176 protein-coding genes, 2 tRNA genes and 6 pseudogenes (1 of these 184 cut by a window edge) are annotated in these 174,776 nt (G+C 70.0%); 83 read left to right on the top strand and 101 right to left on the bottom strand.

Features of this window, described 5'->3' with window-relative positions:
• The coding region (locus ACFZCY_RS11990) for an IPT/TIG domain-containing protein (protein WP_391171529.1) at positions 1-625 on the top strand (625 nt) is incomplete at its 5' end.
• A 4-nt stretch (positions 626-629) separates the two neighbouring features.
• On the opposite strand, the gene otr(A) is transcribed toward ACFZCY_RS11990, so the two are convergent.
• Entirely contained in the window at positions 630-2,531 is a 1,902-nt protein-coding gene (gene otr(A) / locus ACFZCY_RS11985; RefSeq protein ID WP_391171527.1) for a tetracycline resistance ribosomal protection protein Otr(A), read from the bottom strand.
• 255 nt (positions 2,532-2,786) lie between these two features.
• Between otr(A) and ACFZCY_RS11980 the strand changes: the two genes are divergently transcribed.
• Positions 2,787-4,256 carry a glycoside hydrolase gene (locus ACFZCY_RS11980; protein ID WP_391171525.1) on the top strand — a complete coding sequence of 490 codons (1,470 nt, stop codon included), beginning with the start codon at positions 2,787-2,789 and terminating at the stop codon, positions 4,254-4,256.
• 59 nt (positions 4,257-4,315) lie between these two features.
• Here ACFZCY_RS11980 and ACFZCY_RS11975 read toward each other — a convergent pair whose 3' ends face one another.
• A complete protein-coding gene (locus ACFZCY_RS11975; RefSeq protein ID WP_391171523.1) occupies positions 4,316-4,915 on the bottom strand; it encodes a TetR family transcriptional regulator in 600 nt (199 codons plus the stop codon).
• Between the two features lie 132 nt (positions 4,916-5,047).
• On the opposite strand from ACFZCY_RS11975, the gene ACFZCY_RS11970 reads away from it, so the two are divergent.
• Positions 5,048-5,878 carry an NAD(P)H-binding protein gene (locus tag ACFZCY_RS11970; RefSeq protein ID WP_391171521.1) on the top strand — a complete coding sequence of 277 codons (831 nt, stop codon included), beginning with the start codon at positions 5,048-5,050 and terminating at the stop codon, positions 5,876-5,878.
• Positions 5,879-5,976: 98 nt separating this feature from the next.
• Here ACFZCY_RS11970 and ACFZCY_RS11965 read toward each other — a convergent pair whose 3' ends face one another.
• On the bottom strand, positions 5,977-6,972 hold the full coding sequence (locus ACFZCY_RS11965) for a Ku protein (protein ID WP_391171519.1): 996 nt from the start codon (positions 6,970-6,972) through the stop codon (positions 5,977-5,979).
• A 30-nt stretch (positions 6,973-7,002) separates the two neighbouring features.
• Between ACFZCY_RS11965 and ligD the strand changes: the two genes are divergently transcribed.
• Both ligD and ACFZCY_RS11955 read left to right on the top strand, forming a co-directional pair.
• On the top strand, positions 7,003-7,899 hold the full coding sequence (gene ligD, locus ACFZCY_RS11960; RefSeq protein ID WP_391171517.1) for a non-homologous end-joining DNA ligase: 897 nt from the start codon (positions 7,003-7,005) through the stop codon (positions 7,897-7,899).
• Positions 7,896-8,831, top strand: a complete 936-nt coding sequence (locus ACFZCY_RS11955) for an ATP-dependent DNA ligase (protein ID WP_391171515.1) — start codon at positions 7,896-7,898, stop codon at positions 8,829-8,831. The genes ligD and ACFZCY_RS11955 overlap by 4 nt, the downstream gene beginning before the upstream one ends.
• 310 nt (positions 8,832-9,141) lie before the next feature.
• Here ACFZCY_RS11955 and ACFZCY_RS11950 read toward each other — a convergent pair whose 3' ends face one another.
• Together ACFZCY_RS11950 and ACFZCY_RS11945 are read right to left on the bottom strand one after the other, a co-directional pair.
• A complete protein-coding gene (locus ACFZCY_RS11950) occupies positions 9,142-10,059 on the bottom strand; it encodes a pyridoxal-phosphate dependent enzyme (RefSeq protein ID WP_391172127.1) in 918 nt (305 codons plus the stop codon).
• Positions 10,060-10,462: 403 nt separating this feature from the next.
• Positions 10,463-10,753, bottom strand: a pseudogene (locus ACFZCY_RS11945) (transposase); the annotation flags it as partial.
• Between ACFZCY_RS11945 and ACFZCY_RS11940 the strand changes: the two are divergent.
• Entirely contained in the window at positions 10,744-10,950 is a 207-nt protein-coding gene (locus tag ACFZCY_RS11940; RefSeq protein WP_391171512.1) for a hypothetical protein, read from the top strand. The pseudogene ACFZCY_RS11945 and the gene ACFZCY_RS11940 sit on opposite strands and share 10 nt — an antisense overlap.
• 25 nt (positions 10,951-10,975) lie before the next feature.
• On the opposite strand, the gene ACFZCY_RS11935 is transcribed toward ACFZCY_RS11940, so the two are convergent.
• Positions 10,976-11,665 carry a nitroreductase family protein gene (locus tag ACFZCY_RS11935; RefSeq protein WP_391171510.1) on the bottom strand — a complete coding sequence of 230 codons (690 nt, stop codon included), beginning with the start codon at positions 11,663-11,665 and terminating at the stop codon, positions 10,976-10,978.
• A 102-nt stretch (positions 11,666-11,767) separates the two neighbouring features.
• Here ACFZCY_RS11935 and ACFZCY_RS11930 point away from each other — a divergent pair, with 102 nt between their 5' ends.
• Positions 11,768-12,361: a TetR family transcriptional regulator gene (locus ACFZCY_RS11930; RefSeq protein ID WP_391171508.1), complete on the top strand. Its 594-nt coding sequence runs from the start codon at positions 11,768-11,770 to the stop codon at positions 12,359-12,361.
• A gap of 158 nt (positions 12,362-12,519) precedes the next feature.
• On the opposite strand, the gene ACFZCY_RS11925 is transcribed toward ACFZCY_RS11930, so the two are convergent.
• The 6 genes from ACFZCY_RS11925 to ACFZCY_RS11900 all read right to left on the bottom strand — a co-directional run bounded on the left by ACFZCY_RS11925 (position 12,520) and on the right by ACFZCY_RS11900 (position 17,461).
• Positions 12,520-12,993, bottom strand: coding sequence for a thioesterase family protein (locus ACFZCY_RS11925; RefSeq protein ID WP_391171506.1), 474 nt, complete (start codon positions 12,991-12,993; stop codon positions 12,520-12,522).
• Positions 12,990-13,967, bottom strand: coding sequence for a 3-hydroxyacyl-CoA dehydrogenase NAD-binding domain-containing protein (locus ACFZCY_RS11920; RefSeq protein WP_391171504.1), 978 nt, complete (start codon positions 13,965-13,967; stop codon positions 12,990-12,992). Before ACFZCY_RS11920 ends, ACFZCY_RS11925 begins: the two co-directional genes overlap by 4 nt.
• Positions 13,968-14,012: 45 nt before the next feature.
• Positions 14,013-14,906 (bottom strand): 3-keto-5-aminohexanoate cleavage protein, encoded by an 894-nt coding sequence (locus tag ACFZCY_RS11915; RefSeq protein WP_391171502.1) that lies wholly within the window; start codon positions 14,904-14,906, stop codon positions 14,013-14,015.
• 33 nt (positions 14,907-14,939) lie between these two features.
• Positions 14,940-15,833, bottom strand: coding sequence for a TetR family transcriptional regulator C-terminal domain-containing protein (locus ACFZCY_RS11910; RefSeq protein ID WP_391171500.1), 894 nt, complete (start codon positions 15,831-15,833; stop codon positions 14,940-14,942).
• Between the two features lie 149 nt (positions 15,834-15,982).
• The gene (locus ACFZCY_RS11905) at positions 15,983-16,828 is read right to left on the bottom strand and encodes a class I SAM-dependent methyltransferase (protein ID WP_391171498.1); all 846 of its coding nucleotides are present in this window, start codon (positions 16,826-16,828) and stop codon (positions 15,983-15,985) included.
• 30 nt (positions 16,829-16,858) lie between these two features.
• Positions 16,859-17,461: an SUKH-4 family immunity protein gene (locus ACFZCY_RS11900; protein WP_391171496.1), complete on the bottom strand. Its 603-nt coding sequence runs from the start codon at positions 17,459-17,461 to the stop codon at positions 16,859-16,861.
• Positions 17,462-17,628: 167 nt separating this feature from the next.
• Between ACFZCY_RS11900 and ACFZCY_RS11895 the strand changes: the two genes are divergently transcribed.
• Both ACFZCY_RS11895 and ACFZCY_RS11890 read left to right on the top strand, forming a co-directional pair.
• On the top strand, positions 17,629-19,188 hold the full coding sequence (locus tag ACFZCY_RS11895) for a protein kinase (protein ID WP_391171494.1): 1,560 nt from the start codon (positions 17,629-17,631) through the stop codon (positions 19,186-19,188).
• A gap of 142 nt (positions 19,189-19,330) precedes the next feature.
• A complete protein-coding gene (locus ACFZCY_RS11890) occupies positions 19,331-20,065 on the top strand; it encodes a DUF4232 domain-containing protein (RefSeq protein WP_391171492.1) in 735 nt (244 codons plus the stop codon).
• A 5-nt stretch (positions 20,066-20,070) separates the two neighbouring features.
• Here the strand turns inward: ACFZCY_RS11890 and ACFZCY_RS11885 are convergent, their stop codons facing one another.
• On the bottom strand, positions 20,071-20,280 hold the full coding sequence (locus ACFZCY_RS11885; RefSeq protein ID WP_391171490.1) for a hypothetical protein: 210 nt from the start codon (positions 20,278-20,280) through the stop codon (positions 20,071-20,073).
• Positions 20,281-20,480: 200 nt separating this feature from the next.
• Between ACFZCY_RS11885 and ACFZCY_RS11880 the strand changes: the two genes are divergently transcribed.
• Positions 20,481-20,777 (top strand): GYD domain-containing protein, encoded by a 297-nt coding sequence (locus ACFZCY_RS11880; RefSeq protein WP_391171488.1) that lies wholly within the window; start codon positions 20,481-20,483, stop codon positions 20,775-20,777.
• A 77-nt stretch (positions 20,778-20,854) separates the two neighbouring features.
• Here the strand turns inward: ACFZCY_RS11880 and ACFZCY_RS11875 are convergent, their stop codons facing one another.
• The gene (locus tag ACFZCY_RS11875) at positions 20,855-21,223 is read right to left on the bottom strand and encodes a hypothetical protein (protein ID WP_391171486.1); all 369 of its coding nucleotides are present in this window, start codon (positions 21,221-21,223) and stop codon (positions 20,855-20,857) included.
• Positions 21,224-21,518: 295 nt separating this feature from the next.
• Here ACFZCY_RS11875 and ACFZCY_RS11870 point away from each other — a divergent pair, with 295 nt between their 5' ends.
• Positions 21,519-21,863 carry a hypothetical protein gene (locus ACFZCY_RS11870; protein WP_391171484.1) on the top strand — a complete coding sequence of 115 codons (345 nt, stop codon included), beginning with the start codon at positions 21,519-21,521 and terminating at the stop codon, positions 21,861-21,863.
• Positions 21,864-21,916: 53 nt separating this feature from the next.
• Positions 21,917-22,255: a hypothetical protein gene (locus ACFZCY_RS11865; protein ID WP_391171482.1), complete on the top strand. Its 339-nt coding sequence runs from the start codon at positions 21,917-21,919 to the stop codon at positions 22,253-22,255.
• Between the two features lie 136 nt (positions 22,256-22,391).
• Here ACFZCY_RS11865 and ACFZCY_RS11860 read toward each other — a convergent pair whose 3' ends face one another.
• From ACFZCY_RS11860 to ACFZCY_RS11850, 3 genes are all read right to left on the bottom strand, one after another.
• Positions 22,392-23,090 (bottom strand): polysaccharide deacetylase family protein, encoded by a 699-nt coding sequence (locus ACFZCY_RS11860; protein ID WP_391171480.1) that lies wholly within the window; start codon positions 23,088-23,090, stop codon positions 22,392-22,394.
• Positions 23,090-23,818, bottom strand: a complete 729-nt coding sequence (locus ACFZCY_RS11855; protein WP_391171478.1) for a glycoside hydrolase family 11 protein — start codon at positions 23,816-23,818, stop codon at positions 23,090-23,092. Before ACFZCY_RS11855 ends, ACFZCY_RS11860 begins: the two co-directional genes overlap by 1 nt.
• Positions 23,819-24,182: 364 nt before the next feature.
• Positions 24,183-25,049, bottom strand: a complete 867-nt coding sequence (locus ACFZCY_RS11850; protein ID WP_391171476.1) for a helix-turn-helix domain-containing protein — start codon at positions 25,047-25,049, stop codon at positions 24,183-24,185.
• A 134-nt stretch (positions 25,050-25,183) separates the two neighbouring features.
• Here ACFZCY_RS11850 and ACFZCY_RS11845 point away from each other — a divergent pair, with 134 nt between their 5' ends.
• Genes ACFZCY_RS11845 through ACFZCY_RS11835 form a run of 3 tightly spaced genes read left to right on the top strand, consistent with a single transcriptional unit; the run spans position 25,184 to position 27,710 of the window.
• Complete coding sequence (locus ACFZCY_RS11845) at positions 25,184-26,164, top strand: SDR family NAD(P)-dependent oxidoreductase (RefSeq protein ID WP_391171474.1); 981 nt, start codon at positions 25,184-25,186, stop codon at positions 26,162-26,164.
• Positions 26,165-26,199: 35 nt separating this feature from the next.
• Positions 26,200-26,943: an alpha/beta fold hydrolase gene (locus ACFZCY_RS11840; RefSeq protein ID WP_391171472.1), complete on the top strand. Its 744-nt coding sequence runs from the start codon at positions 26,200-26,202 to the stop codon at positions 26,941-26,943.
• Positions 26,937-27,710: a MerR family DNA-binding transcriptional regulator gene (locus tag ACFZCY_RS11835; RefSeq protein ID WP_391171470.1), complete on the top strand. Its 774-nt coding sequence runs from the start codon at positions 26,937-26,939 to the stop codon at positions 27,708-27,710. Before ACFZCY_RS11840 ends, ACFZCY_RS11835 begins: the two co-directional genes overlap by 7 nt.
• Here the strand turns inward: ACFZCY_RS11835 and ACFZCY_RS11830 are convergent.
• Positions 27,688-28,326 (bottom strand): TIGR03086 family metal-binding protein, encoded by a 639-nt coding sequence (locus ACFZCY_RS11830; RefSeq protein ID WP_391171468.1) that lies wholly within the window; start codon positions 28,324-28,326, stop codon positions 27,688-27,690. The genes ACFZCY_RS11835 and ACFZCY_RS11830 overlap by 23 nt on opposite strands.
• 224 nt (positions 28,327-28,550) lie before the next feature.
• On the opposite strand from ACFZCY_RS11830, the gene ACFZCY_RS11825 reads away from it, so the two are divergent.
• Entirely contained in the window at positions 28,551-29,333 is a 783-nt protein-coding gene (locus tag ACFZCY_RS11825; protein ID WP_391171466.1) for a DUF899 family protein, read from the top strand.
• A gap of 76 nt (positions 29,334-29,409) precedes the next feature.
• On the opposite strand, the gene ACFZCY_RS11820 is transcribed toward ACFZCY_RS11825, so the two are convergent.
• Together ACFZCY_RS11820 and ACFZCY_RS11815 are read right to left on the bottom strand one after the other, a co-directional pair.
• Positions 29,410-30,753 (bottom strand): hypothetical protein, encoded by a 1,344-nt coding sequence (locus tag ACFZCY_RS11820; protein ID WP_391171464.1) that lies wholly within the window; start codon positions 30,751-30,753, stop codon positions 29,410-29,412.
• Positions 30,754-30,778: 25 nt separating this feature from the next.
• On the bottom strand, positions 30,779-31,237 hold the full coding sequence (locus tag ACFZCY_RS11815; protein WP_391171462.1) for a hypothetical protein: 459 nt from the start codon (positions 31,235-31,237) through the stop codon (positions 30,779-30,781).
• A 142-nt stretch (positions 31,238-31,379) separates the two neighbouring features.
• On the opposite strand from ACFZCY_RS11815, the gene ACFZCY_RS11810 reads away from it, so the two are divergent.
• From ACFZCY_RS11810 to ACFZCY_RS11790, 5 genes are all read left to right on the top strand, one after another.
• On the top strand, positions 31,380-31,775 hold the full coding sequence (locus tag ACFZCY_RS11810) for a hypothetical protein (RefSeq protein ID WP_391171460.1): 396 nt from the start codon (positions 31,380-31,382) through the stop codon (positions 31,773-31,775).
• On the top strand, positions 31,772-31,954 hold the full coding sequence (locus ACFZCY_RS11805) for a hypothetical protein (RefSeq protein ID WP_391171458.1): 183 nt from the start codon (positions 31,772-31,774) through the stop codon (positions 31,952-31,954). The genes ACFZCY_RS11810 and ACFZCY_RS11805 overlap by 4 nt, the downstream gene beginning before the upstream one ends.
• A 683-nt stretch (positions 31,955-32,637) precedes the next feature.
• Positions 32,638-34,134, top strand: a complete 1,497-nt coding sequence (locus ACFZCY_RS11800; protein WP_391171456.1) for a restriction endonuclease fold toxin-2 domain-containing protein — start codon at positions 32,638-32,640, stop codon at positions 34,132-34,134.
• A gap of 38 nt (positions 34,135-34,172) precedes the next feature.
• Positions 34,173-34,619 (top strand): hypothetical protein, encoded by a 447-nt coding sequence (locus ACFZCY_RS11795; protein WP_391171454.1) that lies wholly within the window; start codon positions 34,173-34,175, stop codon positions 34,617-34,619.
• 166 nt (positions 34,620-34,785) lie between these two features.
• Positions 34,786-35,151: a tyrosine-type recombinase/integrase gene (locus ACFZCY_RS11790; RefSeq protein ID WP_391171452.1), complete on the top strand. Its 366-nt coding sequence runs from the start codon at positions 34,786-34,788 to the stop codon at positions 35,149-35,151.
• Positions 35,152-35,229: 78 nt separating this feature from the next.
• On the opposite strand, the gene ACFZCY_RS11785 is transcribed toward ACFZCY_RS11790, so the two are convergent.
• The 5 genes from ACFZCY_RS11785 to ACFZCY_RS11765 all read right to left on the bottom strand — a co-directional run bounded on the left by ACFZCY_RS11785 (position 35,230) and on the right by ACFZCY_RS11765 (position 38,511).
• Positions 35,230-35,565, bottom strand: a complete 336-nt coding sequence (locus ACFZCY_RS11785) for a deoxyxylulose-5-phosphate synthase (RefSeq protein WP_361485191.1) — start codon at positions 35,563-35,565, stop codon at positions 35,230-35,232.
• 192 nt (positions 35,566-35,757) lie between these two features.
• Entirely contained in the window at positions 35,758-36,000 is a 243-nt protein-coding gene (locus ACFZCY_RS11780; RefSeq protein WP_391171450.1) for a hypothetical protein, read from the bottom strand.
• A gap of 316 nt (positions 36,001-36,316) precedes the next feature.
• Positions 36,317-37,075, bottom strand: coding sequence for a hotdog domain-containing protein (locus ACFZCY_RS11775; protein ID WP_391171447.1), 759 nt, complete (start codon positions 37,073-37,075; stop codon positions 36,317-36,319).
• Positions 37,068-38,078, bottom strand: a complete 1,011-nt coding sequence (locus tag ACFZCY_RS11770) for an alcohol dehydrogenase catalytic domain-containing protein (RefSeq protein WP_391171445.1) — start codon at positions 38,076-38,078, stop codon at positions 37,068-37,070. Before ACFZCY_RS11770 ends, ACFZCY_RS11775 begins: the two co-directional genes overlap by 8 nt.
• Positions 38,071-38,511: a tautomerase family protein gene (locus tag ACFZCY_RS11765; protein ID WP_391171443.1), complete on the bottom strand. Its 441-nt coding sequence runs from the start codon at positions 38,509-38,511 to the stop codon at positions 38,071-38,073. Before ACFZCY_RS11765 ends, ACFZCY_RS11770 begins: the two co-directional genes overlap by 8 nt.
• 129 nt (positions 38,512-38,640) lie before the next feature.
• Between ACFZCY_RS11765 and ACFZCY_RS11760 the strand changes: the two genes are divergently transcribed.
• Positions 38,641-39,225, top strand: a complete 585-nt coding sequence (locus ACFZCY_RS11760; protein WP_391171441.1) for a TetR family transcriptional regulator C-terminal domain-containing protein — start codon at positions 38,641-38,643, stop codon at positions 39,223-39,225.
• Positions 39,226-39,271: 46 nt separating this feature from the next.
• Here ACFZCY_RS11760 and ACFZCY_RS11755 read toward each other — a convergent pair whose 3' ends face one another.
• The 3 genes from ACFZCY_RS11755 to ACFZCY_RS11745 form a co-directional block, all read right to left on the bottom strand.
• Positions 39,272-39,748 carry a 4-oxalocrotonate tautomerase family protein gene (locus ACFZCY_RS11755; protein ID WP_391171439.1) on the bottom strand — a complete coding sequence of 159 codons (477 nt, stop codon included), beginning with the start codon at positions 39,746-39,748 and terminating at the stop codon, positions 39,272-39,274.
• 82 nt (positions 39,749-39,830) lie between these two features.
• On the bottom strand, positions 39,831-40,457 hold the full coding sequence (locus ACFZCY_RS11750) for an NAD(P)-dependent oxidoreductase (protein ID WP_306500873.1): 627 nt from the start codon (positions 40,455-40,457) through the stop codon (positions 39,831-39,833).
• A 26-nt stretch (positions 40,458-40,483) separates the two neighbouring features.
• Positions 40,484-41,326 (bottom strand): aldo/keto reductase, encoded by an 843-nt coding sequence (locus ACFZCY_RS11745; RefSeq protein ID WP_391171436.1) that lies wholly within the window; start codon positions 41,324-41,326, stop codon positions 40,484-40,486.
• 85 nt (positions 41,327-41,411) lie between these two features.
• On the opposite strand from ACFZCY_RS11745, the gene ACFZCY_RS11740 reads away from it, so the two are divergent.
• Positions 41,412-42,065: a DNA-binding response regulator gene (locus tag ACFZCY_RS11740; RefSeq protein ID WP_391171434.1), complete on the top strand. Its 654-nt coding sequence runs from the start codon at positions 41,412-41,414 to the stop codon at positions 42,063-42,065.
• A gap of 311 nt (positions 42,066-42,376) precedes the next feature.
• Here the strand turns inward: ACFZCY_RS11740 and ACFZCY_RS11735 are convergent, their stop codons facing one another.
• The 6 genes and pseudogenes from ACFZCY_RS11735 to ACFZCY_RS11710 form a co-directional block, all read right to left on the bottom strand.
• A complete protein-coding gene (locus ACFZCY_RS11735; protein ID WP_391171432.1) occupies positions 42,377-43,504 on the bottom strand; it encodes a three-Cys-motif partner protein TcmP in 1,128 nt (375 codons plus the stop codon).
• A 99-nt stretch (positions 43,505-43,603) separates the two neighbouring features.
• Positions 43,604-44,359 (bottom strand): DUF5131 family protein, encoded by a 756-nt coding sequence (locus ACFZCY_RS11730; protein ID WP_391171430.1) that lies wholly within the window; start codon positions 44,357-44,359, stop codon positions 43,604-43,606.
• Between the two features lie 428 nt (positions 44,360-44,787).
• Positions 44,788-45,144, bottom strand: a pseudogene (locus ACFZCY_RS11725) (transposase family protein); the annotation flags it as partial.
• Between the two features lie 135 nt (positions 45,145-45,279).
• The gene (locus ACFZCY_RS11720; RefSeq protein WP_391171428.1) at positions 45,280-46,332 is read right to left on the bottom strand and encodes a tyrosine-type recombinase/integrase; all 1,053 of its coding nucleotides are present in this window, start codon (positions 46,330-46,332) and stop codon (positions 45,280-45,282) included.
• A 244-nt stretch (positions 46,333-46,576) separates the two neighbouring features.
• The gene (locus ACFZCY_RS11715; protein WP_391171426.1) at positions 46,577-47,428 is read right to left on the bottom strand and encodes an LLM class flavin-dependent oxidoreductase; all 852 of its coding nucleotides are present in this window, start codon (positions 47,426-47,428) and stop codon (positions 46,577-46,579) included.
• Between the two features lie 41 nt (positions 47,429-47,469).
• Complete coding sequence (locus ACFZCY_RS11710) at positions 47,470-48,402, bottom strand: alpha/beta hydrolase family protein (RefSeq protein ID WP_391171424.1); 933 nt, start codon at positions 48,400-48,402, stop codon at positions 47,470-47,472.
• A 131-nt stretch (positions 48,403-48,533) separates the two neighbouring features.
• Between ACFZCY_RS11710 and ACFZCY_RS11705 the strand changes: the two genes are divergently transcribed.
• The gene (locus ACFZCY_RS11705; RefSeq protein ID WP_391171422.1) at positions 48,534-49,145 is read left to right on the top strand and encodes a TetR family transcriptional regulator; all 612 of its coding nucleotides are present in this window, start codon (positions 48,534-48,536) and stop codon (positions 49,143-49,145) included.
• Between the two features lie 176 nt (positions 49,146-49,321).
• Here ACFZCY_RS11705 and ACFZCY_RS11700 read toward each other — a convergent pair whose 3' ends face one another.
• Positions 49,322-52,537, bottom strand: a complete 3,216-nt coding sequence (locus tag ACFZCY_RS11700) for a Tn3 family transposase (RefSeq protein WP_391171420.1) — start codon at positions 52,535-52,537, stop codon at positions 49,322-49,324.
• A 129-nt stretch (positions 52,538-52,666) separates the two neighbouring features.
• On the opposite strand from ACFZCY_RS11700, the pseudogene ACFZCY_RS11695 reads away from it, so the two are divergent.
• Positions 52,667-53,017, top strand: a pseudogene (locus tag ACFZCY_RS11695) (transposase family protein); the annotation flags it as partial.
• 647 nt (positions 53,018-53,664) lie between these two features.
• Here ACFZCY_RS11695 and ACFZCY_RS11690 read toward each other — a convergent pair.
• The gene (locus tag ACFZCY_RS11690; protein ID WP_391171418.1) at positions 53,665-53,853 is read right to left on the bottom strand and encodes a hypothetical protein; all 189 of its coding nucleotides are present in this window, start codon (positions 53,851-53,853) and stop codon (positions 53,665-53,667) included.
• Positions 53,854-53,927: 74 nt separating this feature from the next.
• A complete protein-coding gene (locus ACFZCY_RS11685) occupies positions 53,928-54,263 on the bottom strand; it encodes a winged helix-turn-helix transcriptional regulator (protein ID WP_391171416.1) in 336 nt (111 codons plus the stop codon).
• 114 nt (positions 54,264-54,377) lie between these two features.
• Here ACFZCY_RS11685 and ACFZCY_RS11680 point away from each other — a divergent pair, with 114 nt between their 5' ends.
• Positions 54,378-54,845, top strand: coding sequence for an ester cyclase (locus ACFZCY_RS11680; RefSeq protein ID WP_391171414.1), 468 nt, complete (start codon positions 54,378-54,380; stop codon positions 54,843-54,845).
• 96 nt (positions 54,846-54,941) lie between these two features.
• On the opposite strand, the pseudogene ACFZCY_RS11675 reads toward ACFZCY_RS11680, so the two are convergent.
• Positions 54,942-55,369, bottom strand: a pseudogene (locus ACFZCY_RS11675) (transcriptional regulator); the annotation flags it as partial.
• A 57-nt stretch (positions 55,370-55,426) separates the two neighbouring features.
• On the bottom strand, positions 55,427-56,383 hold the full coding sequence (locus tag ACFZCY_RS11670) for an NADP-dependent oxidoreductase (protein WP_352375561.1): 957 nt from the start codon (positions 56,381-56,383) through the stop codon (positions 55,427-55,429).
• Between the two features lie 73 nt (positions 56,384-56,456).
• On the opposite strand from ACFZCY_RS11670, the gene ACFZCY_RS11665 reads away from it, so the two are divergent.
• Complete coding sequence (locus ACFZCY_RS11665) at positions 56,457-57,074, top strand: TetR family transcriptional regulator (protein ID WP_391171411.1); 618 nt, start codon at positions 56,457-56,459, stop codon at positions 57,072-57,074.
• A 65-nt stretch (positions 57,075-57,139) separates the two neighbouring features.
• Here the strand turns inward: ACFZCY_RS11665 and ACFZCY_RS11660 are convergent, their stop codons facing one another.
• From ACFZCY_RS11660 to ACFZCY_RS11645, 4 genes and pseudogenes are all read right to left on the bottom strand, one after another.
• Positions 57,140-57,724, bottom strand: coding sequence for an NAD(P)H-dependent oxidoreductase (locus ACFZCY_RS11660; RefSeq protein WP_391171409.1), 585 nt, complete (start codon positions 57,722-57,724; stop codon positions 57,140-57,142).
• A gap of 192 nt (positions 57,725-57,916) precedes the next feature.
• Positions 57,917-58,063: pseudogene (locus ACFZCY_RS11655) on the bottom strand (IS5/IS1182 family transposase); the annotation flags it as partial.
• Positions 58,064-58,198: 135 nt separating this feature from the next.
• Positions 58,199-59,041, bottom strand: coding sequence for an IS5 family transposase (locus ACFZCY_RS11650; protein ID WP_391171407.1), 843 nt, complete (start codon positions 59,039-59,041; stop codon positions 58,199-58,201).
• 27 nt (positions 59,042-59,068) lie between these two features.
• Entirely contained in the window at positions 59,069-59,560 is a 492-nt protein-coding gene (locus tag ACFZCY_RS11645) for a GNAT family N-acetyltransferase (protein ID WP_361457111.1), read from the bottom strand.
• Positions 59,561-59,658: 98 nt separating this feature from the next.
• Between ACFZCY_RS11645 and ACFZCY_RS11640 the strand changes: the two genes are divergently transcribed.
• The 5 genes from ACFZCY_RS11640 to ACFZCY_RS11620 all read left to right on the top strand — a co-directional run bounded on the left by ACFZCY_RS11640 (position 59,659) and on the right by ACFZCY_RS11620 (position 65,355).
• Entirely contained in the window at positions 59,659-60,579 is a 921-nt protein-coding gene (locus ACFZCY_RS11640) for a LysR substrate-binding domain-containing protein (protein ID WP_391171405.1), read from the top strand.
• Positions 60,580-61,021: 442 nt separating this feature from the next.
• Positions 61,022-61,537: a hypothetical protein gene (locus ACFZCY_RS11635; RefSeq protein ID WP_266557461.1), complete on the top strand. Its 516-nt coding sequence runs from the start codon at positions 61,022-61,024 to the stop codon at positions 61,535-61,537.
• Between the two features lie 238 nt (positions 61,538-61,775).
• Positions 61,776-62,879 (top strand): histidine kinase, encoded by a 1,104-nt coding sequence (locus ACFZCY_RS11630; RefSeq protein ID WP_391171402.1) that lies wholly within the window; start codon positions 61,776-61,778, stop codon positions 62,877-62,879.
• Positions 62,876-63,598 carry a response regulator gene (locus ACFZCY_RS11625; RefSeq protein WP_391171400.1) on the top strand — a complete coding sequence of 241 codons (723 nt, stop codon included), beginning with the start codon at positions 62,876-62,878 and terminating at the stop codon, positions 63,596-63,598. Before ACFZCY_RS11630 ends, ACFZCY_RS11625 begins: the two co-directional genes overlap by 4 nt.
• Before the next feature lie 548 nt (positions 63,599-64,146).
• Entirely contained in the window at positions 64,147-65,355 is a 1,209-nt protein-coding gene (locus ACFZCY_RS11620; protein ID WP_391171398.1) for a hypothetical protein, read from the top strand.
• 70 nt (positions 65,356-65,425) lie between these two features.
• Here the strand turns inward: ACFZCY_RS11620 and ACFZCY_RS11615 are convergent, their stop codons facing one another.
• The 13 genes from ACFZCY_RS11615 to ACFZCY_RS11555 all read right to left on the bottom strand — a co-directional run bounded on the left by ACFZCY_RS11615 (position 65,426) and on the right by ACFZCY_RS11555 (position 76,010).
• Positions 65,426-65,788: a glutamate ligase domain-containing protein gene (locus tag ACFZCY_RS11615; RefSeq protein ID WP_391171396.1), complete on the bottom strand. Its 363-nt coding sequence runs from the start codon at positions 65,786-65,788 to the stop codon at positions 65,426-65,428.
• A complete protein-coding gene (locus ACFZCY_RS11610; protein ID WP_358928407.1) occupies positions 65,788-66,312 on the bottom strand; it encodes a C39 family peptidase in 525 nt (174 codons plus the stop codon). Before ACFZCY_RS11610 ends, ACFZCY_RS11615 begins: the two co-directional genes overlap by 1 nt.
• A 36-nt stretch (positions 66,313-66,348) precedes the next feature.
• Positions 66,349-67,443 (bottom strand): ATP-grasp domain-containing protein, encoded by a 1,095-nt coding sequence (locus tag ACFZCY_RS11605; protein ID WP_391171393.1) that lies wholly within the window; start codon positions 67,441-67,443, stop codon positions 66,349-66,351.
• Complete coding sequence (gene dapF / locus ACFZCY_RS11600; RefSeq protein ID WP_391171391.1) at positions 67,440-68,240, bottom strand: diaminopimelate epimerase; 801 nt, start codon at positions 68,238-68,240, stop codon at positions 67,440-67,442. The genes ACFZCY_RS11605 and dapF overlap by 4 nt, the downstream gene beginning before the upstream one ends.
• 389 nt (positions 68,241-68,629) lie before the next feature.
• Positions 68,630-69,172, bottom strand: coding sequence for an NUDIX domain-containing protein (locus tag ACFZCY_RS11595; protein ID WP_391171389.1), 543 nt, complete (start codon positions 69,170-69,172; stop codon positions 68,630-68,632).
• Positions 69,169-69,555 (bottom strand): hypothetical protein, encoded by a 387-nt coding sequence (locus ACFZCY_RS11590; RefSeq protein WP_391171387.1) that lies wholly within the window; start codon positions 69,553-69,555, stop codon positions 69,169-69,171. Before ACFZCY_RS11590 ends, ACFZCY_RS11595 begins: the two co-directional genes overlap by 4 nt.
• 95 nt (positions 69,556-69,650) lie before the next feature.
• Positions 69,651-70,496: a Scr1 family TA system antitoxin-like transcriptional regulator gene (locus ACFZCY_RS11585; RefSeq protein WP_391171385.1), complete on the bottom strand. Its 846-nt coding sequence runs from the start codon at positions 70,494-70,496 to the stop codon at positions 69,651-69,653.
• A gap of 27 nt (positions 70,497-70,523) precedes the next feature.
• Positions 70,524-71,036 (bottom strand): DUF6879 family protein, encoded by a 513-nt coding sequence (locus tag ACFZCY_RS11580; protein ID WP_328342085.1) that lies wholly within the window; start codon positions 71,034-71,036, stop codon positions 70,524-70,526.
• Positions 71,014-71,244 carry a hypothetical protein gene (locus tag ACFZCY_RS11575; RefSeq protein WP_016326941.1) on the bottom strand — a complete coding sequence of 77 codons (231 nt, stop codon included), beginning with the start codon at positions 71,242-71,244 and terminating at the stop codon, positions 71,014-71,016. The genes ACFZCY_RS11580 and ACFZCY_RS11575 overlap by 23 nt, the downstream gene beginning before the upstream one ends.
• 136 nt (positions 71,245-71,380) lie before the next feature.
• Entirely contained in the window at positions 71,381-73,102 is a 1,722-nt protein-coding gene (locus ACFZCY_RS11570) for a mobilization protein (protein WP_391171382.1), read from the bottom strand.
• A complete protein-coding gene (gene mobC, locus ACFZCY_RS11565) occupies positions 73,099-73,746 on the bottom strand; it encodes a plasmid mobilization relaxosome protein MobC (RefSeq protein ID WP_391171380.1) in 648 nt (215 codons plus the stop codon). Before mobC ends, ACFZCY_RS11570 begins: the two co-directional genes overlap by 4 nt.
• A 185-nt stretch (positions 73,747-73,931) precedes the next feature.
• The gene (locus ACFZCY_RS11560) at positions 73,932-75,098 is read right to left on the bottom strand and encodes a DUF3631 domain-containing protein (RefSeq protein WP_391171378.1); all 1,167 of its coding nucleotides are present in this window, start codon (positions 75,096-75,098) and stop codon (positions 73,932-73,934) included.
• Positions 75,099-75,776: 678 nt separating this feature from the next.
• On the bottom strand, positions 75,777-76,010 hold the full coding sequence (locus ACFZCY_RS11555) for a helix-turn-helix domain-containing protein (RefSeq protein WP_391171376.1): 234 nt from the start codon (positions 76,008-76,010) through the stop codon (positions 75,777-75,779).
• A gap of 467 nt (positions 76,011-76,477) precedes the next feature.
• Here ACFZCY_RS11555 and ACFZCY_RS11550 point away from each other — a divergent pair, with 467 nt between their 5' ends.
• Both ACFZCY_RS11550 and ACFZCY_RS11545 read left to right on the top strand, forming a co-directional pair.
• On the top strand, positions 76,478-76,759 hold the full coding sequence (locus tag ACFZCY_RS11550; RefSeq protein WP_391171373.1) for a helix-turn-helix domain-containing protein: 282 nt from the start codon (positions 76,478-76,480) through the stop codon (positions 76,757-76,759).
• A complete protein-coding gene (locus ACFZCY_RS11545; RefSeq protein WP_391171371.1) occupies positions 76,760-77,998 on the top strand; it encodes a tyrosine-type recombinase/integrase in 1,239 nt (412 codons plus the stop codon).
• 95 nt (positions 77,999-78,093) lie between these two features.
• Here the strand turns inward: ACFZCY_RS11545 and ACFZCY_RS11540 are convergent, their stop codons facing one another.
• Positions 78,094-78,438, bottom strand: coding sequence for a hypothetical protein (locus tag ACFZCY_RS11540; protein ID WP_391171369.1), 345 nt, complete (start codon positions 78,436-78,438; stop codon positions 78,094-78,096).
• Positions 78,439-78,551: 113 nt separating this feature from the next.
• Positions 78,552-78,624: transfer RNA gene (locus tag ACFZCY_RS11535), tRNA-Arg, on the bottom strand.
• A 323-nt stretch (positions 78,625-78,947) separates the two neighbouring features.
• On the opposite strand from ACFZCY_RS11535, the gene ACFZCY_RS11530 reads away from it, so the two are divergent.
• On the top strand, positions 78,948-80,204 hold the full coding sequence (locus tag ACFZCY_RS11530; RefSeq protein ID WP_391171367.1) for a sialidase family protein: 1,257 nt from the start codon (positions 78,948-78,950) through the stop codon (positions 80,202-80,204).
• Between the two features lie 53 nt (positions 80,205-80,257).
• Here the strand turns inward: ACFZCY_RS11530 and ACFZCY_RS11525 are convergent, their stop codons facing one another.
• The 11 genes from ACFZCY_RS11525 to ACFZCY_RS11475 form a co-directional block, all read right to left on the bottom strand.
• A complete protein-coding gene (locus tag ACFZCY_RS11525; RefSeq protein WP_391171365.1) occupies positions 80,258-82,048 on the bottom strand; it encodes an IucA/IucC family protein in 1,791 nt (596 codons plus the stop codon).
• Entirely contained in the window at positions 82,045-82,617 is a 573-nt protein-coding gene (locus ACFZCY_RS11520) for a GNAT family N-acetyltransferase (RefSeq protein ID WP_391171363.1), read from the bottom strand. The genes ACFZCY_RS11525 and ACFZCY_RS11520 overlap by 4 nt, the downstream gene beginning before the upstream one ends.
• Entirely contained in the window at positions 82,614-83,918 is a 1,305-nt protein-coding gene (locus tag ACFZCY_RS11515) for a SidA/IucD/PvdA family monooxygenase (protein WP_391171361.1), read from the bottom strand. The genes ACFZCY_RS11520 and ACFZCY_RS11515 overlap by 4 nt, the downstream gene beginning before the upstream one ends.
• 33 nt (positions 83,919-83,951) lie before the next feature.
• Positions 83,952-85,523: an aminotransferase class V-fold PLP-dependent enzyme gene (locus tag ACFZCY_RS11510; RefSeq protein ID WP_391171359.1), complete on the bottom strand. Its 1,572-nt coding sequence runs from the start codon at positions 85,521-85,523 to the stop codon at positions 83,952-83,954.
• A gap of 214 nt (positions 85,524-85,737) precedes the next feature.
• The gene (locus tag ACFZCY_RS11505; protein ID WP_391171357.1) at positions 85,738-86,628 is read right to left on the bottom strand and encodes an SIP domain-containing protein; all 891 of its coding nucleotides are present in this window, start codon (positions 86,626-86,628) and stop codon (positions 85,738-85,740) included.
• A 76-nt stretch (positions 86,629-86,704) separates the two neighbouring features.
• Positions 86,705-87,730: an ABC transporter substrate-binding protein gene (locus ACFZCY_RS11500; protein ID WP_391171355.1), complete on the bottom strand. Its 1,026-nt coding sequence runs from the start codon at positions 87,728-87,730 to the stop codon at positions 86,705-86,707.
• 174 nt (positions 87,731-87,904) lie between these two features.
• Positions 87,905-88,876: a 2Fe-2S iron-sulfur cluster-binding protein gene (locus tag ACFZCY_RS11495; RefSeq protein WP_391171353.1), complete on the bottom strand. Its 972-nt coding sequence runs from the start codon at positions 88,874-88,876 to the stop codon at positions 87,905-87,907.
• Positions 88,873-89,073: a hypothetical protein gene (locus ACFZCY_RS11490; RefSeq protein WP_391171351.1), complete on the bottom strand. Its 201-nt coding sequence runs from the start codon at positions 89,071-89,073 to the stop codon at positions 88,873-88,875. The genes ACFZCY_RS11495 and ACFZCY_RS11490 overlap by 4 nt, the downstream gene beginning before the upstream one ends.
• Positions 89,070-90,218, bottom strand: a complete 1,149-nt coding sequence (locus tag ACFZCY_RS11485) for a Rieske 2Fe-2S domain-containing protein (protein ID WP_391171349.1) — start codon at positions 90,216-90,218, stop codon at positions 89,070-89,072. The genes ACFZCY_RS11490 and ACFZCY_RS11485 overlap by 4 nt, the downstream gene beginning before the upstream one ends.
• A gap of 78 nt (positions 90,219-90,296) precedes the next feature.
• A complete protein-coding gene (locus tag ACFZCY_RS11480) occupies positions 90,297-90,575 on the bottom strand; it encodes a DUF4190 domain-containing protein (protein WP_391171347.1) in 279 nt (92 codons plus the stop codon).
• 3 nt (positions 90,576-90,578) lie between these two features.
• Positions 90,579-90,734 carry a hypothetical protein gene (locus tag ACFZCY_RS11475; protein WP_199830898.1) on the bottom strand — a complete coding sequence of 52 codons (156 nt, stop codon included), beginning with the start codon at positions 90,732-90,734 and terminating at the stop codon, positions 90,579-90,581.
• Between the two features lie 139 nt (positions 90,735-90,873).
• On the opposite strand from ACFZCY_RS11475, the gene ACFZCY_RS11470 reads away from it, so the two are divergent.
• Entirely contained in the window at positions 90,874-91,500 is a 627-nt protein-coding gene (locus tag ACFZCY_RS11470; RefSeq protein WP_391171344.1) for a TetR family transcriptional regulator, read from the top strand.
• On the opposite strand, the gene ACFZCY_RS11465 is transcribed toward ACFZCY_RS11470, so the two are convergent.
• Positions 91,466-92,791, bottom strand: coding sequence for a M6 family metalloprotease domain-containing protein (locus ACFZCY_RS11465; protein WP_391171342.1), 1,326 nt, complete (start codon positions 92,789-92,791; stop codon positions 91,466-91,468). The genes ACFZCY_RS11470 and ACFZCY_RS11465 overlap by 35 nt on opposite strands.
• 263 nt (positions 92,792-93,054) lie before the next feature.
• Here ACFZCY_RS11465 and ACFZCY_RS11460 point away from each other — a divergent pair, with 263 nt between their 5' ends.
• Together ACFZCY_RS11460 and ACFZCY_RS11455 are read left to right on the top strand one after the other, a co-directional pair.
• Positions 93,055-93,720 carry a TetR family transcriptional regulator gene (locus ACFZCY_RS11460; protein WP_391171339.1) on the top strand — a complete coding sequence of 222 codons (666 nt, stop codon included), beginning with the start codon at positions 93,055-93,057 and terminating at the stop codon, positions 93,718-93,720.
• A gap of 202 nt (positions 93,721-93,922) precedes the next feature.
• Positions 93,923-95,443 (top strand): DHA2 family efflux MFS transporter permease subunit, encoded by a 1,521-nt coding sequence (locus ACFZCY_RS11455; protein ID WP_391171337.1) that lies wholly within the window; start codon positions 93,923-93,925, stop codon positions 95,441-95,443.
• Positions 95,444-95,515: 72 nt separating this feature from the next.
• On the opposite strand, the gene ACFZCY_RS11450 is transcribed toward ACFZCY_RS11455, so the two are convergent.
• Positions 95,516-96,052 carry a MarR family transcriptional regulator gene (locus tag ACFZCY_RS11450; protein ID WP_391171335.1) on the bottom strand — a complete coding sequence of 179 codons (537 nt, stop codon included), beginning with the start codon at positions 96,050-96,052 and terminating at the stop codon, positions 95,516-95,518.
• A 133-nt stretch (positions 96,053-96,185) separates the two neighbouring features.
• On the opposite strand from ACFZCY_RS11450, the gene ACFZCY_RS11445 reads away from it, so the two are divergent.
• The gene (locus tag ACFZCY_RS11445; RefSeq protein WP_391172125.1) at positions 96,186-96,947 is read left to right on the top strand and encodes a dioxygenase; all 762 of its coding nucleotides are present in this window, start codon (positions 96,186-96,188) and stop codon (positions 96,945-96,947) included.
• Positions 96,948-96,993: 46 nt separating this feature from the next.
• Here ACFZCY_RS11445 and ACFZCY_RS11440 read toward each other — a convergent pair whose 3' ends face one another.
• Positions 96,994-97,416: a hypothetical protein gene (locus tag ACFZCY_RS11440; RefSeq protein WP_391171333.1), complete on the bottom strand. Its 423-nt coding sequence runs from the start codon at positions 97,414-97,416 to the stop codon at positions 96,994-96,996.
• Between the two features lie 343 nt (positions 97,417-97,759).
• Between ACFZCY_RS11440 and ACFZCY_RS11435 the strand changes: the two genes are divergently transcribed.
• Complete coding sequence (locus ACFZCY_RS11435; protein ID WP_391171331.1) at positions 97,760-98,761, top strand: sigma-70 family RNA polymerase sigma factor; 1,002 nt, start codon at positions 97,760-97,762, stop codon at positions 98,759-98,761.
• 132 nt (positions 98,762-98,893) lie between these two features.
• On the opposite strand, the gene ACFZCY_RS11430 is transcribed toward ACFZCY_RS11435, so the two are convergent.
• A complete protein-coding gene (locus tag ACFZCY_RS11430) occupies positions 98,894-99,631 on the bottom strand; it encodes an SDR family oxidoreductase (RefSeq protein ID WP_391171329.1) in 738 nt (245 codons plus the stop codon).
• Between the two features lie 238 nt (positions 99,632-99,869).
• Here ACFZCY_RS11430 and ACFZCY_RS11425 point away from each other — a divergent pair, with 238 nt between their 5' ends.
• The 3 genes from ACFZCY_RS11425 (at position 99,870) to ACFZCY_RS11415 (ending at position 103,781) form a co-directional block, all read left to right on the top strand.
• The gene (locus tag ACFZCY_RS11425) at positions 99,870-100,631 is read left to right on the top strand and encodes a DeoR family transcriptional regulator (RefSeq protein ID WP_391171327.1); all 762 of its coding nucleotides are present in this window, start codon (positions 99,870-99,872) and stop codon (positions 100,629-100,631) included.
• Positions 100,628-101,572 (top strand): 1-phosphofructokinase, encoded by a 945-nt coding sequence (gene pfkB / locus ACFZCY_RS11420; RefSeq protein WP_391171325.1) that lies wholly within the window; start codon positions 100,628-100,630, stop codon positions 101,570-101,572. Before ACFZCY_RS11425 ends, pfkB begins: the two co-directional genes overlap by 4 nt.
• Positions 101,573-101,657: 85 nt before the next feature.
• Positions 101,658-103,781 carry a fructose-specific PTS transporter subunit EIIC gene (locus ACFZCY_RS11415; RefSeq protein ID WP_391171323.1) on the top strand — a complete coding sequence of 708 codons (2,124 nt, stop codon included), beginning with the start codon at positions 101,658-101,660 and terminating at the stop codon, positions 103,779-103,781.
• A gap of 7 nt (positions 103,782-103,788) precedes the next feature.
• Here the strand turns inward: ACFZCY_RS11415 and ACFZCY_RS11410 are convergent, their stop codons facing one another.
• Entirely contained in the window at positions 103,789-104,709 is a 921-nt protein-coding gene (locus tag ACFZCY_RS11410) for an FAD-dependent oxidoreductase (protein WP_391171321.1), read from the bottom strand.
• 79 nt (positions 104,710-104,788) lie between these two features.
• Positions 104,789-105,937, bottom strand: a complete 1,149-nt coding sequence (locus ACFZCY_RS11405) for a P1 family peptidase (RefSeq protein WP_391171319.1) — start codon at positions 105,935-105,937, stop codon at positions 104,789-104,791.
• A 202-nt stretch (positions 105,938-106,139) separates the two neighbouring features.
• Here ACFZCY_RS11405 and ACFZCY_RS11400 point away from each other — a divergent pair, with 202 nt between their 5' ends.
• Entirely contained in the window at positions 106,140-106,682 is a 543-nt protein-coding gene (locus tag ACFZCY_RS11400; RefSeq protein WP_391171317.1) for an AMP-binding protein, read from the top strand.
• 3 nt (positions 106,683-106,685) lie between these two features.
• The gene (locus ACFZCY_RS11395; RefSeq protein ID WP_391171315.1) at positions 106,686-106,874 is read left to right on the top strand and encodes a hypothetical protein; all 189 of its coding nucleotides are present in this window, start codon (positions 106,686-106,688) and stop codon (positions 106,872-106,874) included.
• Positions 106,875-106,890: 16 nt separating this feature from the next.
• Here the strand turns inward: ACFZCY_RS11395 and mscL are convergent, their stop codons facing one another.
• The 5 genes from mscL to ACFZCY_RS11370 all read right to left on the bottom strand — a co-directional run bounded on the left by mscL (position 106,891) and on the right by ACFZCY_RS11370 (position 111,224).
• Positions 106,891-107,376 carry a large conductance mechanosensitive channel protein MscL gene (gene mscL / locus ACFZCY_RS11390; RefSeq protein WP_391171313.1) on the bottom strand — a complete coding sequence of 162 codons (486 nt, stop codon included), beginning with the start codon at positions 107,374-107,376 and terminating at the stop codon, positions 106,891-106,893.
• Between the two features lie 93 nt (positions 107,377-107,469).
• Complete coding sequence (locus ACFZCY_RS11385) at positions 107,470-107,979, bottom strand: RcpC/CpaB family pilus assembly protein (RefSeq protein ID WP_391171311.1); 510 nt, start codon at positions 107,977-107,979, stop codon at positions 107,470-107,472.
• Positions 107,980-108,268: 289 nt separating this feature from the next.
• Positions 108,269-109,117 carry an S-methyl-5'-thioadenosine phosphorylase gene (locus tag ACFZCY_RS11380; protein ID WP_391171309.1) on the bottom strand — a complete coding sequence of 283 codons (849 nt, stop codon included), beginning with the start codon at positions 109,115-109,117 and terminating at the stop codon, positions 108,269-108,271.
• Positions 109,118-109,214: 97 nt separating this feature from the next.
• Complete coding sequence (locus tag ACFZCY_RS11375; protein ID WP_391171307.1) at positions 109,215-109,580, bottom strand: FmdB family zinc ribbon protein; 366 nt, start codon at positions 109,578-109,580, stop codon at positions 109,215-109,217.
• Between the two features lie 123 nt (positions 109,581-109,703).
• Positions 109,704-111,224, bottom strand: a complete 1,521-nt coding sequence (locus tag ACFZCY_RS11370) for a potassium/proton antiporter (protein ID WP_391171305.1) — start codon at positions 111,222-111,224, stop codon at positions 109,704-109,706.
• Between the two features lie 259 nt (positions 111,225-111,483).
• Between ACFZCY_RS11370 and ACFZCY_RS11365 the strand changes: the two genes are divergently transcribed.
• Positions 111,484-114,258 carry a penicillin acylase family protein gene (locus ACFZCY_RS11365; RefSeq protein ID WP_391171303.1) on the top strand — a complete coding sequence of 925 codons (2,775 nt, stop codon included), beginning with the start codon at positions 111,484-111,486 and terminating at the stop codon, positions 114,256-114,258.
• 172 nt (positions 114,259-114,430) lie between these two features.
• Here ACFZCY_RS11365 and ACFZCY_RS11360 read toward each other — a convergent pair whose 3' ends face one another.
• Positions 114,431-115,021, bottom strand: coding sequence for a 5-formyltetrahydrofolate cyclo-ligase (locus ACFZCY_RS11360; protein WP_391171301.1), 591 nt, complete (start codon positions 115,019-115,021; stop codon positions 114,431-114,433).
• An 82-nt stretch (positions 115,022-115,103) separates the two neighbouring features.
• Between ACFZCY_RS11360 and galU the strand changes: the two genes are divergently transcribed.
• The 7 genes from galU (at position 115,104) to ACFZCY_RS11325 (ending at position 120,525) form a co-directional block, all read left to right on the top strand.
• A complete protein-coding gene (gene galU, locus ACFZCY_RS11355) occupies positions 115,104-116,006 on the top strand; it encodes a UTP--glucose-1-phosphate uridylyltransferase GalU (protein WP_361487364.1) in 903 nt (300 codons plus the stop codon).
• A 4-nt stretch (positions 116,007-116,010) separates the two neighbouring features.
• On the top strand, positions 116,011-117,345 hold the full coding sequence (glp, locus tag ACFZCY_RS11350) for a gephyrin-like molybdotransferase Glp (protein ID WP_391171299.1): 1,335 nt from the start codon (positions 116,011-116,013) through the stop codon (positions 117,343-117,345).
• 62 nt (positions 117,346-117,407) lie between these two features.
• Positions 117,408-117,890: a cyclic pyranopterin monophosphate synthase MoaC gene (gene moaC, locus ACFZCY_RS11345; RefSeq protein ID WP_391171298.1), complete on the top strand. Its 483-nt coding sequence runs from the start codon at positions 117,408-117,410 to the stop codon at positions 117,888-117,890.
• Positions 117,887-118,432 carry a molybdenum cofactor synthesis domain-containing protein gene (locus tag ACFZCY_RS11340; RefSeq protein ID WP_391171296.1) on the top strand — a complete coding sequence of 182 codons (546 nt, stop codon included), beginning with the start codon at positions 117,887-117,889 and terminating at the stop codon, positions 118,430-118,432. Before moaC ends, ACFZCY_RS11340 begins: the two co-directional genes overlap by 4 nt.
• A complete protein-coding gene (locus ACFZCY_RS11335; protein ID WP_391172123.1) occupies positions 118,429-119,052 on the top strand; it encodes a GNAT family N-acetyltransferase in 624 nt (207 codons plus the stop codon). Before ACFZCY_RS11340 ends, ACFZCY_RS11335 begins: the two co-directional genes overlap by 4 nt.
• 142 nt (positions 119,053-119,194) lie before the next feature.
• Positions 119,195-120,376: a gephyrin-like molybdotransferase receptor GlpR gene (gene glpR / locus ACFZCY_RS11330; protein WP_391171294.1), complete on the top strand. Its 1,182-nt coding sequence runs from the start codon at positions 119,195-119,197 to the stop codon at positions 120,374-120,376.
• A gap of 75 nt (positions 120,377-120,451) precedes the next feature.
• Positions 120,452-120,525 (top strand) — tRNA-Ala (locus ACFZCY_RS11325).
• A gap of 73 nt (positions 120,526-120,598) precedes the next feature.
• Here the strand turns inward: ACFZCY_RS11325 and xerC are convergent.
• The 7 genes from xerC to ACFZCY_RS11290 all read right to left on the bottom strand — a co-directional run bounded on the left by xerC (position 120,599) and on the right by ACFZCY_RS11290 (position 126,326).
• Entirely contained in the window at positions 120,599-121,831 is a 1,233-nt protein-coding gene (xerC, locus tag ACFZCY_RS11320; protein ID WP_391171292.1) for a tyrosine-type recombinase/integrase, read from the bottom strand.
• On the bottom strand, positions 121,828-122,037 hold the full coding sequence (locus tag ACFZCY_RS11315; RefSeq protein ID WP_391171290.1) for an excisionase family DNA-binding protein: 210 nt from the start codon (positions 122,035-122,037) through the stop codon (positions 121,828-121,830). The genes xerC and ACFZCY_RS11315 overlap by 4 nt, the downstream gene beginning before the upstream one ends.
• 54 nt (positions 122,038-122,091) lie before the next feature.
• Positions 122,092-123,558 carry a replication initiator gene (locus ACFZCY_RS11310; protein WP_391171288.1) on the bottom strand — a complete coding sequence of 489 codons (1,467 nt, stop codon included), beginning with the start codon at positions 123,556-123,558 and terminating at the stop codon, positions 122,092-122,094.
• 130 nt (positions 123,559-123,688) lie between these two features.
• Positions 123,689-124,351, bottom strand: coding sequence for a DUF2637 domain-containing protein (locus ACFZCY_RS11305; protein WP_391171287.1), 663 nt, complete (start codon positions 124,349-124,351; stop codon positions 123,689-123,691).
• 48 nt (positions 124,352-124,399) lie between these two features.
• The gene (locus ACFZCY_RS11300; protein ID WP_391171285.1) at positions 124,400-125,791 is read right to left on the bottom strand and encodes a cell division protein FtsK; all 1,392 of its coding nucleotides are present in this window, start codon (positions 125,789-125,791) and stop codon (positions 124,400-124,402) included.
• Entirely contained in the window at positions 125,788-125,982 is a 195-nt protein-coding gene (locus ACFZCY_RS11295) for a hypothetical protein (RefSeq protein ID WP_391171283.1), read from the bottom strand. The genes ACFZCY_RS11300 and ACFZCY_RS11295 overlap by 4 nt, the downstream gene beginning before the upstream one ends.
• Complete coding sequence (locus ACFZCY_RS11290) at positions 125,979-126,326, bottom strand: hypothetical protein (protein WP_391171281.1); 348 nt, start codon at positions 126,324-126,326, stop codon at positions 125,979-125,981. The genes ACFZCY_RS11295 and ACFZCY_RS11290 overlap by 4 nt, the downstream gene beginning before the upstream one ends.
• Before the next feature lie 179 nt (positions 126,327-126,505).
• Here ACFZCY_RS11290 and ACFZCY_RS11285 point away from each other — a divergent pair, with 179 nt between their 5' ends.
• Positions 126,506-126,916, top strand: a complete 411-nt coding sequence (locus tag ACFZCY_RS11285) for a GntR family transcriptional regulator (protein WP_391171279.1) — start codon at positions 126,506-126,508, stop codon at positions 126,914-126,916.
• A 1,271-nt stretch (positions 126,917-128,187) separates the two neighbouring features.
• Here ACFZCY_RS11285 and ACFZCY_RS11280 read toward each other — a convergent pair.
• Both ACFZCY_RS11280 and ACFZCY_RS11275 read right to left on the bottom strand, forming a co-directional pair.
• The gene (locus ACFZCY_RS11280; RefSeq protein WP_391171276.1) at positions 128,188-128,532 is read right to left on the bottom strand and encodes a DUF6415 family natural product biosynthesis protein; all 345 of its coding nucleotides are present in this window, start codon (positions 128,530-128,532) and stop codon (positions 128,188-128,190) included.
• A 117-nt stretch (positions 128,533-128,649) separates the two neighbouring features.
• A complete protein-coding gene (locus tag ACFZCY_RS11275; protein ID WP_391171274.1) occupies positions 128,650-129,852 on the bottom strand; it encodes a helix-turn-helix domain-containing protein in 1,203 nt (400 codons plus the stop codon).
• Between the two features lie 120 nt (positions 129,853-129,972).
• Here ACFZCY_RS11275 and ACFZCY_RS11270 point away from each other — a divergent pair, with 120 nt between their 5' ends.
• Complete coding sequence (locus ACFZCY_RS11270) at positions 129,973-130,449, top strand: NUDIX domain-containing protein (RefSeq protein WP_391171272.1); 477 nt, start codon at positions 129,973-129,975, stop codon at positions 130,447-130,449.
• A gap of 36 nt (positions 130,450-130,485) precedes the next feature.
• Positions 130,486-131,274 (top strand): SAVMC3_10250 family protein, encoded by a 789-nt coding sequence (locus ACFZCY_RS11265; RefSeq protein ID WP_391171270.1) that lies wholly within the window; start codon positions 130,486-130,488, stop codon positions 131,272-131,274.
• A 13-nt stretch (positions 131,275-131,287) separates the two neighbouring features.
• Here the strand turns inward: ACFZCY_RS11265 and ACFZCY_RS11260 are convergent, their stop codons facing one another.
• On the bottom strand, positions 131,288-131,899 hold the full coding sequence (locus tag ACFZCY_RS11260) for a hypothetical protein (protein WP_391171268.1): 612 nt from the start codon (positions 131,897-131,899) through the stop codon (positions 131,288-131,290).
• A 752-nt stretch (positions 131,900-132,651) separates the two neighbouring features.
• Between ACFZCY_RS11260 and ACFZCY_RS11255 the strand changes: the two genes are divergently transcribed.
• Entirely contained in the window at positions 132,652-134,424 is a 1,773-nt protein-coding gene (locus ACFZCY_RS11255; RefSeq protein ID WP_391171266.1) for a hypothetical protein, read from the top strand.
• Between the two features lie 916 nt (positions 134,425-135,340).
• Here ACFZCY_RS11255 and ACFZCY_RS11250 read toward each other — a convergent pair.
• Positions 135,341-135,616 (bottom strand): hypothetical protein, encoded by a 276-nt coding sequence (locus ACFZCY_RS11250; RefSeq protein ID WP_391171264.1) that lies wholly within the window; start codon positions 135,614-135,616, stop codon positions 135,341-135,343.
• A 798-nt stretch (positions 135,617-136,414) separates the two neighbouring features.
• Here ACFZCY_RS11250 and ACFZCY_RS11245 point away from each other — a divergent pair.
• Positions 136,415-136,561, top strand: coding sequence for a hypothetical protein (locus tag ACFZCY_RS11245; protein WP_391172147.1), 147 nt, complete (start codon positions 136,415-136,417; stop codon positions 136,559-136,561).
• 55 nt (positions 136,562-136,616) lie between these two features.
• Here the strand turns inward: ACFZCY_RS11245 and ACFZCY_RS11240 are convergent.
• Positions 136,617-137,186, bottom strand: a pseudogene (locus ACFZCY_RS11240) (ice-binding family protein); the annotation flags it as partial.
• 690 nt (positions 137,187-137,876) lie between these two features.
• Here ACFZCY_RS11240 and ACFZCY_RS11235 point away from each other — a divergent pair.
• The 3 genes from ACFZCY_RS11235 (at position 137,877) to ACFZCY_RS11225 (ending at position 140,360) form a co-directional block, all read left to right on the top strand.
• Positions 137,877-138,536 carry a LysE family transporter gene (locus tag ACFZCY_RS11235; protein ID WP_391171262.1) on the top strand — a complete coding sequence of 220 codons (660 nt, stop codon included), beginning with the start codon at positions 137,877-137,879 and terminating at the stop codon, positions 138,534-138,536.
• Between the two features lie 211 nt (positions 138,537-138,747).
• The gene (locus ACFZCY_RS11230; RefSeq protein WP_391171260.1) at positions 138,748-139,911 is read left to right on the top strand and encodes a trypsin-like serine peptidase; all 1,164 of its coding nucleotides are present in this window, start codon (positions 138,748-138,750) and stop codon (positions 139,909-139,911) included.
• Positions 139,908-140,360 carry a hypothetical protein gene (locus ACFZCY_RS11225; protein WP_391171258.1) on the top strand — a complete coding sequence of 151 codons (453 nt, stop codon included), beginning with the start codon at positions 139,908-139,910 and terminating at the stop codon, positions 140,358-140,360. Before ACFZCY_RS11230 ends, ACFZCY_RS11225 begins: the two co-directional genes overlap by 4 nt.
• Here the strand turns inward: ACFZCY_RS11225 and ACFZCY_RS11220 are convergent.
• A complete protein-coding gene (locus ACFZCY_RS11220; protein WP_391171256.1) occupies positions 140,327-140,857 on the bottom strand; it encodes a GNAT family N-acetyltransferase in 531 nt (176 codons plus the stop codon). The two genes, ACFZCY_RS11225 and ACFZCY_RS11220, sit on opposite strands and share 34 nt — an antisense overlap.
• A 64-nt stretch (positions 140,858-140,921) precedes the next feature.
• Between ACFZCY_RS11220 and ACFZCY_RS11215 the strand changes: the two genes are divergently transcribed.
• Positions 140,922-141,725 carry an exodeoxyribonuclease III gene (locus tag ACFZCY_RS11215; RefSeq protein ID WP_391171254.1) on the top strand — a complete coding sequence of 268 codons (804 nt, stop codon included), beginning with the start codon at positions 140,922-140,924 and terminating at the stop codon, positions 141,723-141,725.
• On the opposite strand, the gene ACFZCY_RS11210 is transcribed toward ACFZCY_RS11215, so the two are convergent.
• Positions 141,719-142,471, bottom strand: a complete 753-nt coding sequence (locus tag ACFZCY_RS11210; protein WP_391172121.1) for a MerR family transcriptional regulator — start codon at positions 142,469-142,471, stop codon at positions 141,719-141,721. The genes ACFZCY_RS11215 and ACFZCY_RS11210 overlap by 7 nt on opposite strands.
• 196 nt (positions 142,472-142,667) lie before the next feature.
• Between ACFZCY_RS11210 and ACFZCY_RS11205 the strand changes: the two genes are divergently transcribed.
• The 4 genes from ACFZCY_RS11205 to ACFZCY_RS11190 all read left to right on the top strand — a co-directional run bounded on the left by ACFZCY_RS11205 (position 142,668) and on the right by ACFZCY_RS11190 (position 146,479).
• On the top strand, positions 142,668-144,191 hold the full coding sequence (locus ACFZCY_RS11205) for an NAD(P)-binding domain-containing protein (RefSeq protein WP_391171252.1): 1,524 nt from the start codon (positions 142,668-142,670) through the stop codon (positions 144,189-144,191).
• Entirely contained in the window at positions 144,188-145,201 is a 1,014-nt protein-coding gene (locus ACFZCY_RS11200) for an alpha/beta fold hydrolase (protein WP_391171250.1), read from the top strand. Before ACFZCY_RS11205 ends, ACFZCY_RS11200 begins: the two co-directional genes overlap by 4 nt.
• Positions 145,198-146,103, top strand: coding sequence for a short-chain dehydrogenase/reductase (locus tag ACFZCY_RS11195; protein WP_391171248.1), 906 nt, complete (start codon positions 145,198-145,200; stop codon positions 146,101-146,103). Before ACFZCY_RS11200 ends, ACFZCY_RS11195 begins: the two co-directional genes overlap by 4 nt.
• 121 nt (positions 146,104-146,224) lie before the next feature.
• Entirely contained in the window at positions 146,225-146,479 is a 255-nt protein-coding gene (locus tag ACFZCY_RS11190; RefSeq protein WP_391171246.1) for a hypothetical protein, read from the top strand.
• Positions 146,480-146,576: 97 nt separating this feature from the next.
• Here ACFZCY_RS11190 and ACFZCY_RS11185 read toward each other — a convergent pair whose 3' ends face one another.
• The gene (locus tag ACFZCY_RS11185; RefSeq protein ID WP_391171244.1) at positions 146,577-149,900 is read right to left on the bottom strand and encodes a S41 family peptidase; all 3,324 of its coding nucleotides are present in this window, start codon (positions 149,898-149,900) and stop codon (positions 146,577-146,579) included.
• Positions 149,901-150,040: 140 nt separating this feature from the next.
• Between ACFZCY_RS11185 and ACFZCY_RS11180 the strand changes: the two genes are divergently transcribed.
• The 6 genes from ACFZCY_RS11180 to ACFZCY_RS11155 all read left to right on the top strand — a co-directional run bounded on the left by ACFZCY_RS11180 (position 150,041) and on the right by ACFZCY_RS11155 (position 157,166).
• Positions 150,041-150,664, top strand: a complete 624-nt coding sequence (locus ACFZCY_RS11180) for a TetR/AcrR family transcriptional regulator (protein WP_361487297.1) — start codon at positions 150,041-150,043, stop codon at positions 150,662-150,664.
• 133 nt (positions 150,665-150,797) lie between these two features.
• Positions 150,798-153,056 (top strand): MMPL family transporter, encoded by a 2,259-nt coding sequence (locus ACFZCY_RS11175; protein ID WP_391171241.1) that lies wholly within the window; start codon positions 150,798-150,800, stop codon positions 153,054-153,056.
• A 155-nt stretch (positions 153,057-153,211) separates the two neighbouring features.
• Positions 153,212-154,366 (top strand): energy-coupling factor ABC transporter permease, encoded by a 1,155-nt coding sequence (locus ACFZCY_RS11170; protein ID WP_391171239.1) that lies wholly within the window; start codon positions 153,212-153,214, stop codon positions 154,364-154,366.
• A 1-nt stretch (position 154,367) separates the two neighbouring features.
• A complete protein-coding gene (gene cbiQ, locus ACFZCY_RS11165; RefSeq protein WP_391171237.1) occupies positions 154,368-155,132 on the top strand; it encodes a cobalt ECF transporter T component CbiQ in 765 nt (254 codons plus the stop codon).
• Complete coding sequence (locus tag ACFZCY_RS11160) at positions 155,129-155,887, top strand: ATP-binding cassette domain-containing protein (protein ID WP_391171235.1); 759 nt, start codon at positions 155,129-155,131, stop codon at positions 155,885-155,887. Before cbiQ ends, ACFZCY_RS11160 begins: the two co-directional genes overlap by 4 nt.
• Before the next feature lie 70 nt (positions 155,888-155,957).
• Positions 155,958-157,166, top strand: coding sequence for a serine hydrolase (locus tag ACFZCY_RS11155; protein ID WP_391172119.1), 1,209 nt, complete (start codon positions 155,958-155,960; stop codon positions 157,164-157,166).
• A 715-nt stretch (positions 157,167-157,881) separates the two neighbouring features.
• Here the strand turns inward: ACFZCY_RS11155 and ACFZCY_RS11150 are convergent.
• Complete coding sequence (locus ACFZCY_RS11150) at positions 157,882-158,007, bottom strand: hypothetical protein (RefSeq protein WP_391171233.1); 126 nt, start codon at positions 158,005-158,007, stop codon at positions 157,882-157,884.
• Between the two features lie 163 nt (positions 158,008-158,170).
• Here ACFZCY_RS11150 and ACFZCY_RS11145 point away from each other — a divergent pair, with 163 nt between their 5' ends.
• Positions 158,171-158,953: a glucose 1-dehydrogenase gene (locus ACFZCY_RS11145; RefSeq protein ID WP_391171230.1), complete on the top strand. Its 783-nt coding sequence runs from the start codon at positions 158,171-158,173 to the stop codon at positions 158,951-158,953.
• Positions 158,954-158,957: 4 nt separating this feature from the next.
• Here the strand turns inward: ACFZCY_RS11145 and ACFZCY_RS11140 are convergent, their stop codons facing one another.
• Positions 158,958-159,839: an EamA family transporter gene (locus ACFZCY_RS11140; RefSeq protein ID WP_391171228.1), complete on the bottom strand. Its 882-nt coding sequence runs from the start codon at positions 159,837-159,839 to the stop codon at positions 158,958-158,960.
• On the bottom strand, positions 159,836-160,330 hold the full coding sequence (locus ACFZCY_RS11135; protein ID WP_391171226.1) for a YbaK/EbsC family protein: 495 nt from the start codon (positions 160,328-160,330) through the stop codon (positions 159,836-159,838). The genes ACFZCY_RS11140 and ACFZCY_RS11135 overlap by 4 nt, the downstream gene beginning before the upstream one ends.
• 117 nt (positions 160,331-160,447) lie before the next feature.
• Here ACFZCY_RS11135 and ACFZCY_RS11130 point away from each other — a divergent pair, with 117 nt between their 5' ends.
• Positions 160,448-160,849 carry a cupin domain-containing protein gene (locus tag ACFZCY_RS11130; RefSeq protein ID WP_391171224.1) on the top strand — a complete coding sequence of 134 codons (402 nt, stop codon included), beginning with the start codon at positions 160,448-160,450 and terminating at the stop codon, positions 160,847-160,849.
• A gap of 69 nt (positions 160,850-160,918) precedes the next feature.
• Here ACFZCY_RS11130 and ACFZCY_RS11125 read toward each other — a convergent pair whose 3' ends face one another.
• Together ACFZCY_RS11125 and ACFZCY_RS11120 are read right to left on the bottom strand one after the other, a co-directional pair.
• Positions 160,919-162,571 carry a penicillin-binding transpeptidase domain-containing protein gene (locus tag ACFZCY_RS11125; RefSeq protein ID WP_391171222.1) on the bottom strand — a complete coding sequence of 551 codons (1,653 nt, stop codon included), beginning with the start codon at positions 162,569-162,571 and terminating at the stop codon, positions 160,919-160,921.
• 135 nt (positions 162,572-162,706) lie between these two features.
• Entirely contained in the window at positions 162,707-164,485 is a 1,779-nt protein-coding gene (locus tag ACFZCY_RS11120) for a phospholipid carrier-dependent glycosyltransferase (protein ID WP_391171220.1), read from the bottom strand.
• 105 nt (positions 164,486-164,590) lie between these two features.
• Here ACFZCY_RS11120 and rsmI point away from each other — a divergent pair, with 105 nt between their 5' ends.
• From rsmI to ACFZCY_RS11075, 9 genes are all read left to right on the top strand, one after another.
• Positions 164,591-165,469, top strand: coding sequence for a 16S rRNA (cytidine(1402)-2'-O)-methyltransferase (rsmI, locus tag ACFZCY_RS11115; RefSeq protein WP_391171218.1), 879 nt, complete (start codon positions 164,591-164,593; stop codon positions 165,467-165,469).
• Between the two features lie 170 nt (positions 165,470-165,639).
• On the top strand, positions 165,640-166,071 hold the full coding sequence (locus tag ACFZCY_RS11110) for a hypothetical protein (RefSeq protein WP_391171216.1): 432 nt from the start codon (positions 165,640-165,642) through the stop codon (positions 166,069-166,071).
• Positions 166,072-166,143: 72 nt separating this feature from the next.
• The gene (locus ACFZCY_RS11105; protein ID WP_391171214.1) at positions 166,144-167,121 is read left to right on the top strand and encodes a TatD family hydrolase; all 978 of its coding nucleotides are present in this window, start codon (positions 166,144-166,146) and stop codon (positions 167,119-167,121) included.
• 81 nt (positions 167,122-167,202) lie between these two features.
• Positions 167,203-168,381, top strand: coding sequence for a ubiquitin-like domain-containing protein (locus ACFZCY_RS11100; RefSeq protein ID WP_391171212.1), 1,179 nt, complete (start codon positions 167,203-167,205; stop codon positions 168,379-168,381).
• A 137-nt stretch (positions 168,382-168,518) separates the two neighbouring features.
• Complete coding sequence (gene rsmA, locus ACFZCY_RS11095) at positions 168,519-169,394, top strand: 16S rRNA (adenine(1518)-N(6)/adenine(1519)-N(6))-dimethyltransferase RsmA (protein WP_391171210.1); 876 nt, start codon at positions 168,519-168,521, stop codon at positions 169,392-169,394.
• Between the two features lie 247 nt (positions 169,395-169,641).
• Positions 169,642-170,568 carry a 4-(cytidine 5'-diphospho)-2-C-methyl-D-erythritol kinase gene (locus ACFZCY_RS11090; RefSeq protein ID WP_391171208.1) on the top strand — a complete coding sequence of 309 codons (927 nt, stop codon included), beginning with the start codon at positions 169,642-169,644 and terminating at the stop codon, positions 170,566-170,568.
• 46 nt (positions 170,569-170,614) lie between these two features.
• On the top strand, positions 170,615-172,435 hold the full coding sequence (locus ACFZCY_RS11085; protein ID WP_391171206.1) for an ATP-binding cassette domain-containing protein: 1,821 nt from the start codon (positions 170,615-170,617) through the stop codon (positions 172,433-172,435).
• A 222-nt stretch (positions 172,436-172,657) separates the two neighbouring features.
• Positions 172,658-174,439, top strand: coding sequence for a hypothetical protein (locus ACFZCY_RS11080; RefSeq protein ID WP_391171204.1), 1,782 nt, complete (start codon positions 172,658-172,660; stop codon positions 174,437-174,439).
• Between the two features lie 242 nt (positions 174,440-174,681).
• Positions 174,682-174,776, top strand: partial view of a LuxR C-terminal-related transcriptional regulator gene (locus tag ACFZCY_RS11075; protein ID WP_391171202.1) — the 5' portion only. The gene runs 583 nt beyond the window's last position; only the first 95 of its 678 coding nucleotides appear in the window; it begins with the start codon at positions 174,682-174,684; its stop codon lies off the right edge, out of view.

The raw sequence follows: 174,776 nt of genomic DNA, 5'->3' as shown, positions 1-174,776 counted from the left end.
GGTGTCGCCGTCGCAGATCACGGCGGTGGCGCCGCCGGGGGCCGCCGGTCCGGTGCAGATCACGGTGACCGGTCCGGGCGGTACGAGCAACGGCGTGACGTACTTCTACGTCGGCCTCCCCACTCTCGGCGCCGTCACCCCCGGCCAGGGCCCGGCCGCCGGCGGCACGGCCGTCACCCTTACGGGGACGAACCTGCTCGGCGCGACGGCCGTCAAGTTCGGCACCGTCGCCGCCACGTCCTTCACGGTCGTCTCCGACATCCAGATCAACGCGGTGGCGCCGCCGGGAACCGCCGGGCCCGTGCAGGTGACGGTGACCACGCCGGGCGGCACCAGCAACGGCGTCACGTACCTCTACGTCGCCGTCCCCACCCTCACCAGCGCGGTCCCCGGCCAGGGCCCGCTGGGCGGCGGCAACACGGTCACCCTGTTCGGCACCGGCCTGACCACGGCGAACGCGGTCCATTTCGGCTCCACGCTCGCCGGGTTCACGGTCGTGTCGGACAACTGGGTGACGGCGACCGCCCCGGCTGGGTCGGCCGGGGCGGTCAACGTCACCGTGACCACGGAAGGCGGCACGAGCAACGCCGTGAGCTACGCCCGCGTCGCCGGGCCCGACATCTAGTGCTCTAGCGCATGGGGCCGCCAGGGAGCGGCCGGTCGCCGGACGGGCGGGACACCCACACCCCCTCGCCCCGCGAGAGACCCGGCAGCGCGTGCTCGAACTCGTGCACCGACCGCACCGGAATCTCCCCCGTCAGCAGCCACCCCGACCCACCGCCCGCGCTCGCGCTCTCCGCGAGGTCCGCCCCGACCGCGGCGAGCCGGGCGGTGACCTGTGCCAGCACATCGGACGGAATCTCCAGCTCGAAGGCGTGATACGGCTCGTACACCCGCCACCCCGCCCGCTCCAGGGCCGCCCCCAGCACCCCCGGGGTGACGCCCCGGAAGTCGGCGGCGGTGCTGACCGGGGCGTCGAAGCCCGAACGGATCAGGGTGACCCGGCAGTCCGTGACCGCCCGCCCGCGCGGGCCCTCCCGCAGCGTGTCGTGCACGGTCTGCTCGATCGCGGTGTGGAACGCCCGCGGCAGGGCGCCCAGTTCGGTCTCGTAGCCGAAACCGACCCCGGACCCGGTCGCGGCGGGCTCGACGCGCAGCCCGACCGTCGCCCACGGCCCCGTATGGCCGCGCCGGGCCATCTCGTAGCACGCCTCGCCGACCCCCACCGGCCGCTCCACCAGGACCGGGCGGCTCGGCTCGAAGTCGGCCTCGATGCCGTAGTCCTGGACGAGCGTCGCCGCGATGATCTGCTTCTGGACCTCGCCGTACAGCAGTACCGAGGTGGCGCCGCCGGGCACCGCCCGGGCGTGGATCAGCGGATCCTGGTCGGCCAGGGCCAGCAGCGCGGTGTGCAGCCGGGCGGCGGCCGCGGGGCCGGGTTCGCGGGCGTGGACGAGGGTGTGGAGGGTGGGCGCGGCGAATCGTGGGCGACCGTCCTCGGTGCCCAGGTTCCCGAGCCGGTCGCCGACGCGGACCTCAGGGAGCCCCTTGATCCGCGCGATGTTCCCGGCGGTCAGCACCCGCGCCCCTGCCCGGCCCACCACCTCCAGCGAGGTGATCTGCCCGCTGTGCCGGGCGCCGGGCCGGTGCAGGGTGAGGTGCTGCCGTACGGTCAGCTCGCCGGAGAAGAGCCGCAGATACGCGGTCTTCGTGGCGGCGCCCGCCGTCCGCTCGACGGCGAAGACGGCTCCCCGGGGTGCCGTACCGTCCTCGCCCGCGGGGCTGGGCGGGACGTACCGTACGACGCCCTCGACGAGGGCCGCGACCCCCTCCCCGCTCAGCGCCGAACCGAAGTACACCGGATGCGCCCGCCCGTCCGCGGTCCCCGCGGCCAGCGCCGCGCGCACCTCGGCGGGGGAGGGGAGCGGGCCGTCCACGAGCCGGGCGAGCAGCGCGTCGTCGGTCTCCGCCAGCGCCTCGGCAATCTCGGTGCGTACGCCGATGTCGTCGAGCGGCCGCGGCCGGGTGCGCGCGGCCCGCGTGCCCAGGTCCCGTACGTCCGTCATGGCCACGATGTGCGGCGCCAGCAGCCGCCGGATGTCCGCCAGCAGCTCCGCGTGCCGGGCGCCCGCCCGGTCGATCTTGTTGACGAAGAGCAGCACCGGCAGCCGCAGCCGCCGCAGCGTCTTCATCAGCACCCGGGTCTGCGCCTGGACGCCCTCGACGGCGGACAGCACGAGCACGGCCCCGTCCAGCACGCCGAGCGCCCGCTCGACCTCGGCGATGAAGTCGGAGTGGCCGGGGGTGTCGATCAGATTGACCTGGGTGTCACCGGCGGTGAAGGAGGCGACGGCCGACCGTACGGTGATCCCGCGCTCCCGCTCGATGGCGCCGGTATCGGTCTGGGTGTCCCCGGAGTCGACGCTGCCGAGGCGGTCGATGACGCCCGCGTCGAACAGCAGCCGCTCGGTGAGGCTGGTCTTACCGGCGTCGACATGGGCGAGCACGCCGATGTTGATGGTCTGGTGCATGCGTGGTGATGTCCTCGAAGACGGTCGTCCGATGGGGGCGCTGAGTCGTTCCGAGGAATCGGCGCATCGCATGCTCCTGTCGTGTCGGCAGTGGTGTTGGCGAATGCCGCGGACATCCTGAGCGGGCCGGTGGGCCGGGAGCAACCGAATTACGACCGTCGCCCTGGCGGCAGAAAGCGCTGTCATACCTCTCGACAACTCCCTCTCCGCACCCGACGCTTCACACCACGGGGACCCAAGCGGCAGAAGGGACACATGGTGCGACGAAGAACGCTCCTCACCGCGGCAAGCGCAACCCTGCTCGGCACCGCACTCACCACCGGCACGGCCCACGCCGACGAGGCCGTCACCGTCGACCCGGGCACCGACCACGGTGGCTGGGAGGGCTGGGGCACCTCGCTCGCCTGGTGGGCCAACCTCTTCGGGCAGCGGGACGACTTCGCCGACCTCTTCTTCACCACCAGGAACACCACGTACGCCGGTACCACCCTCCCCGGCCTCGGGCTGAACATCGCCCGCTACAACCTCGGCGGCTGCGCCTGGACCGGCGTGGGCGGCCAGTCCATGGCCGTCTCGCCCAACATCCCCCGGTTCAAGCAGATCGAGGGCTACTGGCACGACTGGTCCAGCGAGGACCCCGCCTCCTCCGCCTGGCGCTGGACCTCCGACGCGGTCCAGCGCGCGGCGCTCACCAAGGCCGTGCAGCGCGGCGCCGTCACCGAGCTGTTCTCCAATTCACCCATGTGGTGGATGTGCCTCAACCACAACCCCTCCGGCGCGGCGGACGGCGGCAACAACCTCCAGTCCTGGAACTACCGGCAGTTCGCCGTCTACCTCGCCACCACCGCCCGCTACGCCCAGGACCACTGGGGCGTCTGCTTCGCCACCGTCGAGCCGTTCAACGAACCGTCCTCCGCGTGGTGGAAGGCGGACGGCACCCAGGAGGGCTGCCACATCGACGCGGCGGTGCAGCGCACCGTCCTCGGCCACCTCCGCACCGAGCTGGACAGCCGCGGCCTGACCGGGGCCCGCATCTCGGCCTCGGACGAGACCAGTTACGACCTGGCCCGCACCACCTGGGGCTCCTTCGACACCGCGACCCGCGCCCTTGTCGACCAGGTCAATGTGCACGGCTACCAGGGCTCGGGCGGCCGCCGCGACCTGCTGTACGCGGACGTGCGCGCCGCGGGCAAGAAGCTGTGGAACTCCGAGACCGGCGACAAGGACGGCACGGGCCTCACCCTCGCCACCAACCTCTGCATGGACTTCCGCTGGCTGCACCCGACCGCCTGGTGCTACTGGCAGGTCATGGACCCCAGCGCGGGCTGGGCGCTCATCCACTACGACCCGAACACCGCGCAGCCCGGCGCCGTGCAGACCAAGTACTACGTCCTGGCCCAGTTCACCCGGCACATCCGCCCCGGCATGCGCGTCCTGGCCACCGGCTCGGACCACGCGGTGGCGGCGTACGACCCGGCCGCACGCCGCCTCGTGCTCGTCGCCGTCAACCCCGGCGCCGCGCAGACCATGACCTTCGACCTGTCCCGGTTCGGCCAGGTCACCGGCGGTACGGGCGGCCTCGTGCCGCGCTGGTCGACGCAGACGGCGGGCGGCGGCGACCTGTACACCGCGCGCCGGGACACGGTGCTGGACGGCAAGCGGCTGAGCGTTCCGTTCGCCGCGCAGTCCGTGCAGACGTTCCAGATCGACGGGGTGACGGAGTAGGTCTCCGTCGCTTCGTCGCTTCGTTGCTTCGTTGCTTCGTCGCTTCGTCGCGGGCGTTCTCAGGTCGCCAGGTGGCGGACGATCCGGCGCAGCTGCTCCGCGTAGTGCTCGCGGAACTCCGGTGACTCCGGGTCGGCGTCGAAGAACTGCCGCACGGCGTGCGGCAGCGCGATCGGCGCCGTGACCAGGCTGACGTACAGCAGCATGGCCATGGCGGGATCGATGTCCTCCGCGATTTCGCCCGCCGCCTGGCGGCGCCGCAGGTCGGAGAGGTCCTCCGGGCCCTCCTCCGGCGCGGCGTCGTCCAGGCCGCACCAGGCGTTGAACCGGGTCGCCCGGGGATCGGCGAAGGCCTCCCGGAGGTAGCGCTCGACCAGCTCGTCGAGGGGGATCGAGGGGTCGTTGAAGGTCGCCTCGTGCTTCAGCCACTCGCGGCCCAGCTCCCGGTACAGCCCCTCCTTGCCGCCGAAGTGGTACGCGATCAGCTGCTTGTTGACGCCCGCCCGGTCCGCGATGTCCTGCACCCGGGCGCCCGCGAACCCCTTCTGCGCGAACTCGTCCCGCGCGGCCTCCAGCAGCAGCCGCCGGGAGCGCTCCGGGCACAGCTTGCGCTCCTCGGGCGCGGGGGCGCGGCGGGACCTCTTCGGTGTCCCCTCCATGGCCTTCAACTCCTCGTACCACTGCTCCGTGCTCGATCGGACCAGATTAGCTTCATCTATTTGTTTGACAAGTTCATCCGGTTGGATGAATCTGGCTTCGAGGATGCTTGAGGACAGCTAGGGAGGCACGTCATGATCGTGGTAACCGGAGCCACCGGAAACGTCGGCGCGCATGTGGTGAAGGAGCTGGCCGCCGCGGGCGCGGAGGTCCGCGCTCTCACCCGTGACCCCGAGGCCACCCGCTTCCCCGAAGGGGTCAGCGGGGCACGGACCGAGGACCTGCCGCTGGAGGGCGCCACCGGGCTCTTCCTCCACGCCGCGGTGGCGTGGCAGCTGGGCGCCGAGAAACTGCTGGAGCGGGCCAAGGAGGCCGGGGTGCGGCGCATCGTGATGCTCTCCTCGTCCTCCGTCCTCGAGGAAACCGACCCGAAGGACAACCCGATCGGCGCCATGCACCGCGAGCTGGAGGCCCAGGTCGAGCGCACCGGGCTGGAGTGGACGCATGTGCGGCCGGGTGCCTTCGCCGTGAACGCCTTCCAGTGGGCGGACCAGATCAAGGCCGGGGACGTGGTGTACGGCGCGTACGCCGGAGCGCACATGGCGCCCATCCACGAGGCCGACATGGGCGCCGTCGCCGCCCGCGCGCTCCTCACCGACGACCTGGTCGGCCGGACGCCCGAGCTGACCGGCCCGGAGTCGCTGACCTTCGCCGACCAGGTGCGCGTCATCGGCGAGGTCATCGGGCGGCCCCTGCGGTACGAGGAGATTCCGCACGAGGTGGCGCGCGAGAAGATGGTCGGCGGGTTCGTGACACCGGAGATCGCGGACTCGCTGCTGCGGGTCTTCGCGGGCTGCGTGGACCGGCCGCAGGCGATCTCCCCGGAGGTCGAGCGCATCACGGGCCGTCCGCCTCGGACGTTCGCGGAGTGGGTCGCGGAGCACCGGGGCGCCTTCGGCGGGTAGGCCGGTGCGTTTGGGGTGCGCTGTGGGCGCCCGTCGTACCCGGCCACCCGCCACCGGCGGGTGGCCGGGTGGGGACGGGCGCGCCCCCGCACCCCGCGTCAGGCGCCGCGCTTGCCGGGCTGCTTCTTGGCCGCCGCCTTTTTCGGCGTCTGCTTCTTCGCCGCGGTCTTCTTGGCCGCGGTCTTCTTCGCGGCCGTCTTCTTCTCGACCGTCTTCTTCTCGGGCGCCTTCTTCTTGGCCGGGGCCTTCCTGCGGCCGGTCATTTCGGTGACCGTTGCCTTATCCTCGGCTGCCCCGGCCTCCTCGGCCGATTCGCCGCGGGCCTCCTTCGCGCTGCGGACGCTGTCCTTCAGCGCGGCCATCAGGTCCACGACCTGGGCGCCGGCCGGGCGCTCACCCGGTTCGGCGGTGGGGGTGGCGCCGGAGACCTTTGCCGCCACCAGGGACTCCAGGGCCTCGTGGTACTCGTCGTGCAGTTCGCTCAGGTTCACCTCGCCGAGCGTGGCCATCAGGGTGTCGGCGAGGTCCAGCTCGGCCGGTTTCACCGTGACCTTCTCCTTGGGCGCCACGCCCGCGGGCTCGCGTACCTCGTCCGGCCACAGCAGCCGGTGCATGGCGATGGCGTCGCCGACGACGCGCAGCATGCCGAGCCGTTCCCGCCCGCGGTGGGCGTACTTGGTGATGGCGACCTTCTCGCTGCGCTTGAGGGCCTCGCGGAGCAGGGCGTACGGCTTGGCGGCTGCGGTGCCGTTGGCGCCGAGGTAGTAGGCGTCGCCCATCTGCAGCGGATCGATGTCCGAGGCGTTCACGAACGCCTCGATCTCCAGGGCGCGGGTGGTCGGCAGCGGAAGGGCGGCCAGGTCCTCGTCGGTGATCGGGATCAGGGCACCGTCGGCATCCTCGTACGCCTTGCCGATCTCCTCCGAGTCGACCTGCTTGTCCTCCAGCTCGCAGACCTTGCGATAGCGGATGCGGCCGCCGTCGGCGGTGTGGATCTGCCGGAAGGACACCGAGTGGTCCTCGGTCGCCGGATACATCTTGATCGGGATGCTCACCAGGCCGAACGAAATGTTCCCATTCCAGATAGATCGCATGCTTGATCCCTTTCGTGAGATTCTTATCGTATGTCCCCGATCACGGAGGTGGAGGGGCGACGGATCGCGCTCAGGAACCTCGACAAGGTCATCCATCCGGCCACCGGCACCACCAAGGGCGAGCTGCTGCACTATCTGGCGTCCGCCGCCGCCCCGATGCTCGGCCATCTGCGGGGGCGCCCCCTCGCGTTCCTGCGCTATCCGGACGGCCCGGACGGACAGACGTTCTTCACCAAGAACCCGCCCCCCGGCACCCCCTCCTGGGTGACGACCGCCGAGGTCAGCCGCCATGAGGGGGAAACCGCGCGCCAGGTGCTGGTGCAGGACCTGGCCTCGCTGATGTGGGCGGCGAACCTGGTGGTCGAGTTCCACGCGCCCATGTGGCGGATCGACGCGGGAACGGGCATCGCCGACCGGCTGGTGTTCGACCTCGACCCCGGGCCGCCCGCCACGATCGTGGACTGCTGCGCCGTCGCCGTATGGCTGCGGGAGCGGCTGGCCGCTGACGGGCTGGCCGCGTACGCCAAGACCAGCGGATCCAAGGGGCTGCATCTGCTGACCCCGCTGGAACCGGCGCCGTCCCGGCAGGTCACCCACTACGCCCGGCGGCTCGCGGCGGAGGCCTCGGCCGCGCTGCCGGGGCTGGCCATCCAGAAGATGACGCGCTCCCTGCGGCCCGGCAAGGTGTTCGTCGACTTCAGCCAGAACGCCGCCGCCAAGACCACCGCCGCCCCCTACACGCCCCGCGCCCGCCCGGAGCCGACCGTCTCCACGCCCGTGACCTGGGGCGAGGTGGAGGCGTGCGACGACCCCGGGCGGCTGGTCTTCCGGATCGACGACGTCCCCGCCCGCCTCGACCGCCACGGCGATCTGCTCGCCCCGCTCCTCGACCCGGCACGGGCCCACCCGTTGCCCGCCATGTCATGACCGCCCTGCTGCCGCCCCTGCTGCCCCCCGTGCCGGTGGCGCTGGCCCGGCCCGTTCCGACCCTGCCGGTCGCCACGCCGGGGCGGCAGCTCGCCTACGAGCCGAAGTTCGACGGCCATCGGCTGCTGATCTTCCGGCTGGCGGACGAGGTGCGGATGCAGGCCCGCTCCGGCCGCATCGTCACCCGCGCCTTCCCCGACCTGGCGGCCGCCGCGCTACGGCTCCCGGTGGGCACCGTGCTCGACGGGGAGGTGGTGGTGTGGGTCGGGCGCCACACCGACTTCGCCGCCGTCCAGAAGCGCGCCACCGCCGCGTCCGAGGCCCGCGCCGCGCGGCTCGCCCGCGAACTCCCCGCGTCCTACGCCGCGTTCGACCTCCTCGCGAGCGGCCCGGACGACCTGCGGCCGCGGCCGTACGCCGAACGCCGCGCCCGCCTCGTCGCGCTCCTCGAACCGCACGGTCCGCCCCTGCAGGCCGTACCGATGACGATGGACCCGGAGCTGGCCGCCACCTGGTACGAGGCGTTCCCGGCCATCGGCGTCGAGGGGCTGGTCATCAAGAGCCCCGACCAGCCCTACCGGCCCGGACGGCACTGGCGGAAGCTGCGGCACTCGGAGACCCGGGACGCCGTGGTCGTCGGCGTCGTCGGCCCCCGGTTCCGCCCACGCGCCCTGGCCCTCGTCCTGCCGGGCGACGACACCCCCGTGGTCTCCGGCCCCCTCTCCCCGGCGGTCCGGGCCCAGCTGGCCACGGCCCTGCGGGACCTGCCGCCGGTGGAATCCCCGTCCCCGGACCCGCCCACGGCGATCGACACGGTCGGCGCGTGGATCGCCTACCAGCCGATCGCGCCGGACCTGACGGTGGAGGTACGCCAGGAGAGCACGGTCCGCCACGCTGCGACGGCGGTCATCCGCCTACGGGTCCGGGAGTGACCCCGCGCCGCGCCCCATTCCCGTGCGGGGTGCGCTGCCGAGCCCATGCCGGGCGCGCCCCGGGATGCCGGGCCCAGCCTCGAGCGCGCCGGGCGGACCTGTGCCCTCGTCTCCCGACTCCCGTGCCGGGCGCGCCCTGGGGCGCGAGGCCCAGCCCTGCCGGTCGGGCGGACCTGCAGGTCCTGGCATGCCCCGGTGCCGAAGTTCGGCCCGGGCGCCGAGTACCGTGCCGCACCGCCCACGGCGCGCGTCGTCGGGGTCCGGGGCGGAGCCCCGGTTTCGGGAACGTGCGGGGTGGGGGACAAGCCCCCTACCCCGCACCCGCAGGGTCCGGCGGCCCGGTGACCACTGCCGTCACCCGGGCACCCCGCGGCAGCGCCCCCGCTTCCGCCAGCCCGTACAGCCCCCACAGCATCTTCGCCACGTACCGCCGCTCCACCCGCATCCCGTGCCGCTCCTCGAACCCCGCCGCGAACGCCTCCAGCTCGGCCGGGACCCGCCCGTACCCGCCGCCGTGCCAGCCGTGCTCGATGCGCCAATCGCCGAACTCCCGCCCCCACCCGAGCCGGTGCAGCTCTGCCACCTCGCCCTCCAGGTAGCCGCCCGCGCCCTTCAGCACGGCGAACCCCAGCGCCCGCGCGCCCTCCGGCAGGGCGGCGGCGATCCCGGCCAGCGTGCCGCCGGTGCCGACCGCACAGCACACGATGTCGCGCGCGCCCAGACCGGGCATCTCCGCGACCAGCTCGGCCGCCCCGCGCGCGGCGAGCGCGTTCGAACCCCCCTCAGGCAGCACATAACAACGCCCCCACCGCGCATCCAGCTCCCGCAGCGTCCCCGGGTCGTCCAGGGAGCGCAGCATCTCCCGGTACCCGGACCGGTCGAGGAAGGCCAGCCGCATGCCGTACGACTCGGCGAGCGCGAGCGACCAGTTGCGCGGGGCGTCGGCCAGCTCGTCACCCCGGATGATCCCCACCGTGGACATCCCCCACGCCGCCCCGGCGGCGGCGACGGCGCGGATGTGGTTGGAGTACGCCCCGCCGAAGGTGAGCAGCCGGGTATGCCCCTGCTCGGCGGCGGCGCGCAGATTGGGCGTGAGCTTGCGCCACTTGTTGCCGGGGACGGTGGGGTGGATGAGGTCGTCCCGCTTCAGCCGCAGCTCCAGCCCCGCACGCTCCATGACCGGATCGGCGAGCGGGGTCAGCGGCGAGGGAAGGGCGGCGGGAGGCATCACGACGGAAGTCTAGAAACCCGGGCCCGACCCGCCGGTCCGGGCTCATCCAGAAGCCTGTCGGTCTTCGCGGCCGGGGTGGCCGGGCGGCGGCCGCCCTTGCTGCCCCACGACGCGCCCGCCCGCAGCACCCGGCTCGCCCAGGGGGTGTCTTGTGGATCATGCCGGGCTCCCGACGCCGCTGTGACATCAGCCGCTGCCGCGGCGGGCGGCACCTCGCGGCCCCGCGCTCGTCGCACGCAGCGCCTCCCCCAGCTACCGCTGGGAGGTGCCCCCCGCGCTCTCCTCACGCGGGTTGCGAGCTTCCCCCAGCTACCGCTGGGAGGTGCCCCCTGCACCAGACGCCGCTCGCTGATCCGGCCTGATCCACAAGACACCCCCTAGGGCCTGTGTGATGTTGTGATCAGCCAGTTGCCTTCAGGATGTCGTCGATCCAGATCATCGAGGCACGGAGGTGGAGGCCGGCGAGGTAGCTCTCGGGCGTCTTGTCGTATCGAGTCGCGATACCGCGCCATGCCTTCAACTTGTTGATGAGCCGCTCGACGGTGTTCCGCTCCTTGTAAAGATCGCCGTCGTGGCGTGTGGGGCGGCCGCCCCGGCGGCCCTTCTTCTTCCGGTTGGCGGACTGGTCCTTCTTCTCCGGGATGACTGCCTTGATGCCGCGTTTTCGCAGGTAAGAGCGGTTTGCGCGGGACCAAACGGTTCAGCCACCCCGTCGTCGGTCGCCTCGACATCACCTACGAAGCCCTCTCCCTGCCCGGCGACCCCGACCAGATCCTCTTCGTCTACGCCGGCAAGACCGACGACGACCTCGAAAAACTGCGCATCCTCGCCAGCTGGTACGCCCGGTCCGCCCCCGTCGGCAAGGACACGGCCCAGCCGCCCGCCTGAGCACCAAGTGCCCTGGTGCTCGCGGCTATCGATGGAATGCCGTGGTCGTTTCGAGCGTGGCGCGCTCCGCGGTGATCTGGTTGACGGCGGCGGCCGCGTCGGCGTAGCCGAAGGAGATGCCGACGAGCAGCTTTCCGCCGGTGATGCCGAGTTCGCCGCGCACGGTGTCGGCGTAGAAGCTCAACAGCCCCTGCGGGCAGCTGTCCACGCCGTACGCGGACATCGCCAGCAGCAGCGTTTGCATGTAGGCGCCGACGTCCGCGGCGAGCCGTGCGTCGGCGTCGCCGGAGACGAAGAGGAACGCGACGTGCGGTGCGCCGTAGAAGCGCAGGCTCTCGGCGTCGTACGCCGCACGTGCCGTGTGGTCGTCGGGGCCGATGCCCAGGGCGCCGTAGAGCCCGGCGCCGAAGGCGGCCCGGCGCGCCTGCTGCGTCGGCGAGTACATGTCGTCGCTGTACGGGAAATCGACCGAGACGCGCTTCTCGGCGTGGGCGGCCTGGAGGGCATCCGCCAGGCGCTCGCGCGGCTCCCCGCTCACCACCTCGATCTGCCACGGCTGGGCGTTGGAGTTGGACGGCGCCGCACTGGCCAGGGAGAAGATCGCGCGCATCGTCTCCTCGGGTACGGCATGGGGCCGGAACGCGCGGGTGGCGTGGCGGCCGCGGATCAGCTTCTCCGCGTACCCGCTCAGCTCGGTGGTGCCAATTCCGCTCATGGAAGACTCCTCGAGGACGAGTGAGGTAAACGGTTGTGTTTACTTGGGTGGGACCGTAGCAGCCCGCCGGACCGTAAGTAAACGCGGGCGTATGCTTAGTGGGTGACTGCGACCGGTACGACGACGCAACGGCGGGGGCGCGGCGCGCGCGAGCGCATCCTCGCCGCGGCGGCCCAGCTGTTCGCGAGCCAGGGGATCAACGCGACCGGCATGGAGCAGGTCGCGGAAGAGGCGCCGGTGTCCAAGCGCACGCTCTACGCCCACTTCCGGACCAAGAGCGACCTGGTGATCGCCCACCTGCGGGAACTCGGCGCGTCGGGGAGCACGCTGGAGAGCGTGCTGGCCCGTGAGGACCTTGCCCCTCGGGAGCGGATTCTCCGGCTGTTCGACCAGCCCGGACCGGACGCGGGTCCGGTGCGGGGGTGCCCGTTCATCGACGCGGCGGTGGAGTTCCCCGACCCGCACAGTGCGGTGCATGCCCACGCCCGCGAGCAGAAGCTGCTGATGGTGCGGCTGGTCACGGCGCTGACGACGGAGCTGGGCTGCCGCGAACCCGCCGCTCTCGCCGAGCAGCTCGTCACGCTCGCGGACGGGGCGGCCAGTCGCGCGATGGTGCTGGACCAGGCGGATTACGGTCGGCATGCCCGGGCGGCGGCGGAGATCCTGCTCGACAACGCCCTGGCCGGGGCGAGTTGACCGGCCCCGGCGGCCGCCACGTATGGCGACGCGGCATGTGCTGATCATCGGGTCGGGCACGTCGCTCCACCGGGACATCTACGCGACGGCCTGAACGCGTCGAGGGGGTCACCGGGCCGCACGGCCCGGTGACCCCCTCGTCTCTGCGTGCGCCGCGCCTAGGCGGCCGCCGGCACCGGGCCGATGGAGCGGCCCGCCCACTTGGGGGCCTCTTCGATCAGGGAGGTGAGCCGCTCGCGGATCTCCTCGGGGAAGGGCGCCGCGCGGCCCTCCTTCTGGTCGATGTGGAGGGCGAGCAGTTCGGTGGTGGCCACGGGCTCGCCGCCCTCCGGCTCGCCCACGTACATCTCGTGGGAGAACCGCACCTTCTTCTCGTCCACACCCAGCACCCGGGTGCGGATGGTCAGCTCGGCGCCTTCCTCGACTTCGTGGAGATAGCGTAGGTGCGTCTCGACGGTGTAGAGGGAGCAGCCGGTCTTCACCCGGTATCCGGAGTCGAGACCGGTCTCGACCATCATCTCGTCCGTGCTGTGTCCGAAGACGAGGACGTAGAACGCCTCGCTCATATGACCGTTGTAGTCGATCCATTCCGGTCGCACGGTCTGGTGGTAGTGGGGGAGCTGGTCGCTCACTTGTCGCCTCCCTCGTTGCGCTGCTCGGGCAACCGGCCGGTCGCCCGCAGGACGTTGATCACGCCCTGGTCCCTTTCCGCGACGAGCTGGGCGATAGTCCGCCCGGCCGCCGCCTCGTCACATCCGTCGACCATGGCCGTACGCAACGAGTCGTCCAGCTCAGGGGCTTCGAGACGCGTCCATGGCGATTTCAGTGACGGTCCGAAGTGATCGAGCATATGCCCCATGCCGCCCTCGCCTCCCGCCAGGGCGAACGTCAGGCACGGGCCCATGAAGGCCCAGCGCAGACCGGGTCCTTCGGTGATCGAGTCGTCGATGTCCTTCACGGTGGCCTCACCGTTCGCGACCATGTGCAGGGCCTCGCGCCACAGCGCCTCCTGGAGGCGGTTGGCGATGAAGCCGGGCAGTTCGCGGTCCATGGTGATGACGGACTTGGCGGCCGCCTTGTAGAAGGCGGAGGCCCATTCCACGGCGGCCGGGTCGGTCTTCTCCCCGCCGACGACCTCGACCAGCGGGATCAGATACGGCGGGTTGAACGGGTGGCCGACGAGGAGGCGGCCGGGGTCGGTGGCCTCGGTCTGCATGTCGGTCATCGGATAGCCGGAGGTGGAGGACGCGATGACGACGCCCGCCGGGGCCGCCGCGTCCAGCTGGGCCAGCAGGCTCCGCTTCAGCTCCAGCTTCTCGGGGGCGCTCTCCTGGACGAACTCCGCCTCGGCGACGGCCTCTTCGAGGGTCGGGGCGAGGGTGAGACGGTCCGGTGAGGCGCCCTCGGCGAGGCCGATCTGCTCCAGTGCCGGCCAGGCGGCGTCGACGAGGCGGCGCAGCTTCACCTCGGCGTCCGGCGCCGGGTCCCAGGCGGTGACGTCGTAGCCGCGGGCGAGGTAGTGGGCGACCCAGCCGCCGCCGATGACGCCCGCGCCGATACAGGCGACGCGGCGGACACGGTCGGGGGCGCAGGGGGGTGAGGGCATGGGGGTCCTAAGGGGGTGAGGAGGGGTGACGCAGACCGGGAGGGGTTACGAGCGCGGCTTGAGGCCCAGGCGCTGCCGGGCCTCGTCGGGCGTGGCGACGGTGGCGCCCAGCAGCTCGGTGATCTGGACGGCGCGCTCGACCAGCTGGCCGTTGGTGGCCTTGACACCCCGGCTGAGGTAGAGGTTGTCCTCGAGCCCGACCCGTACGTTGCCGCCGAGCAGGATGGACTGGGCGACCCACGGCATCTGCATGCGGCCCAGCGCGAAGCTGGCCCACTGAGCGCCCTCGGGCAGGATGTCGACCATCGCCTTGAGGACGCCCGGCTCGGCGGGGGCGCCCCACGGGATGCCCATGCACAGCTGGAAGACGGTCGGGTCGTCGAGCAGCCCCTCGGCCAGCAGCTGCTTGGCGAACCACAGCTGCCCGGTGTCGAAGATCTCCAGCTCCGGGCGGACGCCCAGCTCCTGGATGCGCTTGGCGCCGGTGCGCAGCATGTCGGGAGTGGAGACGTAGAGGTTGCTGCCGTCGCCGAAGTTGAGCGAGCCGCAGTCCAGGGTGCAGATGTCGGGGAGCAGGTCCTCGACGTGCGGGAGCCGGTCCAGGCCGCTGACCAGGTCGGTGCCGGGGAGGTGGGTGAGCGGTTCCTCGGGGTCGATGACGAGGTCGCCGCCCATGCCCGCGGTGAGGTTGATGACGACGTCGGTGCCGGTCTCCTTCACCCGCTCCACGACCTCGCGGTACAGCCGCGGATCGCGGGAGGGGGCGCCGGTCTCGGGGTCGCGTACGTGGATGTGGACCACGGCCGCCCCGGCCTCCGCGGCCTCGACGGCGGAGCGGGCTATCTGCTCGGGGGTGACGGGGACGTGGGGGCTGCGGCCCACGGTGTCACCGGCCCCGGTGAGGGCGCAGGTGATGATGACGCTGTCGTTCATGGGCATGGGGTTTCTCCGTCTTCTGCGACTGCTCCGTAGCTACGGGAACGGGGATGAACGGGTTTCGTCGGGACGGTGAGGGGGCTGTGCGGACAGCTCCGTGTCGACGTAGGCGAGGCAGGCGGCGCGCATGTGGTCCGCGCTCGTACCGCCCTCGGCGGGCGCGGTGGCGACCACCTGGGTGGCGAATCCGTCGATCAGCGCGGTGAGCCGCAGGGCGCCGAACTCCGGGTCCACGTCGCGGAAGACGCCCTGGGCGATGCCGCGCCGGATCACCTCGGCGATGGTCCGCCGCCACTCCCGGTAGAACGCGGCGTGCAGTTGCCCGATGGCGGTCGAGCGCGCGGCCTCGGCCCACAGGTCCATCCACACCAGCCACTGGTGGCGCTGCTGGGTGCTGTCCGGGACCTGGAGGTCGATGAGCTGACGCAGCTCCTCGAGGGCGTCGTCGGCCTCGGCGAGGCGGGCGGCGCGGCGCATGGTGTCCTCGTCCATGCACCAGCGCACGGCGGCTTCCAGTAATTCGGCCCGGCCGGGGAAGTGGTAGTGGATGGCGGCGGTGCTGGTGTCGCAGGCGGCGGCGATGTCGGCGACGCGTACGGAGTGGAAGCCGTGCTCGGCGATGAGCCGGACCGTCTCGCGCACGATCTGGAGGGGCCGCCCGCCCTCGGGGGGTGAGGGGCGGGCGGCCGGTTCGGGGGCGCCGGCGGCGGGCTCGCCGGGGCCGGCGGTGCCGAGCAGCCACCCGGCGTCGACCCGGCCCGCGTCGGCGATGCGGGCCAGTTCGGCGACGGTGAAACGGCGGGTGCCGCCGAGCGAGCGGGACAGCTTGGAGGGGTCCATCACCACACGCCGCGCGAACTCCCGCTGGCTGCAGCCCGCTTCGTCGATCACCTGACGGACGCGGGCCGCGACGTCGAACTCTTGCCGCATGGCCGACACGCTACGGAGGTGTTGAGATAAGCGCAATGGACGTGGGCGTGGAATACACCCTTCTGACCCGCTATGCGCCGGAATTTCAGCCCTGTGATGAGGTGGCGACTGACTCGGTGATCAGTGGAGATCGGTAGGAAACCAGCCACTCAGCCGAAGCGGGCGATCGCGGTCATCGTGGGGCGCAGATTCCGTACGGCGGGCAGCCGCCGCAGCACCGGCACCAGCGCCCCGTGGTACAGCCCCCGCCCGCGCGGCGGCGGCAGCTCCCGCACCTCGGACACGCGCGGATGGGCGCTGCGGACCTTCGCCAGCTCACCCGCGTCCATGCCCCACGGCATGGGCGGCGGCCGGTATCCCCGCGCGGTGCGCAGCTCGCCGCGCATCGTGCGCGCGCTGAACCAGCGGGGCACCGCGTCGAAGACCAGCGCCCCGCCCGGGAACCCCTCCGCGCACCCGGCGATCAGGTCCCGTACCTCGGTGGGCCGCAGATACATCAGCAGCCCCTGCGCGGTGATCAGCACCCCGCGGGAGGGGTCGACCTCCTCCCGCCACGACAGGTCGAGCGCCGACCGGGCGAGGGTGCGCCGCCGTTCGTCGTCCGGCAGCAGGGCGCGCCGCACCGCGGCGGTCTCCGGCAGCTCGACGCACAGCCAGCGGGCCCGTCCGTTGTCCACCCGCCAGTACTGGGTCTCCAGCCCCTCGGCGAGGGCGACGACGGTGCCGTCCGGGTGGGCGGCGAGGAAGTCCCGTACGGCGTCGTCGAAGGTCCGCACGCGCAGCGCATGCCCCTGCGCGAGCAGCGGACCGGGCGGGCCGAAGGTCTCCTCGAAGGGGTAGTCGATGCGGTCGGCCAGCTCCACGGCCTTGGGGTCCGCCAGCACCGGCCGTGGCCGCCGCGCCTCGTACGCGCGCATGTGCAGGTTCCACAGCAGGGTCTCCGGGACCCCGCTCAGCTCGACGCTCCATCCGCTGTCGTCCGCCATGTGATCCATTGAACACCCGTGACCCGCGATGAGCGCCGGTCAATCCGCCAGATACTCGAACACCTCATCCCAGAACGGGGCCTCCTCCACGTACGCGTCGAAGGCGATCATCCTTTCGCGCAGCTCCTCGACGGCCGTGGCGCGGGCGTCCTCGTCCTCCAGCGCGTCGATGGCCTCCGCCCGCTCGGCGAGCAGCCCGAGCAGAACGGCCAGCGAGTGCAGTGAAGAGGCCACCGTGCCCTTGTAGCCCTGCCCGTGGTCCCAGCCGTTCGGGTCGTAGTGATCGATGTCGCCGGCCGCCGCGTCGAGCATCAGCATGTCCTCGTAGTGGAGGCAGAAGCAGAAGCAGAAGTTCTCCGGTGGGGAGTGGTCGTCGGGGCGGCGCCTCCCGTACACCTCGTCGGCGTCGAAGGTGTGACGTCGCTGGGGGTCCCGCAGATGGGTCGAGTCGAAGCCGATGAGGCCGATCTCGACGGCGGGGAACCCGACCGTGGTCAGGAACTCCCGCGACTCCTGGTGGGCCAGCTCGGCCGGAAGGTCGGCCTCGTCCGGCCGCCACAGGGACCCCGCGCCGAACCGGGCCTCCAGCCAGGCGGCGTCCGGAACCGTGGGCGGAGGCGGAGTCCGCTCGGCTGTGGTCATGGCTGTGTCCCCTGAAGTCCGGTGTGCCGGTGGGCTGTTGTCGCCCGGCCCGGCCGATCGCTCACCCCCTCAGTCAACACCACGGGTACGACAACGGTCCGGCTATGCTCGCCGCATCGTTCCCCGCGCGTACGGCCGGGGCCGGGGGGAGAGACAGGGGAGACCGAGTGAGATCCGCCGAGGACGGACGGCTGATCGCCGAACGCTATCTGCTCCTGGACCGGCTCGGCCGGGGCGGCATGGGCACCGTCTGGCGTGCCCGGGACCGGGTGCTGGAGCGCGAGGTCGCCGTCAAGGAGTTACACGTCCACAGCGACGGCGACGAGCACCGCAGGCGGCTGCGCCGGGCGGTGCGGGAGGCGCGCACCGTCGCCCGGGTGCACCACCCCCATGTGATCGGGGTGCACGATCTGGTCGAGTACGACGGCCGGTTGTGGATCACGATGGAGCTGATCGACGGCCCGTCGCTGGACCGCCACCTCGCCGCCTCCGGTCCGCTGTCGCCGCAACAGACCGCCGCCCTCGGCCTCCAGCTGCTCAGCGCGCTGGAGGCCGTGCACGCGGTCGGGGCGCTGCACCGCGACATCAAACCCGCCAACGTCCTGCTGCGCCCGGACGGCAGCGCCGTCCTCACCGACTTCGGCATCGCCGCACTCGAAGGCGACGATTCGCTCACCACGGCCGGTGAACTCCTCGGCTCCATCGGCTACATGGCCCCCGAGCAGCTGACCGCCGACGAGGTCGGCCCGCCGTCCGACCTGTGGGCCCTGGGCGCGACCCTGTCCGCCGTCGCCTCCGGGGTGGCGCCGTTCCACCGCACCACCCAGGCCGCCGCGCTGCACGCGGTCACCTTCGCGGAACCGAACATCCCGGACCGGGTCGGCCCGCTGCGGCCCGTCGTCGAGGCACTGCTGCACAAGTCCCCGGACCAGCGGCCCTCCGTGGCCGAGGTGCGCGAGGCGCTGCGGAGCGTCGTGGACGGTTCCGACTCCGGCCCGGCCGTCCCGGCGCCCACCGGCGACGCGGGCATCCGCGCCGCGACGGTACGGGTGCCCCAGCCCCTGGCGGAGGCCGCGACGCAGACGAGCATGCGCGCCCTGGGCGCGGAGCCGACCCTCGTCGGCGCGGAGCCGACCGTCGTGGACCGCATACCCGCCTCGGCGCCCCCGCGCCGCAGGGTGAGGTGGTGGTGGCCGGTGGCGGCGGGGCTGGTGTCCGCCCTGGTCACCGGGGTCTTCCTGGTGGTGACGGACGCGCCCCCGTTCGGCTCCGGGAGCGCCGCGTCGGCCGATCAGCCCACCTCGGCCGCTCCGGCCGCCCCGGTCACCACGACCACGAAGCTGAGCGTCCAGTCGTCCGAGGGCTGGCAGCGCGCGACGCGGACCCCGCTCCGCAAGGGCGACGCGGTGACGGTGCGCTACTCCACCGGCACCTGGACGGTGGACTCCGGCTTCCTGCCGGAGGTGGGCCCCCTGGGGCATACAGCCGCCGCCGACGAATCCCTGCGGGGCGCCTGGAGCTGCAAGGTCGACTCCAAGTCCCGGTTCGCCACCCTCCTGGGCCGCTTCTCCGGGAACCCCAAGAGCCTCCCGAGCCACCGCGTGGGCCGCGAGTGGACGTTCCGGGCCGCCCGCGCGGGCACCCTGGAGCTGCGCATCAACGACGCCGACACCTGCCTGGACGACAACAAGGGCGCCATGGAAGTGAGCGTGATGGTCACTCGCTGAGGGGTCCCCTTGGCGTCCGTTCCCTGGTCACAGTCGTGTTAGCCGGAAGTTAGCGGGGCGGCAGTGGTGCGGTAGTGGCCCCGGCGAGAGTTGTTGTCGTACCGAACGGACCACGACACCGACCTCTCCGGGGGACCCGAAAATGCGCTCCAACACCACTGCCCGCACTGCCCGCCGTCGCACCCTCCGCGTCGCCGCCGCGGCCCTGACCGCGGCCGCCGCCCTGACCCTGACGGCCTGCAACGGCTCGGAGACCGGCGGCACGAAGTCCGCGGGCCAGGCCGACACGGCCCCGGCGGGGTCCGGCAGTTCCTCGGATTCCTCCGGCGGTGCGCAGGGTTCCGACACCAAGGCCGAGGAGGGCTCGGAGGCGGGCGCCACGGAGGAGCAGTCGGGCAGCGGGCAGGGCGCCGCCGAAGGCAGCGGCAGGGCGCACGCGGGCGTCGAGCGCTGCCGCACCGAAAACCTGGAAGCCGCCTTCGCCACGGGCGAGGACGCGCTCCCGGTCCCGGACGCGGGCGCGGACGGCGCGACGACCGCCACCATCGTCCTGATGAACAAGGGCACCAGCTCCTGCAAGCTCAGCGGCTTCCCCGGTGTGGACCTGACCTCGATCAACGGCGGTGAGCGCTGGTCCCTGCCCCGGTCCTCGCAGAAGGGGAGCCCCGTGGAGGTGGAGGCCGGCCAGAGCACCGAGTTCACCCTGAACCTCGCCTTCACCAAGGAGGAAGAGGGCTTCTACCAGCCGGCCTGGGTCGAGATCACTCCGCCCAACGAGACCGAGTCCCTCAAGATCGAGTGGCCCTGGGAGAACGACAGCCTCGTCGACCAGCGCGGCGCCACCCACCCCGGCACCTTCGTCAACCCCATCGGCTGACCAGCTCAGGTGGAGGTGCCGCTGATCGGCCCGGGGTAAGCACCGACCCGGCATTGCCAGGTGCCCGATTCATCAGGGCCTTCCCAGATGACTTCGTTCTGCGTCAGGCGAGGTCTGGCCGGCCGGTGACCACCGGGAACCACTGGAAGGCCCACGGAGCAGAGCTCGACGTACGCGTCCGGGATTCTGTCGGCGAGCCCTTCGATGTCGGACACCTGGCCTCCCTTTCAGGGGGAGTTCGCGGCCCACCGGACCCCCGCGTACGAGAATCCGGCGGGTCCGGAAGAGACGGTCTGGCCGGAGGTGGCGGCGGGCGCCCCGGCGTACCACCCGAATGGCTGCGCACCTCGGGCGGGCGGCGCGCCTGACGTCGACGATTGACCTTGCGATGTGCCCCTTCGTGGAGGTGAAGGTCATGCCGAAGTTCGTCGTGCTACTGAACTGGACCGAGCAGGGAGTCCGCGCCTACCGGGACACCTCGAAGCGCTACGAGGCGTTCAAGGCGGCGCTGGACAAGCAAGGGGTGAAGCTCCTCGACTTCTTCTGGACCGTCGGCCCGTACGACGTCGTCTACACCATCGAGGCACCCGACGACGAAACCGCCACCGCGGCATCCTTGCAGCTCAGCAGTTTGGGCAACGTCCGCACCACGACCCTGCGCGCCTTCGGCCGAGAGGAGATGGACGGCATCATCGCCAAGGCGGCGGCCTGACGATACGCCGGACCTCCGACGCCGGGGGCGCACGGCGGCAGGCCCCGCGGAGACGGGGGCCTGCCGACCGCTGCTGCCTACTTGCAGTAGATCGCGGGATTCGACTTACGAACGGACGTCCCCGCGCCGGCCCGCTTGACGCTGGCGTAGCTCGAGTACTTACCGCACGTGCCGACCTTGACGGTGACACTCACGGACCCGGCCTGGGTGGTCTTGCACTTGTTGGCCACCTCGATGTCGGGGTAGTAGGGGTGGGCCACCAGGAGGGATACGCACAGTTTCGTGCCCGCGGGCTGCGGGCCGAGCATGGTCGCCTTCGCGGTGACCTTCCCGGATTTGTACGTGGGTGCCTTTGCGGTGAGCCAGTCGGCAGCGGATGCCGATTGAGTTCCCCCGAATACCGCGAGTGACGCGACGACAGCCACGCCGATGGTCTTGAACTTCAAAATTGCTCCCCGTTTGAGCCTGATCGAAGTGATCGTGCTTGGCGGGAAAGCTAGCAGACGTCATGGGCGAAGTCAGGGTCTCGGCAAGGCAATTCCGCTTGGTCCTTGATGGTGGCGGTTGTGTGCCCACGAGGGCACTGAAGCGCAAAGGCATGACTTCGTCCGATATGGCGGGAGTCCGGCGTTCCCCGGGATTGAGTGGCGCAAACCCCTTGCGTCCGGCGAACAGGCGCGGGTAGAAAGTTCCGCGACCGCAACAGGCTCAGCCTGAAAAAATGAAAACGGGGGATTCTGAATGAGGAGCAAAGTCGGCTCCATCGCGGCCCTCGCCGCTGCCGTCATGGCCACAGGTGCCATGCTCGCGCCCGCCGCCGCTGCCGCGGACGACGACGTGAGCGTCAAGTACGTCTGCACCTCGAAGAATACGAGCACCACCGGGTATGCCAAGTGCGCCGACCTGGCGAAGCTCGACCGGTATCGAGCAAAGGTCACCTGCATCGACAGCCGGGGTGTGAAGGCCGTCTTCTACGGCCCGTGGAAGTCGGGAAAGAGCGGTGAGTGGTCCAAGCGCAAGTGCCCCGGTACGCAGGGCGGTGCGGTGGGCGTCTACAAGGCGGGCTACCAGGTCGAACTCTTCTGAGCCACGACCGAACGCCCATCACCACCGGCTTTCGCACATCAGGGGACACTGGCATGAATCGAAAGAAGTCTTTCCTCACCATCGCCGGACTGGCCATGAGCGCCAGTCTCATCACGCCGAACGCCATGGCGAATGACGGTGGCGATGTCTCGACCCGCTCCGCCGACTGCAATGCGTGGGCAAGGGGCGGCACCACCGGCTATTCGTACTGCTCGGGCCTGGGCCACCTCGGCGCGCACCGGGTGAAAATCATCTGCGTGGACTCCCGCGGCGTGGAGGTCACCTTCTACGGCCCCTGGGTCTCGAACGGCAAGACCTCGAAGCGGAAGTGTCCTGGCACGCAGGGCGGCGCGGTGGGGATTCTCCGCGTCGGTTCAGAGATCAGGGACTGACCGCCGAGCCCTGAAAGAAATGGCGGCGTCACCGAATTCACCCGGTGGCGCCGCTTTCGGCGTCCTGGGGGCGGCACCGCGACGACCGAGGACGTGACCAAGGCCTGATCGCCGCGCTGCACGCGTGATGTCGCTGTCAGGCCGGGGCCACGGCGCGGCCGGTCTGCGGTGAGATCATCCCGGCGCACAGGCCGCGACTGGCCAGCCCCTGCGCGATCCGGGGAATCGCGGCGCGCGTGTTGGCGGGCCAGTCGTGCATGAGGATGATCTGGCCGTTGGTGAGCCGGGCCGCGGCCTGCACGATCGCGTCCGTACTGGCGTTGTTCCAGTCCTGCGAGTCGACGTCCCAGATGATCTGGGTCAGGCCGTACTTGGCCGCGACCGACTTCACCGTCGCGTTGGTCTCGCCGTACGGCGGCCGGAACAGCTTCGGCGTGCCGCCGCCCGCGTTCGCGATGGCGGTTTGGGTCCGGGAGATCTCCGAGTCGATCTGCGCCTGACCGAGCTGGGTCAGATGCGGATGGGTGTAGCTGTGGTTGGCGACCCACATGCCCGCGGCGACCTGGGCCCGCACCTGGGACGGGTTGGCGGCGGCGTACTGGCCCTCGTTGAACATCGTGGCCCGCAGCCCGTTCTGCCTGAGCGCGTTGAGCAGGGCGGAGGTGCTGCCGGACGGGCCGTCGTCGAAGGTGAGCCCGACGTACCCGCTGCAGGCCGCCGCCCCGGCCTGCGCCGGGGTGGCGGCGTGGACGCTGAGGGTGCCCGCGGCGGCGGTCGCGACGACGGCCAGCCTCACGACCAGGGGACGTAACGGGCGACGCGTTCCGGTCCTCATCAGCCACCGCCCACGGTGATGTTGGAGCTGCCGCTGCTCCGATAGCCCTCGGTCGCGAGGATCATGTAGTACTTGAAGCTGCCCAGCGGCATCCCGGCGCGGGCCCAGGCGTCGAAGTGGTTGCCGGCCGTGATCGTCCCGCCCGTCCGCTTCGACTGCCGCACGCTCCAGTACTGGTCGAAGGTGCGTGTGCCTTCGACGGACGGTGCGTTGTACCGCGTCGTCTTGTAGATGTCGTACGTCCCGCCGTCGCTGGTGACGGTGCCCTTGTACGTCCCCGTGGGCCGGTACGTGCCCCAGTTGTCGACGATGTAGTACTCCACCAGCGGGTTCGACGTCCACCCGTAGAGCGCCAGGTAGGCGTTGCCGGACGGGTTGAACGTGCCCGAGTACGTCACGCTCCTGCGTCCGCCGTTGCTCCAGCCCTTGCCCGCGACGAAGTTCCCGGTGTTGCGCCACGATGTGCCGTAGCTGCCACCGGAGGCCAGGTTCATGGAGACGGTGCCTTGCGAGTCCGTCCAGAACGAGTAGTAGTAGCCGTTGTTGGTGCCGGTCTGGTTCGTGGTGATGACCGTGTCGGCGTGCGCGGTGCCGGGCAGCGCCATCGCGGCCACGGTGACCAGCACCGTCGTACAGGCGCTGCTGATGAGCAGCCTGAACCGGCCGAGCGCGCCTAAGCGACCGCGTCTGCCGGTTGTCGGGTGTGCGTGAGCGGGTGCGTCAGTCATGTGCGTGATTCCTCCTCGCCCTCATGAGGCCGGTGGGGAGACCATGCGGCGTTTGCCCCGCAGTTTTGAGCTGCCCACATCAACAGTCAACAGCATTCCGGAAAGAATCACGAAAACTTCCGAAGATTTACCGGTTGCCTCGGACGAGGCCGGAGAGACCCTCCGGCGTCGGCCATGCGCACTGTCTTGTCCATGGGTTCTCCGGTCCGGGGGTCGATGGGCTTGCCGAACCGCTGGAAAGCGGCTTGGCGGGTGACGCCGGGCAGGTCCCCGATCTCCTGCCAGGTGTGGCCGGCGTCCCGGCACTGCTGCACGCACAGCTTGAGCACCTGCTCCACACGTCGGCGCGCGGAACCGGCGCAGGTCAGGGGAGCGCGCTGGTCGTACGGCCACCCATGACGCGCAGAAGGTCGAGCTTCGCCGCGTGGCTGCTCCCCGTCGCCGCCGTGTAGGTCACCATGCGCAGGTCCGCACCCGGGACGATGAGGACGTCGCAGTCGAGCAGGATGTCGCCGACCTCCGGATGCCGGATCGTCTTCCGGTCGGCGGTGTGCTGGATGGCGGCCGTCCGCACGGCCCAATGGTGCGCGAAGGCGTCGGACCCGGCGCGCAGTTCCTTCACAAGACGACCGAGCTGGACGTCCCGGGGATAGCGGGACACGGCGTCCTTGAGGTCGGCGACGATCGACACCTCGAAGGCGTCCTGCCCGCGCTCGGGCTGGACGTGACGCATCGCGGCGTGCGCGGCGCCGCCGCCGAACAGGGCACGGGCGAGGTTGCGTTCGGAGGGCGGGAGCGCGGTGGGGTCGCCGTGCAGGGCGCACCACGTGGCGTTCCACCACACCAGGGTCCAGTCGGCGGCGAACACCCCGATCGGGACGTCGCCCAGCCGCCCGGCGAGCCGTTGGATTCCGGCGGGCACATGGGTGCTGACCGTCCCGTCCTGCGGCGGCAGGAGCCCGGCGCTCCGGTACAGCTGGTCGCGCTCGGCGCGGGAGAGCTGGAGGGCGCGGGCGAGGGCGCCGACGACCTGGGCCGAGGGGTTCTTGGCGCGTCCCTGCTCCAGCCGCAGCACGTAGTCGACCGAGAGCCCGGCCAGCTGCGCCAACTCCTCACGGCGCAGCCCCGGCGCACGACGGTCGGCCGTCACGGTGAAGCCCGCGTCGGCCGGGGAGAGCCGGTCGCGCCAGGTGCGCAGGAGTGTGGCGAAGTCGGAGCGCGAGAAACCCATGGGCTCATTCTCGCCACGCCGCGCCACATCAGCCTGGGTACTGCCGGTCCTAGTGACGGGCACGGCACTGGCCGACGGCGATGGTCGCGGCGAACGTGGGGACGGCCACAGGCGGAGCAACGAAAGGGCCTTCCATGGAGCACACCATCGTGATGACCGGCGCGAGCCGCGGGATCGGCCGCGTCGCCGCGGAGCAGATCCTGCGCCGGTCGCCGGACGCGCACCTCCTCGTCGTCACCCGCGGCTCGTCCGGCTCACGGCTCGCCACGGGCGGGCGTACCGTCTCGTACGTCCCGGCGGACCTCGGCTCGCTACGGAGCGTCCGCTCGGCCGCCACCGAGATCCGCGCCCGGCTCGACGAGGGTGAACTCCCGCCGCTGCGCGGCTTCGTGGGCAACGCGGGCGTGCAGTACGCCAACGCGCTGACCGAGGGACCCGACGGCCTCGAGTCCACCTTCACGGTCAATGTCCTCGCCAACCACCTCTTCGTCCGCCTGCTCCAGGACCGCTTCCTGCCTCAGGACCGCTTCCTTTCTCAGGACCGCTTCCTTTCTCAGGACAGCTTCCTTCCTCAGGAACGATTCGCCGCCCCCGCCCGGATCGTGATCACCGTCAGCGACACCCACTTCGGCGACCTCCGACACAACCTGGGCATGGTGCCCGGCCCGGACTGGAAGTCCCCGGACGTGCTGGCCCGTACCGGCGCCTTCCCCAGGCCGGACACCACCGCCGCCGGGCGCACCGCGTACTCGACGAGCAAGCTGGCCGCGATCTACCTCGTGCACGAGTACGCGCGCCGCCTCCCGGCCGGAATCGACGTCGTCGCCTACAACCCCGGATTCGTCCCCGGCACCGGCCTCGCCCGCAACGCGGACCCCGTCTCCCGCTTCGCGATGCGTCGCGTCCTGCCCGCGATGACCCTCACCCCGTTCGCCACCACCCGCGGCGCCGCGGGCCGCTACCTCGCCGACGTCGCCCTCGGTACGACCCGGGCGCCGACCGGGTCCTACGTCGACCGCGGCCGTGAGGCCCGGTCGTCGGAGGAGTCGTACGATCCGCGGCGCGAGGGCGAACTCTGGGACGCCGCCGAACGGTTCACGGCGCCCCCGCCTTGACCCTGCCGCAGGGGCAGCCCCGCAGCATGACCGGCATGACGACGAAAATGATCCACCACGACGGCGTCACGATCCCGATAACCCGCGGCGGCCGGGGACGCCCGCTGGTCCTGTGCCCCGGACTGATCTCGACCCAGGCCGACCTGCACGAGCTGACCGCGCTTCTTCGGCGCGACTACGAGGTGGTCACCTTCGACCTCAGGGGCCACGGCCTCGCCTCGGCCTCCGACCGGTACTCGTTCGACGCGTTCCTGAGCGACCTGGTCGCCGTACTGACGGCGCTCGACCTGCCCACGGCGCCCCTGCTCGTGGGCTACTCGCTGGGCGCGGACCTGGCCGTGCACTACGCCTCCGAGCGCCCCGGCGCCGTCGCGGGGCTCGTCCTCATCGACGGCGCGAACCCGCTGCCCGAACCGTTCATCACCGATGCCGACCTGGCGGAATTCCGCTCCCTGGCGGACGACCTGGCGCAACCGGTGCTGCTCACCGCACAAGACATCCACGACCTGAACCTGGAAATCGACGTGGTGCGATCGGCGATCCTCGACCGCTACCGGAAGATCGACCACCCCATCAGCCTGATCATGTCGACCAACATCGCCGGCGACAGCACCGAGGGCCGTGCGCCACGCCATAACCAGCTCTGGCGCGCGGGCGTCGAACGTCTCGTACGCGAACGACCGCACACCTCCACGGCCTGGCTCGACGCCGACCACCGCCTGGTCTTCACCCACGCCCCGCACATCGCGGAGATCATCCGTAACCTGCCGGGATGCTGACCATCGGGGAACTGGCCTCGTACGCCGGAGTCACGGTGCGCGCGGTGCGGCACTACCACGCCAAGGGGCTGCTCCCGGAACCGGAACGGGACCACTCCGGCTACCGCAGGTACGACGCGGGCGCCGTGGTCGAGCTGATCAAGATCCGCACCCTCGCCGGGGCCGGGGTCCCGCTGGCGCGCGTACGCGAACTCCTCCAGGCCGGCGAAGCGAACTTCGCCGCGGCGGTCACGGACATCGACGAACGGCTGCGCGAGGAGATCCAGGAGCGCCAACGCCACCGCGACCAGCTCGCCCGCCTGGCCGCCGGAGACAACCTGGCACTGCCCCAGGAGGTGGTCGCCTTCCTCGACCACCTCCGTGCTCTCGGCATCGACGAGCGGATCGTCCAGGCCGAACGAGACGGCTGGATCCCCCTGGCCGCACGCTCACCCGAACGCGTCCCGGAGTGGATGGCCCGCAAGCGGGCGCAGATCGCCGACCCGCGGTTCATCGGCTTCTACCGGACCCTGAGCCAGGCCCTCGACCACACCGCCGACGATCCACGCCTGACCGACCTGGCCGACGGCCTGGCCGGCTACTTCACGCAACTGGCCGACGAGCGGGGCGAACACTACGTCGACGACGCCGATCTCGAGCCCCCGCTCGTGGCGCTGATGGACACCCTGGCGTACGACACCGTGCCCCCGGCCCGCCGACTGATAGAGCTGCTGAGGGAACGGGGCTGGACGGGCTGGACCAAGCTCAAGCGCGTCCGGGGCCGGTAGTGTTCCTTTCCCTCGGGTCCCTGCCCATCCGGCGCAACAACCGGTTCTGGCGAGCGGCGTCGTGACGGAGAGGGGCCACGGGCGGCGCGAAGAACCGATGGGTCGTCCGGGCGGCGGTGGGAGTCTCGGGCAGTCCGGCGTAGATCTCCTCCAGATGGTCGTCGATCCACTCCACGAGATCCGGATGCAGTCGGTCGTCCGCGCCCAGGGCGCGTGCGAGATCCCAGGTGTGGATCACGCTGTCGGTGGTGCGCACGGCGAGGGCCTGTCGACCGGTAATCCGGCCCAGGGGGTAGTCGAGAACACGTTCCAAGGCACCCGGCCGGGCGAAGGCCGCGGCGCAATCCCGCATGGACCGAACGTACGCGCCGACCGGGTCGGCGCCCAGGGCGTCGGCGTCCCGCCGGCGCAGGAAGTCCTCGCCGGTGTCACCGTTCAGCAGTCCTGTGTAGCCGAGGTTGCCCCGGGCCATGTGATTGACCAGGTTGCGTACGTTCCACTCCGTGCAGGGCGTCGGCCAGGCCCACTGCTCGGCCCTCACGGCCCGCAACCGCTGCTCGAACTCGGCGCCGGCCAGCAGATACCGTTCGACGAGCGCTTCGGAAGAATCGTTCACACCCCACAGGCTGGCCGCCTGCCACCGCCCTGTCTGGCGGCTATCGGACGCCGCGCTACGGCGGGGGAGGGGCCGCTCGCTCGGCAGTGCGCCGCGCCCCCGACATTTCCGCGAGTCCGACGCGCCCCGCTGCGATGAGTTCCGGCCGGGTCGCGAGTCTCTTCTGGTGACCGTCGTAGAACGTCGTACGACGCTGCCAGGCACGAGACACCACGGAGGACACCATGACGACCGCACCGGACGCCCCGACCACCCCACAGCCCGGCCGCCCGCCCGTGGTCGACCTGGCCACCTGGCAGATCGCCCGTGACGAGCTGCTGGTCCGCGAGAAGGCCCACACCCGCGAGGGCGACGCCATCGCCGCGGCCCGCCGCCGGCTGCCGATGGTGGAGTTCGACGGGACGGTCCAGGTCGTCGGACCCGACGGCCCGGTCCCGTTCCTGAACCTGTTCCAGGGCCGCGACGAGCTCGTGGTCTACAAGCACATGTGGTACGACGACGCGCCGCACCAGGGGCAGTGCGAGGGCTGCACCACCACGGCCTGGCACCTGAAGGACGCCGTCTACCTGGGAGCCCGCGGCGTCTCGTTCGCCATCCTGACCCCGGGCCGGTGGGACGAAGTGGCCTCCTACGTCGCGTTCATGGGCTACACCCAGCCCTGGTACTCGGTGCGCGACGTGGACGCGCCGGTCGGCGGCGACATGGGTTACCTCACCTGCTTCCTGCGCGACGGCAACCGCGTGTTCCTCACCTACTCCACGACGGGCCGTGGCAACGAGCGGGTCAACGGGTCCTTGGGCCTGCTCGACATGACGCCCTACGGCCGCGGCGAGGCGTGGGAGGACAACCCCGAGGGCTGGCCCGAGGGGCGCGGCCCGTGCTGGTCCTGGCGCTCGGACGCGAACGGGAACGCCACCTGGGGCCCGACCAGCCGCCCCGTGCCACAGTGGACCCGCCCCGGCGCGACCCCCGTGGAGACCCTCGGCCGCCACGGCCACCACCACTGAAGCGCCTTCGCCGACGCGTTGGCAAAGGGGGTGCGTGTCGTCCTGACACAGCCGCCGAGGGGCACGTCTCGTCGTATCAGCTTCCGAGTATGTCGATGAGATGGTCGTCCAGGTCCGCGACGAACCTCTCGTGCCGCCAGGGCCGCAGTGCTTTGCGCGCCTGGCGCAGTCGAAGCGCAGGCACGCGCCCGCCGGTGTCGGCGGCGGTGTCGACGCAGTCGTGCAGGAGGTCGACGGCCCGCTCCGGCGCTTCGAGCCGGATGCAAGCCAGAGCCTGATCGGTTGAGACGATGATCCGCTGTACCCGTTCACGTGGCGTTCTCAGGGCCTTCGCGCTCCTGGCGAAGACCTCGTGGGCGACTGCCGCGTCCCCTACGTACAGCTCGCACAAGCCCTCGAAGCCCCGCAGGTGATCAGCGCTGAAGCTCGTAGGCGCCGGATCGCCGTCCATGTCGCGTTCGACGTCGTACCAGGCGAGCGCCAGCGATGTCTGCGCATGCCGCTCGGCGTCCGAACGGGCGGCGATCTCGGCCTGCAGGGCATGGGCTCGGGCCCGTACGCGAATGCTGTCGCCCGTGCGGGCATCGCGTACCGCGGCCTCGACCAGCCCACGAGCAACGTCGATGCCGGGGGCCGAGTGCAGCGTGACCAGGGCGTGGCTCATGTGAACGATGGCTCGGCGCCATGTGGTGTCGAGCAGCCCTGCCGCGTCCGTCGCGGCCGCGTACAGAGCGCGGGACGTCTGGTCGTCATGGGTCTCGAATGCCAACCGCCCGGCGAGGGTGTACGCCTCAGTGGCGACCGTGCGTAACCCGGGCAGCAGCGGTTCGGGCACGCCGCCCGCCACTAGCCGTCGGCAGGACTCGGTCACGGGAGCGAGCAGGAGTTGCAGCCGAGGAAAGGGGAGTGATCCTACTTGCGCGTTGACGTCTTCGACTGCCGTCCGCAGGCCGTGGAGGAGCGTGTCATCGGCGAGTGCCGGATCGGCGAGCGCGGCTGTCATGGACACCCGGGTGGTGGGCCCGAGCAGGGCGAGGAGACCGGACCCGTCATCGGCTGCCGTGTGGACCAGGAGGGTGCGTAGTTCGTGTATCCGGGCCTCTGCTTCGCCCAGGTGCGCGAGGGCGTCGAGCAGCTCGGCGAAGTCGCTTCCAGGTCCGAGTGAGAAGTGACCGTCAGCGCTGCGGGCATAGAGGTGCGCGAGCCGGAGCTGGTACCGGTCACTGGGCAGGATGGGGCTCGTCGTGCTCTCCCACCGGGCAACGGATCGCTGCACGCTCGGGACGGACGGGGCGAGGGGCTGGCCGAGACGGCGCGCCGTCGCCACGAGTGCCCGCGCGGTATCGGCCAGAGACCAGCCCCGCGCTTTTCGCAGAGACTTGAGGGCAGCAGCACCGAGGAGGGCTTCGCACGTGCTCATGCCCTCATCATGCCGATGACCCACGTCACACGGGCACGATCAGGTGTGGTTTCCCCTGTTCGGCACCGTAGTTGAGGGTCTGCCACGTACCCGCCGTCCCCTGATGCCCTAGGAGAGGGAACCCGATCACCATCTCGGAGTGATCGACCATCCACCGGTTCCGAGCGTGGAAGGCCGCGCTGCTCAGCTCTGCCGCACGCAGCTCGACCACCTCCGTGATGCGGCCACCGCTGCGGGTGATGGCCTGCTGCGCCTCAGGGGGCTGCTGCAGGACGGTGCCGGGGACGACGATGGTGATCTGCGCGTGGGTGTTCCCGGCCAGCCACAGCAGGGACAGGCTGTCGATGCCCTTGGCGCCGCCGATGTAGAAGCGCGTCTCGGTGTCGGCGAACGGGGCGAGGTAGCTGGTGAACAGCTCGGCATAGCCGTCGAGATCGCGATGCCCCGTCGATCGGGTACCAGTGATGGTCACAGCTCGAGTCATGATCCACTCCGTGTCATAGGTTGTCATATCCCGCTACGCCTGCCGTTGCGGTGACATCGATGCATGGACACATCCAGCTATCGCGACCTCGCGGACCACAGCACGTCTCCGGGAGCAGTGAGATGACGACCGGAACTGTTCCATGGCCGCCACCGCGCGGCAGCGACGTCGAGATGGTCAAGGTCGGCCCGCACTGGGATGTGCTGCGCGCCCCGCTGAAATCGGTGAACGGGCGCTGGAGCTACTCGGCGACACGTCCGGGGCCGTCATCGCCGATTACGGCCTGATGTACTGGCTCATCCCCAGCGGCGAAGCCCAGCACTGGAGACATCTCCATACGGGGGTCCATGCCCTGGGCGCGCAGGGCGCCGAGGTCACCTATGTCGGCGTACCGCCCGCACACTGGAGGAGCGGCCCACGCCTGCACCGGCGGGTTCCGGTGGGGCCCGACCGATACCTCACCGACTCAACCCGGCTCCGCGAGGCTGTCGTGCGGGCGGTTGCCGCTGAACTGGCCGAGGAGGCGACGGCCCGGTGACGCCCCAGGTCTGCGCCCGCTGCCAGACGACCACCAGCCAGCCGGTCGTGGTCGCGATCGAGCACGGAGCCAGCGTCGGCGGCCGCACCCTCTACGCCTGCCCGGGCCCGCGCGCCGACAGCTTCCCGAAGCAGCGCGACCCGTTCGAGCACAGCTTCCCCGTCAGGCGGCAGCGATGACCGCCCACCAGCAGCTCGCCACGACCGCGGCCGACCTGGACCCGGCTGCGCTCACCCACCAGCAGCTCCAGGGCTGGACCTGTGCACTCTGCGGCGCCCACCTCACCACCGGTCGGCCGCTGGGCACCGTCACCATCGACCACGGGACGATCCGCGTCACGTACGAGGTGTGGGCCTGCCACCCCACCTGCGCGTACGCCCCGCCCACCCCGAGTCGACGCCCTGGGGCGCGTTCCTCGACCACGCCGTGGCCTGCGCCGACTGCCGGGCGGACCAGCGATGCGCCGCCGGGAACGGGCTGCACCACGCGGTGCGGGTGTGCATCGCCACCGCAGCCCCGCCCCGGACGCGCGCTTGGACGGCTGGCGCCCTCCGCCCTGAGCATCCCGGTCGCGGTCGGCTGCCAGCACTCGCACGATGGTGGGCCGATCGCCATCGTTCCCAAGCCATCTGACGTCGTTTCCCCTGCCCAGCCGCGTGGTCGCTGATTGCTCGACCCGGCTTATGGCCTTCTGTTCCGGACAGTCCGCTCACGCATTGCATGGGGGCCAATCGTCGCTCGCGTACGCACAGTTCACACTCGTGTACGGTGCCGTGAGTATCCGTTGTGGCTCTGCGGGGAGGGCGGGGGAACGTTGGATCTCCGGCATCAGACGTCGAACTTCGTCAACGCCTCCTGGTCGATGGTGCGGCTGCGTGATCTGATCTTCGAGATGCTGAGTCTGCTCTTCACCGAACTCAGCGAGCACGGCGGGATGGCGGGTGACGACGAGGCGGGACGGGCCTTTGCCGCCGTGTACAAGGAGGCCGTGAAGGCGGTCTTCGATAAGTCCGGCTTTGCCCATCAGGTGATGGCCAACGGCGCCGGGGCCCTAGTCAAAGCGTCCGAGGAGTTCCTGAAGCACGAGAGCAAGACAGCCGCAGAGCTCCTCGGCAAGAGCCCTCAGGACCCGGGGATCGGTGACCAGCCATCCGGACCCGACTGCAACCCACGTGCCAGCCACAACGCCGAGGACTTGCCCGACGTGGTCGGCGAAACCAGCGGCGCCGACCAGTACTTCTTCAACGAGCGCTTCCTCGGCCAGCCGGACAAACTCCGCGCCGTCGCCAAGACCTGGCGCAGCGCCGCCAAGATCCTCGAAGACGCCTACTGGGACTCCGACACCGCCTGGAAGACCGCCAACCTCGACCAGGTCGGCGAGACCGCCGACGCGGTGGAGGACTTCTTCAAGAAGTTCGTCGGCAAGGCCGCGCCGCCGAGCGAGGTGGGAGCGGACGAGACGCTCATGGCGAATCTTCCCACCGCTTGCAAGATGCTCGCCAACGCTTGCGACGCTTACGCCGGTCACATAGAGGCCGCCAAGGAGCGTCGGGCCATGGAATCCATGCCCCTCACCGGAGAGCCTCTCTGGCCCTGGGAACAGCCCAGGTTCGGAGGGGACGGCCACGACGGCGGCCTTCACGAGGCCATTGCCGGCGACACGCGGATCGCCGCCCTCGGCAAGATCCCCGCCGCCCTGGACACTTCCAAGTCCAGGGTGAAGATGCCGCAGCCCGACAACGACAGCCTCGTGCCACCTGGTCTGCCGCCGTTCCTGGCTCCGCTGATCCGCGTCCCGACCATGGTCCCGGTCGGCTACCGCCCTTCCCAGGGCGGCCCGCGCGTCCAGCCGATTCCCCCGGGCACGCCGCCCGACCCCCGCTTTCCGCCTCTCACGCCCGGGGAGCAGAAGAAGTTCCAGACCTGGCTGAGCTCGCTGCGCCCGGGCGAAGTCTCGGGCGGCAAGCCGGCGGAGGTGGCCTACCAGAAGCGCGTGTCCGGCTCCCCGGAGTACGAGGTCCCCATCCCGCCCGGCCACAGCGTAGGGAACACGCTGATGGTGGATGGTTTCCGTGATCTCGACGGGATGGCCGTCGAGGCGAAGTATGTCCACAAGCCGAACCAGCGCTGCTACCGCTCGCTCGACGAACTCCGCGAGAACCATGAGAAGGGGAAGAAGGACTTCCTCTACTACAAGGACCGCAACGAGCTGAAGAAGTACGCTGCCGCGCTCGACGACCCGAGGAACACGGAGATGCGAGGGGTCGAAACGGTCACCAACAACCAGGATTCGGTCCAGTACTGGCGCGTCATGATGGCCGCCTACGGTGTCAAAGGCCACGCCCGCTACGTACCCTGACCACCGCTGCCCCGCCGCACAGGAAGCACAGCGCCACGATGGAACCGGAAGAGATCGCCGAACTCCGCACCATGTACATCTTCAGCCCGCCGGAGGGGCAGAGCTGGGGCCTGACCTACGAGGTCCTGGAGGCCCTGCTGCTCGAGCGCGACGCCGAGGCGTTCATTCGCGTCGACGATGGCTCCGACGGCCCGGTCAGCGGATCGTCCATGCACTTCGGGATCACCCTGGACGACGAAGAGCTTGAGGGTATGGCCCTGCTGTCCCCCGAGGGTCTGTCCGTTATGGACTGCACTGTGCACACAGCGGCCGCCTTCGCCATCTGGCTCTCGAACAACGTGGTGCCGACGGGAAAGGCCGTCACCTTCAACACGGAATGGGGTCTGGAAGCCGAGCTGCCGGACACCCTCGTTCCAGAGGCGCCCCGTCCGCGGATCGCGGCCGCGTTCATGGAGCACCTCAAGGACACTGGAGGGCTTGACTGATCCCGGAGATCGGTAGCCTCCCCGCACGGTCGACGAGCCGTTCGCCGGTCATGGTGAGCGGGCGGCACGGCGGCACGTGCTGCCGCGAGGGCCAGCTGGTTGGCGAGGTCGCCGCCGCCAAGACGAGATCAATGCCGCTCTCGGCTGCGAAGCGCCCGATCTCGCGGTGTGCTTCGACTGCCTCGCCGCCCAGCTCCAGCATCTCTCCGAGTACGGCGATCCTCCGGCCGCCTGCGGCCTCGGTGATCCCACCGTTACCCCGCGCAAGCTGCGGCATACGGCGGCTTCGCCGGCCATCACCAGCGGCGCGGACCTCAACGGCCTACAGACGATGCTGGGCCACGATTCCGCGACGCTGACCCTGGACACCTACGGGCACTTCTTCCCGGACCGGCTGGACGAGGTCTCGAAGAAGATGCACAAACGCCGCTCCAAGCAACTGGCCAAGGCGAAGGCCAAGCTGGAGAAGGCGGAGAAGAGGGCCCGAAAGGCTGCCGAGGCCGTGGCCGTCCTGGAGGGTCCCACGGCGTGATGTGTGCCTTATGCGTGCTGTGTATGACAGCAGGGGTCGCTTCGGCGGCGCGGCGGAACGCCCCCTGCTTCCGGGCTGCTAGGGCAGGTCTCGGCGGACCAACGCCTGAGCGAATGGTTCTCCGGTGGCCCGGGCGTGGGCCATCCGCTCGCGCACCTCGCTGAGGGTGCGCGGGCGGTAGCCGGGGCCGCCGCAGCAGCTCTTGTGGAAGCGCACACCGGCGTGCAGCAGCACGGAGAGGGTGCGCCAGGCGGCGGTGTCCCGCCTCTTGGGCGCCGCGAAGGCGGAGCCGACGTGGATCAGTGGTTCGGCGCAGCGTGGACAGACCCGGTCGTGGTCGTGGTAGCCGGGGTAGGGCTGCTTGTACGAGGCCCGGCAGGGCAGGCAAACGTACGAGGTCTTTCCATGGGCCATGCGGGAAGGGTAGAGCCGCCACAGGGTCGGGCTCGACAGATTTCCGGCTTGCTGCGGAGGCTCTTCAGCAAGGGTGGGGCGGCGACGGCCGACCGTACTTGCTTCTACTCGCGGCCGCGAAGTTCTGCGTCGATGGCGTCAGCAGCATCCCCGGCGGCCAGCTCGCTGATCTCCCTGGGGGCCTCGCGGTCGTCATACACGAAGAGTCTTGCGTCGACGACGTGGCTTCGGTTGCCAGCCGAGACGGCGGCCCGCCTCGCGTGCAGCACGATGGACATCCTTCAGTTCGCCCATCTCCTCAGGATCGCCACTGCTCAGGATCAGATGCCCGTGGTAGCCCTGGTAGCGAGGCTTCAGGGAAGCTCGCATCAGGCCCTCCAAGCGGTCGACCAGCTTCTCGTACCGGCGCCGGGCCAGCTCGTCCTTCGCGGGCATATCGCACAGCGCCCCACCGCTGCTCGCAGCAGCATATGTGTGCTGCGAGTACGAAGGCCCTCCCGCCCGTTGGACGGAAGGGCCTCTGACCAGGCGTTTTCGCTGGTGCCCCCGGCAGGATTCGAACCTGCGACACCCGCTTTAGGAGTTTTCCCTGGGCGGGGCTGTGACCTGCGGAAACGTCGTCCATGGTGTGTCTGGCCTGGGAAAACACCCCTCCGTAGTTCTCACGTGTTCACGGGGTTTCCCGGCCTCATGTGTGCTGAATCCGTTCTGCCAGCAACTTCTGACGGGCTGCGGTATGCGCCCCGGCTGGTCACCGTTCGGCTTGCAGCCCCGGGAACAAGGTGCGAGCGCGGTGGGGGTCGGGAGCGATAAAGACTCCGTCGGCCGTGACGAGGTTCGTGCCAGGGTCTGTCCGGGTGGTGATCGACCCGCTCACGAAGATCTTGCGGTCGTCCGTGCCGGTGACGCGGGCGAGGATCCGCAGGGGTGTTTCCAGTGGGACCGGGCGGTGGTAGCGCATCTGGAGGGAGACGGTCAGGCCCGGCATCCCGGCTGCTGCGCAGGCACGGCCCATGAGTTCGTCCAGGAGCATGGCGCTCATGCCGCCGTGGCCGTAGCCGGGCGGGCCTTCGTGGGCGATGCCGAGCGTGCAGTGACCCACCAGGCCGTCGGCGGTGGGCGTCACCCGCACGGGCGGGGCCAGTGGGCTGCCGACCCCGGTGACAGGGCTGTACATGCGTGCGCCCGAGGGAAACTCGTCCACCTCGGGGATCTCCGCCCGCGAGCGCCGGCGCCCCGTCAACTGGCCGGTGACGTGACGGACGCCGTCCGCCACGCGGTGGAGGGTGTCCGGGGAGGCGGCGGTGCGGACGGTGGCTTCCACCAGGGCGCGCAGTTCGTGGCCGAGGCGGGTGATGGCCGCCTTCTGGTGTTCCAGTTCCTCTACCTCGTCTGTCGCTCGCGTGGGGTCGGTGGCCATGCCGGTGGGCGGCGGGTCGGTGAGGGAAGTGTGCATCGGGTTTCTCGGTGCGGTGGGCTGGTGGGGTGCGGGCCGGGTGGTGTCAGTCATCGGCCCGGACGAAGACCGGCTTCAGGTGCTTCTCCGGCAGTGCGGTCGGCAGGTCCTCCCAGTCGATGACGTGGGAGACGACCTTCTCGGGGGCGACCTTGCCGGAGGCGGCGAGTTCGAGGGCGTCGGGGATGTGGGCGCGGACGTTGTCGCGGGCGATGCGCAGGGTGACGCCGTTGAGGTACATGTCGAGCAGGGGCAGTTCGCCGGGGCGGAAGTGGTTGCCTGCCGACTCGCAGATCCCTTCCGGAGTCAGGGACTTGACGGTCAGGGCGAGCTGGTCGACGCGTCCGGTGGCCTCGACGGCGATGTCGTAGCCCTGGGGGATCGGGTCCAGGGTCTCGGCGGTGGCGGCCCCGAAGGCGCGGGCCAGGGTGCGGTGTTCGGGGTCGGGGTCGACGTAGAGCACGTCGGAGGCGCCGAGGGCGCGGGCGATGTCGCACACGTACAGGCCGATGCTGCCCCGGGCGACGACCAGAACGCGTGCTCCGGGCCGGGCCTTGAGGTGGGGGGCGACCAGGCGCCAGGCCAGGGACCAGTTGTCGCTGGCCGAGGCCATGGCGACCGGGTCGAGGCCGGCCGGTAGCGGGACGAGCATGGCGTCGGCGTAGGGCACGCGGACCAGGTCGGAGAAGAGCCCGCCCCAACTGCCGCCGATCGGTGCGCCGTACATCGCCATGTAGGGCACGGCGGTGCAGTGCGCGGTCAGCCCGGCCCGGCAGCGCTCGCAGGCGCCGCAGTTGATGGACCAGGGAACGACGACCAGGTCGCCGGGAATGACGGTGGTCACGGCGTCGCCTGTCTCGACGACCCGGGCGACGCACTCGTGGCCCAGGGCGAACGGCGGATCGATGAAGCCGTGACCGGCCAGGATGGAGGAGTCCACGTCGCAGGAGGTGGCAGCCACCGGGGCGACGATCGCCTCCCCGCCGGACTGGAGTTTCGGGTCAGGTGCCTCGCGCCACTCGACGGTGCGCTTGGCGATGTAGATCAGTTCACGCATCGATCGTGCCCGCCTTGTCCCGCTGAGCCAGGGCGACGAGGTCGGCGTAGCGGACGACGGAGCCGCCAGCGCCCCAGGTGCCCTCGGGCTGCTCGTGCACCAGGACCCACACCCGCAGGGCCTCGTCCGGGCCGAGGCCGGCCGCGGCCAGAACCGTCTTCGTCGCCTCCTCGACCAGGCCCGCCTTGCGGCGCTCGGACAGGGCCCCGTGAGGGACGGTGACCTCCACCAGGAAGCGCGGCTCGTCGTCCTCGGCCGTGGTCTGGGCGCCTGCCGGAAGTTCGGTGAGGTAGCTCCACGCCTGGGCGCGGAAGAACGCCGTGTCGGGTGCGCCCTCCCAGCGCAGCAGCACCGCCGCGAGGTCACGCTGGATGCTCTGGCGGCCTTGTGCGGTCAGGGCGCCGGCCGGGGCCGTGAGCCGGATCATCGGCATGGGCATACCTCTCTTCGTTTCGTTCGACTCTTCGCTCGACGACTCAGTCCTATGACAGTCGTTATAAGCGAAGGTCACGCTAGACTATGACGGTCGTTATATCCAGTGCGGTCAGAAGGGATCGTGTACGTGACCAAGCCCAGCCCGGCGGCGCGCGAGCGGATCGTGGCCGGCGCGGCCGACATGATCAGCCGGCGCGGTCTGAACGCGACGAGCATCCGCGAGATGGCCAAGCACGCCAGGGCGCCGCTCGGCTCGACGTACCACTACTTCCCTGAAGGCAAGCAGCAGTTGGCCACCGAGGCCGTCCGCTACACGGGCGAGTGGGTCGCGCGCCGTCTGCGCAAGGAGCTGGAGGCGGGGCCGGTCTCCGGACTGCGGGCGTTCCTCGCCCTGTGGCGCAAGATCGTCGTCGACAGTGACTTCAGGGCGGGCTGTCCGGTTCTCGCCGTCTCCATCGAAGAGCCGCCCACCGACGAGACACCCCCCGCCGTGGTAGCCGCCGCCGACGTCTTCACTGCATGGGAGAGCCTGCTGTCCGCTTCGCTGCGGGAGCACGGCGCCGAGCGCGAGCAGGCGGCACAGCTCGCCACCCTCGCCGTCGCCGCTGTAGAGGGGACCGTGGCCATGTGCCGCGCCAAGCGCAGCATCGAGCCCCTCGACCGCACCGCGGAGCAACTGCAGGCGCTGATCCTCGCCACGATCAAGGGCTGAGTCGGCCCGCGCTGACCGAGTCGGCCTGCGCTCGACGTCTTGGACTTCAGGTACCCAGCGCTGCGCGGACGGCCTCAACCCTCTCCTCCGTGAACACCCCGCTGTCCAGGAGCGGGAGGACGGACAGTACGCCCCCGGACGAGCCCCAGCTGCCCTCGTCGATCACGCGGAAGTTGACCCACCACGTCGGTGCCGGCTTCTGCAGTCCGCAGGCCGCCGCCAGTGCGGCCAGGGCACGTTCGATGACCTGGGCTCGTACGTCCGGCTGCCAGGCGGCGTCCATGACCGCGATGTCGATCACCATCACGTCGAGTTCCTGGTCGGCGTCCGAAAGCAGCCGTCCGCCGATCGCCATCATGTCCTGCTCGCGCTCGACGAAGTGCACCTGGAACCCGACGCGGGCGGCCGGAGCCGGCTGTCCGACCTCGGGCACCAGCACCGCGTCCGTCAGCGTCTCGGCCAGCTCACGGCGCTGCTCCAGGCCCAGCCGCCCCTTCGGGGCGTTCACGGTAATGATCGTCACAACATCCTCCTATGACAGTCGTTATAGACGCTGGCAGACTACACCCGTCTATAACGACTGTCATAAACGGCGGTGTGAGCGTTCAGTCGGAGATCACGGCGGTGCGGTGGATCCACTCGCTGCCCTGTGCCGCCTTGTGCAGGAAGGCGGCCACGTCCGCGCGGCTGATCGTCGGGTTGCCTTTCATCGGCAGCCGGTCGTCCGCCCGGTAGGTGCCCTTGGCGGGGCCGTGGGTCAGCCTGGTGGGGTACACGACGGTCCAGTCCAGTCCGCTGGAGCGGATGCTCTCGTCCGCGATCGCCTTGTCGGCGTAGATCGACCGCAGCAGCGTGCCGTAGATCAGCTTCTGCGCGCTGCTCGACCAGCCGAAGGTGTGGCCGACACCGAACGAGGACAGCCACACCAGACGGGAGACACCCGCTTCTCCGGCCGCGCCGATCACCGCCATAGAGGCGCGAGTGAAGAGGCCGTCGGCGCGTACCGAATTGCCCCTGCCGAGCGCGGAGACGATCGCGTCGTGCCCGGCTGCCGCGGAGGCGAGGTCGCGGTGCGAGGTGGCGTCGCCGGTAACCGTTGTGACCTGCTCGGCCAGGTCACCCAGGGCCGCCGGATTGCGGACGAAGGCCGTGACCGAGTCGCCGGATCGCACGGCCAGGTCGACGACATGACGACCGGTGGGACCGGTCGCACCGAGGATCAGCAGCTTCATGATGGAGGCTTCTTCCGTGGGCGATGTCAGGAGAGGTCGGCGAGGTCTTCGTCGGTGAGGGTGATCGCGGCGGCAGCCATGTTCTCCTCCAGATGGGAGAGGGACCCCGTGCCCGGGATGGCCAGGGCCACCGGCGACGAGGCCAGTAGCCGGGCCAGGCCGATCTGAGGGACGGTGGCGCGGTGCCGGGCCGCCACCTTGGCCAAACGCTCGTCGTCGAGTTCCCGACCGCCACCCACCGGGAAGAAGGGCACGAAGGCGATGCCGGACTCCTCGCATGCGGCCAGGAGGTCGGCTTCGTCGCCCTGGGCGGCATGGTTCTGCACGGCAGTGACAGGTGCGATGGCGCGAGCCTCCGTGAGATGACCGGTGTCGACGTTGCTGAGGCCGAGGTGACGGATCAGGCCCTCCGCACGCAGCGCCGCGAGCGCCTCGAAGCGCTCGGCGAGGGACTCACCGTGCGGGGGTTCCATGGCGCCGATGCGCAGGTAGACCAGATCGAGGCGGTCCACGCCCAGGCCGTCGAGGTTGGCTTCGACAAAGCCGCGCATGTCGGCCGGGGCGCCGTGGGAGAGGCCGTCGGGGCCGATGACGGGGCCCACCTTGGTGGCGATGACCAGGCCGGACGGGTAGGGGTGCAGGGCCTCACGGATCAGGGTGTTCGCTCGCACCGCACCGCCGGCGCTGAAGTAGAAGTCGGCGGTGTCGACGTGGTCGACCCCGAGTTCAACGGCGCGTCGTAGTACGGCACGGCCGGCCTCGGGGTCACGGGCGGGGCCGCCCATGCCGGCCTTGGACGGCAGGCGCATGGCGCCGAAGCCGAGCCGGTTGACGGGGAGGTCGCCGCCGAGGCGGAAGTCATTGCTCATGAGCTCCAGCCTGCAAGGCCCGGCACCGGCCGACGAGCCCGTGGCATTTTGCTGCCACCGGCACAATGGACGTATGCCACAGGTCATGACGCTTCGCGGTGATGTTGAGCTCTGGGCGCGGATCAAGCCCTTGACGGAGTCCCACGACGCGGAATGGGTCAACGTCGCCCGCGACCTCGACACCTGGCCCGGCGCGCGTGAGGCCGCCCGCCTGACGATGCGCCGTGACGGGGCGGTTCAGGCCCGCAAGCTGTACAGCCCCGCCGTACTCGCCGACGAGCGCGACCGGGAAGCCCTGCACGAGATGGCCGCCCACGGTATGCGGATCAGGATCACCGGCACCCCGATGTCCCGGGGAACCTTCTTCATCGACCGGCGAACCATGATCTTCACCAGCCCCATGACGTCCGCCCCGGCCGCTCATGGACACCGCACGTACACCATGAGCGCCGCGCCGGCCCTGGTCGACGGGGCATACGCGCTGTTCGAAGCCGCTTGGGAGAGCGCGACCGACCTCGCGGCCTTCCTCAGTCCGCAACGGCCCCTGATCGACGCCCGGACCGGCAGGGTCCTGCGCGCCCTGACCTCCGGCGTCACCGACGAGACAGCCGCACGGGAACTCGGCATGTCGCTGCGCACCTACCGCCGCCGGGTCGCCGAACTGCTCGTCACCCTCAACGCGGGCTCCCGTTTCCAGGCCGGAGTACGCGCGGGCGAGTTGGGCCTGATCCGCGGGTGATCGCCGCCATCAACCGACACGCTCAGCCACAGCCGTGGGCAGCCGTAGTCGACCACCATCCCCTACAGGCGTTGTAATTGCTGTACAGCAGTGACCGCTGCGTTTGTTCGTGCCCGTGGTGTTGTCCGTGCGGGTCAGCGCCACCTGGCACGTTCCTATCTCTCACTCGTGCAGCGATTGGAAGCGGGAGGGCACTGACCTGGGGCTTCGCAGGAGAATGCGCGTTGACCTGGGAAATCTCTTCTCCCTAGTTCTCACGGGTCAACGCCGTTTCCCGGGCTCATGTGCCCTGGATGTGCCCTCGCGACGTCTCACCAGAGGGCGCCTTGCTCGGCTGACGGACGGGTAGCGGACGGCGTCGCCGCCAGGCTCACTCGCGTCTTTGCGTTGATGGCACGAGGTTCCGTCGTCACGGCGCCCGCCTCACGCAGCTGCCGGATGGCCTCGATCACTTGGGCGGGCCGGTAGACGGTTTCCAAGAGGGCGTATCGCTTGAGCTCCGGGATGGTTCGCCCGTCGGGTGCTTCGGAGATGAAGTCGTGCAGGATCCGTCGCAGCGGGGCCGTATCCGGTTCGAATACGAGATCAAGCATCTGCTGTTGAGTGTCCCTGGGGTCGCGGTAGCGGACGCCGTAGGAAGGGTCCACCTTCCACATGGCGTCTTTCATCTTCTCCAGCCCCAGTTCGTGCTGGGTGCCGAAGATCAGGTAGAGCATCCTGCCCCCCTCGTCGACCATCTCGAAGTACAGCGTGTAGGTGAAGCCGGCCTGGCGCAGCGTGTTCCGGTATTGCTCGCGCAGGAACGTGAACTTGCCCGAGGGGGACTGCTGGAAGACGCCTTGCCACTCCGGGCTCCCGAAGGCTTCGTCGCCGAGCTGGCGGTGACCTTCGTGCTTCTCGGCGAACCGGGTGAGGAAGCTGGGCTCGAAGGTCACCATCACTTCGGTGCTGGGATGGCGCCCCAGCTCTTGGAGGAGCGAGAAGGGGATGTCGGGTCCGCCGAAGCTGTCCAGCAGGACGAAGAGGGGTTTCCCCAACGCTCCGATGCCCCGCAGCTTCTCCAGGAGGGCCGGGTGGAAATCTCCGTGATGTACGTCGACCGCCATTCGTTTGGTGATGTCGTCCGTTTGCCGGGAGTGGACGAGCTCCATCTGGCGCTGTAACTCTTTGACGCGCCGGGCGTCCTCCTCCATGAGGATCACGCGCATACGTTTCGGGAACCTGTGCAGAGTGTCGGCGAAGACTTCGTAGGCGATGACCGGGGAGCCGGGCTCGCCCTGTTTGTAGATGCCGGCACCCGCGAAGCCTTCGGCGTAAGTGATCACGTCGAGTCGTGACAGCAGAATCGGCGCCCATGCGGCCAAGTACTGCTTGAGTAAGTCATGTTTGGCCGCCGTGTGCGGATCGCGTTCCCACACGGCATCCTTCGGTACGGCCACGATCGGTCCCCCTACTCCCGTCGGCCCCGCTGGGGAGAGGGTCACACAACGCTGCCATATGCCACCAGAGTGCGTACGGCGTCTGCTGGACTTTGGCCGTTAATGGGCTGCGACGGGCAGTCGGGGCGGCATCTCGTCCCAGGTTGCTCCGTCAAGTTCGCGGCCCCCTGACTTCGGGCTGCGGCCACCCCATTGCTTGAAGAAGAAGGGCACTTCGGCGTGGTGGCAGGCGTCGCGGATGTCCACCAGCCACTCCTCCTGTACCGGCCGATGGTGGGGCCCGGACTCGCCCCCGGCAATGACCCAACCGATGCCGTCCAGTTGGAGACCGGTAAGCGGACCGAGAAGCGGCTCACAGGACAGGAAGCGCACGGCAGCGGGAACTTGTCGAAGGTCGTCGACTCGATCCAGGTGCTCTGCATCTTCGACAGAGACGCCCATCCACAAGTTGGAAGGCCAGTCGAGTTCGCCGGCCACACGCCGCAGCCTGCGGGCTCTCTTGGTCAGTAGCTGGTAGGTGTGCTGGGGAGTCTCGGCAATCACCTGGAAGACCTGCCGGACGAACTCCAGGGGGACCTTGGCGTGGAAGAGGTCGCTCATGGAGTTGACGAAGACCATCCGTGGGGCCCTCCACTGGCGGGGAACGGCCAGTGCGTCAGGGTGAGGGGTAAGGCCGAAGCCCGGGCCGGATGTCCTGGGATCCCCGTCAGCCTGGTACTTGGCAACGCCCATGGCCTTGAGGCGCCTGGATAACGTCAAGGCGTAGCAGTTATCACACCCGGGGGAGATCCGGTCGCATCCTGTGGTGGGATTCCAGGTCGCCTCGGTCCACTCGATTGTGCTGCGATCGCCCATGGGTCCCCTCCCGTAGCGGGTGGGCACTGGTCATCAGCGCTTTCCCACCCGGCGCTTCGACTGCGCTGCCTAACGAGCGACGTGCCGAACTGACACGCGATCGCCTCCATCCTTCACGTCGAACAGGTGTTCTGTGAAGGGGGTGCTGGGATCGTAAGCCGATGGGTGCCGTTCGTCTGAAGTGACGGTCGGCCTGCGATTGGGTTCGCTACCCGGATCGGCGGTGGATTGCTGAGAGAAGGCGCGGCATGCCGACCACTCGCCCGCCCGCCCTGGTGGCTAGCCGTCGGTAGAAGCCGTCGGCCGTTGGGCATCGGCTCATCACTGAGCACTGTGCATCGTGAAGTTGCTGGTCACGGGCCTGGTGTGCGTAGGGTTCGGGATGTTTGTGCTGGTCGTGGGCGGATGACGTCGGCGAAGATCGTCGGTCAGCGGGCGAGTTCCCGGTTCGTCAGCATCAGCAGGGCCCGCACGAGCGCGGTCGCCCACCTCGGATTCGTGCGGATCTTGCCGAGCACGCGCCAGTTCTTCAGGTGGGCGAAGCCGTGCTCGACCGGGGCGCGGACCGCGGCCAGTGCTTTGTTGGACAGCTTCTGACCGCGGGTCAGGGGTCGGTTCCGGGCGGCCTTGTAGCCGGTGATCACCGCCGGTTCGGCGTCCGGATCGCTGTCGTCGAGGCCGACGAAGCCCAGGTCGGCGATGGCGCCGAGCCCGGCCGCCCGCAGTTTCGCGGTGAGCTGGTCGTGGCGGCAGGCGGTGGTCTCCGCGGCCCGCCCCGGACGGGGCGTCGCCGAGGTGAGCCCAGAAGCCCGCCAGTAGTTGATCTTGGCGGTAGCCAGTACTGACGGTCTGCGGCCGTGACAGGGCCACGTACTTGGGCTGCCGGGAAGAACGCTGTCCCAAGCCGCCAACGAGGGGTGTCACATCCGGCGACGCGCGGCGGGGTCGCGCTCCGCGACGCGCCGGGCGACCGCGTCGACGCCAGGGCGGGCGTACCGCTCCAGGGAGCGGACCGATGCATGGCGGGAGCGGGCCAGCAGCATCGGGGTGGAGGTGCCGCCCTCCGCGTCGTGCGTGAGCGCGGAGTGCCGCAGCCGGTGGAGTGTCCAGCCGTCCAGGTCCTCGATGTCCTCGGGTGAGGCGAGGGGGTTGGCCAGTTGCCGGGTGTTCTCCTCGAAGATCTCTTCGGCCCGGCGGTAGGAGAGCCGGGCCCGGCCGGTCTCGGGGCACACGTCCAGCGTGGGTGTTCCGGCTGGGGCCTTGCGGTCGGTGAGGAACAGCGGGCCGCGGGTGCGCCGGGCGATCAGTCGGGGCAGGAGCTGGGCGGTGCCAGACTGCCAGTGGATCCACTCGGTAGCCCCGCCCTTGGCTGTGATCCTGCCGCGCTTGTCCTGCGGGTACAGGTCTTCCACGTTCAGGCACAGCACCTCATCGGCGCGGGCTGCCGACTCGTAGAGCATCTTCCAGAACGTCTTCTCCCGCAGCGAGACGTCCAGCCGCCACAGGGCGGCGATCTGGTTCTCGGCCAGTCCCTTGGTGCGGTCGGGCGGTGCCGGCCGCCGCTCGATGCCGACCGTCGGGTCGCCGACGATCCAGCCCTGGCGCTGCCACCATCCGATCGCCTTGCGGGCGATGGACAGTTCCCGGTTGACGGTGTCGGCGTCCATCTCGTCCGCCCGCGCCGCCGCCAGCTCGGCCAGCACCTCCGGCAGTGAAGGGTCGTCGATTCCTGTGAGGGCGAAGACGGGCGGCTTCGCGCCCCGGCGGGCGGGTCCGGTCGGCGCCGGTTCGCCAGCGAGCATCCACCCCCACGTCGTCAGCGAGATCCGGTAGATCCGCGCGGAGGACTTCGCGATGCCCGCGCCGGTGAGGTACCGCTCGACCGCCGCGGTGTACGACGCGGGCGGGGCGGACAGAGGTACGACCCGAGCGCGCGGCAACCGAAGCGCGCCCCCACTCCCGAGATCGGTCACCGGTTCGATCGTCACGCCGCCCCGCCCCCCCTGACGCTGCCGCAGTAATGCGTATACCTCGCCCCGGCGGCCGGAATGGCCCGCCGCAGGTCGCGGTGATCACGGTAGGGGCTCCGCCGCAGTAAATCCGGCATTTACTGCGGCAACACCCTGACGGGGTGGGTGGGTCCTCGTCATCGGTGGTTCCTCGGTTTCAGGGGCAGCGGTGGCGCCGCCTTCGCGTTGTGGACCGTGATTCGGTGTATCAGTTCGTCTTGGAGAGGGGGTCGATGATGGTGTCGGCGACCCGGCGTGCGACCTCGGCCGGGTAGGGGGCGTCGAGTCCGAGGACGATGTGACTGAACCCGCCGTCGAGTGCCGCGCGGACGACGTGGCGGGTGTCCTGGGGTCGGTCGTAGGAGGCGGGCAGGATGATGGATCGGGTGATCTCGGCGGGGTTGCGGCCGACCTCGGCGCACAGCCGGTCCAGCGTCGCGCTGCGGGCGATCGCCTGCTCGATGCTGCCCCCGGGCATGTTCCAGCGGTCGGCGTGCTCGGCCACCACGCGCAGTGTCGGGGTGGCCTGGCCGCCGATCAGGATCGGCGGGTGGGGTTGCTGGACGGGTTTGGGGCTGCAGAACGCGCCGCTCAGCTGGTGGTAGTCGCCCTGGAAGTCGAACGGTGTGGTTTCGGTCCATAGTCTGCGGGTGATGGTGCACGCCTCGGCGAGGCTTTTGACCGCGTGGGCGGCATCGTGGAAGGGAAGGCCGTGAGCTGCGTACTCACGCCGGGCCAGTGGCACGTCGGGCCGCGAGCCTGCGCCGATGCCGAACTCGAGTCGGCCGCCGGAGATGACATCGACAGTGGCGGCGATCTTGGCCAGCACGGCCGGTGGGCGGAACCTGTTGCTGGTGACCATCACCCCGAGCCGCAACCGCTCGGTTTGGGCTGCGAGGGCGGACAGCAGTGTCCAGCCCTCGAAGGTTGGTCCGTTCGGGTCGCCGCCTAGCGGCATGAGGTGGTCGAACAGCCAGGCGTGCTCGATCTGCGGGATGCCGTCCGCCTCACGCCAGACCCGCAGAACATCGGCGTAGGCGACCTGAGATGGGGCGGTCATGATTCCGAAACTGGGCCTGCGGGCCGGTGCGAGGGGGTTGGTCACTTCGAGTCGATCCTCCCCAGCGCGTCGACGGCCGCGGCCAGGGACCGGCGGGCGGTAGGCCACGCGTCGTTGTCGAGGCCCAGCGCGGTACGCAGATACGCCAGGGTGACGTGCTGGACGACCGCGACACGCTCGGGGCTTTCGTCGGTGGTCCGCGTGTCGTTGGAACCCAGGATGCCGCCGAGTACGTGTTCCGCGCCGAACAGGGTCAGCAGATCGGTGGCGCCCGAGCTGAGGCGATAGCCGTCAGTGAACCAATCCGGACCGCGCACCGTCAGCGGGGACTGGTCACGGTCGCCGGCGACCATGAGGCTCGGCGTCTTCAGCTCGGCGAAATCAGGGCTCATGAACGGGAAGTACTGGACGGCGAGCGGGCTTAGGTCGGCGCCGCCGGTACCGGGCAGGCACAGCAGTACCGCCGCCTTCACACGCGAGTCGCTCACGCTCTCACCGGGAATGCCGTCGGCGTCGACGACCCGTGCACCCGCGAGCATGCTGGCGGTCTGTGCGCCCCACGAGTGTCCGGCGACCGCAATGCGGTCGTGGTCGATGCGGCCGGCCAGCCCGGGCACGCCGGCTTCGACGGTGCCGAGCTGGTCGAGGATCTGGGTCAGGTCGGCGGCGCGGATACGCCAGATGAGCGGGGTGCGCGGGTCGTCGGGGAGCAGGCCCAGCGCGTCGAGATGGGTGGGCTGGATGACGACGAACCCGCGGGCGGCCCAGAAGTCGACGAGCGGTGCGTATTCGTCCATGGTCGCGGCCATGCCGTGCGAGAAGACGACGACGGGCAGGTTGTGGCCGGTCGTCGGCGCTGTGACCCGTACCTGCAGGTCCTGGCCGCGGTCCGGGGCGGCAAGTGCGATCGGCCTGACAGATATGACCGGAGTGGTGGAGTCGTTGCCGCCGTCGGCGGACGTGGTGTCGCTCATGAGGTGAATGCCTTTCCCGGAGGGGCCCAGTGGCCCGTGCTGCGAGGCGTCTGGCATGATTAAAAAACGGAACCCCGCTCCGCATTACGATACGGAACGTTGCTCCGCTTCACAAGTGGGAGGTGCTCACGATGTCCACGCCCAACACGCCGCCACCCTCTGCCGGACGCAAGCGATCAGACGTCCGCCGAAACGAGCAGATACTGCTGGACGCCGCGGCGGCCGTATTCGTCCGTGCGGGAGTCGACGCTCCCGTGCGGGAGATCGCCGCCGAATCGGGCCTCGGCATGGGCACCATCTACCGCCACTTCCCCACCCGGGCGGACCTGGTGGTCGCCGTCTTCAGACACCAGGTCGACGCGCTCTCCACTGCCGCGCACACGCCGCCCGCCGCCGATACGCCGTACGAGGTCCTGCGGCTTTGGGTACACCAATTCGCCGATTTCCTGGTCACCAAGCACGGCCTCGCCGAGGCACTGCACTCGGACCAAGCCGGATTCGAGAGCCTGCACAACGAGTTCGTCGAACGCCTGCTGCCCGTGCTCGACCAGTTGCTGAAAGCGTCTGCCGCCGCCGGCTCCACACACGCGGACATCCGTGCCTACGACTTCATGCTCGCCATCGGCAACCTGTGCATCGGAGTCGAAACCTTCCCCGACTACCAGTCCCGCCGCATGATCGACCTGCTGCTCGCCGGCCTGGCACAGACCGCCCCGGCACCGACAGCCAGCGAACCGAAATAGCGCCAGCGCTCTCGCAGACCCGTGCCAGGACCCTCTAAAGCCAAGCAGGTCGCGGGCGGGGCCGTCGGCACCGGAGTGGGAGCTGTTCGACTGACCGTGCGCGGGGGACGGGCCCGTAGGCACTGAAGACCGAACTGCTCGGGAGTCCCGCCGAAGTCCTTCGGCAAGTCGGGCAGTCAGGCGGCCTGACCGAGGTCGGCGGCGGTCAGGTCCTGCTCGCGCAGCGGGGTGAAATCGATGTCGAGCGTCGGGTCGTACGCCTGAGGCTGGATGCCGCGTTCGTGTGTGCTGTACTCGCCGAACCGGTTGATGTGCTCGGTCAGGTACGGCGGGATGTGCGCCAGGTCTTCCGGGTCGATCTCCCAGCCCTCCTCCAGCAGCTGCCGCACGATCTCCGCGATGTCCAGGGCGTTGTGGAAGATCACCGCGTTCGTGAGCAGGGCGTTGAACTTCATCGTCTTCTCCTGCTCGATGGGGTCGTTGTCGGCGATGACGCCGCGGTTGCCGAAGCCGATCCACTGGGAGAACCGGTTGTACGACTCGACCTTGTTGGTCGCCGCGGTCACCCGGCGGCGCAGCGGCGCGTCGGAGATGTAGCGCAGGAGCTGGACGGTGCGGATGACGCGGCCGACCTCGCGGAAGGCGGCGTAGGTGGCGTTCTTCCGTGACCCGGACCGCAACCGCTTGAGCAGCGTGGAGGAGGAGATGGCGCCTTCGCGTACGGAGACCGCCACGCGCATCAGGTGGCGGAACTGGGACTCGATCAGGTCGAAGTCGATTGTATTCTTGCCCGGCTCCCCGAACAGGGCGTCGATGTGCACGTACTCCGTCTGCTTCGACGGCCGGTAGAACGTCAGTTCCTTCCAGTTCCTGATCCTGGGCATCAAGTCGAAGCCCAGCAGGTGGGCGAGCGCAAAGACCGGGAAGCTCTGGCCCTGCGTATCCGCGTGCACGGTGGTCGGCCGCACCTCGGAGGTGTTCTTCAGCAGGCCCTCGATGATGTAGACGGCCTCCCACACGCCACACGGGATGAAGTGCGTGAACAGCGCGATGTAGGTGTCCGAGATGTGGTGGTAGGCGATCCCACCCGGCTTGCCGTACCGGACGCTCGTCTCGGCGAGCAGGTTGTCGAGGTAGGTGTCCATGTGGGTGCCGTCCGCGGCCACGGCGGTGCCGTCGCCCCACGCCTGGGAGATGTCCAGGCGGGAGTGGGCGTTGACCAGGTCGGCGATGGCCTCGTTGAGCAGCACGATCGAGAAGTGCCGGTTCGCCGTGTACGACAGCTCGTGCCCGCTCACGCCGGGGATGTGCCGGGCGGCCTCGTACGGGCCCATGTTGGTGCCCTTGACGAACGTGACGAGCACGTAGCGGCCCAGGGGGTCGGTGAGCTTGGGCTCGTTGCCCGAGGCCGGGCCGAAGCGGCGCCACCACTCCACCCAGTACGCGGTCCTAGCCACAATCCCCATCAGCGACCACCCCGGCATCCTGGCCTTGATCTCCTGCTCCAGCCGCTTCGCCGAGGGCCGCTGTCCCTCCGAGCGGTGCGGCTTCAGCGACGGGATGCCGGTCTCCGGGTCGATGACCAGGCCCTCATTGTCGGGGTACCCGGCGTCCGCCGCCGCGCCGGCAGCGCGGAGCCGGTCCTCCAGCTGCCGGCGGAAGACCCCGGCATCGAACGGGGTCGTGTCGCCCGCCTCGGCGAGGCCGACCTCCACCAGGTAGGCGGGCAGCGCCGTCTCCACGTCCTCCCACAGAAGCAGCTGCTCGGACCAGTCGGCGTGCTCCTCCGACCCGGCCACCGCCACATCGCCGGTGCGCAGTTCCTCCGCCAGTGCCGTGAAGACCATCGCCTCGAAGTGCTTGCGGACGAACTGCCCCGGCCGCGTCCTGTCGGCCACGGCCTTCTGCCAGTTCTGCGTGGCGAAGGAGATGTCCACCGCGCGGCCGTCCTCGCCCAGGGCGCTGATGTACTCGCCGCGCGCCGCCTGGTGCCGCTGCGCGTGTGCCAGCGCGTCCAGGACCCGGCCGTCCTCCGACGTCGCAGTGAACTCCAGCTTCCCGGCCAGGTCGAACATCACCGCCCGGTCCCGGCCGATCTGCCCGTACAGCAGCACCTCCCAGAAGTTGCCGTGATGAGCGGAGACCTTCTCGATCTGCTCGTACTGCTTGGCGAAACCGCCGAAGCCCTCCACCGCCTTCGTTACCGCAGCGACCCCGCCGGCCTGCACCCCCAGCGCCTTCGCCAGGGCGAGGACCGCCGGGGAGACCCTGCCCTCCAGCCGCCCCACGACCTCGTCGACGGGCGCCTGTTCGTCCAGGCCGTCCAGCGCCTGGCGGGTCTGATCCGTCATGGCCGCGGCCTTCTCCAGGGCCTCCTGGGCAGGGCCGCCCTCGTCGATGTGCTTGAGCACGGTGCGGTAGTTCCCGATCAGAGCCTCGACGATCTCCCGCTCGGCGAGCCGGATCTCCTCCAACTCCGCCTTGGCCTTCTTGATCTTCGTGGCGATGCGTTTGCAGAACATCGTGGCCAGATCGTCACGGACCCGCATCCGGGCCTTGTGCACCAGGCACGCGATCAGCGCGACCCGCCGAACCGGCGTGAAGTCCCGCAACTCCGAGGCATCCGCCGCGTCCGCTTCCCCGGCGAAGTCGGTGATCTTCCCCGAGGCGACACCGTCCGTCCACACCGACGTGTCGCCGAGACTGTCCACCCACTCCAGACGCCTGGCGAGGTTCTTGAAGTGCGACCACGTCGGCCCCTGCGCGGGCTTCTTCGGCCGGTTGTACAGCGTCGTCCCGTCACCGTCGCGCTCCTCCAGCAGCCTGAGCAGCTCAGCCCGCTCCACCGCGCTCATCCGGTCGTGGATGCCCGTACAGATCGAGGTGTTCACCTCATCGCGGATCATCGAGGCCATCGCGTCGAAGGTGGAGAACGCCGGCAGCTCCAACCCAGCCTCCACCACCCTCTCCAGCGCGATGTTGATCAGATCGGCCGGGCGGTTCTTCGCCGCGGCCTCCTTACGGACCGACTCCTCGGCAATCCGGCGGGCCCGCGCCTGGTCGTACGTCGCGCCCACCCGCCAACGCACCTCCGCACGCTGCCGCTCGGCCGTCCGGCCCGTCGCCCACAACGCCGTGGTGCCCTCCGGCAGCTCCACCGCACGACGGACGAAGTCGACCACCATCTCCGGGTACTCGTCCGCCTTCGGGAACCGCCCCATCCGCTGGTACGACTTCAGCGCCAGCAGCAGCGCGAGCTGATGGCCGTCAGCGTCCATCCGCTCAGCGGCCCACGCCGCCTCCTCCCGCGTCGGCGAGAAGAACAGATGCAGCGCATGCGCGGTGATCAGCCGCTTGAACCGCGGGTAGGCGGTCCGCTCGATCGAGGTCAAGATCCCCACCCGGCCCACGAAGAAAGCCCAACATCACACCAACGACACTGAGCTGACCGGGTGACGGCTCCGCCAACGAGGACCCCAAGATCAACTATTGGCGGCTTCTGGGCTCACCTCGGCGACACCCCCGGACGAGCCTCGGAGATCACCGCCTGCCGCCACGACCAGCTCACCGCGAAACTGCGGGCGGCCGGGCTCGGCGCCATCGCCGACCTGGGCTTCGTCGGCCTCGACGACAGCGATCCGGACGCCGAACCGGCGGTGATCACCGGCTACAAGGCCGCCCGGAACCGACCCCTGACCCGCGGTCAGAAGCTGTCCAACAAAGCACTGGCCGCGGTCCGCGCCCCGGTCGAGCACGGCTTCGCCCACCTGAAGAACTGGCGCGTGCTCGGCAAGATCCGCACGAATCCGAGGTGGGCGACCGCGCTCGTGCGGGCCCTGCTGGTGCTGACGAACCGGGAACTCGCCCGCTGACCGACGATCTTCGCCGACGTCATCCGCCCACGACCAGCACAAACATCCCGAACCCTACGCACACCAGGCCCGTGACCAGCAACTTCACGATGCACAGTGCTCACTGTCGAACCTGCCCGCGGCGCCATCCCGAGCCCACGCAAGATCACCACCTGGATCATGCTGCCCCGTGGCACTCTGAAGCTCCGCGAGGAGGAACAGCTCCTCAAGGTGCGGCTGACATGCCCCGACATCGCCCGGGCGTGCGACCTCGCCTGGACCTTCCACGACCTGCTCCAACAACGGCGCGGCCACCAGCTGTTGACGTGGATACGCGAAGCCGAGCTGCGACGCGCCGGCGCCCATCCTGTCCTTCGCGCAGGGCCTGTGTCTCGACCTCGACGCCGTCACCGCCGGCCTCACCCTTCCATGGAGCTCGGGCGTCGTCGAAGGCCATGTCAATCGCATCAAAACGATCAAGCGGGCCATGTACGGCCGAGCCTCGTTCCGCCTCCTCCGCACCCGCATCCTGCTCCGATCATGAGCTGGGGATTCACGGAATCGCGGTCTGAACCATGCAATTCCCCACCTCAGGTGGGTTCGGTGTCACCCAATTCCCCATCTTCGCGATCATGTTTCCCCATGGGGGCGGCGGTCGCGGAAGAGGGCTATGGAATGGCGGCTGCTGTCTTGGGGGTGGCAGCCAGCCGCAGGCCGATTTCCACGAAAGTCCAGCCGAGACGGGTACGGAGGTCCCGGGGGTGTCTGGCCGCTGTGGCGAGGCGGTACGCGGCGGCTTCGGCGCGGAGTTCGGCGGCGCGGACATGGTGCAGTGCGAGGTGAGTCTCGGGGTGCATCGGACTGTGGCCTTTTAAGCCCTGGCTGATGATGCGGCGACGCTGAGTAACCGCCTGTCAGTCGACTTCTACGGTCACTCGGTGGTTGTTGGCTCGCCGTCGGGGACTGTCAGGGCCCAGGTGGCCATGGTGTCGAGGACAGCGCGCAGTCCTTCACCGAGGGGAGTGAGCCGGTACTCGACCCGTGGGGGAATCTCCGAATAGGCGGTGCGCAGGACGATGCCGTGTCGCTCGAACCGGCGCAGCCGGCTGGTCAGGGTGTGCGGGCTGATGCCGGGCAGGGCGTCGCGCAACTCTGTGAAGCGGTGGGGTCCGCGCAGGAGTTCGCGCACGATAAGGGTGGCCCACGGCCCGTCGAGCAGGGTGATGAACCGGGGGACGCCGCACTCCGGAAGACGGTCAGCAGCCATGGTTCGAGTTTATGCCATTAGTGCAGTTGATGTAACCGGTGCAGTCCATGCACTAATAGGTCCATGACCTACGCGTTTCGTGGTCAGCCCGCACCACACAACATGGAGGACGACATGCCCGCGATCACTACGGCCAACACCGCAAGCGAGATGGTGCGCTCGGCCACGACCACCGCGTTGCGGGTCGCCGCGCGCGAGCTGGAGCTGTACGTCGCCGGGGACGTCGCCGGGGCGGATGAGGTGTTCGCCCCTGATCTGATCGACCACAACCCCGCTTCCGATGCCGTCTCGGGCGTCGACGGCATACGGGCGCTGATCGCCGCGACCCGTGACGGATTCACCAACAGGCAGATCCGGATCCTGTTCCAGGAGGAGCTGCCTGGCGGCTGGGTCGTCCTCCAGTGGCAGCTGACCGCGACCCACACCGGAGACGAGTTCGGGTTCGCCGCCAGCGGCAACCCGGTCGATTTCCAGGGCCAGAACATCGTGCGCATTGTCGACGGCAAGATCAGCGAGATGTACCACATCGAAGAAATGCTCAAGCTCACCCAGCAGATCAGCACGGGCACGCAGCCTGTGTGATGGTCGAGATCTTCTCGGGCGACGGCCGCCCGTGAGGCCGTTGCTGTTCAGGCGGCCTGGGCGAGCTGGTCCGGCCGGGGCCCCTATCTCTTTGGGTCACTCCGTGGTGAGGGGAAACGCGTGGGTGTGGATGCGCACCTGGGCGGTGTTGGCGTCGTCCTCGTCGGCGGCCCGGTCGCGGTAGGTGTCGACGAGGGCGTGCATCTTCTCGACGTTTGGGTGAGCTCGGGTGTCAGCCGTAATGTCGCGCTGCTCATGTCCCAGGTGCGGTTCCATTCCTCCGGCCATGCCTGGCGGTTGCCGAGCCAGGTCGACAGGTCCCGGGTCTGGGTGGTGGCGGCCTCGTGGAGATACATGTCGGCAGCCCCGCGCACGTCCGGGCTGGTGTCCGTGAGCAGTGTGTCGTCGAAGCGCAGGCCCTGGTGGGCTGCCTTCCACCACCGCTCCCGGCCCTTGCCGTGCTCGGGGGCGTCCTCGATGAAGCCGTGAATGGCGAGCTGCCGCAGGTGGACGAGACGACACCCACCTGGCGAGGAACTTACTAGGAGATAAAGGGCAATCCACCTAGATCAAACGCCCTCTCAGAGGTCGATGACGACCTTGCCCTTCACGCGCCGGCCGGCCTGGAGCTCGACCGCGCGGCGGATCTCCTCGATCGCGAAACTCGCCTCGATAGGCACGCGGAGTCGACCCGCCACAACCAGGCGCGCGATCTCTTCCAGGGTGCCGGGAGCCGCGTTCGCGCCGTTGGCCGCCGTCACGCCGTCGATCTGTGCTGCGATGGTGCAGATCCGCTTGTCCGGGACGCCGAGTTCCCGTGCGACGTGCACGGTCTCCTCTCCGTGCAGGTCCATGGCGGCGGTGACGCCGTCGGGAGCGAGGGCACGGACCCGGTCGGCCAGGCCGTCGCCGTAGACGACCGGTTCGGCTCCGAGTTCGCGCAGGTAGTCGGCCGAGGACGGCGATCCCGTCCCGATCACGCGCGCTCCGGCGATTCGGGCGAGCTGGACGGCGAACACCCCGACCCCGCCTCCGGCGCCGCCGATCAGCACGGTGTCGTCCGGACCGGGGTTGATCGCGGCGAGGGCGGCGGATGCCGTGCGGCCCGCGATCGTGAGGGTGGCGGCGATGCGGTCGTCGACGCCGTCTGGCGTGTGGTGGGCCTCGTTCGCCGCGGTGTCCCCGGATGAGTCGACCACCACGAAGTCGGCGACCGCGCGGGACAGGGCGCCCCCGAACGCCCGGTCGCCGGACGTGAAGCCGCTCACCCCGTCGCCGACCTGGTCGACCACTCCCGCGTAGTCGGTCCCGAAGCCGACCGGCAGGGTCAGGCCGAACCGGGCGGCGGTGTCCGCGTCGGCGGTCATCAACCAGTCCATCGGATTCAGACCGGCCGCGGTGACCCGCACCCGGACCTGTCCCGGGCCGGCCTGCGGTGCGGGAACCTCGCGGACGTCCAGGACGTCGGGGCCGCCGAATGCATCGAGCTGGACCGCCCTGCTGCGACCCGTCGGCGTCTGATTGCTCTGTTCCTGCATGTTCCTCTGTCTCCTTGGACCTGCGTACGCAGTGGACGCACGGACGCACTGAAACGGACTATGCTCCGTTTACATGGATGACCGTAACACAAGCGGAGCGCGTTCCGTTTCGACTGACGCGGAGATACGCGCGCCACGGGCGGACGCGGCCCGCAATCGTGGCCAGCTGCTCGCGGTGGCGACTCGCGTGTTCGCCTCGGCGGACGCCGAGCCGTCGATGCGCGCGATCGCCCGCGAGGCCGGGGTCGGCATCGCCACGCTCTACCGGCACTTCCCGACCCGCGAATCACTGGTCGACGCGGTCTACCGGGACCAGGTCGTGCGGCTGACAACCGGCGCCCACGAGCTGCTCGGTCGGCTGGCCCCGGCTGCGGCAATGCGGCGCTGGATGGACTTGTTCGGGGACTGGATCGCGACCAAGAACGGCATGCTCGACACGCTGCTCGCGATGATCGAGGCGGGTGAGATCGCCCATGCGCAGACTCGGACCGAGCTCCTGACGGCCATCACCAGGATGCTCGACGCCGGCCGCGCGGCGGGCGACCTCCGCTCCGACGTCACCGCCGAAGACATCGCCGCCGCCCTGATCGGCATCTTCACCGTGGCCCCCCGACCCGAGCGCGAAGCTCTGGCCGGTCGCCTGCTGAACCTCCTGATGGACGGCCTCCGGGCCACGGACCGGCCAGCCTGAGCCCGGATCGAGGCCGACGCATCTGGGCTCTGCCCGACTGGCGCCAGGCGGCTACTGACCGCCGATTACTGCTGGTCGTCGGTGAGGAGCTCGGTCAGCTGGGCGTCCACCAGTCGTACCTGCTCGGTGAACGGCTGCAAGGTGGGGGCGACGTCCGTGAGTTCGTCCTCGTCGGCGTGGGCGTCGGTGACGACCAGCTCGAGGTTCTGCTCGATGATGCGCATGTGCAGCCCTTGGAGCGCACCGCGCAGCTGGGCGACGGCCCGGTTGCCGCCGCGGGTGCCGTAACTGGCGACGGCGGCGGGCTTGTCGCGCCACTCCGCGTAGAGGAAGTCGAGGGCGTTCTTCAGAACCGCGGGGTAGCCCCAGTTGTACTGCGGCAAGACGAAGAGAAACCCGTCGTAGCCGCTGGCCGTCCGGCTCCAGCGGCGCGTGTGCTCGTGCTCGTACTGACCGAGGGCGGGCTTGCGCGGCTCGTCCAGGAACGGCAGCGCGACCTTGGCGAGGTCCACGGGCTCGTAGGTGAGACGGCTGTTCTGCTGGGCTGTCTTGAGTACCCGCCCGGCGATCTCGGGGCAGATGCGGGTCGGGCGGGTGCTGCCGATGACGACCGCGATGCGGCGGTCCGTGGTTGTGCTGTTCTCTGTCACGTCATGCATGTTCCCGGGAGAGTGCCGCTCCGCGGGTGAGCTCCGCGGCGGGTGGAGCCATCGAACTTGCGTGATCTCGGGGCCGCGTTGAGCTGCTGAATTCGTCCGAGCCGCGTTCTGCATGTCGGCTCCCCCGGGCGGTGACTGAGAGGGCGTGAGGGCGTTTGGTCTAGACGAATTACCCTTTAAGGTCTAGTAAGTTCCTCGCCAGGTTGGCGTGGTCTCGTCCGTTATGCGCTTGGCGAGGTTGTCGATCGATGCGACGTGGATCATGGCTTCGGAGCTGACGGGGAGGGTCTCGTAGTCGCGGGCGAGCCGGCGGTGCATCATGATCCAGCCGGATGGGTGGGCCGCGCGGCGAGGTGCTCGCCGAAGGCGAGTCCTTTTCCGCACGGCCTCCCGCCGAACCGGACATGACGGTTTCCTGTCATCCGGCTCTCCAGTGAGCTTAGAGGCCGCACGGATAGGGCAGTTTCAGGGGCGTCGGGTTGGGCGGTTGTCCCAGCGGCGAGCGGTCCAGGCGCGGCGGATGAGGCTACGTACGGTGATGACGGCGTCTGCGAGGTCAAAGAAGGCGTTGATGACGTGGAGACGGCGTTCGTAGCAGCGGGCGAGCCGATGGAAGGCGTTCTGCCAGGTGTGGGTGCGCTCGACGTGCCAGCGCTGAGTGGCCTGCAAGGGCGCCTTCTCGCCTTTGTGGGCGATCTGGCCGCGGAGGCCGCGTTCGTCGAGGACTGCACGCGTTTTGGCCGAGTCGTAGCCGGCATCCAGGTGCACGGTGATGTCGTCGGGCAGCGGGCCGAGGTCGTTCAGGAGGTCCGGGGTGGGAGCGAGCAACGGGGAATCGTGGCAGTTAGCCCCGGCCAGGACCCGGCCCAGGGGGATGCCGTAACCATCCGTCATGGCTGAGCGTTTCATCCCCCGTTTGCCTCGGTCGACGGGCGAGCGTCCGGCGGCTTCCCCGCCTCCGGGGGCCTTTGTGATCGACCCGTCGATGGCGATCTGCTCCAGCACGAGACCGACGATTCGGTCGTAGGCGTTCAGGACGATCTCCCTGAGCTGGGCGAAGGCGCCGAGCCGGATCCACTCGTCGCGACGGCCCCGGATCGTGGTGGCTGAGCAGGTGGAATCGGCGATGGCTTGGTAGGAGCAGCCGAAACGCAGCACCTGCAGCAGTTTGTCGAAGACGATCCGGTCGCTGACCCGGCGGCGGTGGCAGCCCAGCGGGTGGGCCGGATCGTAGACCGGCCGCACCGGCAGCAGGGTCGCGAATTGGTCCCAAAGCGGTTCGGTTAGCCATGAGGGAAGCGCAGGCACAGGTCTCCCAGTGATCACAGAGTGCCATCACTGCAGTTCCATGAGGATGTCGGCGCGGGCGTAGTAGTCGGCCACGGGGAGACGGTCGCGGGTGATCCTGACGAACCCCGCGTCCTCGTAGAGGTGAAGGGCGGGGGCCAGCTTGCTGTTCGTGCCGAGGAACAGCCGGGCCCCACCGAGTGCCCGGGCTCGGTCGATCGCTGCGGCTATGAGTCGGCGGCCGATGCCGCGTCCTTGCGCGGCGGGAGCCACGGCCATCTTCGCCAGCTCGAACACGGCGTCCGGATAGGCCAGAAGTGCGACGCACCCAACTACAGTGCCGCTGCCCGACTCGCGCGCCATGAGCACGTCGCCGCCCGGGCCCACGATGCGGCCGAACGGATCTCCGAGAACGGCCCGGTCCTCTTCCTGCAGGGTGAACAGGCGCGAGATCCACTCCTCGTTCAGCGCGTAGAACGCGTCGGCGTCACTCTGTGAGCCGATCGAGGAGACCATGGTCGGGGCAGAGGTGTGCGGCATGAGAAGGGTTCCCTTTCCGGTGTGGCTTCCCGTAGCCTCCGGCTTCACTCACCCATATGTCCAATACACACCTTGACCTCTATCAATAAGCTCGAACTATGGATCAGCGAATCGAGCTCCGTCATCTGCGGTACTTTCTGGCTGTGGCTGAGGAACTGCACTTCGGCCGCGCCGCCCAGCGGCTGCACATCGCCCAGCCCGCCCTGTCCCAGCAGATCAGGCAGCTTGAGAAGATCGTCGGCGTTGAGCTGTTCCGGCGGACCTCTCGAAGTGTCCGCCTCACAGAGGCGGGAGCGGCGTTCCAGCCAAGGGCCCGGAACCTTCTGGACCGTCTGGCGGCCGACCTCGACGAGGCCGGGCGTGTCGGCCGAGGTGAGGCCGGCCGTCTGGATGTCGCCTTCATCACCTCCGCCACCGCGATCGTCAGCGAACACCTCCGTGCATTCTCCTGCCGCCGCCCGGACGTCCAGGTGAAACTTCACGACGGTTTCACCACCGACGTCCTGGCGGCTCTGGAGCGGGGTACGGCCGACGTCGGGATCGTGCGGGACGCCGAGGAGCGCGACGACATCGACCTTTCCCTGCTGGCATCGGAACGGTTCGTCGCCGTCATACCCACAGAGCACCCCGCCGCAAGGGGTGACCGTGTAGAAGCAAGGGCGCTGGCCGCTGACCCGCTGATCCTGTTCCCGCGTTCAGCAGGAACTCACGCGTTCGACATGAACACGCAGCCGTTGCGGAACGCCGGCATCGACGTCCAGGTCGCGCAGGAGTGCTCGAACTGGCACACCATCATCATGTTCGTCGCGGCCGGCCTCGGCGTCAGCATCGCCCCCTACAGCGTCACGACGCTGCTCCCCGCAGGCGCCCGCAGGCTCGAACTCGACGGGCCTCCCACAGTGAGCCGGATCTTCATGGCCACCCGCCGAGGAGACGACCGTCCTCTCCTGCAAGCCTTCATCGCAGCATCTGAGTCCATGACAGTCCATGACCACGACCGGACGATGAGCGTGCGCTGACTTGCGGAGCGAGCACCTCCAAGCAAGGGCCACTCGAAGGCGTACCGTGCGCAGCCTCATCCGCCGGGCCTGGAGCACCCACCGCTGCAACAACAGCCCAAGCCGACGACCCCGAAACCGCCCCTATCCGCGCAGCCTCGAAGCTCGCGCACACCAGCCCCATGATCTGCAACTTCACAATGCAGACCACTCATTCATGGTCCAGAGGCCGAACTGCGCGACTGCGCACGGGTGATCGCGGGGACGGTACGGCCGCGGGGACGGCTCCCGGTGCCGGTGCCACGGGCGGACGACCCGGCCCGCGAGCTCTACCCGCTCGGCCACGGGCTGACGTAACCCGGGCGGTCTGGTGCGTCAACCCGTGGGTTGACGCCAGGTATCAAACCAGGAGTCAACCCGCGGGCCGAGGCCGTGCGGCGCCGCGGGCGGCAAGCTCTTCCCCATGACGACGACTGACTACCTCATCTCCGCCGCCCTGATCCTTCTGGTGATTCCGCAGATGCGCGGCGGCCGTCTGACGCCCCGCACGCTTCTGCTGCCGCTGGTGTCCGTCAGCGCCGCCGCCGCGCACTACCTGCATTCCTTCCCGACCGAGGGCCATGACGTCCAGCTGGACCTCTTCGGCGTCACGATGGGCATAGTGCTCGGACTGGCCAGTGGACTGGCCACCCGCGTCAGCGTGACCGAGGACGGCGCCGCGTACTCCAAAGCCGGGTGGCTGGCCGCCCTTCTGTGGGTGCTGGGCATGGGCGCGCGCTCGGCCTTCGTGTACTGGGCCGAGCACAGCGGCGCTCACAGCATTGCGCAGTTCAGCCGCGACAACCTGATCACCGGCACCGCCGCCTGGACCGCCGCGCTGCTGCTGATGGCTGTCACTCAGGTGGTGTGCCGCCTGGTGGTGGTGCGCGTCCGGGCCTACCGGCTCACCTCCCCCCTTGTCACCCCCGCCGTGGCCTGAAGCGTGGCACCCAGCAGACCGCTGCTCGCAACACACTCCGCCCCTGGCCCGGTTCCGCGTTCGCGGGCCCGGGCCGGGCTTTGCGATCAGCGGCGCAGCGTGCATCTATTCTTCAGAAGTGACGGACACACTTCAGCCGATGGGCCCGGTCAGTCCACGGCTGGCCGTGGCTCTTGCCAGTGCCCGGGAGCGACGCGAAGGCAGGGGCCGGCGTATGCAGCCCGTGTTGTGGGGAGTCATGGCCGCCATTGCCGTCCAGTCCCTGCATGCTTCCCCCGCCCCCGGCGTCAGAGGCAGGCACCTGGCAGTCACCCTGGTGCTCGTCGGCTGTCTGCTGCCCATGGCCGCGGTCGCGTCGAACCTGTGGCCCCTCACCGGTCGTCCTGCCCGCTGCCTGGTGTTCTGCGTGCTGGTGGACGGCTTCGGGTTTGCTCTGGGTATCCTGCAGCCCGGCTCGATGTCCACCCTGCCACCGTCCGTCGTGGTTCTGATGGCCTTCCTCATCCTGGAGCGACGGGCGGCCACTGTGCTCGCGGTCGTCGTCATGGGCTGTCTGACCGGCGCGGCGGCCGCCGGGTTGGACGGCGGTACCGACAACTTCCTGCATCAGGTCCTGTTCGGCGTCCTCCTGGCCGTCGTGGGCATCGTGGTGCGGCAGTCGATCATCAACGAGGTGGCCGTCACCGTGCTGCTGGCCCAGCTCGAGGACGCCCGGGAGGCGGAGACCGAGGCGGCGGCGCTGGCCGAACGCACCCGTATCGCCCAGGATCTGCACGACGTGCTCGCCCATACCCTGTCCGGACTGGCCGTGCAGATACAGGCCGCCCGGCGGATGGCCCGGCGCGACCAGGCGAGCGGGGATCTGCGGGGGCTGCTGGACCGGGCCGGTGAGCTGGTCAAGGAGGGTGTGGCCGATGCGCGCCGGGCTGTGCGGGCGCTGCGCGGCGAGCGCGTGCCCTCTCTCGAGCGGCTGCCCGAACTGGTCGAACGCTATCGGGTGGACCTGGAGCTCGACGTGACGCTGTCCGTGATCGGGCCGCACCGGGAGCTGCGGCCCGACGCGGGTGAAGCCCTGTACCGCGGTGTGCAGGAGGCGTTGACCAATACGGTCCGCTACGCACGCGACGCACAGGCCACGGTGACGCTCGTCTATGAGCCCAGGGCCACAATCCTGACCGTCGAAGACCGCCGCACCGGGCCGGGACCGGTCCGGGCGGCACTGGCCGAAGGCTCCGGGCTGGGGCTGACCGGCATGCGCGAACGCGTGACCGGGGTCGGCGGCACCCTGCACGCGGGGCCGACAGCGCATGGATGGGAAGTACGGATGGAGATACCCGCGTGACGGAGCCCGGCGAGACGGCGTCTGACAGCGAGAAGATCAAAGTACTGGTCGCGGACGATCAGCAGATCGTACGCAAGGGCCTGGTCCTGCTGATCGACATGCTGGACGGCATCGAGGTGGTCGGCGCAGCCCGTGACGGTGCGGAAGCGGTGCTGCTCGCCGGACAACTGGCCCCGGACGTAGTACTGATGGACCTGAACATGCCGGTCCTCAACGGTGTCGCGGCCACTGCGACACTGCGTGAGCAGGTACCCGGCTGCAAGGTACTCGTGCTGACCACCTACGCCGACGACGACTCCGTCTTCCCGGCACTGCAGGCGGGAGCGCGGGGCTATCTCACCAAGGACGCCGACGACGACGCGATCGAGGACGCCATCAGCAGCGTCCACGATGGCCGTATCTGGCTCGATCCTGAGGTACAGGCCCGCCTGGTCGCGGCCGTGCAGACCAGCGAGGTCGCACCGCCCGCCGCGCAGCGAAAACAGGCCCACACGCCGCAAACTCCCGCACCTTCCGACGTTCTGACCCCGCGCGAGACCCAGGTACTCACCCTCATCGCCCGCGGCCTGTCCAACGCGGAGATCTGTGCCCGGCTCGTCGTCAGCCCGGCCACGGTGAAGACACACATCAACCGCATCTTCACCAAGATCGGCGCAGCCGACCGTGCCCAGGCCGTCGGCTACGCCTATCGCAACAACTTGGTCGAGCCCTGGGACTAGTAGCAAGGTCGTGAAGTTTGCGGCGGGGTCGTGCCGTCAAGGGCCTGCGGGTGTGAGGATGTCGATGCTGGTGGTGGCTTTGTAGCTGGTGCGGTCGATGTGGGGGCCTCGGGCCTGGCACTTTGTTCGGACAGCGGAGCCTCCGGTCTTTGTGAACGGCTGTCTTGGTCGACTGCCAGTTCTACCGGGGCTCTGCTCCTCACGTCCGGTGAATCCACAGCTCAAAGACCCTGGACAACCCCACCCAAGCCGTAACTTCACGGCCTTGCCGCTAGCCCCGTGATCTCGGGCATGTCCTTGGGCCGGTCCCAGTGGCTCGGTGCCTCGGTGCGCGCGCCAGCAGTTGTCGAGCTGGCCGATGCCGATTCAGAGCAGGGTAACTGACGGGCACTCAGTGATGTCAGTGGTGTGTCGTACAGTCCACCGATACTGGAGACCCTGCCGGTTCTCGACGGTAGCTCCGTCAACAAAATTCTGTACCGCATCGTTGCGTACATCGGTACTTTCTTTGATGAGCGCGCGTACTTGTCGGAGTGAGGCGAGGCACAGTGCAAGAACCCGTACCTGTCACCATCTACCAGTCCAGCTTTGCCGCCTGTGCGCGGACGTTGGACCCTGCGCTACTCGAGACGCTGCGTATCAGCGAGTCTGCTGTGCTCGTGATGGAGGCTGTCGTCTCGCTGTGCAAGGCGCTCACCAACGACAGTGACCAGCGCCCGTGGCAGGAGCGGGTTGAAGACTGCTTTTCAGAGGTTACGGAAGAGCGGCTCAAGGAGATATTCCAAGCCTTCGTCGACGAATTCGAGGGCGAGCAGCAGCTGCAACGTTGGGTGGAGCGATTTAAGAATCAGAACTACAGCAGCTTCGCTGAGCGCCTTCTGGGGGCGGCAAGCTATAAGCGCTTCATGGATTCTCTGAAGCAGGATGGTGCTGTGGTCGCCTTGGCGGTTCGACGTGGCGTGCGCGCACTCACTCCTTTCGTTGTGGCATGGAATGACGCCGTCAAGATTTCTTCCCAGAGTCAGCTCAAAGCTGTCCAGCCGGCCAACGTACTTGCGGTGAATGCCGTCGAAATGCTGGTTTCGCTCGACGATTTCCTCGGGGAGAAGGTCCTTGCCGCTCTACCTATGGAGGTGACGAGCGCGAAGGGTTCTGATCTTGCAACGCTGGCCCCGGAAGGTGTAGACGACCTCGTAACCAGCTTTCGCTCCATGGTGGCGGAAGCGTCGGTAAAGCGTGTGGAGCGCAGAAATTCTCCGCTAGTGAGGAAAATTCGAGGGGCGCGAGACGCTCTTCGGTTCTCGGAGGACGGTGTTTCCCAGGCCGCAAACTCTCTTATCGAATTGCTTGATCGCATAATGCGAGAAAGCTTTAAGCCTGGAGAAGTGCTGGCCTGGGTGGATGCCAATCTTCCGGATGCGGAAGATCTGACGCATGAAGTGCAGGGGCAGATACGCCCGACCAAACGTGCGGAAGCCCTGTGTCTTGTTTATGGCGGTGACCCCATCACGCCCCGCGAAGCTAGCGAGAACGATGATGGTCAAGGTCCCGACTTTATCCACGATGTGATCGCCATTGCATTGGTTTCCATTCGGAATCAGTTGCAGAAGATGAAGCATGCTGATCACGGGACGCCTGAGGAGAAGGGTCAGCTCCTGAGCATCCTCGCGGCACTCGAAGGGGCTCTAATGTTGGGTCTCACCATCGGTGACCTGTCAGCCGAATCGGGAGCTTCAGAGGAGTTGCCTGCGGCGTAGCCGCCTAAAGGGTGAGTGGGACATTTCGACGGGCAGGGCGTGGAGCCCATCCGAAAGGGCTGAGGATGACTCACAATCCCGTGATGGGCTGCCCCGTGAGCGCTTGCGCGATCTGCCAGAGCTGGCCGCCGCGCGATGCCTTCACGAGAACGACGTCGCCAGGACGGAGGATGGACTTCAGGTACGCGGCGGCGGTTGCGTTGTCACCGACCATCGCGATGTCCGGTACGCCCGCCGCTCCCGCCGTGAGGGCGAGCTGCTTGGCGAGAGCGTCGCCGACTGCCACGACGAGATCGACGCCGTACTCGGCCGCCATGCGCCCGACCTCTCGGTGGGCATCGACGGACTCGTCGCCCAATACCAGCATCTCTCCGAGTACGGCGATCCTCCGGCCGCCGGCGGCCTCGGTCGTGCCGCCGTCTGCCTCGGTCATCAAGACTCTCCGTTGTGAATGAGGGGCGCGAAAGTGATTGCGCGGCCGGTGTAGGAAGCGGATACACGGCTGAGGGGGACTCGATCGTGCGCTTGGCCCCAGGCCGACGGGTCTCGGAAGTGGATCGTCGGGTCGGGGCCATCCTCGTAACCGCGAAGGATGACGAGGTGTCCGCCCGAACGGCCGTCGTCAGGGAACTGCTCGGTCACGGAACCGATGAGCGGGGCGTGGTCGAGCCGCCTCGTCAGTTCTGCGGCGGGCACAGGTTCGGCGGTCGAGGGGACTCCGAGGTCGGTCGCCAGGCTCGCGATCCCCGCATGGAGTGCTCCACGCGGGGTCAGGACCTCATTCTTAACCGCGAGTTTCAGGAGTTCCGTGACCGTGGGTGCTTCGCGTCCGTAGGCGAGCAGGATCATTCGCAGAGATGCCAGGCCGCACGCCCGGTTGGACCATTCGATCCTGTCTCCCAGTGCCCAGCCTCCGTGCCGATCCCACTCGACGGGGTCGATGCGCTGACGGCACATGGGGACTTCGTGGACTCGCGGCACAGTGGCTGGCTCCTACGGCGAGACGGCAGCCTCCCGTGTCAGTGGTGTGGTGCTGGAGAACGCGGGAGTGGGCAGGGGAACATCGTATGGCGGGCGGGCCAGGGCCTCGTGGAGCATGGCCAATACGACGTCCGTGTGCGTGAGTCCGACCATTGCCGCTCCTACCGCGAAGTTGCTGTCGCGGGACATGCCCGGTGTGGTGTTGACCTCCAGCACGTACGGCTCGCTGTCTTCGGTGAGGATGAAGTCGATGCGTGCCGAACCGCGCAACCCGAGTCCGCCCCACAGCGTCCGGGCGTCCTCGGTGATCGCGTCCAGCACGGCAGGGGCCAGGTTGGCGGCGCGCACGGTTACAGCGCCCCTGGAGTCCACGTCGAGCTTCGTGTCGGCGTCGTAGAAGGCGGCCTCGCTGGCCTCGGTGGCCAGCGGCGGGAAGACGATGACCGAGCCGCCCGGCAGTTCCAGCAGCCCCACAGTCATCGGCATCCCGGTCACGTACTCCTCGATGAGTACCGGCGCGCCCTCGTCGCCGGCGGCGTCCGCGAGAGCGCCGGGCAGGTCTGCCGGATCGCGTACGAGGCTCATGCCCACGCTGGATCCGCCGAAGGGGGGCTTGACCATGATGGGTCGCCCGTTCCAGGCCACGGGGCCGCCGGACCAGACGTGCCATCCGGGTGTGGGGACGCCGAGGGTGAGCATCACGCGTTTGCAGAGGATCTTGTCGGCGGCCACTGCGGATGCCCCGACTCCGCTGCCGCAGTAGGGGACACGCAGGTAGTCGAGCAGGCCCTGCAGCCGGCCGTCCTCGCCGTATGGGCCGTGCAGGTTGGAGAGGGTCACGTCGTACTCGACCAGTTCCATGATGAAGTCGGGCTCGCACGGGTTCAGCACCTTCCAGCGGGCGCCGATCTCCTCCAGTGCCTCGGCCAGGGCGGTGACCGAGCGCTGTTCGACGGGGCACTTCGAGTGGTAGAGCCTGTCCTCGGCGGACACGGGCCCATAGACGAGCGCGACGCCGAGGCCCTGGCGGCTGTGGCCCCACTCGCGAAGCCCTTCAGCGGCCTTCTGCACAGCGAGGTCCGAGGTGGGGCTGAGAAAGAGAGTCATGCGAGTACTCCTTCGAAGGTGTGGGTGACCGGGCCGCCGACCCAGCGAGTTCGGTTTGGTCGGGCGTCGTGCGGCCGGACCGTGAGCGGCTCCCCGGCCCGGTTGTGGACGGTGACGGCCCGCCGGGCCACCAGACCCCGCATCGTGGCGACGACAACGGCTGCGACTGCCCCGCTGCCGCACGACAGGGTTTCCGCCTCGACGCCGCGTTCGTAGGTGCGGATCTTCAGCGCCTGCTGGCCGGTGGACTGGACGAAGTTGACGTTCGTCCCCAGTGGGGCGAGGTCGGTGTGGTGGCGGACGAGGCGCCCGACCATGACCGCGTCGATGGCGTCCACGTCGTCCACGATGGCTACGACGTGTTCGGTGCCGGTGTGGGCACTGTCGAACCAGGTCGGCCTGCCGTTGATGACGGCTTGTAAGCGTCGAGGGAGAACCGCACCCACTTCGGCCGTGACCCACACGGACTCGTCAGACACGACCGCTTCGTGCACCACGCCGGCCATCTGGAGAGTCATCTGTTGGAATCCGTGATCACGGTGAGCGGCCCAGCCGGAGCACCGCAGGGCATTGCCGCACATGGTGGCGAACGAGCCGTCCGCGTTGAAGCAGGCGACTTCGAGGACGGCAGGACTGTCGCTGATAAGCCTGCTGATGACCAGGCCATCCGCACCTACCCCGGTACGTCTGGCACACAGGCGTTCCGCCTCCTTAGACCAGTCGTTGTCGTTGTCCGGGCCGAGGTCGGAGAACAGGATGAAGTCGTTTCCGGCGCCGTGGATCTTGCGAAAGCGCATGGCAAAGCTCCTCGCATGGTGAGGTGAGAGTGACGGTGGGACGCCCGAACAGAGTTGGTGATCAGCGCACGCCGATGGGCCGGTACGTCGTCCGGGCTTCGCGCATGACCCAGGGGCCCCGTCGGGCAAAGATCAGTACGCGGTGGGCTGCGGTGCCGGCCGACCGCATGTCCCGGACTCGCTGATAGGCGCCGTCTAGGTAGACGAAGTCACCGATCCGGACATCACTCGGGGGCCGGGTGCTTCCTACGGTTCCGCGAGGCGGAGGCGGTATGGAGGGCGGCTCCTCGGGCCTGCGCTCGTGCATCAGCCCCTCCAGGTACCGAGCAGGAGGGAGCCGCCGAGTGCGAGGAGGCTCACCAAGTAGGCGAGTTGTTGATTTCGGGGACTCATCCGGTTCCGATCAGGTGGCGTTCCACGCGGCTGCGGACTGACACAATCCCTATCTGCGCGAGGGGCACCCAGGCCGCCGCACCCGTCTCGATCGCTGCCGGGAACACGGCGCGCGAGTGGGAATGGAAGAGGTAGCGGATGCCGACCCGGAGGCGAGAGCCGTACCTGTGCTGCCCCGGCCTGGCCACGTCGACCAGGAAGGGTCCCTCGGCGCCGGGCTGTGTCCATACGTCCCGGATGCCGACCTCTTCGGCCAGCAGGCGCAGGGCCGCCTCGCTGAGGGAGTCGTCCGCTTCCTCTGGCTCCGCCTCCGCGAGGGCATAGCCTTGCTCGTGCCGCAGACACAGGACGCGATTGTGCTCGTCGACGACGACGGCTCCTGTGACTACGAGGGGGCAGCGCTGGTCGTGGGTGCAGGTGCGGCGCTGCGAGTGGTCGCGGGCCGCGTCGTAGACCGGCAGCAGCGCCATCCTGTCGGCGGGGTGCTCGTGGACATAGTGGGAGAGCTCCCGGATGATCTGGTCGTCCCTGACGCTCACGGGGCATCCAGCCCGTTCCGCTCGGCGTAGACCCACAGCAGTCGCCGCGTCAGAAGGGCCACATCGCGAAGGTAGAGGTAGGTCCCGAAGGCCGGCGTTTCCGCGGTCGGCCGGTTGGTGAGGTCGACCAGCGTGGTCCCTCTGCGCAGCAGGCTGCGCACCTCGCTGTCGTCGTCCGCGCCCAGGTCCTCGCGGAGCAACCGGTTCAGGTGGCGGGCGATCGCCGGCACCTGGCGGTCCATTTCCGCGCGGGTTGTGGTGCCCATTTCCTGGCCGAGGACGGTGTTCGTCTGCGAGGAGATCGCGTCCACGTCGATGGGGGTGTCGGCGCCCTCAGCGTCCTCGGCCGTCTCGCCCCGCTTGCCCGTACTTGCCAAAGTCATCACTGGCCCCTCCGGAGCACGCTTTCTGCCGTGATGACAAAGCTAGAAAGAGGGGCGGCCGGGCCTCTATGAATGTGCCCGAACTTGCACGACGTTCACCCTAGAGAATCGATGGCCGCCGTGATGAGTTCACGCGCTGCGGGGCCGTAGACGGCAAGTTCGGCCAGCTCGCTGAACGTCTTGGCATACATGGCAAGTTCGTGTTTCTGGACGACGCTGAGGTGTGCCGAGATCAATTCGACGTTCACCAGCTCGTCGTCGTACAGGAAGAACCCCTCTACGGGCCAGAGCCCTGATCGGTCGGCGCCCTGAGGGATGATGCCGATGCTCACCGAGGGGAGTGCCATGACGCTGAGGAGGTAGCCGAGTTGGCCCGCCATCACGTCGGTGCCGCCGATGCGATACCGCAGAACGCTTTCTTCCAGGAGAATGGCGAACGTGTGGTTGCCGTAGACGACCTGCTGCTTCTCCACGCGCACCTTGACGGCCGCCGGCACGTCGTCGATAAGCCCTCGGCGGTCGCGAATGGAGGTCAGAAGGGCGGTGATGTATGAGGCCGTCTGCACGGGACCGGGGATGAGCCACGGCGAGTAAATCCGAAAGCGCTCCGTGCGCTCCCAGAGGGGAACCACAGATTCCTGCGCCCACTTGAGCCCATGGCGCTCCATCTTGCGCCACTCGACATACATGCCCTCGATTCCACGGGCTGTCGAGATGAGGTCCTCTGCCTCGCCCTCCGCGGCGCACGCGGAACACCACTCGCGAAGGTCGCGCTCCGAGGGCGCGCGGGCGCCGCTCTCGAAGCGCGAAGCCTTCGACTCGTGCCAACCCAGGGTCTGGGCCAGCGCCCGCTTGGTGAGCCCGGCCGCTTTCCGGATCTCGGCGAGGCGTTGCCCGAGTGCCTTGCGGGCTTCCTGGACGCTTGAGGAGGGTGAGGTCATGTCGGTGCGGGGCTGCTGATTGGACCGTCAGGCCAGGGCGAACTGCGCGTGAGGTGTCGCCCGCTGCCACACGGCCTCGAAGGCTGACTCGCAGAGCTTCGCCACCTCGGGGGCATCGGTGAGTTCCACTTCCATGTTCTCGCCGTCGCCGTCGAAGTGGTTGACGAGGACGAGGCTGGAGTCGAACAGCCAGAAGTCGTTGCCCGGTAGCGCGAGGTCCGTGGCGCTGCGGCGCGAGAGCCAGCGCACGTCCTCTCCGGCGGCGAGGTTCAGCCCGTCGGTCACGTCGTACTCGAAGCGGATGTACTCGCTGACGGGCGTCGAGACGATTCGTGCCCGGCGCACTTCGACGCCTCGGGAGGTAGCGGCGGTGACGAGGGTGTGCCAGTCGGCCCAGCGCTCGGCGGGGTCGAGGTCCTGTCCGGCCTTCCAGTCGATGAAGGCCGGGTCCGACTTCATGTAGGCGTCGCGCATCTCCAGGTGGACCGCGGTCCTCTGGCAGTCGCGGAACAGCTCCTCAAACGTCGGAGTCCTCGTCATCCTTCTTCACCTCCAGGAAGAACTGCACCATGCGCCGGGGGATCTCCACCACCGACTCGTGTCCGGGGATGTCCATCTGGCGGAGGCGTTCGATGTCCTCCACCTTCCACCCCTGGACGAGGTAGTTGTCCTTCTCCTCGTCGAGGTAGATGGTGGGCGAGCCGCCACTGGGGCTCTCCGGGTCTTTGCCGAGCTTACGCAGGGCCATGATGTCCTCCTCGGAAGCCGGTAACGATCTCTGTGCCAGAGCTTGCCTGCGACTGGGCTGCCAAGCCACGAACTTGCCGAAACTTGCCAGCACTTCGGGCGGCGACCGCTCGGCGTGCGCATCGGCAGGGGTGAAATCAGCGGTGTCGGAGATGTGATGCCATTGCCCTGGGTTGGTGGGACGTGCCGGGCACATGTGGTTCGGCGGGCTGTGTCGCTCGCGCGGTCGCGCCACTGCGTGCTTGTGCGGCCCGCGCTCGCTGGCTGGGTGCCGGCCTTGTGCCGAGGCGCTGGATGCGCCAGATGAGGGTCTTGGCGGTGGAGCGGGCGTCATCCAGTGAGCGCTGGCGGGCGGCGAGCTCGAGGAGTTGCCGGGGTGTGTGGCCAGCTGTCTCGGCTCGGGTGAGAGTGGCGGCCAATGCCGGCCAGGCGGGGTCGTCGAGGACTTGCTCGGCGTAGTCGGGCAGCACGGCTCGTATGTGCTGAGCGTGGCGGTCCACGGTGTAGGTAGGCGGCTTGTGCTGGGCCAGGGCGGCCAGCGGCCGATCCGCCGCCTGCTCGTAGGCAGCCTGGAGGTGGATCAGGGTCTGGTGGGTCGCGGCGACCTGTTGGTCGTTCCTGCGGGCCTGGTGCCAGCGGCTGGCTGCGATCACGACCAGGATGGTGATGTCGAGGAACATCGCCAGGCCGGTCTCGCCACCGGTAACCGGTGCGGTTCGCAGTGCGCGTATGGCGCCGCGCAAGGCGCGGGCCTGATCCTGCCTGGCGCGGATGCGGGAGCGGGAGGCGCGTTCGAACGCGAGGGCAGCCTGCTGAAGCTGTGCTCGTAGGTGGTGGCCGGGGGCGATCAGAGGCAGGACGTCGAGGACCTCGGCGAAGGCCGCGATATGCGCTTGGGCGGCTGTGTCGTTACTCCGGTCGAGGTGGTGGGGGATGCGTTCAGCCGCAGCGGTCGCCTGGTGCCAAGGGCTCGGCCTGCGTTGGCTGCCCGACTCGGTCACCGGCGGGGCTTCTATGCCGGTGAGGCGTTCTGCGATCTTGGGGAAGGACAGGTCGGGGGCGAGTTCGGAGCCGGAGAACCAGATCGGTTCGCCTGCGGCGTTGGTGTCGCCTTCGACGGCGACCTTGTAGCCGCGTACGTCCCCGGAGGGGAAGTGCTGGATGTCGAGGCGGACGCCCTCGACCCCGCCAAGCACGTTGAGGAACTCTTCCGGGCTGGTGGCGATGGACACCAGTTGGCGGACGGTGATGCGCAGTCGTTCGCGGGAGGTCCTTTCCTTGCCTGCGCGACGGGCCTTTTCCTGTTCGGCTCGGGTGGGGCGCTTGGCAGCCGTGCGGTCACCGCGCACCACTTGGTGGAGGTCGTAGTCCTTCTCGATCGCAGCGAGTTCACGGTCGGCAGTGAGGTAGTCGTTCCAGTGGCGTGCGGTGCTCAGGTCGCCACGAACCTTGGTGGCGGCGATGTGGATGTGGTCGGGGGCGTGGCGGACGGCGACCAAGCGGCAGCCGTCCGGGTCGTCTTGTGGCGCGAGGGCGGTGGCGGCCACGACGCGCTGGGCTATGTCGGCCCACTCCTCGTCGCTGAGGTGGCGGTCGGTTGTGGCGGCACGGATCGAGCAGTGCCAGACGTGTCGCTCGGGAGCTCGGCCGAGTCGGCGGGCTTGCTTGACGCGCAGGTCGAGGTCGGCCACCAGTAGCTTCTTTGTGGCGGTGAAGTCGTCGGTGCGGCCGGGGTCGGGAGCGAAGCCGTCCCAGGAGGCGACGAGGTGGGGGTCGATGTGGTCTTTGGCCTTCTTGGTGTCGAACAGGTAGCGGATCAGACCGGCCGTGTCCTTGCCGCTGCTGATCTTGGCGATCATCGGGCTGCCTTGTTGGTGACGGCCTGGTTCGCCGCTGCCGCGATCTCGCTGATGGCAGTACGGACCGCGACCAGGGTGCGTTCGGTCTGGGCGAGGGTGGCGGTATCCCCAGGGTGTGGATAGCCACCGGAGTTGAGTTTCCGGGCGATTTGGTTGGCGTTGTTGCCGATCTTGGCGACCTGCTCGCGTAGGGCGGTCAGCTCGTCGATGTAGTCGTCCAGCGGGGTGCGCTGGCCCGGTAGGGCGAGGTCGCCGTGGATGTGGGCCATGACGACGGCGCCGACGTAGTGAGCGCCGGCGATGTTGAGCGACCGGGCTCTGGTGAGGATGGCGGCCTTCTCTTCGACGCTGTAGCGCACGTCGACGCGTTCCTTGCGCTGGGTGTCTTTGCGCTTGCGGCGACGGGCGATGCGGTGCAGGGCGGCGGCTTCGGCGGCGCGCGGCAGCACGACAGCGGCAGCGTTGGCGCGGTGTTCCGGCTCGGGTACCCCCTGGCGCCCGAGGGTCTCCGCCACCCCCGGGGCGGAACTCCCGTTGGACCGACCCTTGGACGGTCCAACGGCATACCTTGCTGTGCTGTCTGGGGCTGATGTGGTGTGCGTCTGCTGTTGAGCTGTGGGGAGTTCGTGGTGCTGTTCGTGCATGGTGATGCTCCGGTGAGGGGGCGGGGGCTGTGTCACGTGCGTCGCATCCGCCCCATGCCTGGTCAGGACAGGTACGGACACTCGGGCAGGTACGGAGATGTCCGTCCCGGTGAGGACATCCGTCCCCGCGCTGACCTGCGCGGGGACGGATGCGACGCAGTGATACGGACCCCGGGGGAGACGGGTCAGCGGGCGCGTTTGGGGCCGGCGGCGCCGCCGGGCGGTCCGATGGGCAGCTGGCCCGCCGGGGCGGTGGGCGGCTTGCCCTGGGCCGGGCGCGCGGGCGTGGCGTCGTGCGCGGGGGCGGGCGCCGTCTCGGTGACGTCGGGGCAGTGCCGGGCCCAGCTGTCGAGGAACCGATTGCGGGCGTACCCCTTGGCCTGCCTGCCCTTGTCGAACCGGTAGTTGGCCGGGCGGATGTCGAAGTCCCGGAGCATTCTGCCCAGGTGGTAGGTGTTGAGCCCGTTGGTGCCGTGCTCTGCCCAGGGTGCGTCGGGGTCCTGGAGCAGGGCGGTGACCAGATCCAGGGAGGACAGGGCTTCGGGGTTGCCGTGTGCCTCGAAGACGCGGTGGATGTCGCGCAGCAACCTTGTCTTCAGGTTGGTCTGCTCGTCCTGGACGGCCTCGAACCGGGTCATCGCGATACAGGCCGCACGGGCGCTGGCTGGCCAGTGGCCGCCGGCCAGGTCGGCGATGATGACCAGCGGTTCCCAGGTGTCCGCCGCCCGGTCCTCCACCGGCATCGTTGGCGCCATGCGGCCGGCCGTGCCGCGCAGCGGTCCCAGCCAGGCGGCCAGCTTGTCCCGCATTGCGTTCAGCTCCGGTGTGGCGTAGCGCGAGCGGAACGGGGTCACCTTCTCGCCCGGCTTGCGCTTTTGCATGCGGAGCACGACCGCCCGGTCTGTGATCGTGTCGGGCAGGTCGCCGATCGATGCCAGCGCGGCCATGGCGAAGGTCGGATACGGGGTCGGCTTGTGCTCCGGACCGGAGATGCGCCAGGCGGGCCGGTTGCGCTGGTGTCCGGCGTTCAGCAGGCCGCGCAGTTCCTCGTTGTCGCCGGCCTTGCTGAAGATGGCGTCGGCCTCGTCCACCAGGATCGTGCGCGGGTTCTTGCCGATGACGCGGAAGAGCACCGCCGTGGACATGTTCACCGTCATGATCGGCTGGTGAACGGTCTCGTGGAGCACGTCCAGAACCCGGGACTTGCCGCAGCCCTTCGTCGGGCCTACGACCGCCAGACGCGGCGCGTGCTGCAGAACGGTCTGGATGTGCGTGGCCGCCACCCACAGGGTGACCGCTGTCAGCGCCTCGTCACTGGGCAGCACGACGTACTTGCCGATCGCCGCCCGCAACTCATCCAGCAGTTCCGCACCCTCACCGGAACCTCGTTCCCCAGGGTCTGCCGGTCCCCGAGGAGGCCGGGAGCTGGTCCCGTGATCCGGTCCCCGTGCGTCGACGGGACCAGTCCCATCCTGCTGGGCGGTTCTCGCCACGGGGTTGTCGGTACCCAGCGACTGGCGGGGACCGCGATCACGGTCCCCATTGCGGTCCCCTGGTGCAACTGCAGCCTCTTGGGGGCCGGTCCCCATTTTGGCACCGCTGACCTGCGGGTTTGCGCCGGATGTCGATACGGGGACCGGGACGTGCGGGGACCGGGCAGCGGGCACGTCGCGGGGACGGTCCCCAACGGCGGCATCGGTAGACGGCTGGGGACGGTCCCCGTGTGCTTCCATATCCGCTGAGTGCTCGACGGTCCCCGACGCCGGGGACCGTGTGTCGGCCTGATCCCTGCGGCGCCAGGGGACGCCCTCGCCGGGGACCGCGGGAGAGGGCCAGCCGGTGGGGGAGGTGTTCGTGGAGTTGGGGGACGTAGGGTCCTCCATAGGCGTTCCTCTCCGGTGAGGGGCAGGACGTGCAAGGCCCCGCCCCTCACCAGCTCGTTCGTTCAGGGATGGGCGATCAGTTGGAAGTCTTCGGCCCTCGGCGTTGGCGCGCCGGGGGCCGCTTCGTTGTCCGCGCCAGACGCGGGGTCAGGCCGTGAGGTCGTACGACGTCTGGGCATCCAGCCACGCGTCCACCTCCCGCCAGCGGTAGCGCAGGTGACGGCCGACCTTGTGGACGCTGGGGCCGATGCCCCGGTACTTCCACTGGTAGAGGGTTTTCACCGGTACCCCGAGGTGCGCGGCCACGTCGGCGGGAGTGGCGAGCTGGTCACGCTCGGTGCCGGCAAGGCGCGGGGAGTGGTTCGGCAATGAGGTCTCCATATCGGAATCAGGGTTTTTGATGGCAGGCGTGGGCAACACAGCCACACCACCCTGGGAAGCGTCCAGAGTGAATTCTGAAAACTCCCGGCTACTTCCCTCGGCGTCGCCAGGGAAGACCAAAACAGTAAGGGTGGATCGCCGGTTGCCGAAATCGCTCCCGCGGAAGCCGAAATTTTCTGCGGCGAAGTAGCCGACCGAGGTGCCGGAATCCGGTACCTCGGCAGCTCGGAGGCGGTGTCCAGCAGTCAGGAGTGACGCGGCCAGCCCGCCGGACACTGCATCCGATAGATACTCAAATCGCCCACCTCTGCGACGCGGAGGGAAAGTAGCACAACCTCCCCGCTGAAACGGCTCGTGATGTACCGGAATTCGACGAGACGAACGCCACTTCGCCCCCGAATGACTTTTGGAGAGTTTAAGAACTAACTCTTGCCATAACGGCCGGCTGCAAGTTACAGCTATCTGTCATGCCCAACCGACCTGTCGAAATAGGCCCCGCCGGCCTCCACACCGCCCGCGCCATCGAGCGCCTACGCCTCGTGCGCGGCCTGACCCGGCAACAGCTCGCCGCCCGCTGCACCGCACTGGGCCGCCCGATGGCCAACACCGCCCTCAGCCGCACCGAACGCGCCCGCCGCCGCTGCGACATCGACGACCTCGCCGCCATCGCCACCGCGCTCGGCGAGCCTCCCACGACCCTGTTCCTGCCGCTCCCGTCGGTGTCCGGTGACGACCGGAGGGGGTGCTAGTTGGCGCGGGTCTGGATTGAGGACCGCATAGGGCATGCGGCGTACGTTCGCGCTGCGGCGGAAGCCAAGCGGGCGGCCCGTACGCCACCGGGGCGCTACCGCGTGCGCTGGTACGACCCCGACGGCAAGCCGAAGATGAAGACCTTCACCCGCAAGGTCGATGCCGAGGCGGAGCGGACGAAGATGGAGTCCCGCCTTAGCGACGGCTCCTACCGTGATCCGGCCGCCGCGCGGGCGAAGTTCGCAGAGATTGCGGAGTCCTGGCTGGCTGCGCAGCTCCATCTCAAGCGTTCAACCCGAGGCCGCTATCGCGGTGTTCTCGACGTCCACGTGATCCCCAAGTGGGGCACCACGCCATTGGACCGCATCCACTTCGAGGACATCGTCGAGTGGCTCGCCGGCATGTTGTCCGGTCAGGCGACGGGCGGCCGGAAACTCAGCCCACGCTCGGTACGCAAGGCGTACGTCATCCTCAGCCAGGTGCTCGCCTACGCGGTCAAGTCCCGTCGCCTGGCGGTCAACCCGGCTGTCGGCGTGCCCTTGCCGAAGGTGATGCCCGCTGACCACGTGTACCTCGACGACATGCAGGCCGACGCGCTGGCCAACGCGGCAGGCACCTACCGGGTGTTCATCCTTCTGCTGGCCTACACGGGTCTGCGCTGGGGCGAGGCATCTGCACTGAAGGTGGGTCGTGTCGACCTGGACGCCTGCCGGGCACACATCGTCGAGGCGTACGTCGAGGACAACGGCAAGCTCTACCTCGACACCCCCAAGAACCACGAGCGTCGCTCCGTACCGATCCCGCGGTTCCTGACCGAGGAGCTGAAGCCTCACGTCCAGGGGCGGGGAGATGAGGAACTGCTCTTCACCGCCCCGCAGCGCGGGCCTCTGCGGGCCCGCAACTTCCGTCAGCGGTTCTTCGCGCCAGCGGTCGCGAAGGCCGGACTGGGGCACCTCAAGGTCACCCCGCACAAGCTGAGGCACACGGCAGCCTCGCTCGCCATCGCCAGCGGCGCGGACGTCAACGTCGTTCAGACGATGCTCGGCCACAAGTCCGCGACGCTGACCCTGGACACGTACGGGCACCTCTTCCCGGACCGCCTGGACGAGGTCTCGAAGAAGATGCACAAGCGCCGCTCCAAGCAACTGGCCAAGGCGAAGGCCAAGCTGGAGAAGGCCGAGAGGAAGGCCCGCGAGGCCGCCGAGACGGTGGCCGCTCTGGCTGACGATGCCGCGTGATGTGTGCCTAATCCGTGCCGGGGAGCCGTAACCGAAGGGGCCGCCCCACCGCATGATGCGGTGGGGCGGCCCCTTGCGTCTCCCCCGGACCAGCTTCACCCGCGCGGGCGGCGGCCTTCCTGCCAGGCCCGGTCCATCGCAGCACCAGCCGCATCCCCGGCCAGCCGCTCGATCTCCTCAGGCACTCCCCGCTCGTCGATCACGAAGAGCCGGCCGCCGACGAGATGGGTGGTCGTCTTCCAGCCGAGGCGACGCCCCGCCTCCAGCGCGGCACGCCGGACGTCCTTGAGCTCGCCCATCTCCGCAAGATCGTCGCTGCCCAGGATCAGCTGGCCGTAGTAACCCTGGTGCTCGGGCCTGAGTACGGCCCGCATCATCGACTCAAGTCGGTCGATCAACTTCTCGTACCGGCGCCGGGCCAGCTCATCCTTGACGGGCATCCTGCACAGCTCCCCACCGTCCGCGCGCATGGCATGTGTGCCATATGTGTGCTGCAAGCGCAGGAGCCCTCCCGTCCGCTGGACGGAAGGGCTCCTGACCTGGTGTTTTGCTGTGCCCCCGGCAGGATTCGAACCTGCGACACCCGCTTTAGGAGAGCGGTGCTCTATCCCCTGAGCTACGGAGGCATCGGACTGACCACCCACAGCGTAGCGGATGCGGTCTTCGGGGTTCGCCCCCGTCGGGCGTACGACCGACGGTTGATATGCGGGGGAGGTATTGGGCGCTTGGCGATATAGCGCTTGTGCAACTATTGCGCACGCGCAAGATGCGTTCGGTCGTCGTCTCGGCGGCCTGGAGCGGTGCGCGGGGCGGTGGCGTGGTCGGCCTGGTGGTCCTGACAGCCTGTTAGCGGCGCGTTAGTGGATCACTAATGGATCACCAGCAACGACGAGCAGTCTTGTCGCAGGGTCCACAGGCACTCGCCCCCTCCACAACGTCAGGAAGTTTCATGTCAGCAAGCACCAACCTCCGTTCACGTCGGCGCAGCGGGCCGGCGGCGTTCCTCATGACGCTCGTTGCCGCCGTCACCGCTCTTTCTCTCACGTCGTGCCGCGGTGACCCTCCGCAGGGCAGCGAGGCCGGTGAGGGCGGCAAGGGCGTGGCGAACAACGCGGCGCCCGGGGAGATGGCGGGCGCCAAGGCGCTGGGGGAGGGCGGGGGCCTCTATCCGCGGGCGATCCGGCTGCGGCACAGCGGGGGCGCGAACGGGCGCGTGCTTGCCTCGTCCGTCGTGCACAAGGGCGGCAACGGCGTCGGGGAGATCCAGGAGAGCACCGACGGTGGCGGGAGCTTCCGCCGCGTGGGGACCGTCTCCGACGGCAAGGCCGCGGACGGCAAGGGGCTGTGCTGCGCGACGCTGTACGAGCTGCCGCGGCAGGTCGGGGACATGCCCGCCGGGACGCTGCTGTGGGCGGCGTCGTTCGGGCAGGACGAGAAGCCCGAGCCCCGCATGTCGATCCGGGTGTTCAAGAGCACCGATCACGGACGGAACTGGAGCTATCTGTCCACGGTCGCCACCTCGCCGAACGCCAGGGGGCTGTGGGAGCCGGAGTTCTCCATCGACGCCGAGGGGAACCTGGTCTGCCACTACTCCGACGAGACCGATCCGCGGCACAGCCAGAAGCTCGTCGCCGTGCGGTCGAAGGACGGCGTCTCGTGGAGCGGGCCTCGCGACACCGTGGCCGGCAAGCTGGCGTCCGACCGGCCCGGGATGCCGGTCGTGCGGAAGCTGCCGAACGGCACATACGTCATGTCGTACGAGATCTGCGCGGCCGGAGGCAAGTACTCCTGCGTGGCGCATCTGCGCACTTCGCGCGACGGGTGGGACTGGGGCGATCCGGCCGACCTGGGCACCCGGGCGGAGACGGCGGACGGGAAGTACTTCCTGCACGCGCCGAATCTGGCGTGGGCGCCGGAGGAGGGGAATCCGCAGGGCAAGCTGCTGCTGGTCGGCCAGGCGATGTACAACAAGGACGGCAGCCGGGCCGAGGGCAGCGGGCGCACGATCTGGACGAACAGCGAGGGCGGTGAGGGGGCGTGGCGCGAGATCCCGGCGCCCGTCGCCGTGAAGTCCGGCAAGCTCGACTCCTGCCCCAACTACAGCTCCAGCCTGCTGCCGTCGGAAGACGGCCGGAAGGTGCTGGAGGTGGCGACGGACTACGACGGCGGGGTGTGCCGTCCGTACGTCGCCACCGGAGGGTCGTGACGTAGCAGCCGGGCACCGCTGCGCCTCCGCAGCGGTGCCCGGCGCTCGAAGGCTCAGGTCTCCGTCGTACGGAACGGCGCGATGGGGTTCTTCAGGGTGCCGATCAGCTGGAGCGCGCCCGCCGGGTCCTGGAGGTCGACCATCTCGCGGTTGTTGCGCAGCTGGAGCCGGTTGAGGCAGGACAGCGCGAAGTCCTCGGCGAACATGTCGTACTGGTTGAACTTGTCCGCGAGGTGAGGGACGGACCGCTGGTAGGCCAGGACGGTCTCGGCGACCGTCTGCCAGAAGGTGTCCTCCTCCAGCAGCCCGTCCGACACCAGGACGCCGTTGAGGAAGCGCAGGAAGCAGTCGAAGACGTCGGTGAAGACGGACAGCAGCTTCTTGTCCTCGGGGACGTCCGCGCGGATGCGCTCGACGGCCGGGGGCAGGACCGCGTCCGGGTCCATGACGGCGATCTCCTCGGCGATGTCCTTGAAGATCACCCGATGGACGGCGCCGTCCTCGATGACCAGGATGACGTTCTCGCCGTGCGGCATGAACACCAGGTCGTACGCGTAGAAGCTGTGCAGCACCGGGGTGAGGTAGGCGTCCAGGTAGCCGCGGAGCCAGGCCGCCGGGGTGAGGCCGGACTCCTCGATGAGGGCGCTGACGAAGGAGCCGCCGCCCGTGTCGGTGTGGAGGAGGGAGGCCATGGTGGCGAGGCGCTGGCCGGGTTCCAGCGACGGTACGGGGCTCTCGCGCCACAGGGCGGCGAGCATCTTCCGGTACGGGGAGTAGCGGTTGGTGGCGGCCTCGTACTGGCGGTGGTGGTAGCCGATGGCGGCCCGCTCGCGGATGATCGAGAAGCGGGCGGCCCGGAAGATCTCGTCGGAGGAGACCAGTCCGGCGAGCCAGTCGTTGATGGCGGGGGTGGCCTCCATGTAGGCGGCCGAGAGGCCCCGCATGAAGCCCATGTTGAGGACCGACAGGGCGGTCTTCACATAGTGCTTGGACGGGTCGCTGGTGTTGAAGAAGGTACGGATCGACTGCTGCGCGAGGTATTCGTCCTCGCCGGGGCCGAGCCAGACCAGGCGCTGCTGGGCGACCTCGGCGGCGAAGCTGACGGACAGCTTGTTCCACCACTGCCAGGGGTGCACCGGCAGCAGGTGGTAGTCGGCGATGTCGAGGCCGAGGCCGCTGAGGGTGTCCGCGAAGCGGGTCCGGGTCTCCTCGCTCAGCTCGGCGCGCACCAGCGCGTCGTAGTCGAGGCCGGAGGAGGCGGTGAAGGTGGAGTGGTCGCGGTGGGCGGCCAGCCAGACCAGCTGGACGGGGCTCGCGGTCTCCGGGGCGTACGAGAGGTATTCGTGGATGCCGAAGCCGAGGCGGCCGTTGTTGGCGACGAAGCAGGGGTGGCCCTCGGTCATCCCCGTCTCGATCTCCTGGAAGCCGGACTTGGCGAGCTGGGCCGCGCCGGCCGGCTCGGCGGCCAGCTTGTAGGCCGTACCGGAGAGGGTGGAGCTGATCTCCTCGAGGTAGACGGGGAGGATGTCGTCGCTGAGGCCGAGGGCGCCGCGCAGCTCGAGGAAGAAGTCGAGGGCGTCCAGCGGGCGCCGCGCGCCGTCGCGGCCGTGGCGGGTGATGCTGTCCGCGTCGACCAGCCAGTGGTCGAGGGTGAGGACGCGGGCGGCGAAGCGGTAGGTGACCGCACCGTCGTCGCTGTGGACGGCGTACCGGCCGTCGTCGCCGAGTTCGGGCTTCAGCAGGCGCTCGTGCGTGAATTCGGCGAGCGCTTTGCGTATGAGGAGGCGGCCCGCCCGCTCCCACAGGTCGGGGGTGAGGTGGGCGACGGCATCGCGGGGGCTCATCGGGATACTCCTTGGGCGGCGCGCGCGGCGGCGAAGCGCTCGCGTGTGCAGGTACTGAGGTAGGCGTCCTTCTCCGGTTTGGCGATCTTCTCGACGACGTCGAAGCCGACCGCCGCGTTCAGCGCGTGCACCGCCGCGTTGCGGACGTCGGGCTCGACGACGACGCGCCGGACGGCGGGGTCCTCGAAGCAGAACTCCATGACGGTGGTGATCACGGCGAGGGTGAAGCCGTGCACCGGGGTGTCGGTCGGCGCGCACAGGAAGTGCATGCCGATGTCGCCCTTCCGGGGCTCGTACAGCCCCACCAGCTCGACCTCGGCCGGGTTGTAGCGCTCGGCGAGGAAGGCGGGTTCGCCCTCGTGCAGGCCGATGAAGGCCTCGTGGTGCGGGTGGTCGGCGATCCTGTGGTACTCGGCCTCGACGTCGGCGAGGCTCGCGTCCCGCATCATCCAGTACGACGCCTTGGGGTGGGTCACCCAGCGGTGCAGCAGCGGGGCGTCGGCCTGCGGGTCGAGGGTGCGCAGGGCGAAGCCGCCGAGGCGGTCGTCGTCACGCTTGAACAGGGTCATGTCAGGGTTCCCTCCGGCGCGCCGAACTCCTGGAAGGCGATGGACTTCTCGACCGGGTAGTACTCGCGGCCCAGCAGCTCGCGGATGATCCAGGAGTTGCGGTACGGGCCCATGCCCAGGTCGGGGGAGGTGAGGCTGTGCGCGTGGGTGGCACCGTTCTGGAGGAAGATGCCGCGCCCTGTGGTGTCGATGCTGTAGTTGCGGGCGACGTCGAAGCGGCCGTGGCCGTCCCAGCGGATGCGGTCGCGCACCGGTTCCAGGAAGGCGGGCACCTGGTAGCGGTAGCCGGTTGCGAGGACCAGGCCCTCGGTGGTGAGGGTGAAGTCGCGCTCCTGCTCCTCGTGGCGCAGCCCGAGGGTGTACGTACCGGTGGACTCGTCGTACGAGGCATGGTCGAGCGCGGTGTGGGTGAGCAGCCGGGTGGGCACCGGGCCGTCCACGGATCGCTGGTAGAGCAGGTCGTAGATGGAGTTGATCAGCTCGGCGTCGATGCCCTTGAACAGGCCCTTCTGCTCGGACTCCAGCCGGTAGCGGGTGTCCTCGGGGAGGGCGTGGAAGTAGTCCACGTACTCCGGCGAGGTCATCTCCAGGGTGAGCTTGGTGTATTCGAGCGGGAAGAAGCGCGGGGAGCGGGTCACCCAGTTGAGGCGGTAGCGGTGGTCGCCGATGTCGGCCAGCAGGTCCTGGTAGATCTCGGCCGCGCTCTGGCCGCTGCCGACGATCGTGATGGACTCCTTGGCCTGGAGCGCCGCCTTGTGCTCCAGGTAGCGCCCGTTGTGCAGCAGGTCGCCGCCGAGTCCCCGGCACGTCTCGGGGATGAAGGGCGGGGTGCCGGTGCCGAGCACCAGATGGCGGGCGCGGTGCTCGGTGGTCTCGCCGGAGGGGCGCCGGGAGCACACGGTGTAGAGGCCGTCGGTGTCGTCGTAACGGACGCTGGTCACCTCGTGGCCGAAGCGGACGCTGCTCAGCTTGCCCGCCGCCCAGCGGCAGTACTTGTTGTACTCGGCGCGCAGCGGATAGAAGATCTCGCGGATGTAGAACGAGTACAGCCGCCCGGATTCCTTCAGGTAGTTGAGGAAGGAGTACGGGGAGGTGGGGTCGGCCAGGGTGACGAGGTCGGCCATGAACGGGGTCTGGAGGGTGACGCCGTCCAGCAGCATGCCCGGATGCCAGTCGAAGTCGGGCTTGCTCTCCAGGAACAGGCCGTCGAGTTCGTCGATGGGCTCGGTGAGGCAGGCGAGGCCCAAGTTATAGGGGCCGAGGCCGACGCCGACGAAGTCGTATATGTGCGGGGTGGACACGGGGTTCTCCGAGGGGGACGTGCGGTCAGCGGCTCAGCTGGCGCGGGAGTGGCTGAGTTCGGGCTCGATGTGCAGGGCCAGGTACTGACCGGCGTGCTCGGCGAGGAGGTCGAGGACGAACGCGATGTCGCGCAGCGACGTCTCCGGGTTGAGCAGCGTGAACTTCAGGTAGTGGCGGCCGTCCACGACCGTTCCCGCCACCACCGCCTCGCCCGAGGCGGCCAGGGCCTCGCGGGCGTGCAGGTTGGCGCGGTCGACGAGGTCCGGGTCGGCGTCGTCGCCCGGCACGTAGCGGAAGACGAGCGTGGACAGCTGTGGCTCGGTGACGACCTCGAACCGCGGGTCGGTGTCCAGCACGCCCCAGGCCTCGGCGGCCCGGTCCACGACCTCGTCGAACAGCGCCCCGACCGCGTCCGCGCCCATGACGCGCAGGGTGAGCCACAGTTTGAGCGCGTCGAAGCGGCGGGTGGTCTGGATGGACTTGTCGACCTGGTTGGGGATCAGCTTTTCGACGCTGCGCTCGGGGTTGAGGTAATCCGCGTGGTACGTGGCGTGGCCGAGCGTGACGCGGTCGCGGACCAGGACGGCGCTGGAGCTGACCGGCTGGAAGAACGACTTGTGGTAATCCACGGTGACCGAGTCGGCGCGCTCGATGCCGTCGAGCAGATGGCGGCGGGTGGGCGAGGCCAGCAGCCCGCAGCCGTACGCGGCGTCCACGTGCAGCCAGGCACCGTGCCGGGAGCACAGCTCGGCGATCTCGGGCAGCGGGTCGATGGAACCGAAGTCGGTGGTTCCGGCGGTCGCGACGACGGCCATGACCACCAGGTTCTCACTGAGGCAGCGGTCGAGTTCGCGGGCCAGGGTGACGGTGCGCATGCGCCGGTCCTGGTCGCAGGGGACCGCGATGACGGCTTCGTGGCCGAGCCCGAGGATGGTGGCGGCCTTCTGCACGGAGAAGTGGCCGGCCTGGGAGGTGAGGATGCGCAGCCGCGGCAGGATCTCGGACTTGGCGACGGACTCCCCGTCCGCGGCGGCCTCCTTCTCCACCAGCTTGCACGCCTCGTCGCGGGCCAGCAGCAGCGCGTGGAGGTTGGACTGGGTGCCGCCGCTGGTGAAGATGCCGTCGGCGGCGTCGCCGAGGCCGATGCGCTCGGCGGTCCAGTCGATCAGCCGCCGCTCGATCAGGGTGCCGCCCGCGCTCTGGTCCCAGGTGTCGAGGGAGGAGTTGACGGCCGACAGGACCGCCTCGCCGAGCAGCGCCGGGATGACCACGGGGCAGTTGAGGTGGGCCAGGTAGCGCGGGTGGTGGAAGTAGACGGCGTCCTTGAGGTAGACGCGCTCCAGCTCCTTCAGCGCGGCGTTCGGGTCGCCCAGCGGCTGTTCCAGGTCGATTCCGGAGATCTCCGGGGCCAGTTCACCGGGGGTCACGCCGGTGAACGGGCGGTCGGTGCGGGCGACGGTGGAGGCCACCAGGCCGACGCCGTCGGTCACGGAGCGCCGGTAGCTCTCCGCCGTACGGTCGTTGAAGAGGTGGGCCCTGCCATCCGCCGCCCCGGGTATCGATTCCGGCGACGGGTCCTCAGCGGTCTGCGCGAGGGAACTCACGATCTGTCCTTCCTGGAGCATGCGGGCGCGCGGGTGTGTGCGCGCTCGCGGGCGTGCCTGTGGGGGTGGGGAGGTGAGGAGGTGGGGTGAGTGCGGGCATGCGCGGGCACCGGCCGGGGCGCCGGGCGCGCGGTGGCGCGCCACGGCGATCGGGATCCGTCGGCCAGTTGAGTCAGTGCGGATTCAGCGAGCGGTCAGGGCGAGGGGACGTCGGTCAGTCGTCGGACTTCGGGCCGCTGCCGCTCACGGCCTCCTCGACGAGCTGCTCCTCACAGGCGCCGAGCCGCCAGTAGCCGGTGAAGGTCACGGCCTTGCGCTCGAAGCCGCGTTCGCGCACCAGGTGGCGGCGCATCTCCTTGACGGTCCCGGCCTCGCCCGCGATCCAGGCGTACGGGGCGCCGGAGGGCAGCGGGGTGGCGCGTACGGCGTCCAGCTGCAGGGCGGAGCGCGGGGAGCCGGGGGCGGCGCCGTCCCGGACCAGCCAGGTGATCTCGGCGTCGGCCGCGGTGCGCAGCTCCTGTATGTCCTCGGCGTGCTGGACCTCGATCCACACCTTCGCCGGGGTGCCGGCGGGCAGCCAGTCGAGGATGCCGGCGACGGCGGGCAGCGCGGTCTCGTCGCCGGAGACCAGCACCCAGTCGGTGCCGGACGGCGGCCGGAAGTCGACCCCGCCGTTGTCCTCGACGACCGGGCCCAGCAGGGTGACGCGGTCACCGCTCTCGGCGCGCGCGGCCCAGCGGGCGGCCGGGCCGCCGTCGTGGTGCAGCGCGAAGTCGACGTCGATCTCGTCGGGTTCGCGGCGCTGCTCGCGCACGGTGTACGAGCGCATGATGCCGCGTACGGCCGGGTCCATCGCCCGCCAGCTGGCGAACCAGCCCTCGCCGTCCTCGACCGGCACGACCGGGGCGGGCTGGCCGGGGTGCGGGAGGAACAGTTTGAAGCGCTGGTCGCGGCCGCCGGTGGTGAAGGTGCCGAGGCCGGGGCCGCCGAAGGTGATCCGGGACATGGACGGTCCGAGCGCCCGGGTCCGTACGACGTGCGCGTCGAAGAAGCGGAACGGTACGGCGGTGGGGGAGGGGCGGGTGGCGGTGGCTGCGGTGGTCATGGGAGCGACGTCTTCCCTTCGCTTGCCTTGGGGCGGCGCCGGCGGCCGGCCGGCGCCTGTGGCCGGTCGGCCCGGGTCAGCTGACCTTCTTCGCGTCCTGAATGGCCTTGGTGAGGGATTCGATGAGCGGGGCCGCACCGGCGTAGGAGAAGCGGGGCTCGCTGCTCCAGGGCGTGATCTGGTCCGCCTTGACGGCGGGCAGTTTCGACCACGTCGGCTTGGACTTCAGGGCGCCCGGCTGGAGGGTCGCGGTGCGGTTGTCCAGGAACAGCACATCCGCGTCGTACTTGTCGGCGTTCTCCCAGCTCAGGCTCTCGAAGTAGCCGCCCTTGTCGGTCTTTCGCGGCTGTACGAGGTCGACGCCCAGCTCCTGGAAGTAGATCAGGTCGGCGTTGACCTTCGGGTTGGAGACGTAGAAGAGGTCGGCGCTCGCGGAGCAGGCCATGACCCGGATCTTGTGTGACTTGACGGTCTTGCGGAGTTCCTCGGACGCCTTCTCGAAGCGGGCCTTGGCGTCGGTGACCTTCTTGGCCTTGAGGTCGGCGCCCAGCGCCTCGGCCAGCGCCGCGTAGCGCTTGATGGGCTCCAGCATGGAGACCCGGCCGGTGGTGATGGCGCAGCTGGGGGCCAGTTGGAGGATCTTCTTCTTGCTGTCGTCCGGGATGTAGAAGAGCGCGCCCGGGTCGAACATGTTGGTGATCAGCAGATCGGGGCTGAGCGAGGCGTACTTCTCGACGTTGAACTGGCCCCAGGTCTGGCCGAGGCTGGTGAGCCGGTCGACGTCGATGTCCCCGGCCTGCGGGTCGGGCTTGCCGTTCTTCAGCTTGGTGGGGCCGAAGACGCCGGTGATCTGCTTGTCGATCCCGAAGTCGTACAGCGCGGCCGCCGCGGCGACGTAGGCGACGATGTGCTGGGGAGTGCCATCGGTGGTGATCTTCTTCTTGCGGTCGTCGGTGAACGACCAGGAACCGCCGCCCTTTCCGTCGCCGGAGCCCGAACCGCCCTTGCCGCCGCAGGCGGTGACGAGGGCTCCGAGACCGGTGGCGCCGCCCGCGGCGAGGAGACCGCGACGGGAGAGCGGAAGTTCTCTGGCGTGGCGCATGGACCGCATGGTGGTGCCTTTTCTCAAGACGTACGGGGACGGTGCCCAGGGGACGGCACCCCGAAGGCGTACTTAGGTTAGCCTAACCAACCTGTTTGTCCAGTGGGCGGGGTCACCCGGTCCCATTCGTTTGAGAGGCGGCGACGGTCGTTCAGCGCCGTTTCGCAGGGCCTTTCACAGGTCCAGCACCAGCTTCGGGCCCCGGCAGCGTGAGACGCAGATCATCATCGTCTCGCCCGACGCACGTTCCTCATCGGTGAGTACGGAGTCGCGGTGCTCCACCTCGCCCTCGATGACATCCGTCTCACACGTACCACACGTGCCCTCCTCGCAGGAGTACAAAACCGGCACCCCCGCCTCCTCCAGGGTGCGCAGCACGCTCTGTCCGGGTTCGACGGTGAGGGACCGTCCGGATCGGTCGAGGACCACTTCGAAGCCGCCGGAGTCGGCGGACTCCGCGTCCGCCGGGCGGGGCTGGAACCGCTCGGTGCGCAGCGCGCCCGGCGGCCAGGCGCGGCACCGCTCCTCGGCGACCCGCAGCAGCGGCTCCGGGCCGCAGCAGTAGACCAGGGTGCCGGGATCGGGCTCGGCGAGATACGCGGCGAGGTCGAGCAGCCCCGCCTCGTCCTGCGGCACCAGCCGCACCTTTCCGCCGTAGGCGTCGGCGAGTTGGTCCGCGAACGCCATGGAGGCGCGGGTGCGCCCGCCGTACAGCAGCGTCCAGTCGGCGCCCGCGGCCTCGGCGGCGGCCGCCATCGGGAGGATCGGGGTGATGCCGATGCCGCCCGCGACGAACAGATAGCGGGCGGCGGGGCGCAGCGCGAAGTGGTTGCGCGGCCCGCGCACCCGCACCCGCGCGCCCTCGGTGAGCGTGTCGTGGACCCGGGCGGAACCGCCGCGTCCGTCGGGTGCGCGCAGCACCGCGATCCGCCAGGACGTATGGTCCGCCGGGTCCCCGCACAGCGAGTACTGCCGGATCAGCCCGTCCCCGAGGACGAGGTCGACATGGGCGCCGGGCTCCCAGCCGGGCAGCTCACGCCCCGCCGGATGACGGAGCGTGAGCGTCACCACGTCCTGCGCGGCGTCGGCTCGGGCGGCCACCAGCAGGGTGTCGTCGTACTCGTGGCCTTCGGTGGCGCTGCTCACGCGGCGGTGCCTTTCTGCGCTGGGCCGGGTTCGGGCGTGTGCGGGGTGTGTCCTTCGGGGTGCGCGAGCATCCACTGCCACAGCTCGACCGGGTCCTGCGCGGTGCGCTCGGCGCCGCAGTGGCAGACGCCGTGCAGCACATCGGTGCCGGGCAGCCAGTCGATCCGGTAGACCTCGGCGCTGGGCGCGCCGCTCATGGCGCGGCCGTGGTCGACGGGCCGGGTGTGGCCGGGGTGGGGGTCGCCGGGCCGGGGGTCGCCGGGGTGCTGCGCTGCTCGCCCTCGGCGGCGAGGCGGGCGAGGATGCGGCGCGCGGCCAGGCCGCCGGTGTCGATGTTGATGCTCAGCTCCTGGTAGCCCTCGCGCTCGGTGTCCAGCGCCTTCTGGAGCAGGTTCAGCGCGTCCACGTCCTGCGTCACCACGGTGCGGTTGAAGTCGTGCAGGAAGGTGGTGACTTCGTCGTCGTCCTGGGCGAAGTCCCGGGAGACGGCCCAGAAGTCGTACACCGTGCGGTCGGTGGAGGGCGTGATGGCGTACGTGATCTCCACATGGAAGGCGTTCGGATCGGAACCGTCGGCCTCCGGCAGCACCCCGGCCGGGGCGATGCGGCTGTGCAGCAGATACAGACAGGGCGCGTGGTATTCGATGTCCTGCCAGCGGGTGATGCGGCCCTCGATGCCGGTGGAGCGGGCGTAGAAGGGAGGGCATTCGGCGTCGTCCATGTGGCGGCTGACCCGCACGATGCCCGCGCCCTCGTCGACCTCGGTGGTGATGGGGGTCTCGGCGACCTCGGGGGTGCCGATGTAGCCGCCGTGCAGATACGTCTCGTGGGAGAGGTCCATCAGGTTGTCCACGAGCAGCCCGTATCCGGCGTCGATCGGCTCCATGCCGCCGACCGTCGTCCAGCGCGGATCGGTGAGCCAGGGGGCGCGCGGGATCGCGGCCGGGTCGGCGAGCGCCGGGTCGCCGATCCACACCCAGACCAGCGAGTCCTGCTCGACGACGGGGTACGAGGCGACCCGGGCGGTGCGCGGGACGCGCTTCTGGCCGGGCACGAACACACAGGTGCCGGCGGTGTCGTAGGTGAAGCCGTGGTAGCCGCAGACGACCTTGTCGCCGTCGAGGCGGCCGGCCGAGAGCGGATAGCGGCGGTGCACACAGCGGTCGGCGAGCGCGACGACCGTGCCGCCCTCCGGGCCGTCCGGCTCGGCGCCCTCCGAGTCGTCCGGCTCGGTGCGGTAGAAGGCGATGGGTTCGTTCAGGATGGTGCGCGCCAGCAGCTCGCGGCCGATCTCCCGGCCGTAGGCGGCGACGTACCACTGGTTCCGTGCGAATGCGGTCATGCACAGCAGCGTGGTGACGGGGGTCACGCACGGGCAACGGCCCTTCCACTCAGTGGAAGGGCCGCCGGGGCGGTGGGCTCAGCTGCCGAACTGCCAGAAGACGGAGTGGTCCAGCGTCATCAGGACGATCAGCAGGATCACGTCGGCGATGCCGAGCGCGATGCCGAGCAGCGCGCGGCCCCGGCGCTCGGTCTCCCGGGCGATCGCCAGCGTTCCGAGAACGATGGCGCAGGGCCCGAAGACCGCGTTGAACAGGAGGGTGCCGATCAGGCCGAGCACGAAGGAGGCGACGGCCATGCCGTCGGCGTCCCGGCGCGCGCGGACCGGCGAAGTGCGGCTGGGTGCGGTGAGTGCCATGGGTCAGCTCCCCTTGTGTCCGGTGCGTTCACGGATGAAGAAGATGAGCAGCCATGCGCCGATGACGCCGGAGGCGGCGAGGAAGACCGGGAGCGGGGTGTGTGCCGCCGCGCCCAGCAGAACCCCCATCAGGGCGAGAGCCGCGACGATGAAGAGCATGTGAGCCTCTCTCGTGGTGGTGGATCCTGAGCGGGATACTCATTTAGTGAACAATTGGATTCACAACTGTTCACTGACACCTAAGGTACCCCCGGAGAGGACTGGTCAATGTCGGCGAACACCTGTTTACTGGAATGATATGAGTCACACATGCGGGATCCGCGAGGCACGGAAGCAGAAATCGCGCCGCGCGCTGCTCGACGCGGCACTGGGGCTGCTGGAGGACCAGAGCCTCAGCAGCCTGGGCCTGCGGGAGCTGACCCGGGTGGTGGGCATGGCTCCGGCCGCCTTCTACCGGCACTTCCGGGACATGGCGGACCTGGGCGTGGCCCTGGTCGAGGAGTCCCTGGGCAGTCTCCAGGGCATGGTCCGCGCCATCCTCGCCGAGCGGGACGGGGACGAGGAGCGGATCGACGCGGTGATGGAAGCGGTCGCCGAGCATGTGCGCCACCACCCCACCCACATCCGCTTCATCGCGCGCGAACGGCACGGCGGCGTGCGGCCGGTGCGGGCGGCGATCGCCACCGAACTGGGCCTGCTGGTCGACGAGGTCGCCGCGGCCTTCGCGCCCCGGCTCACCCCGGCGGGCTGGCCGCCGGAGGACGTCCGGATGCTGGCCGAGCTGTACGTCGACCGCATGGTGACGACGGCGACCGCGTTCATGGAGGCCCAGGAGGACGAGCGGGAGCGCGAGCGGATCGCCGACACGGCCCGTAAGCAGCTGCTGCTGATCAGCCTCGGGCGCCGGCACTGGCGCGACGCGTGACCTCGACGCGGTAGGAGCCGTCCGCGTCCCGGCCGGTGACGCGGAACCGTACGCGCACTCCGTCCGCGCCCCCCTCGTACGTCTCGCCGGGGCCGAAGGCCGCGTCGCTGAGCCCGGGGTGGACGTTGCGCTCCTGGGTGCAGCCGTGGCCGCCGGGGGAGCTGTCCAGGACGGTGACCGGGCCGCCGCCCGAGTCGATACGGGTGTCCACCCAGGTCACCAGGACGCCGGGCTTGCACACCGCCTCGTCGTTGCCGCCGCCGGTGCGCGCCTCCAGGGCGTATCCGGCGGAATCCGAGACCGGGACGAAGACGAGCTTGGTGCCCTCCGGCCGGTGCAGCGGCGACAGCACGTGCACCGTCGTGCCGGGGTGGGCGGCGCAGTGAACCTGGCGGATGCCGAACCAGCCGAGCTTCCACTTGTGCCAGGCCAGCAGGTCGTTGCCGGCGCCCCAGTCCTCGGACATCACGTCCCAGTGGCCGACGTTGTCGCCGCCGCCGCGGGTGTAGAGGTCGGGCAGTCCGAAGACATGGCCGTTCTCGTGCGGAAGGACCCGGAAGCCGGTCTTCCGGAGCGAACCGGAACCGTCGTCCTGACGGCTGTAGACAAAGGAGACATTGGCCAGCGGAACTCCGTCCGCGATCGGGGCGCGCTGGTTGTCGGCGTACGTCACGGAGAGCACCGCATGCGCGGCGGGCGGCCCGGCGTTGGGCGTGACCAGGACGTTCACCAGGTCGTAGCGGCGGAAGTCCACCTTCGCGTCGGCCGTCCTCGCTATGTCCGCGACCAGCTTGCGGTAGCCGGGTTCGAAGAGGCTGCCGCGCTTTATGCCGTACGAGCGGAACGAGTGCGGCATCCGCAGCCAGTGGCGGATCGGCATCGCGGGCCGGTAGTCGAGCCGTCCGTAGGAACTGCGGGCGAACCACTGCGAGGTCTGCGGGAAGAACTCCTCGAAGCGCTCGCGGGCCGTGCCCTTGCCGCGCACATCCGGGAAGTCGATCATCAGATTGAGGGCGTTGACCGTCCCTGTACTGCGGCTGTAGCCGCGGCTGGTGGGGATGCCCTCGGACATCTGCAGCCCGGGTTCGGGAGCGAGGGAGCAGGGTTCCAGTGATCCGGCCTTCGCCGTGGTCACCGGTGCCGGGGCGCGCTCGGCGGCGGCCGGTTTCCCCGGACGCGGCATCGCCGCCGGGGCGACCACCGCGACCGTGAGCACGGCCGCGATGAGGAACGCGCTGCCTCGGCGGAGCCTGCGTATTCGAGGGCGGGGGCCCTCGGGGGTCTGCTTCATTGCCGCCCACGGTGTGCCGGAGCGCGCCGGGGCGCCCGTGGGGTGCGTCCGGGCGGGCGAATCGACTGGGCCGGGCGGGCGAAACGGGCGCGTATCAGGTGTGACACAGGTCACCTACGGACTGCGAAATTCCGGGGACTGGTTCCCCGTTTGAACCGGTGACCGAACAAACGGGGACTGACTCCCCGGAAATGTTGAACCTCGAATCGTTCACCTCGAATGGTTCGATGCCGGGACGATCGGACACAGAAAGGGGAGCTGTCATGACCGGAGCCACCGCCACACAGGCCGCGGATCGCGCACGGCATGCACCGCCCCGACTGCGCGCCGACGCCCTGCGCAACCGGGAGCGGATCGTCAGCGCCGCCCGCGAGGTGCTCGTCGAGTACGGGTCCGAGGTCCCGCTCGATGAAATCGCTCGACGGGCGGGAGTCGGCAATGCCACCATCTACCGGCACTTCGCTGACCGCCGTGAACTGATCCACCAGGTGACCCTGTCGGTGATGTCCCGCGTCGCCGAACAAGCCGAATCGGCCCTGGCCGAGGAGCCCGACGCCTTCCTGGCGCTGGGGCGCTTCGTCCACGCGGCGGCGGACGAGCGGATCGGCGCGCTGTGCCCCCTGCTCTCCGACGGCATCGACAAGGAGCACCCTGACCACATCGCCGCCCGCGACCGTCTGGACGCCGGTATCGAGGCCCTGATGGGGGCCGCCCGAGCGGCCGGCCGCCTGCGCGCCGACATCGACGTCGGCGATCTCATGGTCGCGCTCACCCAGCTCACCCGGCCGCTGCCCGGCAGCGTCTGTGTGGACTTCGACGCCTTCGTGCACCGGCATCTACAGCTGTTCCTGGACGGCCTGTCGGCCCCGGCGCGCTCCGAACTTCCCGGCTCAGCCGTCACCTTGGAGGATCTGCAGCACCGGCCGTGACGTAGCTCGCACCCGGCCGCTCACCGAACACCGCTTACTTCTCGCGCGTCCACCGGTCTTCCTTGTGTGCGACGCCGCACTTCGTCAGCTTTCACTCCGTCCCGGCTCTCATTCCTTCTTCTCACTCCATGACTCCGCCCGGCCCGAGCCGGGTGTCAAACGTCCCATTTATCACTCTCCGCACCGCTAGGTAGGCCCACCCATGCCTGAAACGGCCCTGAACAAGGCCCCATACGCCGACCCCCGGCGCTGGAAAGCGCTGATATTCATCGCCCTCGCGCAGCTGATGGTCGTCCTCGACGCGACCATCGTGAACATCGCTCTGCCCTCGGCCCAGGCCGACCTGCACATCTCCGACGGCAACAAGCAGTGGGTCATCACCGCCTACGCCCTCGCCTTCGGCGGCCTGCTGCTGTTCGGCGGCCGGATCGCGGACCTGTGGGGCCGTAAGCAGACCTTCATCATCGGGCTCATCGGCTTCGCCGCGGCCTCGGCGCTCGGCGGCGCCGCCGTGGGCAGCGGCATGCTGCTCGGCGCCCGCGCCCTGCAGGGCGTCTTCGGCGCGCTGCTCGCGCCCTCCGCGCTCTCGCTGCTCGCCGTGATGTTCACCGACCCCAAGGAGCGGGCCAAGGCGTTCGGCGTCTTCGGCGCCATCGCGGGCGGCGGCGGTGCCGTGGGCCTCATCCTCGGCGGTGTCCTCACCGAATACCTGGACTGGCGCTGGACGTTCTTCGTCAACATCCCGTTCGCCATTGTCGCCGCGGTCGGCGCGATCTCCGTGATCCGCGAGCCCAGCGAGAGCCGCAACCCTTCCAAGCTGGACGTCCCTGGTGTGCTGCTGGCCACTTCGGGTCTGGTCGCGCTGGTCTACGCCTTCACCCGCGCCGAGTCCGACGGCTGGACCGCGGGCCCGACCGTCGCCCTGTACATCGCGGCCGCCGTGCTGCTGACCGCCTTCGTGATCGTCGAGTCCCGGGTCAAGGCGCCGCTGCTGCCGCTGCGCGTCGTCACCGACCGCAACCGCGGCGGGGTCTACGCCTCGCTGGGTCTCGCCGTCATCGGCATGTTCGGTCTGTTCCTCTTCCTCACCTACTACATGCAGATCGTCAAGGGATACAGCCCGGTCGAGACCGGTCTGGCCTTCCTGCCGATGGTCGCGGGCATGATCACCGGCTCGACGCAGATCGGCGCCCGGCTGATGACCCGGGTTCCGGCGCGGCTGCTGATGGGCCCGGGCTTCCTGGTCGCCGCGTCCGGCATGCTGCTGCTGACCCAGATCGACCTGGACAGCTCGTACCCGGCGCTGATCCTGCCCGCGATCATGCTGCTCGGCCTCGGCATGGGCACGGCGTTCATGCCCGCGATGAGCCTGGCCACCCATGGTGTCGAGCCGCGTGACGCGGGCGTCGCCTCCGCGATGGTCAACACCTCGCAGCAGGTGGGCGGCGCGATCGGCACCGCGCTGCTCAACACCATCGCCGCCAGCGCCACCACGGCCTACGCCAAGGGCCACATGGCCACGGCCTCGTCGCCGAAGCTGCTGCAGCTGCAGTCGATGGTGCACGGCTACACCGCGGCCATCGCCTGGGCCGTCGGCATCCTGCTGCTGGCCGCTGCGATCGCCACGACGCTGATCAGCGCCGGGAGACAGGACGGCGGCGGCGCGGTCGCCGGTTCGGGTGACGGGGCGGTGGAGGACGCCGTTCCGGTCATGGCGCACTGACGACGCGTACGGACGCGTGGGCCCCGCTCCCCGGCATTCGCCCGGTGGAGCGGGGCCTGCGTGTGCTTTGGATCAGCGCAGCCAGGGGAGATCGGCGCCCTCGGGCTGGAGCCCGTCGGCGATGATCTGGCAGACGTCGCCGAACTGGGCGATCTGCTCCGAGGTGAGCCGGTCGAAGATCGCCGAGCGGACGGCGTGGACATGGCCGGGCGCGGTCTGCTTGAGGACGTCGAACCCCTTCTCGGTGAGGACCGCGTTCTGCCCGCGCTTGTCGGAGGGGCAGTCCTCGCGCCGTACCCAGCCGTCCTTCTCCATGCGGGTGATGGCGTGGGAGAGCCGGGAGCGGGTGATCTTGGCGGCCTCGGCCAGTTCGGTCATCCGCATCTGGTGGCGCGGCGCCCAGGAGAGCTTCACCAGCAGGCTGTAGTAGATGTGCGGCATGCCCGCGTCGCGCTGCAGCTGACGGTCGAGATGGTCTTCCAGCAACATCCTGGCCTGGACGTACGCCAGCCAGGCGCGCTGCTCGTCATCGTTCAGCCAGCGGGGCTCGTCGGTGTCCGGGGCTGTGTCTGCGTCTGTGTCCGGGGCTGTGTCTGCGGGGGAGTTCATGGCGTCCACATCGTTCAGTGTAAGGACTACTTCTTGAATTTTAAACAAGTGTGCGATACCGTGAAGTGCGTACTGCTTGAGACTTCAAGCTTTCTGGTGTTCGTCTGGTCGAGGAGCCGCCGCCGTGTCGCGCATGCCCGCCCTCTATCTCAGCCATGGTGCTCCGCCGCTCGCCGATGATCCGGTCTGGCCCGGACAGCTCGCCGCCTGGGCGGCGGACCTGCCCCGTCCCACCGCCATTTTGATGATCTCCGCGCACTGGGAGGAAGCCCCGCTCGCCATCGGCGCCACCGAAACGGTTCCGCTGGTCTACGACTTCTGGGGCTTCCCCGAGCACTACTACCGGGTCCGCTACGCCGCGCCCGGCGCGCCCGAGCTGGCCGAGCGCGTCCGCAAGACGCTGCGTACCGCGGGCACACCCGTCCAGGACATCCCCGACCGGGGGCTCGACCACGGTGCCTACGTACCGCTCGTCGAGATGTACCCGGACGCCGACATTCCCGTCCTCCAGGTCTCGATGCCGACCCTGGACCCGCGGAAGCTGATGGACATCGGCCGCAAGCTCGCCCCGCTGCGCGACGAGGGAGTGCTGATCGTCGGCAGCGGCTTCTTCACCCACAACCTGGCCGCGCTGCGCCACGCCGGCCCGACGCCGCCCGGCTGGTCGACCGAGTTCGACGACTGGGGGCGGCGCGCCCTCGCCGGGCAGGACATCGACGCCCTGCTCGACTTCGAGCACGCCTCCCCGAGCGGACCCCTCGCCCACCCGCGCACCGAGCACTTCGCCCCGCTGTTCGTCACGCTGGGCGCGGCGGAGTCGGAGCTGGACAGCCAGCGGAGCGTGATCGACGGCTTCTGGATGGGGCTGGCGAAGCGGTCGCTGCAGCTCGGCTGAGGCCCGGGCGGGCGGCTCTGCCCGGCGCTCCGCCCGTTCGGTCCGCTCATTCCTCCCGGGCGTGGAAGACGTAGAACGACACCGCCGCCATCGCCAGCGCCACCGCGAGGGCGATGACGGACGCCCGGGCCACCGTGGCCCCGCTCAGGCAGTACAGGAAGCCGATCACGCAGCCGAGGAGCGCTCCGTACAGCCCCGCCCGGACCTCCGGCAGCAGCCGCGCCTGGATCCGCCCGACCAGATAGCAGGCCGCGCCGACGAGGATCGCCCCCACCAGGCCGAGGAGCCCGGCGGCGAGCACGGTCGCGCCCTGGTTGTGGCCGATGAACATCGCGTAGCCGCCGCTGAGGACACCCAACACGACGGGGACCACCCAGGACGCGGAGGCGTGGAGCGGCGCGGCGGGGAGGCGCGGCCGGTGGCGCCCGCGCGCCGGGGTCGAGACGGAACCCTTCATGACAGGACTCATGGCAGGACCTCCTCCCCTCAAGCGCACACCCGCCCCGGGCCTCCGGCAACCGGTCCGGGCAACCAGAAGGCCATGGGATCCGTCTTGTGGAGTGGGAGGCGAGGTGGGAAGGCGGGGGAAGGTGGCTGCTCCGGCGCGATCGGCACCCCTGACCTGCGTTTCTCGACGCTGTCGCCTCCCGCTGAACCCCCTGTGGCGGCACAGGGTACTGCATGATCGTAAAAAGGTGGGCGCGGCTTGGGAATTCTGTCCGGATTCCAGTCGTTGTTTCCATCGGACGGGGCACCCGCCCAGGGAAGGTCCGTTCATAGTCCGCGCCCGATCCATCTGTAAGGGAGCACGCATGGCAACCCGTGCCGTCGCCCGCAATCAGGCCACCACCGGTGGTGCTGAGGGGGCCAACAGTGTTCGCGCCACAGGCGGGGAGATCGCCGATCGCGACCTGGTCGGCATGTATCTCGACGAGATCGCTCGCACCCCGTTGCTGGACGCGGCGAAGGAGGTCGAGCTGTCCCAGGCTGTCGAGGCGGGTGTATATGCCCAGCAGATTCTGGACGGGGAGGTCGAGGACGCCGGAGCCGCGGGCGCGAGCCGTGAGGAGCTCGAGGCCATCGCCGCCGAGGGCGCCCGCGCGAAGGATGTCTTCATCCGCTCGAATCTGCGCCTGGTCGTGGCCGTGGCCCGCCGTTATCCGCGCAGTGGTCTGCCCCTGCTGGACCTGATCCAGGAGGGCAACGCGGGCCTGGTGCGCGCCGTGGAGAAGTTCGACTACACCAAGGGCTTCAAGTTCTCGACGTATGCCACGTGGTGGATCCGCCAGGCCATCACGCGCTCGATCGCCGACCAGTCCCGCACGATCCGGCTGCCCGTCCACCTGGTCGAGGAGCTGGGCCGGATCCGCCGGGTGCAGCGTGAGTTCAACCGTGAGCACGGCCGCGAGCCGGAGCACCTGGAGATCGCCGAGGAGCTGGGCTCCACGCCGGAGCGGGTCTCGGACGTGCTCGACTGGGCGCGCGACCCGGTGAGCCTCAACATGTCGGTCGACGACGAGGGCGAGACCCAGTTCGGCGACCTGCTGGAGGACACCTCGGCCGTCTCGCCCGAGCAGTCGGTGATGACGCTGCTGCGCAGCGAGGAGCTGGAAGACCTCATCGGCCGCCTCGATGACCGGACCGCCTCCATCATCAAGGCGCGGTACGGCATCGATGACGGGCGGGAGCGCACGCTCACCGAGGTCGGCAAGCAGCATGGGCTCACACGTGAGCGCATCCGTCAGATCGAGAAGCACGCGCTGCTGGAACTGAAGAAGATGGCCCGTCAGACCGGCTTCGACGCCGCGGCCTGAGCCGCCGCGCCGCATGGATCCGACCGCACGTCACAGACCCCATAGACCGAGCCCCGGCGGACTCCCCCGAGCGCCGGGGCTCTTCCTTGCCTGATCGGGCGGCTCGTGATCGGGCTGCTCGCGTCGGGCTGCTCAGGCGGCGAAGCCGCCGTCCACGGCGATCGACGCCCCGCTGATGTAGCGGCCGCTCTCGCCCGCGAGATGGGCGACGGTCGCGGCCACCTCCGAGGGCAGTCCGTAGCGGCCGAGCGCGGTCAAGCCGCTTTGCATGGCGGCGCTCTCGCCGTCGGCGGGGTTCATGTCGGTGTCGATCGGGCCGGGGTGGATCAGGTTGACGGTGATCCCGCGCGGGCCCAGCTCACGGGCGAGCGCCTTGGTCAGGCCGGTCAGGGCGGTTTTGCTGGTCGCGTAGAGGCTGCCGCCGGGGAAGGCGACGCGCTCGGCCATGCAGCTGCCGATGTTGATGATCCGCCCGCCGTCGGCCATCCGCTCGACCGCCGCCTGGGCGGTCAGGAACGGTGCCCGGACGTTGACGTCCAGGACGCGGTCCACGTCCTCCAGCGACAGCTCGGTGATCGGGCCGAGCGCTCCCACGCCCGCGTTGTTCACCACGATGTCCAGGCGCCCGAACTCGGCTGCGGCCCCGGCCACGGCCGCCCGCACCGCCGCCGGGTCCGCGCTGTCCGCCCGTACGGCCAGGGCCCGGCGGCCCAGCGCCTTGATCCGTTCGACGAGGTCCGCCGCCCGGTCGGCCTGATGGTGATAGGTGAGGGCGACATCGGCGCCGTCCTCGGCGAGCCGGAGGGCGATGGCCTCGCCGATACCGCGGCTGCCTCCGGTGATCAGGGCCACCTTGCCGTCGAGTGTCATGTCCGCTCCCGGATGCGAAGAATGCGATGAAGATGAGGGATGCCCGGATGTGCTGTGATGCCCTCGGACATGACTGATCCTGGCGGGGCGCGCCGGGGATCGGGCCCAGGCTTTCGAAGCTGGCCCGAGTCTGTCCGGTCGAGTTTGTTTCGTGCCCGAGTCTGTTTACTTTCCGGAAGTGGCGACGTAATCTGGCCGCGAAATCACAGGTTCGGGCATGGAAGGGACGTAAACCCACATGTACGCACCGGAGCGTCAGCAGGAGATCCTCCGGCTCGCCCGCGACAGCGGACGGGTGGATGTCCTGTCCCTCGCCGAGGAGTTCCAGGTCACCGCCGAGACCGTACGGCGCGATCTGCGGGCCCTCGACCGGGCCGGTCTGGTGCGCCGCGTGCACGGGGGCGCGATCCCGGCCGGACGTCTCGACTTCGAGCCCGACCTCGCCGAGCGCGAGAGCACCGCCGCCGACGAGAAGGACCGCATCGCGCGCGCCGCCCTCGCCGAACTCCCCGCTGACGGCAGCGTGATCATCGACGCCGGGTCGACGGCGGCCCGGTTCGCCGCCGCCATCCCCCTGGAAGCCGGGCTCACCGTGGTCACGCACGCGCTGCCGATCGCGGCCCGCCTCGCCGACCACCCCGGTATCGCCCTGCACCTGGTCGGCGGCCGGGTCCGCCACCGCACCCGGGCCGCCGTCGACGCCTGGGCACTGCGCGGCTACGGCGAGATCAGGGCCGATGTGGTCTTCCTCGCCACCAACGGCTTCTCACCGGACAGCGGGCTGACCACCCCCGACCTCGCGGAGGCCGCCGTCAAGCGCGCCATGATCGGCGCCGCCCGCCGGGTCGTGCTGCTCGCCGACTCCGGCAAGTTCGGCCAGGAGCACTTCGCCCGCTTCGGCGGCCTCGACCATGTCGACCTGCTCATCACGGACACCGGTCTCAGCCCACAGGACGCCCTCGCCATCGAAAAGCAGGGCACGGAAGTAGTACGCGCATGATCCTCACCGTCACCCCCAATCCCAGCCTGGACCGTACGTACGAGATCCCGGCGCTGGAGCGCGGCGCCGTGCTGCGGGCCACCACCGACCGGGTCGACCCCGGCGGCAAGGGCGTCAACGTCTCGCGCGCCGTGGCCGCCGCCGGGCACCGCACCGTGGCCGCGCTGCCGCTCGGCGGCCCCGAGGGCGCGCTGCTGGCACGGCTGCTCGAAGAGCTGGGCATCGAGGCGGCGGGCGTGCCGGTGCGCGGCTCGACCCGGGTCAACATCTCCGTCGCCGAGCCGGACGGCACCCTCACCAAGCTCAACGCGAGCGGTCCCGAGCTGAGCGACACCGAGGCCGAGGCCCTGCTGGAGGCGGTACGGAACCGGGTCGCCGACGCCGACTGGATCGCCTGCTGCGGCAGCCTTCCGCGCGGGCTCGCCCCCGAGTGGTACGCCGAGCTGGTCGCCCGGGCCCACAGCGCGGGGGCCAGGATCGCCCTGGACACCTCCGGCCCCTCCCTGACCGCGGCCCTGCGCGAGCGCCCCGATGTGGTGAAGCCCAACGCCGAGGAACTCGCCCAGGCCGTCGGCCGCCCGATCGCCACCGTGGGCGAGGCGGTCAAGGCCGCCGAGGAGCTGCGCGAGCTGGGTGCCCGCGCCGTCCTGGCCAGCCTCGGCGCCGACGGCCAGCTGCTGGTCGACGGGACCGGTGTCTACTTCGGCACGGCCAAGGTCGCGACCGTCCGCAGTAATGTCGGTGCGGGCGATGCCTCGCTCGCCGGATTCCTCGCCGCGGGCGGCACCGGAGCCGCCGCGCTCGCCTCGGCCGTGGCCCATGGCGCGGCCGCCGTACAGCTGCCGGGCAGCGCGATGCCGACCCCGGCCGACCTGGACCCGTCCGCCGTCACCACGACGTCGGACGTCCCGCTGGAACGCGTGCTCAAGGAGCCCGCGTGACCGGCCCGACCCACTCCCACCCCCCAGTCCCCACCCCCTCCGCCCGCCTGCCCCAGGGCGGTATAGCACCCAAGGGAGCCGCGAGATGAGTGAGCTGATCACCGCGGATCTGGTCGACCTTGACCTGTCCGCCGACACCAAGGAAGCCGCCGCCCGGTCGCTCGCCGAGCGCATGGTCGCGGCGGGCCGGGTCACCGACCTCGACGGCTTCCTCGCCGACGTGGCGGCCCGCGAGGAGCAGATGCCGACCGGCCTGGACGGCGGCATCGGCATACCCCACTGCCGCAGCGAGCATGTCACCGAGCCGACGCTGGCCTTCGGGCGCAGCACGACCCGGATCGACTTCGGCGCGCCGGACGGACCGGCCGACCTGATCTTCCTGATCGCGGCCCCCGCGGGTGCCGACAGCGATCACCTGACGATCCTGTCCAGCCTCGCCCGTTCTTTGATGAACGCCGAATTCACCGGCGCCCTGCGGGCCGCCGACGACCCGGCCCGGGCGGCCGCCCTGATCCGCGGTGACGAGGAACCGTCCGCAGCCCCGGACAGCGCCGCGGCCGGCGCCCCGGACAGCGCCGCGGAGGAGCCCGCGGCCGAGGAGCCGAAGGACGCGGCGAACGGCCCGGCGGAGCCGACCGGGGCCTCCGAGCCGACCGGGGCCGCGCCCGCACCGGCGGCCGCGGCGGCGCCCTTCCGGATCGTCGCCGTCACCTCGTGTCCCACCGGCATCGCGCACACCTACATGGCCGCCGAGTCGCTGGAGAACGCCGCCCGTGAGGCCGGTGTCGAGCTGGTCGTGGAGACCCAGGGCTCGGCCGGGTTCGAGAAGCTGCCCGCCGCCACCATCGCCGCCGCCGACGCGGTGATCTTCGCCCATGACGTGGAGGTCCGGGACAAGGAGCGGTTCGCCGGGAAGCCGACGGTGGACGTCGGAGTCAAGGCGGGCATCAACCGCCCGGCCGAGCTGGTGGCCGAGGCGCGCGACAAGGCGGCGCGCGGCGAGACCAGCGCACCGGCGGACGCGGCCGGTGACGCCTCGGACGGCTCCGCCCCGATGGACGCGGGCGGCGACCACTTCGGTACCCGGCTGCGCAAGTGGCTGATGACGGGCGTCAGCTACATGGTCCCGTTCGTCGCCGCGGGTGGTCTGCTCATCGCGCTCGCCTTCGCGATCGGCGGCTACGAGATCGCCAACGCCAAGTCGGTCGCGGACCACTTCGTGTGGACCGAGACCGCCAGCTGGGCGGCGCTGCTCTTCCAGATCGGCAGCGCGGCCTTCACCTTCCTGGTGCCGGTCCTGGCCGGGTACATCGCCTACGGCATGGCCGACCGGCCCGGGCTCGTGCCCGGCTTCGTCGGCGGCTTCATCGCGACCACGATCAAGGCGGGCTTCCTCGGCGGTCTGGTCGCGGGCCTGATCGCGGGCGCGGTCGTCATGGGCATCCAGCGGTTCAAGGTCCCGGCGGCACTGCGCGGCATCATGCCGGTCGTGGTGATCCCGCTGATCTCCTCGGCGGTCGTCGGCTTCCTGATGTTCGTGGTGATCGGCAAGCCCATCGCCTCCGCCCAGGGGGCGATGACCGACTGGCTCAACGGGCTCTCCGGCGCCAACGCCATCGGGCTCGGCGTGATCCTCGGCCTGATGATGTGCTTCGACCTCGGCGGCCCGGTCAACAAGGTCGCGTACGCCTTCGCCACCGGCGGCATCGCGGTGTCCAACCCGAGCGACGGCAGCCTCAAGATCATGGCCGCGGTGATGGCGGCCGGTATGGTCCCGCCGCTGGCGATGGCGCTGGCCACCACCGTGCGCGGGAAGCTGTTCACCAAGACCGAGCGGGAGAACGGCAAGGCCGCCTGGGTGCTGGGCGCCTCCTTCATCAGCGAGGGCGCCATTCCGTTCGCGGCGGCGGACCCGCTGCGGGTGATCCCCTCCTCGATGGTGGGCGGCGCGATCACCGGTGCGCTGTCGATGGCCTTCGGCTGCACGCTGCGCGCCCCGCACGGCGGCATCTTCGTGGTCCCGCTGATCGGCCAGCCGTTCCTCTACCTGCTGGCCATCGTGGCGGGCACGGTGGTGACGGCCGGACTGGTGGTCTTCCTCAAGGGGCTGCGGAAGAAGGCGGAGGCCGGTGCCACGGCCACGGCCGGTGGCGACGCCTCCGCGAAGGGCGCCGCCGGGGACGAGGAGAAGGTGGCGGTCGCGGTCTGACCCCATCTCAGCCATCCCCCACCCCATCCGTGGCGAGGCCGCGCGCAGCGTAGTAGGCGCTGAGCGCGGCCTCGCTGCCTGAGCCCATCGCGGTCGCGATCCGCTGGAAGCGGGCGGAGCGCAGATCACCGGCAGTACGGATGCGTGGGGGCTGACGCCCGGGCGGACAGTAACCGGACGCGCCGGTGACGAGGGACCCGGTGGGCGGCGCCGGGGCGCTGCCCAGGTTCAGGAACACCAGGTCGGCCGAGAGGGCATGCCGCTCGCCCGCGACGGTCAGTGCATCGGCCCGCGGCGGCGCCGACGGCGGCCCCAACTCCAGCCGCCGCACGGCCACCAGCTCCACCCGGGCGTCCTGCCCGATCTCCTCGGTCTTGTAGGCGTCCTCGGGCGGATGGGCGACCAGGAACCGGGCCCGCAGGTCCGGATGGGCGCGGGTGAGGGTGCCCAGTGGGCGGTCCGCGCCGAGGACCAGAACCGTGCGGCCGGTGATCGCCGCGGCGTCCGCCTCCCACAGCTGGGGCAGCTCCCGGCCCTCCGCTCCTGCGAGCCACTTGGCGGCGGCGGGCCCAAGCGGCCCCACCCCGGTGGCGACGACGGCATACGGCGCGGTCAGCCGCGCGCCGGCCACCCCCGGCCCGTCGACCGTCACCTCCACCCGGTCCTCGAACGCGTCGATCCGCACGGCCCGCCGCCCGAGTGCGACCCGGCAGAGGTCACACCGCTCCACGTCGGCCTCGATCGCCGCCGCCATCCCCGGACCGGTGGTGAAGCCCAGGACATTGCTCACCACCGGGATACGCCGCAGCGCACCGCACAGCACGTCGCCCGACTCGACGAGGACGGACCGCATCCCGAGGCTCGCCGCCATCACGGCGGCCGCACAGCCCGCCGGACCGCCGCCGACAACCAGCAGATCGGCATCCATGGTGATCCCCCTTCCTCTCAGCCCTCTCAGCCCTTCTCGGTCCCACTCGGGCCCTCTCGCCCGCCCGACGGACATCCGCTCAGAACGGTCCGCCGTACAGATCCCGGTACGCGGGGAAGACCCCGCCCGGGCCGTCCACGCCCTCCGCCGCCAGCACCGCCTTGACCACGGCCCGGGTGAGCGCGTCCGCCCCGGCCGCCAGCACCTCGTTCAGCGCCCCGGCCTCCCGGTGCACCCCGAACGCCGGATCCTCCGCATCACCCCCGCTCTCCTCCGGCACCAGCGGGCGATCACCGGTGGCCAGGGCGAAGACGGTGTCACCGTCGGACATCAGATGCACCGGCCGGATCGCCCGGGCCAGACCGTCGTGCGCCGTGCCCGCGAGCTTGTGCGCCTGGGCCCGGGTGAGCGCGGCGTCGGTGGCGACCACGGCCAGGGTCGTGTTCAGCGGAGGCCGCACCGATGCGGCCTGGCGCCGCTCCGACTCGGCTCGCGCGGCGGCCAGGCGGCGCGCCGCCTCCGCGTGCTCCTCCTCGCCGGGGCGGTGGGGCCCACCGTCACCGGACGGCTCATACTCCTGCCCGTACAGCGCTCCGGTCCGCGGGTCGACCACCGATCCGACCGCGTTGACCGCCACCAGCGCGGCCACCGTGACACCGGACGGCAGCACCAGCGATGCCGATCCCGTGCCGCCCTTGAGCCCACCGGCCACCGCGCCCGCGCCCGCACCCGCGTTGCCCTGCGCCACCGGTGCGCCCGGCTCCGAGCGGGCCGCCGCCTCGGCGGCCTCCCGGCCCAGGTCGGCACCCGGCCGGGCCCGCCAGTCGCCGCCCCGGCCGAGGTCGAAGAGGGCGGCCGCCGGGACGACCGGGACGACCTGCGCCGGATCGGGGCCGACCCGGAAGCCGCGGCCGTGCTCCTCCAGCCAGCCGGCCACGCCCGAGGCGCTGTCCAGGCCGAACGCGCTGCCCCCGGTCAGCACGACGGCGTCCACGCGCTGGACGAGATTGCGCGGATCGAGGGCGTCGGACTCCCGGGTGCCCGGGCCGCCGCCGCGCACATCGACGGCGGCGACCGCGCCGCCCTCGGGGGCCAGCACGACGGTCGTTCCGGTCAGCCATCCGCCTCCGGTGCGCTGCGCATGGCCGACGCGCACCCCGGGTACATCCGTCAGTGCGTCGGTCCGGCCGGGTTGCGGGGAGTCATGGGTGGTTCGCTCGGCATCCATGAACGCTATGCGTAGCACGGTAGCTCGTGTCATGGTCGGGCACCGAGGCGTGACCGGCCCCGGAACGAGGGCCCTCACGAGCGCCTCCGGGCGGCGTGCGCCGGGCCATCTCCGCCTCATATAGCGGTCGTTCATCAGATGTTGATGACGAGCCAGCAGGCTGTGCGGTATGCCGTTCGTCCCCGCCTCAAGGAATACCGCCGTGCCCCGTACCTCCCGGACGGAGGAGCTCCCGACCCTGGCCGCCGCCACGCGGCAGACCTCCCGGGTGGCCCTCCGGTGGATCAGCGAGCCCGACTGCACCGAGGAGCTGACCCACGCCGAACTGCTCGACCAGGCCGCCAGGGCCGCCGCCGCCCTCACCCGGCTCGGGGTCCGGGCCGGTGACCGGGTGGCGGTCCATCTGCCGCTGGTGCCCGAATCCGTGATCGCCACGCTCGCCTGCGGCCGCCTCGACGTCGTACGCGGCAGCCTGCCGGTGGGACTGCGCCCGCACGAACTGCGCGACCGGATCAGGGAGATGGACGCCAAGATCGTCATCACCGCGGACGGGGAACAGCGCTGCGGTGAGCAGCACCCGCTCAAGCAGCTCGTCGACCGGGCGCTCACCGGCTGCCCCGGCGTCCGGAACGTACTGGTCGTGCACCGCCTCGGCCGCCCGGTGTCCTGGAAGCCGGGCCGGGACCTGTGGTGGCACGACGAGCTCGGCCGGTACACCGAACCGCTGCCGCGGTCGTACGCTTGAGCCATGAGCGATGCCCCCGACCCAGGACCGCGCGATCCGGCCGCCGCGCTGATCTTCGACGACCCTCTGGCGCAGCCGTCCTCGGACGACACGGACCGCGGGTGGGGCGAGCGGACTCCCGGCGGACACAGCGCCGACAGCGCCGCGGATCTGGCCCGGTTCCTCGACGAGAAGCCGCCCCACCACCTCTGACCGAGCAGGCGCTCGATCAGGTGCTGGGGCCGCCTTCGCGGCGGGCCACCAGCTCGTCCCGGATCTCGCGGAGCAGCATGATCTCCTCGGCCTCCGTCTCGGCCTGCTCCTCCTCCGCCTGCTGCTCCCGGGCGGCCTTGCGCGCAAGATAGCGCGACATCGGCAGCACCATCAGGAAATACACCACCGCCGCGGTGATGAGGAAGGTCAGCACGGCGGACAGCACGCTGCCCCAGAGGATCGGGATGCCCTTCACCACCTCGCCCGCCGCGTTCGTCTCGCAGGGCGCCTTGAGGCAGGAGCGGTACTTCTCCAGGTCCTTCGTGCCGAAGGCGCCGACTATGGGATTGATCAAGCCCTTCACTATGGAGTTCACGACGGCGGTGAAGGCGGCTCCGATGACGACCGCGACCGCGAGGTCGATCACATTGCCGCGCATCAGGAAGGCCTTGAAGCCCTCCAGGACGCTCTGCTTCTCCTCGGGCACCTTCTCTGTGCTCAACCCACTGCCTTTCTCTCGCCGCCACGGTGCAGGAGCGGACGGTTCCGCAACCTACACCGGCGTCGATTCGGCCCATGAGGTGAGGCATGCGTGTCAGGAGCGGCACAGGGTCACCGCCAGACGTGAGGTGGCCTCGGCCCCGGCGAGTGCGGCGGCGGCCGGACGCGGCACTCTGAGCACCACCAGCGCCCCGGCATCCGGCTCGTCCACCTCGACCGCCGGCGGATCACCGCCCCGGAGGCCGGGGACGGAGGCCACCCGGACCCCGCGCGCGACCACCCGCGCCGGGGCACCGGAGCCGCGGCGCCGGACGGCGTCGGACGCGGGCGCGGCCAGCACGTCCACCCGGTCGCCGGGGTGCAGCAGCCGCACCGCCGCCGCGTCGGCGATCCGGACGGGTGCGGACACCGTGGCGGGGCGCGACGGCTCGTACCGGCTCCCGGCCGCGGTGGTGGGGGAGGGCTCGGGGCGCTCGGAGCCCTGACCGGACGGTGCCGCGGCGGCGAGCGCGGCGGCCGTCAGTGCCAGCCCGGCCGCCATCGAGCGCCGCCGTCGCCGCACGAATCGCCGCAGCCGGTATCCGCCGTCGCGCGCCACCCGCACCGGACCGAAGCGTGGCACCGCGCGGGCCGGGGGAGTGGCGCGGGCCGGCGGAGAAGACGCGCGGAGCGGGGATGCAGGGGACGAGGACGCGGGTGACGGGGGCGGGGACGCGGGGGACGGGGAGAACGGATGGGACATGGCACAACACCGCCTGCCGTGAGGAGCCGGGAGCTTCTGGCTCCTTCACCATGCCCGGCCCCGCCCGATCCCGCCGGGGCCTGTGGACGGCCGCCGCCTTGTGGACAACTCGGTCCCCCACACGAGCGCGCACCCGTCCCAGCCCCGCCCGCTACGGCAGCTCTATCCCCAGTTCCCAGCCCTCGTGCCCGTGCGCGCACAGGCAGTCCCGGTCGGTGTTGTCCGGAAGGCCGCTCACCGCGTCGAAGAGCACCTCGCGCAGCCGCCCGACGTTCTCGCCGAACACCTTCAGCACCTCGGCGTGCGAGACGCCCTCACCCGTCTCCACTCCCGCGTCCAGATCGGTGACCAGCGTCAACGACGTGTAGCACAGCCCCAGTTCGCGGGCGAGCACCGCTTCCGGATGCCCCGTCATCCCGACCACCGACCAGCCCTGGGCGGCGTGCCAGCGCGATTCCGCCCGCGTGGAGAAGCGCGGCCCTTCGACCACGCACATCGTCCCGCCGTCCACCGGTTCCCAGCCGCGTCCGCGTGCCGCCGCCACCGCGGCCTGCCGCCCCACCGGGCAGTACGGGTCGGCGAAAGTCGTGTGCACCACGTTCGGCACCCGCCCGTCCGGAAGCGGCTCACCGTCGAAGAAGGTCTGGGTACGTGCCTTGGTGCGGTCCACCAGCTGGTCCGGTACCAGCAGCGTCCCCGGCCCGTACTCCGGCCGCAGTCCGCCCACGGCGCACGGTCCGAACACCTGCCGCACCCCAGCCGCGCGCAGGGCCCACAGGTTGGCGCGGTAGTTGATCCGGTGCGGCGGCAGATGGTGCTTGCGCCCGTGCCGGGGCAGGAAGGCGACCCGCCGCCCCGCGATGTCGCCGAGGAAGAGCGAATCGCTCGGAGCCCCATAGGGAGTCTCCATGGTGATCTCGGTCACGTCGTCGAGGAAGGCGTAGAACCCCGACCCTCCGATGACCCCTATGTCTGCGTGTGCGCTGCTCGTCTCGGCCATGCGATCACCCTAGCCAGCCCCGGCCGGCGGCGCCGGAACGCACCGCGCCCCCGCGGCTTCCCCGAGGGGAGCGGGCGGGGGCGCGGTGCGTACGAGGTCAGGCGGCCGAGCTGGTGCTGCTCGACGATGACGACGACGAAGAAGAAGACGCCGACGACGAAGACGACGAAGACCCCGAGGAGGTGTCCGAGGAGGAGGACGAAGACGACGAGGTCTTGTCCGACGATGAGTCGCTGTCGCTCTTCGCCGCGGGCTTCGCCGAGCCGCCGCTCGAGCCGCTGGACGAGGAGCGGCTGTCGTTCCGGTAGAAGCCGGAGCCCTTGAAGACGATGCCGACCGCGGAGAACACCTTCTTCAGGCGCCCCTGGCACTGGGGGCATTCGGTGAGCGCGTCGTCGGTGAACTTCTGCACCGCCTCGAGGCCCTCGCCGCACTCGGTGCACTGGTACTGGTAGGTCGGCACGTACTTCCTCCTGGCACTCTCACTCATTGAGTGCTAACGACGCTCCATAGTGCAGTATTCCGGCCCGCCAGTCCACTGCGGTACGGCATACGGTGACCTACGCCACGCCGTCGGCCATTGTCGTCAGCCATTGCTGCCAGCCGCCCCGGTGCCCAGCCAGCCCGCCAGCTTGCCGCCCCGGCCGACCGCCCGCAGCCGCTGTTCGGCCGCGTCCCGCACCGGGTCGGTGGCCACGACCAGGAGTTCGTCACCGCGCCGCAGCACGGTCGAGGGCAGGGGGACGAAACTGGAGCCGTCCCGGACGACGAGGGTGACCGCGGCCCCGGGTGGCAGCCGCAGCTCGGCGACCTCCACCCCGTGCATCCGGGAGTCCTTGGGGATCGACACCGACAGCAGATGCCCGCGCAGCCGCTCCAGCGGCGCCGATTCGATGCCCAGGTCCGCGGTGCCCTCCGTCTCCTCCAGCTGCAGCCGGGTGGCGAGCCAGGGCAGCGTCGGCCCCTGGATCAGGGTGTAGATGATCACCAGGACGAAGACGATGTTGAAGACCCGGCGGCTGTCGGGCACCGTGCCGACCATGGGGATGGTGGCGAGCACGATGGGCACCGCGCCGCGCAGCCCGGCCCAGGACAGCAGCGCCTTCTCCCGCCACGCCACCCGGAACGGCATCGTGCTGACCACCACCGACACCGGCCGGGCGACCACGGTCAGCACCAGGCCGACGACGACGGCCGGCCAGATGTCGTCGGCCAGTTCGTGCGGCGTCACCAGCAGTCCGAGCAGGATGAACATGCCGATCTGGGCGAGCCAGCCGAGCCCCTCGGCGAAACCGCGGGTGGCCGGCCAGTGGGGCAGCTTCGCGTTGCCCATGACGAGCGCGGCGAGGTAGACGGCGAGGAAGCCGGAGCCGTGTGCCAGCGCCCCGCCCGCGTACGCGACGACCGCGATGGCCATCACCGCGATCGGGTACAGACCCGAGGCGGGCAGCGCCACCCGGCGCAGGCCGTACGAGCCGAGCCAGCCGATCGCCAGTCCGACGGCGGCGCCGATCGCCAGCTCCAGCGCTATCTCGCCGATCATGACGTACCAGTGGTTGATCGGACCCTGGCTGGAGAAGGCGACGACCAGGATCACCACCGGGGCGTCGTTGAAGCCCGATTCGGCCTCCAGGATGCCGGTGAGCCGCTTGGGCAGCGGCACCTTGCGCAGCACGGAGAAGACCGCCGCCGCGTCCGTGGAGGACACCACCGCGCCGATGATCAGCGCCTGCCGCCAGTCCAGCCCCACCACATAGTGCGCCGCCGCCGCGGTGACCCCCACGCTCACCGCGACGCCCGCGGTCGACAGCACGGCGGCCGTCGGCAGCGCGGGTTTGATTTCACGCCACTTGGTGCCCAGGCCGCCCTCGGCCAGGATCACCACCAGCGCGGCGTAGCCGATGACCTGCGTCAGTTCGGCGTTGTTGAAGGTGACGCCGAGCCCGTCCGTACCGAGGGCGACGCCCATCCCGAGGTAGAGCAGCAGGGTGGGCAGCCCGCTGCGCGAGGAGATCCTTACGGCCGCCACCGCGACGAGCAGGACGAGAGAGCAGACCAGCAGCAGTTCATTGAGGTGGTGGACAGTCAGGGGCCGAACCTTTCTCACATGAGCGGCGGGAGGACCTTCGGGGACGAGATGAACGGTTCCCGGCCGACCGGAACTTCATTGCCTTACCTAACATTTTACGGGTTCTTGACGCGGGCCTTCCACACGGGCCGCCCGCGGAGGTGCGGGAGACGTGCGGGAGGCCCGGTCCGGTGGCCGGTGGACGGCGTCAGTCATGACTCCGCGTAGGGGCGGCGACAGCCCTGCGCCTATGGTTGCTCCAGCACTCCAGGATCACCCTGCCCCTCGAAGGACAGCGATGCCCGCCAACAAAACCGGCTCTTCTCCCAAGAAGAAGGGCCGACGTCTCCGCCTGATCGTGATCGCAGTCGTGCTGCTGCTCGTGGGGGGTCTCGGCTTCGGCACGTACTGGAGTATCAGTACCGTGCGGGCCTCTTTCCCGGAGACCACGGGGTCGCTGCAGCTCAAGGGGCTTTCCGATCCCGTCCAGGTCAAGCGCGACGGTAATGGCATACCCCAGATCTACGGCGACTCACCCGAGGATCTGTTCCGCGCCCAGGGCTTCGTCCAGGCCCAGGACCGCTTCTGGGAGATGGACGTCCGCCGTCATATGACGGCCGGTCGGCTCTCCGAGATGTTCGGTTCCGGCCAGGTGGAGACCGACGCGTTCCTGCGCACCATGGGCTGGCGCCGGGTGGCGCAGCAGGAATACGACACCAAGCTGTCGCCGTCGACGAAGAAGTATCTGCGGGCCTACTCCGACGGCGTCAACGCCTACCTCAAGGATCACGAGGGCAAGGCGCTGTCGGCCGAATACGCGGCGCTGGACTTCAAGAACGACGGCTACAAGCCGGAGAAGTGGACCCCGGTCGACTCGGTCGCCTGGCTCAAGGCCATGGCCTGGGACCTGCGCGGCAATATGCAGGACGAGGTGGACCGTGCCCTGGCGTCGAGCCGGTTGAGCGCCAAGCAGATAGAAGAGCTGTACCCGTCGTATCCGTACAGCCGGAACAAGCCGATCGTCCAGGGCGGCGCGCTCGACGAGGTCACTGACGAATTCGACCCCAAGGCGACGTCGACGGGCACAGCGGGCGCCACGGGCGGCGCGGCGGGATCCACCGGCGCCGCGAGCGGGGTGGGCGGAGCCACCCAGGGGCTGCAGAGCCGGCTCACGTCGATGTCGAAGACCCTGGAGAAGGTTCCGGCGCTGCTCGGCCCCAACGGCAGCGGCATCGGCTCCAACTCGTGGGTCGTCTCCGGCAAGTACACGACCACCGGCAAGCCGCTGCTCGCCAACGACCCGCACCTGGCGCCCCAGCTGCCGTCCGTCTGGTACCAGATGGGCCTGCACTGCAACCAGGTCAGCAGCAAGTGCCCGTTCGACGCGGCGGGCTACACCTTCTCCGGGATGCCCGGCGTGGTCATAGGCCACAACCAGGACATCAGCTGGGGAATGACCAACCTGGGTGCCGACGTCAGCGACCTCTACCTGGAGAAGGTCACCGCGACGCACTACCTGTACGACGGCAAGCAGGTCCCGTTCCGCAGCCGTGAGGAGACCATCAAGGTCGCGGGGGGCAAGAACCGCACGATCACGGTACGCAGCACCAACAACGGGCCGATCGTCTCCGACCGGGACGACGAGCTGACGAACGTCGGCAAGAGCGCACCGGTGGGCAGCGGGGCCGACGATGTGGCCCCCGACCGCGGCGACGGCTACGCGGTCGCCCTGAAGTGGACCGCCCTGTCCCCGTCCAACAGCATGGACGCGGTCTTCGGGCTGAACTCCGCGCGGAACTTCGACGACTTCCGCAAGGCGGCCCGCGACTTCGCGGTCCCCGCCCAGAACCTCATCTACGCCGACACCAAGGGCAACATCGGCTACCAGGCGCCGGGCAATATCCCGGTGCGCAACGAGGGCGACGGCCGCTACCCGGCGCCCGGCTGGGACTCGCGCTACCGGTGGTCGAAGTTCATTCCGCAGTCGGCGCTGCCCTGGGAGTACAACCCCGACCGCGGCTACATCGTCACCGCCAACCAGGCCGTCATAGACAAGAAGAAGTATCCGTACCTGCTGACCGACGACTGGGGATACGGCGCGCGGAGCCAGCGCATCACCGACCTGATCGAATCCAAGATCAAGGACGGCGGGAAGATCTCCACGGATGACATGCAGTCCCTGCAGACGGACAACAGCAGCGAGGTCGCCAAGGTGCTGACGCCCTATCTGCTGAAGATCAACGTCAAGGACCCGTTCGTCCGTGAGGCCCAGAAGCTCCTGGAGGGCTGGGACTACACCCAGGACGCCGACTCGGCGGCCGCCGCGTACTTCAACTCCGTCTGGCGCAACACCCTGATGCTCGCCTTCGGCGACAAGCTGCCCAAGGAGCTGCGGGTCAAGGGGCAGTGCCTGCGGGTGCGGCCGGCCGGGGACTCCGGTCCGCTGGAGGATCTGGACGGCAACACCCGGCTGGTGCGCGAATGCGGTACGCGCGACGCCGACCAGGCCCAGCCCGACGGCGGCGACCGCTGGTACGAGGTCGTACGGAAGATCATCAAGGAGCCGGGCAACGACTGGTGGAAGACCGCCGGCACCCGCAACCACCCGGGCGCGACCAACCGGGACCAGCTCCTCGCCCAGGCCATGAAGAACGCGCGCTCCGAGCTGACCGCCAAGCTGGGCAAGAACATCAACACCTGGAGCTGGGGCCGGCTGCACCGGCTGACGCTGAAGAACCAGACGCTGGGCACCGAGGGCCCGGGGGTCGTCCAGTGGATGCTGAACCGCGGCCCGTGGGACCTCGCGGGCGGCGAGGCGGCGGTCAACGCGACCGGCTGGAACGCGGCGGGCGGGTACGACGTCACGTGGGTGCCGTCGATGCGGATGGTCGTCAACCTCGACAACTTCGACAAGTCGCGGTGGATCAACCTCACCGGCGCCTCCGGCCACGCCTACAACGCGCACTACACGGACCAGACCGAGAAGTGGGCGAAGGGCGAGCTGCTGCCCTGGGCGTTCAGCAAGACCGCGGTGGACAAGTCCACCGACGATCAGCTGGCCCTCACCCCATGAGGCGCCTGAGGCGCCCCTGAGGCCGTAGACGGCCCGCTGCGGGCCTCTCCCGCCCCCGGCCAGGGGAGGGAGCCCGCGAACCATCCGGCCCCGCCGGAGGCGCCTTCGGGCGCTTCCGGCGGGGCCGCCGCTTTGCCGGGCGGGTGTCAGGTGAACCGGTGCCGGCCGGGCGTCAGGTGAAGCGGTGCGCCCCCGAGGGCGTCACCGCCGCGTGCACCGGCCGGTCGTGGGGTTCCGCCGGGACCGCGTCCAGCAACTCGCCCTCGTACAGCAGCACCACCAGCGCGGGGTCGGCCCCGGCCCGGGCCAGCCGGGCCAGTACCCGGTCGTACGAACCGCCGCCGCGCCCCAGCCGCATGCCGCGCCGGTCCACCGCGAGCCCGGGCAGCAGGACCGCGTCCACCCGGGTGACCGCCTCCGGGCCCAGCCGCGGCCCGCCGGGCTCCAGCAGGCCCCGCCCGGCGCGCACCAGTCCGTCCGGGCCCTCGTCCGCGGCCCAGTCGAGATCGTTGTCCGGCAGCAGGACGGGAAGCAGGACCCGTACGCCCCGCGCGCGCAGCGCGTCCCGCAGCGCGCGCGTACCGGGCTCGCTCCCCACCGAGACGTAGGCCGCCACGGTGTCCGCCCGGGCCAGCTCCGGCAGCTCCAGCGCGCGACACGCCAGCGAGGCCGAGGATGCCTCGATGTCATCCGCCGTCAACCCGGACCTCATCGTCAGGAGGCGTCTCCGCAACGCGGGCTTACTAACGTCAGTGGTGCTCATCGAGTGCACATACTTCCTGTCTCATGTCATATTCACCGTATCCTCATCAATCGCCCGAAAGGCAACGGATAAGGTTCGGGACATGACTCAATCGCGTACTCGGATCAGCAAGGCTGTCATCCCTGCCGCGGGCCTCGGAACCCGCTTCCTCCCGGCCACCAAGGCCACCCCGAAGGAGATGCTGCCGGTCGTCGACAAGCCGGCGATCCAGTACGTCGTCGAGGAAGCCGTCACCGCCGGCCTGTCCGACGTTCTTATGATCACCGGTCGCAACAAGCGGCCCCTGGAAGACCACTTCGACCGCAACTACGAGCTCGAAGAGGCTCTGACGCGCAAGGGCGACGAGACCCGCCTCGCCCGCGTCCAGGAGTCCAGCGACCTGGCGACCATGCACTACGTCCGGCAGGGCGACCCCAGGGGCCTCGGCCACGCCGTGCTGTGCGCCGCCCCGCACGTAGGTGACCAGCCCTTTGCCGTCCTCCTCGGCGACGACCTCATCGATGCCCGCGACCCGCTTCTGGCCCGCATGGTCGAGGTACAGGAGCAGCACGGCGGCAGCGTCATCGCCCTGATGGAGGTGGATCCCGCGCAGATCCACCTCTATGGCTGCGCCGCCGTGAAGCCCACCCTGGACGAGGGCGTCGTCCAGGTCACCGGACTGGTCGAGAAGCCCGACCGGGCCGACGCGCCCAGTTCCTACGCGGTCATCGGCCGCTATGTGCTGGATCCGGCCGTCTTCGACGTGCTGCGCCGCACCGAGCCCGGCCGCGGCGGGGAGATCCAGCTGACCGACGCGCTCCAGGCGCTCGCCGCCGATCCGGACCTCGGAGGCCCGGTGCACGGCGTCGTCTTCAAGGGCCGGCGGTACGACACAGGCGACCGTGGAGACTATCTGCGTGCCATTGTCAGACTCGCGTGCGAACGTGAGGACCTGGGCCCGGACTTCCGGGAATGGCTTCGCAGTTACGTCACCGAGGAGATGTAGCACTTTGAGCAGCACCGCGGCACGGGCCGCCGATCAGGGCACGGGCGAGGGCCGGGACCGTCACCGGGTCTGGTCGGTCGCCGAGCACCTCGACGACATCCTCGGGCACATCCACCCGCTGGACCCCATCGAGTTGCAGCTGCTGGACGCCCTGGGCTGCGTCCTGGTCGAGGACGTCACCGTGCCCGCAGCCCTCCCGCCCTTCGACAACAGCGCGATGGACGGCTACGCGGTCCGCACGGCCGATGTCGGGGCGGCGACGGGGGAGCACCCCGCGGTGCTGACGGTCGTCGGGGACATCGCGGCGGGCAGCGGCGAGCTGCCCGCCGTCGGCCCGGGCGAGGCCGCCCGCATCATGACCGGCGCGCCGCTGCCGCCCGGCGGCCAGGCCGTCGTCCCGGTCGAGTGGACCGACGGCGGCCTGGACAACGGGCCCGTCAGCGGCATGCCCGCCCGCAGTACGGATCCGCGCGGCGGCAGCGGCCTGGTGCGGGTCTTCCGGCCGGTCCGGGACGGGCAGCACGTGCGCACACGGGGCAGCGACGCGGGGGCGGGGGAGCTGGCGCTGAGCGCCGGTACGGTCCTCGGGGCGACGCAGATCGGGCTGCTGGCCGCGATCGGCCGCGCCACGGTCAGGGTCCGGCCGCGGCCCCGCGTCGTGGTCCTGTCCACCGGCAGCGAGCTGGTCCAGCCCGGTGAGGAGACGGGCCCCGGCCGCATCTACGACTCCAACAGCTACCAGCTCACCGCCGCCGCCCAGGAGGCCGGGGCGATCGCCTACCGGGTGGGCGCGGTCGCCGACGACGCCGAGACGCTGCGCGCCACCGTCGAGGACCAGCTGAGCCGCGCCGACATCGTCGTCACCAGTGGCGGCGTCAGCGTCGGCGCGTACGACGTGGTCAAGGAGGCGATGCACGAGGTCGAGTTCCGGACCCTGGCCATGCAGCCCGGCAAGCCCCAGGGCTTCGGGCGCGTCGGCCCCGACCGGGCCCCGCTGCTCGCCCTCCCCGGCAACCCGGTCAGCTCCTACGTCTCCTTCGAGCTGTTCGTCCGGCCGGTGATCCGCACCATGCTGGGCGCGGGCCCGGTCCACCGCACCACCGTGCGGGCGGTCTGCCCGGACGGGATCGCGTCCTCGCCGGAGGGGCGGCGCCAGTTCCTGCGGGGCTGGTACGAGCCGTCGGCGGTGGCGGGCGAGGCGGGCACGGTCGCCCCGGTGGGCGGCTCCGGATCGCATCTGATCAAGGCCCTGGCCCGGGCCAACGCGCTGATCGTGATCCCCGAGGAGGTGGCCGAGGTCGCGCCGGGGGCCGAGGTGGACGTCGTCCTTCTCGCCTAGCCGGGGCCTACGGCGGGTACGGTGTCGTCGCACAGAGCCACCTGGCCCGGACCGGGAGAACGATGAGCAGCGCCCAGGACCATCTCACCCATATCGACCCGGCGGGCGCGGCGCGCATGGTCGACGTCTCGGCCAAGGACGTCACCGCGCGCACCGCCCGCGCGAGCGGCCGTGTGCTCGTCGCGCCGCGCGTCGTCGAACTGCTCCGCGGCGAGGGCGTCCCCAAGGGCGACGCCCTCGCGACCGCCCGGATCGCGGGCATCATGGGCGCCAAACGCACCCCGGACCTGATCCCGCTGTGCCATCCGCTCGCCGTGTCGGGCGTGAAGGTCGACCTCACGGTCGCCGACGACGCGATCGAGATCACCGCGACCGTGAAGACCACCGACCGCACGGGAGTCGAGATGGAGGCCCTGACGGCGGTCTCGGTCGCGGCCCTGACGGTGATCGACATGGTCAAGGCCGTCGACAAGGGCGCGGTCATCACCGACGTACGGGTGGAGGAGAAAACGGGCGGGAAGTCCGGCGACTGGAGCCGGGAATGACCGCCCCCACCGCCCCGGGCGGCGCGCCGCGGTACCGCGCCCTGGTCGTCACCGCCTCCAACCGCGCCGCCGCCGGGGTCTACCCGGACAAGGGCGGCCCGCTGATCGCCGAGGGGCTGACCACGCTCGGCTTCGCGGTCGACGGCCCGCGCGTGGTGCCCGACGGCGACCCGGTGGAGAGCGCGCTGCGGGACGCGGTGGCCGCCTCGTACGACGTCGTGGTGTCCACCGGCGGCACCGGCCTCACTCCGATGGACCGCACCCCCGAGGCCACCCGCCGGGTGCTGGACTACGAGATCCCCGGCATCGCGGAGGCCATCCGCGCCGAAGGGCTCGCCAAGGTGCCCACCGCGGCGCTCTCCCGGGGGCTGGCCGGGGTCGCCGGAACGACCCTGATCGTCAACCTGCCCGGCTCGACCGGAGGCGTCCGCGACGGTCTCGCGGTGCTCGGGCGGCTCCTGGTGCACGCGGTCGACCAGATCCACGGCGGCGACCACCCCCGGCCCGCCGATGCCACCGGTCCCGCAGGGAGCGCGAGCTGAACGCGCCCTGGCCGGTCGTGCTGGCGGACGGTGACACGATCCTGCGCCCCATAAAGCTGCGCGACCAGCGCGCCTGGCGCGAGGTCAACCAGCGGAACCGGGAATGGCTGCGGCCCTGGGAGGCGACCATCCCGCCGCCCGCGCCCGGCGGCCCCCTCACCCAGCGGCCCACCTACCGGCAGATGGTGCGCCATCTGCGCGCCGAGGCGCACGCCGGGCGGATGCTGCCGTTCGTCATCGAGTACCAGGGGCGGCTGGCCGGGCAGTTGACGGTCGCCGGGATCACCTGGGGCTCGATGTGCTCGGGCCATATCGGCTACTGGGTCGATCAGGCGGTGGCCGGCCGCGGCGTCATGCCGACCGCGGTCGCGCTCGCGGCCGACCACTGCTTCCGCGTCGTCGGGCTGCACCGCATCGAGGTGTGCATCCGGCCGGAGAACCTGCCGAGCCGCCGGGTGGTGGAGAAACTCGGATTCCGCGAGGAGGGGCTGCGGCCGCGCTATCTGCACATCGACGGCGCATGGCGCGACCATCTGGTCTTCGCGCTCACCGTGGAGGAGCTGTCCGAGGGACTGCTCGCCCGGTGGCACCGGACCCGACCAGGGGCATCGCAGAAATAAAAACTTTGTTCGATTACATTGGGCACATTCCCAGCCTGGTCATCCCAACAATCACAAAAAACTTTCGAGATATCAGCCAGATCGTGCGACACACCGCGCCAATTGGCGGATGGCCTCATGCGGACCCCTCTACCGTGTGAGCGTGAGCAGCAGTGGCCTCATCTACGCAGTCATCGTCGGGGCCTGGGCCGCCTATTTGGTGCCGATGTGGCTCCGTAGGCAGGACGAGCTCAATGAGGCCCGTCCGACGGAACGCTTCAGCACCGCCATCCGGCTGCTGTCCGGAAGGGCGGGCATGGAGCGCCGTTACGCCAAGGGGCTAGAGGACCGAGAGCGCCCGGGGACCCCGGATGACCTGGCGGTACGCACCGCGCAGGACGCGGACGCCCCCGACGCCGGGGGTCGCTCCGCCGACCCCGAGCGCTCCGCGGGTCCGGAGCGCTACTCGGCCGACCCGGAAGCCGTCACCGACGCGGTCGACGTCCGGGCCTTCGCCGAACCCGTGACCTTGCTCGCGCCCGCTCCCGCGGGTCCGGACGCGCCGCCGGTGGACGAGGTGGCCGCGGCCCCGGCCGCCCCGACCGGGGGCAGCGCGCTGGATCGCGGGCGGCGCGCGCGGGTGCTTGCGCGCCGTCGCCGCACCACCGTGATCCTCTTCGTCGCCTTCACTCTCGGCGCGGTCGTCGCGGCGGTCGGCGGACTCGCCTTGCTATGGGCCCCGGCCCTCCCGGCCATACTGCTCAGCGCGTACATCGCCTATCTGCGCGCCCAGGAGCGCCGCCGCTTCATCTTCACCATGGACCAGCGCCGCGCCGAGCAGGCCGCGCAGCGGCTGCGGGAGCGCCGCCCGCGCACCCATCCGCCCGCCGACGGGCCCGCCGCCGATGACGGCCCCGCCGACCCGCCTGCCCCCGCCGAGGCCGAGCCCGCCGCCGCTCCGGCCGCGTCCGCGCACGCGGCCGGGCGCCGTGCCCTGGTCGAACAGACCGATCACGCGGAGTGGGTGGACCAGGAGCGCGAGCGTGAGCGCGGTCCGGCCGCCGGGGAGGGCTGGGAGCCGGTGCCGGTCCCGCTGCCGACGTACGTCACGGCGCCCGTCGCCCCCCGCGCGACCGGCAGCGTCGACCTGGCCGCCCCCGACGCCTGGAGCTCCGCCCGCTCCAGCACCGTCGACCCCGTCCCGGCCCAGGACCCGGCGCCGCCCGCCGAGCCCGGCGCCGGCCACGGCTCCACGGCCCCGTCCCGCGCTTCCCGGGAGCGCGGCCGCACCCCCCTCTTCGACCAGTACGCGGACGAGGACCGGCCCCGCGCCGCCAACGAGTGACGTGCACTCCATTGACCAGCGGGGAACGGATTTCCAAGCACCCCGCAGGGGATGCTAGAGTTTCACTCGTTGCAAGGGCCTGTGGCGCAGACTGGTAGCGCACCTCGTTCGCATCGAGGGGGTCAGGGGTTCAAATCCCCTCAGGTCCACCGCAGCTCAAAGCCCCCGCCGGGGAAACCTGGCGGGGGCTTTTTGGTGCCGTACAGCAGCGAAGTACAGCAACTACTTCCGACTCTTCCGATCTTGCTTGCCCAGGTGCTTGCCGAGCCTCCGCAGCGCCTTGCGGGTGGCCTCGGACGGGACGTGCGTGTAGATCTCCATGGTCACCGCGATCTTGCTGTGCCGGAGGATCTGCATCGCGATGCGCGGGTGCACGTCGAGTGCGGCGAGCAGCGACCCGCAGGTGTGACGCGTGTCATGCAGCCGGATCCGACGGATGCCCGCCTTGGAGGACCGGTCGGCGAACGAGCGGTTGAAGTTGCGCGGCTCGATCGGGGTTCCGTAGCGGGTGGTGAACACGAAGTCCGAGTCCGTCCACAGCTCTCCGGCCGTTTGCTTGGCCGCTTCCTGCTCCTTCCTGCGCACCTGGAGAGCGGCGACGCAGATATCGGGAAGCGGCAGGGTGGCCGTTGAAGCTTCGGTCTTGGTCTCGTCATGCACCAGACGCCGACGGATGCGTTGAAGCTGAAGCTGCACCGTGACCTCCCCGGCATCCAAGTTGACGCCCTGCCAGGTGAGCCCGAGCACTTCACCGCGTCGGAACCCGAGGACCAGGACCAGCACCCACGCCGCGTAGAGCGGATCACGGGCGGCGCTGGCTGCTTCGAGGAACTTCCGGGCCTCCTCCACGGACCAGGGGTCACGCTTGACCTTCCGGGCGGACCGCACCTTGACCAGGCCCGCGACGTTCTTCGAAATCAGCTCTTCCGTCATGGCGTTGGTGAGCGCGGAACGCAGGACGGCACGGGCGTCCTGGACCGTACGGCGGGACGGGGCCCGATCGCAGCACCGGCCGACCGCGCAGCAACGCGGCTCTTCGCGCCGGGCATCCTTGCCCTGGGCACAGCACTGGCACTGTTCGAGCAGATCGTTGACCCACGTCCGGATGTCCCGCACGGTGAGCTTGTCGATGCGCTTCTGGCCGAGGCCGGGCGCGATGTAGAGCCGGACGTGCATCGCGTAGGTCTCGGCCGTCTTGGGCTTCAGATCAGGCTCCACGACCTCCCGCAGCCAGTACGCGAGGTACTGCTCAAGTGTCGGCACACTGGTGGCGACAGGCCCCTTCTTCGCTTCCGTGTGGAGCTTGATCCACTTGTCGTGAACCTCGGTGCGCGTCTTGCCATAGACGTACTTGCGCTTCTTCCTGCCGTCCGGGGTGGTGACCCAGGCGTACGCGGCGAAGCCGTTCTTGTAGGGGTAGATGGACCCCTCTCCGTTTCCGCGCTTGCCGCTCATGCGGACCACCTCTCGGTCTCGTCCTGGACGCAACGGTTGACGTACTCGTCCACCCAGTCCGGGAGGATGCGGCGGTTGCGGCCGATCTTGACCGAACGGATCTCACCGGTCAGGACGAGCATCTTGGTCTTGGAGAGGCCGAAGCCGAGCATGTCGGCGACCTCGGCCGTGGTGTGCCACTTGCGCGGTATCGCGGTCGTGGTCATCCGGTGCGTTTTCCTTCCGTGCCGGGGGAGGGGCGGTCATGACCTTGGGGACGGTCACAGCCAGGGGTCTCCTTCTGTCTTGCGGCGTGCGGTTTCGTCTCGGGCTTGGGCCAGGTCGTGGCGTACCTGGGCGGCGAGGAGTTCTTCGCCGGGGCGGTATCCGGAGGTCAGGTATTGCCAGTGGGAGACGACGAGGGTGGTCTCGTCGTCCAGCTCGGGCCGGTCGTCGGCGGCGGCGCGGGCTTGCTGGGTGCGCCAGTTGCGGCGGATGTCGCGGAGCGCGCCGAGGGTGGTGGAGTAGCGGCGGGATTTGCTGGAGAAGTGGCCCCGGAAGCCGAGCATGTGGGCCCACTTCCAGAGCTTTAGGTCCGCGAATTCCGGGAGGTGTCCGAGGTTCCAGGCGGTGCGGATCATCTGGCGGACGTGGCGGTGCACGCGCAGATCTGCGATGGGCTCGGACTGGCCGGTGCCGTCGCAGTGGTCGCACAGGTCCCGGAAGCCGTCCGGCCCGCGCTGGTAGCCGCGTCCGGCGCAGTGGGTACAGCGCAGGGAGTGATCCACGGTGCCGGAGTCCTCGGCGCTCTTGGTGGCGTACTTGGCGACGTAGGCGGCTACCTTCTGATCGGTCAGTTCGCCGTCCCCCAGGGCCGCGATTTCGCGGATGTCGATCTGATCGCCCCAGGTGAGTTCGCGTTCGCCGATGGCGCCGGAGGCCACGGTGAGCACGGCGCGTTCACGCGCTTCCTTGACCGCGTGGGTGAGCGCGTCAGCGGTGGCCCACTGGGGTGGAGGCTGGTTGCTGCCTTCGGGGCCGTCGAGGCGGATCACGGCGTGGAAGTGGACCAGGCCGCGCTGCTGGTACTCGGCAACCTTGGCGAAGGAGACGCGCACGGCTGCTTTCAGCGCTTTCTGGGTGATGCCGAGGTGGGCGGCCAGTTCGCGGCGCAGGTAGGTGGTGAAGCGGGCCCACAGGGCTCCGGCGTGGGCGTTCCACAGCACGGCTCCGGCGTAGTCGTAGGTGGCCGGGGACAACGGCGTGCCCAACGCGGGGTCATCGGGGCCGTGGCGTTCGCCGCAGCGGCAGGCCAGGTTCTCGCCCGCATCGGTGGTGAGCCGGTTGTGAACCGGCCCGAAGGACGGCGCCGTGAGGGTAACGAACAGGCGCGGGTGGGTGCGGACGGTGTCCGGCACGTTCTTGCCGCCGGAGAGTCCGGCCCGGATCAGGTGGTAGGTGTCGGCTGCGTACAGGCGTGAGCAGGACGGGCAGCGGGAAGAGCGGCGGTTGCCGCAGGCGGTCAGCAGGCGTCCGGTGGGTTCGTCGGCGGTGCTGTACGAGCGGAGCACGGTGTCCGTCGCCGCGTCCCGGGTCTCAGTGGAGCCGACGAGCTGCACGGGCCGGGTGCAACCGCGGATTCGGTTGATCTGGTCGTGGATGCGGTCGAAGTTGGGGTGGTGGGCGAGGTGGATGAGGTCCCGCAGGGCCAGGCTTGCCACGTGGCGCAGGTCCAGGGGGGCTTTCACGGTGACGCGTCCTTTCGGGGGAGAGGGCCCCGAGCAGCACCAGGCCAGGGGAGGGGTGCTGCTCGGGGCATGGCGGACCGAGCCCGGTGGGGGCTGGGGGTCTGGGTTGCCGGAACGGCCGGCGGGGGGATCAGGCGGAGAGCTGGGCGTGTGCGGCGGTGGCCAGGGGCAGCGCGACGCCGAGGCGGGTCCGGAGCTGGGCCGCAGTGATGGGCTCGCCGTGTTCGGCCTTGTGAGTGTCGGCGATGGTGCGGGCCGCCTTCAGCAGCGGCGCGGGCACGGCGACCGCCGGAGACATGTCCGGCTTGGGCGTGACTGGGGTCGCTACTGGTTCGGGGGTCGGAACGGGCTCAGGCTCGGGAGCCGGGGCGGTCTCAGCCGGGGCGGTGTGAGCCACGGCGTGGAAGTGGCGCAGGAGCTGCGGACCAACTGCTCCCCAGCCCAGCAGGAGGAGCGGAGCGACCGCGTCCACGGCGGCGCGGCCGTAGTGCTCGGCGACGATGGGTTCGGCGATGTTGAGGGCCAGGGTCAGCAGCCCGGACAGGTGCATCAGCCGGGTAGCGGCCTTGATCTGCTCGGCGGGGACGCCGCGCAGGGACAGGTAGCGCAGGGCTACCAGGAGGCCGACAACGGACAGGTCCACCATGGGGGCGATCAGCGGAGCGATCGGGCTGGGGACGCCGAGGCGGAGGGCCAAGGCCCAGACGTTGCCGAAGGAGAAGACGAAGGCCAGGGCCGCGATGATGCCCATGACCACGGTCACGGTGCGCTGAGTGATCCGGTCCTCAGACATGGGGGATTCACCTCCTTCCGGGTGTCGGGATGATCGAGCGAGGGCGAGTCAGGCCGCTTCCCACTTTGGGATCGGGGTCTCGGTCCACAGGAGGGAGGCGGACAGTTCTTCGAGGAGTTCGGCGGGGTCGCGGGTCAGGTGGGCGGTGTCGGTGGCGATGCGAGCCGCGTCGTCGTCGGCGACGTAGGGGGTGCGGATGCGGGTGAAGCCGGGACGCCCCTGGTGGGCCATGGAGGCCACGCCGACGTAGGCCGGGTCCTGGAGAGCGGTTGGGTTGGCGTCCGGCCAGTTGCGGATGTCCTCCCCCAGCGCGACCACGGCCGCCTCAGCGGTCTTCTGCGCGAAGGACATGCCGACCGGGCACACGTCCCGGATGAAGGTGGGAATGGCATCCCCGGTCGCCTTCTGCGTCGCGATGATCACCAGGATTCCGACGCTCCGGCCCTTCTTCACCAGGTCCTCAACCAGCCGCGCGTTCTCGGCCGCCAACGCGGCGAGCTTCTTGGTCTGCGGGTCCGACCCCTTGTAGTCACGGAAGTACGTGTGCGCCTCATCCACGATGAGCACGGTCAACGGCCAGGAGGCGGAGGGCCCAACGTGCCACATGTTCTTCACGCCCAGCAGGGCACGGACGGACGCCGAGCGGCCCCGCCGCAGCTTCACCAACCGCTTGAACAACGCGTTCGCCTCCGTGAGGTCATCGCCGACGAACGCGAACGCCCGCTGCGCCAGGTCGGCGTAGTCGCCCTCATGGGATGAGGTCACCTTGCCGTCGGCCACCGCGTACTGAATCGCCGCCGAGGGCGCCGTATCGCAGATGAAGCGGTTCACCAGGGACGTCTTACCGAAGCCGGGCAGCCCGGCCACGGTGACGCCGGGCACGTCGGACAGGCTGACGCTCACCTGCTGTGCGTACTCGTCCAGCCCCAGATGCCACACCGCCAGCTCCTCTGGCACCCTGCCGGTGGGAGTGTGCTCAGTGCGGACGACCAGTGGGTCAACACGCACGCCACGGATGACCAGCTGCCCCGGCTTGTCGGGGAGGACCGAGACTCGTGTGCAGCGCCAGGCGTCGGCCAGGTAGGGGGCCGCCCGCTGGAACTCCGCAAGGCTGACCTTGGGCAGGCACACCGCGCGCACCAGCACCCCGTACCGGTCGGCGGTGACCTCGATCTTTGGGATGAGGATCTTGGGCTTGGGCACCTTCCCGTCTGGCGCCACGATCACGGCCGGAGGGGTCTTGTCGGTCACCGACAGTCCGGCCATCGGAGCCAGTCGCCGCCAGCCACGGCGGACGCGTATGGCCTGCCGGATGCTGGCCCGCGTCATCGCGTCGGCACGCACATAGCGCACCAGCCACCACAGGGCCCATACGAGGACCGGGGCCAGGGCCACCCCGGCCAGAGCCGGGGCAGACCCAATGACTTCCTGAATGGTCACAGTGCGTCCTTGTAGAGGAATCGGTAGAGGGATATGCGCAGTTCCAGCAGGTCACGGCCGGAGGTGAACTTGGGGTAGCCGTGCGCTTCGATCACCTCGGCCACGTCCAGGGCCAGGCCGTTGGTGAAGCGCGAATCGTGGTCCTCGCTCTCCGGGGCGACCGGGTAGGACCGTTCGGGAGCGGGCGTCACTGGGCCACCGCCGCAAGCTCTACCTTCGCCGCCCGGTAGGCCACGCCCTCGGACAGCTGGCCGTTGAAGATGCGCGCCCACGGGGTGGCGAACAGGTCCGTCACTCGCACCGGGGTGCCCGGCTGGAGACCGTCCGGCAGACCGCTCTCCGGCACGGTGAGCTTCATCTGCTCCGCCCGGCCCTCCTCCATGAGGAAGACGGTCAGGGTGTGCAGGAACTCGCCGGTGTCGCGGTCGGTGGCGAGGGTCCCGGACTCCGGGTCCTTGATCTTCGGCACCGGGGCGGTGCCAGCGATGAACATCGTCGAGGGCAGCAGCCCCACGCGGATACGGGTCATAGCCATGCCTTTGCTCCCTTTCGATCTACAGCCGCTCGTTGCGGCCCGATCAACAGTGCACTAAGTGAGCTAGCGCGTCAAGCACATAGCTCACCAATGATGCGTGCGAGCTAGCGCACTTCGGATACGAGAAGGCAACAGGTGTTCTAGTGCGATGGGTGGGCTTAGCGGGCTACCCTCGGGCTATGAGCCTGCCGAGGGACACCCACACTCCGCCTTACCGGCTGGTCGCCGACGAACTGCGCCAGCAGATCCGCTCTGGCCGCATCAAGCCGGGCGAACGGGTCCCGTCCTCCCGCGAGCTCGAAGCCAAGTACGACATCGCGAACATGACCGCGCGGTCTGCACTCCGCGTTCTACGCGACGAGGAGCTGATCTACTCCACCCCGGGCCGGGGCAACTTCGTGGTTGACCCCCTGCCCCCAGAGCCCAGCGAGGCTCCGGGGGCAGGCGAGCCGGTGGGGCACCGGCAGATGCCCAGCGCTGAATACCTGGAGCTATCCGAACGCCTGGACACCCTCACCGCGAAGGTTGACGACCTCATGGGGGTTTTCCAGCAGCTCGCCAGCCTCACCGAGCGTCAGAAGAAGGACTAGCGGCCAGGTTCTCGGCGACCCGTCTGGCTAGCTCCTCCAGCAGGGCAATTTTCTGGTCGAGTTCGGCAAGGCGAGCCCGAATCTCCGCCGACTCCTGGTCGTTCATTGCCACCCCGTTCGCGTCGCTTATGCCTGCTCACCTGTCCCAAGCCGGAATTCCGAGCTTCCTGGGGACATCCGCACCCTGTGGCGTTGGCCACGCGTGGCTCTCGCCTCTGATCCGCGCGTCCGCAGCGGGCGGCCGAGGCGGCATAGATGAGCTGTTCAGAGTTTCCTTACTGTGATCAAGGCGGCCCGCTTGCGCGGGCCGCGCGCGCTGGCGGCCCGTGGCCGCCGCCCGCTCCTGTCTACCGCCCCGCTCAGCGGCGCCCCCGGGCCACTCAGCGCGCCACCCCGCAGCAGCGCACCACCAGACGCAGTCAGCACCGGCAACAGCCGAGCCCGTACGCCCCGCCGATCGCAGCGGACACGCAGAAGCAGCGGCGCGACCAGGACCACGCGCCCAACCGGCCAGCCATCGACGGGCGGCTACGCGAGGCGGCTTACATGGCCAGCCGTCCGCCGACTGCGGCCCTCGCTGTTGTGCGCGTAGGAACGGCCAGCAGCGAGGGAGGGGAGCCCGGGCATGGGGCACGTCGGTCGTCGTCCCCGGCTCGATGTGGCCGGCCGCCGTACTGCCGCCGTCACGCATGCGGCCGCGTGAGCAGACGTGCTTCCCCGGATGTGGCGGGCGGGGAGCAGCTGCTGCCGCGCGGTGGCTCGGCCCGTCGTGGTCGCTCCGCGTCGGTGCCTGTATCGCTGTGTCTGGGCAGCGTGTCGTAGACGCATCGCGCATGGCCAGCGTCGAACCCACCTCGCCGTGCGTGCCTCGCACGTGTCACCGTCCCTTTCTTCACCTGGACTCATCCGGGGCAAGGCGGTGCCGAAGCGGGCACGACGACGTCCCCGGTACCATCGGCACCGGGGTCCTGATCAGGGACTCTCCACCGGACCACCCCACGCCTGCCAGGGTTTGAGGGGTGGTCCGGTTTGCTTGTGCGGTTGTGGTGCGCGGTCCGACTCCCTTCCCGCGGAACGGGTTAGAGCGAGAACGGGAGCCGGACCGCTGACAGCGGACGGTGCAGTGTCCGCCGCCCTCCGGGGCGTGGTGGGTGACATCCGCGCAGTGGCGAACGGGGCGATGTCCGCCGCACAGTCACCACGCCCAGAGGGCTTGAGGGCGGAAGCTGCGGGTCCTTCCCACGGGCAGCAGCTCCCGCCCGGTATTCAGATCACCGGTCGCGCTCCCGAGCGAGCCCGGCGTTGTCGAGCAGGAACTGACACGTGTAGCCCATGCTCCGCACATGCCAATCGGCCGACTTCAAGCCGGAGCCAAGACCCTGGGCCATCTCGTGGGGGATGGTGTTTAACCTGCTGCGCTTCTCGTACCAAGCCACGGTGCCCCGGTTCAGCCTGTCGATCTGCTTCTCTGCCAGCGGCATCAGTGTCTTGACGTGCTCCAGCAGCATCTTGTGCAGGTGACTCAGTTCCTCGTACGGGGGCAGCACCGTCCGCTTGACCAAGGCGCGGGCGATCGTCTCCGCGATCTTGTCTACGTCTACCTGGTCAACATCCACGGGTGGGTAACCTCCCCAGGCTCAGGCGGGCTTGGATGAGGAAACCGTAGGAACCAAACACGGGGTGGACCCGGAGAAAAATTCCGGGTCCACCCCGCGATGTCGAGAAGTCAGCGCCTAATCGAGCGCACCGAGCCCCAACGCGAGTTCGCGCACGTCGCGTCGCGGACTGCGCTTGTACAGCCGACGTGCCAGGTCGCGGGCGAACCCATGGGCCCGCATCTGCTCGGGTGCGTTCTTGTAAGCACGCTTCAGGTGATCGATTGCATCGTCTGTCCTTCCGGCCTCCCCATACGCCCGGGCGACGTCGAGACGCGCCCGCGCTCGCCGCTCCAGTGGGAGCCCGGCGGGCTTCACCTTTGGGGCTATGTCGACGGCCAGTTGCACGTCTTCGAACTCCAGCGCCAGCGCCAGGCGGTGAATCTCGACGTTGGACGGACCGAAGGAGGTCCACATCTCGTTGGCGTCGCCACCGAGCCGATCGGCTGCCTGCTGAGCCTTATCGATCATGCGGTCAGCCAAAGGGCGGTCACGCAGCCGTGCCGCCGCAACAGACCCGTTAAGCAGAAGCGTCCCGTAGAGGGACAGCGCGACGGGTGATGTCTCCCACCAGCCCTTGGGCAAGTCATCGGCAGCATCCTGCGTGACGCTCACTGCTTCCGCCGCCAGCCCGGCACCGAGCTGGACGTGTGCGACGCACCGACGGAGCGCGACGATGGCGGTCAGGTCCCCTGACGCGCTGGCGGCGACATCTCCCTGATCCGCAGCCGTCCAGGCGAGGTTGGTCTCACCCAGCTTGCGTAGGAAGGCCGCTGTGACATGGCATGTCAGAGCGAACAGCCTCAGAGCCTCGGCTCTGTCCTTCCCGGCGAAATGCTCCTGCGTGGCCACGCGCGCGTCCGCCAGCAGTGAGGGAAGGCACGAGGCCAGCTTCGCGTACTGGGCGTGCTGGTACAGGTCCCAGGCATCGTTGACTTCTACGGTGAGCCGCTCCAGGCGGAGCGGTTCGCGGGCGTCGTAGAGGGCACCGGCCAGCCGCCGGGACTGCATGAGAGCGGCGCGGATGGCGGGCACGCTGCCCGCGTGGTCTTCGTTGTCGTCCAGGAGCGTCGGGGCCCCTTGCAGATCTTCCACGTGGACCCGGAGGGCGTCCGCCAGGTCCGCCAGCATCTTGACGTTGTTCACCGGGATGGTTCCGGCCTCGACCCGGTACACCCAGTCTTCGGAGCGATTGAGCAGTTCGCCGAGCTGCCATTGATGGAGGCCGCGACGCTCGCGGTAGAACTTCACGCGCTTGCCGAACGGACGGCGGTCAGTCATGCCACGCACCGTTTTGATCCCCTCACTCTGGTCAGCCGAGTGTCACACGCTGAGCTACGCCCCTGGTAGATGGCCACACCAGCCCCAGAGCTTCGGAACCACGGCCAGTAGGCTCGCGGCATGTCCGAGAACGAGCAGGTACAGCGGATGGCACGGCCGCGCATGGCAGCAGGCGCCTTGTTCTTCGACGGCCAGGGCCGGGTACTGCTGGTCCGGCCCTCGTACAAGCCGATGTGGGAGATCCCCGGCGGCTACATCGAGACGGGGGAATCGCCTCTGACCGCGTGCCGTCGCGAGGTCAAGGAGGAGCTAGGGATCACGCCGCCCATCGGCTCGCTACTCGTGGTCGACTGGGCACCGAACGAGGCCGAGGGGGACAAGGTCCTGTACCTGTTCGACGGTGGAGAGCTGAGCCCGGACACGGCAGCGTCGATCAAGCTCGCCTCTGACGAACTGCTGGCCGCTGAATACCACTCGGTGGAAGATCTCAACCAAATTCTGATCTCGCGTCTGGCTCGACGAGTAAAGCAGGCGGTCACAGCGCGCATTCAGGGCCATCCAGTCTACCTTGAGCACGGTGAACTTCCCGCTGAGTGATCCAGTCAACCCTCGCCCAGTCGACAGGAGAAAGCAGTGACCGAACTCTTATACCTCTCTGAGCAGAAACTCTATGGGCGCCTTGGAATTGCGCGTGTAATCACTCAATCCAGCGCCGGTGGGACGCTCAAGATCCCTCCAGTCATTGATTTAACTGCATCGCGGTCCCGAAGTGAGGAATCGGCAGGACGGGCATCGATCGATGAATTAATGAGAGGGGTTAAGAAGGTCGAGAAGCTGCATGATCCGGCAGACTTAACGGACTTCAATCTACAGCCAAATCGCTGGATTCGTTTCGATTTGGGCTTGGCTCAAAGTGTTGTTTACGAGGACGGAGGGTGCCCGCCAGCGGACGTGGCGCTATTCGCTGGTGATGTTCCTGCTGGCGAGTCGGGGCAGCCTCGCAACATGGGACTTCTTCTTTGTGGATCTATTCAGCATCTGCGCAGCCGAGACCTCTCCCCAGGGAGAATGGGCTCCGACACTACTTGGTTGCATGACTTAATAATTGAGTTGGAACAACGGGAGCGAGCTGGGGTACATGTGATTCCAGAGTTCCTTACAGAAATACTCCCGAATCGAGGCGGTGAACGCGCGCGTGAGCAGGCAGCCTTTGGGGTCCATGGCTGGATATCACGCGAGTATCCTGCGGGTGAAAGACCTCGGATGCGCGGACATGCCATCGTTCTCATGGATATCGATAGCCCTCATTGGACCCATCGCCTCGTTGTGGCGTCTCCTTTATATGTTGAGGTACCACCCCAGCGTGCCAATGGCCCCTGGCGGCGATTCCGCTTGGCCGCTCGTCGGCGATCGAGAGTCTAATTGAGTTTGTTGCTCACTTTAATTCCTCCAAGTCGGATCTCATCTGATCTCTTACTTCATTGATCAAGGAGATCAATTCGTCGTGAGACTGCCAGAGTTCCATGTCGAAGGTAATGTGCTGCTCTCTGTCGGATTCGCTGTTTTTCTCCATCATGGAGCGGGCTTGACTAATGAACTTGGCATATGGGCCGAGGAATTTACGTAGGATCTTTCGTGTGTCGGCGCTCCAGTAGAACTTGCATGAAGCCATCTCCGTCGGTGTGTTGACGACTTCCCAAGGCCTCTGGTCGATTATCGCGGTCGCTTTTCTCTTTGTGTCGCCATTTGAGGAAAGTGCCCCTGCTCTAATCTCGTCAAATGTCCGCTCAAGCTCGTGAAGCCATATGGCGAGGCTGTCGTAATTCTCCTTCATTTCCTCTCGTATGCGCCTGCGTCGGTCAGCTTCGAGTTGCATATCATGTTGCTGCTTGGTCAGTGCTAAGCCGTTCTCGAAGTGGCGTTCAATCATTTCTATATCTCTCGCCGTCCCTCGATTCGCGAGCACGTAACCGATGCGAGCTCCGAACGTTAATGCGAGTAGAGCGGGCAAGATGTTCAGCAGCTGAGAAATAGCGTCGTCAGACATGTCTGTAGCATGATGCGGATCCGTCTGCGAGACAAGGCTGGCAATCCGCAGATGGGAAGACCTGCGGACTTCAACGGCCTCGCTGCGTTGGTGGTCGGCGACACCACGGCTGTTGTGCGGGCCACAATCACGCGAGTCAAGCTCCACTCAAGGCCAATCGACTGACGGCAACCCTGACGGCAACGACGGCACATGAGGCCCGTTCAGCGGCCATCCCCGAGCACCAGATCAGACCGCTACCGAGGCTCGCGCCAGCGCCATGCCCGAACCTACGGATCAAGAGGTCTAGCAGTGGTGCCGTTGCCTGTTGAATCGTATGGATGACGCTACGCACCCCTGGCGGACCGTGAAGCGCTCAGCGGATAGGTAGAGGGAGTGTTCAGGCAGGTCAGTGCAGGGACTGGTTCGGAGCGCCACCAAGGCTCTGTCCGAACTTATGGATCAAGGGACCGACCGGGCGGACTCCTTCGCCGTGGCTCAAGCATGCCTTGAGGTCAGAGGGTCGGGACCCGCATCGGGACGCCTGATGGCTTGCTGGTGCGGCATCAGATACCTCAAACCAGTAGGAGTTGGATGAAGCCGTGCGGCATCATGCGAAGTTGTCGCGTTGCCGCAGAGGGGGACCTATGGGAAGAGCCAGTCGACGCAGGCGAGAGTTGCGTGAACCACCGAAGTCGGAAGCCGACCGCCTTCAGAGGACTTCACGGTATGTGCGACGAGCCCAACGTCGTGCGAGCAAACGCGGGTCATCTGTGGCCGAGTATGAGGCAATGGCTGCAATGGGGAGTAAGTACATACTGGAAGCCCTGATCGCCCGCCATAATGCCCGCATGCTCGCCATAAACAGCATGCCTGCGAAAGCCGTCGAGCCCATCATGTCCGCCTTGCTCTCTATCGGATACACTGACTTCGCATTTCGTCAGCTAGGCGTTACCCGAAATCGACCACCATCATCATACGGTGGCAACTGGATAGATCATCTCGCTTGGGGAGCCGACAGCGTCTACGCAGCAGCACGCTTACTCTTCTGCGGGCAATTCATGGGCGCTACCGCGATCCTTCGGTCCCAATTTGAACGATGGGCTGAGAATGCCGCCTACAACACCGGCGTTACGCATAAAAGCGGTGAGTCGGCAGCCAGTTTCGCCGGGCGAGCCTGGGCCAAGTGCCACGATAACTACCCGTTCGCTCGGCGTGTCATAAGAAATCCCGAAGCTGCAATTCATGAAGCATGGGACGATGAGACGGAGCAACATTCGTCAGGCGGTCCCTCGATCGCCATCGGCCCGGACCATGAGGTGTATCCAGTTGAGCTGATGGAATCGATGTCGGAATTCCTTCATGGACGCGGACCATGGAGTGAGCTAGCGCGCTGGGAAGCTGGTCAAGTCCTTGAGTCTGAACCACCAGCCGCCCTGAGAGACGCCTCAGAAAAACTCGCAGACATCATCACACTGGTCCTGCGTCAAATCAGGCTCTGCCTGGCCAGCCTGGCAGAGGAACAAGGCAAGATAGATCTTCCCGCTAAGATCCTCTCGAGCTCCTTCGAAAGGGGATATGCGGGCCCAGGTGCGCCCAATTTCTTGTCGATGGCGCCCCTGTTGCCGAAGGCTGGCCTGCGGCCGGATGTGGTGGCTGGCCTGGAGGATGCGGCAAGAGCGCACGCGGAAGTAATGATGGGGAGGCGCCCTGCCGGGAGGCTCTACAGCGACGACGAGTTCACCCACTTGCACTTCTATGAGCGCCGATCCAGAGCAGTTAAGTGGGCACTGAAGGCGTTTGCCATGGAGAAGGAAAGGACAGGGAATCTAGACTTCCAGTACCTGGAAAACAGGGACTTCCGGTACATGGTCGCGGGTGAGATGGCGGGAATTCTCTCAGTGTGGCTTAAGGGAAGTCCCGTTGGTGATGCAGCCGCCTCGTGCTCTTCCGCCCTCCGCTCTGCATACTGGCTGTGGCTCGAAGATGATGACCGTGCCCTAGCAGCACTTCGCATCATCTTGGAGCAAAGTGCCAGAATGAGAGTATGGACCGAGAAGCCAGAGAAAGCAGAAAAGCTGGCCGCTTCACCGCATACGACTCCAAAAGATTGGGTCAAAGCGGCTGGCTGGAATCGCCTCCGGGCTCTGACCAAAGCCCTCGGTGAGTTCTCTCATGCGCACGCGAATGTCCGCTTCGATGGCGCACGAGAAATTCTTGAGAAAATCCAAACGGGCGACGTAGACCCGGAGGACAGTATCCACATGGCGCGGGGGCATTCCCTTGACGCCCTCACCATCCTGCTGCTAGCCGAGTCAGTCAATACCGCATCCAAGATATCATCGCCGATCGGCGATGCCTTCATGGAAATCGTCGATGATGTTGTAATGGGCAAAGAGAATCTTGCTACGCGCAGGGAAGATCTCCTAAACCGGACGCTCGCCCAAAGGGATACCCCTTTGGGGGCCTATTCGTTCCAGGGTCCTGCAGATTCGTTGCGGGCAGATCGCAATTCCCGGCCTGAAGCATCGGAGTCGGCCCTGTGATTCGTGGGGCTCTTGACGGACCGGTTAGAGCATCTCGCTTGACCGTGATGGCTGCATGGCGCTCGCTCATTCGCTGGTAACGCCAGCGCCTGGAAACGATGACGGTGACGGCAGTCTCTGACGGCAACGCCGCCACGCTTGAGGAGCCCTTGGACGCGCCTGGAGACTCACACTTCACCCAGCCATGCCCCTGGCGTTTAGGCGGTTCGGCCAGTTGATTGAACTCCTAAGGTGGCGGTCAGCAGATGCTGTACAGCAGGGAAGTACAGCAACCACCCCAACTTCCGTCGATCGACATCGGCCCCAGCTGACTGACTGACCAGCTCAGCAGACCTCAGCGACCGCCCCGCCCGTAGTTCGCATCGAGGGGGTCAGGGGTTCAAATCCCCTCAGGTCCACCGCAGCTCAAAGCCCCCGCCGGGGAAACCTGGCGGGGGCTTTTTGGTGCCGTACAGAAGCGAAGTACAGACTGCTTCCGATCTTGCTGTGCCAGAGGATCCGCATCGCGATGCGCGGGTGCACGTCGAGTGCGGCGAGCAGCGGCCCGCGGGCGTGATGCGTGTCATGCAGCCGTATCCGGCGGATGCCCGCTTGGAGGACCGGTCGGCGAACGAGCGGTTGAAGTTGCGCGGCTCGATCGGGGTTCCGTAGCGGGTGGTGAACACGAAGTCCGAGTTCGTCCACAGCTCTCCGGTCGTTTGCTTGGCCGCTCCCTGCTCCTTCCTGCGCAACCTGGAGAGCGGTGTGTCCCGTCGGCGAAGTCGATCGACCGTTGACCTCAACTTAGGTTCAACTTCTAGCGTGTCCAGTCATGGAAACGGAACCCGAACACCTTGATGTCTCGGCCCTGGCTGCCCAGCCCGTCGCCTATTGGACATGGGCTACCACCCGTGCGCTTCTCCAACATGTCCGCAGCTCATTGGCTGGCGTAGACGTCACCCAGCAGCAGTGGTGGACACTGAACTATGTCGACGCCGCCGAGAACGGCCTTACACGGGCGCAAGTCTGCGCCTGACTGGACGCGTTCCTCGACGAGGTGAGTCCCGAAGACCTGGGCCACGCCGTTGACAGCCTCCTCCACCGCGGATGGCTCGCCGCTGACGAGGCCGACCGTCTGAGGCTCACGGGTGCTGGGCGAGACGCCAAGGTTCGGATCAAAAACCTCGTTGCCGAAGTGCGCTCGGAGATCCACGAAGGCATCGCAGACAGGGATTATGCGGCCGACCTCACCATCCTCCAGCGCATGATTCGCAATGTCGGCGGTACGGCGTCGCCGCGTTAGAGGGGACTCACGGCTCTCTCCGCCCCCGGGCTGGGACAACCGCAACCGGGGCACGGCAAGCTCCTGATAGCTGTGATCAGAGCGGCGAGAGATCCGTGCAGTGTTGCCGTTGCCAGAAACCAGGCAGCACAGGGGAGTTCTGCTCCGGACTCAGGGTGGTTGGACGATCTCCCCATGCACCACACCCAGCGTTTGGGGGGCATCGCTGGGCCCCCGGATGGTGTGTCCGGGGGCCCAGGCCGTCGAACGGCGGACAGGGGCGGTGCACCGGGCGGTGGCACCTGCGAAGGCTTAGTGCCGTCGTCTCTCCGCTCCTTGCACTTCACTCCTTACGATGACGGGATCGGGTTTTTCAGGACTAGCACGTCCGATGAGCCCGCACTGCCGCGCTCCTGAAGAGGGCGCAATCGTCGTCGTGGCTTTCGTACAGCGGCGGCGGCCCATCGCAGTCGCTGTCCTGGTCCTTGTCGTGGTTCTGGTCGTGGCCGTGGTCCTTGTCGTGGCCGTGGCCATGGCCGTCGTGGTCGCCCGGAGTGCAGGGGATTCCAGGACCACCCGGTCCGGGGGGCCCGGGAGGCCCGGGAGGTCCGGGAGGTCCAGCCGGTCCAGCCGGTCCGGCCGGTCCCGCGGGCCCGGCTTGACCTGTGGGTCCAGCGGCTCCTGCCGGTCCTGCCGGTCCTGCGGGTCCCGCTGCTCCAGGTTGGCCGGGTGCTCCAGGTTGGCCGGGGGCGCCGGGTGCTCCGGGTGCTCCGGGTGCTCCGGGGGCGCCGGGTGCTCCAGGCGCACCGGGTGCTCCAGGCGCGCCGGGCGGACCGGGCGGGCCAGGCGGACCAACGGCGCAGGCTGCCCTCGTAATGACGTTGTTGTCCAGCGTGACCGCGCCATTACGCGCGAGGGCCCGGCCTTCGATGACCGCGCCGGTCTGCACCGTGATGGACGTCAGGGCCAGGATGTTGCCCTTGAAGAAGGAATTGGTCCCGAGCGTGGCGGAGCTGCCCACCTGCCAGAACACATTGCATGCCTGGGCCCCGTTGACGAGCAGAACGTTGCTTGCTGATGCTGTGGTCAGAGTCGAGGCCATCTGGATGATGAAGACGGCGTTAGGGTCGCCCTGGGCGTCGAGAGTGACTGTCCCGGTGAGCCCCAGCGACGACGATGACGTGTAGACGCCCGGTGTCAATGTTGATCCGCCGAGATCGCCCGAGACGGAGGCCCCGGGGCCCCGGCTGGCCGCGTCGTTGTAGGCGATGGTGAGATCGGACTTCGCCTGAGCGGCGGGGGCGTCGGCTGCGTGAATCGTCCCGTTGACGATTCCGGGCGGAAAGCCGGTCACCGCAGAGCCCGGGCTCACCCCGAGGTCGCCGTTGATGACGGTGGGGGTGATCGTATTGGTGACTGTTGAACCGGCGAGGACCGCGTAACTGGTGGCAGTGCCCAGCTGCACGGGGGCTTCTGCGGCGCTCGCGGAGCTCCCGTGCATGGTGACCGCCGCCAGCAATGCCACTCCGGGGAGCAGGGCAAGGGCCCGCTTGATGCGATTGCGTTTACGTCCTCTGCCTGGTGGGGCGGACCGCATGGTGTCCACTGCCATGGCATGACCCTTCTTCTCGTGGTTGAGCTCAGCCCCCGGCAGGGGACCCCGAGCGCGCTCGTGAGTACTGGTCAGGCGAGAGCCGCCCCCTGCTGCGCATCGACGTCTGCGGGCGCCGCCCAAGCAGGGGACCGCAGTTCGGCTGCCCACGGCAGGTGGTGACGTACCGTTACTCACCCAAGCACATCAATAGCATCATAAGAATGAAAAAGCACCAAAGAACTGAAAGAGTGAATTAAGTGGACGATAAGAGCAATTCATCCATTCGCTCTGGTGTGTCGCCGGGCAGGTTGAGGCGAGGCATCGACGGGCTGATCACCGCATCTGCGTGACGAATTCCTAAGGCGGTGTCAGCGGGTGGTCGTACAGCAGGGAAGTACAGCAACCACTTCAACCACCGTCGATCGACATCAGCCCCAGCCGACCGACTGACCAGCCCAGCAGACCTCAGCGACCGCGCCGCCCGTAGTTCGCATCGCGGGGGTCAGGGGTTCAAATCCCCTCAGGTCCACTGCAGCTCGAAACCCCCGCCGGGAAAGTCCGGCGGGGGTTTCACTTGTGCTGGATTAGCCTGCGGGCATGTTCACCTCAGCTCTTGCCTTCGCGGGCGTTGCCGCGCTCATCAATGTCACTCCGGGGCTGGACACCCTGCTCGTGCTGCGCACGTCGGTGTCCCATGGGCGGCAGGCGGGGCTGGCGGCGTCGCTGGGGGTACTCGCCGGGTGTCTGGTGTGGGGGTTCGCGACGGCGGTCGGGCTGACGGCGCTGCTCACGGCTTCGCGTGTGGCGTACGACACGCTGCGGGTCGCCGGGGCGGCGTATCTGGTGTGGCTGGGGGCGTCGGCGTTGTGGCGGTCGCGGCGGGCGGCGGCGGAGCCGGAACTGGAGGCGCTGGATCCGGGGCCGGTGGGTGGATCGGGGCCGCGCGGGTGGTGGGCGGCGTTCCGCGCGGGGGTGGGCACCAACCTGCTCAACCCCAAGGCGGGGGTCTTCTACATGAGCCTGATTCCCCAGTTCACCCCGCACGGTGCCTCGGTGTTCACCTCGACCCTGGTGTTCACCTCGATCGACATCGTCGAGCTGGCGCTCTGGTACTGGGTGGTCTCCGGTGCCGCGTCCGCGTTGAGCGAGCGGATCCGGCGGCCGGCGTTCCGGCGCCGGATGGAGCAGGTGAGCGGGGTGGCGTTCTTCGGTTTCGCGGCGAACCTCCTTGCGGAGGGCGGGCGCAAGACGGCCTGACGCGGCCGCCCATGGCGTTGTTCTGACGAGGCGTCCGATGTCAGGGATTCGTGCTGACACCGTTCCTGTTGTGTGCGGGCCGTGAGACAGGTGATGGCCCTGGCGAGAGGCCCGGGCATAGTGGGTGCGTCCTGGAAGGGACATGGCGCGAAAGCGCCGTCGCATGAACTCCGCACAGCAGAACAACAGCACCACAGGGGGATAAGGCGCCATGCCATTCATACGCCGTTCCACCGCGGCGGCCGCCGCGGTGGCCGCACTGCTCGTGGCTACCGCGTCGGCCTGCGGGCCGAGTGAGGACAAGGCCGGTTCCGAGTCGACGTCGCCGGCCGCGGCCGGTCAGCAGGGTGATGACGGGGTCAAGCTGCCGGAGGGCGTTCCGACGAGTCTGGACGACCTGAAGAAGTGGAAGCAGGGCGGCTGGAAGGACTGGGACAAGTGGGCGCGTGATGCGTCCGATTTCGCCAATCCCGTCATCAAGAACTTCTGGCAGCCGTCCCGGATGTCCAAGGCGAAGGACTCGCCCAACACGCTCTCCGCGCAGAGCGCGGGCGAGAACCGGACCGCGACCGATCCGGAGCCGCCCGCCGTACCGGCCAAGCAGGTCTCGCGGCCGTACCACCGGAACATGGCGCCGGTCGGGAGGGTGTTCTTCGACAGCCCCGAGGGGCCGATGGTCTGCTCGGGCACGGTCGTCGAGGACCCGGCGCACCCGGGGAAGTCGAACCTGGTGTGGACCGCGGGCCACTGTGTGCACTCCGGCAAGAAGGGCGGCTGGATGCGCAACATCGTGTTCGTGCCGTCGTACAACGACAACGGGCTGTCCGCCGCCCGGACGGAGACCGCCGCCCAGCGTGAGGTCACCCCGTACGGCGTGTGGTGGGCGAACTGGTCGCAGACCTCGTCGCAGTGGATCAACACGGGCGGCAAGACGGGCAACGTGGGCTCCGCGTACGACTTCGCGGTGCTGCATGTGAAGCCGGAGAACGGCGGCGGCAAGTCGCTGCAGGAGACGGTCGGGGCCGCCGCGCCGGTGTGGTTCGGGGCGCCGTCGGCGAACAAGGTCAGCTCGATCGGGGCATACGGCTACCCGGCGGCGCCGCCCTACGACGGCGCGAAGATGTTCAACTGCACCAGCAGGCCCGGCCGGTTGTCGTTCGCGCCGACCACGCCGACCATGTACCGCATCGGCTGCTCGATGACCGGCGGCACCTCCGGCGGCGGCTGGTTCGTCAACCGCGGGGGCAAGACGGTGCTGGTGTCCAACAGCTCGATCAGCTCGAACGAGCACACCTGGCTCGCCGGTCCGCATCTGGGGGCCGAGGCGAAGGGCGTGTTCGACGCGATGAGCAAGAAGTTCGCCGCGCAGGGATGAAGCGGCTGACGGAGGAGGGGACCCGCTCCGGCGACGGGGCGGGTTCCGCCGTATGGGCCGTGCGGCCGCATCACATCGCCGCGTTCGGCTTCACACTGAGCGGCGCGGCCCTCTACGAGCGGCTGCGCGGCGGGCGCGTCTACGTCCTGTGCGACCCCTCGCCCCTCCTCGGCCGCCTCACCACCGTGGCCCTCTGCCTGGTGGCGGCGGCCGCGGTGATGGCCGTGGTGGGCGCCTGGGTGGTGCAGGAGAAGGCGCCGCGCCACAGCGCGGTCCCCTGGGTCTTCTTCGCCGTGATCGCCGCCCTGATCGTGGCGGCGGACGGGGCCGACGCCTACGGCGAGCGCGAAGCGGCCGTGATCGCCGCCCATGAGGGTTCCGAGGGCGCCGGGCGGTGTGGCGAGGCGGCGCGGATCTACGAGGCGACGCCCGGCTGGTTCTTCTGGTGAACCGCGGCGTCCTCCGGGAGCGCGAGCGGCTTGCCGAAGCAGCGGCTCAGCTCGTCGAAGCGGTACAGCCCGAACTTCCTCACCGGCACATATCCCGACGAGGTGTACAACGCGATCGCCTCGGGCTGTTTGACGCCGGTCTCCAGCACCATACGAGTGCGGCCGACCGCCCGGGCGCTGTCCTCCAGCGCCGCGAGGATCAGCCGGGCCAGCCCGCGTCCGCGCGCCTCCCGTACGACGAACATCCGCTTCAGCTCGGCGTCCCCGTCCTCGTACCCCTCGTCGTTCCGGTCCTGGCTGCGCCAGCCGCCGGTGGCCACCGGGCGGCCGGTCTCGTCGTAGGCGATGAGGTAGAGGCCGTGGGGCGGGTCGAAATGGGCGACGTCCAGGGGCGTCATGTCCCCCTCGTCGTCGTAGCGCTCGGCGTACTCCGCCTGCACCTCGTCGTTGAGACGTACAGCGTCGGGGTGGTCGAAGCGCACCGTTCGGATATTCACGCGGGGGATCGTACTTCCATGCGACGGGGGCGGCATCGGATTTTCCATGTCGTATCGTGCCGTAGTGCTCTCCGTGACGACCGTGAATGTGAACGGGCTGCGTGCCGCCGCCAAGAAGGGCTTCTTGCCCTGGCTGGACGGTACCGCGGCCGATGTGGTGTGCCTCCAGGAGGTGCGCGCCGAGCCGCGCGAACTGCCCGAGGCCGTGCGCGAGCCGGACGGCTGGCATGTGGTGCACGCCCCGGCGGCGGCCAAGGGCCGGGCGGGGGTGTCGGTGTACGCGCGGCGCGAGCTGGAGGGCGCCCGGGTCGGCTTCGGCTCCTCCGAGTTCGACGGCAGCGGCCGCTATGTGGAGGTCGATCTGCCGGGTGTGACGGTCGGCAGCCTCTATCTGCCCTCCGGTGAGGTCGGCACCGAGCGGCAGGACGAGAAGGAGCGCTTCATGGCGGAGTTCCTTCCGTACCTCAAGGAGCTGCGCGAGCGGGCGGCGGCCGACGGGCGCGAGGCGCTGGTGTGCGGCGACTGGAACATCGCCCACCGGGAGGCCGACCTGAAGAACTGGAAGGCCAACCGGAAGAAGTCCGGGTTCCTGCCGGAGGAGCGCGCCTGGCTGTCGCGCGTCTTCGAGGAGGCGGGTTACGTGGACGTGGTGCGCGCGCTGCACCCGGACGTCGACGGCCCGTACTCCTGGTGGTCGTACCGGGGGAGGGCGTTCGACAACGACGCGGGCTGGCGCATCGACTACCAGGTCGCCACCCCCGGGCTCGCCGGGCGGGCGCTGAAGGCGGTCGTGGAGCGGGCCCCCGCGTACGACCAGCGGTGGAGCGACCACGCCCCGGTGACGGTCACCTACGGCGCCGCTCACTGATCCGGCGGCGGGCGCCCGGTGTCCTCCGTGCGCCCGTCCGCCCGTTCCGCCAGACCGGCCCGCAGCCGGCGGTCCATGGCCATCGACAGCTCGGCGTCCACGACGCTCTTCGCGAGGGGGCGCAGCCGCTCCACGGTCTCGCCGATCTCCTCGCCGCGCTTGTCCGCGTCCGTCAGCACATGGCTGATCAGCAGTGTGGCGAAGGTCTCGGCGATGGCGTCCACATGCTCCCGGACCTCGCGCCCGGCCGCGAGGACGGCCGACAGCGGGATGCCCTGGGCGACCAGGGCCCGCGAGGTGTCCAGCAGCCGGCGGCTGATGTGCACGATGTCATCGCCGTCGACCGCGAGATAGCCGATGTCGAGGGAGACGGTGAGGTTCTCCGCGGTGGCCTCCTCGTCGAAGTAGTCGGCGAGGGCCTGCGGGGTGAGCCGGACCGGGGTCTCCTCGGACCAGGCCGGAAGGCCGCCGTCCAGCCCCAGCAGCTCGCCGACGTCCCGCCGCCCGCTTTCGAACGCGGCCATCAGCTCGGCGATCCCGCCCAGGGTGTGACCGCGCTCCAGCAGGGCGGTGATGGTCCGCAGCCGGGCCAGGTGGTGGTCGTTGTACCAGGCGATACGGCCCTCCCGGCGAGGCGGCGGGATCAGCTTGCGCTCCCGGTAGAAGCGCAGGGTGCGCACGGTGATCCCGGCCCTCTCGGCCAGTTCCGTCACCCGGTACTCGCGTACCTGGTCCGCTTCGCTCATCGCCACAGCAGCAGCCTATGTCGAGGGCGGTCGTGTGTGACCGCCGGTAACTCGGTTATCCACAGCCCCTACCGCTCGCCGGATCCCTGTCCTACGCTCCCATCGTGCCAGTGAACGCTGGCACGGTTCCGAGCGGTTCAGGCAGTTCAAGCGATTCAGGCAGTTCAAGGCAGTTCGAGCGGCGGGAGGCGGCGGCATGGCGGCTGGGCTGACGGATGAGCACGTGCGGGTGGCGGTGATCGGGTCCGGGTTCGGGGGGCTGGGCGCGGCGGTGAGACTGCGCCGCGCCGGCATCACCGACTTCGTGGTCCTGGAGCGGGCCGACGCGGTGGGCGGGGCCTGGCGGGACAACAGCTATCCGGGCTGCGCCTGCGACATCCCCTCCCACCTCTACTCCTTCTCCTTCGCCCCCAATCCCGACTGGCCGCGCGCCTTCTCCGGGCAGCGGCACATCCGGGCCTATCTGGAGCGGGTCGCCGACACCTTCGGGCTGCGGCCGCATCTGCGCTTCGACGCCGAGGTGCTGGCCCTGCGCTGGGACGGGGCGGCGCTGCACTGGGAGATCGAGACCGCGCGCGGGCCGCTGACCGCCGATGTCGTGGTGAGCGCGACCGGGCCGCTCTCCGACCCGAAGATCCCGGACATCCCCGGGCTCGACGGCTTCCCCGGCAAGGTCTTCCACACCGCGCGCTGGGACCACGGCTACGACCTGCGCGGCAAGCGGGTCGCGATGGTCGGCACCGGCGCATCGGCCATCCAGATCGTGCCCGAGATCCAGAAGGAGGCGCGCAGGCTCACCCTCTTCCAGCGCACCCCGCCCTGGGTGCTGCCGCGCATGGACCGCCGGATCACCGCCGCCGAGCGCTGGCTGCACGGCAGACTGCCGGTCTCCGGGGCGCTGCGCCGCGGGCTGCTGTGGGGGATCCGGGAGTTGCAGGTCGGGGCCTTCACCAAGCGCCCGGCCGAGCTGGGGTTCGTGGAGCGGCTGGCCGGGGTGCACATGGGGCGGGCCATCAAGGACCCGGTGCTGCGGTCCAGGCTGACCCCCCGCTACCGCATCGGCTGCAAGCGCATCCTGCTGTCGAACGACTACTACCCGGCGCTCGCCCAGCCGCATGTGGAGGTGGCCGGCGGGCTCAAGGAGATCCGCGGCACCACGCTGATCGGCTCCGACGGCACCGAGACCGAGGCCGACGCGATCATCTTCGGGACCGGCTTCCACGTCACCGACATCCCCATCGCCCAGCGCGTGACCGGGGCGGCGGGCACCACGCTCGCGGAGGAGTGGAAGGGCGGCATGGAGGCGCTGCGCGGCGCCAGCGCGGCGGGCTTCCCCAACTTCCTGACGATCATCGGGCCCAATACCGGGCTCGGCAACAGCTCGATGATCCTCATCATCGAGGCACAGCTCAACTATGTGACCGACTATCTGCGGCAGTTGGACGCCCTCGGCGGCAAGGTCGCCCTGGACGCCCGTCCGGCGGCGGTCCGCGCCTACAACGACATGGTCCAGGAGAGGATGAAGCGCACGGTGTGGAATTCGGGCGGCTGCGACAGCTGGTATCTGGACAACGGCCGCAACACGACCCTGTGGCCGGGCTCGACCAGCGAGTTCAAACGGGTCACCCGGCGGGTGCGGCTCGCGGAGTACCACGTGCTGCGGCAGCGGACCGGAGCCGCCCAGGGCGCGGAGTCCGCCGCGGGGAGGGGATCGCGATGAGGCGCACCCGCTACGTCCCCTCCGGGCCGTACGCCCCGCCGGCCGGCGCGCACGAGCTGACCGTCACCTCGGCCGACGGCGCCCGGCTGCACGCCGAGCTGCACGGGCCCGCCGACCCCGCCGCTCCCGCCGTCGTCCTGGTGCACGGCTGGACCTGCTCGACCGCGTTCTGGGCGCCGGTCCTGCGGGAACTGGCCGCCGACCACCGGGTGATCCTCTACGACCAGCGCGGCCATGGCCGCAGCGCCGCCCCCGGCCCCGGTGGCTACAGCACCGAGGCACTGGCCGACGACCTGGAGGCGGTGCTGGAGCAGACCCTGGAGCCGGACCGCCGGGCCGTGGTCGTGGGCCACTCCATGGGCGGAATGACGGTGATGGCCGCCGCCGGCCGTCCGGCGCTGAGCGAGCGCGCCGCCGCCGTGGTGCTGTGCAGCACCGGCGCCTCCCGGCTGATCGAGCGGGCGCGCGTGGTGCCGCTGCGCTCCGATCGGCTACGGGCGCGGATCCATCGCGCGATCCTCGGGGCGCGGGTTCCCATGGGGCCGGTCACACCCCTCGCCAAGCGCCTGCTGCGGTACGGGACGATGGGCCCGGGTTCCGCGCCCGCCATGGTGGAGGCGTGCGCGCAGATCGTGCACGCGTGCCCCCGCACCGTGCGCGCCGCCTGGGCGCATGTCATGGGTGACCTCGATCTGGATGACCGCGTCGGGCTGCTGACCATGCCCGCCGCCGTCATCGTCGGCACCGCCGACCGGCTGACCCCGCCCGAGCACGCCCACGCCATAGCGGCCGCCCTGCCGCACTGCACCGGCCTCACCGAGCTGCCCGGCCTCGGCCATATGACCCCCGTGGAGGACCCCGGGGCGGTGAGCCGCGTGATCCGCCGCCTCGCCGGGGACCACGAGGGAGCCCAGCGAGCTCCCGGGGCCGATGCCGTGCCCGATGCCATGACCGAGGGCGACCCCCACGCGGTCGGCGACCCCCACGCAGTCGAGGAGAAGACGACATGAGCGCGCGCAGGAGTCTGGAGGGCCGGGTCGCGGTGGTGACCGGCGCGGCACGGGGAGTCGGCGAGCTGCTGGCCCGCAAACTGTCCGCGCGCGGCGTGCGGGTGGCGCTGGTGGGCCTGGAACCGGAGGAGCTGAAGCGGGTGTCGGAGCGCCTGCCCACCGACTCCGGCCACTGGCACGCCGATGTCACCGACCCGGAGGCGATGGCCCGGGTCGCGCGGGAAGTGGTGGAGCGCTTCGGCGCGGTGGACATCGTCTGCGCCAACGCCGGGGTGGCCACCGGCGGTCCGTTCCTCGACACCGACGAGACGGCCTGGCGGCGGGTGGTCGAGGTCAATCTGCTGGGCAGCGTCACCACGGCCCGCGCCTTCCTGCCCGCGCTGATCGCAAGCCGCGGCTATCTGCTGCAGATCGCCTCGCTCGCCGCGATCGCGCCCGCGCCGATGATGACGGCGTACTGCGCGTCCAAGGCGGGGGTCGAGGCGTTCGCGCACTGTCTGCGCGCCGAGGTGGGCCACCGGGGCGTAGGAGTCGGGGTCGGCTATCTCAGCTGGACCGACACGGACATGGTGCGCGGCGCCGACCGGGACGAGCTGATGCGGGAGTTGCGGTCGCGGATGCCGTGGCCCGCGGGGCGTACGTATCCCCTGGGTCCGGCCGTGGACCGGCTCGTCGCCGGGATGGAGCGCCGCTCGGCTCATGTGTACGCGCAGTGGTGGCTGCGCGGGACGCAGCCGTTGCGCGGCTGTCTGCCCGCCCTGATCGGGGCGGTGGGACGGAGGGAGATGCGCAGGATCGAACCCCGGTTGGCGGCCACCCGCGGGCAGCGCGGCCATCTCGTGGGCGAGGGCGGCGCGGCGGACGAGCGGGCGCGCACCGCCCGTACGCAGCGTGACCGGTAACTGTCTGTCAACCGCGCTGACCTGGGAATTCGATGAGTGGGGTCGATCGAAATGCGGAGTATGTCCCTGCGTGTAACTCTGGTCGGGCCCGATCCCTTTCACCCGATGAGGAGTGACGCAGATGGGGAAGGACGAGTTCAGCGAGAAGGCCCAGCAGGCCAAGCGCAAGGCGCAGGGCCAGCAGGGCCGGCAGACCCAGCGGGGTCAGCAGGGGCAGCGAGGCCAGCAGGCGCAGCAGGCCCAGCGGGGTCAGGAGCCGCGCCGCGACCAGGACCGGCCCGAAAGCCGTGAGCAGGCCGAGCGTATGGGCCGGGAGCGCCGCCAGCAGGGCATGGGCGACGAGATGCGGGACCAGGAGCCGTTCGAGGAGATGTAAGCCATCTCGTCGACGGGTTAGTGAAGAGTGTGCGCGAGGGGGCGCATCCGTCAGGGGATGCGCCCCCGGCACGCATGAGTCAGCTCAGCTCATGCGCTCAACCGTCACCCCGCGGGGGGAGTTTCGGGCGTCGCCGGTCCGGTACCTGGCCATAGCCCGGTGGGGCCGCGGCCGGATGCCGTTCCAGCAGGTCCAGCGCCGTACGCACCGCGACCCCCAGCTGTGGATGGCGGTCCTCCGCCCAGTCCAGCGGGGAGCGGGGCGCCGGAATGTCCGGCTCCACGCCATGGTTCTCGACCCCCCACCCATAGGCGTCGAACCAGGCGGCGTTCATCGGCACCGTGATCGCCGTACCGTCGCCGAGCGGATGGCGGCCGGTCATGCCGACCACACCGCCCCAGGTCCGCAGCCCCACCACCGGGCCGATGCCCTGGATCTTGAAGGCCGCGGTGATCATGTCGCCGTCGGAGGAGGTCGCCTCGTCCGCGACCGCGACGATCGGCCCGCGCGGCGCGTTGCTGGTGTACGACACCGGCTGGGCGTTGCGCGTGAGGTCCCAGCCCATCACGGTGCGGGTCAGCTTCTCGACCACCAGCTCGCTGATGTTGCCGCCCGCGTTCCCCCGGACGTCCACGATCAGCGCGGCGAACGACACCTCCCGGCGCAGATCCCGGTTGAACTGCGCCCAGCCGGAGCCGCCCATGTCCGGGATGTGCAGATAGCCGCACCGCCCGTCGCTCAACTCCCGTACCACCGCCCGCCGCCTGGCCACCCAGTCCTGGTAGCGCAGCGGCCGCTCGTCGATCAGCGGGACGACCGCGACCCGGCGCGGCGGGCCCTCGCCGTCCGGGGAGGCGAAGGTCAGCTCGACCGTGGTGCCGCCCGCCGCGGTCAGCAGCGGACAGGGACCGGCCACCGGATCCACCGGGCGGCCGTCGACATGGGTGAGCCGGGCGCCTTCGCGGATGCCGGAGCCCGCGAGCGGCGAGCGCGCCCGGGAGTCGGAGGACTCGCCGGGCAGGATGCGGGAGACCTGCCACGCCCCGTCCTCGGTGCGCGTGAAGTCGGCGCCGAGCAGCCCGATGGGGCGCTGGTAATGGGCCGGGCCCTCGTTGCGGCGCCCGGCTTGGACGTACGCGTGCGAGGTGCCCAGTTCGCCCAGGACCTCGCGCAGCAGATCGGCGAACTCGTCGGGGGAGGCGACTCGTTCGACCAGCGGCCGGTACTGGTCGAGCACGCCGTCCCAGTCGACGCCGCACATGCCCGGCTCCCAGAAGTAGGCGCGGGTGATGCGGCCCGCCTCCTCGTACGCCTGCCGCCACTCGGCCGCCGGGTCCACCGTGTGCTGGATACGGCGCATGTCGATCTGGACCGTGGAGTCGCTGTCGCCCGACTCGGTGGCGGGCACCGCCCGCAGATCGCCGTCGTCGATGACGACGAGCCGGGAGCCGTCGCCGCTGACCCGGAACCAGTCCAGCTCGCTGGTGAGTTCGGTGCGCTTGGCCTTGGCCAGGTCGAAGTGCTCGAGGGTGGGGCGGTCGGAGGTGTCGGCGGGGTTGGCGAACGTCTCGCCGAGCGCGCCCGAGATCGGCCAGCGCAGCCACACCAGGCCGCCGCCGCTGACCGGCCACAGCGAGGAGTACTTGGAGGCGGCCACCGGGAAGACGGTGACCCGGCTGGGCAGCCCCTCCACCTCGACGGTCACCGTGCCGTCGCCGTCCCCGCCCCCGTCGCCGTCGTCCGGGTCGAGCCCGCCCGCCGCCGGGCGGCCCTCGGGGGACAGGGCGAAGGGCGAGGGCGTGGCGGAGGACAGCGGTACGAGATAGGGGCGGCAGCCGAGCGGGAAGGAGAGGTCGCCGGTGTGCACGTCGTAGACGGGGTCGAAGCCGCGCCAGGACAGGAAGGCGAGATAGCGGCCGTCGCTGGTGAAGACCGGTTCCTCGTCCTCGAACCGCCCGCTGGTCACGTCCACTATGGTCCGGTCCGTCAGCCGCGCGATCTTGATGGAGCGCAGGCTGCGCCCGATGCCGGGATGGGACCAGGCCAGCCAGGCCGAGTCGGGTGAGAAGGCGAGGTCGGCGACCGGGCCGTTGAGCGACCTGACCAGCTCGGTGACCTCGCCGTCCCCGTCCGCGGAGATGTCCACGAGCAGCAGCCGGCCGTCGTTGGCGGCGATGGCGAGCCGGTCGCCGTCGGGTGAGGGTTCCATCTCCTGCACCCGCCCCAACCGGCCCACGGCCAGCCGCCGCGGTTCGCCCGTCTCGCTCGCCCGCGGCAGATAGGCGATCTCGATCGCGTCATCGCCCTCCGCGTCCGTCACATAGGCGACGCGCCCGCTGGAGCCCAGGATCTCGGGCATCCGTACCCGGACGCCCGGAGTGTCGGCGAGGGTGCGGGCGGGGCCGTCGCGGTGGGTGAGCCAGTACAGGCTGCCGCGTACGCACACCGCGCTGGCCCGGCCGGTGGCGTCCACGGACAGCGAGTCGACGTGGGAGGCGGCCGGCACCTGATAGGGCCGCCGCCCGGCGCGCGCCCCGCCGAGCCGCACCCGCAGCCGCCGGGGTTCGGCGTCCGGGCCGAGGTCGTCCACCAGCCACAGTTCCCCGGCGCACTGGTAGACGACGCGGCTGCCGTCGGTCGAGGCGTGGCGGGCGTAGAAGTCGTCGTGGTCGGTGTGGCGGCGCAGGCCGGTGCCGTCGGGCAGACAGGAGTAGAGGTTGCCGACGCCCTCGTGGTCGGAGAGGAAGGCGATGCGCCCGCCGACCACCATGACCGAGTCCAGATGGCCGTCGAGTTCGGGCAGCAGCCGGGTGCCGCCCAGCCACAGCCGGCCGGTCGCGCCGCCCCGGTAGCGCTTCCAGGAGGCGGGCTCGTGCGGCGGCTTGCCGGTGAGCAGCAGGGTGCACCGCTCACCGTCCTGGCCCTCGTCGCCGACGGCGATGTCGGCCACGGCGATGTCGGCCACCGGCCCCCAGGGCAGCCGGCTGCCGGGGCTGCCGTCGGTGGGCAGGCTGTAGGCCCAGGAGAAGTGCGAGAAGGGCTGGCCGTGCGAGGACACGGCGAGGATGTGGGAGGCGCCGTCCTGGTCGGGTGGCGTCCAGCCGCACACCCGGGCGTCCTCGCTGCCCCAGTAGGTCAGCCGCCGGGTGGGGCCGCCGTCCACGGGGGCGAGGTGGATCTCGGGGTCGAGGCTGCGCCAGTTCGTGTACGCGATATGGGAGCCGTCGGGGGAGAAGCGGGGGTGGCCCACCCGGGTCCGGTCGACGGTCAGCCGCCAGGCCCGTCCGGGCGGCTCGCCGCGGGCGGTCAGCGGGGCGACCCACAGATCGTCCTCGGCGGCGAAGCACAGCAAGTCGCCGTGCAGATGCGGAAATCGCAGATACGCGCGGTCGGTGTCGCTGGTGTCCCTCACCTCATCCATGGTTTCGGCCCCGGTCCGGCAAAGCAACTCGGTTCTGTGACGCACACCACGAGCGAAACGACATGGTTTCGCTATCGGGGTGGTCCGGGTGGTCGTATGGTTGGAGGAGTACGAAACCGTTTCGTTCGAAAGGGGACGCCATGCCGACGGCCCAGCCCGCCGACCAGCCGGTCGACGACCGGCCCACGGCCCGGGTCCGCCGCAGCCGGCTGTCCCCCGAGCGGGAGGGCGAGCTGTACGAGGCCGTGGTCGAGCTCCTCGGGGAGGTCGGGTACGACGCGCTGACCATGGACGCCGTCGCCGCGCGCACGCATTCCAGCAAGGCCACGCTCTACCGCCAGTGGAAGAGCAAACCGCAGCTGGTGGCCTCCGCGCTGCGGCACACCAAGCCCGTTTCGCTCCAGGATGTCGACACCGGATCGCTGCGCGGCGACCTGCACGAGATCGTGCGGTGCACCGAGAGCGCCCGGGAGCGCGACGCGGCCCTGATGAGGGGGCTGGCCCAGGCGGTCCACACCAATCCGGACCTCCACCAGGCCCTCCGGGAGCTGTTGTTCCATCCCGAGCTGGACGCTCTCCAGGCGCTGCTGCGGCGTGCCGTCGACCGGGGCGAAGTGGCTCCGGACAGACCCGCCTTGGGTTACGTCGTGCACATGATGTGCGGCGCACTCGTCGCCCGGTCGCTGATCGACGGCGAAGAGCCGGATGCCGCCTATCTCAGCGCCTACATCGACGCCGTGGTCCTCCCCGCCCTCGGCCTCTGACCCTCCCCGCCCCCGCACACACCCCATACGGACATACGGACATACGGACCCAGCCGGCGCGCCGCTCTCGTCGCCGGTCAGGTCACGCACACCTGCCAGCAGTGACACCGACTCGACGGGAGCACCTCTCCTCGTGGCCACGTTCCTCTATAAACTCGGTCGATTCGCCTTCCGGCGACGCCGTTTCGTCGCCCTGATATGGGTGGCGCTCCTGGCCGTCGCCGGAGTCGGCGCCGCGACCGCCTCGCCCCCCGCCAACGACAGCTTCTCCATCCCGGGCACCGAGGCCCAGAAGGCCTTCGACCTCCTGGAGAAGCGTTTCCCCGGAGGTAACGCCGACGGCGCCACCGCCCGGGTGGTCTTCCGCGCGCCGCAGGGCGAGAAGATGACCGACCCGGCCAACAAGGCCGTGGTCACGAAGACCGTCGCCGACCTCAAGGCCAGCTCTCCGCAGGTCGCCTCGGTCGCCGATCCGTACAAGGCCCGGGCCGTCTCCGGGAACGGCTCCACCGCGTACATCCTGACCAGCTACAAGGTCAACGCCATGGAGCTGGAGGACACCGCCAAGGACGGCCTGAAGGAGGCCGGGGAGAAGGCGCAGAAGTCGGATCTCACGGTGGCGATCGGCGGTGACGCGCTCCAGGAGATGCCCGAGACCGGCTCCACCGAGATCATCGGCATCGTGATCTCCGCGATCGTCCTCGCCATCACCTTCGGCTCGCTGGTGGCCGCCGGACTTCCGCTGCTGACCGCGCTCATCGGCGTCGGCATCGGCATCTCCGGGATCACCGCGCTCGCCACCACCCTCGGGTTGTCCGCCACGACCTCGACGCTGGCGATGATGATCGGCCTCGCGGTCGGCATCGACTACGCGCTCTTCATCGTCTCCCGCTATCGCGCCGAACTGGCCGAGGGCCGGACACGCGAGGAGGCCGCCGGGCGGGCCGTGGGCACCGCGGGCTCCGCGGTCGTCTTCGCCGGTCTCACCGTCGTCATCGCGCTGGTCGGTCTCGCGGTCGTCAACATCCCGATGCTGTCCAAGATGGGCTTTGCGGCGGCCGGCACGGTGGTCATCGCCGTCCTCATCGCGATCACCCTCATCCCCGCGCTGCTGGGCTTCGCGGGCAAGCGGGTGTACGGACGCAAGGCGCGCAAGCGGATGGCGGAGGCGAAGGCCGCCGCCGCGGAGGGCGCGCAGGCGGAGGAGAAGCCCAACATGGGCACCCGCTGGGCCCGGTTCGTGCTGCGCCGCCCGGTGGCGGTGCTGCTGCTCGGCGTGCTCGGCCTCGGCGCCGCCGCGGTGCCCGCGCTCAGCCTGGAGCTGGGGCTGCCGGACGACGGTTCGCAGCCGGTCAGCAGCCAGAAGCGGCAGGCGTACGACATGATCTCCGACGGCTTCGGCCCGGGCTTCAACGGTCCGCTGATGGTGGTCGCCGACACCAAGGGCAGCGACGACCCCAAGGCCGCGGTGAACAAGGTGAGCAAGACCATCGCCGGTCTGGACGGCGTCGCGGCCGTCACCCCGGCGACGTTCAACAAGCCCGGCGACGCCGCGATGCTCACCGTCGTGCCGAAGTACAAGCCGAGCAGCGTCGACACCGAGAAGGTCGTCTCCGACATCCGGGACCACGCGGGCTCCTTCAAGTCCGACACCGGCGCCGAGGTGCTGGTGACCGGTCAGACCGCGATGAACATCGACATCTCGCAGAAGCTGAACGACGCGCTGATGCCGTATCTGGCACTCGTCGTCGGGCTGGCCTTCCTGCTGCTGATGATCGTCTTCCGGTCGATTCTGGTCCCGCTCAAGGCGGCGCTCGGCTTCCTGCTGTCCGTCGTCGCGGCGCTCGGCGCGGTGGTCGCGGTCTTCCAGTGGGGCTGGGCGGCGGACCTGTTCGGCGTCGAGGAGACCGGCCCGATCATGAGCATGATGCCGATCTTCATGATCGGTGTGGTGTTCGGGCTGGCCATGGACTACGAGGTCTTCCTGGTGACCCGGATGCGCGAGGCGTACATCCACGGCGAGCGCCCCGGTCAGGCCGTCGTCACCGGCTTCCGCCACGGCGCCCGGGTGGTCAGCGCGGCCGCCGTCATCATGATCAGCGTCTTCGCCGGGTTCATCGGCTCGTCCGAGGCGATGGTGAAGATGATCGGCTTCGGCCTGGCCACCGCGGTCCTCTTCGACGCCTTCGTGGTCCGCATGACCATCGTCCCGGCGGTGCTGGCGCTGCTCGGCAAGTCGGCGTGGTGGCTGCCGCGCTGGCTCGACAAGGCGCTGCCCAACGTGGACGTCGAGGGCGAGGGGCTGCGCAAGCAGCTCGGAGCGGACGCCCCGGCGGGACGCGACGCGGACGCCAAGGGCTCCGAGAAGGACCCGGAGCTGAGCCGGGTGTAACCGGCGGCGCAGACGCCCAACGCACGCCCCGGCGGCGGCTCTTCCCAGGCGGGAGGGCCGCCGTCGGCGCTTTCGCATGCGGGGCGCTCTTGCGAATGATGTGCAGTTAGGTCACCATCGAGCGGATACCCGCAGCTCAGGAGCGGAGCCCCGCCATGCATGTCCCCGATGGATTCATCGACGCCCCCGTGTCGGTGGCGACCGGTGCCGTCGCCGCCGCCGCGGTCGCCGTCAGCCTGCGCGGCGCGCGGCGCGAACTCGACGAGCAGGCGGCGCCGCTGGCCGGGCTGGTCGCGGCGTTCATCTTCGCCGTCCAGATGCTGAACTTCCCCGTAGCCGCGGGCACCAGCGGGCATCTGCTCGGCGGGGCGCTGGCCGCGATCCTCGTCGGCCCCTATACGGGCGTGCTGTGCGTCTCCGTGGTGCTGCTCATGCAGGGCGTCCTCTTCGCGGACGGCGGCCTCACCGCGCTCGGGGTCAACATCACGGACATGGCGGTCGTCACCACGGTCGTCGCCTACGGGATCTTCCGCGCCGTGCTGAAGCTCGCCCCGAACCGGAGCCGCACGGTCACCGTCGCGTCCTTCGCCGCCGCGCTGGTCTCCGTCCCGGCCGCCGCCGTCGCCTTCACCGGGATCTACGCGCTGGGCGGGACGACCGACGTGGCTTCGGCCAAGGTCTTCACCGCGATGGTCGGTGTGCATGTGCTGATCGGCATCGGCGAGGCGGCGATCACGGCCCTGACGGTCGGCGCCGTGATGGCCGTACGACCGGATCTCGTCCACGGCGCACGCGGCGTGACCGCGCGCCGCCTGGAACTGCGCACCGGTGCCCCGGTGCGCACCCCGGCCCCGGCCTCGCCTGCCGGGAACGCGGGGAACGCCGAACCCGCCGCGCCCGCCGGAGCCGCCGCACCCGCCGCCGCTCGTACGGTCACGGCGGCGCCCGCGGGCACGGACGCGGAAACCGCCGCCCCCACGGCCGGCGCACCGCGGCGCTCCGCGCGCCGGGTGTGGGCGGCCGGGCTCGGGGCCGCGCTGCTGTGCGCGGGCGTCGTCAGCTTCTACGCCTCCGCCAGCCCCGACGGGCTGGAGAAGGTCGCCCACGACAAGGGCATCGACCAGAAGACCGAGGACCACGCCGCCAAGGACTCCCCGCTCGCCGACTACGGCGTCAAGGACATCTCCAACGCCCGCCTCTCCGGTGGCCTCGCCGGGGTGATCGGGGTCGGCGCGACGCTCGCCGTGGGGACCGGGGTCTTCGTCGTCGTACGGCGGCGCCGGGCCGAGACCGACGCCGAGGCGCGCTGAGATGGGGGCGGGGCACGCGCATACGCTCTACCGGGCGGGCCGCTCGCCGGTCCACACCCTCCCGCCGCACTGCAAGATCGCCGCCGTCTTCTGCTTCGTCCTCGTCGTCGTCGCGACGCCCCGCGAGGCGCTGTGGGCGTTCGGCCTGTACGGCGTGCTGCTGGCCGCGGTGGCGGCGACGGCCCGCATCCCGGCCGGGTTTCTGCTGAGGCGTCTGCTGATCGAGATCCCGTTCGTGGCCTTCGCCGTGCTGATGCCGTTCGTCGCGGAGGGCGCGCGGGTGGACGTACTCGGGCTGTCGCTCAGCGAGTCCGGGCTGTGGGGCGCCTGGAACATCCTGGCCAAGGGCACGCTCGGGGTCGCCGCGTCCGTCATCCTGGCGTCGACGACCGAGCTGCGCGCCCTGCTGCTGGGGCTCCAGAGGCTGCGGATGCCGCCGCTGCTGGTGCAGATCGCGTCGTTCATGATCCGCTACGGGGACGTCATCACCGACGAGATGCGCCGGATGCGGATCGCCCGGCGCTCGCGCGGCTTCGAGGCGCGCGGGGTGCGGCAGTGGGGCGTACTCGCGAAGTCGGCCGGAGCGCTGTTCATCCGGTCCTACGAGCGGGGCGAACGGGTCCATCTGGCGATGCTCAGCCGCGGCTACACGGGCACGATGCCGGTGATCGACGAGGTGACCGCGTCCCGTGCACAGTGGACGTACGCCGCCGCACTTCCGCTGACCGCGCTGGCGGTCTGCCTGACCGGATGGATGCTCACATGACCTCCGCCCCGCCGTCCCTCCAGGTGTCCGGCCTCGCCTACGCCTACCCCGACGGCCACCAGGCGCTCTTCGGCGTCGAGCTGACCGTGGCGCGCGGTGAGCGGGTGGCGCTGCTCGGCCCCAACGGGGCGGGCAAGACCACCCTCGTGCTGCATCTGAACGGCATCCTGGAGGCGGGCGCCGGATCGGTCACGGTCGCCGGGCTGCCGGTGACCAAGCCGAACCTGGCCGAGATCCGCCGCCGGGTGGGCATCGTCTTCCAGGACCCGGACGACCAGCTGTTCATGCCGACCGTGCGCGAGGACGTGGCGTTCGGCCCGGCCGCCGCCGGGATGCGCGGCGCGGAGCTGGCGGAGCGGGTCCACCGGGCCCTGGACCGGGTGGGGATGGCGGCGTTCGCGGACCGGCCGCCGCACCATCTGTCCTTCGGGCAGCGCCGGCGGGTGGCGGTCGCGACCGTGCTGGCCATGGAGCCGGAGATCCTCGTCCTGGACGAGCCCTCCTCCAACCTCGACCCGGCCTCGCGCCGCGAACTCGCCGACATCCTGCGCTCCCTGGACGTCACCGTGCTGATGGTCACCCACGACCTGCCGTACGCGCTGGAGCTGTGCCCGCGGTCCGTGGTGCTCAGCGGGGGAGTGATCGCGGCCGACGGGGGTACCCAGGACCTGCTGTGCGACCAGGAGCTGATGCGGGAGCACCGGCTGGAGCTGCCCTTCGGCTTCGACCCCCGCTCGGTGACGGCCCCGGTCTGACGTCCCGGCCGGGCTCGTTGCACCATAAGGACGGCAGCACGGTCGGATCGGCAGGGTGGGAGTCGGATCAGTGGTGGACGTCCAGGGCACGGTGGCCGACGGATTCGAACCGGTCCGGGACGCCTTCGCGGACAACTTCGCGAAGCGCGGTGAGCGCGGCGCGGCCATCGTCCTCTACCGGGACGGGGAGAAGGCCGTCGACCTGTGGGGCGGTACGAAGGACCCGGCCGAGGACGGTGACGGCGAGCCGTGGGCCCAGGACACCGCGCAGGTCGTCCGCTCCGTCACCAAGGGCGTCGCCTCCGCCGTACCGCTGCTGCTCCACCAGCGCGGCCAGCTCGACCTGGACGGCCGGGTCGGCACGTACTGGCCCGAGTTCAAGGAGAACGGCAAGGAACGGGTGCTGGTGCGGCATCTGCTCGCCCACCGCGCCGGGATCCCCGCCCTCGACACCCCGCTGACCCCGGCCGAGGCCATCGACGGCATATCCGGGCCGCGGGCCGTCGCCGCCCAGCGCCCCGACTGGGAGCCCGGCACGGCCCACGGCTACCACGCCCAGACCTACAGCTGGCTGCTGAGCGAGCTGGTGCGACGGGTCACCGGGCGCACCATCGGCCGCTGGATCGCGGAGGAGATCGCCTGGCCGCTCGCCCTGGACCTGTGGCTCGGGCTCCCCGAGGAGCAGCTGGACCGGGTCGGCCGGATCGGGTCGGTGGAGGCGCCGGCCGCGCCCGCCGCGCAGGGGCTGCGGCTGCGGCCCAAGCGGTCGGTGGCCGAGGCGTACGCCGACCCGGAGTCGCTGACCCGGCGCGCGTTCGGCGCGATCAGCCCGGTGCCCGACGAGAACGACCCGGCCTATCTCGCCGCCGGGCTGCCCGCCTCCGGCGGGGTCGCCACCGCCGACGCACTGGCCCGCTTCTACGCCGCGCTGATCGGCCCGCTGCCGTCGGCGCGCACGGCCCGCGCGGGCGGCCGCCTCTTCGCCCCCGCGACGCTGACCCTGGCCCGTACGGAGGAGTCCACCGGGCCGGACCGGGTGCTCGTGGTCGGCACCCGCTTCGGGCTCGGCTACATGCTGCACGGCCCGGCCTGCCCGCTGCTGGGCCCGGGCTCCTTCGGCCACCCGGGGCGGGGCGGCTCGCTCGCCTTCGCCGACCCCGAGGCGCGGATCGGCTTCGCGTACGTCACCAACGGCATGCAGCGCGGCGTTACCGCCGACCCGCGGGCGCAGGCCCTGGTGCGCGCCGTACGGACGGCGCTGGCGGCCCAGGAGGCGTAGCCCTCGGGGAGCGTGTGGTGAGCGCCGTACGCGCGCCTCTTCCTGTCTTCGCGCGCCCTCTCGCGGCGTACACGCCGGGTTCGCGGGGCCAAGGGTCCCTGCCGTGCCGTTCCGGCCCCGCCCTCAGTGGGGATCCTTCCGGTGGTGAGAGCCGTAGGGGCGGCTCTCCCGGGGGAGCACGGGGGAACGCTTGGTGCGGACACGGGGGTTATGGGGAGCACGCGCGCGTGCGGCGGAGCCACCGGCTCAGCGGCACCGGCTCGCGCGGCAGGGCATGGAATGGCAGATGCTGCGCATTCTGCTGGTCTTCCGACTGACGCACGCCGCCCAGTTCGCGGTGACCGTGCCCGGTATCGCGGGCCATGTCGCCCATCGCGCGGGCGGGCCGGCGCTGCCGGCGGCGGTGGTGGCCGAATCGCTGTGGTTCACCCTGCACATCGTCCCTAACCACCGGCGGGTGGTGGCGCGTCGGGACGAGGAGAACGGTGACGCCGAGGACCGCTACACCGGCCGGCCGACGACCCCTCACAGAGCTTGGAGGCGCATCTCCTCCAAGCCTTCGACGATCTGCGCGCACTCTCCGCGACTGTCCCACCGGCACAGGCACAGCCTGAAAGCTGGCCATGCCCCGCGCACGGCCACCGATCATCACAAGCGAACCGCGGCACGACTGCTCTGCCGCACCGTTCACCGGAGCGGCACCACCGCAGCGATTTCACGGCCGGTTCAGGAACAGGCACACCACCGAGCAGATCTCCGGCGCGAGCGTCGGCTCGGCGCTCGGCCGGCCGCTGCGCGTCCTCGTCGCGGGCACCGGCGCCGTCGCCGCCTCGTACGCCACGGCCATCGCCCTGGGCGCGCCGGAGGCGCCGGCCCGCCGTCCCCCCGGGCGGACTGACCGCGGCCACACCCCGGCGACTGCGCGCCTGCCGGGCGGGGCAGTGACTCCGGCGGGCCCGCCACCCGGCGGGCCCGGTCCGCAACGCGGCGAGAAGGAGTGCACCATGCGCAGATTCGAGGGGTACGCGGTCGTCGTCACCGGCGCGGGACGCGGCATCGGCGAGGCGACCGCGCGCCGCTTCGCCGCCGAGGGCGCCCGCGTCCTCGTCACCGACCTCGACGGTGAACGGGCCGCCCGCGCCGCCGAGTCGATACGCGCCGACAGCGGCGAGGCCGAGGCGCTGGCCTGCGACGTCGCCCAGCGGGCCGACGCGGAGGCCGCCGTCGCCCACGCCGTGGACCGCTTCGGCCGGCTCGACGTCCTCGTCAACAACGCCTACGCCTGCCACGATGACACCCCGCTGTTCGAGGACCAGCCGGACGACGAGTGGCACCAGGACCTCGACATCACCCTCGGCGGCGCCTTCCGCTGCGCCCGCGCCGCGCTGCCCCATCTGGCCGCGGCCGGCGGCCGCGGCACGATCGTCAACGTCGGCTCGGTCAACGGTCTGCAGGACTTCGGCAACCACGCGTACAGCGCCGCCAAGGCGGGCCTGGGAAGCCTCACCCGCACCCTCGCGGGCCACGCCGCCGCCCGTGGCGTCCGCGTCAACCTCGTCGCCCCCGGCACCATCCGCACCCCCGGCTGGGACGGCCGGGAGGAGGCGCTGCGCCGCGCCGCCGGCGCCTATCCCCTCCGCCGGGTCGGCGAACCGGCCGACATCGCCGCCGCCATCACCTTCCTGGCCTCCCCCGACGCCGCCTGGATCACCGGCGTCACCCTCCCGGTCGACGGCGGCATCACCATGACCGACACGGCGCTGCGCACGGCCATCCTGGGCGGGTGACCGCTCAGCCCGGGTGCCACATCAGGCCGATGCCCGCGACCATCAGGCCCGCCGCCGCGATGCGGGGGGCGCCGAAGCGCTCCTTGAAGAAGACGGTGCCGATGGCCGCGCCCACGATGATGGAGGACTCTCGGAGGGCGGCGACGGGGGCGAGGGCGGCGCGGGTCTGGGCCCACAGGACGAGGCCGTACGCGCAGACCGAGAGGGCGCCGCCGAGCAGACCGCGCAGGGCGACCGGGCGGAGCTGGGCGGCCAGCGCGCGGCGGCGGGTGGCGAGGGCGTAGGCGGGGATGACGAACCCCTGCAGGATCATCAGCCAGGCGATGTAGCCGAGCGGGGTGCCGGAGGCGCGTACGCCGAGGCCGTCGACCACGGTGTACGCGGCGATGGACAGCCCGGTGGCCACGGCGGCGGCCAGGGCGAGCCCCTGAGGGCCACCGCTCCCCGCCGTACGGGCGCTCCCCGCCGTACGGGCGCCCCGCGCGCCCCACAGCGCCACGCCCAGCAGCCCCGACGAGGCCACCGCGATGCCCGCCGCCTGCCAGGCGTCCGGGGTCTCGGCGGCGAAGACCGCGGCGAGCACGGTCACCACCAGCGGCGCGGTGCCCCGGGCGATCGGGTACATCTGGCCGAAGTCCCCCAGGTGGAAGGAGCGCATCAGCAGGACGTAGTACCCGAGGTGGATCACGGCGGAGGCGATCAGGTACGGCCAGGCGCCCGCGGCGGGCAGCGGGCTGAAGACGGCCAGCACCACCCCGCACAGCGCCCCGCCGCCGCTCACCAGGGTGAAGGAGAGCAGCTGATCGCGGATGTGGTGGGCGATGGCGTTCCAGCTGGCGTGGGTGATGGCCGCCAGGAGGACGGCGGCCGCGACCAGCGGGGTCACGCGGTGGTGCCGCGCACGTCGGCCACGGTTCCCCCGGCGTGGGCGATCAGCGACGTGGGGTCGAGCGGGAAGACGGTGTGCGGGGTGCCCGCCGCGGCCCAGACGACTCCGTGGTCCAGCAGCCGGCGGTCGGCGAGGACGCGGGTGCGGGCGCGGTGCCCGAACGGCGGGACGCCGCCGATGGCGTAGCCCGTCGTCTCCCGGACGAGCGCGGCGCTCGCCCGCCGCACCGCGCCGGCGCCCAGCTCGCGGCGTACCCGCTCGACATCGACCCGGGACGCGCCGTCCACCAGCACCACCACCGGCTTCCCGTCCGCCTCGAAGACGAGGGACTTGACGATCTGGCTCAGCTCGCAGCCGACCGCCTCGGCCGCCTCGACGGCGGTGCGGGTGGCGTCGGGGAAGCGGCGGATCTCCACGTCCAGGCCGAGGCCGCGCAGGGCCTCGGCGAAGCGGGGGTGGGCGGCGGTGTCTGAGGTGTCGGAGGCCATGGTGCCGAGGCTATCGGCGGAGGCCACGGCCCCGCGAGGACATTTCGGGTGACGGAACGCCGCCGATCCGCACGGGCGTTCAAGACCCGGGCCCGGCCGCCCGCCGATGATCGGACCATGAAACCGCACCCCACGCCCGTCAGCCTCACCGAGGCCCTGGCCTCGTTCGACGAGGTCTACAGCCCCCGCATCGTCGCCCGGATGAACGACTACGACGTGCGGATCGCCCACACCCTGGGCGACCACATCTGGCACGTGCACGAGGCCACCGACGAATTCTTCCTGGTGCTCGACGGCCGCTTCGACATCGCCCTGAGGGACGCCGACGGCAAGGAGACGACCGTCCACCTGACCAAGGGCGACACCTTCGTCGTCCCCCGGGGCACCGAGCACAAGCCGTCGTCACCGGGCGGCTCGATCCTGATGTTCGAGCCGTCGGGCACCCCGTCGACCGGGGACCGCCACGAGGGCGAGATCCCGGACCACGTGGACAGCACCACCGGACACGACCTCAACTGAACGGAGCCGGGCGGGCGCGGAAATCACCGCGCCCGCCCGGCTCCTGAGCCGTGTGCGGCCGTACGGGCGTCAGCCGCCCGCGCGCAGCAGCGCGGCCACGATCGGGCCCGCCGTGTCGCCGCCGTGGCCGCCCTCGGGGACCACACCGGCGGCCGCGAGGTCGCCGTTGTAGGCGGTGAACCAGCCGTTCGGCTTCTCCTGGTTGTCGACCTCGGCCGAGCCGGTCTTGGCGCCGAAGTCGCCGCTCATCCCGGACATCGCCTCGGCGGCGGTGCCCGAGGTGGCGGTCAGGCGCATCAGCTTGCGCAGCTGGTCCTTGGTGCTCGGCTTCATCGTCTTGCTCGCCTTGGCCAGCGTCCGGTTGTCCACGGACGGCGCGACCAGGTACGGCTGCCGGAAGGTGCCGGTGGAGGCCGTGGCCGACACCGACGCCATGTTGAGCGGGTTCATCCGCACCCCGCCCTGGCCGATCAGCGACGCGGCCTTGGAGGCGGCGGACTGGACCGGCACGGCGCCGTCGAAGGTGGGCACGCCGGTCTGCCAGTTGAGGCCGATGCCGAAGACGTCACGGGCCTCCTTCGTCAGATCGTCGTCCTTCAGCTTCGGCGCCTGGCTGATGAAGGCGGTGTTGCAGGAACGGGCGAAGCTCTGCTCGAACGTGCCGTTCTTGATCTCGAACTTCTTGTCGTTCTGGAACTTCCAGCCGCCGTAACTGAAGTACTTCGGGCACGGATGCGCCTTGCCGTACGCGGCCAGACCCTTGTCGATCAGCGTCGCCGAGGTGATGACCTTCATGGTCGAGCCCGGCGCGTACGAGCCCTGGAGCGCCGGGTTGAAGCCGCTCGCGGGGGAGTTGGCCACCGCGAGGATCTCGCCGGTGCTCGGCTTGACGGCCACGACCGACGCCTTGCTCTTCTTGCTCACCTGCTGTTCGGCGGTGCGCTGGAGCTTCGCGTCGATCGTCGTCTTCAGCGTGCCCGGGGTGCCCTTGGAGAGCACCTTCAGCGTCTCGTCGGGGGACTTGGAGCCCTTGGCGCGGGAGATGAACGTCTCCACGCCCGCCTTGCCGCCGGCCTTCTTGCCGTACCGCTCGCGCAGCCCGGACAGCACCCCCTTGAGGGTCGGGTGGTCGGTGGCGGTCAGCTCCGTGCCGTCCCGGTCGACGGCCTTGATCGGCGGTGCCTCGGACTCGCCGGTCTTCAGGGTGTCGCCCTTGCCCAGCTTGGGGTGGACGACCGAGGGCTGCCAGTCGACGACCGGCTTGCCCGTCTTGGTGTCGCGGGTCACGGACAGCGAGGATTCATACGTCCAGGGGACGCTGCTCTCACCGCTGTACGCGATCCGGGCGTTGACCGAGAACGGCACCTTGGCGCCGCTGGCCTGTCCCGGATTCAGCTCCACCTTGTCGATATGGGCCTTCTTGCGGTAGCCGCTCAGCGCCGCGGTGGCCGCGTCGCTGTCGTCCGTCAGGGCGGCGGCCTTCGCCGTCTCGCCCGCCGACCAGGCCGCCAGGAACGTACGGGCGGTGGTCTTGACCTCGGCCGCGCTGGGCGGGCCGGTCTTCACCTTCTTCACGGCGTTCTTTTCGTCGCCCGATGCCCCGGCGTTCGCGCCGTCCTTGGAACCCGACGAGTCATCCTGGCCGCTGCCGCAGCCGGCAACACTGACGACCATGGCGGCGAACACCGCACTGACGATCGCGGCTCTCGCGCCACTCCGCATGCAGAACCCCCACTGTGTTCTTCGAGTCCCCCCCACCGGTGCGGTGGGGGCCGCGGTCCGACGCACTCTACCGGCATCGTGTGAACCCGCCGCGACCGCTGGCGGAAGCGCTTCCTCCGGGGGCCGCGGCCGGGGTCAGATCCAGGTGTCCAGCCACATGCGGGCCCGCCAGGCATCCATCGGCACGGTCTGACCCGTGTACAGCGGGAAGAAGTAGATGAAGTTCCAGATGATGAGCAGGACGAGCGCGCCCGCGCCGACCGCGCCCACCACCCGCCGGGTCTCGGTGGCCCCCGGCGGGCCCAGCATCGCGCCGACCATCATGGCCACCGCCAGGCACAGGAACGGCACGAACACCACGGCGTAGAAGGAGAAGATCGTGCGGTCCTGGTAGAGGAACCACGGCAGATACCCGGCCGCGATCCCGCCCAGGACGGCGCCCGCCCGCCAGTCGCGCCGCAGCGCCCACCGGAACAGCAGGTAGAGCACCGCGAAGCAGGCCGCCCACCACAGCAGCGGGGTGCCCAGGGCCAGCACCTCGCGCGCGCACTTCTCGGCGGCGTCCTTGGGGCAGCCCTCCTGTCCGGCCCGCGGCGACTCGTAGAAGTACGAGACCGGCCGGGACTGGACCAGCCAGCTCCACGGGTTGGACTGGTAGACGTGCGGCGAGTCCAGGCCCACATGGAACTTGTAGACCTCGGTCTCGTAGTGCCACAGGCTGCGCAGCGGGTTGAGCAGCCAGTCGAAGGCGCCGCCGGTGCCGTAGCCGCCGCCGTCCGGCTTCGGCGACTCGGACCAGTGGCGGAAGTAGCCGCTGTGCTGCCAGCCGCGCGCCCGGCTGAAGCTGCCGCTCGCGGTGAACCAGCCCGACCAGGAGACGACGTAGGTGACGATCGCCACAGGCACCGTCGACAGGAACGCCCACGGCAGATCGCGCCGCAGCACCGTCCGGTAGGGGCGCGGGGCGCCCGCGGTGCGGCGCGCGCCGACGTCCCACAGGACGGCCATGAGGCCGAAGGCCGCGAGCACGTACAGCCCGTTCCACTTGGTGCCGATGGCCAGGCCCAGCAGCACCCCGGCCGCGATCCGCCACGGCCGCGCGCCCAGCTTGAGGCCCCAGCCGACCGTCGCGTCGGGCCGGGCGGAGCCGTCCTCGCCGGCCGGAAGCGCGGCCGCGAGCCGGGCCCGGGCCTTGTCCCGGTCGATGAGCAGGGCGCCGAAGGCGGCCAGCACGAAGAACATCAGCACCAGGTCGAGCAGGGCTGTGCGGCTCATCACATAGTGCAGTCCGTCCACCGCCATCAGCGCGCCCGCCAGGCAGCCGAGGAACGTCGAGCGGAAGAGCCGCCGCCCGATCCGGCACAGCATCAGCACCGACAGGGTGCCGAGCACGGCGACCATGAACCGCCAGCCGAAGGGGTGCAGCCCGAAGAACTGCTCGCCAAGGCCGATGACCCACTTGCCGACCGGCGGATGGACCACATAGGACGCGGCGTCGCTGAGCGGGATGTGCTGCGGCGTGTCGAGGATCTTGGCGTTGGCGGTCTTGGGCCAGGTGCCCTCGTACCCGAACTGCCAGATCGACCAGGCGTCCTTGGCGTAGTACGTCTCGTCGAATATGACGTTGTCCGGGCTGCCGAGGCGCCAGAAGCGGGTCAGCCCGGCGACGAGCGCGACCAGCAGCGGCCCGCCCCAGCCGCTCCAGCGGGCGATTCTGGCCGCCACCGCGGGGGTCGCCCCGAGCGTCTCCCACAGCCGGGTGCCCGGCGCGTGGTAGGGCGGGACGAGCCGTTCCCGTACGCCGGGCCGGGAGTGGCCCGCGTATCCGAAACGGCGCAGCCGACGCTGCCAGGCCGGCGGGTGCTGGCCGGCGGCTCGGCCCGGCTGGGCGTGGGTCGCGGTGTCACTGCTCACCGGGCCATCGTAGGGAAGCGGCCTGTGCGTGTGGCGTGGATCAGGTGGTGTCTCGCGGAAGCGGCGGCCGACGCGGCGGAAACGGCGGGCTGCGAGGATGGCCGGGTGACTGGAACGCTCGTACTCGCAGGGACCCCCATCGGCGACACCGCGGACGCGCCCCCGCGGCTGGCCGCCGAGCTGGTGGCGGCCGATGTGATCGCCGCCGAGGACACCCGGCGGCTGCGCCGGCTCACCCAGGCGCTGGACGTCCAGCCGGGCGGCCGGGTGGTGTCCTACTTCGAGGGCAACGAGTCGGCGCGCACCCCCGAACTGGTCGACGCGCTGGCGGGCGGCGCCCGGGTGCTGCTGGTCACCGACGCGGGCATGCCCTCGGTCTCCGACCCCGGCTACCGGCTGGTCGCCGCCGCCGTGGAGCGCGGCATCGCGGTCACCGCGGTGCCCGGCCCGTCCGCCGTGCTCACCGCGCTGGCCGTCTCCGGGCTGCCGGTGGACCGCTTCTGCTTCGAGGGCTTCCCGCCGCGCAAGGCGGGGGAGCGGCTGGGACGGCTGCGCGAGGCCGCCGGCGAGCGCCGCACCCTGGTCTACTTCGAGGCCCCGCACCGGCTGGCCGACACCCTGGCCGCCATGGCGGAGGTGTTCGGCGCGGACCGGCGGGCCGCGGTGTGCCGGGAGCTGACCAAGACGTACGAAGAGGTCCGGCGCGGCCCGCTGGAGGAGCTGGCGGCCTGGGCGGCGGAGGGCGTACGGGGTGAGATCACCATCGTCGTCGAAGGCGCCGCCGAGCCGGGCCCCGACGAGGCCGGTCCCGCCGAGCTGGCCCGCCGGGTCGCGGTGCGCGAGGCGGCCGGTGAGCGCCGCAAGGAGGCCATCGCGGCGGTCGCGCAGGCCGCCGGGATACCCAAACGGGTGGTGTTCGATGCGGTCGTGGCGGCAAAGAACGCGGCCGCGGACGGGCCACGCGAAGGTAAAGCGCACCACTGAAAGGCAAAGGGCAGACCTGCCGATCGGGCGGTTTCGATAGTGCACAGCTAAATCTGCGCCAAAGAGAGGGAAGACCTGCTGCGATCCCGCCGGGAAAAGCGTCCACTGGAGGAGAAGCGCGGGGACGTACCAATCCCGGAAGACTTGTCCTGCGGACAAGAGGAGCTGCCATGAGCGATATAGCGGGAGCCTCGAACGGCGTGCACCCGATAACCCGTCCCACCGAGGGCCCGGACGGCGGCGAGGTGGCCCACGAGGCCTACGCCTTCGCCTGCATGAAGTGCGGGCACGGCTGGGAACGGTCGTACGACATCGAACACCACGTGGACGGCGAGGGCCGGTCCTTCGTCGTGTACTTCACCGGCGGAAATCGCGTCCCGTCTCCGCTGACGAGCCCCGACTGCGTCAACTGCGGTGCGCATCTGGTGCGCATCATGCGCTCGGGCCAGGTCTCGTCGGTCCTGGAGAGCACGCGGCGCACGCGCCCCGTACCGGAGACGAGGACGGACGACGACGCGGACACCGCGAGCCCCACGCGGCGTCGTGGGCACCACTGGCACCTGTCGGATCTCCTGCACCCTTTTTCGCACCATCGCAAATGAGCCCGGTCAGGGTCAGCTGAGCGGCCAGGTGTGATTCACCCGACATTCATCGGCATTTATAGAATCACGCCCATGGCGCAATCAGCATCGACCCACGGCGGCAGCGGCGGAACGGGAAGCGGGAAGAACAACGGCGGACAAATCGGCAGGCAAAAGGAAAAGAACGCTCCGCCCCCGCTCCCGGACCCCCTGCGGGTCCCGGTCGCCGACTCGCACACCCATCTGGACATGCAGGCGGGAACCGTCGAGGACGCCCTCGCCAAGGCCGCCTCGGTCGGCGTGACGACCGTCGTCCAGGTGGGATGCGACCTCGCCGGGTCCCGGTGGGCGGCCGAGACCGCCGCCGCCCACGACGCCGTCTGGGCCACCGTCGCCTTGCATCCCAACGAGGCACCCCGCATCGTCCTGGGGGACCCCGACGGCTGGTCCCGGCAGGGCGCCCGGGAACCCGGCGGCGACCAAGCCCTCGACGCGGCCCTCGCCGAGATCGACACCCTCGCCGCCCTGCCCCAGGTCCGCGGCGTCGGCGAAACCGGCCTCGACTACTTCCGCACCGGCCCCGACGGCATGGCCGCCCAGGAGCGCTCCTTCCGCCGTCACATCGACATCGCCAAGCGGCACGGCAAGGCCCTGGTCATCCACGACCGGGAGGCCCACGACGACGTCCTGCGGGTGCTCGCCGAGGAGGGCGCCCCCGACACCGTCGTCTTCCACTGCTACTCCGGCGACGCCGCCATGGCCAAGGTGTGCGCGGAGCACGGCTACTACATGTCGTTCGCCGGAAACGTCACCTTCAAGAACGCCCAGCCGCTGCGCGACGCCCTCGCCGTCGCCCCCCTCGGCCTCCTCCTCGTGGAGACCGACGCGCCCTTCCTCACCCCCGCGCCCTACCGCGGACGGCCTAACGCTCCGTATCTGATTCCGTTCACCCTGCGCGCCATGGCCGACGTCAAGGGCGTCCCCGAAGACACCCTGGCGACCGCCGTGGCGGCCAACACCGCGCGCGTCTTCGGCTATCCGGCCCCCTCGGCCATTGGGGACGCAGGGTAGTCAACTCGCTTTGGAGAGTGACGGAACACTCCGCTACAGTCCGCGGCGCCCCTGACCGTGGACCCGTGGAGTGTTGTTGTCGTGAGCCGTACGCAGGGCAGCCACCGCGACCCGGGCGGCCGTGCCGCCGCCCGCCGAGCCGCCCGGCGCGGACGCCCCCCGGCCCGCACCGGCCCGGTGCGGCGGCTGCTGCCCCAGGCACTAGTGGTCGCCGCCCTGGCCGGGGGCACCTCCGCCTTCGTCGCCCAGGACAAGGCGGTACGGCTCAGCGTCGACGGCCACGAGCGCACGCTGCACACCTACGCCGACGACGTCGCCGAACTCCTCGCCGACGAGGACGTCGACGTCAGCCCGCACGACATCGTCGCCCCCGCCCCCGGCCAACCCCTCGCCAGCGGCGACGAGATCGCCGTCCGCTACGGCCGCCCCGTCACCCTCACCGTCGACGGCGAACGCCGCCGGGTCTGGACCACCGCCGACACCGTCGACGGAGCGCTGCGCCAACTCGGCGTCCGCGCCGACGGCGCCCACCTGTCCGCCTCCCGCTCCGCCGCCATCACCCGGCAGGGGCTGGACCTCGACGTCCGCACCGAGCGCACCGTCACCTTCCGCGCCGACGGACGCACCCACCCCGTCCGCACCAACGCCGCCACCATCGGCGAAGCGCTCACCGAAGCCCGGCTCACCCTGCACGGCCACGACACCACGTCCGTCCCGCTGGACAGCTTCCCGCGCGACGGCCAGATGGTGAAGATCATGCGCATCACCGGCGGCAGGGAGACCCGCCTGACGCCGGTCCCCTTCCCCACGCTCCAGCGCGCCGACCCCACCCTCTTCAAGGGCACCCGGCTCGTCGCCCGCGAGGGCCGCCCCGGCACCCTGCGCACCGTCTACCGGGTGCGCACCGTCAACGGCGTACGGCAGCCGCCCCGGAAGCTGCGCTCCGAGATCGTCCGAGCGCCCGTGGCCCGCATCGTCCGGGTCGGCACCATGACCGCGCCCACCGCCGTCGCCGGAGCCGACCGGCTCAACTGGCAGGCCATGGCCCACTGCGAATCCGGCGGCCGCCCCGGCGCGGTCGACAGCTCCGGCCGCTACGGCGGGCTCTACCAGCTCGACCGCCGGACCTGGCACGCCCTCGGCGGCCACGGCAGCCCCCAGGACGCGCCCCCCGCCGAGCAGACCTACCGGGCCAAGAAGCTGTACGTCCAGCGCGGCTCCGCCCCCTGGCCGCACTGCGGCCAGAAGCTGCGCCAGTGAAGGCTGCGCCAGTGAAGGCTGCGCCAGTGAAGGCTGCGCCAGTGAAGGCTGCGCCAGTGAAGGCTGCGCCAGTGAAGGCTGCGGCAGTGGAGGCTGCGGCAGTGAACGGCGCGGCGGCCGGGCCGTAAGCTTTCCCGGTGAGCTCCACCGACCCCGGCACCACCGACGCCCTGCTGGGCCCCGCCGACATCCGCGACCTCGCGGCCCGCCTCGGCGTACGTCCCACCAAGCAGCGCGGCCAGAACTTCGTCATCGACGCCAACACGGTGCGCCGCATCGTGCGCACCGCCGAGGTGCGGCCCGACGACGTCGTCGTCGAGGTCGGCCCCGGTCTCGGCTCGCTGACCCTGGCCCTGCTGGAGGCCGCAGACCGGGTCACCGCGGTCGAGATCGACGACGTACTGGCCGCCGCCCTCCCGGCCACCGTGGCCGCCCGGCTGCCCGAGCGGGCCGACCGCTTCGCGCTCGTCCACTCCGACGCGCTGCACATCACCGACCTCCCGGGACCCGCCCCGACCGCCCTGGTCGCGAACCTCCCGTACAACGTGGCCGTCCCGGTCCTGCTCCACATGCTCGCCCGCTTCCCCACCATCGAGCGCACCCTGGTGATGGTGCAGTCCGAGGTCGCCGACCGCCTCGCCGCCCCGCCCGGCTCCAAGGTCTACGGCGTGCCCTCGGTGAAGGCCGCCTGGTACGCGCACGTCAAGCGCGCGGGCGCCATCGGCCGCAGCGTCTTCTGGCCCGCCCCCAACGTCGACTCCGGCCTCGTCTCCCTGACCCGCCGCACCGAACCCCTCGCGACGACCGCCTCCCGCGACGAGGTCTTCGCCGTCGTCGACGCCGCCTTCGCCCAACGCCGCAAGACCCTGCGCGCCGCCCTGTCCGGCTGGGCGGGCTCGGCCCCCGCCGCCGAAGCAGCCCTGACGGCGGCGGGCATCTCCCCCCAGGCCCGCGGGGAGTCGCTGACGGTGGAGGACTTCGCCGCGATCGCCGAACACCGCCCCACCACCTGACCACACGCCGCAAGCGGCACCCGGGGCGAGCCTTTCCCCACCCCGCCCCTTCCCGACCCGGGGCTCCGCCCCGGACCCGGGTGGGGGCTCCGCCCCCACGCCCCCGCTCCTCAAACGCCGGAGAGGCTGGGGCGGGGTGGGGGACGGCCCGCCGCAGGCGCCTGCGGCCCGCGGCGGGGGCGGTCCGCCGTAGGCGGGACAATGGGCCGCACCGGAGACGACACCCGAACCCCCACCAAGGAGCCCCGTGACCCGCCCCGTGACCGCCCGCGTCCCCGCGAAGGTCAACGTTCAGCTCGCGGTCGGCGGCCTGCGCCCCGACGGCTTCCACGACCTGGCCAACGTCTTCCTCGCCGTCGGGCTCCACGACGAGGTCACGGCCACCCCCGCCGACACCCTCCGCATCACCGTCGAGGGCGCCGACGCCGCGCACGTCCCCACCGACCACACCAACCTCGCCGCCCGCGCGGCGCTCGCGCTCGCGGCCCGTCACGGCAGGGCGCCGGCCGTGCACCTGCACATCACCAAGAGCATCCCCGTCGCCGGCGGCATGGCGGGCGGCAGCGCGGACGCCGCCGGGGCCCTGCTGGCGTGCGACGCGCTGTGGGGGACCCGGACGAGCCGCACCGAACTCCTCGCGCTCTGCGCCGACCTGGGCAGCGACGTCCCGTTCAGCCTGGTCGGCGGGGCGGCCCTCGGCCGGGGCCGGGGGGAGCTGCTGACGCCGCTGGAGACGGGCGGCACGTTCCACTGGGTGTTCGCGGTGGCGGACGGCGGGCTGTCCACTCCGGCCGTCTACCGGGAGTGCGACCGCCTCCGGGAGGAGACCGGGACGGGCGCGACGGTCGCGACGATCCCCGACCCCGAGCCCTCGGATGCGCTGCTCACGGCGCTGCGCACCGGCGACCCGACCGCGCTGGCCGCCGCCGTGACCAATGATCTGCAGCCCGCCGCGCTCTCGCTGCGCCCGGCGCTCGCCGAGACGCTGCGCGCGGGCGCGGACGCCGGCGCGCTCGCCTCGCTGGTGTCCGGTTCCGGCCCGACCTGCGCGTTCCTGGCGAAGGACGCGGAGGCCGCCCAGCACGTGGCCACCGCGCTCGCGGCCTCCCGCACCTGCCGCACCGTACGGACGGCGTCCGGCCCGGTGCCCGGGGCGACGGTCACCACTGCCTGACCGCGACTACCCTGGGACGTCGATCGATCCGCGTATCAGGAGTGTGATGGCCACCAACTTGGTCAACGTCGAAGCCGTCAGCAAGGTGTACGGCACCCGTGCGCTGCTGGACGGCGTGTCCCTCGGGGTCAACGAGGGGGACAGGATCGGCGTCGTCGGCCGGAACGGGGACGGGAAGACCACGCTCATCCGGATCCTCGCCAAGCTCGAACCCGCCGACGACGGCCGCGTCACCCACGTCGGGGAGCTGCGTCTCGGCGTGCTCACCCAGCACGATTCGCTCGACCCCGCCGCCACCGTCCGGCACGAGGTGATCGGCGACCTCGCCGACCACGAGTGGGCGGGCGACGCCAAGATCCGGGACATCCTCACCGGGCTGTTCGGCGGGCTCGACCTGCCCGCCTTCCCGCAGGGCCTGGACACCGTCATCGGCCCGCTGTCCGGCGGCGAGCGCCGCCGCATCGCGCTCGCCAAGCTGCTGATCGCCGAGCAGGACCTGATCGTCCTGGACGAGCCGACCAACCACCTCGACGTCGAGGGCATCTCCTGGCTGGCCGGACATCTGCGGGCCCGCCGCTCGGCGCTGGTGGTCGTCACCCACGACCGCTGGTTCCTCGACCAGGTCTGCACCCGCATGTGGGACGTGCAGCGCGGCGCGGTGCACGAGTACGAGGGCGGCTACAGCGACTACGTCTTCGCCCGGGCCGAGCGCGAGCGCATCGCCGCCAGCGAGGAGGCCAAGCGGCAGAACCTGATGCGCAAGGAGCTGGCCTGGCTGCGCCGCGGCGCCCCGGCCCGCACCAGCAAGCCGCGCTTCCGTATCGAGGCGGCGAACGCGCTGATCGCGGACGTCCCGCCGCCGCGCGACAACGCCGAGCTGATGAAGTTCGCGAACTCCCGCCTCGGCAAGACCGTCTTCGAGCTGGAGGACGTGACCGTCACCGCCGGGCCGAAGCTGCTGCTCAAGCATCTGACCTGGCAACTGGGCCCCGGCGACCGGATCGGCCTGGTGGGCGTGAACGGCGCGGGCAAGACGTCGCTGCTGCGCGCGCTCGCCGAGGCGGCGCGCAGCGAGGGCGAACAGCAGCCCGCCAGCGGCCGGATCGTCGTCGGCAAGACCGTCAAGCTCGCGTATCTGTCGCAGGAGGTCGCCGAACTCGACCGGAACCTGCGCGTCCTGGAGGCCGTCGAGCAGGTGCGGCAGCGCGTCGACCTGGGCAAGGGCCGGGAGATGACCGCATCGCAGCTGTGCGAGAAGTTCGGCTTCACCAAGGAGAAGCAGTGGACGCCGGTCGGCGATCTGTCCGGCGGTGAGCGGCGCCGGCTGCAGATCCTGCGGCTGCTGATGGACGAGCCCAACGTGCTGTTCCTGGACGAGCCGACCAACGACCTGGACATCGAGACCCTGACCCAGCTGGAGGACGTCCTCGACAGCTGGCCGGGCTCGCTCGTGGTCATCAGCCACGACCGGTACTTCCTGGAGCGCACCACCGACCGGGTGCAGGCCCTGCTGGGCGACGCCACGCTGCGCATGCTGCCGCGCGGGGTGGACGAGTACCTGGAGCGGCGGCAGCGGGCGCTGGCCGCGGCGCCGCCCCAGGCCGGCTCCGGCAAGCAGAAGGCCGCCGAGGCGCCGTCCGGCGGGCAGCGGTCGGCGGCCGAGCAGCGGGCCGCGAAGAAGGAACTCCAGAAGATCGAGCGGCGGCTGGACCGCATCAGCGAGCAGGAGTCCACGCTGCACGCCCGGATCGCCGAGGACGCCACGGACTTCGCCCGGGTCGCAGAGCTGGACGCCAAGCTGCGGGAACTGACGGGGGAGCGCGACGAACTGGAGACGCGCTGGCTGGAACTCGCCGACGACGCGTGAGCAACGGTCGCGTCACGGGCCGGTCTCAGCTGCTCGATGAGTTGGCGACCGGTCCGTGGCTTGTCATGACCGGGTGATACAAAGAACTCCCGCCTTGCCCTGCTGCTCACCGGCGGGTCGCATGTCCGATTCACTCCATCCTGGCGGGCCTTGGCAACAAACGCCGCCGGGATAGCGGGGGAGGCCGAGTCGGTCCATGGGCTCGCGCACAGAGGAATACCCATGTCACAGCCGCCTCCGCCGCCGAATCAGCCGCCGCAGGGCGGCTTCGGCGCGCCGCAGGAGCCGAGTTACGGCTATCCGCAGCAGCCGCCCGTAGCGCCTCCGCCGCCCCCCGGCCCGCCGCCGCAGCCGCCGCAGACGCCCCCGCAGGGCGCGGGCGGTTACGGCTACCCGGGGCAGTCGGTGCACGCGGCGCCCACCCAGGCGGGCATCCCGAACCCGTACCAGCAGCAGCACGGCCAGCAGCAGTACGGGCAGCAATTCGGCCAGCAGCCCTACGGCCAGCAGAGCTACGGCTACCCGCCCCAGCCGCAGTACCCGGGCGGCCCGGGCCAGGGCGGCGGCCCCGGCAGCGGCCGGTCGAAGCAGCGGATGACGGTCGTCGTCAGCGCGGTGGTCGCGGTCGCGCTGGTCATCGGCGGCGGCATATGGTTCGCCACCAGCGGCGGCGACGACACCGACGACCAGGCCAAGGACAAGCAGACCAGCCAGGGAAGCACCGGCGGCGGCACCGGCGGCACCAAGAACAAGCCCGCGCCCAAGACGGTCAACGCCCGGCTGATCAACAAGCTCCCGATGCCGAAGGTCGACGACCAGGTCACGGTCGACGGCATGTGGGCCACCGACGACACGTTCGTGAAGGCCGGGGTCAACAAGATCGACGGCTATCCGCTGGACGGCGGCACGGCGAAGTGGTCGATCCCGCTGGCCGGCGCGGTCTGCTGGTCCTCGGAGCACGTCTCCGAGGACGGTCTGACGGCGGTCCTCTACCAGGAGGCCAAGCCCTCCAAGGAGGACAAGTACCCCAGCTGCAACCAGGTCGCGCTGCTGGACCTGAAGAACGGCAAGATGCGCTGGCACCGGGACATCAGCGAGGGGGACGAGAAGGTCTCCTTCGACGAGGTGACCTACGGCGGCGGTACGGTCGCCGCGGGCGGCACCAGCGGCGGCGCGGCCTGGTCGACGGCGGGCAAGGAGCTGTGGAAGCCGAAGGCCGAGGACGACTGCGAGGACCGCGGGTACGCCGGCGGTGACACCAAGCTGGTCGCGGTGCGCCAGTGCGGTGAGTACGACAACCCGCAGATCCAGGTCCAGACGCTGAACCCGAAGACGGGCGCGGTGAAGTCCGCGTACAAGGTGTCGCAGGGCATCGACTACGTGCACATCGCGTCCACCGACCCGCTGGTGATCGCGGTCGACGCGGGCGACTCGACCGGCTCCGGGGTCTCGGACTACCTGTCCATCGACGACAGCGCCAAGACCGGTACGGTGCGCGCGAAGATCAGCACCGAGAACGGCAAGTACCAGGCCAAATGCCCCTCGACCAGCGTCGAGGGCTGCCGCCAGATCGCCATCAGCAAGTCGACCGACGCACTCTTCCTGGGCTCGGAGGACCGCAACAGCTACGACAGCACCACCACCGCCAACGAGATCGTGGCGTTCAGCCTGGCGACCGGCAAGCCGGTCGGCAAGGCGGACGGCGTCAAGCGCGCCGCGATGACCCCGCTCGGGCTCGACAAGGACGGCTTCGTGCTCGCCTACCAGGAGAGCACCTACGACGAGGGCGGCGCGGTCTGGCGCATCGACCCCAAGTCGTACGAGAAGGCGAAGCTGCTCCAGAACCCGGGCGACAGCGGGGAGATGGAGTTGAAGTTCAGCCCCACCTACTCGGAGATGATCTACGCCAACCAGCGGCTGTACATGAGCACCGTCTACGCCGACAAGCCCTCCGGCTCGTACGACAAGGACGACCCGCTGGCCCTCATCTTCGGCGGCAGCTGACCGCACCGGCGCACGCCCCCGGCGGCCCCGCCCGTACGCACCGTACGGGCGGGGCCGCCGCCGTTTTTCTCCATGATCGAATCCGCCCCCGAGGCAGGCCACATCGGTCTGTTTCGGACGCCAATCAGATGTCAAGTAGGCGTAGATAGGCGGGATTTCGGCATTCCGGGGGGCTTCTTCCGGGTAAGGGGCGCGCGACGTCGAACAAGCGTGTAGCTTCCCGGGGCAAAGGGGGGAAACTCATGGGTGTGCGACTCATGGTGGTCGATGACCACCGCCTGCTCGCGGAGGCCCTCGCCTCGGCGTTGAAGCTGCGCGGGCACCGGGTGCTCGCCGC

It is taken from the genome of Streptomyces sp. NPDC007983, from assembly GCF_042958345.1.
Lineage (GTDB): Bacteria > Actinomycetota > Actinomycetes > Streptomycetales > Streptomycetaceae > Streptomyces.
This window is presented reverse-complemented; position numbering and strand designations above follow the sequence as displayed.

Bases quoted from the DNA above. Each gene is read 5' to 3' on its own strand.
- ACFZCY_RS11980 (WP_391171525.1), top strand. From the start codon at position 2,787: ATGGTGCGACGAAGAACGCTCCTCACCGCGGCAAGCGCAACCCTGCTC.
- ACFZCY_RS11975 (WP_391171523.1), bottom strand. From the start codon at position 4,915: ATGGAGGGGACACCGAAGAGGTCCCGCCGCGCCCCCGCGCCCGAGGAG.
- ACFZCY_RS11970 (WP_391171521.1), top strand. From the start codon at position 5,048: ATGATCGTGGTAACCGGAGCCACCGGAAACGTCGGCGCGCATGTGGTG.
- ACFZCY_RS11965 (WP_391171519.1), bottom strand. From the start codon at position 6,972: ATGCGATCTATCTGGAATGGGAACATTTCGTTCGGCCTGGTGAGCATC.
- ligD (WP_391171517.1), top strand. From the start codon at position 7,003: ATGTCCCCGATCACGGAGGTGGAGGGGCGACGGATCGCGCTCAGGAAC.
- ACFZCY_RS11955 (WP_391171515.1), top strand. From the start codon at position 7,896: ATGACCGCCCTGCTGCCGCCCCTGCTGCCCCCCGTGCCGGTGGCGCTG.
- ACFZCY_RS11950 (WP_391172127.1), bottom strand. From the start codon at position 10,059: ATGCCTCCCGCCGCCCTTCCCTCGCCGCTGACCCCGCTCGCCGATCCG.
- ACFZCY_RS11935 (WP_391171510.1), bottom strand. From the start codon at position 11,665: ATGAGCGGAATTGGCACCACCGAGCTGAGCGGGTACGCGGAGAAGCTG.
- ACFZCY_RS11920 (WP_391171504.1), bottom strand. From the start codon at position 13,967: ATGCCCTCACCCCCCTGCGCCCCCGACCGTGTCCGCCGCGTCGCCTGT.
- ACFZCY_RS11915 (WP_391171502.1), bottom strand. From the start codon at position 14,906: ATGCCCATGAACGACAGCGTCATCATCACCTGCGCCCTCACCGGGGCC.
- ACFZCY_RS11910 (WP_391171500.1), bottom strand. From the start codon at position 15,833: ATGCGGCAAGAGTTCGACGTCGCGGCCCGCGTCCGTCAGGTGATCGAC.
- ACFZCY_RS11905 (WP_391171498.1), bottom strand. From the start codon at position 16,828: ATGGATCACATGGCGGACGACAGCGGATGGAGCGTCGAGCTGAGCGGG.
- ACFZCY_RS11900 (WP_391171496.1), bottom strand. From the start codon at position 17,461: ATGACCACAGCCGAGCGGACTCCGCCTCCGCCCACGGTTCCGGACGCC.
- ACFZCY_RS11890 (WP_391171492.1), top strand. From the start codon at position 19,331: ATGCGCTCCAACACCACTGCCCGCACTGCCCGCCGTCGCACCCTCCGC.
- ACFZCY_RS11880 (WP_391171488.1), top strand. From the start codon at position 20,481: ATGCCGAAGTTCGTCGTGCTACTGAACTGGACCGAGCAGGGAGTCCGC.
- ACFZCY_RS11870 (WP_391171484.1), top strand. From the start codon at position 21,519: ATGAGGAGCAAAGTCGGCTCCATCGCGGCCCTCGCCGCTGCCGTCATG.
- ACFZCY_RS11865 (WP_391171482.1), top strand. From the start codon at position 21,917: ATGAATCGAAAGAAGTCTTTCCTCACCATCGCCGGACTGGCCATGAGC.
- ACFZCY_RS11860 (WP_391171480.1), bottom strand. From the start codon at position 23,090: ATGAGGACCGGAACGCGTCGCCCGTTACGTCCCCTGGTCGTGAGGCTG.
- ACFZCY_RS11855 (WP_391171478.1), bottom strand. From the start codon at position 23,818: ATGACTGACGCACCCGCTCACGCACACCCGACAACCGGCAGACGCGGT.
- ACFZCY_RS11850 (WP_391171476.1), bottom strand. From the start codon at position 25,049: ATGGGTTTCTCGCGCTCCGACTTCGCCACACTCCTGCGCACCTGGCGC.
- ACFZCY_RS11845 (WP_391171474.1), top strand. From the start codon at position 25,184: ATGGAGCACACCATCGTGATGACCGGCGCGAGCCGCGGGATCGGCCGC.
- ACFZCY_RS11840 (WP_391171472.1), top strand. From the start codon at position 26,200: ATGACGACGAAAATGATCCACCACGACGGCGTCACGATCCCGATAACC.
- ACFZCY_RS11835 (WP_391171470.1), top strand. From the start codon at position 26,937: ATGCTGACCATCGGGGAACTGGCCTCGTACGCCGGAGTCACGGTGCGC.
- ACFZCY_RS11825 (WP_391171466.1), top strand. From the start codon at position 28,551: ATGACGACCGCACCGGACGCCCCGACCACCCCACAGCCCGGCCGCCCG.
- ACFZCY_RS11820 (WP_391171464.1), bottom strand. From the start codon at position 30,753: ATGAGCACGTGCGAAGCCCTCCTCGGTGCTGCTGCCCTCAAGTCTCTG.
- ACFZCY_RS11815 (WP_391171462.1), bottom strand. From the start codon at position 31,237: ATGACTCGAGCTGTGACCATCACTGGTACCCGATCGACGGGGCATCGC.
- ACFZCY_RS11810 (WP_391171460.1), top strand. From the start codon at position 31,380: ATGGCCGCCACCGCGCGGCAGCGACGTCGAGATGGTCAAGGTCGGCCC.
- ACFZCY_RS11800 (WP_391171456.1), top strand. From the start codon at position 32,638: ATGGTGCGGCTGCGTGATCTGATCTTCGAGATGCTGAGTCTGCTCTTC.
- ACFZCY_RS11795 (WP_391171454.1), top strand. From the start codon at position 34,173: ATGGAACCGGAAGAGATCGCCGAACTCCGCACCATGTACATCTTCAGC.
- ACFZCY_RS11785 (WP_361485191.1), bottom strand. From the start codon at position 35,565: ATGGCCCATGGAAAGACCTCGTACGTTTGCCTGCCCTGCCGGGCCTCG.
- ACFZCY_RS11780 (WP_391171450.1), bottom strand. From the start codon at position 36,000: ATGCCCGCGAAGGACGAGCTGGCCCGGCGCCGGTACGAGAAGCTGGTC.
- ACFZCY_RS11775 (WP_391171447.1), bottom strand. From the start codon at position 37,075: ATGACTGACACCACCCGGCCCGCACCCCACCAGCCCACCGCACCGAGA.
- ACFZCY_RS11770 (WP_391171445.1), bottom strand. From the start codon at position 38,078: ATGCGTGAACTGATCTACATCGCCAAGCGCACCGTCGAGTGGCGCGAG.
- ACFZCY_RS11765 (WP_391171443.1), bottom strand. From the start codon at position 38,511: ATGCCGATGATCCGGCTCACGGCCCCGGCCGGCGCCCTGACCGCACAA.
- ACFZCY_RS11750 (WP_306500873.1), bottom strand. From the start codon at position 40,457: ATGAAGCTGCTGATCCTCGGTGCGACCGGTCCCACCGGTCGTCATGTC.
- ACFZCY_RS11745 (WP_391171436.1), bottom strand. From the start codon at position 41,326: ATGAGCAATGACTTCCGCCTCGGCGGCGACCTCCCCGTCAACCGGCTC.
- ACFZCY_RS11740 (WP_391171434.1), top strand. From the start codon at position 41,412: ATGACGCTTCGCGGTGATGTTGAGCTCTGGGCGCGGATCAAGCCCTTG.
- ACFZCY_RS11730 (WP_391171430.1), bottom strand. From the start codon at position 44,359: ATGGGCGATCGCAGCACAATCGAGTGGACCGAGGCGACCTGGAATCCC.
- ACFZCY_RS11715 (WP_391171426.1), bottom strand. From the start codon at position 47,428: ATGACCGCCCCATCTCAGGTCGCCTACGCCGATGTTCTGCGGGTCTGG.
- ACFZCY_RS11710 (WP_391171424.1), bottom strand. From the start codon at position 48,402: ATGAGCGACACCACGTCCGCCGACGGCGGCAACGACTCCACCACTCCG.
- ACFZCY_RS11705 (WP_391171422.1), top strand. From the start codon at position 48,534: ATGTCCACGCCCAACACGCCGCCACCCTCTGCCGGACGCAAGCGATCA.
- ACFZCY_RS11690 (WP_391171418.1), bottom strand. From the start codon at position 53,853: ATGCACCCCGAGACTCACCTCGCACTGCACCATGTCCGCGCCGCCGAA.
- ACFZCY_RS11685 (WP_391171416.1), bottom strand. From the start codon at position 54,263: ATGGCTGCTGACCGTCTTCCGGAGTGCGGCGTCCCCCGGTTCATCACC.
- ACFZCY_RS11680 (WP_391171414.1), top strand. From the start codon at position 54,378: ATGCCCGCGATCACTACGGCCAACACCGCAAGCGAGATGGTGCGCTCG.
- ACFZCY_RS11670 (WP_352375561.1), bottom strand. From the start codon at position 56,383: ATGCAGGAACAGAGCAATCAGACGCCGACGGGTCGCAGCAGGGCGGTC.
- ACFZCY_RS11665 (WP_391171411.1), top strand. From the start codon at position 56,457: ATGGATGACCGTAACACAAGCGGAGCGCGTTCCGTTTCGACTGACGCG.
- ACFZCY_RS11645 (WP_361457111.1), bottom strand. From the start codon at position 59,560: ATGCCGCACACCTCTGCCCCGACCATGGTCTCCTCGATCGGCTCACAG.
- ACFZCY_RS11640 (WP_391171405.1), top strand. From the start codon at position 59,659: ATGGATCAGCGAATCGAGCTCCGTCATCTGCGGTACTTTCTGGCTGTG.
- ACFZCY_RS11635 (WP_266557461.1), top strand. From the start codon at position 61,022: ATGACGACGACTGACTACCTCATCTCCGCCGCCCTGATCCTTCTGGTG.
- ACFZCY_RS11630 (WP_391171402.1), top strand. From the start codon at position 61,776: ATGGCCGCCATTGCCGTCCAGTCCCTGCATGCTTCCCCCGCCCCCGGC.
- ACFZCY_RS11615 (WP_391171396.1), bottom strand. From the start codon at position 65,788: ATGACCGAGGCAGACGGCGGCACGACCGAGGCCGCCGGCGGCCGGAGG.
- ACFZCY_RS11610 (WP_358928407.1), bottom strand. From the start codon at position 66,312: ATGTGCCGTCAGCGCATCGACCCCGTCGAGTGGGATCGGCACGGAGGC.
- ACFZCY_RS11605 (WP_391171393.1), bottom strand. From the start codon at position 67,443: ATGACTCTCTTTCTCAGCCCCACCTCGGACCTCGCTGTGCAGAAGGCC.
- dapF (WP_391171391.1), bottom strand. From the start codon at position 68,240: ATGCGCTTTCGCAAGATCCACGGCGCCGGAAACGACTTCATCCTGTTC.
- ACFZCY_RS11590 (WP_391171387.1), bottom strand. From the start codon at position 69,555: ATGACTTTGGCAAGTACGGGCAAGCGGGGCGAGACGGCCGAGGACGCT.
- ACFZCY_RS11585 (WP_391171385.1), bottom strand. From the start codon at position 70,496: ATGACCTCACCCTCCTCAAGCGTCCAGGAAGCCCGCAAGGCACTCGGG.
- ACFZCY_RS11580 (WP_328342085.1), bottom strand. From the start codon at position 71,036: ATGACGAGGACTCCGACGTTTGAGGAGCTGTTCCGCGACTGCCAGAGG.
- ACFZCY_RS11575 (WP_016326941.1), bottom strand. From the start codon at position 71,244: ATGGCCCTGCGTAAGCTCGGCAAAGACCCGGAGAGCCCCAGTGGCGGC.
- ACFZCY_RS11570 (WP_391171382.1), bottom strand. From the start codon at position 73,102: ATGATCGCCAAGATCAGCAGCGGCAAGGACACGGCCGGTCTGATCCGC.
- mobC (WP_391171380.1), bottom strand. From the start codon at position 73,746: ATGCACGAACAGCACCACGAACTCCCCACAGCTCAACAGCAGACGCAC.
- ACFZCY_RS11555 (WP_391171376.1), bottom strand. From the start codon at position 76,010: ATGGAGACCTCATTGCCGAACCACTCCCCGCGCCTTGCCGGCACCGAG.
- ACFZCY_RS11550 (WP_391171373.1), top strand. From the start codon at position 76,478: ATGCCCAACCGACCTGTCGAAATAGGCCCCGCCGGCCTCCACACCGCC.
- ACFZCY_RS11540 (WP_391171369.1), bottom strand. From the start codon at position 78,438: ATGCCCGTCAAGGATGAGCTGGCCCGGCGCCGGTACGAGAAGTTGATC.
- ACFZCY_RS11530 (WP_391171367.1), top strand. From the start codon at position 78,948: ATGTCAGCAAGCACCAACCTCCGTTCACGTCGGCGCAGCGGGCCGGCG.
- ACFZCY_RS11525 (WP_391171365.1), bottom strand. From the start codon at position 82,048: ATGAGCCCCCGCGATGCCGTCGCCCACCTCACCCCCGACCTGTGGGAG.
- ACFZCY_RS11520 (WP_391171363.1), bottom strand. From the start codon at position 82,617: ATGACCCTGTTCAAGCGTGACGACGACCGCCTCGGCGGCTTCGCCCTG.
- ACFZCY_RS11505 (WP_391171357.1), bottom strand. From the start codon at position 86,628: ATGACCACCGCAGCCACCGCCACCCGCCCCTCCCCCACCGCCGTACCG.
- ACFZCY_RS11500 (WP_391171355.1), bottom strand. From the start codon at position 87,730: ATGCGCCACGCCAGAGAACTTCCGCTCTCCCGTCGCGGTCTCCTCGCC.
- ACFZCY_RS11490 (WP_391171351.1), bottom strand. From the start codon at position 89,073: ATGAGCGGCGCGCCCAGCGCCGAGGTCTACCGGATCGACTGGCTGCCC.
- ACFZCY_RS11485 (WP_391171349.1), bottom strand. From the start codon at position 90,218: ATGACCGCATTCGCACGGAACCAGTGGTACGTCGCCGCCTACGGCCGG.
- ACFZCY_RS11480 (WP_391171347.1), bottom strand. From the start codon at position 90,575: ATGGCACTCACCGCACCCAGCCGCACTTCGCCGGTCCGCGCGCGCCGG.
- ACFZCY_RS11475 (WP_199830898.1), bottom strand. From the start codon at position 90,734: ATGCTCTTCATCGTCGCGGCTCTCGCCCTGATGGGGGTTCTGCTGGGC.
- ACFZCY_RS11470 (WP_391171344.1), top strand. From the start codon at position 90,874: ATGAGTCACACATGCGGGATCCGCGAGGCACGGAAGCAGAAATCGCGC.
- ACFZCY_RS11465 (WP_391171342.1), bottom strand. From the start codon at position 92,791: ATGAAGCAGACCCCCGAGGGCCCCCGCCCTCGAATACGCAGGCTCCGC.
- ACFZCY_RS11460 (WP_391171339.1), top strand. From the start codon at position 93,055: ATGACCGGAGCCACCGCCACACAGGCCGCGGATCGCGCACGGCATGCA.
- ACFZCY_RS11455 (WP_391171337.1), top strand. From the start codon at position 93,923: ATGCCTGAAACGGCCCTGAACAAGGCCCCATACGCCGACCCCCGGCGC.
- ACFZCY_RS11450 (WP_391171335.1), bottom strand. From the start codon at position 96,052: ATGAACTCCCCCGCAGACACAGCCCCGGACACAGACGCAGACACAGCC.
- ACFZCY_RS11445 (WP_391172125.1), top strand. From the start codon at position 96,186: ATGCCCGCCCTCTATCTCAGCCATGGTGCTCCGCCGCTCGCCGATGAT.
- ACFZCY_RS11440 (WP_391171333.1), bottom strand. From the start codon at position 97,416: ATGAGTCCTGTCATGAAGGGTTCCGTCTCGACCCCGGCGCGCGGGCGC.
- ACFZCY_RS11435 (WP_391171331.1), top strand. From the start codon at position 97,760: ATGGCAACCCGTGCCGTCGCCCGCAATCAGGCCACCACCGGTGGTGCT.
- ACFZCY_RS11430 (WP_391171329.1), bottom strand. From the start codon at position 99,631: ATGACACTCGACGGCAAGGTGGCCCTGATCACCGGAGGCAGCCGCGGT.
- ACFZCY_RS11425 (WP_391171327.1), top strand. From the start codon at position 99,870: ATGTACGCACCGGAGCGTCAGCAGGAGATCCTCCGGCTCGCCCGCGAC.
- pfkB (WP_391171325.1), top strand. From the start codon at position 100,628: ATGATCCTCACCGTCACCCCCAATCCCAGCCTGGACCGTACGTACGAG.
- ACFZCY_RS11415 (WP_391171323.1), top strand. From the start codon at position 101,658: ATGAGTGAGCTGATCACCGCGGATCTGGTCGACCTTGACCTGTCCGCC.
- ACFZCY_RS11410 (WP_391171321.1), bottom strand. From the start codon at position 104,709: ATGGATGCCGATCTGCTGGTTGTCGGCGGCGGTCCGGCGGGCTGTGCG.
- ACFZCY_RS11405 (WP_391171319.1), bottom strand. From the start codon at position 105,937: ATGGATGCCGAGCGAACCACCCATGACTCCCCGCAACCCGGCCGGACC.
- ACFZCY_RS11395 (WP_391171315.1), top strand. From the start codon at position 106,686: ATGAGCGATGCCCCCGACCCAGGACCGCGCGATCCGGCCGCCGCGCTG.
- ACFZCY_RS11380 (WP_391171309.1), bottom strand. From the start codon at position 109,117: ATGGCCGAGACGAGCAGCGCACACGCAGACATAGGGGTCATCGGAGGG.
- ACFZCY_RS11365 (WP_391171303.1), top strand. From the start codon at position 111,484: ATGCCCGCCAACAAAACCGGCTCTTCTCCCAAGAAGAAGGGCCGACGT.
- ACFZCY_RS11360 (WP_391171301.1), bottom strand. From the start codon at position 115,021: ATGAGCACCACTGACGTTAGTAAGCCCGCGTTGCGGAGACGCCTCCTG.
- galU (WP_361487364.1), top strand. From the start codon at position 115,104: ATGACTCAATCGCGTACTCGGATCAGCAAGGCTGTCATCCCTGCCGCG.
- moaC (WP_391171298.1), top strand. From the start codon at position 117,408: ATGAGCAGCGCCCAGGACCATCTCACCCATATCGACCCGGCGGGCGCG.
- ACFZCY_RS11340 (WP_391171296.1), top strand. From the start codon at position 117,887: ATGACCGCCCCCACCGCCCCGGGCGGCGCGCCGCGGTACCGCGCCCTG.
- xerC (WP_391171292.1), bottom strand. From the start codon at position 121,831: ATGAGCGGCAAGCGCGGAAACGGAGAGGGGTCCATCTACCCCTACAAG.
- ACFZCY_RS11315 (WP_391171290.1), bottom strand. From the start codon at position 122,037: ATGACCACGACCGCGATACCGCGCAAGTGGCACACCACGGCCGAGGTC.
- ACFZCY_RS11305 (WP_391171287.1), bottom strand. From the start codon at position 124,351: ATGTCTGAGGACCGGATCACTCAGCGCACCGTGACCGTGGTCATGGGC.
- ACFZCY_RS11290 (WP_391171281.1), bottom strand. From the start codon at position 126,326: ATGGCTATGACCCGTATCCGCGTGGGGCTGCTGCCCTCGACGATGTTC.
- ACFZCY_RS11285 (WP_391171279.1), top strand. From the start codon at position 126,506: ATGAGCCTGCCGAGGGACACCCACACTCCGCCTTACCGGCTGGTCGCC.
- ACFZCY_RS11275 (WP_391171274.1), bottom strand. From the start codon at position 129,852: ATGACTGACCGCCGTCCGTTCGGCAAGCGCGTGAAGTTCTACCGCGAG.
- ACFZCY_RS11270 (WP_391171272.1), top strand. From the start codon at position 129,973: ATGTCCGAGAACGAGCAGGTACAGCGGATGGCACGGCCGCGCATGGCA.
- ACFZCY_RS11260 (WP_391171268.1), bottom strand. From the start codon at position 131,899: ATGTCTGACGACGCTATTTCTCAGCTGCTGAACATCTTGCCCGCTCTA.
- ACFZCY_RS11235 (WP_391171262.1), top strand. From the start codon at position 137,877: ATGTTCACCTCAGCTCTTGCCTTCGCGGGCGTTGCCGCGCTCATCAAT.
- ACFZCY_RS11230 (WP_391171260.1), top strand. From the start codon at position 138,748: ATGCCATTCATACGCCGTTCCACCGCGGCGGCCGCCGCGGTGGCCGCA.
- ACFZCY_RS11225 (WP_391171258.1), top strand. From the start codon at position 139,908: ATGAAGCGGCTGACGGAGGAGGGGACCCGCTCCGGCGACGGGGCGGGT.
- ACFZCY_RS11210 (WP_391172121.1), bottom strand. From the start codon at position 142,471: ATGAGCGAAGCGGACCAGGTACGCGAGTACCGGGTGACGGAACTGGCC.
- ACFZCY_RS11205 (WP_391171252.1), top strand. From the start codon at position 142,668: ATGGCGGCTGGGCTGACGGATGAGCACGTGCGGGTGGCGGTGATCGGG.
- ACFZCY_RS11200 (WP_391171250.1), top strand. From the start codon at position 144,188: ATGAGGCGCACCCGCTACGTCCCCTCCGGGCCGTACGCCCCGCCGGCC.
- ACFZCY_RS11195 (WP_391171248.1), top strand. From the start codon at position 145,198: ATGAGCGCGCGCAGGAGTCTGGAGGGCCGGGTCGCGGTGGTGACCGGC.
- ACFZCY_RS11190 (WP_391171246.1), top strand. From the start codon at position 146,225: ATGGGGAAGGACGAGTTCAGCGAGAAGGCCCAGCAGGCCAAGCGCAAG.
- ACFZCY_RS11185 (WP_391171244.1), bottom strand. From the start codon at position 149,900: ATGGATGAGGTGAGGGACACCAGCGACACCGACCGCGCGTATCTGCGA.
- ACFZCY_RS11180 (WP_361487297.1), top strand. From the start codon at position 150,041: ATGCCGACGGCCCAGCCCGCCGACCAGCCGGTCGACGACCGGCCCACG.
- ACFZCY_RS11170 (WP_391171239.1), top strand. From the start codon at position 153,212: ATGCATGTCCCCGATGGATTCATCGACGCCCCCGTGTCGGTGGCGACC.
- cbiQ (WP_391171237.1), top strand. From the start codon at position 154,368: ATGGGGGCGGGGCACGCGCATACGCTCTACCGGGCGGGCCGCTCGCCG.
- ACFZCY_RS11160 (WP_391171235.1), top strand. From the start codon at position 155,129: ATGACCTCCGCCCCGCCGTCCCTCCAGGTGTCCGGCCTCGCCTACGCC.
- ACFZCY_RS11145 (WP_391171230.1), top strand. From the start codon at position 158,171: ATGCGCAGATTCGAGGGGTACGCGGTCGTCGTCACCGGCGCGGGACGC.
- ACFZCY_RS11135 (WP_391171226.1), bottom strand. From the start codon at position 160,330: ATGGCCTCCGACACCTCAGACACCGCCGCCCACCCCCGCTTCGCCGAG.
- ACFZCY_RS11130 (WP_391171224.1), top strand. From the start codon at position 160,448: ATGAAACCGCACCCCACGCCCGTCAGCCTCACCGAGGCCCTGGCCTCG.
- ACFZCY_RS11125 (WP_391171222.1), bottom strand. From the start codon at position 162,571: ATGCGGAGTGGCGCGAGAGCCGCGATCGTCAGTGCGGTGTTCGCCGCC.
- ACFZCY_RS11110 (WP_391171216.1), top strand. From the start codon at position 165,640: ATGAGCGATATAGCGGGAGCCTCGAACGGCGTGCACCCGATAACCCGT.
- ACFZCY_RS11105 (WP_391171214.1), top strand. From the start codon at position 166,144: ATGGCGCAATCAGCATCGACCCACGGCGGCAGCGGCGGAACGGGAAGC.
- ACFZCY_RS11085 (WP_391171206.1), top strand. From the start codon at position 170,615: ATGGCCACCAACTTGGTCAACGTCGAAGCCGTCAGCAAGGTGTACGGC.
- ACFZCY_RS11080 (WP_391171204.1), top strand. From the start codon at position 172,658: ATGTCACAGCCGCCTCCGCCGCCGAATCAGCCGCCGCAGGGCGGCTTC.